218 protein-coding genes, 1 tRNA gene and 1 pseudogene (1 of these 220 cut by a window edge) are annotated in these 230,686 nt (G+C 62.3%); 157 read left to right on the top strand and 63 right to left on the bottom strand.

The window, feature by feature from the left end:
• The 3 genes in view from AB0O81_RS03560 to katG are tightly spaced (at most 52 nt apart) and all read left to right on the top strand, a layout consistent with a single transcriptional unit that may run on beyond the window.
• On the top strand, positions 1-408 hold the end of the coding sequence (locus AB0O81_RS03560; RefSeq protein WP_363581309.1) for a stage II sporulation protein M. It extends 588 nt beyond the left edge of the window; only the last 408 of its 996 coding nucleotides appear in the window; its start codon lies beyond the left edge, outside the window; the stop codon is at positions 406-408.
• Between the two features lie 52 nt (positions 409-460).
• Positions 461-889 carry a Fur family transcriptional regulator gene (locus AB0O81_RS03555; protein WP_363581307.1) on the top strand — a complete coding sequence of 143 codons (429 nt, stop codon included), beginning with the start codon at positions 461-463 and terminating at the stop codon, positions 887-889.
• Between the two features lie 30 nt (positions 890-919).
• Positions 920-3,235 carry a catalase/peroxidase HPI gene (katG, locus tag AB0O81_RS03550; RefSeq protein ID WP_363581305.1) on the top strand — a complete coding sequence of 772 codons (2,316 nt, stop codon included), beginning with the start codon at positions 920-922 and terminating at the stop codon, positions 3,233-3,235.
• 62 nt (positions 3,236-3,297) lie between these two features.
• Here katG and aqpZ read toward each other — a convergent pair whose 3' ends face one another.
• The 6 genes from aqpZ to AB0O81_RS03520 form a co-directional block, all read right to left on the bottom strand.
• Complete coding sequence (gene aqpZ / locus AB0O81_RS03545) at positions 3,298-4,083, bottom strand: aquaporin Z (protein WP_363581302.1); 786 nt, start codon at positions 4,081-4,083, stop codon at positions 3,298-3,300.
• Between the two features lie 117 nt (positions 4,084-4,200).
• The gene (locus AB0O81_RS03540) at positions 4,201-5,502 is read right to left on the bottom strand and encodes a DUF58 domain-containing protein (protein ID WP_363581300.1); all 1,302 of its coding nucleotides are present in this window, start codon (positions 5,500-5,502) and stop codon (positions 4,201-4,203) included.
• A gap of 3 nt (positions 5,503-5,505) precedes the next feature.
• Positions 5,506-6,498, bottom strand: a complete 993-nt coding sequence (locus AB0O81_RS03535; protein WP_363581298.1) for a MoxR family ATPase — start codon at positions 6,496-6,498, stop codon at positions 5,506-5,508.
• On the bottom strand, positions 6,495-7,667 hold the full coding sequence (locus tag AB0O81_RS03530; RefSeq protein WP_363581296.1) for a DUF4350 domain-containing protein: 1,173 nt from the start codon (positions 7,665-7,667) through the stop codon (positions 6,495-6,497). The genes AB0O81_RS03535 and AB0O81_RS03530 overlap by 4 nt, the downstream gene beginning before the upstream one ends.
• Positions 7,664-8,305 carry a DUF4129 domain-containing protein gene (locus AB0O81_RS03525; RefSeq protein WP_363581294.1) on the bottom strand — a complete coding sequence of 214 codons (642 nt, stop codon included), beginning with the start codon at positions 8,303-8,305 and terminating at the stop codon, positions 7,664-7,666. The genes AB0O81_RS03530 and AB0O81_RS03525 overlap by 4 nt, the downstream gene beginning before the upstream one ends.
• A gap of 38 nt (positions 8,306-8,343) precedes the next feature.
• On the bottom strand, positions 8,344-9,633 hold the full coding sequence (locus AB0O81_RS03520; RefSeq protein WP_363581292.1) for a glycerophosphoryl diester phosphodiesterase membrane domain-containing protein: 1,290 nt from the start codon (positions 9,631-9,633) through the stop codon (positions 8,344-8,346).
• 215 nt (positions 9,634-9,848) lie between these two features.
• On the opposite strand from AB0O81_RS03520, the gene mtrA reads away from it, so the two are divergent.
• From mtrA to raiA, 5 genes are all read left to right on the top strand, one after another.
• Positions 9,849-10,529, top strand: coding sequence for an MtrAB system response regulator MtrA (gene mtrA / locus AB0O81_RS03515; protein WP_363581290.1), 681 nt, complete (start codon positions 9,849-9,851; stop codon positions 10,527-10,529).
• Positions 10,530-10,536: 7 nt separating this feature from the next.
• The gene (gene mtrB, locus AB0O81_RS03510) at positions 10,537-12,270 is read left to right on the top strand and encodes an MtrAB system histidine kinase MtrB (protein WP_363581288.1); all 1,734 of its coding nucleotides are present in this window, start codon (positions 10,537-10,539) and stop codon (positions 12,268-12,270) included.
• A complete protein-coding gene (locus tag AB0O81_RS03505; RefSeq protein ID WP_363581286.1) occupies positions 12,267-13,952 on the top strand; it encodes a GerMN domain-containing protein in 1,686 nt (561 codons plus the stop codon). Before mtrB ends, AB0O81_RS03505 begins: the two co-directional genes overlap by 4 nt.
• Before the next feature lie 95 nt (positions 13,953-14,047).
• Positions 14,048-14,713: a phosphoribosyltransferase family protein gene (locus AB0O81_RS03500; protein ID WP_363581284.1), complete on the top strand. Its 666-nt coding sequence runs from the start codon at positions 14,048-14,050 to the stop codon at positions 14,711-14,713.
• 132 nt (positions 14,714-14,845) lie between these two features.
• Positions 14,846-15,505, top strand: coding sequence for a ribosome-associated translation inhibitor RaiA (gene raiA, locus AB0O81_RS03495; protein WP_363581282.1), 660 nt, complete (start codon positions 14,846-14,848; stop codon positions 15,503-15,505).
• Between the two features lie 58 nt (positions 15,506-15,563).
• Here the strand turns inward: raiA and AB0O81_RS03490 are convergent, their stop codons facing one another.
• From AB0O81_RS03490 to AB0O81_RS03480, 3 genes are all read right to left on the bottom strand, one after another.
• Positions 15,564-16,910: a hypothetical protein gene (locus tag AB0O81_RS03490; protein WP_363581280.1), complete on the bottom strand. Its 1,347-nt coding sequence runs from the start codon at positions 16,908-16,910 to the stop codon at positions 15,564-15,566.
• 132 nt (positions 16,911-17,042) lie between these two features.
• Positions 17,043-18,812 carry a DEAD/DEAH box helicase gene (locus AB0O81_RS03485; RefSeq protein ID WP_363581278.1) on the bottom strand — a complete coding sequence of 590 codons (1,770 nt, stop codon included), beginning with the start codon at positions 18,810-18,812 and terminating at the stop codon, positions 17,043-17,045.
• Between the two features lie 56 nt (positions 18,813-18,868).
• Entirely contained in the window at positions 18,869-19,465 is a 597-nt protein-coding gene (locus tag AB0O81_RS03480) for a PadR family transcriptional regulator (protein WP_363581276.1), read from the bottom strand.
• A gap of 187 nt (positions 19,466-19,652) precedes the next feature.
• Between AB0O81_RS03480 and secA the strand changes: the two genes are divergently transcribed.
• Together secA and AB0O81_RS03470 are read left to right on the top strand one after the other, a co-directional pair.
• Positions 19,653-22,460 carry a preprotein translocase subunit SecA gene (secA, locus tag AB0O81_RS03475; RefSeq protein WP_363581274.1) on the top strand — a complete coding sequence of 936 codons (2,808 nt, stop codon included), beginning with the start codon at positions 19,653-19,655 and terminating at the stop codon, positions 22,458-22,460.
• An 89-nt stretch (positions 22,461-22,549) separates the two neighbouring features.
• Entirely contained in the window at positions 22,550-23,776 is a 1,227-nt protein-coding gene (locus AB0O81_RS03470) for a pyridoxal phosphate-dependent aminotransferase (RefSeq protein WP_363581272.1), read from the top strand.
• Here AB0O81_RS03470 and AB0O81_RS03465 read toward each other — a convergent pair whose 3' ends face one another.
• Positions 23,777-24,217: an Rv3235 family protein gene (locus AB0O81_RS03465; protein ID WP_363581270.1), complete on the bottom strand. Its 441-nt coding sequence runs from the start codon at positions 24,215-24,217 to the stop codon at positions 23,777-23,779.
• Positions 24,218-24,349: 132 nt separating this feature from the next.
• Between AB0O81_RS03465 and AB0O81_RS03460 the strand changes: the two genes are divergently transcribed.
• On the top strand, positions 24,350-24,958 hold the full coding sequence (locus tag AB0O81_RS03460) for a hypothetical protein (RefSeq protein ID WP_363581268.1): 609 nt from the start codon (positions 24,350-24,352) through the stop codon (positions 24,956-24,958).
• A 10-nt stretch (positions 24,959-24,968) separates the two neighbouring features.
• On the opposite strand, the gene AB0O81_RS03455 is transcribed toward AB0O81_RS03460, so the two are convergent.
• Positions 24,969-25,250: a DNA-binding protein gene (locus AB0O81_RS03455; RefSeq protein ID WP_363581266.1), complete on the bottom strand. Its 282-nt coding sequence runs from the start codon at positions 25,248-25,250 to the stop codon at positions 24,969-24,971.
• Positions 25,251-25,349: 99 nt separating this feature from the next.
• Between AB0O81_RS03455 and AB0O81_RS03450 the strand changes: the two genes are divergently transcribed.
• From AB0O81_RS03450 to AB0O81_RS03440, 3 genes are read left to right on the top strand one after another with little or no spacing between them, the layout of a single operon-like run.
• Positions 25,350-25,976, top strand: a complete 627-nt coding sequence (locus AB0O81_RS03450; RefSeq protein ID WP_363581264.1) for an SAF domain-containing protein — start codon at positions 25,350-25,352, stop codon at positions 25,974-25,976.
• A gap of 2 nt (positions 25,977-25,978) precedes the next feature.
• Positions 25,979-27,229: a P-loop NTPase gene (locus tag AB0O81_RS03445; RefSeq protein WP_363581262.1), complete on the top strand. Its 1,251-nt coding sequence runs from the start codon at positions 25,979-25,981 to the stop codon at positions 27,227-27,229.
• Between the two features lie 23 nt (positions 27,230-27,252).
• On the top strand, positions 27,253-28,734 hold the full coding sequence (locus AB0O81_RS03440; RefSeq protein WP_363581260.1) for a histidine kinase N-terminal domain-containing protein: 1,482 nt from the start codon (positions 27,253-27,255) through the stop codon (positions 28,732-28,734).
• A 3-nt stretch (positions 28,735-28,737) separates the two neighbouring features.
• Here the strand turns inward: AB0O81_RS03440 and AB0O81_RS03435 are convergent, their stop codons facing one another.
• On the bottom strand, positions 28,738-28,986 hold the full coding sequence (locus AB0O81_RS03435) for a WhiB family transcriptional regulator (RefSeq protein WP_274647283.1): 249 nt from the start codon (positions 28,984-28,986) through the stop codon (positions 28,738-28,740).
• Positions 28,987-29,236: 250 nt separating this feature from the next.
• Here AB0O81_RS03435 and AB0O81_RS03430 point away from each other — a divergent pair, with 250 nt between their 5' ends.
• Positions 29,237-29,629, top strand: coding sequence for a histidine kinase (locus AB0O81_RS03430; RefSeq protein ID WP_363581257.1), 393 nt, complete (start codon positions 29,237-29,239; stop codon positions 29,627-29,629).
• On the opposite strand, the gene bcp is transcribed toward AB0O81_RS03430, so the two are convergent.
• The 3 genes from bcp to aroA are packed head-to-tail and all read right to left on the bottom strand — an operon-like array spanning position 29,626 to position 32,522.
• The gene (gene bcp, locus AB0O81_RS03425) at positions 29,626-30,093 is read right to left on the bottom strand and encodes a thioredoxin-dependent thiol peroxidase (RefSeq protein ID WP_363581255.1); all 468 of its coding nucleotides are present in this window, start codon (positions 30,091-30,093) and stop codon (positions 29,626-29,628) included. The two genes, AB0O81_RS03430 and bcp, sit on opposite strands and share 4 nt — an antisense overlap.
• 9 nt (positions 30,094-30,102) lie before the next feature.
• Positions 30,103-31,152: a ribosome small subunit-dependent GTPase A gene (gene rsgA / locus AB0O81_RS03420; RefSeq protein WP_363581253.1), complete on the bottom strand. Its 1,050-nt coding sequence runs from the start codon at positions 31,150-31,152 to the stop codon at positions 30,103-30,105.
• Complete coding sequence (gene aroA / locus AB0O81_RS03415; RefSeq protein ID WP_363581251.1) at positions 31,149-32,522, bottom strand: 3-phosphoshikimate 1-carboxyvinyltransferase; 1,374 nt, start codon at positions 32,520-32,522, stop codon at positions 31,149-31,151. The genes rsgA and aroA overlap by 4 nt, the downstream gene beginning before the upstream one ends.
• A gap of 154 nt (positions 32,523-32,676) precedes the next feature.
• Here aroA and AB0O81_RS03410 point away from each other — a divergent pair, with 154 nt between their 5' ends.
• A complete protein-coding gene (locus AB0O81_RS03410) occupies positions 32,677-33,273 on the top strand; it encodes a sigma-70 family RNA polymerase sigma factor (protein WP_363581249.1) in 597 nt (198 codons plus the stop codon).
• Positions 33,270-33,512 (top strand): zf-HC2 domain-containing protein, encoded by a 243-nt coding sequence (locus AB0O81_RS03405; protein ID WP_363581247.1) that lies wholly within the window; start codon positions 33,270-33,272, stop codon positions 33,510-33,512. The genes AB0O81_RS03410 and AB0O81_RS03405 overlap by 4 nt, the downstream gene beginning before the upstream one ends.
• A 94-nt stretch (positions 33,513-33,606) precedes the next feature.
• On the opposite strand, the gene AB0O81_RS03400 is transcribed toward AB0O81_RS03405, so the two are convergent.
• Positions 33,607-37,281, bottom strand: coding sequence for a multifunctional oxoglutarate decarboxylase/oxoglutarate dehydrogenase thiamine pyrophosphate-binding subunit/dihydrolipoyllysine-residue succinyltransferase subunit (locus tag AB0O81_RS03400; protein ID WP_363581244.1), 3,675 nt, complete (start codon positions 37,279-37,281; stop codon positions 33,607-33,609).
• A gap of 172 nt (positions 37,282-37,453) precedes the next feature.
• On the opposite strand from AB0O81_RS03400, the gene AB0O81_RS03395 reads away from it, so the two are divergent.
• The 8 genes from AB0O81_RS03395 (at position 37,454) to AB0O81_RS03360 (ending at position 46,021) form a co-directional block, all read left to right on the top strand.
• Positions 37,454-38,905, top strand: coding sequence for a GuaB1 family IMP dehydrogenase-related protein (locus AB0O81_RS03395; RefSeq protein WP_363581242.1), 1,452 nt, complete (start codon positions 37,454-37,456; stop codon positions 38,903-38,905).
• Between the two features lie 118 nt (positions 38,906-39,023).
• Positions 39,024-40,352, top strand: coding sequence for a hemolysin family protein (locus AB0O81_RS03390; protein ID WP_363581765.1), 1,329 nt, complete (start codon positions 39,024-39,026; stop codon positions 40,350-40,352).
• Entirely contained in the window at positions 40,349-41,410 is a 1,062-nt protein-coding gene (locus tag AB0O81_RS03385; RefSeq protein WP_363581240.1) for a hemolysin family protein, read from the top strand. The genes AB0O81_RS03390 and AB0O81_RS03385 overlap by 4 nt, the downstream gene beginning before the upstream one ends.
• A 64-nt stretch (positions 41,411-41,474) precedes the next feature.
• Positions 41,475-42,305 carry an ADP/ATP-dependent (S)-NAD(P)H-hydrate dehydratase gene (locus AB0O81_RS03380; RefSeq protein WP_363581238.1) on the top strand — a complete coding sequence of 277 codons (831 nt, stop codon included), beginning with the start codon at positions 41,475-41,477 and terminating at the stop codon, positions 42,303-42,305.
• A 50-nt stretch (positions 42,306-42,355) separates the two neighbouring features.
• Positions 42,356-43,576 carry a hypothetical protein gene (locus tag AB0O81_RS03375; protein ID WP_363581236.1) on the top strand — a complete coding sequence of 407 codons (1,221 nt, stop codon included), beginning with the start codon at positions 42,356-42,358 and terminating at the stop codon, positions 43,574-43,576.
• A 14-nt stretch (positions 43,577-43,590) separates the two neighbouring features.
• Positions 43,591-43,917, top strand: coding sequence for a thiamine-binding protein (locus AB0O81_RS03370; RefSeq protein WP_363581234.1), 327 nt, complete (start codon positions 43,591-43,593; stop codon positions 43,915-43,917).
• Positions 43,918-44,019: 102 nt separating this feature from the next.
• A complete protein-coding gene (locus AB0O81_RS03365; protein WP_363581763.1) occupies positions 44,020-45,204 on the top strand; it encodes an MFS transporter in 1,185 nt (394 codons plus the stop codon).
• 49 nt (positions 45,205-45,253) lie between these two features.
• Positions 45,254-46,021: an NUDIX domain-containing protein gene (locus AB0O81_RS03360; protein ID WP_363581232.1), complete on the top strand. Its 768-nt coding sequence runs from the start codon at positions 45,254-45,256 to the stop codon at positions 46,019-46,021.
• On the opposite strand, the gene AB0O81_RS03355 is transcribed toward AB0O81_RS03360, so the two are convergent.
• From AB0O81_RS03355 to AB0O81_RS03345, 3 genes are all read right to left on the bottom strand, one after another.
• A complete protein-coding gene (locus AB0O81_RS03355; RefSeq protein ID WP_363581230.1) occupies positions 46,018-47,223 on the bottom strand; it encodes a homoserine O-acetyltransferase in 1,206 nt (401 codons plus the stop codon). The genes AB0O81_RS03360 and AB0O81_RS03355 overlap by 4 nt on opposite strands.
• Before the next feature lie 74 nt (positions 47,224-47,297).
• Complete coding sequence (locus tag AB0O81_RS03350; RefSeq protein ID WP_363581228.1) at positions 47,298-47,720, bottom strand: hypothetical protein; 423 nt, start codon at positions 47,718-47,720, stop codon at positions 47,298-47,300.
• 167 nt (positions 47,721-47,887) lie between these two features.
• Positions 47,888-49,210, bottom strand: coding sequence for a bifunctional o-acetylhomoserine/o-acetylserine sulfhydrylase (locus tag AB0O81_RS03345; RefSeq protein WP_363581226.1), 1,323 nt, complete (start codon positions 49,208-49,210; stop codon positions 47,888-47,890).
• Positions 49,211-49,356: 146 nt separating this feature from the next.
• Here AB0O81_RS03345 and AB0O81_RS03340 point away from each other — a divergent pair, with 146 nt between their 5' ends.
• Entirely contained in the window at positions 49,357-50,139 is a 783-nt protein-coding gene (locus tag AB0O81_RS03340; RefSeq protein ID WP_363581224.1) for an SDR family oxidoreductase, read from the top strand.
• Between the two features lie 5 nt (positions 50,140-50,144).
• Here AB0O81_RS03340 and AB0O81_RS03335 read toward each other — a convergent pair whose 3' ends face one another.
• Entirely contained in the window at positions 50,145-51,650 is a 1,506-nt protein-coding gene (locus AB0O81_RS03335; protein ID WP_363581222.1) for an MFS transporter, read from the bottom strand.
• A gap of 64 nt (positions 51,651-51,714) precedes the next feature.
• On the opposite strand from AB0O81_RS03335, the gene AB0O81_RS03330 reads away from it, so the two are divergent.
• The 3 genes from AB0O81_RS03330 to AB0O81_RS03320 are packed head-to-tail and all read left to right on the top strand — an operon-like array spanning position 51,715 to position 53,512.
• Entirely contained in the window at positions 51,715-52,197 is a 483-nt protein-coding gene (locus AB0O81_RS03330) for a phosphoribosyltransferase (RefSeq protein ID WP_363581220.1), read from the top strand.
• Between the two features lie 3 nt (positions 52,198-52,200).
• A complete protein-coding gene (locus AB0O81_RS03325; protein WP_363581218.1) occupies positions 52,201-52,893 on the top strand; it encodes a uracil-DNA glycosylase in 693 nt (230 codons plus the stop codon).
• 10 nt (positions 52,894-52,903) lie between these two features.
• Complete coding sequence (locus tag AB0O81_RS03320) at positions 52,904-53,512, top strand: N-acetyltransferase family protein (protein WP_363581216.1); 609 nt, start codon at positions 52,904-52,906, stop codon at positions 53,510-53,512.
• Positions 53,513-53,520: 8 nt separating this feature from the next.
• Here AB0O81_RS03320 and AB0O81_RS03315 read toward each other — a convergent pair whose 3' ends face one another.
• The 8 genes from AB0O81_RS03315 to AB0O81_RS03280 all read right to left on the bottom strand — a co-directional run bounded on the left by AB0O81_RS03315 (position 53,521) and on the right by AB0O81_RS03280 (position 60,986).
• Positions 53,521-53,859, bottom strand: coding sequence for a protealysin inhibitor emfourin (locus AB0O81_RS03315; RefSeq protein WP_363581214.1), 339 nt, complete (start codon positions 53,857-53,859; stop codon positions 53,521-53,523).
• Complete coding sequence (locus tag AB0O81_RS03310; RefSeq protein ID WP_363581212.1) at positions 53,837-54,904, bottom strand: M4 family metallopeptidase; 1,068 nt, start codon at positions 54,902-54,904, stop codon at positions 53,837-53,839. The genes AB0O81_RS03315 and AB0O81_RS03310 overlap by 23 nt, the downstream gene beginning before the upstream one ends.
• Before the next feature lie 46 nt (positions 54,905-54,950).
• Complete coding sequence (locus AB0O81_RS03305) at positions 54,951-55,748, bottom strand: ATP-binding cassette domain-containing protein (protein ID WP_363581210.1); 798 nt, start codon at positions 55,746-55,748, stop codon at positions 54,951-54,953.
• Positions 55,745-56,533, bottom strand: coding sequence for an ABC transporter ATP-binding protein (locus AB0O81_RS03300; RefSeq protein ID WP_363581208.1), 789 nt, complete (start codon positions 56,531-56,533; stop codon positions 55,745-55,747). Before AB0O81_RS03300 ends, AB0O81_RS03305 begins: the two co-directional genes overlap by 4 nt.
• Positions 56,530-57,435, bottom strand: coding sequence for an ABC transporter permease (locus tag AB0O81_RS03295; protein ID WP_363581206.1), 906 nt, complete (start codon positions 57,433-57,435; stop codon positions 56,530-56,532). The genes AB0O81_RS03300 and AB0O81_RS03295 overlap by 4 nt, the downstream gene beginning before the upstream one ends.
• Positions 57,435-58,385, bottom strand: coding sequence for an ABC transporter permease (locus tag AB0O81_RS03290; protein WP_363581204.1), 951 nt, complete (start codon positions 58,383-58,385; stop codon positions 57,435-57,437). The genes AB0O81_RS03295 and AB0O81_RS03290 overlap by 1 nt, the downstream gene beginning before the upstream one ends.
• Positions 58,382-59,893, bottom strand: coding sequence for an ABC transporter substrate-binding protein (locus AB0O81_RS03285; protein ID WP_363581202.1), 1,512 nt, complete (start codon positions 59,891-59,893; stop codon positions 58,382-58,384). Before AB0O81_RS03285 ends, AB0O81_RS03290 begins: the two co-directional genes overlap by 4 nt.
• A gap of 136 nt (positions 59,894-60,029) precedes the next feature.
• Positions 60,030-60,986, bottom strand: coding sequence for an alpha/beta hydrolase (locus AB0O81_RS03280; RefSeq protein ID WP_363581200.1), 957 nt, complete (start codon positions 60,984-60,986; stop codon positions 60,030-60,032).
• Positions 60,987-61,053: 67 nt separating this feature from the next.
• Here AB0O81_RS03280 and AB0O81_RS03275 point away from each other — a divergent pair, with 67 nt between their 5' ends.
• From AB0O81_RS03275 to AB0O81_RS03265, 3 genes are read left to right on the top strand one after another with little or no spacing between them, the layout of a single operon-like run.
• Positions 61,054-61,554 (top strand): carboxymuconolactone decarboxylase family protein, encoded by a 501-nt coding sequence (locus AB0O81_RS03275; protein WP_363581198.1) that lies wholly within the window; start codon positions 61,054-61,056, stop codon positions 61,552-61,554.
• On the top strand, positions 61,551-62,279 hold the full coding sequence (locus tag AB0O81_RS03270) for a tyrosine-protein phosphatase (RefSeq protein WP_363581196.1): 729 nt from the start codon (positions 61,551-61,553) through the stop codon (positions 62,277-62,279). The genes AB0O81_RS03275 and AB0O81_RS03270 overlap by 4 nt, the downstream gene beginning before the upstream one ends.
• A gap of 52 nt (positions 62,280-62,331) precedes the next feature.
• Complete coding sequence (locus AB0O81_RS03265) at positions 62,332-62,793, top strand: SIP domain-containing protein (RefSeq protein ID WP_363581194.1); 462 nt, start codon at positions 62,332-62,334, stop codon at positions 62,791-62,793.
• Positions 62,794-62,800: 7 nt separating this feature from the next.
• Here AB0O81_RS03265 and AB0O81_RS03260 read toward each other — a convergent pair whose 3' ends face one another.
• The 4 genes from AB0O81_RS03260 to AB0O81_RS03245 form a co-directional block, all read right to left on the bottom strand.
• A complete protein-coding gene (locus tag AB0O81_RS03260) occupies positions 62,801-63,259 on the bottom strand; it encodes a Fe-S oxidoreductase (protein ID WP_363581192.1) in 459 nt (152 codons plus the stop codon).
• The gene (locus AB0O81_RS03255) at positions 63,256-64,077 is read right to left on the bottom strand and encodes an arginase family protein (RefSeq protein WP_363581190.1); all 822 of its coding nucleotides are present in this window, start codon (positions 64,075-64,077) and stop codon (positions 63,256-63,258) included. The genes AB0O81_RS03260 and AB0O81_RS03255 overlap by 4 nt, the downstream gene beginning before the upstream one ends.
• Positions 64,078-64,145: 68 nt before the next feature.
• On the bottom strand, positions 64,146-64,907 hold the full coding sequence (locus AB0O81_RS03250) for a PspA/IM30 family protein (protein WP_363581188.1): 762 nt from the start codon (positions 64,905-64,907) through the stop codon (positions 64,146-64,148).
• Positions 64,908-64,963: 56 nt separating this feature from the next.
• Positions 64,964-66,973, bottom strand: a complete 2,010-nt coding sequence (locus tag AB0O81_RS03245) for a TPM domain-containing protein (protein ID WP_363581186.1) — start codon at positions 66,971-66,973, stop codon at positions 64,964-64,966.
• A 154-nt stretch (positions 66,974-67,127) separates the two neighbouring features.
• On the opposite strand from AB0O81_RS03245, the gene AB0O81_RS03240 reads away from it, so the two are divergent.
• From AB0O81_RS03240 to AB0O81_RS03225, 4 genes are all read left to right on the top strand, one after another.
• Positions 67,128-67,967: a DUF3097 family protein gene (locus AB0O81_RS03240; RefSeq protein ID WP_363581184.1), complete on the top strand. Its 840-nt coding sequence runs from the start codon at positions 67,128-67,130 to the stop codon at positions 67,965-67,967.
• Between the two features lie 90 nt (positions 67,968-68,057).
• A complete protein-coding gene (gene trmB / locus AB0O81_RS03235; RefSeq protein WP_363581761.1) occupies positions 68,058-68,723 on the top strand; it encodes a tRNA (guanosine(46)-N7)-methyltransferase TrmB in 666 nt (221 codons plus the stop codon).
• Between the two features lie 31 nt (positions 68,724-68,754).
• Positions 68,755-69,651, top strand: a complete 897-nt coding sequence (locus AB0O81_RS03230) for a CPBP family intramembrane glutamic endopeptidase (RefSeq protein WP_363581759.1) — start codon at positions 68,755-68,757, stop codon at positions 69,649-69,651.
• A 293-nt stretch (positions 69,652-69,944) separates the two neighbouring features.
• Entirely contained in the window at positions 69,945-71,510 is a 1,566-nt protein-coding gene (locus tag AB0O81_RS03225; protein WP_363581182.1) for a carbohydrate-binding domain-containing protein, read from the top strand.
• Between the two features lie 89 nt (positions 71,511-71,599).
• On the opposite strand, the gene AB0O81_RS03220 is transcribed toward AB0O81_RS03225, so the two are convergent.
• The gene (locus AB0O81_RS03220; protein ID WP_363581180.1) at positions 71,600-72,466 is read right to left on the bottom strand and encodes a sulfurtransferase; all 867 of its coding nucleotides are present in this window, start codon (positions 72,464-72,466) and stop codon (positions 71,600-71,602) included.
• Positions 72,467-72,550: 84 nt separating this feature from the next.
• On the opposite strand from AB0O81_RS03220, the gene AB0O81_RS03215 reads away from it, so the two are divergent.
• From AB0O81_RS03215 to AB0O81_RS03200, 4 genes are all read left to right on the top strand, one after another.
• The gene (locus AB0O81_RS03215) at positions 72,551-73,405 is read left to right on the top strand and encodes a PhzF family phenazine biosynthesis protein (RefSeq protein WP_363581178.1); all 855 of its coding nucleotides are present in this window, start codon (positions 72,551-72,553) and stop codon (positions 73,403-73,405) included.
• A 115-nt stretch (positions 73,406-73,520) separates the two neighbouring features.
• Positions 73,521-73,910 carry a DUF1761 domain-containing protein gene (locus AB0O81_RS03210; protein ID WP_363581176.1) on the top strand — a complete coding sequence of 130 codons (390 nt, stop codon included), beginning with the start codon at positions 73,521-73,523 and terminating at the stop codon, positions 73,908-73,910.
• A gap of 26 nt (positions 73,911-73,936) precedes the next feature.
• Positions 73,937-74,299: a YciI family protein gene (locus AB0O81_RS03205; protein WP_363581174.1), complete on the top strand. Its 363-nt coding sequence runs from the start codon at positions 73,937-73,939 to the stop codon at positions 74,297-74,299.
• On the top strand, positions 74,296-75,528 hold the full coding sequence (locus AB0O81_RS03200; protein WP_363581172.1) for a sigma-70 family RNA polymerase sigma factor: 1,233 nt from the start codon (positions 74,296-74,298) through the stop codon (positions 75,526-75,528). The genes AB0O81_RS03205 and AB0O81_RS03200 overlap by 4 nt, the downstream gene beginning before the upstream one ends.
• Before the next feature lie 41 nt (positions 75,529-75,569).
• Here AB0O81_RS03200 and AB0O81_RS03195 read toward each other — a convergent pair whose 3' ends face one another.
• Complete coding sequence (locus AB0O81_RS03195) at positions 75,570-76,310, bottom strand: EI24 domain-containing protein (RefSeq protein ID WP_363581170.1); 741 nt, start codon at positions 76,308-76,310, stop codon at positions 75,570-75,572.
• Positions 76,311-76,363: 53 nt separating this feature from the next.
• On the opposite strand from AB0O81_RS03195, the gene AB0O81_RS03190 reads away from it, so the two are divergent.
• Complete coding sequence (locus AB0O81_RS03190; RefSeq protein ID WP_363581168.1) at positions 76,364-76,540, top strand: hypothetical protein; 177 nt, start codon at positions 76,364-76,366, stop codon at positions 76,538-76,540.
• A 74-nt stretch (positions 76,541-76,614) separates the two neighbouring features.
• On the opposite strand, the gene AB0O81_RS03185 is transcribed toward AB0O81_RS03190, so the two are convergent.
• The 3 genes from AB0O81_RS03185 to AB0O81_RS03175 form a co-directional block, all read right to left on the bottom strand.
• Positions 76,615-77,601, bottom strand: coding sequence for an alpha/beta hydrolase (locus AB0O81_RS03185; RefSeq protein ID WP_363581166.1), 987 nt, complete (start codon positions 77,599-77,601; stop codon positions 76,615-76,617).
• A gap of 132 nt (positions 77,602-77,733) precedes the next feature.
• Positions 77,734-77,806: transfer RNA gene (locus tag AB0O81_RS03180), tRNA-Arg, on the bottom strand.
• Between the two features lie 44 nt (positions 77,807-77,850).
• Positions 77,851-78,663 (bottom strand): SGNH/GDSL hydrolase family protein, encoded by an 813-nt coding sequence (locus tag AB0O81_RS03175; RefSeq protein ID WP_363581164.1) that lies wholly within the window; start codon positions 78,661-78,663, stop codon positions 77,851-77,853.
• A gap of 123 nt (positions 78,664-78,786) precedes the next feature.
• On the opposite strand from AB0O81_RS03175, the gene AB0O81_RS03170 reads away from it, so the two are divergent.
• The 10 genes from AB0O81_RS03170 to AB0O81_RS03125 all read left to right on the top strand — a co-directional run bounded on the left by AB0O81_RS03170 (position 78,787) and on the right by AB0O81_RS03125 (position 91,006).
• Positions 78,787-79,632 (top strand): transglutaminase-like domain-containing protein, encoded by an 846-nt coding sequence (locus tag AB0O81_RS03170; RefSeq protein ID WP_363581162.1) that lies wholly within the window; start codon positions 78,787-78,789, stop codon positions 79,630-79,632.
• A gap of 49 nt (positions 79,633-79,681) precedes the next feature.
• Complete coding sequence (argS, locus tag AB0O81_RS03165; RefSeq protein WP_363581160.1) at positions 79,682-81,349, top strand: arginine--tRNA ligase; 1,668 nt, start codon at positions 79,682-79,684, stop codon at positions 81,347-81,349.
• Between the two features lie 6 nt (positions 81,350-81,355).
• Positions 81,356-82,168 carry a DUF2993 domain-containing protein gene (locus AB0O81_RS03160; protein ID WP_363581158.1) on the top strand — a complete coding sequence of 271 codons (813 nt, stop codon included), beginning with the start codon at positions 81,356-81,358 and terminating at the stop codon, positions 82,166-82,168.
• A 179-nt stretch (positions 82,169-82,347) separates the two neighbouring features.
• Entirely contained in the window at positions 82,348-83,739 is a 1,392-nt protein-coding gene (lysA, locus tag AB0O81_RS03155) for a diaminopimelate decarboxylase (RefSeq protein ID WP_363581156.1), read from the top strand.
• A complete protein-coding gene (locus AB0O81_RS03150) occupies positions 83,736-85,052 on the top strand; it encodes a homoserine dehydrogenase (RefSeq protein ID WP_363581154.1) in 1,317 nt (438 codons plus the stop codon). Before lysA ends, AB0O81_RS03150 begins: the two co-directional genes overlap by 4 nt.
• Before the next feature lie 2 nt (positions 85,053-85,054).
• The gene (gene thrC / locus AB0O81_RS03145; RefSeq protein ID WP_363581152.1) at positions 85,055-86,143 is read left to right on the top strand and encodes a threonine synthase; all 1,089 of its coding nucleotides are present in this window, start codon (positions 85,055-85,057) and stop codon (positions 86,141-86,143) included.
• Positions 86,140-87,096, top strand: coding sequence for a homoserine kinase (thrB, locus tag AB0O81_RS03140; protein ID WP_363581150.1), 957 nt, complete (start codon positions 86,140-86,142; stop codon positions 87,094-87,096). The genes thrC and thrB overlap by 4 nt, the downstream gene beginning before the upstream one ends.
• Before the next feature lie 159 nt (positions 87,097-87,255).
• Positions 87,256-89,421 (top strand): transcription termination factor Rho, encoded by a 2,166-nt coding sequence (gene rho / locus AB0O81_RS03135; protein WP_363581148.1) that lies wholly within the window; start codon positions 87,256-87,258, stop codon positions 89,419-89,421.
• 18 nt (positions 89,422-89,439) lie between these two features.
• On the top strand, positions 89,440-90,519 hold the full coding sequence (gene prfA, locus AB0O81_RS03130) for a peptide chain release factor 1 (protein ID WP_363581146.1): 1,080 nt from the start codon (positions 89,440-89,442) through the stop codon (positions 90,517-90,519).
• Between the two features lie 82 nt (positions 90,520-90,601).
• Positions 90,602-91,006 (top strand): hypothetical protein, encoded by a 405-nt coding sequence (locus tag AB0O81_RS03125; protein WP_363581144.1) that lies wholly within the window; start codon positions 90,602-90,604, stop codon positions 91,004-91,006.
• 64 nt (positions 91,007-91,070) lie between these two features.
• Here the strand turns inward: AB0O81_RS03125 and epsC are convergent, their stop codons facing one another.
• Together epsC and cysK are read right to left on the bottom strand one after the other, a co-directional pair.
• Entirely contained in the window at positions 91,071-91,682 is a 612-nt protein-coding gene (gene epsC, locus AB0O81_RS03120) for a serine O-acetyltransferase EpsC (RefSeq protein WP_363581142.1), read from the bottom strand.
• 5 nt (positions 91,683-91,687) lie between these two features.
• Entirely contained in the window at positions 91,688-92,626 is a 939-nt protein-coding gene (cysK, locus tag AB0O81_RS03115) for a cysteine synthase A (RefSeq protein WP_363581140.1), read from the bottom strand.
• Between the two features lie 130 nt (positions 92,627-92,756).
• Here cysK and prmC point away from each other — a divergent pair, with 130 nt between their 5' ends.
• The 20 genes from prmC to AB0O81_RS03015 all read left to right on the top strand — a co-directional run bounded on the left by prmC (position 92,757) and on the right by AB0O81_RS03015 (position 115,004).
• Complete coding sequence (prmC, locus tag AB0O81_RS03110; RefSeq protein WP_363581138.1) at positions 92,757-93,635, top strand: peptide chain release factor N(5)-glutamine methyltransferase; 879 nt, start codon at positions 92,757-92,759, stop codon at positions 93,633-93,635.
• Positions 93,636-93,688: 53 nt separating this feature from the next.
• Positions 93,689-94,360, top strand: a complete 672-nt coding sequence (locus AB0O81_RS03105) for an L-threonylcarbamoyladenylate synthase (RefSeq protein WP_363581757.1) — start codon at positions 93,689-93,691, stop codon at positions 94,358-94,360.
• Positions 94,357-95,511 carry an MraY family glycosyltransferase gene (locus AB0O81_RS03100; protein WP_363581136.1) on the top strand — a complete coding sequence of 385 codons (1,155 nt, stop codon included), beginning with the start codon at positions 94,357-94,359 and terminating at the stop codon, positions 95,509-95,511. The genes AB0O81_RS03105 and AB0O81_RS03100 overlap by 4 nt, the downstream gene beginning before the upstream one ends.
• The gene (locus AB0O81_RS03095) at positions 95,508-96,047 is read left to right on the top strand and encodes a hypothetical protein (protein WP_363581134.1); all 540 of its coding nucleotides are present in this window, start codon (positions 95,508-95,510) and stop codon (positions 96,045-96,047) included. The genes AB0O81_RS03100 and AB0O81_RS03095 overlap by 4 nt, the downstream gene beginning before the upstream one ends.
• A 106-nt stretch (positions 96,048-96,153) precedes the next feature.
• Positions 96,154-96,969 carry a F0F1 ATP synthase subunit A gene (atpB, locus tag AB0O81_RS03090; RefSeq protein WP_363581755.1) on the top strand — a complete coding sequence of 272 codons (816 nt, stop codon included), beginning with the start codon at positions 96,154-96,156 and terminating at the stop codon, positions 96,967-96,969.
• A gap of 45 nt (positions 96,970-97,014) precedes the next feature.
• Positions 97,015-97,248, top strand: a complete 234-nt coding sequence (atpE, locus tag AB0O81_RS03085; RefSeq protein WP_045274135.1) for an ATP synthase F0 subunit C — start codon at positions 97,015-97,017, stop codon at positions 97,246-97,248.
• A gap of 30 nt (positions 97,249-97,278) precedes the next feature.
• Positions 97,279-97,839 (top strand): F0F1 ATP synthase subunit B, encoded by a 561-nt coding sequence (locus tag AB0O81_RS03080; RefSeq protein WP_363581132.1) that lies wholly within the window; start codon positions 97,279-97,281, stop codon positions 97,837-97,839.
• A complete protein-coding gene (locus tag AB0O81_RS03075) occupies positions 97,839-98,630 on the top strand; it encodes a F0F1 ATP synthase subunit delta (RefSeq protein ID WP_363581130.1) in 792 nt (263 codons plus the stop codon). The genes AB0O81_RS03080 and AB0O81_RS03075 overlap by 1 nt, the downstream gene beginning before the upstream one ends.
• 78 nt (positions 98,631-98,708) lie before the next feature.
• Positions 98,709-100,346 (top strand): F0F1 ATP synthase subunit alpha, encoded by a 1,638-nt coding sequence (gene atpA / locus AB0O81_RS03070; RefSeq protein ID WP_363581128.1) that lies wholly within the window; start codon positions 98,709-98,711, stop codon positions 100,344-100,346.
• A 20-nt stretch (positions 100,347-100,366) separates the two neighbouring features.
• Complete coding sequence (locus tag AB0O81_RS03065) at positions 100,367-101,263, top strand: F0F1 ATP synthase subunit gamma (RefSeq protein ID WP_363581126.1); 897 nt, start codon at positions 100,367-100,369, stop codon at positions 101,261-101,263.
• 21 nt (positions 101,264-101,284) lie between these two features.
• Positions 101,285-102,733, top strand: a complete 1,449-nt coding sequence (atpD, locus tag AB0O81_RS03060) for a F0F1 ATP synthase subunit beta (protein ID WP_363581124.1) — start codon at positions 101,285-101,287, stop codon at positions 102,731-102,733.
• A 1-nt stretch (position 102,734) separates the two neighbouring features.
• Positions 102,735-102,995, top strand: a complete 261-nt coding sequence (locus AB0O81_RS03055; RefSeq protein WP_363581122.1) for a F0F1 ATP synthase subunit epsilon — start codon at positions 102,735-102,737, stop codon at positions 102,993-102,995.
• A gap of 67 nt (positions 102,996-103,062) precedes the next feature.
• A complete protein-coding gene (gene yaaA, locus AB0O81_RS03050; protein ID WP_363581120.1) occupies positions 103,063-103,812 on the top strand; it encodes a peroxide stress protein YaaA in 750 nt (249 codons plus the stop codon).
• A 131-nt stretch (positions 103,813-103,943) separates the two neighbouring features.
• On the top strand, positions 103,944-104,690 hold the full coding sequence (locus AB0O81_RS03045) for a large exoprotein (RefSeq protein ID WP_363581118.1): 747 nt from the start codon (positions 103,944-103,946) through the stop codon (positions 104,688-104,690).
• Positions 104,691-104,760: 70 nt separating this feature from the next.
• Positions 104,761-105,753 (top strand): aldo/keto reductase, encoded by a 993-nt coding sequence (locus tag AB0O81_RS03040; RefSeq protein WP_363581116.1) that lies wholly within the window; start codon positions 104,761-104,763, stop codon positions 105,751-105,753.
• Between the two features lie 129 nt (positions 105,754-105,882).
• Complete coding sequence (locus AB0O81_RS03035) at positions 105,883-107,616, top strand: ABC transporter ATP-binding protein (RefSeq protein ID WP_363581114.1); 1,734 nt, start codon at positions 105,883-105,885, stop codon at positions 107,614-107,616.
• Complete coding sequence (locus tag AB0O81_RS03030) at positions 107,613-109,646, top strand: ABC transporter ATP-binding protein (RefSeq protein ID WP_363581112.1); 2,034 nt, start codon at positions 107,613-107,615, stop codon at positions 109,644-109,646. Before AB0O81_RS03035 ends, AB0O81_RS03030 begins: the two co-directional genes overlap by 4 nt.
• 54 nt (positions 109,647-109,700) lie before the next feature.
• Positions 109,701-110,492 (top strand): protein phosphatase 2C domain-containing protein, encoded by a 792-nt coding sequence (locus AB0O81_RS03025; protein WP_363581110.1) that lies wholly within the window; start codon positions 109,701-109,703, stop codon positions 110,490-110,492.
• Positions 110,493-110,588: 96 nt separating this feature from the next.
• On the top strand, positions 110,589-113,492 hold the full coding sequence (locus AB0O81_RS03020; RefSeq protein ID WP_363581108.1) for an FtsK/SpoIIIE domain-containing protein: 2,904 nt from the start codon (positions 110,589-110,591) through the stop codon (positions 113,490-113,492).
• 9 nt (positions 113,493-113,501) lie between these two features.
• Positions 113,502-115,004, top strand: coding sequence for an APC family permease (locus AB0O81_RS03015; protein ID WP_363581106.1), 1,503 nt, complete (start codon positions 113,502-113,504; stop codon positions 115,002-115,004).
• A gap of 14 nt (positions 115,005-115,018) precedes the next feature.
• Here the strand turns inward: AB0O81_RS03015 and ald are convergent.
• Together ald and AB0O81_RS03005 are read right to left on the bottom strand one after the other, a co-directional pair.
• Positions 115,019-116,135, bottom strand: a pseudogene (gene ald, locus AB0O81_RS03010) (alanine dehydrogenase).
• A gap of 55 nt (positions 116,136-116,190) precedes the next feature.
• Positions 116,191-117,180, bottom strand: a complete 990-nt coding sequence (locus AB0O81_RS03005) for an asparaginase (RefSeq protein ID WP_363581104.1) — start codon at positions 117,178-117,180, stop codon at positions 116,191-116,193.
• 52 nt (positions 117,181-117,232) lie between these two features.
• Here AB0O81_RS03005 and AB0O81_RS03000 point away from each other — a divergent pair, with 52 nt between their 5' ends.
• The gene (locus AB0O81_RS03000; protein ID WP_363581102.1) at positions 117,233-117,718 is read left to right on the top strand and encodes an OsmC family protein; all 486 of its coding nucleotides are present in this window, start codon (positions 117,233-117,235) and stop codon (positions 117,716-117,718) included.
• Here AB0O81_RS03000 and AB0O81_RS02995 read toward each other — a convergent pair.
• The gene (locus AB0O81_RS02995; RefSeq protein WP_363581753.1) at positions 117,687-118,403 is read right to left on the bottom strand and encodes a lysophospholipid acyltransferase family protein; all 717 of its coding nucleotides are present in this window, start codon (positions 118,401-118,403) and stop codon (positions 117,687-117,689) included. The genes AB0O81_RS03000 and AB0O81_RS02995 overlap by 32 nt on opposite strands.
• Positions 118,404-118,633: 230 nt before the next feature.
• Here AB0O81_RS02995 and AB0O81_RS02990 point away from each other — a divergent pair, with 230 nt between their 5' ends.
• Entirely contained in the window at positions 118,634-119,578 is a 945-nt protein-coding gene (locus tag AB0O81_RS02990) for an FKBP-type peptidyl-prolyl cis-trans isomerase (RefSeq protein WP_363581100.1), read from the top strand.
• A gap of 28 nt (positions 119,579-119,606) precedes the next feature.
• Entirely contained in the window at positions 119,607-120,698 is a 1,092-nt protein-coding gene (gene dxr / locus AB0O81_RS02985) for a 1-deoxy-D-xylulose-5-phosphate reductoisomerase (RefSeq protein ID WP_363581098.1), read from the top strand.
• A 14-nt stretch (positions 120,699-120,712) separates the two neighbouring features.
• Here the strand turns inward: dxr and AB0O81_RS02980 are convergent, their stop codons facing one another.
• Positions 120,713-122,368, bottom strand: coding sequence for a UDP-N-acetylmuramoyl-L-alanyl-D-glutamate--2,6-diaminopimelate ligase (locus tag AB0O81_RS02980; RefSeq protein ID WP_363581096.1), 1,656 nt, complete (start codon positions 122,366-122,368; stop codon positions 120,713-120,715).
• Positions 122,369-122,558: 190 nt separating this feature from the next.
• Here AB0O81_RS02980 and AB0O81_RS02975 point away from each other — a divergent pair, with 190 nt between their 5' ends.
• The gene (locus tag AB0O81_RS02975) at positions 122,559-123,878 is read left to right on the top strand and encodes a site-2 protease family protein (RefSeq protein ID WP_363581094.1); all 1,320 of its coding nucleotides are present in this window, start codon (positions 122,559-122,561) and stop codon (positions 123,876-123,878) included.
• A gap of 19 nt (positions 123,879-123,897) precedes the next feature.
• Here AB0O81_RS02975 and AB0O81_RS02970 read toward each other — a convergent pair whose 3' ends face one another.
• Positions 123,898-125,844 carry a chorismate-binding protein gene (locus tag AB0O81_RS02970; RefSeq protein ID WP_363581092.1) on the bottom strand — a complete coding sequence of 649 codons (1,947 nt, stop codon included), beginning with the start codon at positions 125,842-125,844 and terminating at the stop codon, positions 123,898-123,900.
• 242 nt (positions 125,845-126,086) lie between these two features.
• Between AB0O81_RS02970 and ispG the strand changes: the two genes are divergently transcribed.
• The 5 genes from ispG to AB0O81_RS02945 are packed head-to-tail and all read left to right on the top strand — an operon-like array spanning position 126,087 to position 132,268.
• Entirely contained in the window at positions 126,087-127,217 is a 1,131-nt protein-coding gene (gene ispG, locus AB0O81_RS02965; protein ID WP_363581751.1) for a flavodoxin-dependent (E)-4-hydroxy-3-methylbut-2-enyl-diphosphate synthase, read from the top strand.
• Positions 127,218-127,221: 4 nt separating this feature from the next.
• A complete protein-coding gene (locus tag AB0O81_RS02960) occupies positions 127,222-128,100 on the top strand; it encodes a phosphotransferase (protein ID WP_363581090.1) in 879 nt (292 codons plus the stop codon).
• Positions 128,101-128,149: 49 nt separating this feature from the next.
• A complete protein-coding gene (locus AB0O81_RS02955; protein WP_363581088.1) occupies positions 128,150-129,331 on the top strand; it encodes a benzoate/H(+) symporter BenE family transporter in 1,182 nt (393 codons plus the stop codon).
• Positions 129,332-129,356: 25 nt separating this feature from the next.
• Positions 129,357-131,153: a proline--tRNA ligase gene (locus AB0O81_RS02950; protein WP_363581086.1), complete on the top strand. Its 1,797-nt coding sequence runs from the start codon at positions 129,357-129,359 to the stop codon at positions 131,151-131,153.
• A gap of 59 nt (positions 131,154-131,212) precedes the next feature.
• A complete protein-coding gene (locus AB0O81_RS02945) occupies positions 131,213-132,268 on the top strand; it encodes a TIGR00730 family Rossman fold protein (RefSeq protein WP_363581084.1) in 1,056 nt (351 codons plus the stop codon).
• Positions 132,269-132,312: 44 nt separating this feature from the next.
• Here the strand turns inward: AB0O81_RS02945 and AB0O81_RS02940 are convergent, their stop codons facing one another.
• On the bottom strand, positions 132,313-133,824 hold the full coding sequence (locus AB0O81_RS02940; protein ID WP_363581082.1) for an alanine/glycine:cation symporter family protein: 1,512 nt from the start codon (positions 133,822-133,824) through the stop codon (positions 132,313-132,315).
• Between the two features lie 154 nt (positions 133,825-133,978).
• Here AB0O81_RS02940 and nusA point away from each other — a divergent pair, with 154 nt between their 5' ends.
• From nusA to rbfA, 4 genes are all read left to right on the top strand, one after another.
• Complete coding sequence (nusA, locus tag AB0O81_RS02935) at positions 133,979-134,968, top strand: transcription termination factor NusA (RefSeq protein WP_363581080.1); 990 nt, start codon at positions 133,979-133,981, stop codon at positions 134,966-134,968.
• A gap of 29 nt (positions 134,969-134,997) precedes the next feature.
• A complete protein-coding gene (locus AB0O81_RS02930; protein ID WP_363581078.1) occupies positions 134,998-135,270 on the top strand; it encodes a YlxR family protein in 273 nt (90 codons plus the stop codon).
• Between the two features lie 56 nt (positions 135,271-135,326).
• Complete coding sequence (gene infB, locus AB0O81_RS02925; RefSeq protein WP_363581076.1) at positions 135,327-138,167, top strand: translation initiation factor IF-2; 2,841 nt, start codon at positions 135,327-135,329, stop codon at positions 138,165-138,167.
• A gap of 92 nt (positions 138,168-138,259) precedes the next feature.
• Positions 138,260-138,754, top strand: a complete 495-nt coding sequence (gene rbfA, locus AB0O81_RS02920; protein ID WP_363581074.1) for a 30S ribosome-binding factor RbfA — start codon at positions 138,260-138,262, stop codon at positions 138,752-138,754.
• A gap of 25 nt (positions 138,755-138,779) precedes the next feature.
• On the opposite strand, the gene pcp is transcribed toward rbfA, so the two are convergent.
• On the bottom strand, positions 138,780-139,415 hold the full coding sequence (gene pcp, locus AB0O81_RS02915; protein ID WP_363581072.1) for a pyroglutamyl-peptidase I: 636 nt from the start codon (positions 139,413-139,415) through the stop codon (positions 138,780-138,782).
• A gap of 50 nt (positions 139,416-139,465) precedes the next feature.
• A complete protein-coding gene (locus AB0O81_RS02910) occupies positions 139,466-140,326 on the bottom strand; it encodes an A/G-specific adenine glycosylase (RefSeq protein WP_363581070.1) in 861 nt (286 codons plus the stop codon).
• A gap of 69 nt (positions 140,327-140,395) precedes the next feature.
• Between AB0O81_RS02910 and truB the strand changes: the two genes are divergently transcribed.
• The 10 genes from truB to AB0O81_RS02860 all read left to right on the top strand — a co-directional run bounded on the left by truB (position 140,396) and on the right by AB0O81_RS02860 (position 151,169).
• Positions 140,396-141,292 (top strand): tRNA pseudouridine(55) synthase TruB, encoded by an 897-nt coding sequence (gene truB, locus AB0O81_RS02905; protein ID WP_363581749.1) that lies wholly within the window; start codon positions 140,396-140,398, stop codon positions 141,290-141,292.
• Positions 141,289-141,657 (top strand): hypothetical protein, encoded by a 369-nt coding sequence (locus AB0O81_RS02900; protein ID WP_363581068.1) that lies wholly within the window; start codon positions 141,289-141,291, stop codon positions 141,655-141,657. The genes truB and AB0O81_RS02900 overlap by 4 nt, the downstream gene beginning before the upstream one ends.
• 49 nt (positions 141,658-141,706) lie before the next feature.
• On the top strand, positions 141,707-142,135 hold the full coding sequence (locus tag AB0O81_RS02895) for a hypothetical protein (RefSeq protein WP_363581066.1): 429 nt from the start codon (positions 141,707-141,709) through the stop codon (positions 142,133-142,135).
• Entirely contained in the window at positions 142,132-143,106 is a 975-nt protein-coding gene (locus tag AB0O81_RS02890) for a bifunctional riboflavin kinase/FAD synthetase (protein WP_363581064.1), read from the top strand. The genes AB0O81_RS02895 and AB0O81_RS02890 overlap by 4 nt, the downstream gene beginning before the upstream one ends.
• Positions 143,107-143,228: 122 nt before the next feature.
• On the top strand, positions 143,229-144,260 hold the full coding sequence (gene deoC / locus AB0O81_RS02885; protein WP_363581063.1) for a deoxyribose-phosphate aldolase: 1,032 nt from the start codon (positions 143,229-143,231) through the stop codon (positions 144,258-144,260).
• 11 nt (positions 144,261-144,271) lie between these two features.
• Positions 144,272-145,711 (top strand): aldehyde dehydrogenase family protein, encoded by a 1,440-nt coding sequence (locus tag AB0O81_RS02880; protein ID WP_363581060.1) that lies wholly within the window; start codon positions 144,272-144,274, stop codon positions 145,709-145,711.
• Positions 145,708-146,571, top strand: coding sequence for an aldehyde dehydrogenase family protein (locus AB0O81_RS02875; protein ID WP_363581058.1), 864 nt, complete (start codon positions 145,708-145,710; stop codon positions 146,569-146,571). Before AB0O81_RS02880 ends, AB0O81_RS02875 begins: the two co-directional genes overlap by 4 nt.
• 168 nt (positions 146,572-146,739) lie before the next feature.
• On the top strand, positions 146,740-147,642 hold the full coding sequence (locus AB0O81_RS02870; protein ID WP_363581056.1) for a glycerophosphodiester phosphodiesterase family protein: 903 nt from the start codon (positions 146,740-146,742) through the stop codon (positions 147,640-147,642).
• Positions 147,643-147,865: 223 nt separating this feature from the next.
• A complete protein-coding gene (locus AB0O81_RS02865) occupies positions 147,866-150,022 on the top strand; it encodes a DEAD/DEAH box helicase (protein ID WP_363581054.1) in 2,157 nt (718 codons plus the stop codon).
• Between the two features lie 118 nt (positions 150,023-150,140).
• Positions 150,141-151,169: an ATP-dependent 6-phosphofructokinase gene (locus tag AB0O81_RS02860; RefSeq protein ID WP_363581052.1), complete on the top strand. Its 1,029-nt coding sequence runs from the start codon at positions 150,141-150,143 to the stop codon at positions 151,167-151,169.
• A 60-nt stretch (positions 151,170-151,229) separates the two neighbouring features.
• On the opposite strand, the gene AB0O81_RS02855 is transcribed toward AB0O81_RS02860, so the two are convergent.
• Positions 151,230-153,353, bottom strand: a complete 2,124-nt coding sequence (locus tag AB0O81_RS02855; RefSeq protein ID WP_363581050.1) for a S9 family peptidase — start codon at positions 153,351-153,353, stop codon at positions 151,230-151,232.
• Positions 153,354-153,540: 187 nt separating this feature from the next.
• On the opposite strand from AB0O81_RS02855, the gene AB0O81_RS02850 reads away from it, so the two are divergent.
• From AB0O81_RS02850 to AB0O81_RS02830, 5 genes are all read left to right on the top strand, one after another.
• The gene (locus AB0O81_RS02850; protein WP_363581048.1) at positions 153,541-154,713 is read left to right on the top strand and encodes an inorganic phosphate transporter; all 1,173 of its coding nucleotides are present in this window, start codon (positions 153,541-153,543) and stop codon (positions 154,711-154,713) included.
• Between the two features lie 41 nt (positions 154,714-154,754).
• Positions 154,755-155,039, top strand: a complete 285-nt coding sequence (locus AB0O81_RS02845; RefSeq protein WP_363581747.1) for a peptidase — start codon at positions 154,755-154,757, stop codon at positions 155,037-155,039.
• A gap of 35 nt (positions 155,040-155,074) precedes the next feature.
• A complete protein-coding gene (locus AB0O81_RS02840) occupies positions 155,075-155,980 on the top strand; it encodes a phosphodiesterase (protein ID WP_363581046.1) in 906 nt (301 codons plus the stop codon).
• Between the two features lie 127 nt (positions 155,981-156,107).
• A complete protein-coding gene (locus AB0O81_RS02835; protein WP_363581044.1) occupies positions 156,108-157,601 on the top strand; it encodes an aspartate ammonia-lyase in 1,494 nt (497 codons plus the stop codon).
• Between the two features lie 72 nt (positions 157,602-157,673).
• Positions 157,674-158,207, top strand: coding sequence for a DUF4190 domain-containing protein (locus AB0O81_RS02830; protein ID WP_363581042.1), 534 nt, complete (start codon positions 157,674-157,676; stop codon positions 158,205-158,207).
• Between the two features lie 52 nt (positions 158,208-158,259).
• Here AB0O81_RS02830 and AB0O81_RS02825 read toward each other — a convergent pair whose 3' ends face one another.
• Positions 158,260-159,126, bottom strand: a complete 867-nt coding sequence (locus AB0O81_RS02825) for a fumarylacetoacetate hydrolase family protein (protein WP_363581040.1) — start codon at positions 159,124-159,126, stop codon at positions 158,260-158,262.
• Positions 159,127-159,189: 63 nt separating this feature from the next.
• Here AB0O81_RS02825 and AB0O81_RS02820 point away from each other — a divergent pair, with 63 nt between their 5' ends.
• From AB0O81_RS02820 to AB0O81_RS02810, 3 genes are all read left to right on the top strand, one after another.
• Positions 159,190-160,407 carry a PrsW family intramembrane metalloprotease gene (locus AB0O81_RS02820; protein ID WP_363581038.1) on the top strand — a complete coding sequence of 406 codons (1,218 nt, stop codon included), beginning with the start codon at positions 159,190-159,192 and terminating at the stop codon, positions 160,405-160,407.
• 164 nt (positions 160,408-160,571) lie between these two features.
• A complete protein-coding gene (locus tag AB0O81_RS02815) occupies positions 160,572-160,940 on the top strand; it encodes an FKBP-type peptidyl-prolyl cis-trans isomerase (RefSeq protein WP_363581036.1) in 369 nt (122 codons plus the stop codon).
• Positions 160,941-161,097: 157 nt separating this feature from the next.
• Entirely contained in the window at positions 161,098-161,658 is a 561-nt protein-coding gene (locus AB0O81_RS02810) for a YceI family protein (RefSeq protein WP_363581034.1), read from the top strand.
• Between the two features lie 5 nt (positions 161,659-161,663).
• Here AB0O81_RS02810 and AB0O81_RS02805 read toward each other — a convergent pair whose 3' ends face one another.
• Entirely contained in the window at positions 161,664-162,662 is a 999-nt protein-coding gene (locus tag AB0O81_RS02805) for a DMT family transporter (RefSeq protein ID WP_363581032.1), read from the bottom strand.
• Between the two features lie 207 nt (positions 162,663-162,869).
• Here AB0O81_RS02805 and rpsO point away from each other — a divergent pair, with 207 nt between their 5' ends.
• Entirely contained in the window at positions 162,870-163,139 is a 270-nt protein-coding gene (gene rpsO / locus AB0O81_RS02800; RefSeq protein WP_363581030.1) for a 30S ribosomal protein S15, read from the top strand.
• A 91-nt stretch (positions 163,140-163,230) separates the two neighbouring features.
• Here the strand turns inward: rpsO and AB0O81_RS02795 are convergent, their stop codons facing one another.
• Entirely contained in the window at positions 163,231-165,330 is a 2,100-nt protein-coding gene (locus tag AB0O81_RS02795) for a RecQ family ATP-dependent DNA helicase (protein ID WP_363581745.1), read from the bottom strand.
• Positions 165,331-165,350: 20 nt separating this feature from the next.
• On the bottom strand, positions 165,351-166,535 hold the full coding sequence (locus tag AB0O81_RS02790) for an acyltransferase family protein (RefSeq protein ID WP_363581028.1): 1,185 nt from the start codon (positions 166,533-166,535) through the stop codon (positions 165,351-165,353).
• 111 nt (positions 166,536-166,646) lie between these two features.
• Between AB0O81_RS02790 and AB0O81_RS02785 the strand changes: the two genes are divergently transcribed.
• From AB0O81_RS02785 to AB0O81_RS02770, 4 genes are all read left to right on the top strand, one after another.
• Entirely contained in the window at positions 166,647-167,798 is a 1,152-nt protein-coding gene (locus AB0O81_RS02785; protein ID WP_363581026.1) for a N(5)-(carboxyethyl)ornithine synthase, read from the top strand.
• Positions 167,799-167,854: 56 nt separating this feature from the next.
• Complete coding sequence (locus tag AB0O81_RS02780; RefSeq protein WP_363581024.1) at positions 167,855-168,964, top strand: LLM class flavin-dependent oxidoreductase; 1,110 nt, start codon at positions 167,855-167,857, stop codon at positions 168,962-168,964.
• Entirely contained in the window at positions 168,961-169,605 is a 645-nt protein-coding gene (locus tag AB0O81_RS02775) for a CE1759 family FMN reductase (RefSeq protein ID WP_363581022.1), read from the top strand. The genes AB0O81_RS02780 and AB0O81_RS02775 overlap by 4 nt, the downstream gene beginning before the upstream one ends.
• A 154-nt stretch (positions 169,606-169,759) precedes the next feature.
• Positions 169,760-171,727 (top strand): glycosyltransferase, encoded by a 1,968-nt coding sequence (locus AB0O81_RS02770; RefSeq protein ID WP_363581020.1) that lies wholly within the window; start codon positions 169,760-169,762, stop codon positions 171,725-171,727.
• A gap of 7 nt (positions 171,728-171,734) precedes the next feature.
• On the opposite strand, the gene AB0O81_RS02765 is transcribed toward AB0O81_RS02770, so the two are convergent.
• Both AB0O81_RS02765 and AB0O81_RS02760 read right to left on the bottom strand, forming a co-directional pair.
• Positions 171,735-172,394, bottom strand: coding sequence for a hypothetical protein (locus tag AB0O81_RS02765; RefSeq protein WP_363581018.1), 660 nt, complete (start codon positions 172,392-172,394; stop codon positions 171,735-171,737).
• Positions 172,395-172,407: 13 nt separating this feature from the next.
• The gene (locus AB0O81_RS02760; RefSeq protein ID WP_363581016.1) at positions 172,408-172,590 is read right to left on the bottom strand and encodes a DUF5302 domain-containing protein; all 183 of its coding nucleotides are present in this window, start codon (positions 172,588-172,590) and stop codon (positions 172,408-172,410) included.
• Positions 172,591-172,894: 304 nt separating this feature from the next.
• Here AB0O81_RS02760 and AB0O81_RS02755 point away from each other — a divergent pair, with 304 nt between their 5' ends.
• The 3 genes from AB0O81_RS02755 to AB0O81_RS02745 all read left to right on the top strand — a co-directional run bounded on the left by AB0O81_RS02755 (position 172,895) and on the right by AB0O81_RS02745 (position 177,182).
• Positions 172,895-175,186: a polyribonucleotide nucleotidyltransferase gene (locus tag AB0O81_RS02755; protein WP_363581014.1), complete on the top strand. Its 2,292-nt coding sequence runs from the start codon at positions 172,895-172,897 to the stop codon at positions 175,184-175,186.
• 267 nt (positions 175,187-175,453) lie between these two features.
• Complete coding sequence (locus tag AB0O81_RS02750; protein ID WP_363581012.1) at positions 175,454-176,494, top strand: aldo/keto reductase; 1,041 nt, start codon at positions 175,454-175,456, stop codon at positions 176,492-176,494.
• An 85-nt stretch (positions 176,495-176,579) separates the two neighbouring features.
• On the top strand, positions 176,580-177,182 hold the full coding sequence (locus AB0O81_RS02745; protein WP_363581010.1) for a histidine phosphatase family protein: 603 nt from the start codon (positions 176,580-176,582) through the stop codon (positions 177,180-177,182).
• On the opposite strand, the gene AB0O81_RS02740 is transcribed toward AB0O81_RS02745, so the two are convergent.
• Positions 177,179-177,655: a GNAT family N-acetyltransferase gene (locus tag AB0O81_RS02740; RefSeq protein ID WP_363581008.1), complete on the bottom strand. Its 477-nt coding sequence runs from the start codon at positions 177,653-177,655 to the stop codon at positions 177,179-177,181. The genes AB0O81_RS02745 and AB0O81_RS02740 overlap by 4 nt on opposite strands.
• 60 nt (positions 177,656-177,715) lie before the next feature.
• Between AB0O81_RS02740 and dapB the strand changes: the two genes are divergently transcribed.
• Together dapB and AB0O81_RS02730 are read left to right on the top strand one after the other, a co-directional pair.
• The gene (dapB, locus tag AB0O81_RS02735; RefSeq protein WP_363581006.1) at positions 177,716-178,534 is read left to right on the top strand and encodes a 4-hydroxy-tetrahydrodipicolinate reductase; all 819 of its coding nucleotides are present in this window, start codon (positions 177,716-177,718) and stop codon (positions 178,532-178,534) included.
• Positions 178,531-178,980, top strand: coding sequence for a hypothetical protein (locus AB0O81_RS02730; protein WP_363581004.1), 450 nt, complete (start codon positions 178,531-178,533; stop codon positions 178,978-178,980). Before dapB ends, AB0O81_RS02730 begins: the two co-directional genes overlap by 4 nt.
• 2 nt (positions 178,981-178,982) lie before the next feature.
• On the opposite strand, the gene AB0O81_RS02725 is transcribed toward AB0O81_RS02730, so the two are convergent.
• The 3 genes from AB0O81_RS02725 to AB0O81_RS02715 all read right to left on the bottom strand — a co-directional run bounded on the left by AB0O81_RS02725 (position 178,983) and on the right by AB0O81_RS02715 (position 180,862).
• Positions 178,983-179,903 carry a TIGR01777 family oxidoreductase gene (locus AB0O81_RS02725; RefSeq protein WP_363581002.1) on the bottom strand — a complete coding sequence of 307 codons (921 nt, stop codon included), beginning with the start codon at positions 179,901-179,903 and terminating at the stop codon, positions 178,983-178,985.
• Positions 179,896-180,321: an OsmC family peroxiredoxin gene (locus AB0O81_RS02720; RefSeq protein WP_363581000.1), complete on the bottom strand. Its 426-nt coding sequence runs from the start codon at positions 180,319-180,321 to the stop codon at positions 179,896-179,898. Before AB0O81_RS02720 ends, AB0O81_RS02725 begins: the two co-directional genes overlap by 8 nt.
• 103 nt (positions 180,322-180,424) lie before the next feature.
• Complete coding sequence (locus AB0O81_RS02715; protein WP_363581743.1) at positions 180,425-180,862, bottom strand: thioredoxin family protein; 438 nt, start codon at positions 180,860-180,862, stop codon at positions 180,425-180,427.
• A gap of 82 nt (positions 180,863-180,944) precedes the next feature.
• Here AB0O81_RS02715 and AB0O81_RS02710 point away from each other — a divergent pair, with 82 nt between their 5' ends.
• The 16 genes from AB0O81_RS02710 to dapF all read left to right on the top strand — a co-directional run bounded on the left by AB0O81_RS02710 (position 180,945) and on the right by dapF (position 196,350).
• The gene (locus AB0O81_RS02710) at positions 180,945-181,754 is read left to right on the top strand and encodes a thymidylate synthase (protein ID WP_363580998.1); all 810 of its coding nucleotides are present in this window, start codon (positions 180,945-180,947) and stop codon (positions 181,752-181,754) included.
• A complete protein-coding gene (locus tag AB0O81_RS02705; RefSeq protein WP_363580996.1) occupies positions 181,751-182,278 on the top strand; it encodes a dihydrofolate reductase in 528 nt (175 codons plus the stop codon). Before AB0O81_RS02710 ends, AB0O81_RS02705 begins: the two co-directional genes overlap by 4 nt.
• Positions 182,271-183,035, top strand: coding sequence for an SDR family oxidoreductase (locus AB0O81_RS02700; protein WP_363580994.1), 765 nt, complete (start codon positions 182,271-182,273; stop codon positions 183,033-183,035). Before AB0O81_RS02705 ends, AB0O81_RS02700 begins: the two co-directional genes overlap by 8 nt.
• Positions 183,036-183,057: 22 nt before the next feature.
• A complete protein-coding gene (gene dapA, locus AB0O81_RS02695; RefSeq protein WP_363580992.1) occupies positions 183,058-184,035 on the top strand; it encodes a 4-hydroxy-tetrahydrodipicolinate synthase in 978 nt (325 codons plus the stop codon).
• 78 nt (positions 184,036-184,113) lie between these two features.
• Complete coding sequence (locus AB0O81_RS02690) at positions 184,114-185,790, top strand: ribonuclease J (RefSeq protein ID WP_363580990.1); 1,677 nt, start codon at positions 184,114-184,116, stop codon at positions 185,788-185,790.
• A gap of 30 nt (positions 185,791-185,820) precedes the next feature.
• Positions 185,821-186,315 carry a GNAT family N-acetyltransferase gene (locus AB0O81_RS02685; protein ID WP_363580988.1) on the top strand — a complete coding sequence of 165 codons (495 nt, stop codon included), beginning with the start codon at positions 185,821-185,823 and terminating at the stop codon, positions 186,313-186,315.
• An 84-nt stretch (positions 186,316-186,399) separates the two neighbouring features.
• Entirely contained in the window at positions 186,400-189,102 is a 2,703-nt protein-coding gene (locus AB0O81_RS02680; RefSeq protein ID WP_363580986.1) for a DNA translocase FtsK, read from the top strand.
• Between the two features lie 21 nt (positions 189,103-189,123).
• The gene (gene pgsA / locus AB0O81_RS02675) at positions 189,124-189,693 is read left to right on the top strand and encodes a CDP-diacylglycerol--glycerol-3-phosphate 3-phosphatidyltransferase (protein WP_363580985.1); all 570 of its coding nucleotides are present in this window, start codon (positions 189,124-189,126) and stop codon (positions 189,691-189,693) included.
• Positions 189,690-190,166, top strand: a complete 477-nt coding sequence (locus tag AB0O81_RS02670; RefSeq protein WP_363580983.1) for a CinA family protein — start codon at positions 189,690-189,692, stop codon at positions 190,164-190,166. The genes pgsA and AB0O81_RS02670 overlap by 4 nt, the downstream gene beginning before the upstream one ends.
• 184 nt (positions 190,167-190,350) lie before the next feature.
• Entirely contained in the window at positions 190,351-190,659 is a 309-nt protein-coding gene (locus AB0O81_RS02665) for a helix-turn-helix transcriptional regulator (RefSeq protein WP_363580981.1), read from the top strand.
• A 12-nt stretch (positions 190,660-190,671) separates the two neighbouring features.
• The gene (locus tag AB0O81_RS02660) at positions 190,672-190,896 is read left to right on the top strand and encodes a DUF3046 domain-containing protein (protein ID WP_363580979.1); all 225 of its coding nucleotides are present in this window, start codon (positions 190,672-190,674) and stop codon (positions 190,894-190,896) included.
• A 252-nt stretch (positions 190,897-191,148) separates the two neighbouring features.
• Positions 191,149-192,201, top strand: coding sequence for a recombinase RecA (gene recA, locus AB0O81_RS02655; RefSeq protein ID WP_363580977.1), 1,053 nt, complete (start codon positions 191,149-191,151; stop codon positions 192,199-192,201).
• 2 nt (positions 192,202-192,203) lie between these two features.
• The gene (locus tag AB0O81_RS02650) at positions 192,204-192,812 is read left to right on the top strand and encodes a regulatory protein RecX (RefSeq protein WP_363580975.1); all 609 of its coding nucleotides are present in this window, start codon (positions 192,204-192,206) and stop codon (positions 192,810-192,812) included.
• Positions 192,813-192,910: 98 nt separating this feature from the next.
• Complete coding sequence (gene miaB, locus AB0O81_RS02645; RefSeq protein WP_363580973.1) at positions 192,911-194,461, top strand: tRNA (N6-isopentenyl adenosine(37)-C2)-methylthiotransferase MiaB; 1,551 nt, start codon at positions 192,911-192,913, stop codon at positions 194,459-194,461.
• Positions 194,458-195,417, top strand: a complete 960-nt coding sequence (gene miaA, locus AB0O81_RS02640) for a tRNA (adenosine(37)-N6)-dimethylallyltransferase MiaA (protein ID WP_363580971.1) — start codon at positions 194,458-194,460, stop codon at positions 195,415-195,417. Before miaB ends, miaA begins: the two co-directional genes overlap by 4 nt.
• A 63-nt stretch (positions 195,418-195,480) precedes the next feature.
• Entirely contained in the window at positions 195,481-196,350 is an 870-nt protein-coding gene (dapF, locus tag AB0O81_RS02635) for a diaminopimelate epimerase (RefSeq protein WP_363580969.1), read from the top strand.
• 7 nt (positions 196,351-196,357) lie between these two features.
• On the opposite strand, the gene AB0O81_RS02630 is transcribed toward dapF, so the two are convergent.
• Entirely contained in the window at positions 196,358-196,999 is a 642-nt protein-coding gene (locus tag AB0O81_RS02630) for a methyltransferase (protein ID WP_363580967.1), read from the bottom strand.
• An 84-nt stretch (positions 197,000-197,083) separates the two neighbouring features.
• Between AB0O81_RS02630 and hflX the strand changes: the two genes are divergently transcribed.
• Complete coding sequence (gene hflX, locus AB0O81_RS02625; protein ID WP_363580965.1) at positions 197,084-198,601, top strand: GTPase HflX; 1,518 nt, start codon at positions 197,084-197,086, stop codon at positions 198,599-198,601.
• Between the two features lie 12 nt (positions 198,602-198,613).
• On the opposite strand, the gene AB0O81_RS02620 is transcribed toward hflX, so the two are convergent.
• Positions 198,614-200,542: a prolyl oligopeptidase family serine peptidase gene (locus tag AB0O81_RS02620; RefSeq protein ID WP_363580963.1), complete on the bottom strand. Its 1,929-nt coding sequence runs from the start codon at positions 200,540-200,542 to the stop codon at positions 198,614-198,616.
• Between the two features lie 233 nt (positions 200,543-200,775).
• On the opposite strand from AB0O81_RS02620, the gene AB0O81_RS02615 reads away from it, so the two are divergent.
• Positions 200,776-201,714 carry a methylenetetrahydrofolate reductase gene (locus AB0O81_RS02615; protein WP_363580961.1) on the top strand — a complete coding sequence of 313 codons (939 nt, stop codon included), beginning with the start codon at positions 200,776-200,778 and terminating at the stop codon, positions 201,712-201,714.
• 63 nt (positions 201,715-201,777) lie between these two features.
• On the opposite strand, the gene AB0O81_RS02610 is transcribed toward AB0O81_RS02615, so the two are convergent.
• Positions 201,778-203,238, bottom strand: a complete 1,461-nt coding sequence (locus tag AB0O81_RS02610) for a hypothetical protein (RefSeq protein WP_363580959.1) — start codon at positions 203,236-203,238, stop codon at positions 201,778-201,780.
• A 45-nt stretch (positions 203,239-203,283) separates the two neighbouring features.
• The gene (gene lexA / locus AB0O81_RS02605) at positions 203,284-203,964 is read right to left on the bottom strand and encodes a transcriptional repressor LexA (RefSeq protein WP_363580957.1); all 681 of its coding nucleotides are present in this window, start codon (positions 203,962-203,964) and stop codon (positions 203,284-203,286) included.
• Positions 203,965-204,247: 283 nt separating this feature from the next.
• Between lexA and AB0O81_RS02600 the strand changes: the two genes are divergently transcribed.
• The 6 genes from AB0O81_RS02600 to AB0O81_RS02575 are packed head-to-tail and all read left to right on the top strand — an operon-like array spanning position 204,248 to position 208,597.
• Complete coding sequence (locus AB0O81_RS02600) at positions 204,248-204,640, top strand: LysM peptidoglycan-binding domain-containing protein (RefSeq protein WP_363580955.1); 393 nt, start codon at positions 204,248-204,250, stop codon at positions 204,638-204,640.
• 22 nt (positions 204,641-204,662) lie between these two features.
• Positions 204,663-205,748 carry a histidinol-phosphate transaminase gene (locus AB0O81_RS02595; RefSeq protein ID WP_363580953.1) on the top strand — a complete coding sequence of 362 codons (1,086 nt, stop codon included), beginning with the start codon at positions 204,663-204,665 and terminating at the stop codon, positions 205,746-205,748.
• The gene (gene hisB, locus AB0O81_RS02590) at positions 205,745-206,365 is read left to right on the top strand and encodes an imidazoleglycerol-phosphate dehydratase HisB (protein WP_363580951.1); all 621 of its coding nucleotides are present in this window, start codon (positions 205,745-205,747) and stop codon (positions 206,363-206,365) included. Before AB0O81_RS02595 ends, hisB begins: the two co-directional genes overlap by 4 nt.
• Complete coding sequence (gene hisH, locus AB0O81_RS02585) at positions 206,362-207,012, top strand: imidazole glycerol phosphate synthase subunit HisH (RefSeq protein WP_363580949.1); 651 nt, start codon at positions 206,362-206,364, stop codon at positions 207,010-207,012. The genes hisB and hisH overlap by 4 nt, the downstream gene beginning before the upstream one ends.
• Positions 207,013-207,066: 54 nt before the next feature.
• A complete protein-coding gene (gene priA, locus AB0O81_RS02580) occupies positions 207,067-207,813 on the top strand; it encodes a bifunctional 1-(5-phosphoribosyl)-5-((5-phosphoribosylamino)methylideneamino)imidazole-4-carboxamide isomerase/phosphoribosylanthranilate isomerase PriA (protein WP_363580947.1) in 747 nt (248 codons plus the stop codon).
• Entirely contained in the window at positions 207,797-208,597 is an 801-nt protein-coding gene (locus AB0O81_RS02575; RefSeq protein WP_363580945.1) for an SseB family protein, read from the top strand. Before priA ends, AB0O81_RS02575 begins: the two co-directional genes overlap by 17 nt.
• Here the strand turns inward: AB0O81_RS02575 and AB0O81_RS02570 are convergent.
• Complete coding sequence (locus AB0O81_RS02570) at positions 208,590-208,994, bottom strand: DUF1844 domain-containing protein (RefSeq protein ID WP_363581741.1); 405 nt, start codon at positions 208,992-208,994, stop codon at positions 208,590-208,592. The two genes, AB0O81_RS02575 and AB0O81_RS02570, sit on opposite strands and share 8 nt — an antisense overlap.
• A gap of 290 nt (positions 208,995-209,284) precedes the next feature.
• Here AB0O81_RS02570 and infC point away from each other — a divergent pair, with 290 nt between their 5' ends.
• From infC to AB0O81_RS02465, 21 genes are all read left to right on the top strand, one after another.
• Entirely contained in the window at positions 209,285-209,905 is a 621-nt protein-coding gene (gene infC, locus AB0O81_RS02565; RefSeq protein WP_363581739.1) for a translation initiation factor IF-3, read from the top strand.
• Between the two features lie 70 nt (positions 209,906-209,975).
• Positions 209,976-210,170: a 50S ribosomal protein L35 gene (gene rpmI / locus AB0O81_RS02560; protein ID WP_337338708.1), complete on the top strand. Its 195-nt coding sequence runs from the start codon at positions 209,976-209,978 to the stop codon at positions 210,168-210,170.
• 32 nt (positions 210,171-210,202) lie between these two features.
• A complete protein-coding gene (gene rplT / locus AB0O81_RS02555) occupies positions 210,203-210,583 on the top strand; it encodes a 50S ribosomal protein L20 (protein ID WP_337338707.1) in 381 nt (126 codons plus the stop codon).
• A 78-nt stretch (positions 210,584-210,661) separates the two neighbouring features.
• Entirely contained in the window at positions 210,662-211,462 is an 801-nt protein-coding gene (locus AB0O81_RS02550; RefSeq protein ID WP_363580942.1) for an RNA methyltransferase, read from the top strand.
• A gap of 132 nt (positions 211,463-211,594) precedes the next feature.
• Positions 211,595-212,347, top strand: a complete 753-nt coding sequence (locus AB0O81_RS02545; protein WP_363581737.1) for an amino acid ABC transporter ATP-binding protein — start codon at positions 211,595-211,597, stop codon at positions 212,345-212,347.
• Between the two features lie 78 nt (positions 212,348-212,425).
• Entirely contained in the window at positions 212,426-213,295 is an 870-nt protein-coding gene (locus tag AB0O81_RS02540; protein ID WP_363580940.1) for a glutamate ABC transporter substrate-binding protein, read from the top strand.
• Between the two features lie 73 nt (positions 213,296-213,368).
• Positions 213,369-214,016 carry an amino acid ABC transporter permease gene (locus AB0O81_RS02535; RefSeq protein ID WP_363580938.1) on the top strand — a complete coding sequence of 216 codons (648 nt, stop codon included), beginning with the start codon at positions 213,369-213,371 and terminating at the stop codon, positions 214,014-214,016.
• A complete protein-coding gene (locus AB0O81_RS02530) occupies positions 214,013-214,948 on the top strand; it encodes an amino acid ABC transporter permease (protein WP_363580936.1) in 936 nt (311 codons plus the stop codon). Before AB0O81_RS02535 ends, AB0O81_RS02530 begins: the two co-directional genes overlap by 4 nt.
• Before the next feature lie 45 nt (positions 214,949-214,993).
• Complete coding sequence (gene pheS / locus AB0O81_RS02525; protein ID WP_363580934.1) at positions 214,994-216,034, top strand: phenylalanine--tRNA ligase subunit alpha; 1,041 nt, start codon at positions 214,994-214,996, stop codon at positions 216,032-216,034.
• Complete coding sequence (pheT, locus tag AB0O81_RS02520; protein WP_363580932.1) at positions 216,034-218,562, top strand: phenylalanine--tRNA ligase subunit beta; 2,529 nt, start codon at positions 216,034-216,036, stop codon at positions 218,560-218,562. The genes pheS and pheT overlap by 1 nt, the downstream gene beginning before the upstream one ends.
• Before the next feature lie 289 nt (positions 218,563-218,851).
• Positions 218,852-219,904 (top strand): N-acetyl-gamma-glutamyl-phosphate reductase, encoded by a 1,053-nt coding sequence (gene argC / locus AB0O81_RS02515; RefSeq protein ID WP_363580930.1) that lies wholly within the window; start codon positions 218,852-218,854, stop codon positions 219,902-219,904.
• On the top strand, positions 219,901-221,058 hold the full coding sequence (argJ, locus tag AB0O81_RS02510) for a bifunctional glutamate N-acetyltransferase/amino-acid acetyltransferase ArgJ (RefSeq protein WP_363580928.1): 1,158 nt from the start codon (positions 219,901-219,903) through the stop codon (positions 221,056-221,058). Before argC ends, argJ begins: the two co-directional genes overlap by 4 nt.
• Entirely contained in the window at positions 221,055-221,954 is a 900-nt protein-coding gene (argB, locus tag AB0O81_RS02505; protein ID WP_363580926.1) for an acetylglutamate kinase, read from the top strand. Before argJ ends, argB begins: the two co-directional genes overlap by 4 nt.
• Positions 221,951-223,165, top strand: a complete 1,215-nt coding sequence (locus AB0O81_RS02500; RefSeq protein ID WP_363580924.1) for an acetylornithine transaminase — start codon at positions 221,951-221,953, stop codon at positions 223,163-223,165. The genes argB and AB0O81_RS02500 overlap by 4 nt, the downstream gene beginning before the upstream one ends.
• A complete protein-coding gene (argF, locus tag AB0O81_RS02495) occupies positions 223,162-224,085 on the top strand; it encodes an ornithine carbamoyltransferase (protein WP_363580922.1) in 924 nt (307 codons plus the stop codon). Before AB0O81_RS02500 ends, argF begins: the two co-directional genes overlap by 4 nt.
• Positions 224,086-224,117: 32 nt before the next feature.
• Positions 224,118-225,200 carry a heparan-alpha-glucosaminide N-acetyltransferase domain-containing protein gene (locus tag AB0O81_RS02490; RefSeq protein ID WP_363580920.1) on the top strand — a complete coding sequence of 361 codons (1,083 nt, stop codon included), beginning with the start codon at positions 224,118-224,120 and terminating at the stop codon, positions 225,198-225,200.
• 48 nt (positions 225,201-225,248) lie between these two features.
• Positions 225,249-226,679 carry an argininosuccinate lyase gene (gene argH, locus AB0O81_RS02485; protein WP_363580918.1) on the top strand — a complete coding sequence of 477 codons (1,431 nt, stop codon included), beginning with the start codon at positions 225,249-225,251 and terminating at the stop codon, positions 226,677-226,679.
• Positions 226,680-226,736: 57 nt separating this feature from the next.
• A complete protein-coding gene (locus AB0O81_RS02480; RefSeq protein ID WP_363580916.1) occupies positions 226,737-227,381 on the top strand; it encodes a SatD family protein in 645 nt (214 codons plus the stop codon).
• Positions 227,378-228,109, top strand: coding sequence for a hypothetical protein (locus AB0O81_RS02475; protein WP_363580914.1), 732 nt, complete (start codon positions 227,378-227,380; stop codon positions 228,107-228,109). The genes AB0O81_RS02480 and AB0O81_RS02475 overlap by 4 nt, the downstream gene beginning before the upstream one ends.
• Before the next feature lie 42 nt (positions 228,110-228,151).
• Positions 228,152-229,456: a tyrosine--tRNA ligase gene (tyrS, locus tag AB0O81_RS02470; RefSeq protein ID WP_363580912.1), complete on the top strand. Its 1,305-nt coding sequence runs from the start codon at positions 228,152-228,154 to the stop codon at positions 229,454-229,456.
• Between the two features lie 22 nt (positions 229,457-229,478).
• Positions 229,479-230,306, top strand: coding sequence for a DUF4184 family protein (locus tag AB0O81_RS02465; RefSeq protein WP_363580910.1), 828 nt, complete (start codon positions 229,479-229,481; stop codon positions 230,304-230,306).
• Positions 230,307-230,686 lie beyond the last annotated feature (380 nt).

Raw genomic sequence — 230,686 nt, 5'->3', positions numbered from 1 at the left:
GCGGTGCTTGCCGCGTTCGACCGCGCTGACGTCTTCGTGTTGTTCATCCTCCCGCACGGACTGCTCGAGCTGACGTGCATCTTCGTCGCCGCTGCCGCGGGCCTGCAGATCTTCTGGGCATGGGTTGCTCCGGGGACGCGTCGCAGAGGCGAAGCCCTGGCGAGCGCCGGTCGTTCGCTGGCGACTGTCGCGATCGGCCTCGTGTTCGCGCTCGCTGTTGCAGGATTGCTGGAAGGGTTCGTGACCGCGCAACCGTGGCCGTGGGCTTTGAAGATCGGCATCGGAGCAACGGCACTGGGGCTGTTCGTGTTCTATATGCTGTGGGTCGGTTCTCGCGCGCATCGCCGGGGTGAAACCGGAGACTTGGATGAGTGGCAAGCGGGAACGCCAACCTTGACTGCCGGGTAATGTTCAGCATCCGTTTGTTTTGGATCATTCAAAATAGCGATAGTGTTGGGCCATGTCCTCCGCACTGGCTTCTGCCGATCTGATCCGCCACGCCGGTTTGCGCGTGACGGATTCACGTCGCGCTGTTGTCGACGCGTTGGGGGAGCATCCGCACGCAAGCGCCGATGAGCTGTTTCGGCAGGTCAGCGCACGCCTGCCGCAGACCAGTCTGCAGTCGGTCTACAACGCGCTCGCCGACTTCGTCGGTGCGGGACTTGCGCGTCAGATCGAACCCGCTGGCCGCCCACGCCTGTATGAACTCCGCGTGAGCGACAACCACCATCACCTTGTCTGCTCGCAGTGCGGCAAGGTCGAAGACGTTGACTGCGTCGTCGGTGCGGCGCCGTGCCTTGCGCCATCTGAATCGCACGGTTTTGCCGTCGAGGCTGCAGAAGTCACGTTCTGGGGCGTGTGCCCCGACTGCGCAGCATCCCCGCTTTAAATCATCGCCCACCCGAGAGGAAGGAAAGACATGAGTCACGATCACGAGGGAGCCGAGCCAATCGGCACCAACCCGACCGACATTGATCAGGCCGTCACCCCCATCGACACCCCCGTCAACGAGCGCGAAGACGGCGAAACTCGCCCCCGGCCCAACGAAGACGCGGGTTCGTGCCCGGTCATCCACGGCGATCAGCCCCACCCCACCACGGGGTCAGCGAACCGCGTGTGGTGGCCCAACCAGCTCAACCTCAAGATCCTCGCGAAAAACCCCGCGGTCTCCAACCCCCTCGGTGAAGACTTCGACTATGCCGCGGCGTTCAACACGCTCGATCTTGTTGCCGTGAAGAAAGACATTGAAGACACGCTGACCACCTCGCAGGACTGGTGGCCTGCGGACTTCGGTCACTACGGCCCGTTGGCGATTCGCATGGCGTGGCACAGCGCGGGAACCTACCGCGTTACCGACGGCCGCGGCGGTGGCGGCGCGGGCCAGCAGCGCTTCGCTCCGCTGAACAGCTGGCCCGACAACGTGGGCCTCGACAAGGCGCGTCGCCTGCTGTGGCCAGTCAAGAAGAAGTACGGTCAGAACCTGTCGTGGGCTGACCTCATGATTCTCGCCGGCAACGTCGCGCTCGAGTCGATGGGCTTCAAGACCTTCGGCTACGCGGGTGGACGCCCCGACGTATGGGAGCCGGATGACGACGTGTACTGGGGCCCCGAGAGCACCTGGCTCGCTGACGAACGCTACTCCGGAGACCGCGACCTGGAGCGTCCACTCGCGGCCGTGCAGATGGGACTTATCTACGTCAACCCCGAAGGCCCGAACGGCAACCCTGACCCGTTGCTGTCGGCGCGCGATATTCGCGAGACGTTCAGCCGCATGGCAATGAACGACGAGGAAACCGTCGCTTTGATCGCTGGTGGCCACACGTTCGGCAAGACCCACGGCGCGGCCCCCGACACCAACCTCGAAGACAACCCTGAGGCTGCTGGGCTTGAAATGCAGGGTCTTGGTTGGAAGAACAACAACGGCACAGGCAAGGGCGACGACCAGATCACCTCGGGCCTCGAAGTGACCTGGACCTACCACCCGACGCGCTGGGACAACGAGTTCTTCCACATCCTGTTCGCATACGAATGGGAGCTGATGACGAGCCCCGCGGGTGCCCACCAGTGGCGCCCGAAAGACGGCGCTGGTGATGACATGGTGCCGATGGCGCACGATGCCAGCACGCGTCGCGAGCCGCGCATGCTGACGAGTGACTTGGCGCTGCGATTTGACCCGGTGTATGGGCCGATTTCAAAGAAGTTCTCCGAAGACCCTGAGGCCTTCGCCGATGCTTTCGCACGCGCCTGGTTCAAGCTCACTCACCGCGACATGGGCCCGATCGCACGCTATCTTGGTGCCGAGGTGCCGTCAGAAAAGCTCATCTGGCAAGACCCGGTTCCGGCAGTGGACCACGAGCTCATCGACGCGACGGATGCAGCTGCGTTGAAGGCGCAGATTCTCGAACTCGGCCTGAGCGTATCGCAGCTCGTCGGCACCACCTGGGCGGCTGCCTCGTCGTTCCGTGGCAGCGACAAGCGTGGTGGCATCAACGGAGCGCGTATTCGCCTCGCTCCTCAAAAGGACTGGGAAGTCAACAATCCAGCGCAGTTGCAGACCGTGCTGAGTGCCCTCGAAGGTGTGCAGCAGAGCTTCAATGCTGACCGCACCGATGGCAAGCAGGTTTCAATCGCAGATCTGCTCGTGCTCGCAGGGAATGCTGCCGTGGAAAAGGCCGCGCACGACGCCGGTGTGTCCGTTGAGGTGCCGTTCCACCCGGGCCGCACCGATGCCACACAGGAGCAGACTGATGTGCTCTCGTTCGAGTACATGGAGCCGGTGGCTGATGGTTTCCGCAACTACTACGGGCCCAAGGCCTTCTTGCCGCAGGAACACCACCTGGTTGACCGCGCGAACCTGCTCACGCTGAGCGCTCCTGAGATGACCGTGCTCGTTGGCGGTCTTCGCGCGCTGGGTGCGAATTGGGATGGTTCGAACCACGGTGTGTTCACCGAGCGCGTCGGCGTGCTCACGAACGACGTGTTTGTGAACCTGCTCGATCTCGGCACCACGTGGAAGAGCGTTGATCCCGGCGCGCACGCGTTTGCGGGCACCAAGGAAGGCAGCGGCCAGATGGTCGGCGTCGGTACGCGCGTCGACCTGCTGTTCGGCTCGAACTCTGAGCTGCGCGCTCTCGCTGAGGTCTACGCGAGCGATGACGCCAGCGAGAAGTTCGTGCACGACTTCGTCGCCGCCTGGACCAAGGTCACCGAGCTCGACCGCTTCGACCTCGTCTGATCTGCGCATAGCAAAACGGCCCGTTCCCACTCAGTGGGAACGGGCCGTTCTCCTTGACCGCGTTACTTCACGCGGGCTTCTGCTTGCGCCTCTGGAAGTGCGGGGGACTCGAACAGCGCACGGTGCAAGAAGCCACCGAGCAGTCCACCGATCAGTGGGAAGACGATGAAGACCCACAGCTGCGCGAGAGGCAGTGCGCCGCCATAGATCGCCGTTGCAATCGAGCGCGCCGGGTTCACCGATGTGTTGTCGATCGGGATCGATGCGAGGTGAATCAGGGTCAGGGTGAGGCCAATCACGAGACCTGCCATGGCGGGGGTGCCCCGCTTGCTGTTTGTGACCCCCAAGATGATGACCACGAAGATCGCGGTGAACAGAATCTCGGCCGTTATCGCGGCACCGAGACCGAAGCCGCCGGGCGAGCCCTCGCCGAAGCCATTGCTGGCGAAACCGCCGTTTTGAGCATTGCTCAGCCACCCTTCGGGTCCGAAGGTGCCGATCAGCACGAGCAGGGTAGTGGCCACCGCGCCACCGACGATCTGCGCGATGATGTAGGCAGGAACGTCTTTCCACGCGAAGCGGCCAGCCGCGGCAAGACCGAAGGTAACTGCCGGGTTGAAGTGGCCGCCCGAGATCGCTCCCCATGCGTAGATGCCGGCCATGACGGTCAGACCGAACGCGAGGGAGACGCCCAGGAATCCGATTCCTAGCGATGTGCCGTTGGCGCCCGTACCGAAGTCAGCAGCGAATAGAGCAGCCCCGATTGACCCGAAGACGAGCAAGAACGTGCCGAGGGCCTCGGCAACAAGCTTGTTCGCCGTGCTCGGCGTTGTAGTGGTATCCGACATGGCGGACTCCTTTCCTCGACTGGAGCATATCGGTTCGCACAGCAAATACTCAGGTACGAGCGCAGGTGTCTCAAGACCTGCGCGGTTCGCACCCGGTGCCGCAACCGGCTGTCCGGTTCAGAGGCGTCCCTGTGCCTTGAGATCCAGATAGCGGTCCGCGATTTTTGGCGGCAGGGCATCGGGCGAGGCACTGATCGCTTCCGCATCGGCGCGAGCAATGGCCGCCACCACACGCGCAGCATCCATCGCCGTGCGCTCATGCGCAGCCTGGCGATAGATCTCTTCTGCTGTAGCGCGTGCGGGAAGGGCAATCTCTTCATCTGTGGCGGCACCGACGAGCACGTGGCTGCGCTGCGCGAGTCCGGGCAGCGAACCTAGAAAGCCTCTCGCGGCCTCGGTCGCATCTTGAGCGGTGAGCACCACCACGAGCGACGGTCGAGACGTGAGTGCGCGTACGGCTGCGAACGCGGCATCCCAGTCGGTATCGATCAACTGAGGTTCTACGGGCGCCATGGCGTCAACGAGGGCGGGCAGAAGCGCAGTGCCGTCGACACGGGTGACACGGCCGCGCACGACGCGGTCGAACATCACCAGGTGCACATGATCGCCAGCACGCGTGGCAAGCGCGGCGAGAAGCAAAGCCGCTTCCATCGCGGCATCCAAGCGAACGCCATCACCCACGCGCGCGGCTGAGGTGCGCCCGGTGTCGATGAGAATCGCGACATGCCGGTCTCTCTCGGGCCGCCAGGTGCGCAACATCGTGGTGCTTGAGCGCGCCGTGGCGCGCCAGTCGATAGAGCGAACGTCATCGCCGCGCACGTACTCACGCAAGCTGTCGAACTCGGTGCCCTGCCCGCGCACCTGCACACTCGTGTTGCCATCGAGCTCACGCAAGCGAGCCAAGCGTGAGGGCAGATGTCGCCTCGAGGTGAAAGGGGGCAGCACACGAATTGCCGCGACAGAATCGAGCCGGCGTTGTCTTCCTGCAAGCCGGAGAGGCCCATCAGAGCGCACCACCACGAACTGCGAAGTGAGTTCACCGCGTCGTCGCGGGCGCAGCGCGACGGTGATGGTGCGGCTTTCGCCGGCAGGAATCGTCAGCGGGTATCGCTCGGCGGAAGCCCCTGCGGTCGGTTGCCATGCGTCGCGCAGACGGCCGTGAAGGGTGCGAGCGGCGAGATTTGTCACAGTGACTGCGGTGGCGACCGACTCGTCAAGGCGTGCTTTCGCCGGCGCAGAGCGCGACACCCTCATCCGGTTCGGGTTGGTGGCAAATGAGGCATCGGCCACGGCAAGCACCGCACACAGCAGGATCCACCCGGCGCAGGCGACCCATGCGCTGATGCCCGCGAACGAGAGCAGCACGACGGGCAGAGCGCCGAGAGCGACGAGCAGGGGGAGACGGCCGGTGAGATACATGATCTAGATCGGCACCCGTGTCTGTTGGAGTACGGAACCAAGCACCGCATCGACCGAGACCCCCTCGAGCTCGGCGTCGGGCCGCAGGCGAATGCGGTGACGCCAGGTGGGAACAACCATCGTCTGAACGTGGTCCGGTGTGATCGCGGGATAGCCGCCGAGCCATGCCCACGCTTTCGCGGCTGACAGCAGAGCCGTCGACGCGCGCGGGCTTACCCCCAGTTGCACTGAAGGACTTTGGCGCGTGGCCTGTGCAAGATCCACCACGTAGCCGAGCACATCGTCAGAGACCGTGACGGTTGCCGCAGCCTCGCGGGCGGCACGAATTTCGTCGGCGCTCGCAACGGCCTGCAGCCCGGCCCCGGCCAGATCGCGCGGGCTGAAGCCATCGGCGTGGCGTCGCAGCACCGCAAACTCGGCGTCGCGCGCGGGCAGATCGATGATCAGCTTGAGCAAGAAACGGTCGAGCTGCGCCTCGGGCAGGGTGTACGTCCCCTCGTGCTCGACTGGGTTCTGAGTGGCCGCGACCAGAAAAGGGTCAGGGAGCGTGCGCGTAACGCCGTCGGTCGACACTTGACGCTCTTCCATTGCTTCCAGCAGGGCAGACTGCGTCTTGGGAGGCGTGCGGTTGATCTCATCGGCCAACACGATGTTGGTGAAGATCGGACCCTCGCGAAACTCGAACTCGCCCGCGCGAGCATCGTAGATGAGCGATCCCGAGACGTCACCGGGCATGAGATCTGGAGTGAACTGAATGCGCTTGGTACCAAGGCCCAGTGCGGTGCTGAACGATCGCACCAGCAGAGTCTTGGCGACTCCGGGCACGCCCTCAAGCAGCACATGGCCACCAGCGAGCAGGGCGATCAGCAGACCGGTGACCGTGCCCTCTTGCCCGATAACCGCCTTGCCTACTTCAAGGCGCACGCGATTCATCGACTCACGAAGCGCATCATCGTCGGCGGGGGTATCTGCAAGCGGCGCAGTGGGGTCGCTCATGAAGAGTTCCTTTCTGGGCGGACGGCCGTCTGTACGGCGTCTTCAAGTTGGCGAAGCTGTTCGCTGAGCGCCACCAGTTCGGCGTCAGTCGTGGGTGCGTCATCGAGGAGGATTCGGCGAACGTTCACACGGTCGCTTTCAGTGATGGATGCAGCGGCCTCTGCGACGTCACGGGCATCCGCGTGGGCTCCGAGGTGAAGAACACGCGCGAGACGCCCGATCGCGGCAATGCGCAGTTGATCAGCTGCGTGGCGAGCATCGCGCGACGCGGCGTACATTCGAGCGCGGCCCTCGGTCGTTTCAGACGCACGTACAGTCACTGGCAGCCGCTCGGCGACGAGCGGACCGAAGCGGCGTCCTCGCCAGATCGCTGCCGCTAGCCCCGAGACGAGTAAGAGCACGATCACCGGGCTGACCCATGGCGGAGTGAGCTCGCCCAACGAGGGATCAGTGTTGGCGAGGTCGGTGTCATCTGGGTCAGGGATGTACCAGACCAGTCGGTCGTTGCCGCCCATCAGATTGATCGCAAGAGCCGCATTGCCGTTGTCGGCGAGGTATTGGTTGGTGAACAGCACCTGAGCATCAATGGCAACGGTCGTTCCGTCTGCATGCTCAGCAGTCACGAGCGCCCATCCTTCACCGGCCGGGTAGCAGCTCTCGCCGCCCAATGATGGAGCAAACAGCGCGCCGGGGGTGATTGCGCCTGATCGTTGGGCTGCATCGAGACTGCACGCCGGTGCGACACTCTCGTCGGGCGCGTAGCCGGCTGCTGTTGAGCCGTCGACTAGCAGGTCAAGGGTACGAGAACGCGGGTCTACGAGCACGATGTCGTCGGCGGCGCCCGCTATCTGCAACAGACGCTCGTCTGACAGTCCGGGGGTGTCGAGTAGCACGAGCGTGGCGGGTGCAGAATTCAACTCGCGTTCTGCATCGGCGTGATTTCGAACCACCTGCACATCGACGGCGTGATCACGGAGCACCTCGACCAGCGCTCGTGTTCCGTTCGGGCCGTTCGAATCGGGATCGAGCAGTCCGCTTTGTGTCCATTCGCCGATTCCAGACAGCGTGGCTCCGATGGCTCCGACGGCAACAATGCCAAGGCCGATGGCCGTCCACCCGGCCAGTCGGGTGCGCAATGAGGTCGGAGGCGTGCCCACGGTCACGCTCACGCGAGCGCCTCTTCAGCGATGGCGGGGCGGGCGGCGGCTACCGCATCGTCAGTGGCGACTATCTGGCGGTAGAGCTCAGCATTGCCGCGACGGCGCAAGTACCGCACGTCGTCGAACGTGGTCGCGGCGAATTCAAGCGCGTCGGCTGAGGCGGGAAAGACGGGGGATGCGGCGCGCGCGAAAGCGTGTACTGTCGCGCCAGGTGGAGTGTTGACGACACCGCGCTCGATGCAGCCCTGAGCGATCGCGCGGAAACGCAGCACTATGGCCTGATCCCACTCTGTCGCTGCTGCTTTGGATTCGGCGTCTCGGCGCAGTTGCGCTGCGGAGCGGGCGTCGCTCTCACCGAACAGCACCGGCGGGTTACCTCGGCCACGACGGATTGCGCGCGGCACGCCCCAAATAGCGAAAGCGCCAGCGATCAAAACGATGACGACAATCGCGGCGACCACCGCGGCAATCGGTCCGAACTCGCCGGGTAGCTGAGGTGAGAACAGATTGCCGATGAACTCGCCCACGGACTGGGCGACACGGTCAAACAGGGTCGGCTCGGCGATGTCATAGATCGGGTTCGATAGCTCGTCTTCTGCCCAACGTCGCGCCGTTTCTTCGTCTGGAGTCAACGGTGGAGCATCCATCGGCGCAAGGCGTGCGGCGATGGACGTAGTGAAACGGGCTAGCTCCACGGCGATTTCGGGTCGGCGGTTTTGTCGCCCGACGCTGCTGAGGCACCGGGGGCTGCCCATGTCGTGGGTGACGAGGCAGGGGGCGGTGATGCCGGGGCAGCCGGGACCTGTGGGGGCGCGGTGGATTGCGGTGGCTGGGGTGGCGCCGGGTATGGCGGTTGCGGGGGATACTGCTGGGCGTCGGCGCCTGGCGCAGAGGCGGGAGCCAAAGCGTACGGGTTCACTGGCAGGCGGGGTTCGACCTCGCGGCCGATGTGCTGCCGGTACGGATCTGTCAGCCCGGTTGCGCCCGCATCGCGGTGCTCGATGTATGCGAGAAGGTCTAGGTCGAGACCCTCGCGCTGCATGCGCGCATCGATATAGATGATCGCAGTTGCGGTCGACTGCACCACGAGGGCGACTGATTGGATCAGCAGCGTCAGAATCTGGGCGAACAGCGTAATCACCACGATGGCGATGATGGCGGAGGCATCGGGGTCGCCAGTGGGAGCGATGATCGAGGTAAATGCGGAGCTGAGCAGACCGAGCGGAAAACTGATCACCTGGCTGACCGTGCCAAAGATCAGTGACACGACCAGCAAGAGACCGAGCGTGCGCCAGAACCGCCGACGGGTGAGCACCCACGAGCGTGACAACGCCTTGCCGATGCTCTGGTGCTCGATGATGATTGCCGCGGGTACCAAGAGCAGCTTGATTCCCAGCCACCACGCCAGCGGTATGGTGGCGAGCGCGACAAGGATACCCACTCCCACCGCGAGGGGCGCGGCGACCAGCCCGAGCGCGAGTATCGCACCGCCGAGCACCGCTACCAGAACGATAACCGCGATGACCATCAGTGCCGTGTACGCAAGCAGGCGTCCAATGACGGGTTTGATCTGACGCCATAGCGCGCCGAGCGAGAGTTTCTCTGCAACGGCGGCGTGCGCGACCTCGGCGATGACAACCGCCTGCACAACAATGGTGAGCGCACCCACGGCGAGTCCGAGCAGGAGGGCCGCGATAGCGGTGATCGTAATGGACCCGGCGAGAATGGCGTTGAAGTCGTCCGAGCCCGGAGTCACCGTGTCGAGGCGCGAGAACGTGAGCCACGCCACTGCGCCGACCGCCACGGTCAGCACGATGTATGCAACGGCCTGGGCGACGAGCGCGAAGCCCAACAGCACTCGCGGATTCTGGCGCAGGGCAGCGAACGAACGGCCCAAGATGGTGCCAAAAGTCAGGGGGTGCAGCGGAATGATTCCCGGTCGAGACGCGGGCGTCCATGCGGGATAGGCGGTCATCAGTCTCTCCCCTCGGCGCAAGCTTGGAAAGCGCCACGCAATGTCCACTATCGTCGCACAGCCCAGCGACGTCCTCGCAGTGGGAATTCGCTCGGATTCATCGTCATCGGCTCGGGTTCAGCACATGCTGAGCAGACGTCGACTATTCTGTGTGGAGCGCATGGGGACGGCGCTATTTCTGCGGTCCCCGCCGAACGCAAAGGAAGACGCGTTAGATGACTTCACGCATCCTGGTAGTCGACGATGACACCGCTCTGGCCGAGATGATCGGCATTGTGCTGCGCACGGAAGGATTCGATCCACTGTTTTGCGCCGATGGTGCCGTTGCCGTGGACGCTTTTCGCAATGAGCGGCCCGACCTGATTCTGCTTGACCTCATGCTGCCAGGCATGGATGGTGTGGAGATCTGCACGCGAATCCGCGCGGAATCGGGCATTCCCATCATCATGCTGACCGCACGCACCGACACCGCTGACGTCGTGAAGGGGCTCGAATCGGGCGCTGACGACTACATCGTCAAACCCTTCAACCCGAAAGAACTGGTTGCACGCATCAAGACGCGGTTGCGCCCTGGCGGTCAGCCGGCAAGCGACACATTGCGCATTGGCGATCTCAGCGTTGATGTTGCCGCGCACGAGGTGCGACGCGGCGAAGCGCCCATCGCGTTGACGCCATTGGAGTTCGAACTGCTTGTCGCTCTCGCCGCCAAGCCGCAACAGGTGTTCTCGCGCGAGATGCTGCTCGAACAGGTGTGGGGCTACCACTACAAAGCTGACACTCGACTCGTCAATGTGCACGTGCAGCGGTTGCGCGCCAAAGTCGAACTTGACCCTGATAATCCGAAGATCGTGACAACGGTTCGTGGCGTGGGCTACCGCGCTGGCGCCGTGGTCTGAGGCATCGGTGGCTTCCGCCCATGCGGGGGGTGAAGCATCCCGCGCCCGGCTGACCGGCTGGCGCGAAATACGCTCCTGGCCCGCGAACCTCGCACGATTGTGGCGCCAGTCGTTGCGGTTCAAGACCATTTTGGTCACTCTCACGCTGACCGCGGTCGCTGTCACGATTGCGTGCGTGTGGATGGCGCTGGCAATTCAAAATGACCTTTTCGTCTCACGAAAGGATCAGGTGCTCGTTGATGCGCAACGCGCAACGGAAGCGTCGCAGACGACTCTCGACAGCGCCGCGGTGCAAGGAGACGTCGTTCAGATTCAGAACCTGATGACGCGAGTGCGACTGACGCTCGGCCAGCAATCTGCCAGCGACGAGTGGGCAGTCTTTCGCATCGGCCCGTTCTCGGCGATCGCCCCGCAAGACATTGCCACTGATCCCGAGCTTGAAGAGATCATCACCCCCGAACTTCGCGAGAGTGTGCGAGACGACCCGCAACACCAGTATTGGCAGTCGGTGGCATTGCCCGCGGGAGATGACGGCACTGTGCCCGGAATCATCGTGGGCCAGCAGATTGACGTGCCAGAAGTTGGGCCCTACGAGCTCTACCTCGCTTATGACTTGGCGAGCGCCCCCGAGACTCTCGGTTTCGTGCACAGCACGCTGTGGATTGTGGGCATCGGGTTGGTGCTGCTGATCGGTGCGATCGCGTGGTTCGTGCTGCGCTCGGTCACTCGTCCGATAGGCGAAGCAGCCGACACGAGCGCGATGCTCGCTGCGGGGGAGCTAGGGGTGAGATTGCCGGTGCGGGGTGAAGACGAACTCGCTACGCTTGGTCGCTCGTTCAACGCGATGGCCGACAGCATCGAATCGCAGATCAAAGAGCTCGCAGAGCTGTCGCTCGTGCAGCAGCGTTTCGTTTCGGACGTGTCACATGAACTGCGCACTCCGCTGACGACCATTCGCCTAGCGGCAGACATGATCAATGATCAACGGTCGGAGTTTGAACCCGCCACAGCTCGTGCCGCCGAGTTGCTTAACGCGCAGGTTCAGCGCTTCGAAACGCTGCTGACAGATCTGCTTGAGATCAGCCGGTACGACGCGGGGTCTGTTCAACTTGAGCTCGAACCGACGAGTCTGGCGGCGCTCGCCGAAGATGTCATTGAGTCGATGGTGCAATTGGCCGAACAGCACGGTACTGACGTTCGTCTGGTGGCCCCTGGCGGCTATTCACCGGTCGACATGGACCCTCGGCGAGTCCGCCGCGTCGTGCGCAATCTGTTGGGCAACGCGATCGAACACGGTGAGGGACGCCCGATCGTTGTCACGGTCGACAGCGATCAGCAAGCCGTTGCGATTGGCGTGCGCGACTACGGCCTCGGAATGACGGCAACTGATGCTGAGCGGGTCTTCGATCGGTTCTGGCGGGCCGACCCATCTCGCAAACGCACGATAGGTGGCACTGGGCTCGGGCTCTCGATCGCTCTCGGCGACGCACGCCTGCACGGTGGCGAGCTGGCGGTATGGTCAGAGCTCGGCCGCGGCACGAATTTTGTGCTGACGCTGCCGCGCACGGCGGGAAAGCTCACGGCTTCTTCGCCCATCCCTGCCGATCCCGGTGATGACTCCGTCGCCGCCGTAGATGACCTCGGACTCACCCAGTCACTGGAAGTGCTGAGCACCGGATCGGTGCGCACAGACGCCGTCGAGCGGGCTCGCAAGCCTCAACGCAAGAAGGGCAAGTCATGACGCGGTTGCGCAGCATCCTGACCCTGATTCTTGCGATATGCGTGAGCATTGCACTCGCGGCGTGCGCCGGGTTGCCGACGAGCAGTCCCGTGCAAGAGGGCCTCGAGCCTGAAAGTGCCACCGGGGTGCAGGACTTCTCGTTCTTGCCGGATCTTCCGCAGCCTGGAGCCTCGCCTGCCGAGATCGTTGAGGGGTTCATCCGGGCTGGCTCCGGCCCCGGCGCTCTCGGACGCTGGGACAGAGCACGGGAGTTCCTCGCCCCTGAGTTTGCTGAAGTGTGGCGCCCCGACACCGGAGTGACCGTCGACAGCCCAGGAGACCGCGTCTATACGACCGACGACGACGGCAGCATTACCGTCTCGGTCGTCGCCGTAGCGACAGTCGACGACAAGGGCTCTTACCAGCGCGCAGAGGCGGGCCCCACCGATTTGCCGTTCACCCTCGAGCAACAAGACGACGGCGAATGGCGCATCACTTCTGCTCGCGACGGAGTGGTGCTCGATCGCGATATCTTCCCCAGCGTGTTTCACGAGTATTCGGTGGCCTACTTCGATCCATCGTGGCAGTATCTCGTGCCCGATGTTCGTTGGTTCCCGATTTCGAATGCTGCAACGCGCGTAGCCGATGCGCTCGTGAACAAGGCTCGAAGTACCTGGCTTGAAGGCTCCGTCGCCACGGCGTTCCCTGAGAATGTGACATTGTTGGCATCCGTGCCAGTGACTGACGGGGTAGCCGAAATCGATCTGTCAGATCAGGTCTTGGACGCCGACCGCACCACGCTGGATCGAATGCTCACCCAGCTTGAAGCGAGCCTCGCCACCGCGGGAGCGACATCTGTGTCGCTCACCGTGGGATCGAGTCCGATCATCGCCGAGCCCGTGCCGACACTCAGCACGCGTATCGCTGCCGCCCCGCTCGTGCTGACTGACGATGGTTTTGGTTTTCTGTCAGGAGGATCTTTCGAGCCCATTCCAGGTTTGTCAACCGCAGTAGTGGAGGCGGCGCCCACCGCCATTCAGGTTTCGGCCGATCGTCAGTTCGCGGCCGTCACTCAGGCTGACGGCGCTGTCGCTCGCGTCGGGGCCGACGGATCCAACATCGTGATTGATGACCGCACCGATCTTGTGGATTCGACGATCGACCCGTTCGGCGTGGTCTGGACGGTGCCGGAGGACAGCCCCAGCGATGTTCATGCCGTGAACCTCGATGGCTCTGTCGTGAGGATTGGCGAAGCCTGGCCGGATGCCTCAGCCATCTCGGCGATGGCAATTTCACGTGATGGAACCCGCATGGCTGCCATCGTGATGTCGGGTGAGCGCCAACTGGTGTGGGTTGCCGGCGTGATACGCGACGTTGAGGGTCAACCGGTGCGGTTGGGAGACCCGATCACGATCGGCACTGTCGTGGGTGGGGGAGTGAATATCACCTGGATCGATGACACGACCGTGGCGGCGCTTTCGAGCAATGACGCCACTTCGTCGGTGCTCGAGCAGGTCATCGGCGGCCCATCTTCGGTCACCTCAGCGGCAGAAGGCATGACCTCGATCGCGGGCGGGGCCACCGCGACGACGCTGCGCTTGCACGGCGTTGACGAGGCGGTGTACGCGAAGCGCGGGACGAACTGGGAACAGACCGCAACCGGTGTTATCGTGCTGGCCACGCAGCAAGGAATGCCGCAGTAGCTGAACGGTTCCTCCCCGCGGAGTGCTGACGCTCTGATCTGCACACAGGGTGGTCGCGCGCGTTGCGCGACGCCGCTAGGGCACAGTCTGTCGCAATGACGCGCACGCTCTTTGACGGTCTCATCCGGCCAGCACTGGCTCAGGCTCTCACTCTGGTTATGCCTATCGAATGCGGCGGATGCGGTGCTGTCGACGTCGACCTCTGTGAGGAATGCGTCGATGCGCTGCACCCTCACCCGCACCGGCGCGCGCTCGCCGGTGCAACTGGCAGCGTGCCGCTGTGGAGCGGGCTTCGTTTCGAGGGCGTCGCTGCGCGCGTGATTCGCGCGGTGAAAGAAGACGGCCGTACGAGCATGATCTCGTCGCTCTCGCCAGCGCTGAACGCGGCGATAGGCAAAGTGGCGGCACCTGCTGACACGGTGGCCGTGCCGCTGCCAACCTCACGAGCGGCGTACCGCCGGCGAGGCTACCGAGTGCCAGACCGCCTGGCAGCGCGTTCGGTATTGCCCGTCGCTCGCCTGCTGCGAACCGTTCGTCGCACCGCCGACCAGCGCGGGCTGACGATCATGCAACGTCGAGAGAACGTGATCGGCAGCATGGCGGCGGGGGATGCTGCCGGGCGCCGCGTCATCGTCGTCGATGACGTAGTGACGACGGGTGCGACGCTCGAAGAAGCGATTCGTGCACTGCAAACCGCCGGGGCGATTGTACTGGGCGCGGTCACTGTTGCCGCGACACCGCGACAGTCTTCGGCCGAGTAGCACACCTCCGCTAAGAGCGAACGACGCATTTGATACTCATGGGTGACATCTCCGTGTCGCGGGGCTACGGTGGGGGCACAAGGCGACTCAGGTCCGCCCTTGACCCGGCGGACCGGAACATGGAGGTCAGGGATGGAAACCAGCATCGTCGGCGTTGGCGTGGGAATCACGGATCGATTTCGCGCAGTAGTCGAAGAAAAGGTAGCCCGAATTGAGCACCTCGCACCCCGCGCGCAACGCGTCGAGGTCAAGGTAACGCATCGAGCCCATCACAACGGTCGGATGGAAGACGACACCGTTGAACTCACTGTTGTGGGCAAGGGGCCGATCGTGCGGGCAGAGGCCAAGGACGGCGACAAGTTCACGGCCCTCGATCTCTCCGTCGACAAGCTGTCTGAGCAGTTACGCAGGGCGAAGGACAAGCGTGTGGACGCGCGCAACCACCCGCGTGGCGCCAAGTTCGAAAAAGGCAGCGGCGAGATTTCTGGCCTCGATGTGCAGCCAGCCTCAGCCGAAATGCTGCGTGCTGTCGCGACGGGTGAAGTACCCGTCCAAGTGGGCAGTGAGGAAGAGCCCGACTACACGCCGGTAGTCATTCGGACAAAAGAATTCCATCCCGAGTGGATGTCGGTGGAAGAAGCGGTCGACCGGATGGAACTTGTCGGCCACGACTTCTTCCTGTTCGTCAACGCGAGCACCGACCATCCCAGCGTGGTCTACCGCCGCAAAGGCTGGGACTACGGCGTGATTTCCCTCACGACGCAGGCGGCGCCTGAAGCGGTGGCTTCCTAGCAACGTGAAACAGAGAACGCCCCGATCCTTTGATCGGGGCGTTCTCTGTTTCACGCGTTCAGTCGAACATGCCATCCAGTAGGCTTCCGATCACGAAGCCGCCGAGCAGTCCGCCCATCAGGTCGCTACCTCCGCCGCGGCGGCCGCCGCCCGGTCCTGGTGGCCCCCACTGGTCGCCACCGGGAGGACGAGACGAGTTGATGTCGCGCTGCGCAAGTTGCAAGGCTTCGCCCGCGAGGAAAGCCACGCGCCGAGCGAAGGTCAGCGCTTGCTCGCGGTGGTCGTCATCGATCGTGATCGCTGTCGATGCTGAAGTGCCGAGAAAATGGTCCAGGTTTGTGCGCAAGCGCTCTGCCTCGGCAAGACGGGTGCGGGCATCAGCGCCGATCCAGCCGCGGTGCCCCGCGATTACGCTGCGCGCGACCGCCAACTGCTGGTCGGCATCGTCGATCGCGTGGCGCACGTGGGCCATGTCGGGAATCACTCGCGCGGCACGCTCACGAGCGGCACTGATGGCGGAATCCAGTTCGCTGTTCGCGTCTCTGAGACGCGAGAGCAGGGCGAACGGGTCAGTATTGACACCAACGGCAGGCAGAGTCTTGAGGACGGCTTGCAGGTTTGACATGGCCGTCGTGACCGTGGGTACCTGAGGCGCAGAACGTGCGGCCATGAGGTCTTCTCGCGACTCTTCGACTACGGCTGCGAGCGTCGACTCGGCGCGTAGCGCTTCGACTTCGAACGTTTCGACCGCGTCGATCAATGTCGCGGCGCGCCTTGCGGCCTCAGTGGATGCTTCAAGGGCGAGGTTTGCTTGCTCTCGCTGGCCTGCTTCGCGTCGGCGCTCTGCGACCGTCGCGCTGTGCTCAGCGAAACCGAGAAGCTGGTCGGCTTCCGAGGGATTCGACTCGACCTGCTCCAGTGCTTCGGGCGCGTAACGAGCGGCGAGACGCTGCACTGTTTCGCGCGCATGCGGCACGCGAGTGCGCAACCGTGCGGTGTCTGCGCGCACTCGGGCGATGATCTCGGGGGCCCGGCGCGCGCGCTCGATCGGTTCGGCTAACGCCGCCGTGCGGTCATCGAGAAGCTCTTCGGCCCACTCACACAGTTGAACGATGCGCGCGTTGCGCGTGCGCAGCTCTTCGGGAGTGTCGGGAATGTCGTCGTGATTGAGCTGGTGCAGATGGAACGCCTCAGACATGTGCGTACGCACCGACTCCAGTGCGTCGCGCAGATCTTTCGTCGACGTCGGGCCCAGCTCGGCATCGGCGAAAGCGAGCTCATCCGTGGTGACGCGAATGCGTTCGTCAGTTGCGACCAGCGCGATCTGCGCGCGGCGCGCGACGTCAGCATCCTGAGCGTGAAGCTCTTCTTGCTCGCGTTTACGTTTGCCCCAAAATCCGGCCATAGCTTCGATCCTAAGGTCGCAACCCATGCGTCGGCTGACCATCACCGTTGCGGGCTTGTGTCAGGGAACCTGACTGAGGCGTGAGCGTTGATGGATGCTGTCGATAACATCCATCAACGACTCAAGACAAAGTCAGTAGCGGTCGTTGTCGCGCTTCTGGCGGGGCTTGCGGTCGCCGCGGCCGGGGCCACCCGAGTCGAGACGAATCTCGATGAGCTGACCCGAGATGCGCGTGTCAGAGAGCCGGTTAAGAGTGTCGCTGGAGAGGTTTGCAGGTAGCTCGACCAGCGAGAAGTCCGGGCGAATCTGAATTGCGCCGAAGTCACCGCGACTAAGGCCGCCTTCATTGGCCAGAGCGCCCACAATCTGGCGCGGTTCGACGCGCTGACGCTTTCCCACTGCGATCCGGTATGTGGCCATATTCGGATTGCTCGGACGCTGACGGCGCTCTCGCTGGCCATCGCGGCTGTCGCGATCGAAATTGCTGCGGCGATCGCCACGGTCGCCGCGATCCGCGAAGTCGCGCTTGGGTCGTTCAGGCTCGGCTTCGAGTAGCAAAGGCGACTCACCCTGTGCAACGACCGCGAGGGCCGCGGCGACGTCAACTTCAGGCACGTCGTGGTTGCGCACGTAGTGGGCGATGATGTCGCGGAAGCGCTCGATACGGTCGGCTTCGCCGAGAGCCGCGGTGATGCGGTCATCAAAGCGTGACAGGCGAGTGACGTTGACTTCGTCAACACTCGGCAGGCGCATTTCGGTGAGCTCTTGGCGTGTTGCCCGCTCGATCGCGCGTACCAACCCGCGCTCACGCGGAGTGACGAAGCTGATTGCGTCACCCGAACGGCCGGCGCGGCCGGTGCGGCCGATGCGGTGCACGTACGACTCGGTGTCAGTGGGGATGTCGAAGTTCACGACGTGCGAGATGCGCTCGACGTCGAGGCCGCGGGCTGCGACATCGGTGGCCACGAGAATGTCGAGCTTGCCCGACTTGAGCTGGTTCACCATTCGTTCGCGCTGGGCCTGCACCACGTCACCATTGATGGCGGCGGCAGAGTATCCCCGGGCGCGCAACTTCTCGGCGATCTCTTCGGTAACGCTCTTGGTGCGCCCGAAGATGATCATGCCCTCGAAGTTCTCGACCTCGAGAATGCGCGTCAGCGCATCCATCTTCTGCTGGAACGAAACGATGAGGTAGCGCTGCGTGGTCGACGCCGAAGTGGTGGTCTTGGACTTGACCGTGATCTCTTCTGGGTCGTTCAGGTACTGCTTCGACATGCGGCGGATGGTGGCAGGCATCGTGGCAGAGAACAGGGCGACCTGTTTGGTCGAAGGGGTGTCGGCGAGGATCGTCTCGACGTCTTCAGCGAAGCCCATCTTGAGCATCTCGTCGGCCTCATCGAGCACGAGGTACTTGAGTTCCGACAGGTCGAGGGTGCCCTTGTCGAGGTGATCCATGATTCGGCCAGGGGTGCCGACAATCACGTGCACTCCGCGGCGAAGCGCCGACAGCTGAACGCCGTAGCCCTGCCCGCCGTAGACGGGAAGAACGTGAACGCCCTTGACATGAGATGCGTACTTTTCGAAGGCTTCGCAGACCTGAAGCGCGAGCTCGCGAGTCGGTGCAAGCACGAGAGCCTGCGGGGTCTTCTGTGACACGTCAAGTCGGTCGAGAATGGGCAACGCGAAAGCGGCTGTCTTGCCGGTTCCGGTCTGGGCAAGACCTACAACGTCACGTCCCTGAAGGAGCGTGGGAATGGTGGCTGCCTGAATAGCAGAGGGGGTCTCGTAACCGACGTCACGCAGTGCTTTGAGCACCGATTCGCCCAATCCGAGGTCAGCAAAAGTTGTCGCGGTGGGCTCGGTCCGAGCCTCGGCTTGGGGGTTCGTTTCGTCTGTAGACACAGTTAAGAGTAGTGTGCCGAGGCTGTGAAGCGACAGGACGCCGCGCCGAGCCCCGCTCAGTGGGCGGTAGCCCGGGCAGGTCGTCCGCGTTTGGGGCGCTCGTCGGAAAGCTCGAAGGCCATCGACCGTTCGGGATGCTGCGCCAAGCGCTGCTCGGCACGGTCGAGCCAGCGCAGCTCTGCTTCAGCAGCGCAGATCATTGAATCAATGACGAGTGAGCGAGTAAGGGCCTGTGGTTCGTCCGGGGTGGCACCTTCGTGCGATGTGCGCAGCAGTTCGTCGAACTGAGTACGTGACACCTGTCGTTGCGATTCGATAAGCGCCATGACGTCGACCCCCGGCAGCGTTGCGGCCAAAGCGAGCTTTATCGCAAGCTCGTCTCGCGTCCCGCCACTGCGGCGCACGGGATCGCCCAACCAATTGTCGACCGCTACAGACCCCGCGTCGGTGATCTTCCAGTAGACATGCCCCTGCTCGTCGATGTCTGCTTTGCTGACGAGACCATCTCGTTCCAAGCGGTCCAAGGTGTTGTAGATCTGCCCGACGTTCAATGGCCAGGTCGAACCGGTACGCCGGTCGAACTCGGTGCGCAACTGGTAGCCGTAGCAAGGGCCCTGATTGAGGATGGCCAACAGGCCCTGCCGCACCGACACGTGAACGCTCCGCTCTTCGCATACTGAGTATGTAATTGCCGAGTATAGACATAGCCGGATTTGGCGCCAGGATGGTATCCAGCACACGCCAAGGTCACAGGCAGATAACATAGGGAGGTATGCCTGGGCTCAGCTTCCGGGCGGCATCGGCGCCAAACGCGTCGAACCCGACAGATGGAGACACTTCGTGGCAAACCCCCTCGAGAAACTGCTTCGTGCCGGCGAGGGTCGAATCCTTCGGCGTCTGAACCAGGTCGTCAAGGCAGTCAACGCCCTCGAAGAGGACTACGCTCAGCTCACCGACGAGGAACTGCGCGGCGAATCCGCCGAACTTCGCGCACGCCATGAGGCAGGTGAGACGCTCGATCAGCTCATGCCCGAGGCGTTCGCGGCCGTTCGTGAGGCCGCCAAGCGCACACTCGGCCAGCGGGCGTATGACGTTCAGATCATGGGTGGTGCAGCCCTTCACCTGGGCAACATCGCCGAGATGAAGACCGGTGAAGGAAAGACCCTGACGGGCGCGTTCCCGGTCTACCTCAACGCGATCGCAGGCAAGGGCGTGCACGTCATTACCGTGAACGACTACCTCGCGTCGTACCAGGCAGAGCTCATGGGTCGCATTTATCGCACCCTCGGATTAACCACCGGCACGATCGTCGCCGGTCAGACTCCTGAGGTACGTCGTGCACAGTACGAGTGCGACATCACATACGGCACCAACAACGAGTTCGGCTTTGACTACCTGCGCGACAACATGGCGTGGCGAAAAGAGGACCTCGTTCAGCGTGGCCACTTTTTCGCGATCGTGGATGAGGTCGACTCGATTCTCATCGACGAGGCTCGCACTCCGCTGATCATTTCTGGACCGTCATCGGGAGAGGCGAATCGCTGGTTTGTCGAGTTCGCGAAGATCGCCAAAACGCTGGACGCTGGCGTCGACTACGAGGTTGACGAGAAGAAGCGCACGATCGGTGTGCTCGAGCCCGGCATCGAAAAGGTCGAGGACTACCTCGGCATCGACAACCTCTATGAGTCGGCGAATACCCCACTCATCTCCTTCCTCAACAACTCGATCAAGGCGCTCGCGCTCTTCAAGCGCGACAGCGACTATGTCGTCATCAATGACGAGGTGATGATCGTGGATGAGCACACCGGCCGCATCTTGGCTGGCCGCCGCTACAACGAAGGCATCCACCAGGCGATTGAGGCCAAAGAAGCGGTTCCCGTCAAGGCTGAGAACCAGACCCTCGCCACGGTGACACTGCAGAACTACTTCCGTCTGTACGACAAGCTCGCAGGAATGACCGGTACAGCAGAAACTGAAGCCGCGGAGTTCATGTCGACTTACAACCTCGGTGTGGTGCCGATTCCGACGAACCGGCCGATGGTGCGCAAAGACCAGTCCGACCTCGTCTACAAGAACGAGCAGGCCAAGTTCGCCCAGGTTGTTGAAGACATCGCGGTGCGCCACGAGGGCGGTCAGCCCGTTCTCGTCGGTACGGTGAGCGTCGAAAAGAGTGAGTACCTCTCTCGGCTGCTTGCGAAGAAGGGCATCAAGCACGAGGTTCTCAACGCGAAGAACCACGCCCGTGAGGCAGAGATTGTTGCCAGGGCTGGCCGGTTTGGAGCAGTGACTGTTGCCACCAACATGGCTGGTCGTGGTACCGACATCATGCTCGGCGGAAACGCGGAGTTCCTCGCGGTGCAAGAACTCAAGTCCAAGGGACTTGACCCGGTCGAAACGCCCGAAGACTACGAAGCCGAGTGGGACTCGGTCTACGAGTCCATGCGCGAGAAGGTCTCTGAAGAGAGCACCAAAGTCGTTGAAGCTGGTGGGCTCTACGTCCTCGGCACAGAGCGCCATGAATCGCGCCGCATTGACAATCAGTTGCGAGGCCGCTCTGGTCGTCAGGGTGACCCTGGCGAGAGCCGCTTCTACCTGTCGCTCACCGATGACCTGATGCGGCTGTTCCAGTCTGGCGCTGCCGAAGCGATTCTCGCGCGCACGAACTTCCCTGACGATGTTGCCATCGAATCCGGAATGGTCTCACGCGCCATCAAGTCGGCACAGAGCCAGGTTGAAAGCCGAAACGCTGAGATTCGCAAGAACGTTCTGAAGTACGACGATGTGCTCAACCGGCAGCGCGAGGCAATCTACTCAGACCGTCGCCACATTTTGCAGGGTGACGATATTGCAGACCGCGTGCAGCACTTCATCGAAGACGCCATCAACGCGGTTATCGATGACCACACCGGCTCGGGTCACACCGAAAGCTGGGACTTCGACGCGCTGTGGACTGAGCTCAAGACGCTTTACCCCGTCAGCGTGACCATTGACGAGGTTGTCGCAGAAGCAGCGGGCCGCCGCGGCGGCGTCAACGCCGAGGGGCTCAAGCGCGAGATCATCTCTGACGCGAGGATCGCATACAGCACCCGTGAAGAGACCCTCGGCGAGGCGGCAACGCGCGAGCTTGAACGACGCGTCGTGCTGCAGGTGCTTGATCGGCGCTGGCGCGATCACCTCTACGAGATGGACTACCTGAAGGACGGCATAGGCCTGCGTGCCATGGCCCAGCGTGATCCGCTGATCGAGTACCAGCGCGAAGGCTTCCAGATGTTCCAATCGATGATGGGGCAGATCAAAGAAGAGTCCGTCGGCTACCTGTACAACCTCGACGTAGAAGTCCGCCGTCAGGGTGAGGTCGAGGCCAAGGGGCTCAGCGCCTCGGCGCCGATCGAGGGGCAACGCCTGGAGTACTCTGCGGCCAACGATGCTGGCGAGGTCGAGGTGCGCAACGACCGCGGCCAGGTTCAGCAGTCGGCGACATCTCGCATGCGTCAGGCCGCTGCGACCGCGGCGTCACAGGGGCAGCCAGCGGCCGCTCCGGCAGCTGAGGCACCTCGTGGCGCATTCGGTCAGAAGACGGATGCTGACGACGCTGCCCCCGCGCCCCAGAACCGCGCACAGCGCCGCGCCGCAGACAAGAGCAAGTAGCAACAGACGCACGCGTTCTTCGTCGGACAGGGCTCGCAGTTGCCCGATAATGGCGATGGGCTCTCACTCGACACCGATATCCTGATGCGATGAGTCAGCTTCGCCCCCTCGACCAATCCAGCAAGCTCAAGAACGTGCTGTACGAGATTCGCGGCCAGGCGCTCGTCGCGGCCGACCGACTTGAAGCTGACGGTCACACCATCTTGAAGCTCAACACCGGAAACCCTGCCACCTTTGGTTTCGAAGCGCCGTTTCAGATCGTGCGCGACATGATCGACGCTGTTCCGCAGGCACACGGCTATAGCGACAGCCGCGGAATCATGTCGGCACGGCGTGCTGTTGTGTCGCGATACGAACAAGATCCCACCTTCCCATCGTTCGATCCTGACGACGTGTATTTGGGAAACGGCGTATCTGAACTGATCACGATGGTCATGCAGGCGCTGCTTGATGAAGGCGACGAGGTGCTGATCCCCGCACCGGACTACCCGCTGTGGACCGCGATGACGAGCCTCGGCGGCGGCACACCGGTGCATTACATCTCAGATGAAGAGAACGGGTGGCAGCCCGATCTTGAAGACATCCGTGCGAAGATCACCCCGCGCACCAAGGCCATCGTCGTCATCAATCCGAACAATCCCACGGGGGCCGTATACACGCGGGAGATTCTCGAGGGAATCGCCGAGATTGCGAGAGAGCACTCGCTGCTCGTGCTCTCAGACGAGATTTACGACCGGATTCTGTTTGACGACGCGGTTCACATTCCGATGGCATCCGTCGCTCCCGATCTTCTCGTGCTGACATTCAACGGACTCTCAAAGACGTATCGCGTCGCCGGCTACCGATCAGGGTGGCTTGTGATCACAGGTCCGAAAGCGCACGCTGCCGGGTTCATTGAGGGCGTGACGCTGCTGGCCTCTACGCGGCTTTGCCCAAACGTTCCCGCACAGTTTGCCGTGCAGGCGGCCCTTTCTGGTGTGCAGTCGATTGACGCGCTGATCGCGCCTACTGGCAGGCTTCATGAGCAACGCGATGCCGCCTGGAGAACACTTGAGTCCATTCCTGGTGTCAGCTGCGTGAAGCCGCAGGGCGCGCTCTACGCGTTCCCACGATTCGATCCGAATGTGCACGAGATCCACGACGACGCCAAGTTCGTCTACGACTTCTTGATCGCAGAACATGTGCTGCTGGTGCAGGGCACCGGTTTCAACTGGGCGAGCCCAGATCATGTGCGCATCGTGACACTGCCCGAAGCTCGAGTGCTGACCGAAGCTATCGAGCGGCTTGGCAATTTTCTCGCGTCGTACAGGCAATAGCTATAGAAGAGCGAGCGAGGTCGCTCGCCAACGGCCATCCATGCCCTCGAGGCGGGCTGCGACGGCGCGCACGCGTGTCGGGATCTGCACGATCACGGTGCCCTCGACCACGCCATCGGTGGGGGCTGAGTAGCGCACACTGAGGATCTGATGAACCGGGCGGACGGCGGGAACGCCTCGGGCGCTTCGGGCGCGGGTTGCGAGGTTGGTGCGCGTAACGAGCTTGCGAAACGGATCTTCCGTGAGCCAGCGTGCGAGCTGATCCACTTCGCGCACGCCTGCGAAAACTTCAAGAACTCCTCGAGTGAGGTTGCGAAGAAAGACTTCTGGGTCGGGGAGCTCAACGGCTGAGGTTCGCTGTGGGGCGAAGAATTCAGAAAGCTCCAGCGCCTCGTCAGAGGCGCGGTATGCGCGGGCGTGGCCCGTCGGCGGCGTTGCCATGGGGTACCTATCTCAACAGTGGGGGGTTATCCGTGAGCTAGTAGAACACCTGCACTGGCCCTAGGAAAAGGCGAAACCCCAGGTTGTGGATAACTTCTCATCAAGTCCTAATGCGTCGCCTACTCTCAGGATGTGCGTTGGGACCGCTTCTTTGACGATCTTGAAGATCAGCTTGCCTCCGAGTGGGAGGCCGAGCGTGCGGCGCTCGACACCGAAGCCGAGCGGCTGCGTCTTTCACAGGTCGTATTGCGCGATCGCCTGAGCGTGCTGGCATCTCGAGAACGCACAACCTCGACCCCGGCGTTCGAGATGTCTGACGGGTCGACACTGCACGCCGAGGTGTCAGGTGTCGGCGCGGACTGGGTTGCGCTCGAACCGACACAGCCCCGCGCCGGTGTCGTGCTGGCCCCGCTCGATGGCATCGCGACCGTGATGGCCCCCCATGTCGACGTCTTGCGCAGCGCGCGCCCGATCGCCGAGCGATCCGCGCTTCGCGACCGGGTCACGTTTGGTTTTGTGTTGCGTGATCTCGTGCGTCGACGCGTCGGCGTAGGGGTGACCCTCGCTGCTAGCGGACGTCAGCTCGCGGGTACGATCGATCGTGCTGGCGCCGATCACTTTGATCTCGCGCTGCACGACAGTGGGCAACCCCGCAGAGCCGCCGACGTCACGGGATATCGACTGGTGTCGTTTGCCGCGGTGTCTTGGATTCGGCTTGAGCCAGATGCTCCGTTGCTCTAGCAACGAGGGATCACTCGGATTGACGAATGATCCCGCCGCCCCAGAGCTCGGGAAAACTTGCAGCGTTCGACTGCCGCCACAACGCCATTCTGCGAGCTTCTTCGGCCTGATCATCGAGATAGCCACCCACACTTGCCTCGTCGATTCGCCAGCGCGGTGGTGTGCCCACCTGCATGCCGCGAATCTGGCCGCTCATGACGAGCGCCATGACTTCATCGACCGAAAGGCTGAGAAGCTCGCCAACCTGGGCCGGGGCGAGCAAGCGCACCTCAGGCATGGAGTTGTCGGGCATGCCCCCATTATGGCGGCGGCCTGTGGAAGCAGTGGGGAAGGGCACGCCCCTGTGGATAACCGAAGAGACAGATTTTCCCCGTGAGCGACGATGGACAGCATGACGGTCGCAGATCCAGTTCGCCCACCACGACGCAGAGCATGGGGCGATGCGCGATTCCTTCTCGGGGTCGTGCTTATCGTCGCATCCATTGCGGGAGTGTGGCTCGTTGTCGCAACCGCTCGGCAGACGGCTCCCGCTTTCGCAGCAACTCGCACCATCGTGCCCGGACAAGCCATCGCGGCTGACGACCTGCGCGTGGTCGAAGTCGCCCTCGGTCAGCTGGGCGACTCGTATGTGGCGCCCGACGAGTTGGCAGAGGGAGTAGTGGCCACTCGCACGATTATCGCGGGGGAGTTGCTACCGTCGTCTGCCGTTGCCGACCCCGTCACACTGAGCACGACAAGCGTTGTTATTCGCACGAGCGCTGATGTTCCTGCCTCTATCGATGAAGGCGTGACCGTGGAGCTATGGGCGGCGCCACTTCTGGAACGAGGCACGTACGACACCCCGAGGATTCTGGTGGCAGATGCGATTGTCGCCGCCATCACAAAAGACGAATCTGCGATTGGAGGCGGCTCTGCGGCACTCGAATTGGTGATCTCGCGAGCCGACGTCGCGGCGACTCTTGCCGCCATCGCCGATCAGTCCGCCCTCTCGGTGGTTTCCGCTGGAACAGCCTCGTGAGAGTGGTCGTTGCCGTCGATGGCGGTGGGGCACTGTCAGCGGGCCTCATTCGCGAGGGCTATGAAGTTATAGCGACGGCCGATTCGAGAGTGCTGGCCGAAATCGCTGGCGACACGCTGCTAGGAGACGAGTCAGAGGGCCTGTTGCGGGCTGTGTTGGCCGCAGACGCCGTGATCTTGGAGGTGCGGCGCGACTCGCTGACTGCCGAAGTGGTAGCCCTCTGCGATCGCGCAGCGACGCGTATTGTGCCGTTGTGTGCGCATGATGCTGACGAGAGAGTCGCTGCGGTCTTCGGTCTGGAACGATCTCTCGCTGCCGATGCATCTGCGCGCCTTGTCGCAGATGCTCTAGCGACTCAGCCGCAGAGCCCCGCGGAGCCCACCGACGCGCATGACACGCCTCGTGTGATCGCGGTGTGGGGTGCTGCGGGAGCCCCTGGCCGCTCGACGGTCGCTATCGAACTCGCGGCGGAGCTAGCCCGAGGGGGCAAGCACGTCGCGCTGGTGGATGCTGACGCTCACGCACCCTCGATCGCGTTGGCGCTGGGGATCGCCGATGAGGGCCCGGGGTTTGCTGCAGCCTGCAGGCAGGCAGAACTTGGCGGACTCGATGGGAAGGAACTCACGCGCATAAGCATCCCCCTCGGGAGCACTGGAGTTGATGTGCTTACCGGGCTGAACCGGCCATCGCGGTGGCCGGAGCTCAGCGAGAAACGGGTAGGAAAGGCGCTTGAGGTTTGCCGCAGCTGGGCGGACTTCACCGTCGTCGATGTCTCGTCATCGCTCGAACGCGACGAAGAGATCGTCAGTGACCTTGATGGGCCCCGCCGCAACGCCGCCACGCTTGCAGCCCTGCGTTCCGCAGACGTCGTTGTGGCCGTCGCCGGTGCCGATCCGGTCGGCATTTCACGGTTTCTGCGAGCGCATGCCGACCTTCGCGCGACCATCGGGGCCACGACCGTACGGGTGATTGCGAACAAGATCCGGCCGGGTGCGTTAGGAATCGACGCACGCGGACAGGTTCGCCGCACGCTGGAAAGGTTCGGTGGCATCAGAGATGTGTGGTTCTTGCCGCTAGATGCCAAAGCGGCGGATGCTGCCCTGCTTGCTTCTCGAACAATTGCCGAGCAATCTCCGAAGTCTTCGCTCGTGCTCGGGGTACGCCGTTTCGTTGGCGACTCGCTTGCGCCACCGCCAGTCACCGTTGCGGCATCGCGGCGTGTCACTCGGCGATACACCAAAACTGAAGCATGACGAACCCGCTCTAGGCTGGAGGTGTGTCGACCCTCAGTGATCTTGTTTACGCCCAAGGCCGTGCGAGCGAAGAAGACGTCGAGTGGCTGCATCGCCTTGCTGGCGATGGGCAGTTGCTTGCCGATCTCGCCTTCGCAGACATTGTGCTGTGGGTGCCCACGCCTGATGATTCGTTCGTCGCCGTGGCGCACACTCGGCCCGGGGGAGCCGCGACTTTGTTTTATCGCGACATCGTCGGCGGTCGGGTTCGCCCGCAATGGAACACGCAAGTGCGCGAAGCGTTTCAGACTGGTCGCATCGTCGATTCGGCATCTCCGGATTGGTTCGAAGAGACTCCCACTCGCGTGCGCGCAGTCCCGGTCGTGCGGGCACAGGGCACAGACGCCCCGCAGACTCTTGGCGTTGTGACTCGCCACACCAACCTCGGCGAGACCCGTACGCCCTCTCGACAGCAGATCACGTTCAACGATTGCGCCGACGATCTTTTCGGCATGGTGGCATCTGGTGAGTTCCCCGATATGGCTGCCCCGACCTCTCCGCGCAGGGGCGCTCCGCGAGCATCCGACGGACTCATTCGGCTTGATGTCGACGGCATTACGACGTTCGCGAGTCCGAACGCGCTATCGGCTTTCAACCGACTCGGCTTTGTCGATGAGCTCGAAGGTGAATCGCTTGTTGAAGTGGTGACCACGATCCTGCCGGATAAGCGGCAGTTCGATGAGTCGCTGCCGGTCGTGGTGACCGGGCGAGCACCTTGGCGCGCAGACATGGAGTCACGTGGCGTCACCGTGTCTTTGCGCACAATTCCGCTGCGTGATCATGGCACGCGCATCGGAGCGATCGTGTTGTGTCGCGACGTCACCGAGATACGCCACCAAGAGCAAGAACTGATCACCAAAGATGCGACGATCCGCGAAATCCACCATCGGGTCAAGAACAACCTGCAGACAGTCGCGTCACTGCTGCGCATTCAAGCGCGCCGCTCGCACTCCGAAGAGGCGCGTGAAGCGCTCACACATGCCATGCGGCGGGTCGCCGCCATCGCTGTTGTGCACGACACTCTGTCTGAGGGGTTGGCGCAGAACGTCGAGTTCGACGAAGTCTTCGCACGCGTGCTCAAACTGGTCGCAGAGGTTGCTGCGGCACCCAACACGCGGGCGCGCACGCGTTCATCAGGACGGTTTGGCACTTTGCCCAGTGAATACGCCACGCCGCTTGCGCTCGCGTTGACGGAGCTTGTCACCAACGCGGTCGAGCATGGCCTTGCCGGCCAAGAGGGTGATGTCGAGATTATTGCGGAGCGCAACGAAGAGAGGCTCGAAGTGCGGGTACGTGACACTGGCTCGGGGCTTCCAGAGGGTCAGGTAGGAAACGGTCTCGGCACGCAAATCGTTCGCACGCTGATTCAAGGTGAACTCAGCGGCACAATCGATTGGCACACATTGACCGGTAGCGGCACCGAAGTGACTATCGAGATACCGATGCGCTATATCGCGCAGCGGTAGGTGTCAGCTCGCGCGGCGAGCGCGGGCTGCGCGGCGCTTGAGAGCGCGGCGCTCGTCTTCTGATAAACCACCCCAGACGCCGGAATCTTGACCGGTTTCCAGCGCGTACTGGAGACAAACCTCGGTGACGGTGCACTTTGCGCAGACCGTTTTGGCCTTTTCAATCTGGTCGACAGCCGGGCCGGTGTTCCCTACGGGGAAAAACAGCTCGGGGTCGACAGTCAGGCAGGCGGCCTTATCGCGCCAATCCATGGTGGTGCTCCTTGATACGAGGGTGGGGTTGAGTGACGTGGGTATGGTTTCGGGTCCGATACCCTAAAAGAGTGCGAGAAAATGCTCGCCCCACGTCGCTGTGGGAGCACACGGCTTCGTCAATGCTCCCATAGGCGATATCGCGAATCAAGAGATGAACGCAGGGTTTCTGTCTGGTTACCTGAGTTTTCCCTTGACTCTGTGTCGGAATGACACAAGAGCACGCGGTTTTGCGGAAGGGAATTAGTGAATGTCTACAAGTAAGCGCGAGCGCTTCGCAGCCATTTTGGTGGGTCTTGAAGGCATTGTGGTTGCTGGTTTGGTTGCGTGGCAAGTGCTGGCACTGCTGTCAGGAGACACCGGGGTGCTGTCAACGGCCCTGGCTCTCGTCGTGCTCACCGCAGTGGGCGCCGCGGCGGTGCTGGCGTTCTCGGTAGCCATTTGGCGCGATGAGTCGTGGGGGCGATCCGGCGCAATAGTCACTCAGCTGCTCATTCTTGCCGTCGCCCTTGGCGCAGCCACTGGCGAGTTCGCACACCCCATCACGGCAGTAGCAATTGCTCTTCCCGCGGTACTGACGCTGGTGCTGCTGGTGTTAGCCGTTCGCTCCGCCGCCGTCAGAGAGCGTGGCGATTCACGCTAAACCTCGAGCGTCTTGCGCAGCCGTGCGACATGGCCGGTTGCGCGGATGTTGTAGAGCGCGTGGCTGACGAGACCGTCCTCGTCGATGACGAACGTGGAACGGATGACGCCCATGAAAGTCTTGCCGTAGTTCACTTTCTCTCCCCACACCCCATACGCATCGTGAATGCTGTGGTCGGGGTCGCTCAGCAGGTCGTATGTGAGGTTATCGCGCTCGCGAAAGCGTCGTAGCTTCTCAGGCTCGTCGCGCGAGATTCCGAGCAGTGTGTAGCCGGCGGCCTGCAAGGGCGCCAAACTGTCTCGAAAGTCACACGCTTCTGTCGTGCATCCTGGAGTCATCGCTTCGGGGTAGAAGAAGACGATCACGCGTTCTCCACGCATTGCATCTAGCGAAACGACAGCGCCATCTTGGTTTTTGAGAGCAAACGAGGGTGCGGTAGAGCCGACTTCAAGGCGATTGGTCACTGCACCAGACTACTTCTCTGCGAACGTCGCCAGCAGCCTTTGCAGCGAATCCAGACGCTCGGCGCCTCGATCACCGAGTCGTCCCGCTGCGACGGCGCCCGGCAGCGCGCAGTCGGGCGCAGTGACCAGGTGCGTGCATCCCCGCGGGCATTCGAGAGCGATCTCTGCAAGGTCGGTGAAAGCCCGCAGAATGTTGGTGGTGTCGACGTGTCCGAGCCCGAACGATCGCACTCCCGGGGTATCGATCACCCAGCCTGTCTTCTCGCCGTTCTGATAGCGCAGCGACACCGTGGAACTTGATGTGTGCCGGCCGCGACCAGTTACTTGATTGACGTGTCCGGTCGCACGATGTGCATCGGGGACAAGGGCGTTCACAAGCGTGGACTTGCCGACACCCGAATGGCCGACGAACACGGTGGAATGACCGACCAGTGCGTCACCGATGGCTTCCAACGGCATTCCGCCGGTGCTCATGCCGCTTGTGAAGACCTGAAGGTCGTCCAGTCCTTCGAAATGCCGAAGGAAGGCTGTCGGATCGGCGATGTCCGTTTTGGTGACGACAAGAAGCGGGCGCACGCCCGCGTCGAGTGCGGCGATGAGATAGCGATCAACGAGTCGTGCGCGCGGTTCGGGATCGGCCGCTGCGACGACCACGAGCATCCGATCCGCATTCGCGACGATCACCCGCTCAACTTGATCGGTGTCATCGGCGCTGCGTCGCAGCAGCGATGTGCGCTCCTCTATGCCGATGATGCGCGAGAGGGTGCCCTCGTCACCGGATCGGTCGCCTACGACGCGTGCGCGGTCTCCCGTGACGATCGGCATCTTGCGCAGTTCGCGTGCGCGAGTGGCCAACACCACACGCTCGTCGGGGCCGCCTTCGTCAGCGAGCACGGTGTATCGCCCACGGTCGACACCCAGCACACGCGCGATCTGCGCATCGGCGTGCGCGGGCCGTCTCTTGGTTCGAGGACGGTTGGCCTTGGGGTTGGGGCGGATGCGGATGCTGGACTCGTCGAACTCGAGCACGTCATCGTCGTCATCATCGAGCCAGCTCACAGTGAATGCATCGCCTCGGCACAGTCGTCGCGATCGCTGTCATCGAGCATCCGCTGCCAGATTTCAGGGAACTCTGGCATGGTCTTCGCCGTTGTACCGATGTCATCGACCTCGACGCCATCGACTGCGAGGCCGATAAGGGCACCGGTCGTTGCTAGCCGATGATCATGATGTGCGCGCCAATTGCCGCCGTGCAATGGCTGCGGCACGATGCGTATGCCGTCTTCGAGCTCATGCGCTTCGCCACCCAATCCGCGAAGCTCACCGATAAGCGCCGCGATGCGGTCCGTTTCATGGCCGCGAATGTGCCCGATGCCGTAGAGCGTTGTGGGGGCGTCAGCGAACGCGGCTAACGCAAAGATCGTCGGCGTCAACTCGCCAGCCGCTGAGAGGTCAAGGTCAACTCCGTGAATGCCGTTGCCCGCGGTCACAGTCAGCGCGCCGCCTCGGCGCACAACGCGTGCGCCCATCAGCGAAAGGATGTCAGAGAGCATGGCTCCGGGCTGTGTCGAATGAGCAGGCCAGCCGGTCACCGACACTGAGCCACCTGCAATCATTGCGGCCGCGAGGAACGGGGCGGCGTTCGAGAGGTCTGGCTCGATTGCGACATCTTTGCCGCGAATACTGCTCGCGGGCACGATCCACTCGCCGACCGCGGGGCGCTCGACATGAACGCCGCGGTGCGCGAGAGATTCCACCGTCATGTCAATGTGCGGAATGCTCGGCAGCCGCTCGCCGCAGTGCCGCAGATGCAGCCCTACGTCGAACCGAGGAGCAGCCAGAAGGAGCCCTGAGACGAACTGGCTCGATGCGCTGGCATCGATGGTGATCTCGCCGCCTCGCACGTGGCCGCGACCCCGCACCGTGAACGGAAGGGTCCAGCGCGCGCCATCGTCGATGTCAACACCGACATCTCGTAGCGCGGAGATCATGGCCCCCATCGGCCGGTGCAAGGCACTTTCGTGGGCGGTGAGCGTGACGTCGCCATGGGCGAAGCCCGCGAGAGCAGCCGCGAATCGCATGACGGTGCCCGCCTGACCTGAGTCGACGACGGTGTCGCCACGGAACGGCTTGGCGGGAGTCACGAGAAAATCATCCCCGTACAAGCCATCGCCACTCTCGAGCTCAATCTCCACACCGAGTGCGCGCAGCGCATCCACCATGCGGGCAGAGTCATCAGAGTGCAGCGGCGCAGTCAGTCGACTCGGAGAGTCGGCGAGCGCCGCGAGGATGAGCTCTCGGTTCGTGAGGGACTTCGACCCCGGCACGGTGACAGTGGCATTCAGCGGACCTGTCGCCGCGGGCGCGCGCCAATGACCGTTCCGTTTTGGAGCGGTCTGTGATTTGGGGGAATACCCGTCGACTGTCATCGCGTTCTACCCTACTGAACCGGTGACGCAACGCCGGGATCACGCGAGGAAGGACATCGAGTAGGTGATTGCAACTCTTGAGCATTCTGCCAATGAGGTGTCGGGCGACGCCTTCACCAGAAACACGCAAGACACCGCCGTAGACTTGCGCCTGATGACCGAGCAAGAGGATTCAGCGGCCGCGGCCCGACGACAGTTTGAAGAGCAGGCGTTGCCCTTCATGGACCAGTTGTATGCCGCTGGCATGCGCATGACCAGGAACCCGGCTGACGCTGCCGATCTCGTGCAAGAGACGTTCGTCAAGGCGTTCGCTTCTTGGAAGTCGTTTACGCAGGGGACGAATCTAAAAGCCTGGCTTTATCGGATTCTCACCAACACGTACATCAATACCTATCGCAAGAAGCAGCGTGAGCCGTACCAGGGCACGATTGACGAGCTGGAGGACTGGCAACTCGGCGGTGCGGAATCAACCACGGCGTCAACGACACGCTCAGCTGAAGCTGAAGCGATCGACCATATGCCAGCGTCCGTCGTAAAAGACGCGTTGCAGGCAATCCCGGAAGATTTCCGACTCGCGGTTTACCTCGCAGACGTTGAGGGATTCGCCTACCAAGAGATCGCCGAAATTATGAAGACCCCTATTGGCACAGTCATGAGCCGCCTGCATCGAGGCCGGCGAATGCTTCGTGATCTGCTTGCCGACTACGCAAAAGAGCGCGGCATCGAGTCCGCAACGAGGAGCGCGAAATGACCGATTGCGGCTGCGAAAAGGCGCGGCGTGACCTTGAGGAGTACCTCCGCAACGAGGTGTGCAAGACGCAACACAGCGACATTACCGAGCACCTGGAGCAATGCCCCGAGTGTCGAGATGAGGCGCTTGTCGCTCGCACGCTCACAGATGTGGTCGCTCGAGCGTGCAAAGAAGCGGCGCCCGAAGAGCTGCGTGACTTGGTGATGGCAAAGCTGCGCGAGGCGCAGGCGAGTCACTAGCGATCGCAGAGCGCAGCGGGTTTCGACCCGGCTGCCAACTGCTGAGGGTCCAAGATGCGATTGCATCTTGGACCCTCAGCAGTTGCGAACTCACTCAGCTAATGGTGAGTGCCTTCTTCATGATCTCGGCGTGTTCTGCCGCGTGAACCTTCGGCGAGCCGGTGGCCGTTGACGCGGCGGCGGCACGGGAGACGCGACGGATGGTGCGCCCCCGCATGTGCTTTGCGAGCTCAAGCGCCACGAAGGGCCACGGGCCTTGATTCTCTGGCTCGTCCTGCACCCAGACCAATTCAGCATTTGGGTAAAGTTCGACAACCCGGTTCAGATCGACCGCAGGGGTCGGGTAGAACTGCTCGAGACGCACAAGTGCGACTTCTGGGTTCGGGTTCTTGTCAAGCTCTGCCCGGAGGTCCCAGTGGATCTTGCCGGAGTGAAGCAAAACCCGCTTGACTGCGTTGCGGTCGAGGTCACGGTTATCGTCGAGAACGGGCTCGAAAGTGCCGGTGAGGAAGTCATCCACGGGACTGGTGGCACCGCGAAGTCGAAGCATCGCTTTCGGCGTGAACACGACCATCGGGCGGCGCGGACGTGAGTAGGCCTGACGACGCAACAGGTGGAAGTACGATGCCGGCGTCGACGGACGAGCGACCACCATGTTGTCTTGTGCGCACATCTGCAGATACCTCTCAATACGCGCGGACGAGTGGTCTGGCCCCTGGCCTTCGTAGCCGTGGGGCAGAAGCAACACGACACTCGACTGCTGGCCCCACTTCTGATCAGCCGATGAAATGAACTCATCGATGATCGACTGCGCGCCGTTCGCGAAGTCGCCGAACTGTGCTTCCCAGAGCACGAGAGCATCTGCACGCTCTACCGAGTAGCCATACTCGAAGCCCATTGCGGCGTACTCGCTGAGTAGCGAGTCATACACCCAGAAACGTCCCTGATCGTCATTCAGGTTCGACAGCGGAATCCATTCTTGGCCGTTTGCCCGGTCATGAAGCACCGCGTGGCGCTGCACAAAGGTTCCCCTGCGTACGTCCTGTCCAGCCAATCGCACGTTCGTCTTCTCGAGCAGAAGAGATCCGAACGCGAGAAGCTCGCCGAACGCCCAGTCGATGTTTCCATTGCGGCTCATATCGGCCCGCTTGTTGAGCAACTGCTGCAACTTTGTGTGCACGGTGAAGCCATCAGGCTTGTTGACGAAGGCATCGCCGATCAGCTGAACAACCTCACGGCTCACTCCGGTGATGTCCGGCGTGCCGACAACGGGCTCTTCGATCGCGTCGACCTCGATGACGTTCGATGTGCCGGTCTCTGCCGCGTGCGTTTCTGCGAAAGCGATCTCGAGGCGGTTCTGGAAGTCCCGCTTGGCCTGCTCGTACTCTTCTTCGGTGATGTCACCGCGGCCGACGAGCGCCTCAGTGTAGAGGCGGCGAACCGAACGCTTGGCTTCGATGAGGTTGGTCATCAGCGGCTGGGTCATCGAGGGGTCATCGCCCTCGTTGTGCCCGCGTCGGCGGTAGCAGACGAGATCGATCACAATATCGCGGTGGAACTTCTCGCGATAGGCGAATGCAAGCTGTGCTGCGCGGTTGACCGCTTCGGGGTCATCACCGTTCACGTGAAGGATGGGAGCCTGGATGGTTTTCGCGACGTCCGTTGAGTAGATCGACGAGCGACCGTCTTGCGGCGTAGTCGTGAAGCCGACCTGATTGTTGACGACGACGTGGATGGTTCCACCGGTGCGGTAGCCCCGCAACTGCGACATCTGCAGCGTCTCGACGACGACACCCTGACCGGCAAAGGCTGCGTCACCGTGCACCAGAATCGGCAGCCACGAGAACGTGCCAATTGGCTTGCGGTCTTGCTTGGCGCGAACAATGCCCTCGAGAACGCCATCGACGGTCTCAAGGTGTGAGGGGTTGGCAGCGAGGTAGACCGGAAGCTCTTTGCCGCGGTCGTCGACGAACGTGCCCTCGGTGCCGAGGTGGTATTTCACGTCACCGGAGCCCCGCTTGGAGCCGACCGCGACGGCACCTTCGAACTCGCGGAAGACCTGTCCGTACGTCTTGCCGGCGATGTTGGTGAGTACGTTCAGGCGGCCGCGGTGGGCCATGCCGATGGCGGCGCCGTCGAGGCCTGCTTCGGCTGCGCCCTGCAGAATCTCGTCGAGCAATGGAATCAGCGATTCGCCGCCTTCGAGGCTGAACCGCTTCTGGCCGACGTACTTGGTCTGCAAGAACGTTTCGAACGCCTCAGCCTGGTTGAGCTTGTCGAGAATGCGCATCTGCTCGTCATGGACGGGCTTCTGGTACTTCACTTCGAGCAGTTGCTGGAACCAGCGGCGCTGTTCAGGATCTTGGATGTGCATGTACTCGATGCCCGTCGTGCGGCAGTACGAGTCGCGCAGCACGCCTAAAACCTCCCGCAACTTCATCACGCGTCGACCGCCGAAGCCGCCGGTGACGAATTCACGATCGAGATCCCAGAAGGTGAGTCCGTGTTCCTCGATCTCGAGGTCGGGGTGCGTGCGTTGCATGTACTCGAGGGGATCGGTGTCGGCCATCATATGACCGCGCACGCGGAACGAGTTGATCAGCTCTTGCACACGAGCCTGCTTGTCGACGCGCTCTGCGAGGTCGACGTTGATGTCGGCAGCCCAGTGAATAGGTGCATAGGGAATGCGCAGTGCCGCGAAAATGTCGTCGTAGAAACCGCGCTGGCCGATAAGAAGTTCGTGAACCTTCTTGAGGAACTCGCCCGAGCCGGCGCCCTGGATCACTCGGTGATCATAGGTGCTGGTCAGCGTGATCGTCTTGCCAATCGCCAACTCGCTGAGCGTCTTATCACTCGCGCCTTGGAATTCCGCCGGATACTCAAGCGCGCCTGCGCCGACGATGCAACCCTGCCCCTTCATCAGACGGGGCACCGAGTGCACGGTGCCAATTCCGCCGGGGTTTGTCAGGGAAAGTGTGGTGCCCTGGAAGTCCGCTCCAGTGAGTTTGCCGGCGCGGGCGCGAACCACCAGGTCTTCGTACGAAGACAGGTACTCCTCGAACGACAGCGAGTCGGCGCGTTTGATGCTCGGCACCATGAGCGCACGCGTGCCGTCAGGCTTGGGCAGGTCGATAGCGATACCGAGGTTTATGTGCGCTGGCGCGACAACCGAGGGCTTGCCGTCGATCTCTGCGTAGAACACATTCTGGCTCGGAAACTCCTTGAGCGCCTGAATGAGCGCCCACCCGATGAGGTGCGTGAAGCTGATCTTGCCACCGCGAGTGCGTGACATGTGGTTGTTGATCACGATGCGGTTGTCGATCATCAACTTCGCCGGCACGGTGCGCACGCTGGTGGCGGTAGGAACGGTGAGCGACTCGTCCATGTTCGACGCGAGGGCCTTCGGCATTCCACGAAGTACGGTGACCTTGTCTTCGACGGGCTCATCTGCCACGACTGGCGCAGCCTTGGGCGCCTGTGCGGGCACCGGCTGCGGTGAAGCAGGTCGGGCGGTCGTGCGCGCGACTGGCTGTGCGCCGATCACGGGGATCGGAGCGGTCACCGGGTGCGCGTCACTCGAAGCTGGTTGCGTCGGGCTAGGGGGCGCGTCTGCCGTCACGGGGTGGTAGGCCTCAAGCACTGGCCACCAAGCCTTGTCAACCGAGTTCTTGTCGACTTTGAACTGTTCATACAGTTCATCGACGAGCCATTCGTTGGCCCCGAACTCTCCCTCGCTCGAAACTCCGACGCCCGACACCTGGCTGGACACGCTCGATTGCCTGCTTTCATCGATGAAGAATGAATCGCACGGGACGTAGAGCCCTCGCACGCGTCTGTTAAGCGTAGCCCAGTATCTGGATCAGGTATGGGCATCAGCGATGGGGTGGCTGTAAAGATCCTGGGCGCGCACATCTACGTCAGTGGGTCAGTAGCGTTGAGGCATGGAGTTCTACGGAGATGCACCCGCTGTCGATCTGACCTATTCAGATGTCTTCCTTGTTCCGCGACGCTCGTCGGTGACCAGTCGTCTCGACGTTGACCTGTCACCGGGCGACGGCTCGACTGCCACGATTCCGCTCGTTTCAGCGAACATGAACTCCGTCACCGGCTCCCGCCTGTCGGCGACCCTCGCTCGAAGAGGCGGCCTGGGAGTGCTGCCCCAAGACATGGCGCTGCAAGACCTTGACGCAGCCATTCGCTGGGTCAAAGCACAGCCCGTCGTTTGGGATACCCCTCTCGTGCTGCCGCCGCACGCCACGGTTGCCGAGGCATCGCTGCTTCTTCCGGCTACCGAGGGCTATGGAATCGTTGTCGCCGAGAACGACGACCTGACGATCGCGGATGTACTGGGCATTGTTCCGGCCAGCAGGCTCGGTACCGCGCTTCCTGACGCACGATTGGGAGATCTTGCTCGCGGTCGAGTCACCGCTCTCGATGCGCACGACATCGAGAGCGCTCGTCACGCGTTCGATGTGATTGTCGCCGCTGGCGTCGAGATGGTGTGCGTTGTCGACCACGGTCGGGTGGTCGGCACCCTGTCAAAGCGCAGCGCATTGCGCTCTACGCTCTATCGGCCGGCAATCGACTCGTCGGGTCGTCTTATCGTTGCTGCCGCCGTCGGGATCAACGGCGACGTGGCGGCAAAGGCGAAAGCGCTCGTGGCGGCCGGCGTCGATGTGCTTGTCGTCGATACCGCCCACGGGCATCAAGAGGGTATGTTGCGCGCGCTGGGCACCGTAGCAAGCCTGGATCTGGGCATTCCCATTGCAGCGGGAAACATTGTCACCGCGGAGGGTGTGGACGATCTTGTCAGCGCCGGAGCCACGATCCTGAAGGTAGGAGTCGGGCCGGGAGCTATGTGCACGACCCGCATGATGACAGCGGTGGGGCGACCGCAGTTTTCTGCCGTGCTCGAAACCGCCGAGGCGGCGCGTGCTCATGGCGCGCACGTGTGGGCCGACGGGGGAGTGCGCTATCCGAGAGACGTCGCGCTTGCGCTTGCAGCGGGAGCAGCATCGGTCATGATCGGGTCATGGTTCGCCGGAACGATCGAGGCGCCGGGACAATTGCAGACGGAAAAAGATGGCCGCGTCTATAAAGAATCGTGGGGCATGGCGTCGACGAAGGCCGTGCACGACCGCTTCGGGCGTCTAGACCCCTACGACCTCGCCCGCAAGGAATTGTTCGCCGAAGGCATTTCCTCGTCGAAGATCTACCTTGACCCGCAGCGGCCAGGCGTGGAGGATCTGGTCGACATGATCACCTCTGGCGTTCGGTCATCGTTCACCTATGCCGGCGCAGCGACCGTTCCGGAGTTTCGTGAACGAGCGCGGGTGGGATTGCAGTCAGCGGCCGGGTATGACGAGGGCAAGGCACTACCGGTCAGTTGGTGACAAACGAGGAGTCGAAACGTCTGCGCCTGCTTTAGGATATGAGGACGATGGACGACCCTCCCAGTTGTAGACGCTTGCCCCACCGACCCGCCTCCGCACTGAATGGGGGTGATGCGTGATGGACTACGTCATGCTGGGCGTGGGGCTGCTGCTCACTATCGGAACCGGCCTATTCGTCGCTTCTGAATTCGCGCTGGTCAATCTTGATCGCGCCGATCTCGAAGCTCGTCGCGACGCGGGTGAGACCCGGCTTGCGCTGACCATCAGCGCGCTGAGGATCACATCAACTCACCTTTCCAGCGCGCAGCTGGGGATCACGCTGACGACGCTGCTCACCGGTTACACGATGGAACCTGCCATCTCGAACCTGCTGACACCGGTCTTCGAAGCGTGGAACCTGCCGTCAGGACTTATCTCACCTCTTGCCGTCGTCATCGCGATCACGCTCGCCACGGTCTTCTCAATGATTATCGGCGAGCTCGTGCCTAAGAACTTCGCGCTCGCCGTTCCTCGTCAGACCGCCAAGCTCGTGATTCCATTTCAGGTGGCGTTCACCGCCGTATTCAAACCCGCGATTGTGGTGCTCAACGGCAGTGCGAACGGCGTACTGCGCGCGATGGGCATTGAGCCCAAAGAAGAGCTGTCGGGTGCGCGCAGCGCGGAGGAACTCTCAAGCCTCGTGCGCCGATCAGCACTGGCTGGCGTTCTCGAAGAAGACACCGCCTCACTGCTCAACCGCACCCTCACCTTCGCCCGCCATACGGCCGCCGACGTCATGACGCCGCGCCCCAGCATCCATGCTCTCGCGGCGGACGACTCCGCTGAAGCGGTCATTCAGCTTGCGCGACGCACCGGTCACAGCCGCTTTCCGGTGTATGACGAATCAATGGACGACATCACCGGTGTCGTGCATCTCAAAGCCGCGGTCAGCGTGCCTCGCGAGCGTCGAAGTGACGTTCCTGCTGCTGCGCTGGCCACCGATCCGCTTCGCATTCCTGAAGCAGTCCACCTTGACGTGCTGATGTCAGAGCTGCGAGCCAAGGGATATCAGATGGCGATCGTGGTCGACGAGTACGGCGGCACAGCCGGTGTTGTGACGCTCGAAGACCTCGTAGAAGAGATCGTGGGTGAAGTTCTTGACGAGCACGACCGTCGCCGCGCGGGCGTAGTGCGCGCCGAAGGCAACGTCGTCTTTCCTGGCGAGCTTCGACCGGACGAGGTGCTCGACCGCACCGGTATTCGAATTCCTGAAGGTGACGTGTATGACACCGTCGGTGGCTACATTATGAGTCTCCTCGAGCGCATTCCCCGTGTCGGCGACACGGTCGACATCGAAGACGGTCAACTCGAGGTGCTGCGCATGGATGGTCGCCGCGTCGACCGTGTGCGCTTTACCGGGATAGCCCTGCCGGCCGAAACTGCTGCGGCGGAGGGGAGCGAGCGATGAGCGACTGGGCAGGAATTGCATGGCTCGTTGTCCTTCTGATTTTCAACGCCTTCTTCGTTGGTGCGGAGTTCGCCGTGATCTCGGCGCGACGCTCTCAGATCGAACCGCTCGCTGAGAAAGGCTCACGCTCGGCCAAGACCGCGCTCTACGCCATGGAGCACGCCACCCTGATGCTGGCCACAAGTCAGCTCGGGATCACCATTTGCTCGCTGCTCATCTTGAACGTGTCTGAACCCGCGATTCATCATCTGCTCGCAGAGCCACTCGGACTCACCGGATGGGCTGAGGGCGTCGTCGACGCCGTGGCATTCTTCATCGCACTCTTGGTGGTGTCGTACCTGCACGTGGTGTTCGGTGAGATGGTGCCGAAGAACCTCGCGTTCTCGGTGCCCGATCGTGCCGTTCTGATGTTGGCTACGCCACTCGTATGGTCGTCGAAGCTGTTCTACCCGGTGATCGTCACCCTGAACTGGATCGCCAACCACGTTGTGCGTCTGTTCGGCGTCGAGCCCAAGAACGAAGCAGCATCCACCTTCACGCTCGAAGAAGTCGCGACAATCGTCAATCAGTCGCGCATCGAGGGCGTACTCGATGATTCCTCGGGAGCTGTGGCAGCTGCGGTTGAGTTCACCGACAAGAAAGCGATTCAGGTCGCGGTGCCACTCGCGCAGCTGGTCACGCTCAAGCACACCACCACGCCGCATGAAATAGAGCGGGCTGTGGCCAAGCACGGCTTCTCGCGATATGTGATCGTGGACGACAACGACGATCCCATCGGCTATGTGCATCTGAAAGACATCCTCCGCGCGGCGGAAGGCCGTCATGCGGTCACTGATGTTGCCACACCGATTCCGTCAAAGCGCATTCACCACATGGTGCCGGTTCTTGAAACCACAGACCTTGAAGATGCGCTTGCGTCGATGCGCCAAGCCGGGCGTCACCTCGCTCGCGTCTGCAACCTCGACGGTGACACCACGGCAGTGCTGTTCCTTGAGGACATCATCGAAGAGCTGATCGGCGAGGTGCAGGATGCGACGAGACGCGGTCTGCGCCGCTGATTCAACCCAGCGAGCTCGGTCGTCGCCTCCCTCGGCGGAGGCGCTCCGCGAGTAGGGTGGCGCCATGGATGGCACGTGGACTGTGAACGATGTGGCGCGCAACGTCAGGATGCCTTCTGCCGCCGACGATAAGTACTCCCGCGGCGTGGTGGGGATGCGCACGGGATCAGAGGGCTTTCCGGGCGCAGCCGTCCTCGGCGTCGAGGCGGCGTGGCGAACCGGCGTGGGCATGGTGCGCTACCTCGGGCCGCAGTCTGCGCACTCGCTGGTGCTCGCACGTCGGCCAGAGACGGTGATCTCAGACGGGCGCGTGCAGTCATGGGTGGTGGGATCGGGTATCGATGTTGCCGCCCGCGGCCGCGGCGAGACGCATGCTCTGCGCACCATCTTGTCGGGCGAGCAACCCGTAGTCGTTGACGCGGGTGCGCTCGATCTGGCGCGAGAAGCCACCACCATGGTCGTGGTGACGCCCCACGATTGCGAGCATGCTCGAATGCGCGAAGCGCTTGGCCTCCAAGCTCTCAGCGATCGTGCCAGTTCCGCCCGCGAGACAGCACGTGCGCTCAATGCGGTGGTGCTTCTCAAGGGCTCGGTCACCCTCGTGGCTTCGCCTGACGGGCAGTTGCTCAGGATTGATGCGCCCACCGCATGGCTCGCCACAGCGGGCACCGGCGATGTGCTGGCTGGAATTGTGGGAGCCCTCGTGGCCGCGGCAGTTGCGGCGGGGAATGTGAAAGATCTGGCCGCTCTCGCCGACATCGCCGCCAGCGCGGCCTGGCTTCACGGCCGTGCTGCCGAGTTCGCGTCGTCGCAGTTCGGCGGCGGCCCCATCGCGGCGTTGGACGTCGCACAAGCGTTGCCGCACGTCGTGGCAGAAGCGCTCGCATCACGCTGAGGAGACTTGCCTGGCCAAGTGACGTCCCATCGCGCGCCTAGGATGGCAGGGTGTCTACGCGGGCAGGGCTGTGGGTTTCGTTCGTATTGGTGCACGTCATCGTCGCGGCTCTCGGCTTTCTCTGGCCGAGTCAACCCATGGGCGACGTGTACTTCGTGTACGAACCGTGGTCGCTGAACGCCCTTGACGGCGGATCAATTGTCGGAATCACTGAGGCATGGGTTTACCCGCAGTGGGCCTTGCTGCCCATGGTGCTCGCTCATGGGTTCGAATGGATCGCTGGCTACGAGGTTGCCTGGGCGTTGCTGGTCACGCTCGCAGATGCCCTCGCTTTTGCGCTATTGGCAGGAAACGCTCGCTCTCGCGGGCGCGTCACCGCCGCGTCATTCTGGCTTGCATTCATTCTGCTGCTCGGGCCGGTGGGAATGTATCGCCTCGACGCCATCACCGTGCCGTTGGCGATCGCGGGATGTCTGTGGCTGGTCGGTCGGCCTGCGTTGGCTTCGATCTTGCTCGCGATCGCCACCTGGATGAAGGTATGGCCAGCCGCCCTGCTGGCAGCTGCTGTGATCGTGCTGCGTAGCCGAATGACGATAATTGCCGGTGCCCTCGTGGTCACCGGGGCTACCATCATCGTCATCGTGGTGGGTGGCGGCAGCTCGTTTGTGTTCGGGTTCGTTGCGGGCCAGACAGAGCGCGGCCTTCAGCTTGAGGCTCCCGTAAGTGCGTACTACCTATGGCGGGCTGTCGCTGGCATCGAAGGTTCATTCATCTTCTACGACCCGACGATTCTGACGTTCCAGGTGACCGGTCCGCACGTAGACGCGGTGATTGCAGTGATGACTCCACTGTTGGCGATTGCCGCGCTGGCCGTGGCGGCGCTAGGCGCGTTCAAGGCATGGCGCGGTGCGAGCTTCGCCGCCCTGTTCGCCCCGCTTGCGCTTGCGCTCGTGCTGACGTTCTGGGCGGTGAACAAGGTGGGGTCGCCACAGTTCCTCACCTGGATTATCGCGCCGATCGCGCTGGGGCTCGTGATCAATCGACGCCGCTGGCTCGGTATCGCGATCACCGGTCTGGCGGCAGCTGGCCTCACACAGCTCGTTTATCCGTTGCTGTACGACAAGCTACTGATTGCTGCCCCGATCGCCGCCGCCGCGCTGACTGCGCGCAACGCGCTGATGCTCTCACTCTTAGTCTGGTCGATCGTTCTCGTTGTGCGCGTGCCCGTAGCTGCGAAGCGCAGGCTCGCTTTCTCACCACTCCAATCCTGAACCTGGAGGTTCTCATGCTCGTTGCTTTCTCAGTCTCCCCCGCCGGAACCGGCAATGCCGACGGCTCGGTGCACGATGCGGTGGCAGCTGCCGTTGCCGTGGTACGAGACAGCGGTTTGCCCCACCGCACGACTTCGATGTTCACCGAGATCGAGGGGGAGTGGGACGAGGTCTTTGCGGTGGTCAAGCGAGCAACAGAGGCCGTGCAGACCTTTGGATCCCGTGTCTCGCTGGTATTGAAAGCCGATATTCGTCCCGGCTACTCGGGCGAGCTCGACGCGAAGATCGATCGGTTGGAAGCAGCCATCGACGCGCGCGCGAGCAGTGAAAACGACCTCTAGCGGCGCGCCTCTACCACGACTCGAATCGATTCGACACTCGGGTCGTTCTCGCGCTATTCTGGCGCTGTGACCTCCTCGACTTCAGCTTCGAGGGGTGCGGCGATGTGGGCGCTCCTCTCTCTCGCCGTGGGCAGTTTCGGCATCGGCATGACCGAGTTCGTCGTGATGGGCTTGCTGCCAGACATCGCCGCAGATCTGCTGCCTGACATGTGGGCAGCCAATCCTGAGCAGGCGATTGCGCAGGCTGGCTGGCTCATCTCGCTGTACGCGCTCGGCGTTGTGATCGGTGCGCCCACGATCGCGGGAAGCGTCGCCAAGTTCCCGCGCCATCGAGTGATGATCGTGTTGGCACTCGCACTCACAGTCTTCAACGCGCTGACCTTCATTCTTCCGACGTTTGAGCTGGTCGCAGCATCCCGTTTTCTGGCCGGCTTGCCACACGGCGCCTACTTTGGAATCGGTGCGCTGGTCGCGGCTGATGTGATGGGTCCGGGCAACCGGGCAAAGGGTGTGGCATTCGTCCTGACGGGGCTCACGCTCGCGAATGTGGTCGGGGTTCCGCTGGGAACCTATCTCGGGCAACAGGTCGGATGGCGTTCGGCATTCATGGTCGTCGCCGCAATCTTCGCTGCGGCAACTGTGCTCATCGGCTTCTTTGTTCCCGCGCATCCGGGTGAACCCGGCCGCACATTTCTGCAGGAGCTCGGAGTGTTCAAAAGCGGGCAGGTATGGCTCGCGCTCGCTGTCGGCTCGATCGGGTTTGGTGGGTTCTTCGCGGTCTATAGCTACGTCGCACCCGTAGTCACCGAAGTCACCGGCTCGGCCGAATGGGTGGTGCCCATCGTGCTGGTGCTGATGGGTATCGGCATGACGATTGGCAACCTCGTGGGCGGACACCTCGCTGACGTGTCGTTGCGGCGCACGCTCATTGGTGGCTTCATCGCCCTTATCGTTGTGCTCGCACTTTTGGCTCTGACCGCAGAGTGGCTGTGGGCGTTCGGCTTTTTCGTCTTCGCCACTGGTTTTGTCGCAGCCGGGCTCAGCCCGACGATCCAGACCCGCCTCATGGATGTGGCAGGTGATAATCAGTCGATCGCTGCTGCTCTCAACCATTCCGCGCTCAACATCGGTAACAGCATGGGCGCGCTGCTGGGCGGCGCGGTGATTGCGCTCGGATGGGGCTATGTTGCGCCCGCGTGGGTGGGCGTGATGCTCGCCGTGGGCGGACTCGCCGTGGCGGTGCTCAGCTTGGCCTCCGATCGTAGCCAGCAACCCGTCCCGGCGTGAGACGCTCTGGCTGAGCACGCATCGGTTCGAGCAGGCATACGCTGAGGCTATGCCGCAATCAAAGACGCCTGCAGATTCGACCTTTGCCGCCCTCGCAGCGACTCTGGGCGACGCGTTGCCGCGGCAACCCGAGGATGCGTCGGACCCCACCACCCCGGTAGCCGCCACGGTGGTCATGGTGCGCGATAGCGATGACGGGCCTGAAATCCTGCTGATCGAGCGGCCTGATCGCGGCTCATTCGCCGGCGCGTGGGTATTTCCTGGCGGCAAACTTGAAACTGGCGACCACCGAGCAGGCGACGAGGGCGAAGAGCTGCCTGCTCGCCGAGCGGGTACGCGTGAAACGTTCGAAGAAACGGGTCTCATCGTCGATCCGGCCTCGTTGGTTGCGCTCTCGACCTGGGATCCGCCGCCCGGCCTTCCACTGCGCATTCGCACCTGGTTCTTCGTCGCTCATGCGCACGAGGGCACCATCACTCTCGCCGCCGACGAAGCCGTTGCCTCAGCGTGGCTTCGCCCACTCGAGATGCTTGAGCGGCATCGTAACGGTGAGGTTACCCTGTACCCGCCGACGTGGATAACTCTGCATACCCTCGCCCATCACCCCGATGCGAACTCTCTGGTCACGGCTACCCGACTGGCTGGAGTGCAGCAGTTCGAGACGATCGCGCGGCGCGGTGACGACGGACCCATCATGCTGTGGCAGGAAGACGCTGAGTATCACGGGGATGCTGCACCGGCAGCATCCCGAGCTCGACACCGAATCACGCTGGGAGCCTTGCCGTGGGTCTATACGCGAGAAGTGGACGAGGCCTAGGTCTCAAGGAGGCGACGCAGATGCATCGCCACGGCTGGCGTTTCAATCAAGAAGCCGTCGTGCCCAAAATCGCTTGACAGCACCACGGCGCGGTCGCCGTCGAGGGTGTTCGGGATGCTGCGCGCGATGCGATGCTGCCCGTCGATCGGGAACAGTCGGTCGCTGTCGATTCCGAGCACAAGCGCGGTAGCGGTGACTCTGGCGAGTGCTTCTTCGATGCCGCCGCGATCTCGACCCACGTCGTGCGAGTTCATTGCCTCGACGACAGTGATATAGCTGTTCGCATCGAATCGACGAGTGAATTTGTTGCCGTGAAAATCGAGGTAAGACTCAACGGCGAAGCGCCCACCGTGGCCCAGTGGGCTCACGCCAGACTGCCATGACCGTTGAAAACGCTGGTTGAGTTCGGTGGGGGAACGATAGTTGAGCAGCGCCATGCGCCGGGCGAGTGCGAGCCCTCGAGTGGGGCCATCGCCGTCAGCGGCGTCGTAGTACTCGCCGCCCTGAAACCGAGGGTCGATACGGATAGCTTCGATCTGCACCGAGTTGAGGGCGATCTGGTCGGCAGTGTTCATCGGCGGGGCAGACAGCACCGCAAGTCGTGCGACGCGCTCGGGCATGCCGGTCGCCCACTCGAGCGCGTGCATGCCGCCCATCGATCCGCCTACGACCGCCGCCCACACATCGACGCCGAGCTGGTCAGCGAGCTGGGCTTGCGCGGTAACCTGGTCGCGGATAGTGAGGAACGGAAAACGAGCCGCCCATTCGTAGCCAGAGGGTGCGATGCTCGCGGGCCCCGTTGAGCCCTGACAGCCGCCGAGCATATTGGGAGCGATGACGAACCAGCGGTCGGTATCGATCGCCGAGCCAGGGCCGACAATATCCTCCCACCACCCCGAGGTAGCGTGGCCCGGGCCAGCGGGACCACTGACGTGCGAGTCGCCGGTGAGTGCGTGCAGCACCAACACGGCGTTGTCTCGCGCTTCGTTGAGTGTTCCCCAGGTTTCGTATGCGAGGCGAAACGACGGCAATACTCCGCCGCTTTCGGTGTGGAACTCTCCGAACGAGGCGAACTGTCGCTCTCCCGCCGGGTCGCCGTCGCGCCACGCACCCGTGGCGGGCGGTCGCCCCAGCAAGAATCGCGCATCGGCCTCGGTGACGGGCGCCGATGGCACGGTGTCTTCGGACGTCTGCCAATCCATTCGTCCATTCTCTCGTGTTCACGAGACCTCGACGAACTGTTACGCCGTAGCGGCTCAGCCGCGGGTGATCAGGCCTAGGAGAAGTCTTGTCCACCCAGGTATTCGACGTCTGGGTCGAGGCTCGTGCCGCTGATGACGCAGGTCGTTCTCAGCCCCACAGACTCGTCGTTTGAGAGGAAGCCAACATAGACCAGCCAGCTGCCATCGTCTTGGGAGGTCACGCTGTCATCGGCGTACTCCATCGCGATGAAGTAGTCGCTGGGCACGTCGGTCTCTGACACGGCGACGCACAGAGACCACGCGTCGTAGGCGCTGATCGGCTCTTCTGATTCTTGGATCTCGCCGAAGTCGACGTCGTCGGCAACTGCCGCTTCAGGGGTTGCGGTCACGGTGACCGTGACAGTGGGTGCGGGTTCGGCATCCGTGGCGGAAGAACACGCGGTGAAAAGTGCTGCCGCGGCGACGAGCGCAGTGGCTGTGGTGGTTCGGCGGATCATGAGTTGAGTCATTGTGGCCCCCAAGGCATCGCTCGCGTATTCGCTGAGGCTAAACCTAGTGGCAAACAACTGTGCTGAACGTCACGTAGCGATGTGTATGTCTTGATCGAAATGCAAGATGCCTCGACCCATGCGGGGCCGAGGCATCTTGCATCCCTTGCACAGGGTTAGAGGCGGGCAGCCTCTGAAACTTCGCGCGCAGCCGATAGCGCCTGCTCGAGGTCAGCCTTGAGGTCGTCGATGTTCTCGAGGCCCACCGACAGCCGCACCAGACCGGGGGTGACTCCCGAAGTCAATTGCTGCTCAGGAGTGAGCTGAGAGTGCGTGGTCGATGCCGGGTGGATGACCAGTGAGCGTACGTCTCCGATATTGGCGAGGTGGCTGAAGAGACTCAGCGAGTTGACGAACGCGCGGCCCGCTTCAACGCCGCCCTTGAGCTCGAACGAGAGCACGGCGCCGACACCCTTGGGCGCGTACTTGTTCGCTGCGGCGTACCACGGAGACGACGGCAGACCCGAGTAGTTGACGGAGGCGACATCGTCGATGTTCTCAAGCCACTCTGCGATCTCTTGAGCGTTCTGCACGTGGCGTTCGATACGCAGCGAGAGCGTCTCGATTCCTTGGATCAGCAGCCACGCGCTCATCGGCGCGATTGCTGCGCCCAGGTCGCGCAACAGCTGCACGCGGGCCTTGATGATGTAGGCGAGGCCATCGCCGACGGCAGTCGTGTAGCTGGCACCGTGATAACTCGGGTCAGGCTCGGTGAGGCCGGGGAACTTCTCGACGTTCTTGGACCACTCGAATTGTCCACCGTCGACGATGATGCCGCCGATCGTGGTGCCGTGACCGCCGAGGAACTTGGTGGCCGAGTGCACAATGATGTCGGCGCCGTGCTCGAACGGCTTGATGAGGTAGGGCGTCGCGATGGTGTTGTCAACGATCAGGGGCACACCGCTTTCGTGTGCGACGTCGGCGACCTTGCGGATGTCGAGCACGTTGATCTGCGGGTTGCCGATGGTTTCACCGAAGAACAGCTTGGTGTTCGGTCGCACGGCACGACGCCATTCCTCAGCGTCATCTTGGTTCTCGACGAAGGTTGTCTCGATGCCGAGCTTCGCGAGCGTGTACTTGAAGAGGTTGTAGGTGCCGCCATAGATCGACGATGACGACACGATGTGGTCGCCGGCGCCCGCAATGTTCAGCACCGCGAAGGTCTCAGCGGCCTGACCACTGGCGACCAGTAGCGCGCCCGTTCCGCCCTCGAGCGCAGCGAGACGCTGCTCGACGACGTCTTGGGTGGGGTTCTGGATGCGCGTGTAAATGTTGCCGAACTCAGCGAGTGCGAAGAGATTCGCGGCGTGGTCGGTGTTGTCAAAGACGTATGAGGTCGTCTGGTAGATCGGCGTAGCGCGAGCATTGGTCACCGGATCTGGCTGCGCGCCGGTGTGAATCTGCTTTGTCTCGAACTGCCAGTTCTCGGGTGTCGACATGGCTTACTCCTGCGGGTCTGAGCGCCGAGAGCGGTCACCCTCGAACCACACCGACAGTACGGACGTGACGACGAGTTGCCAAGCGATGAGACACGCGGCGTAACGTGCGGCGCGCAACGCTGCTATCTCGTCGGTACCTTGGAGGCATGACGACCAGACGTGCAGTGGTAACCGGAGCGAGCTCAGGAATCGGCGAAGAGACGGCGCGCACTCTGCGCGCGAACGGCTGGGATGTCGTCGCCGTGGCTCGTCGCGCCGATCGGCTCGCCGAGCTGGAGGCAGAGACGGGTGCCGTGGCGTTTGCCGCCGACCTCACTAAGGCCGAAGACGTCGCCGCGCTCGCCGAGTGGCTTGAAGGTTCCGGTCCGGTGCACTCTTTGGTGCACGTTGCCGGCGGAGCACGTGGCGCTGATCGCGTCGAAGACGGAAACGCGGCCGACTGGACATGGATGTTCGAAGTGAACGTGCTGTCAGCTCAGCGCCTCGTTTCGGCGTTGTTGCCGCAGTTGCGCCGCGCCGCAGCATCCGATTCTCACGCCGACACACTCTTCGTGACCTCCACAGCCGCCCAGACCGCATACGCGGGCGGTGGTGGCTACAACGCAGCAAAAGCGGGCGAAAGCATGCTCGTCAGCGCGCTGCGCCTTGAGCTGAACGGTGAGCCCATTCGTGTCATCGAGGTGGCTCCGGGAATGGTCTTGACTGCCGAGTTCACGGTGAACCGGCTTGGAGGCGATCACGCGGCCGCGGAGCGCGTCTATGACGGGGTGGAGGCGCCGCTTACGGCGGTCGACGTCGCCGACGTGATCTCTTACGCCTTGAACGCGCCCGGACACGTCAACCTTGACTTGATCACGATGCGGCCCGTGGCGCAGTCAGCACAGCACCTGCTGGCGCGAGGCCCGCTGCACCCGCGCCAGAACGACTGAGCGAATCAGAGAATCGTAGGCTGGGCGGCTACCTCGTCGCCAGGAGCCTCATCGGCAAACGCGACCTTCGGCACGAAGAACAGCAACACCGCGGCGAGGAAGCCGCCGGCGGCGCAGATCGCCCACACCGCCAGATATCCACCTAGCGAGGCGGCCGTCTGGCTGGCCACGGTGCCGACTCCCGCTGCAAGCACCACACCGAAGATGGCCGAGGCGAACGTGCCACCGATCGTCTTGGTGGTGTTGGTAAGTGCGGAGGAGATGCCGGTTTGGCCGGCTGGTGCGGCGGCGGCGGCCGCGGCAGGAAGCGCGCCCACGAGCGCGCCTGAGCCGATACCCGCGATCGAGAGGTTGAGCAGCACTTGCCAGAGCTCCTGATGAAACGGCAGGAAGAGGGTGTAGCCGACGCCCACGAGCGCGGCTGCGGCGATCAGAATGATGCGAGGGCTTGCGCGGCGCGACGTCAGTGCGAAGATAATTGCTCCGACGATGAGTGAGACGAGGTATACCCCGATCACGTTCGATCGTGCCGACGCGTCAAGCCCCAAGCCGTAGCCGAGCGACGAGTCGGTGCCCGCGTAGGTCGATAGAGGCCCCTGCGCTCCGAGCAGGCTGATGCCCACCAAGAAGGCGGTGATCTGTACCGGCCACATCTCAGGGCGCCTGAGAACGCGAATGTCGATCGCCGGGTCTTTCTGGCGCAGTTCGAAGCGTGCGAACCAGACGAACACCAACATGCCGGCGATAAGCAACACCGCGACCCAGACCCATGAACCAGCGCCCAGTTCAAGTTCGTTGATCATGCGCATATACACGAGCGCACTCGTGATGAGCAGCAGACCCCATGCCAGAATCACGAAACCCCAGGTGTCGAGTTGCCGGCCGGGCATCGGCTCCGAATCGGGAACAGCGAACCAGATCACGAAGACCGTCGCGGTTACAGCAATGGCGGGAAAGATCAGTGTGAAGGTGAGGTTGCCACCGCTCGCATCGAAGATGCGGCCAGCGGCAAGCGCGCCGAGAATTGCGCCCGCTTGTAAGCCGACAACCAGGAGGCCGGCAGCGCGGCGTGTGATCGAAACGCCGTGGTTCTGACGACGACCGCGTTCGAAGATCAGCGCGATCTCAAGCGGCAGCCAGACGACATAGAAGCCCTGGAGCGACCACGCGATCAGAAAGCTCCAGAAATCGCCCGCAAAGGCCAGCCACCACGTCGCAGCGGCCGTAAGGATCGCCGCGACGAGCAGTATCTTCTTGTGCCCGTACATGTCGCCGAGCTTCGCCATAATCGGCACGACGAGCGCCGAGAGCAGAAGCTGAGCTGCCTCGAACCAGTTGACGTCAGAGTCGTGAACTCCGAGCGCGATCACGATGTCGCTGAACAGCGGCACGTAATAGCCCTGCAGAATGCCGCTGGTGATTTCAACGAACACGAACCAGCCGATGAGGCCTGCGGTGATGCCGAGGGCGGAGCCACGGAGCCTGTCAGCGGCAGCAGAGGATCGAGACATCGGCTGAGCGTAGCACCGCCGCGCGCCTAGGCTAGAACTGACGGACTAACGAAAGGCACAGTCAATGTCTGAGCGCGAGACACTCACATGGGATGGGTTCGGTGAATCCTGCCGGGATCTCGCTCGCACCATCCTGGCCGACGGGTTCGTTCCCGATGTCGTGGTAGCTATTGCGCGTGGCGGCTTGTTGCCAGCCGGCGCGATCGCATATGGGCTGGGCGTGAAGAACTGCGGTGCCATCAACGTGGAGTTCTACACCGGCATCGGCACAGTTCTGGAGGCGCCCGAGATCCTGCCGCCGGAGCTCGACATGACGTACCTCGGTGGAAAGCGCGTGCTGTTGGTCGATGACGTCGCTGACAGCGGTCGCACTCTGGCGCTGGCGGTCAGCTTGCTGAAAGATCGTGGTGCGGTCGTTCGGTCGACGACCATCTATACCAAGCCGACGACAATCATCCACCCCGATTATGTCTGGAAAGACACATCTCTCTGGATCGACTTTCCCTGGTCGTTCCAAGGAACAGTTGCCGAAGAAGATGCATCCTGACCAATGGCGCTGTCGCTCGACCAACTCGCCGCTGCGGGGCTGATTGACGAAGGATGGTCTCAGGCACTTGCGCCCGTTGCGGGCGATCTCGCCGCGATTGGCGAACGGCTGCGAGACGAAGTTGCCGCGGGCCGTGCGTATCTACCCACTGGCGAGCACGTGCTTCGCGCTTTTGAGCGACCGCTGGCTGAAGTGAAAGTTCTCATTGTCGGTCAAGATCCCTACCCGACGCCGGGTCACGCGATCGGGCTGTCGTTCGCAGTCGACAGAGCTGTGCGGCCGTTGCCGCGCAGCCTCAGCAACGTATACAAAGAACTCGAAGCTGACCTCGGAATTGCGCCGGCAGCTCACGGTGATCTCTCTGCCTGGATCGATCAGGGGGTGATGCTCTTGAACCGCGTGCTCACCGTGCGTGAGGGAGAGACGGGCAGCCATCGCCGATGGGGGTGGGAAGCGGTCACGGAGTGCGCGATCCGCGCGCTTGTTGATCGACACGCCCCGCTGGTGGCGGTGCTCTGGGGCAAAGATGCAGCGTCTCTGCGTCCGCTACTGGGTGAAACGCCGATCGTGGAATCGGCCCATCCATCACCGCTCTCGGCTCGCCGGGGATTCATCGGCTCGCACCCGTTTTCTCGCGTGAACGAGCTGCTGATTCAACAGGGTGCCACGCCGATCGACTGGCACATTCCCGCGTAGGCTGGATCTCATGCTGGAAGAGGAGTACGACAAAGATCGGCGCGTTCTTCCGGCACGATTGCGAAAGAAACCCGCCCCCGAGCAGCCTTTTTCATACGAGATCCGGCCTATCGTCGACGCCGATCTTCCGTATGTGCGCGAGATCTACAACTATTACGTCACCAACTCGGTCGTGACGTTCGACGAGAAGAAGTGGACTCTCGCTCAGTGGCGCGAAAAGCTCGAATACCTGCGCAAGCTCGATATGCCTTTTCTCGTGGCCCAATCGCCGAGCGGCCAGATTCTCGGCTACGCCTTGGTGCAGCCGATGTCGTCGAAATCGGCGTACCGCTATTCGGTAGAAAACTCGATCTATCTGGGGCACGCCGCAGCAGGAAAAGGTCTTGGTCGCGCGATGCTCGTGGCGTTGATCGACGCGTGTGAAGCCAGTGGCATTCGTGAGATGGTGGCGATCATCAGCGACCGAGGAGCAGAGGGATCGATCGCGCTTCACCAGAAGCTCGGGTTCGTTGAAGTGGGGAGAATGGGGCGGGTGGGCCGCAAATTTGGTCGCTGGCTAGGCACAATCTACCTGCAGAAGAGTTTGAAACCGAAGAAGCGTCTGCGACGCCGGAAATAGGCCCGCAGTTACCGTCGCTCGGATCCATCCGACGAACGCACGGCATCGATCAGGCTTCGCCATGCGCCCGTCGCTTCTGCTTCGGGCACCACAGCCTGCTTATCCGGCGTGCCTGAGCATTGCGCGTGAACAAGCCACACGAATCGATCGGCGGTGCGCACTTGCGTCGTGTCGTCGGCCTCACGCTGTGTCTCAGCCCACGGGCATTGTTCGACCAGCGACGCGAGCTTGCTGGCATCCTCGTTTGCCGCGGTGACATGCCACTGGCGACTCAAGCCGGCAAAGCCACCCGTTCGCGTCACCGAAACGCGAATTTCGCTTGGCTCAATCGGCGATTGGCTCATCATTCATGACGCCTACGCCCACCCATCCGGAGCGAACGGCGGCGGCCTCCTCTGACTCCTCACCGTACTCCCCAACGGCTGCAGTCAGCGTCGCGGCCGCGAACGACGCGAAGTCAGACGACGGGGCGAGACTGCGCGCTGCCAGGGTGCGGTACCAGATGAGCCCCGCGCGTTCCCACGCGCGGCCGCCCAGCGCCATGGCGGTCAGATAGAAGGCGTGATTGGGAATGCCCGAGTTGATGTGCACCCCGCCGTTGTCGCCCGACGTGATGACAAAATCGCGCATGTGCGCCGGCTGCGGATCGCGGCCCAGCACATCATCGTCATACGCTGACCCAGGTGCCGACAGTGATCGAAGCGCCTGGCCTTCGACGTTATCGCTGAAGATGCCCTCGCCCACGAGCCAAGACGCTTGCTCAGCCCGTTGACCGCGCGCATGCTGTTCGGTCAGCGCTCCGAAAACATCAGAAAGTGACTCGTTCAGCGCTCCCGATTGCCCTTCGTAGTCGAGCCCACCCTCAGTATCGACAACCCCGTGGCTCAGCTCGTGAGCGACGACGGACAGGCTGCGCGCGAAACCGACGAAGATCTCGCCGTCTCCGTCACCGAACACCATGCGCTCCCCGTTGTAGAACGCGTTGTCGTATTCTCGGCCATAGTGCACGGTCGCGAGCAGACTGCCCCCGACGCCATCAAGGCCGTTGCGACCAAAAGCGTCCCAGAAGAAGTCGAACGTTGCGCCAAGCCCGTCGAACGCATCGTTGACCGTGACGTCGGAAGACGGGGGAGCCCCCTCGGCGCGCACCAGCACACCGGGCAGAATCGCTCGTGTCTGCGCGTCCGAGATCTCACGGTGCGGCGCGGGTGCGGTCTCGGCGATTAGGCTGCCAGCCTCGTCGATAGACAGACGCAGGCGCGAGCGAGGTGAGTGCCAATCTTGAGTGAGCGCCAGGGTCGAGCGTGCTGCCTGTGCTGCGCGAGCCCAGCCCGGTTCTTGCACGGAGGCAATACGAGCCAGCAGGTATGGCGGAACGATCGCAGCTGTCATGGCTTGAGGCTAGTGGTCGCTTCAGACCTTGCCTGGGTTCTTGCGCCTACTGGTGAGGGTTGATAACGGGTATCGACGCAAGCAGGCGACGCGTGTACGAAGTCTGCGGTTCGAAGAGCACCTTCTCGGTGGGGCCTTCTTCCACGATGCGACCGTCTTTCATCACCACGACTTCGTCGCACAGACTCTGCACCACCCCAATGTCATGCGACACCATCACGATCGTCAGGCTGTCGCGCAACCGCAGTTCGCCGAGCAGCTCGAGGATCTGTGCGCGTACGGTCACGTCGAGCGCAGAAAGAGGCTCATCACCGATGAGGAGGCGAGGCCGATGCGCGATCGCGCGCGCGAGAGCAATCCGTTGGCGCTGTCCACCTGAGAATTCATGTGGGTAACGGCTGGCCATAGTGCTGTCGAGGCCGACTTCTTGAAGCACCTCGCTCACGCGGGCGCGGTGGTCTCCGTCTATTCCCAGGGCCCACAGCGGCTCCGCGACGATGCGCCCGACGCTCATACGTGGATCCAACGAGGCATACGGGTCTTGAAACACGATGCCGGTTTGGCGACGCAACCAGTGCAGCGACCGCGCTTTGGCGCCGGCATCGACGGGCTTGCCATCGAAATGGACTGTTCCCGCCGTCGGCTTGTCGAGTCCGAGGAGCAGGCGCACAAGCGTGGATTTACCCGAACCGGACTCACCGATAATTCCGACGGCGGATCCTTCCCTTACATCGATATCTGCGTCTTCGAGCGCAGTCGACGTCGACGCGCGCGCGAAGAGCTTTTCCGCTGGAGCCCGATATGTGCGCCTCAGGCCACGCCCTTTCAACAGCACGCCGCTCATTGCCCACCTCCGGGGCGCCACAGTGTGGCGGTAGCATCGCGCAGCAGCGCTTGAGTGATCGGCGAGGTCGGTGCGCTCAGCAGATCTGCAACAGGCGCGGCCTCCACCACGCGGCCTCGTTCGAGCACCACCCCGTGCGTCGCGATGCGTGAGAGTACTGCGAGGTCATGAGTGATGAACAGCAGCGACATACCGTCGTTGGCGACCAGAGATTGAAGCAGGTCGAGCACCTCTGCCTGAATCGTGACGTCGAGTGCTGTGGTTGGTTCGTCGGCGATCAGAAGACGCGGACGACAGGCCAAGGCCATTGCGATGGCCACTCGCTGACGTTGCCCGCCGGAGAGTTGGTGCGGGTATCTCGCGACGATCGTCTCGGGCTCTGGGAGCGCGACTCGGGATGCTTCGAGGATCGCGCGGGCTGCGGCATCTCTTTTCGAGAGTCGCTCGTGAATACGCACCGACTCCGCGATCTGTCGGCCCACGGTGCGGATCGGGTTGAGGGCGGTTTGCGGCTCCTGGAACACCACGCCGATTTCGTCGCCCCGAATGCGCGCGAGCTCACGGTCGGGCAGTCCCAGCAGCTCTCGCCCCTGCCACTGCACGCTGCCGGTGGCATGAGCGCCGTCGGGCAACAGCCCAGCGATCGCAAGCGCCGTCATCGACTTTCCCGAGCCTGATTCCCCAATCAGGCCGACGCGGGCACCGTCATCGACGCTGAATGACACGTCATCGACCACACGCTTGCCGTCGATCTCGACGGTGAGAGAGGACACCGTGAGACTCATGCCACGACCTCGGGCATATGAGTGCGCGAACTGCGGGCTGGTCCAGATGTGGCGCGCAACGTCGGGTCGGTCACTTCTCTGATCCCGTCTCCGAGAAGATTGAGTCCGAGCACAGTGAACGTGATCGCCAGACCTGGCGCCAGCACCGCCAGGGGGTACACCGTGAGATACGCCTGCAGCTCGGCAAGCAGGAGTCCCCATGATGGCTCGGTGACAGGTGCGCCGAACCCGAGGTACGACAGTCCCGCCTCAGCGAGGACGGCGACAGCCATGCCCCAAGACAGCTGCACGATGAAGACGGGGGCGACGTTGGGTAGCAAATGCCGCAACAGATTCTGCGAGGGGGTCAGGCCGTATGCCCGACCGGCAACGACGAAATCGCTGTGCTGCACGCGTCTGAGTTCGGGTCGGGTGACTCGAGCGATGTTGACGCCGAATCCGATTCCGACCGACCAGATCACAACCCACAGCGATCCTCCCCAGACGGCAGAAATCATCATCGCGATGATGAGCACCGGAAAAGCGATCAGGATGTCGACCAGCACCGCGACCGACTCACGAACCCAGCGCACGGTGAGGGCTCCCAGCGCGGCGAGCAAGACGCCGATGATCGCGGCAATAGCGCTCGCACCGACGGCGACGATCACGGTGGTTCGTGAGCCCGCCATGATCAGACTCAGAATGTCGCGACCTGAACCGTCTGTGCCCAAGATGTGCGGCCAGCTGGGGGAGAGCCACCGGTTTGAGATCTCGACGCGTTGTGGATCGAACGGCGTCCACAACAGTGAGACCAGCGCGGTGACGACCACGAGCGCGACAACGATTAGTCCAAACCGGCTGGTAGACAGCCGCCACAGTCGGGTGAGCCAGTGCGCGCGGGAGGGGCGTTGCGCAGCATCCATCACTCCGCCTCCCTCTGACGTGGGTCGATCACGCGTTGCACGATGTCGACGAGAAAACCGACGATGAGCACGAAACCGGTGAGCGCGAGAAGTTCGCCCTGCACTTTCGGCAGGTCGCGCGCGCTCACGTCGGCGACGAGCATTCGGCCGATACCGGGCAATGAGAAGAGCTGTTCGATGACGACTGCGCCGACAATGATTCCCGCGACCTGCAGACCCAGCACCGTGATGATCGATAGCCCAACCACCGGCAGTCCGTGGCGGATAAGCGCCGAATTGCGGGTGAGGCCTTTCGCAGCAGCGGTGCGGACAAAGTCTTGGCCAGCGGCCTGCAACGTGGCGCTGCGCACGAAGCGCATCAACATCGCACCCTCGATGATGCCGATGGTCAGCGCAGGCAGGATCAGGGCGCTCACAGCCGCCCACGGATCTTGCCACCCCGCGCGGGGAAAGCCCTGAGCGGGCAACCAGCCTAACCACACGGCAAAAACGACGACGAGCATCATTCCAGCCCAGACCACAGGCACGGCCGCAATTGCCTGCGCGCCCGCGCTCAGTGCCGTGCCGGCAGCGCGCCCCCGGCGCATGGCAGACAGCACGCCCAGTGGCACGCTGAACAGCACGGCGATCATGAGAGCCATGATGCCAAGCGGTACCGTCACCTGGGCTTTTTCAGCGAGTTCACTTTCGACGCTCGCGCCGGTGAGGAGGGAGTTGCCCAGCTCGCCGCGAAAAATACCGCCGATCCAACTGAAATATTGCTCGCCGAGCGAACGCTCGAGCCCCAACTGTTCGCGCAACGCGGCGGCCTGCTCGGGAGTGCTATTCGTTCCCGCGATGAGTTGCGCGATGTCGCCCGGCAACACCCGCAACGTCAAGAAGATCAACACGCTGGCGACGAACAGCCCTACCAATAGGAGGGCAGCGCGCGTCAGCGTGTATCGGATCACCCGTTGCTCTTGCCGAGTTCGGCTATGTTCAGTCGTTCATTGACGTTGGTAGAGGGCATACCCGAGATGTTAGTACCGACAGCAACCACCGAGGCCCCGGTGTAGAGCCAATCGGCTGCCGAGTCCTCTGCCACGATCCGAGCGGCCTCCTGAAGCAGCGCTGCGGCTTCATCTTCATCGGTTGCCGCAAGCGACTCGGCGTACAACTCCTGCACGTCTGGGTTGTCATAGGTGAAGTAGTAGTCCGGGTTCGCCCAGTTCTCGAAGTCTCTCGCCTCGGTGTGCAAAACGAAGCTCAGGTCGTAGTCCTGGTTGACATACACGCTGTTCAACCAGGTTGAGAAGTCGACCGATTCCACCTCGAGTGTGATGCCAACCTCGTTGAGATCTGAGACCAAAATCTGCGGCACTGTTGTGGAGTAGAAGTTCGGAATTGTCAGGGTGAGCGTGAGGTCTTCTGCGCCGGCCTCTTCGAGGAGTGCGCGAGCCGCAGCAGGGTCGTAGGGTGCGACGTCTGACAGGTCTTCGTAGCCGGGATCGAGCGCGGGAATCGGCCCGTACTGCACCTCGCCCGAAGCTTGAGCCTCGATAAACGACTCCTTGTTGATCGCCTGTCGAATCGCTTGGCGCACGCGCTGGTCATCGAGCGGTTCAGCGTTGCTGTTGAAAGCGAGCGTGCCCTTGTCGGTGGACTGGCCAAGCACCAGGGCGAAGTCGCCGGTCGCTTCGATCTGCTCTTGGAGGTTGGCGTCGAAGCCGGTCAGCACGTCGACTTCGCCAGCCAACGCGGCGTTGAGCGCTGCTTGGTTGTCTGGAATGTAGGCGAAGACGACCTCGGCTACCTGCGGAGCGTCGCCCCAGTACTCTTCATTTCGCGTGAGCGTGATGCTGTCGCCCTGGCGCCAGCTCGTCAACGAAAAGGGGCCGGTACCGTTGGCAGCGGTCTGATAGTCGATCTCGTCGCCCTCTTTGAGGATGATGCCGGCGCGACCCGTGAGGTTCCAGAGCAAGCTCGAATCCGGCTCGGTGAGCGTGAGCGTGACGTCTTGTCCCTCGGAGGTGATTGATTCCACGTTCGAAAGACGCGCAGAGTCGGTCCACTCCGCGCTGTCTTTCCTCGTGGTCAACGTCCACACCACGTCTTCGGGTGTCAGCTCCTGACCATCGTGAAACATCACACCCTCTTGCAAGGTGAATGTGTACGTGAGGCCGTCCGGTGAGACGGTCCAATCACTCGCAAGCGACGGGACGATGTCTTGGTCGGGCGTTCGAGAGACGAGTCCCTGATACACATTGTCGATGAGTACCTGGTCCAACGCCGAGCCCGAGGTCTGGCGAATGTCGAGGTTGCCTGGTTCGAGAACGAGCCGAATGGCGGCGGACGCTTGGGGGTCAGCCTCGCCCGTGGCTGTCGGGGATGATGCGGGGGCGCCAGAGCATGCGCTGAGCGCGAGCGCGCCTGCGGCGATCAGCGAAATAACCGCGGCGGCTGGGGTACGTCGAGACATTGGGGGCCTTTCTCAGCTGTGCGCATCGGGCGCGCGTGCACCGGGTTTGCAGACAAGAAACCACGGGTGCGAAAGACAAGCCTAGAGAACTTGTGACCGCGCGCGCGTTCTGCATGCAATAAATGCAACTAAACTGTTAGGCGTCTATTGCGTGTTTTGCGATCTGATCAGCAAGTTCTCGCGGTATCTCCTCTTGGGGGTTGTGCCCAGATCGCATCGGAATGATGGATGCCGAAGCCACCCGCGACCGGAACTCGGCGAGGTTCGCATCGCTGACATAGCCACGTTCGCCACGAATAAGCGTGATCGGCGCGGATACACCGGAGAGATCGCGCCAGCCGGGTGCCCCCAGGCTGGAGGCCACAGGAAGCGGTGCCGCGGTCGGTTCGGGCGCTTCGTCGTTTGTCTTGGACATTGCCGCCGCGAGATGCGCGAAGTGATGCTTCCATTCGACTCGTCCATCGGCGCGAATGCGTGAGTTGAAATACACGCCCCGTTCGACCTTCTCGCGCGAACCGCCGCCGAAACCGAAGCTGATCGCACGATCGACGAGTTCATCGCGGGTCGCCCAGTCGGTCGGGCCAGCGAAGAATGCACTCAGTTCCGACGGCCCCTCGTCAAGCGAAACACCGGGCGTGATGTCGACAATCATCAGATCGCGCACCAGATCGGTTCGCTCAGCGGCGACCGCCGCTGCGGTCAGGCCGCCCAGCGAATGGCCCACCAGCAGCTGAGGACCATCAGTCCACGCGTCCATGGCCGCGGCAACGTCAGGCCAAAGGGTCTCGGCGACGTAATTGGCATCCTTTCGCCACGATGAATCGCCGTGCCCTGGCAGATCGATCGCCAGGGCGGGCAGGCCGAGCGCAACGATGGTGGTGTCCCAGGTGTGAGCGTTCAGGCCAGCGCCGTGCAGCAGCGTCACTGCGGGTGAGGTCGCTTGACTCCCAGGGGGGTGATACCGGAGTGCGCTCAGTCTTCGGCCATCGGCAAGCTGCAGATTTATGCGCTCGCCACGCGGCACCTCGCTGGTGATGCCAGCATCGTGTGCTTGGTCGCTCAGAAAGGAGAACTCGTCGTCGGGTTCATTCATCCTCATAGTCTGACCCACCTCAAACGTGTTCGCGACACGTGGGCATCGCGCTAGCTAGGCTGGCGGCATGAGTGAAGAATCCCGGGTGCACTTATCGCGATCAGCGCCCAAGGCCTATCAATCTCTCGCCGCGTTCTCCAAGACCGTGGGTGCGCTCGCGAGCGATGCGGCAATCGACGTGCGGCTTAAGGAGCTCGTGCAGATTCACACCTCGCAGATCAACGGTTGCGCGTATTGCGTGCGGGTTCACGTGAACGGCGCGAGCCGCGCCGGTGTCTCAGCTGATGAGATCGCCCAGATTCCCGTGTGGCGGGAATCTGGAGTGTTCAGTGCTCGAGAGCGCGCGGGGTTCGAACTGGCCGAAGCCTTCGCGCATATCGATCGAGGGGGAGTGCCCGACGACGTGTACAACAGGGTCGGCAGCGTTTTGACAGAAGAAGAATACGTCGCTCTGAGCTGGATTCTGGTTGCGATCAACGCCTTCAACCGCGTCGCCATCGCAGGCCGCTATCCGGTGCCGCCCCTCGAGGTGGCGGCTGAGAGTGCTACTGCGAGCGAGAGCGAGTGACTTTCGTGGATGAGGCTCCGCTTGTGGCGGGTGCGATGAACTTTCGAGACACCGGAGGTTTGTCCGCGGGCGTCGGTTTCACGCGTCGAAGCATCCTCTTTCGCTCGGGTAATCTGGCGCGGCTGGAGCCGGCGGGCACGCGTGCGCTGGGGGAACTGGGGCTGCGCCGCATCATCGACTTGCGTTCCGACACGGAGGTCACGCATGAGCCAAGTCGCATCGAGGGGCTGCCGATTACGACGCAGCATGTGCCGCTGTTCTTGGGTTCAGTCGCCTCGATGTTCGCGAACGACATCAGCCTCGACGAGATGTATCAGCTGCTGCTCGACGATTCCGCGCTCGGTGTCGTGGCAGCAGTGCGAGGAATCATCTCGGATCAACCGGTGCTGGTGCACTGCACGGTCGGGAAAGACCGCACTGGTGTAGTCGTGGCAATCGCGCTTGCATCAGCAGGAGTTGATGTCGACGCGGTGGTCGGTGACTATGCGCGCACCGAGAGCCTGCTGCCAGCGCAGCGAAATGAGGCCGTGGTGGCACGGCTGCGTCAGCGTCATCCCGAAGCGCGACACATTGAAGACCTTGCCACGCGGTCGCCCGCTCCGGTGATGAGCTCACTGCTGTCGAGGGTGAGCGAGCGCTACGGATCAGCTGCTGACTATCTGCGCGCCCATGGAATCAGCGACGACGAAATCGACGAGCTACGCCGGGTGCTTATCGAGTCGTAGCTGTCAGGTGAGGTTAGGCAACCCTTTGCTATCGCGGTATAGTGAAGGGGTCATGAACTCTTCCACCGAGCACAGCGCGCGCGCATGCCGCGCATCGCGCCACACGCGCGTGCAACACCTCATCACTGCTGATGAGTCTTCGTTGGCAGATCTAGAGGCGCTCCTCGCCACACTTCCAATCTGTTCGACGGGTCGCGTGTTCGTAGAGATTCCTGACCCGAGCTGGCAGGGTGCGATTACCGCTCCAAGCCGCATGGTGGTCACCTGGCTTGATCGATCACGACGTTCGGGTGCTCCGGGAACAAGCCGCGGTTGTGCGAGCGGTGAAGCGCTCTCGAGGGCCGTGAATGCATGGGCCGACGAGATGCTCTGCGAAGAAGACGACGCGACCCGCGTTCACCTGCTCGGCGGCTATCTCGGCACGGCAGACATCGTCGATCATCTGATCGAGATGGGCATCGCGCCTGATGCGATCTGCAGCCCAGAGCGCTACGGGCTCACCGCTTCGCGCTAAGCAGCGGTCACGCGCTGTCGCGGGGAACGTAGTTGCCGTCTTCAAGGCCCGCTTCAATCTCGAAGCGATTGCGTAGCGCATTGCGCCCGGCGAACTGGTAGAGGACCGGCATCAAGATGCCATATCGTTCCCACTGCCGTTTGTGAACAGCTTCGTGCCGCAAGACCTCTTTGGACACGGGTCGATCACCCGTCAGATAGCACCCACCAGCGCAGACGCCGCCGCGCGGAAAAGTCCACTTCGGCATGCCCTGAAATACCCAGAGGCCTTCGCGGTTTTCTACTCGACCCGTACTCCAGATTGAACCCCAAATCCATCCCACTGCGTTTCCGTAGAGATAGCCGAGTCGGCTGATCGGCGAGTCGAGAAGCACCGTGGGAATCATGCGGTCGAGACGTTGGCCGCGCTCGAGAGCAGACGCCGCTTGCTCGCGCCAGTCAGCAGGAGGCTGCGCGATCGGGCTCACGCGAGGCTTCCCACGAGACGTAGGATCGAGCCGAGGTCATCCACAGCTGCGGCGGGAGAAGCCGGAGCGAAGCCGCAGATGCTACTGCCGACGAGCTGAACGCGCGAGCGCAGCTGAGATATCGACGTGACCACGTCGGCGACTTGCGCCCCGAACGGTACTGGCGCCGTCACCCCAGAAATCGCCGAGGGATCGAGCACATCGAGGTCGATGTGCACATAGACCTTCGTCGCGCCGAGGGCAGATACGGCCTCGGCCAGAGCCTCAGGCTCCGCAAGGCGAGAGGTGCTGATGACGGTGACCGGCACGCTATCGACGAAGATGCGCTCGCTGTCGTCGAACTCGCGGACGCCCGCCATGACGACCTGCGTCGGCGAAAGCGGATGCGCGTTCACTCTCAGCGATTCGGTTCCGTCGCCAAGCGCTGCGCGCAGCGCCATTCCGCCGAACGCGCCAGAAGAAGAAGTCTCAGGCGTGTGCAGATCGGCGTGGGCATCGAACCACACCAGGACGAGATCGGGATGCTGCGATGCTGCGTACTCAATGGCGCCGACGGCGGCGCCGCAATCGCCGCCGATCAACATGACGGGACCATCGCTTTCAGCGAGCGCGTCGCGCAACCGGTCACGGGTGCGCGCAATCGCGCTATGGCGTCGTACTCCGGTGTCCTGAGCATCGCCAGCTTCGGACGCCACGTCGATGGTGATGCACGACGCGCGAGGGAGATCGCCAGCGATCGATTGCGCGCCATCGATGAGTCTCATCGCTCTCGGTGACTCAGAACCTTGCCACTGCGGCACAATCATGAAACGCGTCATAGTCCCAATCCTTGCGGAGAAGTGACGAAAGGCCCCGGTCCCGTGGGACCGGGGCCTTTCGTGTGTTGCTAAGGAGTGTACGGCTGGCTGGGGGCGTTGATCGCCGCAGCCGGTGGGGTGCCGCCTGTCTTGATTGCAGCCAGGCGCGCTTCGACCTCGGTCAGTTCGCCGACGTCTTCGAGGGCCTCGAACTGTGCATCCAGCGATGACGCAGCGAGTTCTTGCTTGCCAGCAGCGAGGGCTTCTTGACGACGCACTTTGTCTTCAAACCGGCCGAGTTCGCTGGTGGGGTCGAGCACGTCGATCGATTTGACTGCGTCGTGCACCTTGTTCTGAGCTTCAGCGGTCTTCGCGCGCGCGAGCAGTTCCGAGCGCTTCGACTTCAGCTCTTCGAGCTTCTGCTTCATGCCGTTGAGACCGTCTTTGAGCTTGGCAACGACCTCGGTCTGCGAGGCAATCGTCGGCTCAACGGCGCGGGCTTCGTTCTCTTCGCTGATCTGACGTTGCAGAGCGATCTTGGCGAGATTGTCGAACTTGTCGGCGTCGGCGATGTTACCCGCGCCCCGCAGCTCGTCAGCTTTGCGGCTGGCGGCGAGTGCCTTGTTGCCCCATTCGGCCGCGGCCTGGATGTCTTCCTGATGGTCTCGTTCGAGCAGGCGCAAGTTGCCGATCGTCTCGGCGACGGCCGACTCGGCATCAGCGATGCTGTTGCTGAAATCGCGCACCAGCTGGTCGAGCATTTTCTGTGGGTCCTCGGCGGAGTCGAGAAGCGCGTTGACGTTTGCCTTCATGAGAGTCGAGATGCGACCGAAGATGGACTGTTTCGCCATGGGATTTCCTTCCTAGTGGACTGAGAGTGAATGAATGAGGTCAGAGGGCTCGCAGCTCAGAAACGACCACCGCCTCGGCGACCGCGAGTACCGCCGCCGCCAAAACTGCCGGTGCTCCGGCTTCGGCTTCGTGAGCCGCCGCCTGTGCGCCCCATACCGCCGTAGCCACGCGATGAGCGACCACCCCCGCCCAAGAGTGAATTGATTACGATGCCACCGAGCATGGCTCCCATCATGTTGTTTCCGCCGCCGCCTTGTCTATGGACAGAGCGGGTCTGAAACGCGCCGACATCGTTCTGGGCGAGTTGGGCAGCGTGGGCGGCGAGCTGATTGGCGCGTTGTGCGTGCCCAAGAGCCTGCTCCGGATCGCTGTTCTGCAATCCTTGCGCTCGAATGAGCGACGCGCCGGCTTCGGCAAGGCGCGTGCGTGCTTCTGCACCGACCGCCCCACGGCGTGCTGTGATGAAGTCCTCGGTCGCTGACACCTGCGCCTGTGCTTGCAAGATCTGCTCGCCCACCTGCGCGCGAGCGCGCTGCGCGTTTGCGGCGGCATCTCGCACCTGCTGTACAACCGAGTCGATTTCGGTGTTCGCAGCCTCGAGGCTTTGCATCGCCACCAGCGGGCGCTTTCCGCCCTCGCCCAGACTTGCGCGTGCCGCAGCGATCTGCTGGCCTGTTGCTGCGATTACTGCAGCGACATGCCCGTTGCTGTCAGGCAACGTCGCAGCGGTGCGCATATCGCTTTCAAGTTCTGCAATGAGGGCGACAGAGCGCTGTTCAGCGGCGGCCAAATCTGCGGTCAGTTTCTCGATGGCTTCTTCGAGAAGGGCCGCTTGCCCGACGGCTTCTTCGGCCGCGCGAATTCCCACCGCGGCTTCGCCACCGTCGCCGCGCGTCAGTGCGGCAGAAGCTGCGGCAATCTGCTCGTCTGCGAATGCGATGCGTGTGCTGGCCTGAGTGGGGTTGTCGGCGATCGTTGCGAGCGCCTGGGGTGCATAGAGCAACTCCAGCGAGGCAAGGTGCGCCGCGGCTATGTCCACCGCCTCCACCACAGCGTCGCGTGATTTTTGTACTCGCACGAGTGCATCCGGCGCGTTCTGTTCGAGTTTGCGAAGCTCATCAAACTCGGCTGCCTTTGCGTCGAGCGCCTTGTTGGCTTCGTCGCAGAGCTCGATGATGCGGGTGTTCCACGACCGCACATCAGCGGCAGCGTCGGGAACCTCGTCATCGAGTTGCTGTTTTAGGGCGAATGCATCGTCGAGATTCTGCTTGGCCTTCGCGAGGGTCTGCTCGAACGACTCCGTCGCTTCGTCGCCGAACTGAGCCCGGGCGAATCCCAATTCTTGAGCGCTCGTCTTGAGCGCGTCGTCAGTCTCGATGAGGCTCGATGAAGCTTGTTGCTGCAACTCCTCGATCGATACCGGTGGCTCGGCACTCGATGTGCCGTCAACGCCCGCCCCTACCGATGTTCTCTTGCGTCGGCGTGCAAACCATACGAGGAGATAGATAATCCCGCCGACCACGACGATCCCGAGCAGCAGCGGGAAGAACCAGCCACCGGATCCGTTTGAGGTGCCGCTCGAGCTGGTTCCGTTAACGGCAGAAGTGAATCCGTCTGCTGCGGCGTCGATCGCGCCGGCCCAATCGTCATCTGCGAGGGCGGGCTGCACATCTTCTTGCTCGATGGAGGCGAGCTGTTCGAAGGTGACAGGCCCCTCGGAATCGCCCGAGATGTAGTACTGCCGGCTATCGACAGCCACGGCCATCAAATACTGCGTCGGCCCCAGTCCGTTGGCTTGTGCCGTTTCGTTGGCCCAGTCGGCAGAGTCCGAAGGATTGGTGAACTCATCGACGTAGACAACCCATAGGTCGACGCCGGTGTCACTCTTGAGCTCCTCCAGTCGGGACTGGCCATCGGCAGCGTCGCTGCTGGAAAGCACTCCGGCATCGTCCAGTACGTAGCCTGAGCTGAGCGGGACCGGATCGGTCGCGCTGGCTGCTCCCGATGCCAAAGTAAGTCCAACCGCTACGGTTGCTGCCAGCATCGCTGCCCATCGCGTGCGCATCCAGGTCCCCTCCGGGCGCAGCTCCTGCCCCCAAAAGTCGAGTCTATTCAGCGATCGGGGTGGCGTGGTAGCCCGGCCGCCAGTCAGCTGGGGTGCGCGAGTCGCTGGCGTCGTTCGCTTCGTGCCGCGCTATGGTTTCGCCTTCGGAGGATTGATGGACGATCGGTATGGAGCAGACGTGTTGGCGTCTGGTTGGCGCACGCGCGGGCAGCGCGAGATTCCCCGCGTGCAAGCGCAGCGAGATCTTGTGGTGGAGGTGGTCGAAGACGGCTTTTGCGGCGCGGTCGTTGGCATCAGCTCGGGAATGGTCGAGCTCGAAGATCGCCGGCGCAAGCGGAGGCTCTTTCCGCTCGGCGGCGGATTTCTTATAGACGGAAAACCAGTGACGCTTGTCGTGCCGCAGCGTGCCGCTGAGCGGCCGCGACGTACCGCATCGGGCTCTTTTGTGGCCCCTGAGGCGCGAGCTCGTGTGGCGCGAGCCAGTCGCATCCTCGTTGAAGGTCGGCACGACGCTGAACTCGTCGAAAAGGTGTGGGGTGCTGACTTGCGCGCCGAAGGTGTCGTCGTGGAGTACTTGCAGGGGATCGATTTGTTGCACGACTTGCTTGAGGCGGAGCCACCGTCAGCTGAGCGACGCTATGGCGTGCTCGTCGATCACCTCGTTCCCCACTCAAAGGAATCGCGCGTCGCCCAGCAGATTGAGCGTGGAAAGCATGGTGCGCACCTGCGCATCGTCGGACACCCGTGGATCGATGTGTGGCAGTGCGTCACGCCTAAAGCGATGGGCATCACTCGTTGGCCAGAGATTCCGCGCGGTACCGAATTCAAGGTCGGCATCTGCCGCGCATTCGGATGGCCCGCACAGGACCAGGCCGACATCGCCCACGCCTGGCAACGCATTCTGTCGCGGGTGACGACCTACCGTGACCTTGAACCTGCGCTTCTTGGGCGCGTTGAAGAGCTGATCGATTTCGTGACGCAAGAGGGTAGATAGCCTAAGAGTGTGACCGAGCTGCCCCCTGCTATCCCTGAACCGTCGACTTATCGTGACCGGCCGGTGTCGTTTGTGCGCCGCGGTGGCCGCATGTCAGACGCGCAGGAGCGGGCGTGGGCCGAGCTGGCTGACTTCTACGTCATCGACCCGCCGCGTGACGCGGCTGCCACCAGCATCCTTCCCGGTTCGGCCTTTTCTCCCGCGGATGTCTGGGAACGAAGTGCGCGCCTGGTGGCCGAAATCGGCTCGGGTCAGGGCCACGCGATCATCCACGCTGCGACCGAGAACCCTGACACCGACTTTCTGGCGATCGAGGTCTTCCGTTCGGGTCTCGCTCGCACCATGCTCGCGGCCGAGCAGGGCGAACTGCGCAATATTCGCCTCGTCGAAGCGAACGCCCCAGAGGTGCTCATGCACTTGATTCCTCAGGCGGCGCTCGACGAGCTGTGGGTCTTTTTTCCTGACCCTTGGCATAAGAACAAGCACACCAAGCGCCGAATGGTCACTGATGAGTTCGCTGGTCAAGCAGCCGGAGCGATCGCAGATGGCGGCATGCTGCGCCTCGCAACCGACTGGGAAGACTATGCGCTGCAGATGCGTGCCGTGCTTGATGCGTCCGCCGATTTCGAGCGGGCATTTGACGGTTCGTGGGCGCCTCGCTTCGAGGGTCGAGTGATCACCGCTTTCGAACGCAAAGGTGCACGCGTGGGTCGCGATATTCGTGACCTCGCCTACCGTCGCCGCGCCCGCACATGATCGCCTCGTTGACCGACGCCCTGGAACGCTGATGCCCGCCGCCGATCTGATTCTTCCAGTGCGCTCAGCTCGCTCCTGGGGGCTACTGCCGGCGCTTCTCGTGTGTCTGGCCGCTCCTGCGTTCTTCGTGGTGCGGGTTCCGTGGGTGGGCTGGCTGTTACTTGCCGCCGGGCTCGCAGGAGCGCTCTGGCTTTCACGGGTGGACGCTGCCGTGCAACCCGCAGCTACCGAACAGTCGGCGAGCTCCGGTGCCATCAGCATCCGCCCGCCGAGCCTCGTACGCGACCTGTCTTTGGTTGCTCTTGGGATGCTCATCGTCAGCGCAATCCCTTTGAAAGCCGAACTCGACAACTGGGCTATGGTGCGGTTCAGCCTCGTGCTCGGCGGAGCGGTCGCGGTGCCGTACCTGATCTCGCGGTTCGTCTTTCGGGATTACGCCACTCGGTTCCCATGGCGCGGTGGCGGGCGGTGGACCTCGTTTCAGTGGGGCTGGCTGGTGCTGGTGTTGGTGCTCGGCTGGCTGATTCTGCCGTTCTACTTCATCACCTCGGGCGTCTACCTCAACTGGCCCGTTGTCGACACCCCCGAGATGATTGCGCGACTCTTTGTTGGAGTCGGAGCAGTGGGAATCTGGGACGAGCTGTTCTTCATCTGCACTGTTTTCGCGCTCCTGCGACGCCACTTTCCGGACTGGCAGGCTAATTTGCTGCAGATGGTCGTCTTTGTGTCGTTCTTATGGGAACTCGGCTATCAGGCGTGGGGTCCGTTGCTGACAATTCCGTTCGCACTCCTGCAGGCATTCATCTTCATGAAGACTCGCTCGCTCGCGTACGTCGTCACGGTGCATCTGCTCTTCGATGCCGTGGTGTTTCTCGTTCTTGTGCACGCCCACAATCCGGGTGTGCTTGATGGCCTCTTTCTCGTGTGAGTGTGCCCTGGGCGTGATCAGTGCGTGGTCGGTCTGAAGGTGGTCGGCAGCGAGTATGAATCGTGCTTGCGAACGCTCGGCCGGTGGCACATAGGAAGTTCATTGACTGCACAAAGGCCCGTTGTAGCGAAGCCCTGAATAGTGGCCTTTATGGAGATCACACAGCCCCGCGCGAACGTTGTTCGCGTCGCGATGTGCGGTGTCGGCACTCTCCTTCCCGCGCAACCGATCGGGGTGGCGTTTGCCCCCGAGGTCGGGCGAGTTTTGCGTCGACGAATCACAAGGAGCACAAAATGAAAAACAAGAAGTACACGCTCACCGCAGTAGCCGGTTCGTTCTTGATCGGTGGCCTCATTCTTGCGGGATGCGCGTCGCCCGAGACTGCTACCGAGGTATCGCCGGTAGTGACTACCGAAGTGACGACGACACCCGTTGATGTAACCGAGTCGATCGGAGCGGTCGCCGCAGAGGTTCTCGCAGCCAACGCGAACACGACGACGGTCAACAGCGACGAGTGGAGCATGGACGGCGCGGTGTCTATCGCGCTTGACGGAACCACGGCCTCGGCGGACGGCGAGGGCGTCACCGTCGCAGATTCTACGGTCACTATTTCTGCGGCCGGCACCTACGTGTTGAGCGGACAGTTCGACGGTCAAGTCGTTGTCGACACGGAGGATGAAGACGTCGTTGCTCTCGTGCTCGATGGGGTGGAGATCTCCAACTCGACGAGTGCTGCCATCAATGTCGTGAACGCAGAAGACGTCGTCGTTTCGCTGAGCGGCACCAACGTGCTCACCTCTACCGGCGACGATGAAGAAGCTAACGCGACGCTGTTCAGCGATGCAGACCTGACGATCACGGGCGATGGGTCGCTCACGGTAAGCAGCGTGAACGACGGCATCACTAGCCACGACGATCTTGTCGTGCTGTCGGGAACCATCGATGTCACTGCGGGCGACGATGGCCTTCGAGGAAAAGACTCGCTCGTTGTCGAGGGCGGCACCATCACGGTGGATGCCGCAGGCGACGCGCTGAAGTCAGACCAAGAAGAAGACGACACTCGCGGGTTCATTCACATCGCGGGGGGCACGCTCGATCTTGCGGCCGGCGATGACGGCCTCCAAGCGCAAACTGACCTCGTCATTACCGGCGGTGAGATGACAGTGGATGCTGAGGACGACGGGCTGAAGTCAGAGGTGTACATCGTCGTCTCTGGCGGAGATACCTCGGTGGTGAACTCATACGAAGGTGTCGAGTCGTACTACATCACGATCGAGGGCGGTGCGCTCGCGGTGCTGGCGACCGATGATGGGATCAATGCCACCAGCGGCACCAGCACGACCACAGACATCGGGGGAGTCGTTGAAGACGACGATGGCGCAATGCTCACGGTAACCGGCGGTGAGACCATCGTCTCTGCTGAGGGCGATGGCGTCGACACCAACGGTTCTGCGCTGATCACCGGCGGCACGCTCACGGTATTCGGATCTTCGAGCGATCGAGAAGGTGCGCTTGACGCCAACGGCTCGATCGTGGTCGACGGTGGCACCGTGCTCGCGGTCGGAACAACCGGCATGGCTGTCTCGCCCGATGCGTCATCGGTGCAGGGGTGGTTCTCGGCTTCTCTCGACCAGAGCTTTGGCGCCGGAGAGACGGTTCAGGTTCTGGATGACAGTGGCGAACTGATCGTTGAGTTCACCTCGGTGAAGACGTTCCAGTCGGTCGTTCTGTCGGACGCAGCCCTTGAGGAAGGGGCGACCTACTCGATCACCGTCGGAGGCCAGAGCGCAGGGACTGCCGTCGAGGGTGTCGAAGCTGCTAGCACGACGGGTGGCGGAGGCGCCCCAGGGCGGCCCTAGCAGCCGAGCGGCGAACCCGCAGCGCACGAGAAGATCGCCGTCCGAATCGGGCGGCGATCTCTTTTGATGCAGCCGGGACTGTTTGCGGCTTAGCCCGATCTATCTCCGTCGGGCCCCGGGCCGGTTGCGACGGGGCGGCCGGGCGTGTTTGACCACTGACTCCACGAGCCGGGATACACGGTGACGTCCACACCCACGACTGCTCCCGCGAGTGCGAGATGCGCAGCGGTGAGCCCCGAGCCGCAGTAAGCCGCCACCGCGGCTTCATCCGTTACTCCAGCACTGGTGAAGGCTTCGCGGATCGCATCGGGTTCCGCGAAACGCTCCCCGTCGAGGTATGCCCCGGCAGGAATGTTGACCGCTCCCGGAATGTGCCCCGCGATCGGGTCGTACGGCTCCGTTTCACCTCGGTAGCGCTCGGGCGCTCGCGCGTCGACCAATATGCCGTGCGCGGGCCATGACTCGGCATCGTCGATCGTCGCGAGTCCTCCGCTCAGCTCGTCAATCTCAATCGAGCCCGCCGCGGCTATGACATCGCCCACTTCGAGGGGCATGCCCGCTGCCGTCCACGCTGATAGTCCGCCGTCCAGCACCCGCACGTTGTCGACGCCCGAATGCGTGAGCAACCACCACGCACGCGCGGCCGAGACAGAGCGATAGTCGTCGTAGACAACAACCGCGTCGCCTTCGCGCAGTCCCCAGCGCTGCGCAGCACTTTGGAGCGTCTCTCGCGAGGGGACGGGATGCCGACCCTCCGATGCTTCACCGTGGGTTGCGAGTTCGGTGTCCATGTCGACGTACACCGCGCCGGGAAGATGGCCGGCGCGGTGGTCTGCGCGTCCGTCGGGCTGTTCGAGTCGGTACCGCACGTCGAGCAGATGGATGCCAGCACCGGCCGCGAGCTGATTGTGGAGCTCATCCACAGAGATGAGCGGGGGTATCTGGGAGGTCGCCATGCCGACATCCTCCCACCTCGCCTTCAGCACGCGGCAGAACAACTGCGAGAGGCTCTAGAGGTCGGCAGCAAGTACTCTTTCAGAATGCTAGCGCCCGAGGTTCTCAGATACGCGGCTTTCAGCGCTCGGCCAGACGGCGGCAATCCCGCCGGGGTCGTGCTCTCAGCAGGGGAGCTGGACGACGTCGCGATGCAACGGATCGCGGCGGAGGTCGACTACGCAGAAACTGCGTTCGTCACCGGGATCAGAACCGACGGTGCGCTGAAGATTCGGTACTTCTCGCCGATTGCCGAAGTCCCGTTTTGTGGGCACGCAACGGTGGCGACAGCAGTCGCCTTCGCTGGACAGAACGCGTCAATCAGCGGCAACGCGGTCACGTTCGAGACGCCGGTGGGGGATGTCGAGATCGCAATCTCGCGCGACGAGGTAGGTGTTCGTGCGGCATTCACAAGCATCCCGCCGTCGGTCGGAGAACTCGCCGACGGCGACCTTGCGACGATCCTCGAACTGCTGGGGCTCACTGCCGACGCGCTAGATCCTGAGCTGCCGCCACGTATCGCTCACGCGGGCAACCCGCACCCGGTCATCGTGCTCCGCGATCGCAAGGACTTCGACAGCTTCACGTTCGACCCAGGGGTGGTCCGATCTTTCATGGACCGCAGAGGCTGGCCCGCGACGATCACAGTGGCTCACCGATTCGAGCCCGACCGATTCGGCGCACGCAACCTGTTCCCTGTCGGGCGGATCACCGAAGACCCGGCGACGGGTGCTGCGGCAGCGGCTTTTGGCGCGTACCTGCGCGAGCTCTCCGCGGTGGTAGTGCCCGCTCGAATCGTGATTGAGCAGGGCGAGCATGTTGGACGACCCGGATTCCTCACCGTCGATATCCCCCTGACTGGCGGCATCGTCGTCTCAGGTCATGCAGTGCCCATCGAGTAGGTTCGCGCTGGGTCGAGCGGACGGTCCGCAGAAAAACTTTCGACTGTGCTGTCGATTGCAGGCGGATGCTGCGTCATACCGGTGAGGCGGAAAGGCCGCCACCAAAGGATGCCCTATGAACGTGCCACTCAACTTCGTCGCAATCGTGATAGCCACGCTGGCGGCGATGGTCATCGGCTATCTCTGGTACGGACCGCTGTTCGGTAAGTACTGGCGCCGACTGTCAGGTCTCGACACCAAGGCTGCGCCGAAGCCGCAGGTCATCTATCCCATCACTCTCGTGGCCAGCTTTGCTACGGCATGGAGCCTGGCGTGGGTTGGCGGTGCCACTGGCGTGAATACTGTCGTGGTGGCCGCTATCCTCTGGCTTGGCTTTTCTGCTTCTCGAGCACTCATCGTGACACTCTTCGAGGCGCGGCCGATCCGGCTGTTCCTGATCAACACGGGCCACAACCTGGCTGTCGCACTCGCAATGGCTGTCATCATCAGTGTTATGGGCATCTAGCCCGCTCGACTTCGAAGGAACAGCAAATGGAATACATGATCCTCATCAACTCTGATGAGACATACGCAATGCCGGAACCCGGTCAACCGGGCTTTGATGAAGTCATGGCGGCCTGGATGGCCTTTAACCAGAAACTCATCGATGGCGGTCACTGGATAGCCGGCGCAAATCTGGAACCAACGACGACAGCAACAACTGTTCACAAGGTGCCCGGGGCTGCTCCGACTTTGACGGATGGCCCGTACGCTGAAACCAAAGAGCAACTGGGCGGGTTTTATCTGGTGAAAGCCGCAGATCTCGATGAGGCGCTTGCCCTCGCGACTTCTTTGCCGATTCCCGCCGCATCTATCGAGGTGCGGCCCGTCAAGGTGAGGCCAGACGCAGCTTGACCGACTTGATTGCCGAGGCGATTACTCGCCTCGCGCGTGAGGAGGGCGGGCGCGTTGTCGCCCTTCTCGCGCGTCGCTTCGGCAATCTGGATGTCGCTGATGAGGCAGTGCAGGCCGCGCTTGTCGTCGCCGTCCAGGCGTGGGAGCGCTCTGGTGTCCCCGACAACCCGGCCGCGTGGCTGTACACAGTCGCGCGTAATTCCGCGATTGATGAACTCAGGCGCGAAGCGGCGATCCGGCGTCGAACGCTTGCTGTCGCATCCGAGGTTCTAGAGAGACAGAGCTGGGAGGCGGAACCGAGCATGATCGACGACGATCAATACGATGGGTCTGAAAGTCTGCGCCTGATGCTGCTCTGCTGTCATCCGGCACTTGATCGTGACTCACAGGTTGCCCTCACGCTGCGACTCGTCGGCGGGCTGACAACTCCAGAAATCGCCGCCGCCTTCCTGATTCCCGAAGCGACTCTCGCGCAACGCATCGTGCGAGCCAAACGCAAGATTCGGGCCGCAGGCATTCCGTTGTCGATCCCCGCTTCACTCGATCAACGAGTTGGCGCGCTGCTTGGTGTGCTCTACCTGGTTTTCAACGAGGGCTATTTGTCTCGCTCACGCGAGGGCATGCGGGTGGACCTCGTCGATGAAGCGGTGCGGCTTACCCGGCACGCGCGCGAACTGCTCCCTGAAAATGCCGAGGTCGAGGCGTTGCTCGCGCTTGAGCTGTACGCGCACGCACGCACTCCATCGAGAGTTAACTCCCTGGGCGATCTTGTACTGCTCGCCGATCAGGATCGAAGCGCGTGGGACCAGGCTGAGATAGACGAAGCCAATGGCGTTCTTCACACTGCCATGAAACGACTGCAACCTGGCGCGTTTCAGCTTCAGGCGATGATTGCGGCCCAGCACGCTAACGCGACTACTGCAGGTGACACGGATTGGGCGCTGATCGCTGCGCTGTATGCTCAGCTGACTCAAGTGGCGCCGTCACCCGTCGTCGCGCTCAATCATGCGATCGCGGTGGCCATGGCTGACGGCCCGCTTGTGGGTCTCACACTCCTAGAAAGAGTCGATTCGCTTCAGGAATACCATCTCTTCCACGCAACCAAGGGAGAGCTTCTGTTGCGAGCCGGCCGACGAGATCTTGCCCACATTTCTTTCGTTCAGGCGCGCGCGCTCACAGCCAACGCCGCAGAACAGCGACACCTCGAGCGGCGACTTGCGGACTGCTAGAGCCGGTGCCACGCGAGCGCAGTCTGCTGAGGGCTGATACCTCAGGAAGCCTCGACCGCCTCGTCTAGAAGCGAACGCGCGAGGAGGGTCGAGCCGGCAACAGCTGCCGGCATTGTCGCTACGGCGCCGAGCGGCACGAGGAAGCACAGCTGTGTGGCGACGCCGAAGCCCAGCACGCGGGCGCGCCGCCCGCGCCGCAGTGCGCTTCGCTCAGTGCCGATCAGGCCGCGTGCGGTCAGAGCACGGGAGGTCAACTCGTCGGTCAGAAGCCACCCCGTCAGCGTGACGCCGACAATCCCGCCGAGTATCGAGCCGACGGCCGGGATCAAGCCGATGAGTACGGTGATCAGCGCGACCAAGATGCCGCGCGCGATCAGACTGAGGCTGTCACGTGCTGCGCGCCAGAAACCATAATCTGCTTCAAGGCGGCCTGTGCCTTCGGCCGCTTCCACCGAGCGCCAGATGCGGTCATAGAAAGGCTCACCGATCAGCAGAGTGAGAGCGGTGAATGACACCGCACCGATAGCCAGCGCCGCGCCGAACATCGCCGTGCCGACGGTGACGCGGATGACCATCGCCCAAATGGGGGACCATCCGTCAGCGAAAGGCGTCAGCATGCTTGTGAGCCCGGGCAGCGACACGCCGAGTGCGACGAGGCCGGCGACGAAGAGTACAGCGACGATCGCTGCGGGAATGAGGCCCAGCGCCATGGCGCCCGGCCGACGGCGCCAATGCGCAAAACCCCGGAAGAGCAGGCCAGCACCACGGATGAATTCGCGCATCGCGTCCAGAATACGGGCGGATAGGGTTGTGTCGTTCTCACTATCATCGACCTGTGGCCAAGAATGCGATCATCTTTCACGGCACCGGTGGCAACCCTGAGGTGGCGTGGTACCCGTGGCTTGACCGGCGACTGAGCGAGCGGGGATATCGCGTAGAGCGCCCACACCACCCGGGCATCAATGTCGAGCCGATCGCTGAATTTTTGCTCTTAAACCGGCTGGTCCGCTGAAACTGCGACCAGGTGCAACATCGAGTGCTTCAGCGCAGCATTGCCGCACCACAAAGCTCGTGGCCAGCGCCGCTTCAGGCCTGCTGAGCGCAAATCGGGTGGAGCCAGCCGAGGATCGTCTGGAGTGCTTCGGGATCGAGGTGCGTGCCGTCTTCGTTGTACACCGCGCCCGGGGCCGCGGCGATCTCGACGGGTGTACGAGTGTCTTCTTTGAAGACATGGTTGGCGTTGGTCGGGTAAGCGAAGACAATGTGGTCGTTGCCCGTGGCGGCGCGCTCAAGCGGTTCAGCGTCGAGTGACATGTCAACTTGCACATCCTTGGCACCGATCAAGACGAGAGTGGGGATGCTCACGGCACCGAGATACGCGGCCGCGCTGTCGGCGACGAGTTCGCGCGCGAGCGGGAGGTTGGCGGGTGCCTCCAGGCTGGCGAGCAGCCGTTTCAATGGGTCGGGAAGAGTTGCGTCGGGGTTCATCGGCTCACCTGCTGCGTAGCGTGCGAGCGCTTCTTCCACCGCGGTCACGATTGCAGCACCGTCGGGCAGTTGTGCTGTTTGCGCCGCGAGTTGTGACAGGAGAACCTCTCCCACCGGCCGTCCCGGGGGTGCGGACAGGACGGTACCGACGAAAGGAAAGTCCTGCGCGCTCGTTGCGTAGTGCAGCACGTGCAGCGTGCCCTCGCTGTTGCCGAACCCAACGATGCGAGCCGAGTCGATTGCGTCATAAGCGGCCAGTGCGCCGACGGCGGCCACGAGCTCGTCCAGATGAGAGCGCATGCTCATTGTGCCCGACAGCGCCGCAGCATTCTCGGCCGCGTGCGGGCCCGACGCGCGCTTGTCGTAGCGCAAGGAGGCGATTCCGGCCTCGGCGAACGCCTCGGCAAACAAGCGTCCGCTGCCATTCGTGCCCGAGACAAGCGGTGAGCACCAGTCGCGGTCAGTCGGTCCACTACCAGCGACGAGGACAACCGCCGGAAACGGGCCTGCGCCGTTCGGAAGGACCAGGGTCGCGGCCATCACGATGCCGTCCAGGTTCCAGCTGAGTTCGAGTGATCGGGTCATGGTGCCCAGTCTTGAGGCGCATGGCCCTAGAACGCCAATTGAGCGAGCCCGTTCTTCGCTCAGGCATCGGCCCAGCACCTCGGGATCAAAAAATCGCGGGTCCGGAAGACCCGCGATCTCTTGTATTTGCTGTGCCCCCGGCGGGAATCGAACCCACGACCTTTGGTACCGGAAACCAACGCTCTATCCCCTGAGCTACGGAGGCGCACCGATCGAGATTACCACCCATGCCGCCGCGTCTTCACCGGTTCAGGGCGAAATGATCGGTTCGGCATCCTCCGGGGCATCAGCGACAACTTCGGTCGGGGCGATGATCTCGCCGAGAGCCGTCATCACTCGCTCGGCAAGGTAGGCGTGCCCCTCGGTCGAGGGATGATCCCGACCTGCACCCGTATCGATCACGTCAAGATAGTTCGCCGCAATGATCCAAGACTCAGCGATCGGCGAGATGTACCACCATCCGCGCTCCGCTGCGAGCGTCGCGAGCTCTTGATCGATCTGCTCGGTGGCCGCTTCGATGGGCAGCACCTGCGGGGCGGGGCCAAGGATGACGATGGATGCGGCAGGGTACTTCGCCGCAAGCTCATCCCAGGCGGCGTTGACCGCTCCCTGATAGGCAGCGGGCTCATAAAGGCGACGGTCGTTGATTGAGCCCTGCACAATGATGAGGTCAGGGGAGAGGGCAGCATCCATCGCCTCGAATCGGGTGCCATATGCGGGGCCGTCGATTCCCGGTTTGAGATAGCCGCTGCCGCGCACACCGTCAACGCGCACCTCCCAGCCGAGGTCTGCGCCGAGTCGGTAGGCAAAGCCCAATTCGGGAACGATCGCCGCCGAACCATAGACCCACGAATCGCCGAACACCAGCACACGGGGCGACGTGGGAAGAACAAGTGCTTCAGCGGTCGTGCCGACCGGCTGCGATTCCGCGCCAGCGACCGGCGCCGAAGTCTGCAGCCAAGGGCGCCAAAGCGTCGTCGCGCATACCACTGCGAGAGCGAAACCGACTGCGATGACCGCCCACCACGGGCGTGAAACCCGGGCTTTGGGGTGCGGCGTCATGCTTCGAGGCTACGCGACGATGAGGCCGCGTGACCCCTCACTTCAGTGACGCATCGGCGCCCGCAACATGTGGCCCAAGAACATGTGGCCCCGGGGTCTGAATTACCGTGCGAGGATACTTCGATGCACCGCTTCGTTACGGCTGAACTGGACCTCGATCTGGGGGCGTCCATCGACCTCATTTTCCAGATCACCGCGGCGCAATCGATGCCCCTTTCGAGCGAGCAGTTGACGTTCATGCAGGGTGGCCGCGTGTACACGCCCACCGAGATCGTCGACCAGTCTGGCAGCCGCCTCCACCGGCTCACCGGCGAGGCCGGACTGCTCGAAGTGCGCTACGAAGCAGTCGTTGAAGGACGCGCAACGCATGCGCGCACCAGCGACCTCGAAGCGATCACCTACCTGCGCCCCAGCCGCTACTGCCAGTCCGATGAAGTGTTCCAACAGGCCCGCCGCCAGTTCAAAGGTCTGCAAGGGCACGATCTGATCGCTGCGGTCTCTGAGTTCGTGTCGACCAGTACGACCTATACGCCAGGACTGAGCCAGGGCACAGATAGCGCAGTGACCACGCTGATGACCGGTCAGGGAGTATGCCGCGACTACGCACACGTCGTCATTGCCCTGCTGCGCGCCATGGACATGCCGGCGCGCTACACGGCCTGCTTCGCGCCTGGCCTCAGCCCGATGGACTTTCACGCCGTCGCAGAAGCCTACTTCGACGGTGCCTGGTACGTCATTGACGCGACACGACTGTCGAACAGAAACTCGCTTGTGCGCATGGCCACCGGGCGTGATGCATCAGACTGCGCCTTCTTGAGCTACCACGGTGGATTCGTCGGGCTTGAGCGCATGCGCGTCGACGCGTGGGTGCTGCCCGACGATGGTGAAGATGCCGTGCGAGTGGGAGCTGTAGCCGATGTCACCGACCCGGCTTCAGACGATTTCATCGAACTGGTGCAGATCGCCTGATCGATGCGGCGAGATTGCTCCCGTCCGCCACAACTAGACTGGCACGGATATGAATCCTGATGCTCTCTCCGCCGCTCTGCTCGCCGTCATCGCCCCGCTCATCGAGGCGCGACGCCCGGGCGCAAGCGACGGTCTGACGTCGGCCGACGTTCCGCTCGAGCGCCCCAAGAATCGCGACCATGGCGACTGGGCATCGAACGCGGCGCTCAAGCTGTCGAAAGCGGTAGGCGTCAACCCCCGCGAGCTCGCGGCCGAGATCGCCGAAGCACTCGGCGCGGTCGATGGCATCGCCAGCGTTGAGGTGGCAGGTCCCGGGTTCATCAACATTCGATTGGATGCTGCCGCTGCTGGCGCACTTGCGAAGACCATCGTCGAGGCGGGCGCTGCCTTTGGCACGAACAAGACGCAGGCCGGCCGAACGATCAACCTCGAGTTTGTCAGCGCGAACCCCACTGGCCCGCTTCACATCGGCCACACGCGCTGGGCCGCGCTCGGCGACGCTATCGCACGCGTGCTGCTCGCCAGCGGCGCCACGGTTGATCGCGAGTTTTACATCAACGACGCCGGCGCCCAGATGGAGCGCTTTGGGCACTCCGTGCTCGCAGCCGCGCAGAACAAGCCGACCCCAGAGGGCGGCTACGCCGGCGCATACATCGACGAGCTGGCACGGCGAGTTCTCGCCGCCGAACCCGGCCTGCTTGAACTGAGCGACGACGAACAACTAGAACGATCGCGCGAGCTCGCATACGGCTTCCAACTCGCTGAGGTGCAGTCGTCACTGTTGCAGTTCAATGTTCATTTCGACGTGTGGTTCTCGGAGCGCACGCTTCACGCGCCTGGCCCGAACGGCGAGCCCAGTTTGGTCGACGAAGCGGTAGACCGGTTGCGCGAGCAGGGTCACGTCTTTGATGAGGGTGACGCGGTGTGGGTTCGCACAACCGACTTCGGTGACGACAAAGACCGCGTTATCCGTCGATCCAACGGTGAATACACCTATTTCGCCGCCGATGCTGCCTACTACCTGAACAAGGGCGACCGTGGCTTCGCGCACAAGATCTACCTGCTCGGTGCTGACCACCACGGCTACGTGCACCGTCTGAAAGCGCTCGCCGGTGCCGCAGGAGACGACCCCGAAAAAGACATCGAGGTTCTCATCGGGCAGCTCGTATCGGTGAACGGCGCACGCCTCAGCAAGCGCGCCGGCAACATCATCGAGATGGATGATCTTCGTGAATGGCTCGGCACCGACGCGCTGCGCTATTCGCTGGCACGCTACCCCGCTGACTCGCCGCTCACGCTCGATCCAGAACTGCTGCGCAAGCGCACGAACGACAACCCTGTCTTTTACGTGCAGTATGGCCACGCGCGTACGCACAATGTCGGGCGGAACGCGGCAGCATCCGGCGTTGATCGCAGCGAGTTCGCTCCCGAACTGCTCACTCACGAGACCGAGTCAGCGCTGCTCGGCGCGCTACAGGAATTCCCGCGTATCGTCGCATTCGCCGCCGAGGTTCGTGAGCCGCATCGGGTCGCACGTTATCTCGAAGAGCTCGCAGGTCTGTACCACCGCTGGTACGACAACTGCCGCATCATTCCGCTCGGCGACGGCGAGGTTGAAGCGGTGCATCGCACCCGCCTATGGCTCAACGATGCCACCGGACAGGTGCTTCGCAACGGACTCGACCTGCTCGGGGTTAGCGCACCAGAACGGATGTAAGAGCCGATGAGCCTAAACGATACGCAGCCGACAACGGTCATTCCTGACTGGAGCTATGCAGAGCCGCCCAAGAAGCGTCGCTGGCCGTGGATCGTGATTCTGGTTCTCGTCGTGGGCGGCGCGATCGTGGCCTGGTTCGCCGCCGAGGCTGCGGCACGCGACATCGCCGAGAAAATGATCAGCAGCGGTGTGGCAGATCAACTCGATCTTCCCGCGGATCATGAAATCGATGTCGACATCGAAGGCACGGTGATTCCGCAGCTTGTCGTCGGTCGACTCGACACTGTCGTGATCACCTCTGACGACGTGCCGCTCGGTGACGTAGTCGCCGACGTGAGTGTGACGGCGAACGATGTGCGGGTGCGTGAACCGCAGGGCATGAGTGGGGCGACTGCGACAGTCGCTCTGAACGAAGAGCAGTTGCGCGGATTGATGTCAACGGTCGACGGTTTTCCCGCTGACACGATGGGACTCAGTGGCTCAACGATCACGATGGACATGGAGCTGTCGCTCCTGGGCCTCTCCGTGCCCGTCGGCGCCGCTCTCACACCGTCTGCCGTTGAGGGTGAACTCGTACTCAGCCCCGATTCCGTCGAGGCGGCGGGCGCAGAGCTAACCGCCGAGCGTTTGCGCGACCAGTTCGGAGTTGTTGCCGATGTGGTGCTCAAGGACTGGCCGGTGTGCGTGGCGGAATACCTGCCTGCTGGAGTAACGCTGACCAGCGCCGAGGTGAGCGGTGGCGAGCTCATAGCCGACTTCACCGTCGACAGTGCGCTGCTCACGACCGACGCGCTACAGCAGAACGGCACCTGCGAGTGACACCACGCCATCGGGCGTCATACGTCACGGGCTCGGCATACGCCGTGCCGTAGACTCAGGAACTGCCCGGCGCGTGCGCCTGCCGGCCGCGGTATTTTGCCGCCTTGGCTGTTCTGGCGGCATCGCAACCCAAGTTCCCACCGATTGGTCTTTCTGTGTCCGCCGCTTCGCCCTCTTCCGTGTCGACACGGCTGGACGCTCCCAACGACGCCAACGAACTTGTCGAGGCAGTGTGGCCGAGCGATGCGACCCGCGACGAACAGGGTGAGATTCTGCTTGGCGGCATCACTGCTTCTGCGCTACGCGAAGAATTCGGCACCCCACTGTGGGTCATCGACGAAGACGCCATTCGTGCTCGCGCACGACAGACGCTCGATGCGTTTCGCGCGGCGGCAGGGCGTCATGGAGCAAGTGCCCGCGTCTATTACGCCGGCAAAGCGCTATTGACTGCTGAGGTCGTGCGTTGGGTTACCCAAGAAGGCCTCGCCGTCGATGTGTGTACCGGAGGGGAGCTGGCTCTCGCGCTCGCCGCAGGAGCAGAACCTGCGCGCCTCGGCTTCCACGGAAACAACAAGAGCACGTCCGAACTCGAAGCCGCGGTAGCAGCCGGAGTTGGCTCGATCGTCATTGACAGTCCGATCGAGATCGAGCGTCTCGGGGCAATCGCCCAGCGGCTTGGCATCAACCAAACGGTGCTGATCCGTGTGAACAGCGGCGTGCACGCCGAGACTCACGACTTTCTTGCCACCGCTCACGAAGACCAGAAGTTCGGCTTCACCCTGGCGGATGCTCCGGCCGCCGTCGCGCGCATCCGCGAACTCTCTTCGCTCACCTTCATCGGCTTGCACTGCCATATCGGCTCGCAGATCTTTGGTACCGCTGGCTTTGAAGAGTCAGCCGCGCGCCTTATCGAGTTGCACGCCAAGCTCGCCGAAGACGCGCCTGTGCCGGTGCTCAACCTCGGCGGCGGATTCGGCATCGCCTACACCGCAGCAGACCAACCGACCCCGATCGAAGAGCTCGCGGCAGGCATCGCCGACGCCGTCGCTCGCGAATGCGAGGTGCGAGGCATCGCCATGCCCAACCTGGCATTCGAACCAGGGCGCACGATCGTTGGCCGCGCTGGTGTCACTCTGTATGAAGTGGGAACCACCAAGACCGTCAACCTCGAAGACGGCGCGACCCGCCTCTATGTGAGCGTCGACGGCGGCATGAGCGACAACGCGCGCCCGGCGCTGTATGGCGCGCAGTATTCGGCGCGCCTCGCTTCGCGCAGCAGCAATGCCGACCCGACGCTCGTGCGCGTTGTTGGTAAGCACTGTGAGTCTGGCGACATCGTGGTCGACGCGGAGTACCTGCCCGGCGACGTCACTCCCGGCGACCTGCTCGCGGTGCCGGCCACCGGCGCCTACTGCTTCTCGCTGGCAAGCAATTACAACTTCGTCCCTCGCCCGCCCATGGTGGCGTTGCGTGGGGGAGAGGCACGAGTCATCGTTCGCGGTGAGACGATCAACGATCTGCTCGCGCGTGATGCTGGCCTCACCGATTCTCCGATGGAAGGGATCGCATGACCGATTACCGCCGCCTCCGCGTCGCACTCCTGGGTGCTGGCTCCGTAGGCTCTCAGGTTGCTTCGTTGCTCAGACAGCACGGTGACGAGCTCGCCGACCGCGCGGGAGCAACACTCGAGCTTGTTGGCATTGCCGTGCGCGATGTCAACGCGCCGCGCGAAGTTGATCTGCCTCAAGAACTGCTCACCACTGACGCGAAGACGCTCATTGTTGGTGCAGACATCGTCATCGAGCTGATGGGCGGCATCGAGCCCGCACGTGAGTACCTGCTCGAAGCGATCAACTCTGGTGCAGACGTCGTCACGGCCAACAAAGCGCTGCTGGCAACCCATGGGCCCGAGCTGTTCGCGGCTGCAGACCAAGTGGGCGCGCAGGTGTACTACGAGGCAGCTGCCGCGGGCGCAATCCCCATCATTCGTCCGCTGCGCGATTCGCTCGCTGGTGACCGCGTGCAGCGCATTATGGGCATCGTCAATGGCACGACGAACTACATCCTCGACCGTATGGATAAAGAGGGTGCCGAATTCGCAGACGTTCTCGCCGACGCGCAGGCTCTGGGATATGCCGAGGCTGACCCGACGGCCGATGTCGAGGGCTACGACGCCGCTCAGAAGGCAGCGATTCTCGCGAGCCTGGCATTCCACACGACGATTCCCCTTGAGTCGGTGCACCGCGAGGGCATCACTCAGATCGACAAGTCGATGATGGATGCTGCCCGCAAAGCGGGCTACGTTATCAAGCTGCTCGCCGTCTGCGAGCGACTCAACGACTCCGCTGGCGGTGAATCGATCTCGGTACGCGTGTATCCGGCGCTGGTTGACCGCGAGCACCCACTCGCGTCGGTCCACGGCGCGAACAACGCGGTCTTCGTGCAGGCAGAGGCCGCCGGAAACCTCATGTTCTACGGCGCTGGAGCGGGTGGAGTTCAGACAGCCTCCGCAGTGCTTGGCGACGTTGTTTCGGCTGCGCGCCGCCACATCGCCGGAGGTGTCGGGGTCGGCGAGTCGACGCTCGCCAACCTGCCTATCGTGCCTATCGGGCACGTCACCACGCGCTATCAGATCACGCTCGAAGTCAACGATCGTCCAGGAGTGCTCGCAACGGTTGCTGGCACGCTGAGCGATGGCAAGGTGTCAATCGCGACCGTCGAACAGACAGTGATCGACGCCGACGACGCGGACGCAGCCACCGCGCGCTTGGTGATCGGCACGCACAAGGCACGTGAACAAGATCTCAGCGACACGGTAGACACGCTCGCCGCAAGTGGCGTCGTAGCACGGGTTGTATCGGTATTGCGGGTAGAAGGAGACTGAAAATGGCACACCTTTGGCGCGGAGTTCTCCGCGAATATGCAGATCGTCTTGGCGTCACTGACGCCTCGAATGTCGTCACCCTCGGCGAAGGCGGCACCCCACTGCTGCCGGCACCGTCGCTGTCGCGCCGCACCGGCGCGGACGTATGGGTGAAATTCGAGGGAATGAACCCGACGGGGTCGTTCAAAGACCGCGGCATGACCGTTGCGCTCTCGCGTGCCGTCGAGCACGGTGCGAAGGCGGTCATCTGCGCCTCGACGGGCAACACCTCAGCATCCGCTGCCGCCTATGCGGCCCACGCTGGAATCACCGCCGCGGTGCTGGTGCCCGAGGGCAAGATCGCGATGGGCAAGCTCAGCCAGGCGGTCGCGCACAACGGTCGTCTGATTCAAGTACGCGGCAACTTCGACGACTGCCTCGAGATCGCACGCGAGCTCGCCGACAACTACCCTGTGCACCTCGTCAACTCGGTGAACCCCGACCGTATCGATGGCCAGAAGACGGCTGCCTACGAGATCGTTGAGGTGCTGGGCGATGCCCCTGACTTCCATTTCATTCCGGTCGGCAACGCGGGCAACTACACCGCGTACTCGCGCGGCTACACCGAAGAAGCCGAGCGCGGCGTCTCAACTCGCGTGCCACGCATGTTCGGCTTCCAAGCCGAAGGCTCAGCGCCGTTCGTTCGGGGCGAGATCGTGAAGAATCCTGAGACGATCGCCAGCGCGATTCGCATCGGCAACCCTGCCTCTTGGGACCTCGCGCTTGCCGCGCGTGAGGCCACCGACGGCTGGTTCGGGGCGATCGACGACGAGCGCATTCTGGCGGCTCAGAAGCTGCTCGCATCAGAGGTCGGCATCTTCGTCGAGCCTGCATCTGCGATCAGCGTTGCGGGTCTGCTTGACCGCGCTGAAGCTGGAATCATTCCTGCCGGATCGCGCGTCGTTCTCACCGTCACTGGTCATGGACTCAAAGACCCTCAGTGGGCGTTGCGCAATGCTGACGGCACCGACGTCACTCCGACGGTTGTTGACGCAGCTACCTCAGAGGTCGCATCGGTACTCGATCTTCAACCGGTCCAGGCCTCGGCGTGAACGCGGCGCTTTCGCCGGCACCCGGGCGATGCGTCGTCGTCAGGGTGCCGGCAACCAGCGCCAACCTTGGCCCCGGGTTCGACACCCTCGGACTCGCACTGAGCGTGTACGACGAACTCTTGGTCACAGCCCTTGCCGAGGACGAACTCGAGATCGAGCTCACCGGCCAGGGCGTCGACGACGTGCCTCGCGATGCGTCGCACTTGGTTGTACGCACGATCGCGTATGCCTACGAGGCTGTCGGTCGGCGTATGCCGGGGCTGCGTCTTGAAGCACACAACGTCATTCCACACGGCCGAGGAATGGGTTCCTCTGGCGCCGCTGTTGTTGCAGGCTTGCTGGCAGCGAAGGGGTTGCTTGCCGGCGATGTTGAGCTTGGCGATGAGACTCTGCTGCGCCTTGCGACGGAACTTGAAGGTCACCCCGACAACGTTGCCCCGGCGCTGTTCGGAGGCTTGACGATCGCGTGGGTCGATGAGACCGGCCCGATGCATAAGAAGTTGCTCGTACACCGTGGCGTCGCGCCGCTCGTGTTCGTTCCCGAATTCACAATGTCGACCAGCGTGGCCCGCAGCCTGCAGCCCTTGCACGTTCCGCGCGAAGACGCCATCTTCAACGTGTCGCGTTCGGCGCTGCTGATCGCGGCGCTTACGCAGAGCCCTGAGCTTCTGCTTGCGGCAACCGAAGACAAACTGCACCAGAACTACCGCGCGCAGGCGATGCCCGAGACGACAAGACTGGTGTTGGAGCTGCGCGCACAGGGCTACGCGGCCGTGGTGTCAGGTGCAGGGCCGAGCGTTCTCGTTCTGGCCGACGGACCAGGACAACGACTCGCTGCTGCCGAGTTTGTCGCCACGCAGATTGACACCCCGTGGGAGGCGCTGATGCTGGCCGTCGACTTCAAGGGTGGTACAGTGAAGGAGTACGCGGAGGGTTCCACGCAAACAGCGTGACTCTGGCCTCCGTCGCAAATCTGCGAAATTTCCGCACGGCCGTCTGTTGACGAACTCTGACCATCACTTGGGTATCCGAACCCGTCTTCAGCAGGTGTCTGCCCCGCAAACATCCCGTGCGATCGTGCATATTCCAATCGTTTTGACAAGGGAGAACTCGTGGAGTCCATCTCCGAGATCCACACCACCGACAATTCAGCTGAAGAGCGCGTAGACGCGTCTCAGAAGGCTGGTTCAGTGGAGACCGCAACCACTACCGACGCCGCGGCTTCAACGCCGCAGAGCGCGGAAGCTCCAGCAGAAGCTGTCGCGCCAGCGAAGGCGCCGCGAAAGCGCGCCCCTCGTCGGGCCAAGACTGCAGACGTCGAGGCAGCAGCAGCTGACGCCGCAACAGCTGCCCCCGACCAGAGCACTGCGGCAGCACCTGCTGCCGCAGACAGCACGCCCGCTGCCCCCGCGACCGCTGAGACGTCCGCTGCGTCTGACGCATCTGATGCTGACGCTTCGAGCGCGCCAGCCAAGAAGCCGGTCCGCAAGCGGCCGACCAAGGCTGCTGCTGCTAAGGCTGCTGCCGAAAAGGCGGCCGCTGCAGAAGCCGCGAACGGCGCCGAAGCCGGCAACGCAGCTCCCGCTGAGGTCTCCGCCGATGACGCTTCTGCCGCCACCAAGAACGACAACGCCACCAAGAACGACAACGCCACCAAGAACGACGGTGCTGCGAAGAACGACGGTGCTGCGAAGAACGACAACGCCACCAAGAACGACAACGCCACCAAGAACGACAACGCCACCAAGAACGACAACTCTGCGAAGAGCGACAGCGGCGCGTCGAACGACAGCGCAGCAGCATCCACTTCTGATGGCGCGCAGTCCGACAACGACGACTCAAACGAAGGCACCCCTTCGCGCGGTCGCAACCGCAACCGCAACCGCAACCGCAACCGTAACGCGCAGGGCGGCCAGAACAACGGTCAGAACGCGCAGGGCGGCGGCCAGAACAACGGTCAGAGCGGGCAGGGTCAGCAGAACAACGGACCGCAGTCTGATAACGACGACGACCAGTCGCAGTCTGGTGGCCGCGGCCGCCAGCGCAACAAGCGTCGCGGACAGCCGGGCGACGAGTTCGAAACTGAGATCAACGACGACGACGTCCTCATCCCGATCGCCGGCATTCTCGACGTTCTCGATAACTACGCATTCGTGCGCACGTCGGGATACCTCCCCGGCAACAGCGACGTCTATGTCTCGCTCGGTCAGGTGAAGAAGTACAACCTGCGCAAGGGCGACGCCGTGGTGGGCGCGATCAAGCAGCCACGTGAAGGCGAGCAGTCGGGGCGTCAGAAGTACAACGCCCTGGTGAAGGTCGACGCAGTAAACGGTTTGTCGGTTGACGATGCTGCAGCTCGCGTCGAGTTCAACGAACTCACCCCGCTGTACCCGCAGGATCGCTTGCGTCTTGAGACCGCTCCTGAAAAGCTCACGCAACGAATCATCGACCTTGTCGCACCGATCGGCAAGGGCCAGCGCGGTCTCATCGTCGCTCCGCCCAAGGCCGGAAAAACGATCGTTCTGCAGCAGATCGCCAACGCGATTGCCACGAACAACCCCGAGGTGCACCTCATGGTCGTTCTCGTGGACGAGCGCCCCGAAGAAGTGACCGACATGCAGCGCACGGTCAAGGGTGAGGTCATCGCCTCAACCTTCGATCGTCCGGCAGAAGACCACACGACGGTTGCTGAGCTCGCCATTGAGCGTGCAAAGCGTCTTGTCGAGCTTGGCCGTGACGTCGTAGTGCTTCTTGACTCGATCACTCGCCTCGGTCGCGCGTACAACATCTCGGCACCGGCTTCGGGCCGCGTGCTCACCGGAGGCGTCGACGCTTCCGCGCTGTACCCGCCCAAGCGGTTCTTCGGCGCAGCGCGCAATATCGAAAACGGTGGATCGCTGACCATTCTCGCGACGGCTCTCGTGGAGACCGGCTCAAAGATGGATGACGTGATCTTCGAAGAGTTCAAGGGCACCGGCAACAGCGAACTTCGGCTTTCTCGCCAGCTCGCCGACAAGCGCATCTTCCCCGCTGTTGACGTCAACGCCTCGAGCACCCGTCGTGAAGAGATGCTGCTGTCGAACGACGAGGTCAAGATCACGTGGAAGCTGCGTCGCGCCCTCGCGGGCCTTGACACCCAGCAGGCGCTCGAAGTGGTGTTGGGTAAGCTCAAAGAGACACAGTCCAACGTTGAGTTCCTTGTTCAGATGCAGAAGTCGATTCCGACGCCAGCATCTGGCAACGGTCACGGCCACACAAACGACAACAGCATTCGCTGAGCGACGGGGGAGCACCACGTGTTCGACTCCGTAAAAACGCTGATCGAAGAGCACCAGGCCCTTCAAACTGAGCTCTCCGATCCCGCTTTGCACGCTGATGCTCGGCGCGCAAAGCGGGTCAACCGGCGCTACGCCGAATTGAGTCGCATCGTGGCCGCGCACGACGCGTGGCTGGCGGCCTCTGACGACCTCGAAGCTGCCCGGGAATTGGCAAAGGAAGACGAAGTCTTCGCCGAAGAAGTGCCGGCTCTTGAAGAGTTAGTGCAACAGACGCAAGAGAAACTGCGGCGACTGCTGATTCCACGAGACCCCGACGACGCGCGCGATGTGATCATGGAGATCAAGGGCGGCGAGGGCGGTGCTGAGAGTGCGTTGTTCGCCGCCGACCTGCTGCGCATGTACATTCAGTACGCCGCTTCGAAGGGGTGGAAGACAGAACTGCTCGAGCGCAACGAATCTGACCTGGGCGGCTACAAAGACGTGCAGGTCGCGATCAAGGGTTCGTCGAGCGACCCCGCGCAGGGCGTATGGGCCCACCTCAAATACGAGGGGGGCGTGCACCGCGTTCAGCGCGTGCCAGCTACCGAGTCTCAGGGGCGCATCCACACCTCGACGACAGGCGTTCTCGTGTTTCCCGAAGTCGACGAGCCCGACGAAGTCGCGATCAACCCGAACGATCTGAAGATCGATGTGTTTCGTTCCTCGGGTCCGGGCGGGCAATCAGTCAACACGACCGACTCTGCTGTGCGCATCACGCACCTTCCTACCGGCATCGTGGTGTCGATGCAGAACGAGAAATCACAGTTGCAGAACCGCGAAGCGGGAATGCGCGTGCTGCGCGCGAGGATCCTGGCGAAGCAGCAAGAAGAGATCGACGCGGCCGCCTCTGATGCGCGCAAGTCGCAGATTCGCGGGATGGACCGTTCCGAGCGAATCCGCACCTATAACTTTCCCGAAAACCGCATTGCAGACCACCGAACGGGGTACAAGTCGTACAACCTCGATCAGGTGATGGACGGGGCGCTCGATCCGATCGTCGAGTCCGCTGTGAGCGCTGACGAAGAAGCACGATTGGCCGCACTCGGCTCGGAGTCCTGAGCTTCGCGTTAGATCGCTGGCGAGCGTTCTGTGACGCGTGTCGACGCTCGTCGCACCATCACTGCAACGATATGCTCGCGTCATGATCATGTTCCTCATCCGCGCGCTGATTTTCGTTGCTTCGGCGGCGCTGGGCATTGTTGTAGCTGACTTGGTGCTCGAAGGATTCGTCATCGATTGGAGCGACTGGTGGGGCTTCGTGCTCGCCGTGCTGATCTTCGCGGTGCTGCAGAGTGTTCTTGCTCCGTGGATCACCAAGGTTGCTCGTCGAAACGCTCCCGCTCTTCTCGGCGGCATCGGAATCATCTCGACCCTTGTCGCGCTGCTGATCGTCGTGGTGCTGCCGATTGGCGGCATCCGCATCACCGACGCTCTCTCATGGGTGCTTGCGCCCGTCATCATCTGGGTGGTGACGGCACTGGCCACATTGCTGCTGCCGATGATCTTTATCAAGAACAAGGTAGAAGACCGCCGCGACTCGAAGTAGTCACTGACACGGCGAAAGGCCCCGTCCACGCTATGCGGCGAGGACGGGGCCTTTCGTCGTGCTGTCAGATGCTGTAGTCGGGCGCGGTCAGGATTGCCCGCGTGTCCTCACGTTGGCGGCGCGCGCGTGCTTTGGCCGGAATGCCGACCAACACGCTGTCAGCGGGAGCATCACGGGTGACGACGGCGTTTGCGCCCACGACGCAACCCGCGCCGAGCGTGATCGGTCCGAGAACCTTCGCGCCGGCGCCCACAGCGACACCGTCGCCCAGCGTCGGGTGGCGCTTGCCGCCCTCACGCTGACGGCCGCCGAGTGTGACACCGTGATAGAGCATCACATCGTCACCGACTTCAGCCGTTTCGCCGATCACGACACCCATGCCATGATCGATGAAAAAGCGGCGACCAATCGTGGCGCCCGGATGGATCTCGATTCCGGTCAGCCAGCGGGTGAGCTGCGACCCCGCCCGTGCGACGAAACGAAGCCGTCGAGTCCACAATGCATGCCAGACCCGGTGCGCCCACAGTGCGTGAAGCCCGGGATATATCAGAGCGATCTCTAGCGAGCTGCGTGCAGCCGGGTCGCGAAGCTTGGCTGCGACGAGATCTTCGCGAAAGCGCGCGACGACCTGTGATGACGCGATCGCAGCGAGTCCGCGTGGTGAAGCCTTAGACACAGTGATTATTCGGCGCTGAGGTTCTCGAAGAGCACAGTCGACAAGTAGCGCTCACCGTTCGACGGGATCACGACCACGATGTTCTTGCCGGCAGCCTCGGGGCGTGCTGCGATCTGCAGAGCCGCCCACACTGCGGCGCCCGAAGAGATGCCGACGAGAATGCCATCCTTGGTGCCGACGGCACGCGCGGTCTCAACAGCATCCGACAGTTCCACATCGATGACTTCATCGATGACGCTCTGGTCGAGAATTTCGGGGACGAAGTTGGGGCCGATGCCCTGAATCTTGTGCGGACCGGGCGTTCCTTTGGTCAACAGCGGCGAGTCTGCGGGCTCAACAGCGACGACCTTCGCGTTTGGTGCCTTCTCTTTCAGAACCTGTCCGACGCCGGTGATGGTGCCGCCAGTACCAATGCCAGCGACGAAATAGTCGACCTGACCATCGGTGTCGCGAAGGATCTCTTCCGCGGTGGTGGTGCGGTGAATCGCTGCGTTGGCCTCGTTCTCGAACTGACGAGCCAGCACCGCGCCAGGGGTCTCGGCGACGATCTCGGCAGCCTTGTCGACTGCACCGCGCATGCCCAAAGCGGGCTCTGTGAGAACAAGCTCAGCGCCGTATGCCTTGAGCAAGAGGCGACGCTCGATCGACATCGAGGAGGGCATCGCGAGAATGACGCGGTACCCACGAGCGGCTCCGACCATTGCCAGGGCAATGCCGGTGTTTCCGCTGGTGCCTTCGACGATGATGCCGCCTGGCTGCAATTCGCCCGAGGCTTCAGCAGCATCCACGATGGCGATGCCCAGGCGGTCTTTGACGCTTGAGGCGGGGTTGTAGAACTCCAGCTTTGCCAGCACGTTGCCTTCAACGTCTTCTGCGACGCGGTTGAGGCGAACCAATGGTGTGTTGCCGAATGTGGAGGTGATGTCGGGATAGATACCGGGCATGTGTGGGCCTTTCACGGGTGGTAGTCGCGTGCGATGGCTAGCCTAAGGGAGCGATCCCGAAAGGGGCCTTGTATGACGATTCAATTCATTTCGCCTGGATTTGACGCCGGGCGTATTGTTTATAGCGCTCATGGCTCCAGTTCATTCCCCCCAGGCGATTTCGCCGTCCCTTCGACGCGCGTCAGCGGCGCTTCAGCGCGCCGGCATCGCTGACCCCGACGTTGACGCCGAGCTGCTCGCAGCGTTCGTTTTGGGTTCGAGTCGTGGGGGAGTGCAAGCCAGCGCCGTGCGCGGGGACGAGTTCTCCGAAGAGCAGGTTGCACACTTTGACCAGCTTGTCGCACGACGCCTCACCCGCGAGCCTCTTCAGCACATCACAGGGCTCGCCCCGTTTCGGCACCTAGAGTTGCGCGTCGGTCCGGGTGTGTTCGTGCCCCGCCCCGAGACCGAGATGGTCGCTCAGCTGGCCATCGACGCGCTCGGCGCGGTGGCAGCGCCTGCCCCTATCGCGGTCGATCTCGGCACCGGAAGCGGGGCCATCGCCCTGGCGATGGCGACTGAAGTCGCCCACGCCCGCGTGTTTGCGGCAGAGAACTCCGTCGACGCGTTCTTGTGGACGAAAGAGAATTTCGAGCGAGTGGATGCTGAAAACGCCACCCTGGCATTCATTGACCTCGCCCGGGCCTTTCCTGAACTTGATGGCACTGTTTCGGTCGTGGCATCCAATCCGCCCTATGTTCCCGACGATGCGATCCCGCGGGATCCTGAGGTGCGCTTCTTCGATCCCGAGGTAGCGCTCTACGGCGGCGCAGACGGGCTAGACGTCGTCAGGGTTCTCAGCCAGGTTGGGCTTCGGCTCGCTCACCCCGGCGGCACGATCGTGATCGAGCACGGCGAGTGGCAGGGTGCAGGCATTCGCGAGATCCTGGCTCAAGATGGCTGGCTAGGCGCGGCAACACACCCTGATCTCACATTGCGTGACCGCGCAACCACCGCTTTGCGGCCCTGACTCCCCGCTCGATGGGGGATGTGCCCAGCAGTCACAATTAGACTGTGCCCGACATGTCTGAGATCTTCGATTGCCGTGATGAGGCGCAGGTGCTCTCGGGCATGCGCCAAGCTCGCCAGGCCATTGGTCGTGGCGAACTCGTTGTTCTGCCCACCGACACCGTTTATGGCGTTGCGGCAAATGCTTTTGATGCCGAGGCAGTGCAACGGCTTCTCGACGCGAAAGGCCGCGGACGCCAATCGCCGCCCCCGGTACTAGTGGCGGGCATCACGACGCTGCGTGCTCTCGTCGCTGAACTGCCAGAGGCAGTCGAGCAGCTTGTGGAGGAATTTTGGCCCGGCGGGCTCACCATCGTCTTGCCTGCCCAGCCCTCACTCACCTGGGATCTCGGTGAGACGCGCGGCACTGTTGCGGTGCGCATGCCCGCACACCGCATCGCGCTCGAGCTTCTCGAAGAGACCGGACCGCTCGCTGTTTCGAGCGCGAACCGCACGGGCAAGGCCGCCGCGATCACGGCAGAAGAAGCGCATGCAATGCTTGCCGACAGCGTGAAGGTGTATCTCTCCGATGGAATGTCGATCACGGGTATTGCGTCGACAATCGTCGACGCGACGGGGCTGATCGGCACCGATGAGAAGATTGTCAAGGTGCTGCGCGAAGGCGCCGTCAGCCGAGTGCAGCTGCGAGAGGTTCTCGGAGATCTGCTAGAGCCGGACGCCACGTGAAGCAGTACGTCTTCACAATTCTTTTTACCGCCACGCTGGCCTTTGTTCTCTCGTGGGTCGTATGGCGCGTGAGCATGCGCTACAAGCTGTACCCAGGCATTCGTGAGCGAGACGTGCACAAGACACCGACCCCGCGGCTTGGCGGGGTGGCGATGTTCTTCGCCGTCGCCGCAGCCATTTTGCTTTCATCACAAAACCCGTTCTTCGCGATCGTGTGGGCTGAGCCGCAGCGTGTGTGGGCGATTTTGGGCGCTACAGCGCTGATCGTGTGCGTGGGACTCGCAGATGACCTGTGGGATCTGGACTGGACCATCAAGCTTGGCGCCCAGTTTCTGGCCGCGGGAATCATCGCAGGAATCGGCCAGTTGCAAATCGTGTCGCTGCCCATCGGCGGCCTTGCCGTCGGGTCGAGTTGGGTCAGCTTCACCCTCACGGTGTTCTCGATCGTGATCGTAATGAACGCGGTCAACTTCATCGACGGTTTGGACGGTCTGGTCGCTGGCGTATGCCTGATCGCAAACTCCGTGTTCTTCGCCTATTCCTACCTGCTGGTGCGAGACATCGGCTCCAGCAGCTACTTCAACCTCGCCTCTTTCATCGCTGCGGTTCTCATCGGGGCGTGCATCGGCTTTCTCCCCCTGAACTGGAGCCCGGCGAAGCTCTTCATGGGGGATTCTGGTGCGCTGATGCTCGGTTTGCTCATGGCGTGCTCTGCCATCGCGATTACCGGGCTTGACCCAGCGTTGATCGGCGACAACGACCAATTCGGACGCTCGCAACTGCTAGGTGCCTTCATCCCGATCATCTTGCCTGTGGTCATTGTGCTCTTGCCGCTGCTCGATTTCGCGCTGGCCGTCATCCGCCGCATGGCGGCAGGAAAATCACCGTTTTCGCCAGACCGTAAACATCTGCACCACCGCATGCTCGACATGGGCCACTCCGATCGCGACGCGGTGCTCATCTTCTATGCCTGGACCGCTATCTTCAGCCTCGCCGTGCTGCTGATGTACATCGGCACTCAGCAGGAGTGGCCGGGCAACTACCTGATCGGTGTCGTCTTCGGCGTCGTGGGCATCGTCGCATGCCTCGTCGTCACCTTCCTTCCCTCGCGCCGACCTGCGCCTGCGCCCGCCCTGGAGAACACCCCATGACCAATACGACCGTCTCAAGTACGCCGATTCTGCGAACAACCCTCGTATGGTCGGGAGCCGTCACCGCCGCTCTGGCGGTGGTCGCTGCCATCATCGGCTACCTGGTCGACGGCACGACGGGAATGCTCAGCGCGCTGACCGGCGTGCTGATCGCCGCGGTGTTCCTCGCGATCACCGGTGTCAGCATCCTGATTGCGAACAAATGGTACGGCGACGATCTCTACGTGCCGATCTTCTTCGCCGTAGTGCTGGGCGGGTGGATTCTGAAGTTCGTCCTCTTCTTGATTGCCATGCTCGTCCTCAGGGATCAGCCGTGGATCAATCCGACCATCTTCGTGCTTGCTGTGATTGCGAGCGTTCTCGCCTCGCTGGTAGTCGATGTAGTGGTGCTCACCCGCATGCGAGTACCGCACGTGAGCGACATCTCGCTTCCTACCGACCCCGATGAGGGCGACAAGGTAGATGAGAAACCTGTGAATGATGAATTCTCCAAGGATCAGAAGCCGTCTGCGGCGGCAGAGGGCCCGGGAGTTTGATAGGCTCAATTTGCGCCCGCCCGCTTGCCTCGCAAGCACTGCGGCGTGACGCTCATCGACCATCGTCGCAACGGTTTACGCCGGTGCCCCGAAGCTGGAGTCAGCGCTGTTTACTCATGCTGCGACCCTGATCGCCCACGCCACTGCCGACGGAGGGGCCGAATTTCACGGACCCTCGGTCAACGAGTTCTTCCCTGAAGTTCTCTTCGAAGCATTCGGTGTTGTTCCGATCACGCGAATTCACCTCATCCAGTTCTTGGCGACTCTCGCCGTTGTACTGATCTTCTGGCTCGGTACGCGCCGCATGAAGGTCGTTCCGGGACGTTTCCAGAGCCTCGTCGAGATGGGCTTGGACTTCGTCCGAGTCAACATCGGTGAAGACCTCCTCGGCAAGAAAGACGCACAGCGCTTCTTGCCGATCCTTACGACGATGTTCTTCATGATCTTGTTCATGAACATCACGGGAATCATCCCGTTCCTGAACATCGCGGGTACGAGCATCATCGCCGTGCCGCTCACGCTGGCCATCGTCAGTTACGTGACCTTCATCTACGCGGGAATCAAGAAGAGTCCTAAGAACTTCTTCAAGAACTCCTTGTTCCCCAGTGGCGTGCCGTGGCCCATCTACATCATCGTCACGCCGATCGAACTCATTTCGACGTTCATCATTCGCCCCGTGACGCTGACGTTGCGACTGCTGATGAACATGATGGTCGGCCACCTGCTGCTGGTGCTGTTCTTTGCAGCCACCCAGTTCTTCGTCGTCGACCTTGGCGGTTGGTGGACGCTTCTCGGCGCCGGCAGCCTTGCCTTCGGGTTTGTCTTCACACTCTTTGAAATCCTCGTGGCCGTACTCCAGGCTTACGTCTTCGCCCTCCTCACCGCGGTCTACATTCAGCTCGCGGTAGCGGAAGAGCACTAAGCGGGTCGGCTGCACGCCGCCCATAATCGAAAGGAAACACAACCCGTGGACGCAACTACGGTTCTCGCAGAGCTCAGCGGCAACGTCGCAACGATGGGCTATGGCCTCGCCGCCATTGGCCCCGCCATCGGCGTGGGTATCGTCGTCGGCAAGACCATCGAGGGTGTTGCTCGTCAGCCCGAGCTGGCTGGTCGTCTCCAGGTCCTCATGTGGATTGGTATCGCCTTCACTGAGGCGCTCGCCTTCATCGGCATCGCGACCTACTTCATCTTCGTCTGATCCGTTGACACTCAGCCTTAAGGAGACAGGATGCTAAACGCTCTTGTCGCGTACGCCGCGGAAGAGGGTGAAGTGGCTAACCCACTCATTCCCGCTTGGTACGACATCATTTGGTCGGCGGTATGCTTCGTCGTCATCCTCGTCATCTTCTGGAAGGTTGCCCTTCCGAAGATGAAGACGCTCCTCGACGAGCGTGGCGCGGCGATCGAGGGAAACATCGCCAAGGCTGACGAAGCGCAGCGCAAGGCCGAAGCCGCTCTCGAGGAGTACACCGCGCAGCTCGCTGACGCACGCAAAGAAGCCGGTGAGATCCGCGACGCCGCCCGTGAGGACGGCAAGAAGATTCTCGCCGAGGCCAAAGACTCTGCGACGGCTGAAGCCAGCCGCCTCACTTCGTCTGCACACGCGCAGATCGAGGCAGAACGCCAGACGGCATTCGTCTCGCTGCGCAGCGAGGTCGGAACGCTAGCGCTCGACCTGGCAGGCGGAGTTATCGGCGAGACGCTCTCAGATGACGCCAAGGCGCAGGCTGTCGTAGACCGCTTCCTCGCTGACCTTGAGGCATCTGAGGCAGAGAAGGCATCGAAATAATGGGGAGCGCGACCACTCAGGCCCTTGCGGCAACGACGACGGCACTCGATGCCGCGTCGGGCGTCAACCTCGACGTTGCTCGCGAGCTCTTTGCCGCGGCCCGCGCCGTAGGCGAAACGTCACAGCTGAGCGGCGCGCTTGCCGACTCCGCAGCCCCGATTGAAGCGCGACGGACTGTCATTGCATCGGTGTTCTCGGCGTCATCAACGGCCACGACAATCGACCTGCTGAATGCTGTCGTCGATCAGCGCTGGTCTTCAGCTGCTGACCTCGTCGATGGCATTGAGGAGCTGGCAATCCGCGCGGTAGCGGTTGCAGAGCCTCAGGTTGACCTCGGCGCAGAGCTATTCCAGTTCTCGCGAACCGTCGCAGAAAACCCGGAGCTGGAGCTCGCGCTTGGCAGTCGCCTCGGCGATGTTTCGGCTAAGGGCGCGCTCGTGAAGAGCCTGCTGGCCACACGCGCGAGCGAGGCAACGACTGTGCTCGTCGCCTCGCTGGTGCAAGCACCGAACGAACGTCGCGTGCGTGAGCTGATCGCTCGTGCGTCACAGCTGGTAGCCGATCAGCGTGGGCGCACCGTAGCCACCGTCTACACCGCTGCACCGCTGTCGGCCGCGCAAGCCGAGCGTTTGGCGGCAACGCTCTCTCAGCGCTACGGCAATGCCGTGACGCTGAACACGGTTATCGACCCGTCGGTCGTTGGCGGACTTCGCGTGCAGATCGCGGACGACGTTATCGATGCAAGCGTGTCGGCACGGCTGGCGGACCTACGTCAGCGACTCGCTAGCTAGTACAGACTTCCCGCCCGAGTGGCGGAGAGATTTTGGGGCCACGCCCCACCGAGAAATATTGATTACAAAGGGAAGACAATGGCAGAAATCTCAATCAGCCCCGACGTCATCCGTGACGCGCTGAAAGACTTCGTAGCCGCCTACGAGCCCACCGGCGCTGCGGCTACCGAGGTCGGCACCGTCATCGACACTGCAGATGGCATCGCTCACGTCGAGGGTCTCCCCGGCGTAATGGCAAACGAACTCGTTCGTTTCGCCGACGGCACCGAGGGCTTGGCCCTCAACCTTGACCAGGACGAGATCGGCGTCGTCGTGCTCGGCGACTTCTCCGGCGTTGAAGCCGGCCAGCAGGTCACCCGCACCGGCGAGGTTCTCTCTGTCGCCGTGGGCGATGGCTACCTGGGTCGCGTTGTCGACCCGCTCGGAAACGCCATTGACGGTCTGGGCGAGATCGCCACGACCGGCCGTCGTGCGCTCGAGCTTCAGGCTCCTGGCGTGATGCAGCGTAAGAGCGTGCACGAGCCCATGCAGACCGGCATCAAGGCAATCGACGCCATGATCCCGATCGGGCGCGGACAGCGTCAGCTGATCATCGGTGACCGTCAGACAGGCAAGACGGCGATCGCGATCGACACGATCATCAACCAGAAGGCCAACTGGGACTCGGGCGACACCAACAAGCAGGTGCGTTGCATCTATGTTGCTATTGGTCAGAAGGGTTCGACCATCGCTTCGGTGAAGGGCGCGCTCGAAGACGCTGGTGCGATGGAGTACACGACTATCGTTGCCGCTCCCGCGTCTGACCCCGCTGGCTTCAAGTACCTGGCTCCGTACACTGGCTCGGCCATTGGACAGCACTGGATGTACGAGGGCAAGCACGTTCTCATCATCTTCGACGACCTCTCGAAGCAGGCCGAGGCCTACCGCGCCGTATCGCTGCTTCTGCGTCGCCCGCCGGGCCGCGAGGCATACCCGGGTGACGTCTTCTACTTGCACTCTCGTCTGCTTGAGCGTTGCGCGAAGCTCTCGGACGAGCTCGGTGCTGGTTCGATGACCGGCTTGCCGATCATCGAGACGAAGGCCAACGACGTCTCGGCATACATCCCAACCAACGTGATCTCGATCACCGACGGTCAGATCTTCTTGCAGTCTGACCTCTTCAACGCCAATCAGCGTCCCGCTGTTGACGTCGGCATCTCGGTGTCACGTGTTGGTGGTGACGCACAGGTCAAGTCGATCAAGAAGGTTTCCGGAACGTTGAAGCTGGAGCTGGCTCAGTACCGCTCGCTCGAAGCATTCGCAATGTTCGCTTCCGACCTTGACCCTGCTTCGCGTCGCCAGCTTGCTCGTGGTGCCCGCTTGACGGAACTGCTCAAGCAGCCGCAGTACTCGCCTTACCCGGTCGAAGAGCAGGTCGTTTCGATCTGGGCTGGCACGAACGGCAAGCTCGACTCGATCGAGGTCGAGGACGTTCTCGACTTCGAGCGCGAGTTGCTTGACTACCTTCGTCGCAACACCTCGGTGCTCGACACGCTTCGCGAGTCGAATGTGTTGGATGCTGACACGGTAGCCACATTGACCGCTAAAACCGACGAGTTCATCCTGGAGTTCCAGGCCGGCAAGGGTCAGGCGATTTCAAAGCCAGGCCATGAAGAGGTCGCGGCGGCTGAGGCGGATGACGTGAACCAGGAGAAGATCGTCAAGGGTCGCCGCTAGGGCGACACCGGACTGAGACAATGGGCGCACAACTCCGGGTCTACAAGCAGAAGATCACTTCTGCTCAGACGACCAAGAAGATCACGAAGGCGATGGAGCTGATTGCTGCTTCGCGCATTCAGAAGGCGATGGCGCGCGTGCGCGCATCATCACCTTTTGCGCGAGCAGTGACGCGGGCCGTTTCCGCCGTGGCGACGCATTCGAACACCGATCACCCGCTTACACACGAACGCGAGACAATTCTGCGTTCTGCCGTCGTGATCTTCACGTCGGACCGTGGACTCGCGGGCGCGTTCAACTCGCAGATTCTGCGGGAGGGATTGCAACTCGCCGAGCTGCTTCGGGAGCAAGGCAAAGAGCCGGTGTTCTACCTCGTGGGTCGCAAGGCTGTCGGTTACTTCCAGTTCCGTCGCATCGCAAGCGCGGCTGAATGGACGGGCGACACTGACACTCCGCACTTCTCCACAGCGGAGGAGATTGCAGCGGTACTGCTTGACTCCTACGATCGCGGTGGTGTTGACGGTGGCGTAGACGAGATCAACCTCGTGTACAACCGCTTTGTCAGCATGATGACGCAGTCACCCGAGACAGTTCGGTTGCTGCCACTCGAAGTCGTCGAATCAGACGAACAAGCAACCGCACAGGTATACCCGCTCTATGAGTTCGAGCCGGAAGCCGAAACCGTTCTAGACGCACTCTTGCCGGTGTACATCCAGAGCCGTGTCTTCAACGCACTCCTACAGTCGTCCGCAGCAAAGCACGCGGCAACTCAGAAGGCGATGAAGTCAGCCTCAGATAACGCCGACAAGCTCATCACCGACTACACCCGCCTGCGCAACAACGCGCGTCAGGCCGAGATCACGCAGCAGATCGCCGAGATCGTCGGCGGCGCCGACGCTCTGGCATCGGGCAAGTAGAAAGACGAAAGAGAAGAAGCCATGAGCCTCACCGAAGAGAAGACCGTGTCTACGGGCGTCGGGCGTGTTGCCCGCGTGACCGGACCCGTCGTCGACATCGAGTTCCCGCACGACTCGATCCCCGAGATCTACAACGCGCTCAAGACCACCATCACTATTGATGGCGAGTCGAACGAGATCACGCTCGAAGTTGCTCAGCACCTCGGTGATGATCTCGTGCGCGCCATCTCGCTGAAGCCCACCGATGGGGTTGTTCGCGGCCAGGAAGTGCGCGACACCGGCGGCCCCATCACGGTGCCCGTTGGCGATGTCACCAAGGGCAAGGTGTTCAACGTGATCGGCGAGGTGCTCAACGCAGCGCCCGGCGAAGAGATCGAGATCACCGAGCGCTGGGGAATCCACCGCAAGGCCCCGAGCTTCGACCAGCTCGAGTCGAAGACCGAGATGTTCGAAACCGGCATCAAGGTGATCGACCTGCTGACGCCGTACGTGCTCGGTGGAAAGATCGGTCTGTTCGGTGGTGCAGGTGTTGGAAAGACTGTGCTCATCCAGGAGATGATTCAGCGCGTCGCGCAGGACCACGGTGGCGTGTCGGTGTTCGCAGGTGTGGGAGAGCGTACTCGCGAGGGCAACGACCTCATCGTAGAAATGGAAGAAGCGGGCGTTTTCGAGAAGACGGCGCTTGTGTTCGGACAGATGGATGAGCCGCCGGGAACGCGTTTGCGCGTCGCCCTGTCGGCGCTGACCATGGCCGAGTACTTCCGCGACGTGCAGAAGCAAGACGTGCTGTTGTTCATCGACAACATCTTCCGCTTCACGCAGGCCGGTTCTGAAGTTTCGACGTTGCTTGGCCGCATGCCTTCGGCCGTGGGCTACCAGCCCAACCTCGCTGATGAGATGGGTGTGCTTCAGGAGCGCATCACGTCGACGCGCGGCCACTCGATCACCTCGCTGCAGGCGATCTATGTGCCTGCCGATGACTACACCGACCCGGCTCCTGCAACCACGTTCGCGCACCTTGACGCGACGACCGAGCTTTCGCGAGAGATTGCGTCAAAGGGTCTGTACCCCGCGGTTGACCCGCTCACCTCGACCAGCCGAATCTTGGACCCGCGTTACATCGGTGCTGACCACTACCGTGTGGCAACCGCTGTGAAGCAGATTCTGCAGAAGAACAAGGAACTCCAGGAGATCATCGCGATCCTCGGTGTTGACGAGCTCTCTGAAGAAGACAAGATCGTCGTTTCGCGTGCGCGCCGCATTCAGCAGTTCCTTTCGCAGAACACCTACATGGCGAAGAAGTTCACCGGCGTCGAAGGCTCCACGGTCTCGGTGAAGGAAACTATCGAGTCGTTCGACGCGATCGTCAAGGGTGACTTCGACCACGTCGCCGAGCAGGCGTTCTTCAACGTTGGTGGTATCAGCGACGTTGAAGAGCAGTGGGCGAAGATCCAGAAGGAGAACGGCTGACATGCCGCTCCACGTAAGCCTGGTCTCCGCTGACGCAGAGGTCTGGACCGGAGAAGCTTCGCTTGTCGTCGCCAAGACGGTCGTCGGCGAGATCGGTCTTATGCCCGGTCACGAGCCGATGTTGGCGATCCTCGCTGAAGGACAGGTGCGCATCACGCAGCTGTCGGGTGAGAAGATCATCGCCAATGCTCAAGACGGCTTCGTGTCGATGGAGGGCAACGAGCTCACCATCGTCGCCGGCAACGCGTCACTGATCTCCTAGCGATTAGTCATTTCAGAACGGCCAGCCCCTTCGGGCTGGCCGTTCTGCGTCTCAGGAAGATACCTGCATGCTGATCCTGTTACCGCCTTCCGAAACGAAACGGCCGGGCGGATCAAAACAGCCGCTCGATTTGACGCGGTTGTCATACTCGTCACTCACTTCGCAACGCGAAGCGGTGATTGAATCGCTCGTTGCGCTCTCAGATGACCCTCGCCGAGCGGCACGAGTGCTGAAACTGGGCCCCAAGCAGATCGTCGAGGTGGCCGTCAACGCACAGTTGCGAGAGTCGCTGACGATGCCCGCCGTTGATCGCTATACCGGTGTGCTGTTCGATGCGCTCGATGCTTCCACGCTTGACGGCGTTTCGCGTCGCTGGCTCGGGGCTCACGTTCGCATTCACTCCGCTCCTTTCGGGCCCATCGGCGCCCTCGAGACGATCCCCTCGTACCGACTAGGTGCCGCGGCATCGTTGCCAGGGATACCATCACTCAAGCGCGTCTGGGCCGAGGCAGTCTCAGCGGCAATTTCCCAGGACGGACCCCGTTTTGTGCTGGATATGCGGTCGGAGGCATACGTGGCTCTCGGTCCGGTGCCTGCGACGGTGCCCTCTGTCTACGTGCGCGTTGTGAGTCATACCGCTGAGGGAGAAGTTCGCGCCCTGAACCACTTCAACAAACATGCGAAAGGAGCCCTCGTCCGTTTGTTGGCAACCTCTCGTCCGCGAGTTTCAACGCTGACGGGGTTCATGCGCTGGGCGGAGTCTGCGGGCGTGCAGATGCGGGTGTCCAACGGCAACGAGGTGCTGTTGATCGTTTGACGCCCAAAGCGTCATTCTTCGGGAATGTCTTTTGGCAAAGGCTGTGAGTCGCTAGCATGAAGCACGCGGGCCGAAAGGGTCTGATTCGTATTGGGCTTCGGGCTCGAACAATCCATGGGGAGCGCTTCACCGTGAACACCACTTACTATGACTACGACGGCGCCAGCGGACTGCTGGCGTTCTACCTGGTTCTTATACCGTTTCTGCTGATCGTCGCACTCGCTGGCTACATCATCTTTTCGATCTTCCTGATGAAGATCTTCGAAAAGGCGGGGGTGAAGGGCAAGTGGCGCGCATGGGTGCCGGTATACAACACCATGATCTTCAGCAAGTTGGGTGACCTCAGCCCTTGGCTGATCCTGATCGCTGCTGGTGCGGCGATCTTCCTGAGCTGGATTCCTGTGATCGGTCCGCTCTTCGGCCTGGCCGGCTTCTTGGTGACTCTGCTCGCGGCTTGGCGCGTAGGACTGAAGTTGCAGAAGGAAGCAGTGTGGTTGATTCTTTACTTCTTCTTGAGCATCGTCTGGTACGGCATCAACGCTTTCGACAAGTCGCGCTGGAACACCGCAATTCCCGCAGCCCCGTGGGCGGGCAACGGATTCCTCTCCGACAAGACGGTGTGGGAGGCAGTGCCCAGCCAAACGCCCGCCGGTGGCTTCCCGCCCAATCCGACGACGACTCCCGGCGCATATCCGCCCGCCGCTGGCAACACCCCGCCCGCAGCGCCGCCGGTGTACCAGCCGCCCGCAGCTCCTGCCGCACCGCCCGCAGCCGCTCCGACGCCTCCGCCCGCAGCCCCGACGCCTCCGCCCGCAGCGGCTCCTGAGCCGCCGGCAGCGCCCGAGCCGCCCGCGGCCCCGGAACCGCCCAAGGCCTGACATCTTAACTGAAGCCCCTCGCCATTTGGTGAGGGGCTTCATGCGTGACGCGGAGAGATAGCGTGGAGACATGAGCAACTCAGTTCCCTTGCGTCGTGTCGGCGCTTCCGGTCTTCAGGTCTCGGCTGTCGGTCTCGGCTGCAACAACTTTGGACGGCCAGGCACTCGGTCAGAGTCACTGCAAGGCACTCGTGATGTGCTTTTTGCGGCCATAGACGCCGGCGTCACTTTTCTCGACACCGCCGATATGTACGGCAAAGACCCCGGACTTTCGGAGTCGTTGATGGGAGAGGCATTGAAAGAACGCCGCGACGAGGTGACGTTGGCGACCAAGTTCGGTCACTTTGGCCGCGACATGGGGTATCCGCCTTCGGGCGCTAAAGCCTCGCGCAGCTACATCCGACGGGCCGTTGACGGGTCGCTGTCACGGTTGCAAACCGACTGGATCGATTTGTACCAGCTTCACACGCCCGATCCCGAGACGCCCATCGAAGAGACGCTTGACGCTCTGAGCGATCTCGTGCGCGAGGGCAAGGTTCGCTATATCGGCCACTCGAATATGTCGGGATGGCAGATTGCGGAGGCCCACTACGCAGCGTTGCAGCGATCGACGGTGCCGTTTGTTTCCGCACAGAACCACTACAGTCTTCTCGCGCGCGCTGCCGAGCGTGAGGTGATTCCCGCTGCTACCCGTTTTGAGGTGGGATTGTTCCCGTACTTTCCGCTGCACAACGGGCTGCTGACAGGCAAATTTAGTCGCGATCACGCACCCGAGGATTCTCGCATCGCGAGGCAACGTCCCCACATCTGGCAAGACGCTCCGTGGGATGCGCTCGAGCAGTATCAGGCGCTCTGTGAGGACTGGGGCATCACCATGCTCGAGGCAACCTACGGGTGGATGCTGGCGCAGCCAGCCATCTCCAGTGTGATCGCCGGCGCCACGAGCCCCGAACAGGTGCGTTCGAACGCCGCAGCGGCCACCGCCTGGACGCCCACCAGCGATCAGATCGACGCGATCGACGCGTTGTTCCCGTTGCCGGACGACCCTGGCGCGAAGGCATAGCTGGTTCGGCCTGTGACATCGCTCACGGCCGACGCCCCGCACCGCCCTGCCTCTCCAATTCAGGCGGTAGCGTATCTGTCGGTGAGCGTCGCGTGAGCGATTTGAGGCCACGCTCCAGAAAGGACCGCCGTGCTCGGCAAACTTCTCGGACTCTACCTGCGCCCTGCGTGGCTGCTGATCGTTGCAGTTGTGATCTTCCAGCTCGCGCAATCGATCGCTTCGCTGCTTTTGCCCACGCTGAACGCCGACATCATCGACAACGGTGTGGTCGTGGGCAACATCCCCTACATCTGGTCAACCGGCGGCGTGATGTTGATGATCAGCTTTGTGCAGATCATTTGTGCGATCATCGCGGTCTACTTCGGGTCGCGGTTGGCTATGGGCATCGGGCGCGATCTTCGGAGCGATCTCTTTCATCGCGTAGTCGCCTTTTCGCAGCGTGAAGTGGGACAGTTCGGGCCACCCTCGCTGATCACTCGGAACACGAACGATGTCTACCAGGTGCAGATGCTCGTGCAGGTTTCTGCGACCCTGATGATTTCTGCGCCAATGCTGGCCATTGGCGGCGTGATCATGGCTGTCCGGCAAGACGCCGTACTTTCTTGGCTGATGGTCGTATCGATACCGGTTCTCTTGGTGATCGTCAGTCTTATCGTGTGGCGGATGGTGCCTGCCTTTACCCAGATGCAGAAGCGCATTGACCGGGTTAACCAGATCATGCGCGAGCAGCTCACCGGCATGCGGGTGGTGCGCGCGTTCGTGCGTGAACGTGAAGAGCGGGTGCGCTTCGCCAAAGCCAGCGATGATGTGAAAGACACAGCGCTACGGGCGGGCAACCTGATGGCGATCATGTTTCCCGCTGTCATGCTGGTGATGAATCTCTCGAGCGTGGCTGTGATCTGGTTCGGTGCCTACCAGGTGCAAAACAGCGGCGTCGAGATTGGCACGCTCTTCGCGTTTCTCACCTACCTCATGCAGATCCTCATGGGCGTCATGATGGCGACGTTCATGTTTGTGATGATTCCCCGCGCGGCGGTGAGCGCGACTCGCATCGGTGAGGTGCTCGACACCGTACCTTCGGTGGCAGCGCCAGCGTCAGCATCCACACCCCCTCCCATCTCGGGCCGCGTCCAGTTCGAGAACGTTGATTTCTCTTACCCTGGCGCCGAAGACGCAGTGCTCAAAGACCTCACTTTCACAGTGGAGCCGGGCACGACGACAGCCATTATCGGCTCGACGGGTGCGGGTAAGACCACGCTCATCGGCCTCGTGCCTCGCTTGTTTGACGCAACTGCGGGCGCGGTGACGGTCGATGGCCTCGATGTTCGCGCGTATGACCCCGACGAACTTTGGCGCCGCGTCGGCCTGGTGCAGCAACGTGCTTTCCTCTTCACCGGCACGGTTGCCGACAACCTTCGTTACGGCGACCCTGGTGCGACCGACGAGGAGCTGTGGCGAGCGCTCGATATCGCGCAGGGACGCGAGTTCGTCGAGGCGCTGGCTGACGGACTGCAAGCCCCGATCGCCCAGGGCGGATCTAACGTGTCTGGTGGACAGCGGCAGCGCTTGGCGATTGCACGCGCACTGGTGAAGAACCCTCCGATCTATATCTTCGATGACTCCTTTTCGGCGCTCGACCTCAGGACCGATGCCGCTCTGCGACGAGCCCTCGACGAGAAGCTGCCAGGCGCGACACGACTGGTTGTTGCGCAGCGGGTTTCGACGGTGCAACAAGCCGACCAGATCGTCGTGCTTGATCACGGGCGAATGGTCGGAATAGGCACACACGATGAGCTCTTAGCCTCGTGTGAGACGTATCGAGAGATCGTGGAGTCCCAGTTGGCAGCGGAGGCAGCAGCATGAGCGGCCCGTCACGTCCGGGGCCCGGGCCTCGGGGGCCAGGCGGAAACACCGCACCGGTAGTCAAGGCTCAGAACTTCGGTCCGAGCGCGAAGCGGCTGCTCGGCACGCTGCGCACAGACACGCCCAGGCTGGTTGTGGTGCTGATCTTCGCCGTCCTGTCAGTGGGACTGTCAGTGCTCGGCCCAAAGATGCTCGGCGAAGGCACCAACATCGTCTTCGCTGGTTTCGTCTCTCTGCAGGTGCCTGCTGATGCGACCCAAGAGCAGGTTGTGGAGGGTCTCGTCGCCGCTGGGCAACAAGAGCAGGCTGACATGCTCTCGGCGATGGACTTCACGCCGGGGGCCGGCATCGACTTCGACAAGCTCGCCGGCATTCTCATCGTCGTGTTAGGGATCTATCTGTTTTCGGCCCTTTTCGGCTGGCTGCAAGCGCGCATGCTCAACGGCATCGTGCAACGCGCTATGCATCGCCTGCGCCTGCAGGTCGAAGACAAGGTGCAGCGCTTGCCGTTGTCGTATTTCGATCGAGTGCAACGCGGCGACCTCTTGAGCCGTGTCACAAACGACGTCGACAACATCGGCCAAACCATGCAACAGACGGTGTCGCAGGTGGTGATCTCGCTGCTCACTGTCGTCGGCGTGCTCGTGATGATGTTCATCATTTCGCCGCTCTTGGCAGTGATCGCGCTGGTGACCATTCCGCTGACGATTCTCATCACGGTGCTCGTCGCCCGGCGTTCGCAGAAGCTGTTCGTCGCGCAGTGGAAAAGCACGGGAGCGTTGAACGCGCGGGTTGAAGAAACCTATTCCGGGCACGCGATCGTCAAGGTCTTCGGTCACCAGCAAGAAGCTGAAGCGGCGTTCCGAGAAGAGAACGAAGAGCTCTACCGCGCCAGTTTCGGCGCACAGTTCATCTCGGGCATCATCATGCCCGCCATGATGTTCATCGGGAACCTGGTGTACGTCGCCATTGCCGTCGTCGGCGGGCTGCAGGTGGCTGCCGGAATTATCTCGATCGGTGACGTTCAAGCGTTCATTCAGTACTCGCGTCAGTTCACGCAGCCCCTCAGCCAGCTCGGCTCGATGGCAAACCTGTTGCAGTCGGGTGTGGCGAGCGCCGAACGGGTGTTCGAGCTTCTCGATGAGCCGGAGCAGACGATGGATGCTGATCCCGCCGAGACTGCGCCCGCTGACGCGAGCCACCTGGAGTTCGAGAACGTTTCGTTCCGGTACTCGGCAGACAAGCCGCTGATTGACGGGCTCAGCCTGAAAGCGCAGCCGGGAAGCACAGTAGCAATCGTCGGCCCGACCGGGGCAGGAAAAACCACCCTTGTGAACCTCATCATGCGTTTCTACGATGCCGACAGCGGACGAATCAGCCTTGACGGCGTCGACATCCAGACGATGACGCGCGATGATCTCCGTGCGCGTACCGGCATGGTCTTACAAGACACCTGGCTGTTCTCGGGCACGATCCGCGAGAACATCGCCTATGGGCGGCCGGGCGCGTCAGAAGCTGACATCGTCGAGGCCGCAACCGCTGCCTACGTTGACCGATTCGTGCACGCGCTGCCAGATGGCTACGAGACGGTGCTGGACGACGATGCAACCAACCTCAGCGTGGGCGAGCGGCAGCTGATCACCATCGCGCGCGCGTTCCTGGCAGATCCGCGCATTTTGATTCTCGATGAAGCGACCAGCTCGGTCGATACCCGCACCGAGCTGCTCATCCAACGTGCCATGTCGAGGCTTCGCGCCGACCGCACCGCGTTCGTGATCGCGCACCGGCTCTCGACGATCCGTGACGCTGACCTCATCTTGGTGATGGAGGAAGGCGCGATTGTCGAGCAGGGAAACCATGATCAGCTGTTGCGCGCCCACGGTGCGTATTGGAGTCTGTACAACGCACAGTTCGAAGCGCCGATGGAAGAAGAACCTGAAACGGACGCGATCGAAGTGATTGCGGGTGTGACCGGCGCGTCGCCAGTGGACGGCGATGATGGTCTCGACCGTCGAGCTACTAGTATGTGAGGACACGGCAGGCTGAACGGTCTGGCGTGAGTGAGTCTATTGGGAGGACACGGCGTGCCCGAGGTATCCGCCCATTCTGCGACGGTGAGCACTCCTGATGGCCAGTTGCAGTTGAACTGGGCTGGCGTCACTGACACCGGTCGCCGTCGCGAGATCAATCAAGACGCGTTCTTTGCGGAGTATCCGCTCTTCATCGTCGCCGACGGTATGGGCGGCCACATCGGCGGAGAGATCGCCAGCGCGAGCACGGTCACTCGGATGCAAGCCATCGCCGGAGGCGCGAAGATTACGCCGAAGGTCATCGACAAGGCGCTCGCGCTCGCGGTCAAAGACATAGCTTCGCACCCTGAGACCACTGACGAGGGAACGGGAACGACGCTCACCGGCGTGTATCTCGATACCAGCGGCACCGAGCCTCATTGGGTGACGATGAACATCGGTGACTCGCGCGTGTACCTGTTTCGCGACGGAGCCATCGTGCAGATCACCACCGATCATTCGGTCGTTCAAGAGCTGATCGCGGCAGGGCGACTTAGCCCCGAAGAAGCTGAGAGCCATCCCTATGGCAACGTCATTACACGAGCGGTTGGCCCGACGGAAGGTACGACGCCCGACTATGTGCGCCTTGACGTCATCGACGGTGACCGCTTCGTCATCTGCTCTGACGGTTTGACCAAAGAACTCACCGACTACGGAATCCGGCATTTTCTCGAAGAGAATGCTGATCCTGCTGAAGCGGTGCGCGCGATGCTGGCCGCTGCTCTCGAAAATGGCGGTCGCGACAACGTGACTGTCATTGTGCTCGATGTCGCAGACGAGCGTTCCCGAGCGGCCAGCGACGACTGAGCGCATCGGCTCCTCCACAGAAGCGAGAACAGCGCACGCCAACACATGGCGACTGCGGCACCGATAGCGGGTGGCTTTGTGCGCTGAACTCAAGGAGTGCCGAACACCTTTCTCGCTGAACCGATCGCTCGAGTGCCTCGTCACCTGTCTCGAGGGGCAACGCCGAGGGGCGAAGCCTCCGATCATGTGGCTCGCGAGCCGGTCGGACACGAGATCATCGACGAAGACGCGCTGAGGCTGCCAGCGAAGTGGGCCGCGCCGACGCGTCCGCCGATCCCGGTGGTGGCTTCAGTCGTTCCGCTCATGGGAGCCATCGTGCTCTGGCTCGTCACGGGATCACCGATGATGTTGTGGTTCGCATTGCTCGGCCCGCTCATCGCTGTCGGATCAATGATCGATGGCAAGCGCGCCGCGCGCCGCGCGCGTCGCCAGGCGGAAATCGATGCCGCGCAACAACGCGAACGCGTGGCAGAGACCGTCACCAGGTGGCAGGCACGCGAGCGTGCGAAGCTCTGGGCACGGCACCCCGATGTTGCGTTGCTGATGCAACGCGACGCTGAGATTTGGCGGGCAGCGGCGGGGCGAGACGATGCACTCGTGCTGGGCGCGGCCCGTGTGCCCAGCGGTCTTCGCGTCAGCGGGGGAGAGGGTGACCCGCTCTCCGCACGCTTGCGCACCGAAGCCGCGTGGATCACTCAGTCGCCTCTTGTGGTGCAGGCAAGTGGCGGCGCGGTAGCGGTCGGTCCACCTGTACTCGCCAGTGCAGTGCAGCGCGCATGGGCGATTCAGCTGTGCGCGGCCCTGCCGCCGGGTGAGCTGCGAATCGTGGGACCGTTGCGAGGAGACCTTGAGTGGGCAGCCGAACTGCCTCATCGCAGGTCGACGAGCGGCATGGCGCTTGCGCTCATCGGCCCTGGCGAGCAACCGCCCACCGAAGCTGAGATTGTGCTGGCGCGCTCACTCCCCGGGGAGCCGTTGCCACCGAGGTGCGCCGCAGTGCTGGAGCTTGAGACGCTCTCCCGCGCGCATCTCGATCTGGCGGGGGAGAGGTTCGCAATAGAGCCGGAGGGCATCGCGCTGGAACAGGCGCAAACGATCGCCAGCATGCTCAATCACCGCGCTGCCGGTGCATGGGGCTTCTCGAGAGACGAAACGCCGCTGTTTCTGCATGCCCTCCCGGCTTTGCCTCCGGCCATAACGTCGAGCGGCTTGGCGGTGGCAATCGGTGCGGACGCTGGCGAAGCGGCTGTCGTCGATCTGGTTTCAGACGGTCCGCATGCGGTTGTCGCGGGGGTGACAGGGTCTGGCAAGAGCGAACTGCTCATCACCTGGATACTCGCGCTGTGCTCTAAGCGTTCGACGGCAGAGGTCAACTTTCTCCTCGCCGACTTCAAAGGCGGCACGGCGTTTGACTGCCTTGAGGGAGTGCCACACGTCACAGGCGTCATCACCGACCTTGACGGTGCGGGCGCAAGACGGGCCATTCAAAGTCTGCGCGCAGAAGTGCGCTGGCGTGAGGCCGCGATCGCCAGCGTCGGTGCGCGAGACATTCTTGACCCTCGCGTGACGCTGCCGCGATTGGTGGTGGTGGTCGATGAGTTCGCTGCGCTGCTAGGGGATCATCCAGAGTTGCATGCTGTGTTCACGGATGTCGCCGCACGTGGCCGTGCACTGGGGGTGCATCTCATCTTGGGCACTCAACGTGCGGCTGGAGTGGTGCGCGACAGCCTGCTTGCCAACTGCCCGTTGCGGATCAGCTTGAGAGTGACGGACGGAGCTGACAGTCGCGCGCTCATCGGTGTCGAAGACGCTGCCATGCTGCCCGGTGGTGTCGAGGGTCGAGGAATTGCGTTGATTCGCCGCGCGTCTGATTCTCGCCCACGCAAGGCAAGGATCGCGCTGTCGCAGCCTAGCGATATCGCGCTCGCGCGTGATGTCACTGCCGCGCTTCCGCGACGTCCCTGGCTTCCCGCGCTTCCCGCTCAGCTCAGCTTGGCAGAGCTGCTGCATGGTGGCGCGAGCGCAGCGATCACGCTCGGTCTGCTCGACGAGCCTGAACGCCAGCGTCAACGACCCATGACACTCGATGTCACAGACAGAGCCATCCTCATGATCGGCGGCGCCGGAAGCGGCAAGACCAACGCGCTTGAGGTGATTGCTGCGCAGGTCGAGGGACAACTGATTCGAATCCCGAACGATCCAGAGTCCGCGTGGGATGCGCTAGCCGCTCTTGTCGAGCAGCGCATCGAGCCCGGCACGGTGATACTGATCGATGACCTCGACTTGGTTCCCACTCGCTTCGGCGCCGAGTACGCGCATGCCGCGCTTGAGTGCATCGAAGAGCTGGTGCGCACGGCCGGCGCCCGCGGCATTCTTGTGGCCGCGTCGGCTCACCGTCTACTAGGGTCGGTGGCGCGCATCGCTGAACTCTTTCCACGGCGCATTCTGCTACCGCTGCCATCGCGGGCTGATCATCTGGCTGCGGGCGGATCTCCCGAACACTATGCGCCCGATGCTCCGGCAGGACGTGGACGCGTCGGCGGCGTCATGGTTCAAATCGCGACTGTCCCCGAGCCGTCCACCGCCCCGATCCCAACACTGAAGCAGGCATGGATGCCAACTGCCAATCTGACGGGCTATGTTGCGCGCCGTTCACCTGCAGCTCGGGATGCCATCTCGCACTGGCAGTCGGTAGGAGTTCGAGTGGCCTCGCTCGACGACTACGTCGCCCACCCCGAAGTCACCGCAGACGCCCGTGTCGTCGTTGCTGGTGAACCCGACGAGTGGCAACGGCACTGGCGCATGCTGTCGCAGATCCGCGGCGATCACGACCTTGTGATCGACGCGTCGTGCGCCGCTGAGTTTCGCGTGCTGACCGGGTGGCGAGCGCTTCCGCCCTACGTTGAACCGGGCCGCGCGCGTGCGTGGTTGACGGCGTCGGGGGGTGATCCTCAGCGAATCACTCTGCCGACTATTGACCAGCGACCAGCGCACCCATAACGTCAGGTTGTGGCTACATCCCCAATCAATCTGGATCACCCGCAGGGCAAGGGTCTTGCAACCGGCACGCTCGGTCTGTGGGGGTCGACGGTAATCGGTCTCGCGTCAACCGCGCCGGTCTATTCGCTGGTGGCAACACTGGGCTGGGTCGTGTTGGCCGTGGGTGCTCAGGCACCCATCGCGTTTGTGCTTGCGTTCATCCCGATGCTGTTTATTGCATTCGCATACCGCGAGCTCAACAACGCCGTGCCAGACTGCGGAACGACGTTCACGTGGGGGACGAAGGCATTCGGCCCATGGGTGGGCTGGATGGGCGGCTGGGGTGTTGCCGTTGCGGGAATGGTGGTGCTCGCGAACCTCGCACAGATTGCGGGTATCTATTTCTGGTCACTGTTCGGTGATGGCTCTCTGGCAGAGAACGTGCCACTCGTCACCGCGACCGGGGTGGTCTTCATCGCTTCGATGACGTGGGTGAGCTGGCGAGGGGTCGAGATCGGCGAGCGCATCCAGAACATCCTGCTCGGCATCCAGTACCTGGCGCTGGCGATCTTCGTGATTGCGGCGTTGTGGCAATACTTCACCGGGTCCGCGCCCAACCCGACGGCTTTCAGCTGGGAGTGGTTCAACCCGCTGGGCTTCACCGACTGGAGCGCATTTACCGAGGCTGTGCTTCTCGCGCTCTTCATCTACTGGGGCTGGGATACCTGTCTCGCTCTCAACGAAGAGACCAAAGACCCCAAGCGCATTCCGGGGCGGGCGGCGCTGTTGACCACGGTAATTCTGCTGTTCACGTACGTGGGTGTGACAGTCGCCGCGATGATGTACGCGGGCCTCGGCGACGACGCCACAGGCCTGGGCAATGAGGCGATCGCTGATGACTTCTTCCTTGCGATCAAAGATGGGCTCCTGGGACCCTTCGGCTGGGTGCTGCTGGTTGCGGTCATGATCTCCGCAGTTTCTTCAACGCAGACGACCATCCTTCCGACCGCACGCGGCACCCTGTCGATGGCCGCCTATCGGGCGTTGCCGAAGCGGTTCATGACGGTGCACCCGCGCTACAAGACCCCATCGTTTTCGACCCTCGTGATGGGCATCGTCGCGAGCCTCTACTACATCGGCATGACGCTCATCAGCGACAACATCTTGCAAGACTCGATCCTGTCGCTCGGCCTCGCAATCGCCTTCTACTACGCGATCACCGGCTATGCCAGCGTATGGTTCTTCCGGCGAGAGCTCTTGCGCTCCGGTCGCAACTTTGTCTACAAAGGTCTGCTGCCACTGCTCGGCGCTTTGATGCTCACGCTGGCGTTCGTACAATCCGCGATCGATATGTTCGATGTCGACTACGGCTACACCGTGCTCTTCGGTGTAGGCGGAACCTTCGTTCTGGGGGTTGGGTCGCTTGCCTTCGGCGTTGTGCTCATGCTGGTGTGGTTTATGTTTTCCAGCTCCAAGCCATTCTTCCGGGGCGAGAGCCTCAACGCAGACACCGAGGTGCTCGTGCCCGAGTAGATCAGCGAGAGCGGCTAGGCCAGAGCATCGTCCAACGAACCGAGCGGCATGTCGTGGGCAGCGGCGACTCCTGCGTTCACAACTGTTCCACCACAGGTATTCAGCCCGGCAGCAAGGCCTGAATCGGCTCGCAATGCCTCTTTGGGGCCTCGACCAGCGAGCTGACGGATATACGGCAACGTGGCGTTGGTGAGCGCCGACGTCGAAGTGTTGGGAACTGCGCCGGGCATGTTAGCCACGCAATAGAACACGCTTGAGTGCACCATGAACGTAGGCTCGGCGTGTGTTGTCGGGCGCGTGTCGGCGAAGCATCCCCCCCTGATCGACGGCGATGTCGACCAGAACTGACCCCGGCCGCATTCGCGAAACCATATCGTTGGTCACAAGCTTGGGAGCTTTTGCGCCCGGGATGAGCACTGAGCCCACGACGAGATCCGAAGCGGTCACGGCACGGTCAAGATCCAAGGGGTTGGATGCTGCAGTCTTCACCCGGCCCCGAAAGTGGTCGTCTAAGTAGCGCAACCGGTGCAGGTTGGTGTCAAAGACTGTTACATCCGCTCCCATCCCTACGGCCACTACTGCGGCATTGGCGCCAGCAACCCCGCCACCGATGATCGTCACGGTTGCGGGTCTGGTTCCGGGAACCCCAGACATCAGCAGACCTAGTCCGCCCGCGGATCGCAACAGCGTGGCGGCCCCGACCATCGGTGCCAGCCGGCCAGCAACCTCGCTCATCGGAGCGAGCAGGGGTAGCCCACCGCTCGCGGCCTGCACTGTCTCGTAGGCGATCGCAGTAATGCCCGACTGGGAAAGACTCTCGGTGAGGGGGCGATCGGCCGCAAGGTGCAAGTAGGTGAACAGCACCAGGTCGTCGCGAAAGTGGCCGTACTCGCTCGCTATCGGCTCCTTGACTTTCAGCAGCAGCTCGGCGTGATTCCACACTTCGGCGGCGTCATCGAGCAACGTCGCTCCGGCCGCCTCGTACTCGGCGTCTGGCATTGACGAGCCCGCACCAGCACCGCGTTGCACGAACACCTCGTGGCCGGCGACAGCCAGGTCGTGAACACCTGCGGGCGTGAGCGCCACCCGGTACTCGTTGTTCTTGACCTCTGTAGGAACACTGATTCTCATGGCCCGATCCGTTCCGCTCCGCCGTTGGAGCGCCGGCTCCCTGTGGGGAGCGTGTCTAAAAGGCGGGGCGGATGGCCCCGACATCTTGGCCGCCGCCGGCAATCGACAGCGAAAGGTGCGCGATGGTGTCATCAACGGCTGACTTGTCCAGAGCGCCGGCGCGCTCGAGCAGGCGCAGCGCGACCGCGGTCGCAGCGCGGCCATTGCCGTCGAGGATCTTCGCAGCCACGGTCGACCCGTCGGGCGCCACCATCACCATGACGCCCTCGGCTCCGTGTTTGGTGAAAACTCCCAGCCGTTCGGTGGCGATGGTGTCGGGCAAGCCAGGGCCCTGGATGGTCCAGGGATTCTGCCGTACGGCCTGAACAAGAGCTCCAGCACTGCGGTGCAATGCAAACGGCGACGTGACAGCGGAATTGCCGAGGCGGTGTATCGCCCGCGCTAGACCGAAAAGCGTGGTGGCATACACCGGTGCGCCGCACCCATCGATGGCAGTGGCTGCGGCCTTCTCGCCAACGAGTCGTTCGACCACTTCGCGAATATGCGCCTGTAGGGGGTGATCAAGCTCAAGATAGCTCGCGGTATCCCAGCCGTTTGTCGCGCAAGCCAGCAGCATTGCGGCGTGCTTGCCCGAGCAGTTCATACGAATCGATGATTTGTCGCTGTGCTCGCGCACCATCGTGTCGCGCGTTGCCCGATCACCCGGCCACGCCGCCGGGCAGCCGAGGTCGTTCTCGCCCAATCCCGCCGAACCGAGAATCTCGCGAACAACAGCGACATGACGATCCGTCCCGGCGTGACTGGCAGTTGCTAAGCCGAGACGTTCGCCCTCGAGTGGTGCTCCCGCGGCCAGGCAGGCGAGAGCCTGTAGCGGTTTCATGCTCGAGCGCGGCAGTACTAGTGCGGTGGGGTCACCGAGCTTGTGAATGATCGTCCCGTCGGGTGCGAGCACGATGGCTGCGCCCGCATGTCGGGACTCGATGAACCCGCTTCGTTCGACGACGGCGAGTTCCACAGCATCGGCTACGGCGAGAGTCTGCGGCACCCCGCTAGCCTACCGCCGCAGGCCCCTGCTGTGTCATGACAGACTGTGCACCATGTTGGGTGAGCATCGATACTCCGTCCGAACCACCTGGACGGGTGACCGCGGCTCGGGTACATCCGGGTATCGCGACTACGACCGAGCAGTTACTCTCTCGGTGTCTGGCAAACCTGAGTTGCTGGCATCGGCTGACAAGCCGTTTCGGGGCGATGCGACCAAGTGGAACCCCGAGGACCTATTGCTTTCGGCTCTCAGCGAATGCCATCTGCTCTCGTACCTTCATGCCTGCGTGAAGAGCGGGGTGGTGGTGGTGGGTTACGAAGACAACGCAACCGCAGTCCTCGCCGAGGATGGCCGCGGAGGAGGGGCGTTTCGTGAAGTCGTCTTGCATCCTCACGTCACGATTGAATCGGAGTCGATGAGGGATGCTGCCGCCGCCGCCCACGCGCAAGCCAACGAATGGTGTTTCATTGCGAATTCGGTGAATTTCCCCGTCCGCCATGAGGCGACTATCGCCGTTCGTGGGGAAGAACCTGTCTGATTCTCTCGATCGGTGTGTGCGCGGGAGCCTCGTTGTAGGCGTTGGCGAGCTCCTGGCCTGACAGCGAGTGGATGGCGGCCATGATGTCATCGGTTGCCAGGCGGCGGGCGCGACCCGACGTTGGCGGACCATGGTGAGCAAGCTCGAGCGGTTCGCCGAACCGGACGGTGATGCGGTGCTTGACCGAGGGCATCTTCGCGCCGACGGGCATCACAAGATCAGTGCCTACCAGGCCGACGGGAACGACGGGCGCGCCCGTCTGCAGAGCAAGAAAGGCAACACCGGTGCGCCCCTTGTACAAACGACCGTCGAGAGAACGGGTGCCCTCGGGATACAGCGCCACCGCGCGGTCTTGATCGAGCAGGCGGCGCTGCTGGTCGAGGGCGTCCAGGGCGGCTTTTCCTGCTCCTCGCTGCACCGGGATCGCACCGATCGCGCTGAAGAACTGGTTCGACACCCAACCTTTGAAACCGGGCCCCTCAAAGTAGCTCGATTTAGCAAGAAAATGCACCGGCCGTGGCGCCGCCACGGGAATGGCGATCGAGTCGATGAACGACAGGTGATTGCTGGCGAAAATAACCGGACCCGACTTCGGAACGTGACCGCGACCTTCGATACGCGGTCGGTAGATAAGTCGAGCCAACGGCGTGATCACCATTCGGCCCATGGCGTACGTCGCGCCCATGCGCGTTACTTCCACATCGGTGTCGCCTGATTCTTCAGGTTTGGGTGCGATGACCGGCTCTTCGGGGGCCGACGATGCACCCGAATTCTCGGCCGCGGCAGAAGAGTCAGGAGTCACCCATCGAGGCTACATGCGATTTCATTCCTATTACGGCACGTATGTATTCAGCCGAGAGATAGAAACGTGCGAGAGAATGAGGTTTCACCCCCAATTGACTATGAGGTTTATTCGTGCGTATTCGCCCGTTCGCCGCCGCGTCTGTTGCCGCACTTTCTATTGTGCTGCTCGCCGGATGTACATCGACCACCGACGCAGAGACCGACGCGTCGACTTCGACCGATACCGCAACTGATTTGTGCAGTGCCGCAGTATCTTCGGGGTCTGCCACCGACGCGCTCGTTGTCGAAGGCGAGGTTGGTGAAGAGTCGACTCTGGTGTTCGATACCCCCCTCGAGGTGGACGAACTGCAGAGGTCGGTCGTCGAGGAAGGGTCAGGCGATCCCGTTTCTGACGGCGACCTCGTCGTATACGCGCTCTCAGCATTTGACGCCGAGACTGGCGAAAGCCTGGGTGCATTCGGCTACGACACTGCCGCATTGCCCCAGCAGATTTCTGCTGACAACCCCCTCGGTCAACTGCTCGGCTGCGCAACGCCGGGAACCCGCGTTGTCGCCGCATTCCCGGCCGCAGACGACGGCACAACGACTGCCGAGGCCTACATCATCGATCTCATCGACGTCGCGCCCGGCGCTGCCTGGGGCGAGCCTCAGGACCCGGTAGACGGCATGCCGACCGTTGAGCTCGCTGAAGACGGCGCGCCAGCCATCACGGTGCCCGATGCTGATGCTCCGACCGAGGTAGAGATCGAAACCCTCAAACTCGGCGACGGTGCGGTCGTCGCCGAGGGCGACACCGTGCTCGTTCACTACACCGGTGTGAAGTGGTCTGACGGATCTGTCTTTGACTCCAGCTGGGAGAGCGGCACACCCGCATCGTTCCAGACCACGGGCGTTGTTGCGGGGTTCCAGCAGGCGCTGGAGGGACAGACTGTTGGTTCTCAGGTGCTCGTCGTGATTCCGCCGGAGTTCGGCTACGGCGAGTCGGAAGGCCACGAATTGCAAGATGAGACGCTCGTGTTCGTGGTTGACATTCTGGGAACGCAGCCCATCCTCTAGGTCTTCGACGGCTGATTAGGCTGAGGGTATGCGACGCATCCTCATCCTTGGCTCCACGGGTTCGATCGGAACACAAGCGCTCGATGTCATTCGAGCGAATGCGGGCCGGTTCGAAGTCGTGGGGCTTGCCGCGGGCTCCAATCGCGATGCTCTTCAGGCCCAAGCCGCCGAGTTCGGCGTAGAGCATGTTGCGCTCGGCGCGCTCGAGGCCGAACAGCTCGTGCGCGACGTCGAGGCCGATGTTGTGCTTAACGGCATCACCGGCTCGGTGGGACTCGGGCCGACGCTAGCGGCACTTGAGTGCGGCCGCACGCTTGCCCTTGCGAACAAAGAATCTTTGATCGTCGGTGGCGACCTCGTCACGGCCCTCGCCGCACCGGGCCAGCTCGTCCCGGTTGACTCTGAGCACTCGGCAATCGCGCAGGCGCTGCGCGCCGGCGACAATTTTGAGGTGCGACGGCTCGTGCTCACCGCCTCTGGGGGACCGTTCCGCGGGCGCAACTACGAATCGCTGGCGGCGGTGACTCCCGCCGAGGCGCTCGCGCACCCGACCTGGCAGATGGGGCGTGTTGTCACGACCAACTCGGCGACGCTGGTGAACAAAGGCCTCGAGGTGATCGAAGCGCACCTGCTGTTCGACGTTGCCTACGGCGATATCGACGTGGTGGTGCACCCTCAATCGATCGTGCACTCTATGGTCGAATTCAACGACGGTTCGACGATCGCGCAGGCGTCTCCGCCCGACATGCGCCTGCCGATATCACTCGGACTCGATTGGCCGCACCGGGTTTCGGGCGTGGGGCATCCCTTGGACTGGACGACAGCGACCGCATGGACTTTCGAGCCCCTGGATGAGGTGGCGTTTCCTGCAGTGCGGCTTGCAAAAAGTGTGGGACGTGCGCGCCGCACCTTTCCCGCCGTATTCAACGCGGCGAACGAGCAAGCGGTTGATGCGTTCCACGACGGAAAACTTCCGTTCACCGGGATCGTCGAAACCGTGCAGCGCGTCGTCGATGACCATGAGGCGCCAGCGGAGCTCACTCGTGAGTCCCTCGCGGAAGCTGAGCGCTGGGCACGCGAGCATGCGGACGCCGCCATCGAGGCGTTCGCCACGCGGTAACCGTGCCTGAGCGGCTAGTAGAGCGGACGCGTGGGATCTGACAGCGGGGTCTCATCGGCGGGATAGGGAACCGGCCATACCGAATCGGGAACGTCCCAGCCAGCGGCTTGGAGCGCACGGCGTGACAGCTCACGAGCCGAATATGGCTGTCGAGTGCCACGAACATCTCGGTAATCCTGGTGGCCTGGCCCCGCCCAAAGAATCGCGTCGCCGTCGCCGACTAGCGCGATCGCTTCGAGAATGGCCCGCTCGGGCGGCGAATACTCGCGAATATCCGCGTCTGGGCGAGCCCGACGAGCGCCTTCGATGAGCGTGGCGCGTATCGAATCGGGCTCTTCATTGCGGGGATGATGGTCGGTGACGATCAGAATGTCACTGCCGTCCACCGCGGTTCGACCCATGTCGTAACGCTTGGTCGCGTCACGATCGCCGTCAGCTCCGAACAACATGACAACTTTGCCCGGGGTGACACGACGCACCGCGGCGAGGGTCTTCTCGAATGCATCGGGGGAGTGCCCGAAGTCGACGTATACCGCCGGGCCTGCGTCTCCAGAGACGCGCTGGGTGCGACCGGGAAGATACGCGTCAATACGTGACCCATCGAGCGCCTCGACCAGTCGCTCCCACGCATAGCCGCCTTCAAGGATCATCACAATCGCGAGGCCTGCATTGGCCGCCATGTGGCGACCGATGACGGGAACGGTTGTGGTCAGAGTGCGACCGTCGCGACCGCGTAGCGTGAACTCGGTGCCATCCTGTCGCTCCTCGCGGATATCGACTATCCAGTCTGCATTGCTCGCGGCAGCCGCGTTCTCGGCGATAGCCGGGGTGCCGACAGTGACCGTCGGCACTTCGCTGCGTGCGACGATTTCCTCGCCGGATGGCGCGTCGACGCAAACAACGGCACGGCGCGCGCGATCGGAGCGGAACAGCGGGATTTTGGCTTCGAAGTACTCGCGCATATCTGCGTAGTCATCGAGATGATCATGGGTCAGATTGGTGAAGCCGGCAACGTCGAACATGATTCCGTCAACGCGGTGTCGCGAAAGCGCCTGTGCGCTCACCTCGACGGCGACAGCTTCGACTCCTCGTTCTCGCATTAGCGCGAGCAGAGCGTGCATTTCGTACGCCTCTGGGGTGGTCAGGCGCGACACGATTACTTCACCGGCGATATGACGCTCGGCGGTGGAAGACAACCCTGTCGTGGCGCCCAGCTGGCCGAGGATGCCTTCGAGCAGATGAGAGACGCTCGTCTTGCCATTTGTGCCCGTCGTCGCCAACAGAATTGGCAGGTCGTCTGCAGGCCCGGTCGAGTACACCCAGGCCGATAACTCGCCCAAGACGCCGCGTGGATCGTCTACCAGCACCACGGGCAGTCCCGATTGCTCCGCAATGTCGGCGCCGCTTGAATCCGTGACAACGGCGACGGCTCCTCGAGCCGCAGCCTGCACAGCGAACTCGGCGCCGTGGCGGTTCACACCTTTGACCGCAACGAACACATCGCCGGGACGCAGATCTGCGGTCGCGAGGGTGATGCCGCTCAGCGTGACACCCGACACGGTCCCACGAACTTCGGTGCCGAAATGCGCGGCAAGGTCGCTCAGCTGGTGTGTCGGCGGTGAGGCCGGGCGCAGCACCGGCGGCAGGTTCGAGGGTGAGTCATTCGACATATCTCGTCTATTCTCTCATCCCGACTGAAGTGAATCTGATCGCAATTACGGTGGGATGGCGCCTGCGCGTGGATATCCTCCTCACCATTTTCATGGGGTCACTCTGCTCGTCGTGCGCGTGTTCCGCGTCTCACGCAGGCGATGTCGCGGACACGGCCAACTCGTAGGTTTGTGCAGGTACCGTGAGCGTGTGGAAGTCATTGCGTTCATCATCGGTGTCGTTCTCATGGTCGTGGGCCTAGCTGTGTCGATCGCGTTGCACGAGATTGGCCACCTGGTACCGGCAAAGAAGTTTGGTGTTCGGGTCGGACAGTACATGGTCGGCTTCGGGCCGACGCTGTGGTCGAAGCGCAAGGGCGAAACCGAATACGGGGTCAAGGCCATTCCGCTCGGCGGCTACATCTCGATGGCCGGTATGTATCCGCCCTCTCCGAACTCGGCTCGCGCAGGCCGCGCTGGCGGCGGATTCTTCGCCACGATGGTGCAGGACGCCCGAGCAGCCAACGATGAGACGCTGGTCGGCGACGATGACCAGAGAGTGTTCTACAAGCTTCCCGTCTACAAACGCGTGATCATCATGCTCGGCGGACCGTTCATGAACCTGGTGTTGGCGATCGTTTTGTTCACAATTCTGCTTTCGGGGATCGGCGTGCAAACCGCGACCACGACAATCGGTTCGGTGAGCGAGTGCATACCCGCAGATAGCACCCGCACCGAATGCGTGGACTCTGATCCGGCGGCGCCCGCAGCGGCGGCAGGACTGCAGGCTGGCGACGAGATCATCGCTATCAACGGCGCCGAGATCTCGACCTTCACTGAGGTGTCGACCGCGGTGCGAGACTCCGCGGATGAACCCATCGAGGTTGTCGTGCTGCGAGACGACGCCGAGTACACCATAGTGCTGACCCCCGCCGCAGTAGAACGACAAGTGGTGGATGCTGATGGCCTTCCCGTTGTCGACGCGAACGGTGAGCCCGAGACGTCGGTTGTGGGCATCGTGGGAATCAGCCCGGTAGTGGATTTTCAGCGTCAGCCAGTGTGGAGCGGCGCCCAGATGGCGGCAACCAACGTAGGCGCAGTTGCGGGCATCATCTGGCAGCTGCCGGTAAGGATCTGGGAGACAGGTGTTGACACTGTCACGGGGCAAGAGCGAGACCCCGACGGCCCGCTGAGCGTTGTCGGTGTCAGCGTTATCGCGGGCGAAGTCGCAGCCGCCGAGGCGCCCATTTTGAATCGTGTTTCGGCGTTGCTGTCATTGCTCGCATCGCTCAACATTGCCCTGTTCGTGTTCAACCTGGTGCCGTTGCTGCCGCTGGATGGCGGTCACATCGCGGTAGCGCTGTGGGACGGCGTCAAACGCATGTGGGCGAAGATCTTCCGTTTGCCGCCGCCGAAGCCTGTCGATGCGACCAAGCTCGTACCGGTGACGTTTGTTGTCGTAGTGGCACTGATTGCAATGGGCGCCGTGCTGATTCTGTCTGACTTGATCAACCCGATGTCGTTGTTCTGAGCGACGCGTTCGGATTTGGCTAGGCAGAAACCGGCTTGAGCGCCTGGCCTACCAGTCGTTCGAGGGTTGCCATGCCATCACGCGACAGGATCGACTCGAGGTGCCCCTGCACCGAGGCGAAAGCGGGCCCGCGCAACGCATACACGGACCCAGCCGCGTCGGCCGCAATCTCAGCTTCATCGACATGCGTTGTGCCGGGAGAAACCTGAGCGGTGAACGTATTGTAGAAGCCGATTGAGGCGTCCACACCGAAGATGTCGACCGACTTCTGCAGACCCTGGTGCGGAGTAGCCAGCGGAGCCAGGTCGATTCCGAGCGAGTCAGCCAGCACCTGGTGGCTCAAGCAGACCGCGAGAAGCGGGGAGTGATTCTCACGCCGTCGCGCGACGATCTCGCGCACTCGCTGCATGCGGGGGCTGTCTGGATCACGAGGGTCGCCCGGTCCGGGGCCCGAGACCACCAGCTCGGCTGCATCGATCTGCTCGTCGGTGACGCTGTCCCATGGCGCAATCTGCACGCTCAGACCGAGGTGGCGCAGCTGGTGGGCGAGCATCGTCGTGAAGCGGTCTTCGGCATCGACGACCACCGCGCGATGCCCGGCGAACGGACCAGCGCCGTCGCGCCCTTGAGGGTTCAGCCAGAACGCGGCAAGACGAGAGTTGCGTGAGGCGAGTAGCGTGCTGATAGTTGGATCCTCAGCGAGGGTTCTCGGTTGGAGTGCGGGAGCATCCTCGTCGATCGCGTCGACGCTGACTGCTGTCGCTGCGCTGATCGGTGCCATGGCGTTGTCGAGCTCGATCGCACCGATAGCGCCGAGAACGCCGGCCGCCTTTCCATGCGTCTCGCCGACCTCGCCGTACGGATCGGAATGGCGCACGAGCGTGGCGCCCACTGGCACGCGCAAACGCCCGTCTTCGAGATAGGCGGTGCGAATGAGAATCGGCGCATCTAGATCGTGGGTAGCTTCGTCAGCCGCGGGATTCTCGCGAGGCGTGAACAATGCAGCGACGCCAGAATAATATCCGCGTGCGGTCGACTCGTGGCGGGTGATGACCGTGCACGCGTTCTGCATGGGAGAACCGGTGACCGTGGGGGCGAACATCGTCTCGCGCAGAATATCGCGCGGGTCGAGCTTGCTGCGTCCTCGCAGCACATACTCGGTGTGTGTCAGTCTCGACATCACCTTCAACTGCGGACCGGTGATGCGACCACCATCTGAGCACACGGCGCTCATCATCTTGAGTTCTTCGTCGACGACCATGAAGAGCTCTTCCGTTTCTTTGGTCGACTCGAGAAAGTCCGTCAGCGTTTCTGCGGTCGCCCCACCGGCAGGGTGACGAAAAGTTCCCGAAATCGGGTTCATCGTCACGACGCCGCTCTGAGCGCTGACGTGAGCTTCGGGGCTGGCTCCCACGGCGACATGACCGTCCGTAACGATCGCGAACGTCCAGTACGCGCCACGTTCATGCTCAAGCAGCGCCTTGAACCAAGTGAGCGCCGCTGTTGCGGCATCGGCAGTGACGGCCGCAACAAAGTCTCGACGAATGACAAAATTGGCGCCTTCGCCCTGGCCGATTTCCTCCGAGATTACCCGGCGCACGATGTCGGCGTAGTCCTCATCGTCGATATCGAAGCCCGCGTCGGCAAGAGCGATGGTCTCAGAGGGGAGCGCGTCGATGACGTCTGCGCGGTTGAGTGTGATGTGATCTGTCACCACGATGCAGCGCAGCGGGGCGCCATCGTCGTGGCATTCGAAACCGCGTTCGCGCACCTGGCGAAACGGCACGAGCGCTAGAACCTCTCGCGGCGTGCCCCGCCCGTCGACGAGAGGAATGTCAGCAAGCAGCTCAACGTCAACAACATCGCCGAGGAGGAGTTCGACGGTGGACTCATCGCGTGAGATGAGTGCGAATGGCGTGCCGTTTGCTGCTAGCTCGCGGAGAGAGAAGGGGGTATACCCGGTCATCGTCGGTCTTTCGTCGTGGGGGCGGCCGCCCTACGAAAAAGACCGCCCGTGGGCGGTCTGTAGTCGCACAAACCCACCGCTTATACGGTGAGCCACCAGGAAGTGTGCGCGGACATGGGGCGAACTTACCACAAGCGTGAAGGTCGGTACGTTTGCGTGGAATCTGCATGACAAGGTGCGCTTCCCAGCACACACGCGATTGTGCGGCGTAGGCTGGGGGAGTGCCAGCCGTGAATCTGGGGATGCCCAAAGCTCCCGTAGTCCTCGCCCCCCGCCGTAAGAGCCGACAGATCAAGGTCGGCAAAGTACTGGTGGGTGGCAGCGCCCCCGTAAGCGTTCAGTCGATGACGACCACGCCGACGACGAACATCAATGCCACTCTGCAGCAGATCGCGGAACTCACCGCTTCTGGGTGTGAAATTGTGCGCGTCGCGGTGCCGACTCAAGAAGATGCTGATGTGTTGCACATCATCGCGGCGAAAAGCCAGATTCCGGTGATCGCCGACATTCACTTCCAGCCGAAGTACGTGTTTCAGGCCATCGACGCAGGGTGCGCTGCGGTGCGTGTCAATCCGGGAAACATCCGCAAGTTCGACGACCAGGTTGGTCAGATCGCTGCGGCGGCAAAAGCAGCCGAAGTGTCTTTGCGCATCGGAGTGAACGCAGGCTCGTTGGATCGTCGCATTCTCGAGAAGTATGGCAAGGCGACTCCCGAGGGGCTCATGGAGAGCGCCGTGTGGGAAGCATCCCTCTTCGAAGAGCACGACTTCCACGACTTCAAAATCTCGGTCAAGCACAACGATCCGGTTGTGATGGTCAAGGCCTACCGGCTGCTCGCAGAGCGCGGTGAGTGGCCCCTTCACCTCGGTGTCACCGAAGCAGGACCTGCGTTTCAAGGCACGATCAAGAGTGCAACCGCTTTTGGCATCCTGCTCGGTGAGGGCATCGGAGACACGATTCGTGTCTCGCTCTCGGCACCGCCAGCCGAAGAAGTCAAGGTGGGGCACCAGATCCTGCAGTCGCTGAATCTCCGCGAACGCAAGCTCGAGATCGTTTCATGTCCCTCGTGCGGCCGCGCCCAAGTCGACGTGTACACCTTGGCCGAAGATGTGACCGAGGGCCTCAAAGACATGACAGTGCCGCTGCGTGTCGCCGTCATGGGGTGCGTCGTGAACGGCCCCGGCGAGGCGCGAGAGGCAGACCTCGGCGTTGCTTCCGGTAACGGCAAGGGGCAGATTTTCGTCAAAGGAGAGGTAATCAAGACCGTTCCCGAATCTGAGATCGTCGCCACGCTCATCGAAGAGGCGCGTCGCATCGCTGATGAGATGGGTCCAGACGCCACTCCAGGAACCGCGCAGGTGATCACCGCTTAATCTCATGTCTGCACCAGATCCACTCTTCGCTGTTTCCCGCTCCACGCGACTGTCGCCTCGACAGCGCACACTGATCGAACAGTGGGAGCCCACCGCTGAACTCGTTGCAGACCTAAGTTGGAGATTGGGCGGTACAACGGTGTTGCTTGCTCGAGCCGGAGACACCGAAATCGTGGTGAAGGCCGGTGAGCGTGGCGATCACAACGTCACTCGAGAGATCGAAGGACGCCAGCACTGGGCAGACGTATGGGTTGAGCTTGGCGTCGCAGCCAAGACTTTTCATGCTGACAGCGACGCCAACATTCTGCTTCTTGAGCACCTTCCCGGTGATCTCATCGCCGGCAGCGAAGCAGCGATCGACCCTGAGGTGCATCGGCGCGCTGGCGAGCTGCTGCGAATCTTTCACGACCAGCGTGCGATTGACCCATTCGATAGCGACGAAGAAGAGACCCGGCGCGCCTCAGCATGGCTCGACTCCGCGCATCGTATCGATGCCGACGCAGTGCAGCGGCTGCGATACGCGCTCAGCGTGCTTCCCGGAGTCACCGCTCCGCTCGTGCCAACCCACGGCGACTTTCAGCCCCGCAACTGGTTGCTTGACGACGGCGAGGTGCGTTTCGTTGATTTCGGTCGGTTCGGGCACCGCCCCGCAGCGACGGACTTCGCGCGCATGGCAGCGCAGGAGTGGCTGCAGAATCCTGCCTGCGAGACGGCCTTCATAGAGGGCTATGGCATCGACCCTCGCGATGACCAGGAATGGCTGACGATTCGCTTGCGCCAAGCGATCGAAACCGCGGCATGGGCCTACCAAGCAGGCGACCCGGCCTTTGAGCAGCAGGGTTTGCGCATGATCGATGAGGTGCTGGCGGACCTGGAGTTTTAGCGCCGCCTGCGCGGCGTAGGAAAGGCCCCAGATCCACTAGCGTGGTCAGGTGAGTGCACCCGCCGCGGACCCGCTGTCGCGACCCATCGTCGCGGGCATAGTCACCGCGCTGGTCGGGTTCACAAGTTCGTTTGCTGTTGTGCTCACCGGCCTCGCTGCCGTTGGGGCCTCGCCCGCACAAGCAGCGAGCGGCTTGCTGGCGTTGAGCCTGATGATGGGGCTGTCGTGCATTGTGCTTGCGTGGCGCTATCGCATGCCGATCACTGTGGCTTGGTCGACTCCCGGCGCTGCACTCCTCGCTGCGACAGGGCTCATCGAGGGTGGCTGGTCGGCGGCCGTCGGAGCATTCCTCGTCGTTGCCGCTCTGATTCTGCTCACCGCCGTGTGGCCGCAGCTCGGTCGCCTGATTGCCCGCATTCCGCCGTCTATCGCCCAGGCAATGTTGGCTGGCGTGCTGCTTCCCCTGTGCCTGGCCCCGGTGAGCGGTGTCGTGACGAATCCGTGGGGCGTACTGCCGGTGATCCTCACCTGGCTGGTTTTCCTGCGCCTTGCGCCGCGATGGGCTGTGCCCCTTGCGTTTGTCGCAGCGTCAATCGTCGTGGGTGTTCACCTCGTGACCAGCCAAACGGTGATTGACTCGACCACCCTCATCCCGGCGTTCGAAATCACCACGCCGACGTTCACGTTCGGGGGCATCGTCGGCATCGCGCTCCCGCTGTTCTTGGTGACGATGGCATCGCAGAATGTTCCAGGCATCGCGATCATGCGCAGCTACGGCTACGAAGTCCCTTGGCGCCCGGCCATGTTCGTCACGGGAGTCGGTACCGCACTGGGTGCACCATTCGGCGGTCACACCATCAACCTCGCGGCCATCAGCGCTGCGCTCGCCGCCGCTCCCGAGGCTGATGCAGACGCGAAACGACGCTGGGTAGCGGGGGTATCGACCGGTGCGACGGCCATGCTGCTCGGCGCAGTGTCAACACTGTTCGTGGCACTCGTGCTGTTGGCACCAGCCGCTGTGATTCCCGCCGTTGCAGGTATCGCCTTGTTCGGAGCTTTTGGTTCGGCGGTGCAACAGGCCATCGATGACCCTGGTGAGCGCATGCCCGCGGTCGTGACTTTTCTTGTCGCGGCATCTGGCGTGGCGATCGCGGGAGTGAGCGCCGCGTTCTGGGCGCTTCTCGTCGGGCTTGTTGTGCGTCTGGCGTTGCACGCTGGCCGCCGCGGTTGAGCGCGCACAACTAGGATGGACGATCGTGGTCACACGTCTTTCGAACTTCTTCCTCCGCACACTCCGCGAAGACCCGGCTGATGCCGAGGTCGCGTCGCACCGACTGCTCGTGCGCGCGGGCTACATTCGCCGCCAAGCGCCCGGTATCTTTGCGTGGTTGCCGCTCGGACTGCGCGTCAAAGCCAAGCTCGAGACCATCATCCGCGAAGAGATGGCGAATGCGGGCGCGTTCGAAGTCCATTTTCCCGCCCTGCTGCCGCGCGAGCCCTACGAGGTCACCGGTCGGTGGGAAGAGTACGGCGATGGCCTCTTCCGCCTGCAAGACCGCAAGGGCTCAGACATGCTCCTTGCGCCCACCCACGAAGAAGTCTTCACGTTGCTGGTGAAAGACCTCTACTCCTCGTACAAGGACCTGCCTCTCACGATCTTCCAGATTCAAGACAAGTATCGCGACGAAGCGCGTCCTCGCGCGGGACTGCTACGCGGACGTGAATTCACGATGAAAGACGCGTACTCGTTCGACGCCTCAGACGAGGGGCTTGACGCGAGCTATATGGCGCAGCGCGATGCCTACGAGCGCATCTTCCAGCGGCTCGGACTTGAGTACGTCATAGTTCAAGCAGACGCCGGAGCTATGGGCGGTTCTCGCTCAGAAGAGTTCCTGCACCCGACGGTTGTCGGCGAAGACACCTTCGTGCGATCGGAGAACGGCTATGCGGCGAACGTGGAAGCATTCACCACGGTGGTTCCCGACAGCATTGACTTCGAGGGGTTCGGAGCGCCGGTGATCTTCGATTCGCCGAACACCCCCACAATTCAGACGCTCGTTGACCACTGCAATGCAGAGCTACCTGCCCCGAGCGCGGGGGTTGCTGGACCCGCGACGGCGGACGTGAGCGAATGGACTGCGGCACACACCCTGAAGAATGTGGTGCTCGCACTCACGCAGCTCGACGGGACCCGTGAACTTGTGGTTGTGGGACTACCCGGTGACCGCGATGTCGACGACAAGCGTGTCGAGGTTGCTTTTGCCCCCGCCACCGTCGAGGCCGCGAACGAGCAGGACTTTGCCAAGTATCCGCAGCTCGTCAAGGGCTACATCGGCCCCTGGTCAGAGGCTGGCGCTGTGCTGGGTGAGGAGTCGACGACGGGGATCCGGTACGTTCTCGACCCGCGAGTGGTCGATGGCACAGCATGGGTCACGGGAGCGAACCTCGACCAGAAGCACGTGCACTCACTGGTAGCGGGCCGCGATTTCACCGCTGACGCCGTTGTTGAGGTCGCCTCGGTACGCGCCGGTGACCCGGCCCCCGACGGTTCGGGACCGGTTGAGCTTGCCCGTGGCATGGAGATCGGACACGTTTTCCAGCTTGGGCGCAAGTACGCCGAGGCGCTCGGGCTCAAAGTGCTCGACGTGAACGGCAAGCTCGTGACCGTGACGATGGGCTCGTACGGCATCGGCGTCACGCGCATTCTCGCGATCATCGCCGAGCTGAACAACGACGAAAAGGGCCTCATCTGGCCCGCTTCTGTCGCACCGTTCGACGTGCACGTCGTCGCCGCAGGGCGGGATCAGGTGGCTTTCGAAGTCGCTGATTCGCTCTCACAAGAACTCGAAGCCGCTGGCATTGACGTTCTCTACGACGACAGACCCAAGGTGTCGCCCGGCGTCAAGTTCGGCGATGCCGAGCTCGTCGGCGTGCCATACATCGTGATTGTGGGCCGCGGCGCCGCGGACGGCCAAGTCGAGCTGTGGAACCGTCAAACCGGTGAGCGCGAGACCATCGCGGTGGGCGACGTGTTCGGTCGTCTGCCCCGCTAGATCGGCGTTCGTTCACGCGTCGTTCGCCGAGAGGACGTTCGGCATGACACGCTTGGTGCATGCCCGATAGCGCATCCGTTCCAGCCGAAGCCACCGATGACCTACGCACGCTCATCGACGACGCGGGGATCACCCGCAACGCCGACCTTGTCGCGCGGATTTTGGCGACCGGCGTGGGTCTGGGGCTCGACGAAGCCGATCGACTTGACCTCAAGATCACCTCGGCTGCATTGACTGAGATGCGGGCAGCATTCAGTCTGTTCGCGCCGTATGTCGGTATTCCGAAGGTCACCATTTTCGGCTCAGCTCGTACAAAATCGCACGATGCGCAGTATCAGCAGGCATCGGCTGTTGCCGCTGTGCTTGCTGACCAAGGCTGGATGGTCGTCACCGGGGCAGGCCCAGGAATCATGCAGGCTGCTGCCGAAGGTGCCGGCGCAGACCGCTCAATCGGCGTTTCGATTCGGTTGCCTTTCGAAGACAAGCCGAACGCGATCATCGCCGGCGGTGCAAACGTTGCGATGAAGTACTTCTTCACGCGCAAGCTCATGCTGGTGAAGGAGTCGCGGGGCTTTGTGTGCGTGCCGGGCGGGTTCGGCACTCTCGATGAGATGTTCGAGTTGCTCACGTTGCAGCAAACGGGCAAGGCAGAGCCCACGCCGATTGTGCTGCTCGACGCACCTGGTGGAACATTCTGGAAGGGGTTGGAAACCTTCATCGATGAGCATCTCATTGCCTCTGGGGTCGTCTCACCGAACGACTTTGATCGTGTTTTTGTCACGGATTCTGTGGATGCTGCCGCAGCCGAGATCACCGGGTTCTGGCGCAACTACGATTCGCTGCGTTGGGTGGACGGTCGGCTGGTGTTGCGGCTCAAGGCCCAGCCGACAGACGCAGAGATAGATTCCCTCAATGAGTCCTTCGCTGACTTGCTGGCGGAAGGCCGTATCGAACGAGGCGCGCCACACCGACACGAGATCACTGACGGTGACAAAGTCGAACTGCCGCGACTGGTTCTTACGCTGAACCAGTTCAAGATCGGCGCACTACATACGCTGATACGCGGCATCAATTCGCTTCAGACCGCGCCTCAGATCGATGCCATAGACCCCTGAATCCTCGCGGTCTCGCAGAGAGCCAGGGTCGCGGTCCTGGATCGTCAATCCGTGTGTGGGGCCCCGTGCAGGTGATCGCGGTGCTTGTTGGCTTGGCGCTTCTTTGTCGGCAAGTCGATCGGACCGGTGACCGAGAGAGCGTCTTCCCACACCTCTACCCCCTTGACCTCCGGCAGTCGGTCGCTCGTGAACACAGGATCAAGTCCTTCTCGCCGCTGCTGTGAGTAGTCTTTTAGCAATTTGAAGGCGATGCCCGACAGCAGAGCGATCGCCACGAGGTTGGTCAATGCCATGAAGCCCATCACACCGTCGGCGAAGGTCCACACGACACCAGCCGAAATGAGCGCGCCCGCAAAGACCGACACAATCGCCACAATGCGGTAGCCCAGCAGTACGCCGCGGTGAGAAGTGATGAACTCGATGTTCGACTGACCGTAGTAGTAGTTGCCGAGGATCGACGAAAACGCCAACAAGAAGATGATGATGATGAGCAACACGTTTGCCCAGTCGCCCAGGGTGCTCGTGATCGCGTCTTGCGTGAGACCGATTCCCTGCGTGGCCGCGGACAGGTCAGGGACGGAGACCAAGATGATGAACGCCGTAATAGTGCAGACCAGGAACGTGTCGAAATAGACGCCGAGCGTCTGTACGAGACCTTGCTTCACGGGGTGGGTAACCGCAGCGGATGCTCCTGCGTTGGGGGCAGAACCCAATCCGGCCTCGTTTGAGAACATTCCGCGCCGAGCGCCGGTCAGAATGATGTAACCGAGCGCGGCGCCGACGACCTCGTTGTAGCCGAAGGCATCGGCGAAAATAGAGGCGATGACGACAGGAATGCGATCAAAGTGCATCGCCACGATTGCGATTCCGATGATTAGGTAGAGCACCGCCATCGCGGGCACCAAGGCCTGAGTTACCGACGCGATGCGCCGGACCCCACCGAACACGACGAGGCCCATGAGCAACGCAAGGCCAACGCCTGTCGCCGGAGCAAGCCAGTCGGCTGCGCTCTCACCCATGCTTCCCGCGATCGTGGCTTGGATCGTATTGGCCTGCAGCGATGAGAAGGCGATCGGAAAGCACACGATCAGAATGATCGCGAAAACGATGCCCATCCATCGAGCACCGAGTCCGCGTTGCATGTAGTAAGCGGGACCGCCACGGAACCCGTCTTTGTCGCGCGTCTTGTAGAGCTGGGCGAGGGACGATTCAATGAAGCTTGATGCTCCGCCGATGAGAGCCATGAGCCACATCCAGAAAACGGCCCCCGGGCCGCCGAGCGCGATTGCCGTCCCTACGCCGGCGATGTTTCCCACGCCGACGCGTGATGCCGCCGAGATCGTGAACGCTTGGAATGCGGATACCGATTGAGGATCGCCATTCTCATCGCGCGGGGTCTTGTCTGTCAGTGTTCTGAACATCTCCGGAATCAGGCGAAACTGCACGCCCCTCGAGCGGATGGTGAAGTAGAGCCCGAGCCCCACCACCACCGGCAGCACAATCCACGTCCAGAGGTTGTCGCCCCACACTGCCATCCACTCGGTCACTGCATCCATGCGCTCAGTATGGAGGCGAGATGTCGATTTTCGCCAGCGCGACGTGAAAATTGCTCGTGTCGATATCTCTCAGCTAGCACCGCCGTCTCATCCTGTAACGTTGTAGGGTTCCGGCGGCCCGATGCGTCGGTAAGAGCTGAATATGGAGGCACCTGTGGACATTGATCTGGGACTGTTGAGGACCGTCGAGCGGGAGAAGGAGATTCCCTTCGAAGAACTCGTGCGGATCATCGAGCAGGCGATTCTCACCGCCTACGCTAAGCACACCACTCCTGATGGTGAACTGCACGAAGGTGCGCGCGCGGTACTCGACCGCAAGACCGGCCACGTTGCTGTGTTCATTCCGCTGCTCGACGAAGAAGATGTCGTCATTGGTGAAGAAGAAAGCACGCCCGAGAACTTCGGCCGCATTGCTGCCTTCGCCGCGAAGCAGGTCATCAGCCAGCGCCTGCGTGACATCGCAGATGACGCAGTGCTCGGGGAGTTCAAGGGCAAAGAGGGCGACATCGTCGCCGGCATGATCCAGCAAGGCCCGAATCCGCGCATGGTGCACGTCGATCTGGGCACCGTCGAGGCGATTCTGCCGCCGGAAGAGCAAGTGCCTGGTGAGGAATACACTCACGGCTCGCGGTTGCGCGTGTACGTTACCGGCGTGACTAAGGGCACTAAGGGCCCGCAGATCACTGTCTCTCGCACCCACCCCGGTCTGGTGCGCAAACTCTTCGCGCTTGAGGTTCCTGAAATAGCCAGCGGCGTCGTCGAGATCGTCTCGCTTGCCCGTGAGGCCGGCCATCGCAGCAAGATTGCGGTGAAGGCGAACGACCCGAGCATCAACGCGAAGGGCGCTTGCATCGGCGAGCTGGGGCGCCGCGTGCGAGCCGTGACTGAAGAGCTTGCTGGCGAGAAGATCGACATCGTCGACTACGATCCGGAGTTGCCAAAGTTCGTTGCCAACGCGCTGTCACCGGCTAAGGTCACGTCCTCGTTCGTTTTGGATCTCTCGAGCAAAGCGGTGCGAGCGCTCGTTCCCGACTACCAGCTGTCGCTGGCGATCGGCAAAGAAGGCCAGAACGCACGCCTCGCGGCCAAGCTCACCGGAGCCAAGATTGACATTCAACCTGACAGCATCTTGGAAGACAGCTGACAATCGGCCCGTCGCTGTCGGGGTGTAGGATGGGACCAGTACGAACGTGTGTCGGATGCCGCACGCGGGACTCTCGGACCGCTCTTCTCAGAGTGGTATCAATCAACTCAACGCTCGTCATTGACGAACGTGCGGTGATGCCGGGACGAGGCGCGTGGGTGCATGAGACAAGCGAATGTGTGGAGGCCGCGATCCGGCGCCGCGCTTTCGTGCGTGCATTACGTGTGTCAGCGCCGCTTGACACGCAGACCATCGAGAAACGGCTGAACGGCTATGGAAACAAAGTGAACGGCTCGAAATGAGACCCGTCCGCGACTAACGGTCTGCCCTGTCTGGGGAGACCTCAGACAGGAGAATTGTGGCAAACGCCAAACCACGCGTACACGAGATCGCTTCAGAGCTCGGTGTTGACAGCAAGGTGGCTCTCGCGAAGCTGAAGGAACTCGGAGAGTTCGTCAAGAGCCCCGCGTCCACCATCGAACCCCCCGTAGCGCGCAAGCTGCGCGCTGCACTTCAGGCCGACGGTGTCGCAGCATCTGCTGCCGCCAACTCGAAGCCTGCGGCATCGGCCAAGACGGGCGCAAAGCCTGCCGCGGCCAAGCCCGGCGCTGCAAAGCCCGGTGCTGCGACTCCGGCCACGCCAGGTGCCGCTACCCCGGCCAAGCCGGGTGCGCGTCCTGGTCCAGCAAAGCCTGCTGCTCCCGCTGCACCGGCCGAGCCTGTTGCAGCTGAACCGACAGCTACCCCCTCGACGGCAAAGCCGTCTGCAGCAAAGCCAGGCGCCCCGACTCCGGCTCCTGCTCCGGCAGCACCCGAGACTGCTGCACCTGAAGCACCTTCCGCTGACGGGGCATCACCCGCTCCACGCCCTGGCGGCGCAGCGCCGCGTCCGGGGAACAACCCCTTCGCTTCTTCGCAGGGCATGGGCCAGCGCCCGGCAGGTCCGCGTCCGGGGAACAACCCCTTCGCATCCGCGCAGGGCATGGGTCAGCGCCCGACGCCCGGCAACATTCCGCGTCCGCAGGCCCCTCGTCCTGGAGCCCCTCGTCCGGGAGCGCCTCGCCCCGGCGGCGGAGGTCGTCCCGGTGGCGGTCGTCCCGGTGGCGCACCGTTCCAGCAGCGTCCAGGTGGTCCTGGCCGTCCCGGCGGTGGCGGTCGTCCCGGCGGCGGCGCTCCTGGCGGTCCTCCCTCAGGTGGTTTCGCCGGACGTCCAGGTGGCGGTGGCGGCCGTGGCCGTGGTCCCGGCGGCGGCACCGCAGGTGCCTTCGGTAAGGGCGGCGGCAAGTCGAAGCAGCGCAAGTCGCGTCGGGCGAAGCGCCAAGAGTTTGAGATGAGAGATGCGCCGACCGTAGGCGGCATCAACGTTTCGCGCGGTAACGGCGAAACCATTCGTATGCGCCGCGGCGCTTCGATCTCAGACTTCGCAGACAAGATCGAGAACTTGACTGGCTACACAGTCCAGCCAGGAACGCTTGTCACCATCCTGTTCAACCTGGGTGAGATGGCGACGGCCACTGAGTCCCTCGACGAGGCAACCTTCGAGGTGCTCGGCGAAGAGCTCGGCTACAAGATTCAGATGGTTTCTCCTGAGGACGAAGATAAGGAACTCCTCGAGACGTTCGGCCTGAACCTTGACGCAGAACTGGAAGCAGAGAACGAGGAAGACCTCGAGATCCGTCCTCCGGTTGTCACTGTGATGGGTCACGTTGACCACGGTAAGACGCGTCTTCTTGACGCAATCCGAAATGCCAACGTTGTCGCGGGCGAAGCTGGCGGCATCACCCAGCACATCGGCGCCTACCAGGTTTGGACCGAGCACGAGGGTATCGAGCGAGCGATCACGTTCATCGATACTCCGGGTCACGAAGCGTTCACCGCCATGCGTGCCCGCGGTGCGCAGGTCACGGACCTCGCGATCCTGGTGGTTGCAGCGGACGACGGCATCATGCCGCAGACGGTTGAGGCTCTCAACCACGCGCAGGCAGCGAACGTGCCGATCGTGGTTGCGGTCAACAAGGTCGACAAGCCCGATTCGAATCCCGCGAAGGTTCGTCAGCAGCTCACCGAATACGGTCTGGTAGCTGAGGAGTACGGCGGAGACGTCATCTTCGTCGACGTGTCAGCTCGCGATGGCTTGAACATCCAGCAGCTGCTGGACGCTGTTCTGCTCACCGCAGATGCTGGCCTCGACCTCACGGCCAACCCGAACAAGGCTGCTCGTGGTGTCGCCATCGAGGCCAAGCTCGACAAGGGTCGCGGTGCTGTTGCCACCGTGCTCATTCAGTCGGGAACGCTTCGCGTTGGTGACTCGATCGTGGCCGGTACCGCATATGGCCGCGTGCGTGCGATGGCAGACGAAAACGGTGAAGCTGTTCTTGAAGCATTCCCCTCGCGTCCGGTCGCAGTGCAGGGTCTCAACTCAGTGCCTCGTGCCGGCGACACATTCATCGTCACCGATGAAGACCGACTGGCGCGTCAGATCGCTGAGAAGCGTGAAGCTGCTGAGCGCAATGCGCAGCTGGCCAAGGCTCGCAAGCGCATCTCGCTCGAGGACTTCACCCGCGCACTCCAAGAAGGCAAGGTTGAATCGCTCAACCTCATCATCAAGGGTGACGTGTCGGGTGCCGTTGAGGCGCTCGAGGAGTCGCTGCTCAAGATCGAGGTTGATGACTCAGTTCAGCTGCGCATCATTCACCGCGGTGTGGGTGCGATTACCGAGTCTGACGTGAACCTGGCGACGATCGACAATGCGATCATCATCGGCTTCAATGTTCGCCCCGACCCGAAGGCCCGCGAACGCGCGCAGCGTGAAGGCGTCGACACACGCTTCTACTCCGTCATCTACAACGCGATTGATGACGTTGAACAGTCGCTTCAGGGCCTGCTCAAGCCAGAGTACGAAGAGGTTCAGTCCGGTGTCGCCGAGATCCGCGAGGTGTTCCGCTCCTCGAAGTTCGGCAACATCGCGGGTGTCATCGTTCGCTCCGGCACGATCACACGCAACGCGAAGGCTCGCGTTATCCGCGACGGCGTCGTCGTCGCAGATGGTCTAGCCATCGAGTCGCTGCGTCGTTTCAAGGACGACGTCACTGAAGTTCGCACGGACTTCGAAGCCGGTATCGGCCTCGGAAAGTTCAACGACATTCAGGTCGGCGACGAGGTCGAAACAACCGAAATGGTAGAAAAGCCTCGAGGCTGAGCCTCGTAGCATCGGTTCAGGATGCCCCGGCAACAGTCGGGGCATCCTGAACCTTCGCGGTCACCTCAGACCGCACAGAGAGAGAGTTTGATATGGGCAGCGAACGTCAGGCGCGACTGGGTGACCGAATCCGAGTGATTCTTGCCGAGCGCCTCGAGAAGGGTCTTCGTGACCCTCGTCTTGGCTTCGTAACGATCACAGACGTGCGAGTCACCGGTGATCTTCAGCACGCGTCGGTGTTCTACACCGTCTACGGCTCCGACGAAGAACGTGCCGATTCGGCCGCAGCATTGAAGGCCGCTACTGGCATGCTTCGCTCTGAGGTAGGAAAGCACTTGAACGTGCGGCTCACGCCCTCGCTCGAGTTCATTCTCGACGCGCTACCTGACAACGCTGGGCACATTGCTGACCTGCTGCGCGAAGCGCGCGAGCGTGACGACGCGGTTACCGCGATTGCCGCGGGCGCCGCCTACGCGGGCGAAGAAGACCCCTACATCAAGCCGCGCACGTTTGACGAAGACGACGAGCTGCAAACAGCTTCGGCCGAAGCTGATGTCGACGAGCCAACACCCAGCGGAAACGACTGAGACCTGTTCAGCGTGGCGGTGATCGTCAGTTGAGCGATCCGCCGACCGAGTGCCGATCCTCGTCGTTATCAATGCTCGTGCGAATGGCGATGGTCAGGGCCCGTGCGATATCGTCCAACGGCAGTTCAGGATCGTTCCGGGATTGCCCCGTTGCCCACGGCACATGGATGAAACCCGCTTTGCGTTCGGTCGCGAGCGTGGCCCACGTGGCCGCGCGATAGAAGATGTGGTTGCACACGAACGTGCCCGCTGTCGTCGACAGTGATGCAGGAATACCCGCAGTCAAGAGGTCATGGGCGATCGCTTTTACCGGCAACGACGAGAACACCGCCGCTGGGCCGTTCGAAATCGAAGACTCATCGATGGGTTGCGCGCCGTCGTTGTCTGGAATCCTGGCGTCGATGAGGTTCACTGCCACACGTTCCATGGAGACGGTGTCGCGGCCGGCAGCGAGTCCTACGGCGACGACCACCTGGGGTTGATGTCGCTCCAAAAGCGCTTCGAACATGGATGCTGCTCCGTCGAAGGTGACAGGAAGCACAGCGGCGACGAGAACCTCTGGCCCCTCCCACAGCGAGGCAGCGAGGTGCACGGCTTCGCCGCTCGGGTTGCTGGAATCGCCCGCGAACGGCTCGAATCCCGTCAGTAGTATGGTCGTCATCAATCCAGGGTAAGCCGACGTGCGCGGAGTGGGTTCGATCGAATGTGCTGTCAGCGCGGGAGCTGAAGCATCCCATCAAAGACCTCGGCGAGACCGTCGGCAATGAGGGAATCAATCGCTCGGTGGCGTTGGGCGGCGTCGGGCCAGTCGGCGATGACATCCTCTAGAGCGACCACGTGGGTTGTCGCATCCCGCAGCTCCTTGAGAACCGCCCCTCGTGCCTGCCGGTCGCTGCCCTCATATCGTGCCTGCTTGCGTCGGTCATCGCCTGTATCGGGGTACCCCTCGGCTCGCCACGCGCAGATATCAGCGAGTGGACACATCTCACAGCGCGGATTGCGGGCGGTGCACACTACGGCGCCGAGTTCCATCGCTGCGGCGTTAACGATGGCGGCCGACTCGTCATCATCTGGCAGGATCGCCGCCATATCATCTAAGTCGCGACGAGAAGCATTGCCGGGTTGTGAGCGGCCGGCGATGGCGCGCGCGAGAACACGACGAGTGTTGGTATCGACTACCGGGTGTCGCTGACCGTAGGCGAAGACTGCAACCGCACGCGCGGTGTAGTCCCCGACTCCGCTGAGGGCGAGCAGCGCGGTCACCTCGGTGGGCACAGCGCCGCCATGCTGGTCGCGAATCTCAACCGCTGCCTGATGCAACCACAGCGCGCGACGCGGGTAGCCGAGGTTCGCCCATTGGCGCACCGCATCGGCGGGCGAGCTATCGGCGAGTGCGGTGGCGGTGGGCCAACGCTTCAGCCACTCTTCGAGACGCGGAATCACACGGCTGACCGGAGTCTGCTGCAACATGAACTCGCTGACAAGCACACCCCATGCCCCGAAAGAAGGGTCCCGCCACGGCAGGTCGCGCGCGTTCTTGGCGTACCACTCGATGAGGGGGAGCGCGGGCATCGCACCAGCCTAATCGCGCCCGTCGCGCACGTAGGCTAGAAGCATGCTTTTCACGATCGCGCCCGATAGCTGATGCCGGCGGGAATCCTTCTCGTCGACAAATCGGGCGGTATGACCAGTCACGATGTCGTCTCTCGTGCACGTAAGGCGCTCGGCACACGCAAGATTGGCCACGCAGGCACCCTTGATCCGATGGCGACCGGGCTATTGGTGCTGGGCGTTGACGCGGCCACGAGATTGCTGACCTTCATCGTGGGTCTCGACAAGACGTACGAAGCGACGATCCGACTGGGTATGAATACCGATACCGACGACGCCGAGGGCGATGAAACCGCTCGTGCGTCACAATCAGCCCTGGCTGGCATCACCGCAGCGCAGATCAATGAAGGGATCGCAACCCTCACCGGGGCGATCTCGCAGGTGCCAAGCACTGTTTCGGCTATCAAGGTGAACGGCAGACGTGCATACGACCTGGCTCGCGCAGGCGAAGAGGTCGTGCTCAAGTCTCGCAGCGTCACTGTGTCGCGATTCGACGTGGTCGAAGAACGACGCGCATCCGGTTTCATCGACCTAGACGTGATCGTCGACTGTTCGAGCGGTACCTACATTCGCGCGCTGGCACGCGATCTCGGAGCCTACCTCGGCGTCGGCGGCCATCTGACGGCTTTGCGACGCACGCGAATCGGAGCCTTCGAGGTTGCAGACGCCACCGCCAGCGACCGCCTCGGCGAAGCATCCCTGCTCACCCCCGCAGAGGTAGCAGCGATCGTGCTCGGCAGAATCGATGTCACCGAAGACGAAGCACGAGACCTTCGTCACGGCAAGAGGCTCAAGGACGCAGCCTCACGCTTGACGCGCACACCGACCGCCGCAATTGATCCGGCAGGTACTCTCGTCGGCGTTGTGGAAAAACGCGGCGCCGACGTCAAGAGCGCAATGAATATGCCCAAGGAGATGCCCGCATGATCATGTGGTTCACGATCGTTCAGCTCGCTATTGCCGTTGGCGGCGGACTCTTCTCCGTGATTGCCGGTCTCGCAGGACGCCGCCCGAGTGATCTCACTGTGGGCGCGGTTGCTCTCGTCGAGTTGCTGCTGATTGTGCAGATCGTGATCGCGATCATCGCTCCCTTCGCGGGCAACGAGCCCACCGGTAGCCTGCTTGAGTTCTGGGTCTATCTCGTCTCTGCGGCGCTCATTCCGCCGGCGAGCGTGTTCTGGGCACTCCTGGAGCGCAGCCGATGGAGCACGGTGATCATGGGTGTCGGAGCGTTGTCGGTCGCGGTGATGCTGTGGCGCATGCAGAGCATCTGGACGCTGCAGATAGCCTGACGCCCTCGGGCACGTCAACTCGCCGCTTCCCGCTTAAGATTGATCAGTCATGACAACTCCCACCCGCACCCGTATGACCGGAATCGGCCGTGTTCTCGTAGTCGTCTACGCGATCATGGCGCTCGCCGCAACTGGACGTTCCTTCGTGCAGATCGTGCGAGAGTTTGACGACGCGCCGCTGGCATACACATTGTCGGCACTGGCAGCGGTGGTCTATATCGTCGCCACTCTGGCCCTCATCTTCGCTGGCTCGCGCGGCTGGTACTTGGTCGCGTGGATTGCCATCACATTCGAGATGCTGGGCGTCATCGTTGTCGGCACGCTGAGTTTGGTGTGGCCCGAGCTATTTGGGCATCCCACGGTCTGGTCGTGGTTTGGTATGGGCTATGTGTTCATCCCGTTGGCTCTGCCGTTCTTCGGAATGTGGTGGCTGATCGCGCACAAACCTGCCGATCGTCCCGTATTGGTGACGGCATGAACGTCTTCCGCGAGCTCTCCGAGGTGCCAACGGGTTTTGGTCCATCCGTGGTGGCCATCGGAAAGTTTGATGGAGTGCACAGCGGCCACCGTGCGGTAATAGATCGAGCTCGAGTGGATGCTGCGTCGCTCGGCGCGCGAGTGGTTGCAGTCACCTTCGACCGCAACCCCTTGGCCTTTCTGCGACCAGAGCTGTGCCCGGAAGAGCTCATGGGAGTCGATCAGAAACTTCGTCTGTTGGCCGAGGCTGGCGTGGATGCCACACTCATGCTTCATTTCGATGAAGATCTCGCCACTGTCGCGGCAGAGGATTTCATTGCGCAGATCCTGGTCGAGGCGCTTGGCGCAGTTGCCGTGCTCGTCGGTAGTGATTTCAGGTTCGGTCATCTCGGACGCGGCAACCCCGAGCTATTGCGTGAGGCTGGGGAGCAGTACGGTTTCGGTGTTCAGGTGATCGATGATGTGCGCGCCATTGACGCGGCGCGCCGCGTGTCATCGACCTGGGTACGGGAGGCGCTCAGCGAGGGCGACGTCGAGACGGCGTCTCGACTCTTGGGTCGGCGCCACGCCGTGAGCGGCGAGGTCGTGCACGGGCAGAAGCGAGGGCGCGAATTGGGGTTCCCCACTGCCAACCTCGAGACAGCGCTCAATGGTTTTGTGCCCGCAGAAGGCGTCTATGCGGGCTGGCTCGTAGATCACGGCGCGAGTGGCGCCTCTCGCACAGTCGCCTCTGCGGATCGCAGCGTCCGATACCCGGCAGCGGTCAGCATCGGAACGAACCCGACCTTCGGCGATGTCGTCATACGCCAAGTCGAGGCATATGTGCTCGACGAGACGGAACTCGATCTCTACGGTCATGAGGTGTCTGTCGAGTTCGTTTCGCACATTCGCGGAATGGTTGCCTTCGACGGTATCGAGCCCCTCATCGCTCAGATGACGAAAGACGTTGAACGAGTGCGCTCTGAGCTCTAGCTGGCGCGCGGGGGTGCGCGACGCGACTAAGACGTAGACCGACGGGCCTCGCCCGCCTACGATCGAGACGAGTGCATCGACGACGAAACCTCATCGGTGCGCGGCGAGCATCGAGGAGGAACATGAGCGCCACCACCGTGACTGCGCGCACCACGCGCGACATTGAATCTCTGACCGAACGTGCGATTGCTCTGCTGGGCGGGACACCCGACGATGAGACGCTGCGACGCTATCTCCACGGATTGTCTGGCGTCGACGCGGTAGGACTTGAAGCGCGAGCAGCAGATCTCGGGACCCGCTCGATCAAGACAACCTCCAAAGTGTGGGCCCTCGACAAGATCATCGAGTTGATCGACCTCACCACGCTCGAAGGAGCGGACACGCCTGGCAAGGTGCGCTCTCTCGTCGCGAAGGCACTCAACCCTGACGCTTCAGACCAGTCTTGCCCAAGGGTTGCCGCCGTATGTGTGCACGGTGACATGGTTCCGGTCGCCGTCGAAGCTCTCGGATCAGCTCACGGCGACCCCGACGACGGTGAAGTCAGCGTGGCAGCAGTCGCCACCGCCTTCCCGAGCGGGCGCGCATCGCTGGCGGTGAAACTGGCCGATACCGCTGACGCGGTGAGTAACGGCGCTGATGAGATCGACATGGTGATTGATCGCGGCGCTTTTCTGTCTGGTCGATACGGGGTGGTTTTCGATCAGATCGCGCAGGTCAAGGCCGGGTGCGTGCGAGCTGATGGCACGTCGGCGTCGCTCAAGGTCATTCTCGAGACCGGCGAGCTGAACACCTACGACAACATCAAGCGTGCGTCGTGGCTCGCGATACTGGCAGGCGGCGACTTCATCAAAACCTCGACTGGAAAGGTACAGCCAGCTGCGACGCTTCCCGTCACCCTGCTGATGCTCGAGGTAGTGCGTGACTGGTACCGCGCAACCGGCGAGAAGATTGGCGTGAAGCCAGCTGGTGGCATCCGCACCTCAAAAGATGCGATCAAGTACGTCGTGGCCGTCGCCGAGACCGCCGGCGAAGAGTGGCTGCAACCGCATCTGTTCCGCTTTGGCGCGTCGAGTTTGCTCAACGATGTGCTGCGACAGCGCCAGAAGATCTCGACCGGTCACTACACCGGCGCCGAATACGTGACGATCGACTGAATCGAGACACTATGTCTTTTCTCGAATACGCTCCTGCACCCGAATCTCGCGCCATCTTGAGCCTGCGCGACGAATACGGCCTTTTCATCGACGGCCAGTTCCGTCCCGGAACGGGGGAGACCTTCGCATCTATCTCGCCAGCGGATGAGTCGCACATCGCTACGGTGGCAACGGCCTCTGAGGTAGACGTTGATCAGGCCGTCGCAGCGGCGCGGCGCGCGCACGACAAAGTGTGGGCCAAGATGAGCGGTCGCGACCGCGGCAAATATCTGTTTCGAATCGCGCGTCTGGTGCAAGAGCGGGCGCGCGAACTCGCCGTTGCGGAGAGCCTTGACAACGGCAAGCCGATCAAAGAGAGCCGTGATGTTGACGTGCCGCTGGTTGCAGCATGGTTCTTCTACTACGCAGGCTGGGCAGACAAGCTTGACTACGTGGGCCTCGGCGCGAACCCGCGGTCGTTGGGCGTTGCTGCCCAAGTGATTCCGTGGAACTTTCCGCTGTTGATGCTCGCCTGGAAGATTGCTCCCGCGCTCGCTGCGGGCAATACCGTGGTCATCAAACCCGCCGAAACTACGCCGCTCACCGCCCTGATCTTTGCAGAGATTCTGCAACAGGCCGACCTGCCGGCCGGCGTCGTGAACATCGTCACCGGTGCTGGTCGCACCGGTGCCGCGATGGTTCGGCATCCCGACGTGAACAAGGTCGCCTTCACCGGATCCACTCCCGTGGGGCGCGAGATCGCGAAGGCGGTGGCGGGCACCGAGAAGAAGCTCACGCTCGAGCTCGGAGGCAAAGCCGCTAACATCATCTTCGATGACGCCCCCATCGAACAGGCAATCGACGGCATCGTCACGGGCATCTTCTTCAACCAGGGGCAAGTCTGCTGCGCGGGCAGCCGCTTGATCGTGCAGGAGTCGATTCACGACGAGGTGGTGGAGAGGCTCAAGCACCGGCTTTCGACCCTTCGCATGGGCGATCCACTCGACAAGAACACCGATATCGGTGCGATCAACTCGCGTGAACAGCTCGACAGAGTGCGCGAGCTCAGCCTGATCGGTGAAGAAGAAGGCGCGGAGCGCTGGAGCGCGAACTGCGTCATTCCTGAAAAGGGATTCTGGTTCGCTCCCACGATATTTACCAACGTGCAGGCAAGCCACCGCATCGCTCGTGATGAGATCTTTGGCCCCGTGCTTTCGGTCCTGACCTTCCGCACGCCGGCCGAAGCCATCGCGAAGGCCAACAACACGCCGTACGGGCTTTCAGCGGGCATTTGGAGTGACAAAGGCTCGCGTATTCTCGCGGTTGCAGACAAGCTGCGCGCGGGGGTGATCTGGGCCAATACGTTCAATCGTTTCGACCCATCGAGCCCATTCGGCGGATACAAGGAGTCTGGATACGGCCGCGAGGGCGGCAGGCAGGGACTGCTTGCCTACTTGAAGGGAGCAGCGTGAGCAAGCGACTGAACGTGCCGAAGACCTACAAGCTCTTTATCGGCGGCAAGTTCCCTCGGAGTGAATCGGGGCGAACCTACCCGGTGGCCACCGCCAAGGGGAACTTCTTGGCAAACGCGTCGCAGGCTTCACGCAAAGACGCGAGAGATGCGGTCTCTGCCGCCCGGGGAGCTGCTGGCTCCTGGGCCGGGGCCACGCCCTACAACCGCGGTCAGGTGCTCTATCGGGTCGCTGAGGTGCTCGAGGGCCGCCGAGGCCAGTTCGTTGACGAGATCTCGGCTCAGACCGGAGCCTCAGCCGCGGCCGCGGCTGCAGAAGTTGACGAAGCGATCGACCGATGGGTGTGGTACGCAGGCTGGTGCGACAAGTTCGCGCAGGTCGCGGGCAATGCCAACTCCGTCGCTGGGCCGTTCTTCAACATCTCGGTGCCGGAGCCGACGGGGGTTGTCGCAGTGATTGCACCGCAGGAATCCGCTCTGCTGGGACTGGTATCGGCTATCGCTCCGGCGCTGGTGACGGGTAACACCGTGGTGGCGGTGGCATCGCGTCAGCATCCACTCTCGGCGATCTCTCTGTCGGAAGTTCTTGCTACCAGTGACGTGCCCGGGGGTGTGGTCAATGTGCTCACGGGATCTGCGGCGGAGATTGCACCGTGGCTGGCTTCCCACCCTGACGTTCACGGGCTCGACCTTGTCGGAGCGGGCGCGATCGATTGGGTCGAATTGCAGATCGCTGCGGCAGAGACTCTTACCCGAGTGCTTGCGCCGGAAAGCGGTACGGACGTCGCGGCCCCCAGCCTGCAGCGCATTGCGGCGTTCACCGAGACGAAAACGGTCTGGCATACCAAGAGCCTGCTCTAGAACCGCAGTGTTGTGGCGATGGCCACGGCAGTATTGCGTTACGGAAAGGCTCCTAGGGGAGTCGATTGCAGACTCTCCAGCTCAAAAGTAACAAAAAGATAACGGCGCATGTAGAGTGGTCGCACCCCGTCAGTGACGACGCGGTGACCGACCCGGAGGACATGCCCGATGCCCTACCCCACGGGGCCTTCTCGCGCTCGCGAGAGGATCCAGCCGCTACTTGTTGTGTGCGTGCTTGCTGTGCTGAGCATGGTCATTGCCGTAATCGGCGCGACGCCCGCTCGGGTAAGCGCACGTGAGCTTCTCGGTGACACTCGAGAGCCGGGCGACGTTGCGTTTATCGCTAGTCACCGAGGTGGGGGAGCGGAGGCGCCCGAGAATACGCTTCCGGCGGTCGCCGGCGCGCTCGCCGGAGGCTACGAGTACGTTGAGGTCGATGTGGCACTGACCGCAGATGAGCGAGCAGTTCTCATGCACGATAAAAGCGTCGATCGCACAACGGACGGGCAAGGTGCGCTTGCGTCACTCACGTGGGAAGAAGTTCGCACGTTGGACGCGGGTTCATGGTTCTCAGCAGAGTACGCCGGCACAGCCGTTCCCACGTTCGATCAGTTTCTTGCCGTACTCGAAGCGTATTCGGGGCGAGCGATTGTCGAGCTGAAGGGGGAGTGGAGTGACGCGGCAATCAGCGATGCCGTCGAGGCAGTTGAAGCGCGACGCCTAGACGCGCAGGTGGTGTTCGCCAGCTTTGACGCGCGCACGCTTGCGAGTGTGGCAGCCTCGACCGACGTCGTCTCGAGGCTGCTGATCCTTAAACATATGCCTGCCGACATCGTGCGAGCGACCGCGGAGGCAGATGTTCCCGGCATTATTGTCAGTGCTGCCGCAGTGCGCGCTCAGCCCGACCTCGTCGACAGCCTTCATGCCGCCGGACGCAGGGTCGTCGTTTACACGCTGAACAGCGATTCACAGTGGGAAGAGATGACAGAACTGGGCGTGGACGGAATCGTCACGGACGAACCCACCACTCTGTTGGACTGGCAGCGGGCGTATGCCGGGCGCGAGTCGTAGGGTGTCATTGCTTGTTGTGGGTTGTTTTGCGGAGTTTCCGCTAGACTGAGCCTCGAAGCCATACCCGGCGATGTCGCTGCTCGCAGAAGTGAGTGCCCGCGGCCGTTGGTACAGGTTTCACCTTCGCGTTCGTGACGGCGGCCCTGCCGCCCGCGGAACAGACAGCACAACCGGCTCTGGCCGGTCCTCGCCGGACTTTCCGGCACTCACGCTCAGGAGGAGCATGCCGACCACGGCGTCCGCCCAGTCGTCCGCACAGCGACGCAGAAGGCCTTCATCGTCTCGTCGAGACGACGAAGCCCCGATCATTCCGATTCTCGCGCGCAAGGTGCGCGAGGTCGAAGCCAAGTCGCAGCGCGGCAAGCTCGGCCCCACAAACCGAGTCAAGTTCCAAGTCATTGCCTTCCTGGTGCGCGAAGAGCGAGCCAGAGTCAAAGCCGACGCAGACATCGTTGAGAGTTCGCGCGCTGAGCTCCTCAAGCGCCTCGACGGCGTGGCAACGATTCTCGCGAAGACCGCAGCCCGCGACACTTCGCTCATTCAACTGCTGGAGGCAGACCAGGCCACTTCTCCGGTGGCCCGGCGTATGCGCCGTGACTGGTTGATCGAGTCCGGCGCTGAGTTGGCGCCCGATGAGCTCATCATCACCGATGCAAAGCCGCAGTCGGCGCCCGTAGTGCCCGCCGCGCTCGCCGAGCGTCAGGTGATTCCGCCGCAGGTCGAGTCACGCCAGATGGCCAACCCCTTCCTCGCTCCGGATCTCAGCGCCCCGGTGTCAAAAGAGACGCCACGTCGTCGCCTTGACGGCTGGGAGCTCATGGGCCCGCTGTACAAAGCCTTCGAAATGGGTGCGGGTGGGACCAGCGCGTCTATGGAGCTGCCCCCGGTTCCGGAGTATGACCGTCTCTCGCCGAAGGGGCTTGAGGTCATGGTGCATCAGTCTCGATTCCTCGAGTCTGTGCGCAGCGGCCACCGAACCTTCTTGCTTGCTGACGAGCCAGGTCTCGGAAAGACAGCTGAATCGGTGCTCGCGGCGTCGGTGGCTGAGGCTTATCCGTTGCTGGTGGTGGTGCCGAACGTCGTAAAGATGAACTGGGCGCGTGAGGTCGAGCGCTGGACCCCGAACCGGCGGGCGACCGTCATTCAGGGCGACGGCGAAGACATCGACGCATTCGCTGACGTGTTTATCGTCAACTACGAGATTCTTGATCGCCACCTCGCGTGGCTCTCGTCGCTCGGACTCAAAGGCATGGTCGTTGATGAGGCTCACTTCATCAAGAACCTCACCTCTCAGCGCTCGAAGAACGTGTTGGCTCTCGCCGGTCGCATTCGTGAGCAGGTGCGCAACCCGCTGCTGTTGGCGCTGACCGGCACCCCCTTGATCAACGACGTTGAGGACTTCGACGCGATCTGGCGTTTCCTCGGCTGGACCACGGGAGAGAAACCCGGTTCGGCGCTGATGACGAAGCTCGATGAAACGGGGCTGACCCCGGCCGACAAAGCGTTCTATCCGGAAGCGCGCGACGCAGTCATTTCAATGGGAATCGTGCGTCGCAAGAAGAAGGATGTTGCGGCTGATCTCCCCGACAAGTTGATCGCTGATCTTCCCGTCGAACTCGACGATGACTTCGGCCGCTCGATCCGGCAGGCTGAGCGCGAGCTCGGCGAGCGATTGGCGGCACGCTACCGCCGCATCATCGAGGCTCGCGGTGACCGCGGCCTCGACGCCAACGAGATCGACGCAGACATCGTGCGCCTTGTCGCACAGAACGAGCTCGAGGAATCGAAGGCTGCCGGCACCGGGTCTGAGAACGTCTTCACGATGGTGCGTAAAATCGGCCAGGCAAAGGCGACTCTCGCCGCCGACTACACCGCTCAGCTGCAGCGTTCTGTGGGCAAGGTTGTCTTCTTCGCCAAGCACATCGATGTGATGGATGCGGCTGAGCAGCACTTCGCTGCCGCCGGGATTTCCTCAGTGTCGATTCGTGGTGACCAGAGCACCGCGGCGCGTCAGCAAGCGATCGATTCCTTCAACAACGATCCCGACGTGGGAATCGCGGTGTGCTCGCTTACCGCCGCCGGCGTGGGACTGAACATGCAGGCAGCATCCAACGTCGTGTTGGCAGAGCTTTCGTGGACTGCCGCAGAGCAAACCCAGGCCATCGATCGCGTTCACCGTATCGGGCAAGACGAACCTGTCACGGCCTGGCGCATCATCGCAGCACACACGATCGACACCAAGATCGCTGAGCTCATCGACTCGAAACAAGGGCTGGCTGCTCGTGCTCTCGACGGTGAAGCGGTCGACCCGCAATCGAGCGACTCGGTGCAGCTTTCTGCGCTCATGCACTTGGTTCGCCAGGCGCTGGGCGGCGAATAATCCAGTGGTCGGGGCAGCGAGCCCTGCGCACGTCATGTAGCCACAAATGCCCGTGAGCGCTAATGTCGGTGGAGGCAGCGTCGCCGACTCTACCCCCGACATTAGCGAGGACCACAGCATGAAGATCGGCATCCTGACCAGCGGCGGCGACTGCCCCGGACTCAATGCAGTTATTCGCGGCGTCGTGCTCAAAGGCACAACTGCCTACGACATAGAGTTCATCGGAATCCGCGATGGCTGGCGCGGTGTCGTCGACGGTGATTTCTTTCCGCTCACGCGTCACGATGTGAAAGGCCTATCGAAGGTCGGCGGCACGATCCTCGGCACGAGCCGAACCAATCCCTACGAGGGCCCTCGCGGTGGCGCTGAGAACATCGCCAAGACGCTATACGGCCACCGCATCGATGGCATCATCGCTATCGGCGGCGAGGGCACCTTGGCTGCGGCAAATCGGCTCGCAAACGATGGCATCAATGTGCTTGGTGTTCCTAAGACGATCGACAACGATCTGCGTGCCACCGACTACTCCTTTGGCTTCGACACTGCGGTGAACATCGCCACTGACGCCATGGACCGCCTGCGTACGACAGGGGACTCGCACCAGCGATGCATGGTTGCCGAAGTCATGGGTCGGCACGTCGGCTGGATCGCGCTTCACGCCGGAATTGCGGCGGGTGCGCACGCGATCTGCATCCCCGAGGTGCCTATGTCAATCGACGACGTCGCCGCCTTGGTGACGCGTGCCCACGACCGTGGCCGTGCCCCGCTTGTCGTTGTCTCTGAGGGTTTCACCCTCACCGGCATGGACGAAGCGTTCAGCGACAAGGGCCTCGACGCCTTCAACCGCCCACGTCTTGGCGGTATCAGCGAAGTGCTCGCCCCCGAAATTGAGCGCATCACAGGAATTGAGACGCGTGCGACGGTCTTGGGCCATATTCAGCGCGGCGGCTCGCCATCCGGTTTCGACCGTGTACTTGCCACGCGGCTGGGACTGCATACTGCCGACGCCATCATGGATGGCGCATGGGGGCAGATGGTCGCAATGCGCGGTACCGACATTGTTCGCGTGCCTTTCGCCGAAGCTCTCGGCGAGTTGAACACTGTGCCGCGTTACCGCTACGACGAAGCTGCAGCACTGTTCGGATAGCTGATCGGCTGGGTCGCCGAGCCGTGGCGCTCACGGCCAGTGACCGTGAGCGCCCGCCCATCAACGGTCAGCGACTCCGAGTACGTCCAGCAACCACGCGAGTTCGAAAGCTCGTTCCTGCCAAGCGTTGTAACGACCGCTGACGCCACCGTGACCGGCAACCATCTCGCATTTGAGCATTGCGTCTGCGCCGACCTCGCGTAGGCGTGCAACCCACTTCGCCGGTTCGACGTACATCACGCGAGTGTCATTGAGCGAGGTCACCGCAAGAATTCGCGGGTAGTGCACTCCAGGCCGCACATTCTCATACGGTGAGTACGACTTCATGTACTCGTACACGTCGGAATTGTGCAGCGGGTCGCCCCACTCATCCCACTCGATGACGGTGAGCGGTAGCGTCGGATCGAGGATTGTGGTCAGCGCGTCGACAAACGGAACGTCAGCGAGCACGCCCGCAAACAGCTCGGGCGCCAGGTTGGCGACGGCGCCCATCAGCAGGCCACCCGCGGATCCGCCTTCGGCGACGAGCCGGTCTGCGCTGGTGTAGCCCTGGTCGATGAGGTGTCGTGCGCAGTCGACAAAGTCAGTGAACGTGTTGCGTTTAGCAAGCAACTTGCCGTCTTCATACCATTGACGCCCCATTTCGCCGCCGCCGCGCACGTGAGCGACCGCGAAGATAACCCCTCTGTCGAGCTCCGATAGCCGCGCGATCGAGAACCCCGGGTCGATCGAGTGCTCATAGGAGCCGTAGCCGTAGAGATGAAGCGGTCGCGGCTCCGATCCCGCTTCGCCGAACGCTCGCTTCCATACCAGCGAGAGTGGAATCTGTGTTCCGTCCGCGGCCGGTGCCCACACACGTGCTTGGGCGTAGTCTTCTGGGTCGTAGCCGCCAAGCACAGGCTGACGCTTGCGCAGATAAAGCTCTCGCGATGCGATGTCCAGGTCGTACACGGTGCCCGGGGTGACGAACGAGCCATAGCCGAGACGCAAGAGTGGGGGAGCCCACTCTGGGTTTCCGCCGCCGCCGACGGCATAGAGAGGCTCATCAAATTCAAGTTCGTCGACCGCGTTGGTCTCGTAGTTCAAAAGACCCATGCGTGCCAGGCCATCGCGCCGATAGCCGACGACACCCCAGTCGCGGAAGGTCGAGATTCCTAGAAGTCGCTGACCCGGCTTATGGGCGATCACGCGGGTACGAGAACCAGCAGGATCGGCTGCTGAAACCTGAACCAGCTCGAAGTCGAGTGCATCTTCGTTGTGGAGGATGTAGAGCACGTCTTCGCCATCGATGACGGCGTGCTCCGACTCATACTCAATGCCTTCTCGCCGTGGCCACACGACCTGAGGCTCCGAGCGTAGGTCGTTGGCATCGATGAGCCACTCCTCAGAGGTAATCGACGAGCCCAGGCCGATAACCAGATAACGGTCGCTTCGAGTGAAGCCCGCGCCGACCCAGTAGCGTTCGTCTGGTTCGTGAAACAGGGTGACATCGTCTTCTACCGGAGTGCCGAGTTCGTGCAACAGCACGGTGTCGGGCCGCCACGCGTCGTCCACCGTCGAGTACACGATGAACCGGCCGTCAGGCGAGAACCCGGCTCCCGCACTGGTGCCTGCGATCTGGTCGGGCAGCTGTGCTCCAGTGATGAGGTTGCGCACCTGAATGGTATAGCGCTCATCACCGGCGAGGTCGACGCCGAACAACATCAGTGTGCCGTCGTTTGACACCTCAAAGCTGCCGAGAGAGAAGAAGTCATGGCCTTCTGCCTCCTTGTTTCCGTCGAGCAAGATCTGCTCGCCATCTATGACGGTGTCTGGTGACAGCTCCGGCGGTGTCCAGTCGTCAGGGGAGGCGAGCGGTGCGCGACACTGAATGCCGTATTGCGATCCCTCGACGGTACGACCGTAATACCACCATTGGCCACGCCGGGTGGGTACTGACAAGTCAGTTTCAAGGGTGCGTTTTTTGATCTCATCGAAGATCGTGCCACGAAGACCTTCAAGATGCTCGGTGCGTTTTTGGGTGTACGCATTCTCGGCCTCAAGGTGTGAGATCACCTCTGCGTCATCTTTGGCTCGAAGCCACTCGTAGCGGTCTTCGACCGTGTCGCCGTGATGGCTTCGAGCGGTTGGCCGCGGAAGCGCAACGGGCGGATTGGGCACAGTGGTGTTGTTGTCAGCGGTCACGTCTCCACGCTAGCCGAGCGTCGTCGTGCAGCGGCATGAAACTGGGGTCCTGTTCTGAGTTGACCGCGAGCCCTGGCGGTGTCAGGATTCTTGATGGCCGGTTGCCGGTTGCTTAACTCTCGGTGAACTCTTCGTTCGCGCGCCGATCCCGTCGGCACCATTTCATCTCACTTATGGAAAGCGGCCGGTGGAATTCGCAACCCTCATCATTGTGCTGGTCATCGTGCTTGCGCTGTTCTTCGACTTCACGAACGGCTTTCATGACACCGCGAACGCAATGGCTACGCCCATTGCGACGGGCGCTCTAAAGCCGAAGACGGCGGTGCTTATCGCCGCTGTCCTCAACCTGGTGGGTGCGTTTCTGTCCACAGAGGTGGCGAAGACGATCTCCGGTGGAATCATTCACGAGGATCAGATCTCAGCAGCGATATTTCCAGCGATCATATTCGCGGGTCTGATCGGTGCAATCACCTGGAACATGCTGACCTGGCTCCTTGGCCTCCCCTCCTCGAGTTCTCATGCCCTATTCGGTGGGCTTATTGGAGCGACGATAGTCGGGGCAAGCGCGCAGGCGATCGACTTCGGCGTTGTCATGAGCAAGGTGATCTTGCCAGCCGTGATCGCACCTCTGACAGCGGGACTCATCGCTTTCAGCGTCACCAAGCTCGCCTACGCAATGACACGCCGGTATGACAGCAAACCGGATGGGCGCTCTGGCTTTCGCGTCGGCCAAATCTTCACCTCGTCGCTCGTCGCGTTGGCGCACGGTACCAACGACGCGCAGAAGACGATGGGAATCATCACTCTCGCGCTCATCACCGTCGGCTGGCAGACGAGCGCGGAGCCTCAGACGTGGGTGATCTTCGCGTGTGGTGTGACGATCGCACTAGGCACGTATATGGGTGGCTGGCGCATCATTCGTACCCTCGGTAAGGGACTCACCGACGTCAAGCCCGCTCAAGGGTTCGCAGCGGAGAGCGCCACGGCCTCGACCATTCTCGCGTCCAGCGCGCTTGGGTTCGCGCTCTCAACCACACAGGTGGCCTCAGGTTCGGTAATCGGTTCTGGACTTGGCCGACGGGGTGCTCAAGTGCGTTGGGGGACGGCCGGGCGGATCATGGTCGGTTGGCTGTTCACGCTACCCGCAGCTGGCGCGGTGGGCGGGCTGGCAGCATTCGCTGTGAACTTGTGGGGGGTGTGGGGCATCGTGATCGACGCGATCCTGGCGGTTGTGGTGGTCGCCGGTCTCTTCTTGCGCTCACGTCGCGATGCGGTCACTTACAGCAACGCAATGAGCGAGGTCGCTGATTCGGGTGCTGCCGTCAAGGTCAAGAAGTCCAAAAAGGGAGCAAGCTCGTGACTATCGACTGGGTCGCCTTCCTTCAGGTCTTCGTCGCTGCGATGATCGCATCCTTGGTGCTGGTCGGCTTCTACTCCCTTGGGCTCAGGCTCCTCGTGCGCGCGGGGCGCTCGCCGGTCGTGGCGCCTGCGGAGTTCACCGACGCGATCACGATCATCAGCCAGAAAGAAGCGCAGCGCGCAGAGAAAGCTGCTGCAAAAGCGGCCAAGAAGAGTCCGCTCACTGAAACGCAGAAGCGGGTCGCGCTGGTAGCCGCGTGCGCCTGCTTCGTCGTGTGCGCGGGAGCTGTCGTGTTCGGACTGCTTCTTATTCTCTTCAACCACTGAGCATCGTCGGGCCTTCGTCGTAGGCTGAAGCTGTCATGGATGCTGAAGCAACTCGATTCGGTCAATACTCGCCCGCGGTGAGAACGCTGTTGCATTTGAGTGACACGCATCTGCTGGCAGGAAACCCATTGCTGGGAGACCGGTACGACACGATGACGAATCTCGCGAGAACACTCGAACGTGTCGAAGAAATGCGGCTGTCGCCGGACGCCATCGTCTTCACCGGAGATCTCGCTGACCGTGGTGAACCCGAGGCGTACCGCACTCTGCGAGAGATGGTCGAGCCGGTAGCGGAGCGAATGTCGGCACCGCTCGTATGGGTGGCGGGCAACCACGACGAGCGTTCAGTGCTTCGTACCGAGCTACTGGGCGCTGAGCCGAGCCAAGCGCCAATCGTGTCTGTTCACGACGTGGCTGGACTGCGTCTGATTGCGCTCGACACAACTGTGCCCGGGTGGCATCACGGCGACTTCGATGACGAACAACTGCGGTGGTTGAGCGATGTGCTCTCGACTCCTGCGCCGTTGGGCACGGTACTGGCGATGCATCATCCGCCATTGCCCTCGCATCTCCCGGTTTTCGACATTCTCGAGCTGCGCGAGCAGACGCGACTTGCCGAAGTTATCGAGGGAACAGATGTCCGCGCGATTCTGGCGGGCCATCTGCACTATTCAACGAGCGGTACCTTCGCTGGGATTCCTGTCAGCGTTGCATCGGCAACCTGTTACACGATGAACCTCGCGCGCCCAGCTTCTGCGGTCAACGGCATGGACGCCGGTCAGTCGTTCCACCTGGTGCAGGTGTACGACGAGACGATTACGCACTCGGTCGTGCCGGTGGTCGACGCGTCAACCGCTGACTTCTTCTCTGCGGATTGGGTGCGTGAAATGAGCGCGCGCACACCACAGCAGCGCCTTGAGGCTTTCTCGCGCAAGCGGTAGGCGGCCTCTCCGTGGTGTACAGAACACATCGCGCTCTGGACGTGATGTACACGGCTCGCGGGTGCTAGCCGAAGGTAGGCTCGGGACAACATCACCCGCCGAATGAAACTCACGAGGATTCAGCATCATGGCAATGGACGCAACGACGCGTACCCGTACCGAAACCGACTCTCTTGGCTCAGTTGAGATCCCTGAGGACGCGTATTGGGGGGTTCATACAGCTCGCGCGCTTGAGAACTTTCCTATCTCAATGCGACCGATCTCGGTCTACAAAGATCTCGTGGCCGCGCTCGCGATGGTGAAGCAAGCGTCAGCGCGGGCAAACCGTGAGATCGGCGTGCTCAGCCCGGCAAAGGCCGATCTCATTGATCGCGCCGCGCAGCTTGTCATCGACGGTCAGTTTCACGATCAGTTCGTCGTAGGGGTCGTTCAAGGCGGCGCCGGCACCTCAACCAATATGAACGCGAACGAGGTGATTACCAATATCGCGCTTGAGCTTGCAGGCCGGGAGAAGGGTGACTACGCCTATCTGTCGCCGATCGATGACACCAACCGCAGCCAGTCGACCAACGACGTGTACCCCACAGCGATCAAGCTTGGGCTCAGCCTCGACCTGTTGACCCTTCTTGAAGAGCTTGATCTGCTGCGAGGCGCGTTCCTTGCCAAGGCGGTGGAGTTCCACGATGTGCTGAAGGTCGGACGTACCCAGTTGCAGGATGCAGTGCCAATGACGCTGGGGCAGGAGTTCAACGGTTTCGCGACCACCCTGGGGGAGGACTACCACCGGCTCAAAGAGAACGCGTACCTGCTCTACGAGATCAACATGGGTGCCACAGCAATCGGCACGGGCATCACCACGCATCGCGACTACGGCCACGCAGTGCTCCGCCACCTGCGGGAGATCTCCGGGCTCGACCTTGAGACAGCCACTGACCTGGTTGAATCGACGAGCGACACCGGGGCGTTCATGTCGTTCTCGTCAACGCTCAAGCGAAATGCCATCAAGCTGTCGAAAATCTGCAATGATCTTCGACTGCTCTCGTCTGGCCCACAGGCAGGCTTTGGCGAGATCAACCTCCCTGCGCGCCAAGCAGGCTCGAGCATCATGCCGGGAAAGGTCAATCCCGTGATCCCCGAGGTGGTCAATCAGGTGGCATTCGCCGTCGCGGGTGCAGACCTTACAGTGACCATGGCGGTCGAGAGCGGTCAACTGCAGCTGAATGCTTTCGAACCGATTATCGCTCACTCAATATTCCAATCGATCACGTGGATGCGCCGCGCGATGCGCACTCTTCGCCTGAACTGCGTCGACGGTATCTCGGCGAATCGAGAGCGTCTGGGCGCGATGGTCGGGGCTTCAGTGGGTGTGGTCACCGCGCTGACACCGTTCATTGGCTACGCTGCGGCAGCGGCGCTCGCCAAGACCGCGCTTCTGACCGGCCGCAACGTTGGCGATCTAGTCGTCGAGGCAGGTTTGATGACTCGTGACGCGGTAGACAAGCAGCTCTCGCCGGCGCGTCTGTCTGGACTCGAAACGGCTACCGCAACAATACCGATCATGTTCGTGGATGAAGCAGGCTTCGCCAACATCCCTCAGGGACGTGCCGACGCGCAAGCCTGAGGGTCGCACGTTCATTGCGCAGAGCTGACTGCGACCGATACGGTCGTGTCGTAGTCCGTTGAAAGGAACGCAATGACCGATCCGCCAAGCACCGGTTCAACGCCCCCTCCAGCTGAAGGCGCGCCATCGGTGCCACCTGCGGCAGCGCCCGCCCCGCCGACGCATGTGCAGCCGCCGCCGGCCTACAACCCAGGGTCGGTCCCGCCCTACGGTGGGCAGCCAAACCCTGGCCAGCCCTATGCGGCTGCCCCGCCGCCAGCGTACGGACCTCCCGCAGGCGGTGCCGTTCCGGGAAAGACCCTCGGCATCGTTGCCTTTGTGCTGTCGGTGCTCTTCTTCCAGCTGATTGCCTTGATTCTTGGAATTGTGGCGCTCGTGCAGAGTAAGAAGGCCGGAGCGAAGAACGGATTCGCCCTCGCAGCGATCATCATCAGTTCGGTGACGATGGTGCTGGGATTGATCTTCTTCGCGATCTTCGTGGCGGTCATTTTGCCGACTCTGGCTATGGGTGCAGAAGAGTTGTATTCCTTCTGCTTGGCGAACGGCCCAGGGGTATACGAGACGAACGGAATCGAGATCGACTGCTACGAGATCTTGGACCAATAGTCCATCGTTGGTAGCAACGGCTGCCCAAACAGAGCGGGCTGCCGTTGTTTTGTCAATCCGTGACTCGACAGTGTGTCGTCAGCGACCCGATGCCGTCGACGCCGACCGTCACCGTAGATCGGTCGCGAATGAAGACTTGCGGGTCGCGTGAGTAGCCCGCACCACCGGGGCTGCCGGTTGAGATCAGCGTCCCCGGAAGCAGCGTCGCCGATTCAGACAGGCTCGAGACCAATGTCGCGACTGACCGAACCATCTGTGCGGTCGACCCGTCTTGCATTGTCTTGCCATCTAGGATCGTCCAGATGTGCAGGTCTTGCGGGTCTGGAACCTCGTCCGCGGTGACGACGAACGGCCCTGTAGGTGTGAACCCGTCGAATGACTTGCACCGAGACCACTGAGCTTCGGAGTACTGGATATTGCGGGCGGTGATGTCATTGACCACCGTGTAACCCCACACGTGCGATAGCGCGTCTTGCGTTGCGACGTTCTTCGCGGGTCGCCCGATGATCACGCCGAGTTCTGCTTCGTAATCCACCGCCTCGCTGAGTGAGCGTGGCCAGGTTGTAGTTGTGTCGTGGCCGGCGAGCGAATTGGGCCAGAGTACGAAAACCGTCGGCGTTGCATCGGTTTTGAGGCCAAGCTCGCTCGAGTGCGCGGCGTAGTTCAATCCGATCGCCAGGATCACCGGGGGAGTAAGGACCGCCGAGGCGAATTCGACGCCGTCCAGGCTGAAGCCAGCGGAACGTGATGCTGCTGCATCCCTCACACGCTCGAGTAACTCATCGCCCCCAGCGATCAGCTCTTCGAGCACGCGAGGGGCTCCGTCGAAGAGCTCGTCTACGAAGATGCCCTCGCCCTCACGCGCCAAAACGAGTCGGGGAGGCGCCGCGGGCGCGGGGATGACGTGGGCGAAGCGCATTGTTCAAATCTACCCGGGGGAAGCCAGCGAGGTTGTATGTGTCACGCGCATAGGCTGATCGGTATGACGAGTGATGTGGGTGGCGAACGTTCGCGCCCGTCTTTGACACCGCCCGAATATCCTTCTGCGCTGGCAGGCCCGGGTCCTGGCCATCCCGCCCATATCCCGCGCCCCGAACACGCGCCGCTCGAGGTGCCTGTCTCCCCGCGCGCAGGCCGCACCGCTCCGCTGTGGATCATCGGTGTGCTGGTGCTGATCTCTGTCGCGCTCGTCGGTTATTTTCTCACCAACCTCGGCGCCGTCTCATCGATCATCGGCATGGTGCTTGCGCTGATCCCATTGGTGGTTGTGCTCTTTGCCGTGCGGATCATCGACAGGTGGGAGCCTGAACCGCGAGGGCTGATGATCCTGGCCGTCGCGTGGGGTGCCATTGCTGCGGTGGGCATGACGTTGGCGGCCGACTTCGTCATCACCTTGTTGATCGGGTACGACGGCTCTGTGCTTCGCGAGGCTTTCTCGACGGTCGTGCAGGCGCCTGTTGTGGAAGAGTTCGCTAAAGGGCTCGGCGTGTTCCTGATCTTCCTCACCGCTCGCCGAGCGTTCGATGGACCTGTCGACGGCATCGTTTACGGGGCGCTCGTCGGCGCAGGCTTCGCTTTTACTGAGAACATCCAGTACTTTGCGATCAGCTTCATCGAGGGTGGGGTGGTTGACACCTCGGCGACATTCTTCATTCGCGGCATTCTCTCGCCGTTCGCTCATGTCATGTTCACGAGTGTTACTGGCTTCGCTCTTGGTCTTGCGGCGAGGCGGGGCGCCGCCCTGCCGCAGGCTGCCGGAGCCTGGGTGATCGGAATGATGGGTGCCACCGCACTGCATGCGCTGTGGAACGGCTCCGCGATGTTCGGCGACTTCTATGGGCTCTATCTCACTTTGCAGGTGCCGCTGTTCGTGATGTTCATTCTGGGGATTCTCGCGCTGCGCAAAGAGGAGACACGACTCACGAAACGCCGTCTTGGGGAATACGCCGCGGCCGGATGGTTCACCGAGCAAGAGGTCGACATGCTCGCTACGCCTTCGGGCCGCAAAGCCGGCCTCGAATGGGCGAAGACACTGCGAGGCGATCGCACCGCCCTGATGGAGGGCTTCATCTCGGACGCGACGGCGCTCGCCGCTGCTCGCCAGCGTGCGCTGTCTGGGCGCGACCCAAACGCGGATCAAGATGAACGTGCACTGTTGGCAAGCACCGCTGCAGCGCGGGCGGCATTGTTTGCAATCTGAGGTCTTGACACAGGCACACCGGCTGGGCATGCTGGAAGCAGATCAACTCAACGCTCGGGCGACACGCCGGCTATGCCGCGGCCCCGAGCGTTGAGTCTTGTCTGGGGTGACTCCGCTGACGTCAGCGACTACGCAAACTTGTGTTCGCATGCTTGGATAGATACATGACTGACGACCGCACCAAGCCCGAATTCGACGCACCCGAGGGCCCGGCCCCCACTGAACTTGTTATCCGCGACATCATCGTCGGCGACGGCGCTGAAGCAAAGCCCGGCGACACTGTCACCGTTCACTACGCGGGTGTCGAGTACGAATCCGGCGAAGAGTTCGACTCATCCTGGAACCGCGGCGAAACAATTCAGTTTCCGCTTCGCGGCCTGATTCAAGGTTGGCAGGATGGCATCCCAGGGATGAAGGCTGGCGGTCGCCGTGAACTCGTCATTCCGCCCCACCTCGCCTACGGTCCCGCAGGTGGCCACTTCTTGGGTGGGAAGACTCTCGTCTTCATCATCGATCTGATCTCGGTCGGCTGAGCCGCGCACAGTTTTCAAGGGAGGGGTGGATGCTGCGACATCCACCCCTCCTTTTTTGCAGACTTTTTGCATTCATGGGAATAGATGTGCCGGAGTCTTGTTGAGGCAATGGAGCGCAAGCTCACCACACCCCTAAAGACTGTGAAGGATGTTTGCAATGGCAGAAACAATGATCGACGTTCCAGGGTACAAAGCTGGCACCTGGGTGCTGGACCCCGCGCACAGCGAGGTGACTTTTAGCGTTCGTCACATGATGATCTCGAAGGTGCGCGGCAGTTTCGGAGTGAAAAGCGCGACGATCATCGCACCTGAGAACCCGCTTGAAGCGCGTGTTGAGGCGACTGTTGATGCCTCCTCGATCGACACGAACGACGAGGGGCGCGATACGCACCTACGTTCGGCGGATTTCTTCGACGTCGAAACCCACCCCACGATCGAGTTCCGCTCGACCGCAACCCGGGTTGAAGGTGGCGACTTCTTCGTTGACGGTGATCTCACCATGCACGGCATCACCAAGCCAGTCAGCTTCGAGCTTGAGCTGGGCGGATTTGGGGTCGACCCTTGGGGGAACTACAAGGCGGGCGCCACTGCCAAGACCGTGGTTAACCGAGAAGACTTCGGCCTCACATGGAACGCGGCGCTCGAGACCGGCGGAGTGCTCGTGGGTAAGGACATCACCATCACGCTTGACTTGCAGGGTTCGCTCGAGCAGGCCTGATTGCCCTAGGAGGCGGGTGCTGATACGTCGCCATCCGCCTTCTTCGTTTCGGCAGCGACAGCCGGCGAGCGACCAAAGCGCAGGCGGTTCTGTGCGAGCAGAATGCCAATAAACACGATTACTGCGCCCGCTGGCTCGTTCCAGGTGAGGTGCTCGCCAAGAATGAGCACGCCCAGTAAAACCCCAACCAGTGGTGTGATGTATGTGACGGTGGATGCTCGGGTGGGGCCCCAGGCGCGCACCGTGTTCTGGTTCCACACGTACACGACGCCAGTGCCCAGTATCCCCAGCAGCAGCACGCACACGGTGATCCACGGGGTCAGCTGAACCGGCGTGAGAATCAGCGCAGGTGAGAGGACAAGCATGATCGCTGCCGCCATGCCGATGTTGAGGAATGAGAACATCACCGCGCTCATTCCAGTGTTCGCGACGAAGCGGCGCATGTAGGCGAGGCTGAAGCCGTAGGACGCGGTCGCGCCTAGCGCGGCGAACTGAGCGACGATGCTCTGCGATAGATCGAGACCTTGCCAGGGGGCGATGATCACCATAACCCCCGCGATTCCGAGCGCAATGCCTGCAACTTGCGCGGGCCTGAGTTTCTCGACGCGAAGCACGAGGCCTGCCATGATGGCGGTCATGATCGGCGTGGTCGCGTTGTAGATGCTGGCCAAGCCTGATGTCACATGTTGCTGTGCCCACGAGAAGAGCAAGAACGGCACCACGCAGAATGTGATCGCGAGCACGAACATGTGGCCCCAGACCCGCAGGGCGCGGGGGAGCGGCTCGCGGCGGATGAGCACGAACAAGCCCAGCGCGAGCGCGCCTAGAACGAGTCTTGACCACACCACTTGTGCGGGTGACAGACCGTCGAGCGCCACCTTCATGAAAAGAAAGCTCGACCCCCACACCAGCCCTGCGAGCACGAACTGCACAGCCACCGAGACCTGAAATCGCGAAGGGGCATCGGGAGTAGGTGAAGAGCGGGAGGCGTTGGCGGTGGGCACGTGGAGACTCTAGTCCCGCGTGACGGCTTGCTGTTGCGCGCGGCAAAACAACGACCGAAATCCGCTGGTTTCTGGCTGTCGTCCGCGTGTGCGGAGATGAAGGCTCGGGCTGGTAGACTCTTGAGGTTGCCGTTTGATCGGCCGCGGATAAGAGAGCTCACGCATCAGGCGATGGGCGCCGCGCAACGAACAGAGAGGGGATCACCTATGGCACTGGAAGCAGACGCTAAGAAGGCGATCATCGAAGAGTACGCGACGCACCCCGGTGACACCGGATCCCCCGAGGTGCAGGTCGCGATGCTGACGCAGCGCATCAAGGACCTCACCGAACACCTCAAGGAGCACAAGCACGACCACCACTCGCGTCGTGGTTTGTTCCTGATGGTCGGTCAGCGCCGTCGTTTGCTCGGCTACCTCCAAGACGTCGACATCAACCGCTATCGGTCGTTGATCGAGCGTCTCGGACTGCGCCGCTAGTCGCACCAGCGTTCAATCGCTTTTTCAAGAAGTCGTCCCACGGTGTGGGGCGACTTCTTTTTTGCGTGAACGGTGAATGGGCGGCCCGCCGCTATGCGCGAATGGCGAGCGCGAACGGCAGCACGCTCTCGGCGCCCGCTGCGCGCAGCAAGCGGCTGGCGACCGTCAACGACCAACGGCTGTCAACGAAATCGTCGACGAGCAACACCGGACCGGGATCGAGCGCCCCCAGATGCTCCGCGAGATCGTCACCGACCCTGAAGCTGCTAGCGACACCGGCGAGACGGTAGGCGCTATTGCCATTGCTGTTTTCCGGGCCGTCTCCGGTGAGTTCTAGAGCGCCAAGCCAAGGAAGTTTGCCGATGCGAGAAATTTCTTGAGCGAGCGACGCAACGAGGCGTGGCCGTGAGCGTGAGGGCATCGACGCAACGGCGATGGGTCTCTGCTCCCAGCCCCACTCGGCGAGCACTCGCACAATGGCCTGCGTCATCGCGGGCGCAATCTCGCTATCGGGCGTGTTCGGCTGCAACAGCTCGCGCAACGGGCCGCCCCAGCCAAGGTCGGTGAGCCTCGCGAGCGCTCGTCCCGGGGTGAGTCTCTCGCTCACAGCAATCTTTCCGCGCACGTCGACCCCGAGTGAAGACATGCCGCTTGGCCACTGTGCCCGTGGTTCAATCAGAACCCCGACTTGGTTCAGTGCCGCGCCGGCGCTTGTCATGGCCGTTGTGGCGATCTGGGTCGAATACCACGGCGCAGTGCAGTTATCGCATCGGCCGCAAGGCTCAGCCGTGACGTCATCGAGTGAGCGCTGCAGAAACTCCATCCGGCACGCGCTCGTGGTTTCGTAGTCTTTCATCGCCTGCTGCTCGCTGGCGCGCGCGGCGCCGATGCGCGCGTAGCGCTCCGCGTCATAGCGCCAGGGTGTGCCAGTGGCTCGCCATCCGGACTGCACGCGTTCGACAGAACCATCCACATCCAACACCTTCAGCAGCAGCTCAAGTCGACTGCGACGAAGATCGATCCGAGATTCCAAGGCGATCGTCGAGAGAGTGGCGCCGTCGTGCTGCAATTCATTGATCACTGCGGCGGCTTTGCCCTCGTCAGGCATAGACGACGATGCAAAGTACTGCCAGATGGCTTCATCTTCGGGGCCTGGCAACAGCAGCACGTCGGCGTTCTGGGTCGCGCGTCCGGCGCGTCCGACCTGCTGGTAGTAAGCCACTGGCGAGGACGGCGCGCCGAGATGCACCACAAAACCTAGGTCAGGCTTGTCGAAGCCCATCCCGAGCGCGCTCGTAGCCACCAGCGCCTTCACCTCGTTGGCTTTGAGTTGATGTTCCGCGACTTCGCGTTCCGCGGGATCGGTTTGGCCGGTGTAGGCGAGCACCGGATAGCCTGCATCGCGAAGCAGCCTGGCGGTGTCTGCGGCTGCGGCGACGGTGAGGGTATAGATGATGCCGCTCCCCGGGAGCGAGTCGAGGTTGCAAAGCAACCATGCCAGCCGGCTCGCCGCGTCAGGCAGTCGCAACACGCCTAGCCTGAGGGATGTGCGCGCGAGCGGCCCGCGAATCGTGAGCACGCCAGTCGTCAGCGCGCCGAGCTGTTCTTCGATGTCGTGCACGACGCGCTCATTCGCAGTCGCGGTCGTGGCGAGAACCGGGACGCCGGCCGGCATCTGCGCGATCAGGTTACGTAGACGACGGTAGTCGGGTCGAAAGTCGTGGCCCCAGTCTGAGATGCAGTGCGCTTCGTCGACGACGAGGAGGCCGACACGAGCGATGAGAGCGGGAAGCTGCTCATCTCGAAAGCGCGGGTTGTTTAGTCGCTCTGGACTAACCAGCAGCACATCGACATCGTCGTTGCCCAAGCGCGTGAGAACCTCGCCCCACTCGTGTGCATTTCCAGAATTCATACTGACGGCTCGAACACCCGCGCGCGTAGCGGCAGCAACCTGATCCCGCATGAGCGCCAGCAACGGAGAGATGAGAATCGTGGGGCCCGCTCCGCGGCGGCGCAGCAGCAGCGTGGACACGAAGTAGACCGCGGACTTTCCCCACCCGGTGCGCTGCACGACCAGTGCTCGCGAATGGTCGCGAACGAGGGCGTCGATCGCCTCGAACTGCCCCTCATGGAAGTGAGCATCTGCGCGCCCCACCAAGGTGCGAAGCACATCGAGAGCGTCACCGCGCATGTCACCGATCGGTTCGTCGCTCACGATTGCTCCCGAGGCGCGGAAGACTCCCGCGGGCGGCGTGAACCGGTAGGGTCAGCGCGGCGCCCTTCTCGTGCGGCGAGCGACGGATCAGCAAACAGCCATGTGGGCCGCGGCTCCACGAGCGGGCGGAAGACTTTCCTCACGGGCTTGGTAGCGAGGCCTAGCGCAATCAGCACCGATGCCACGATCACAATGGGCAGCCAGATCCAGGTCGGCTCCAGGTTTCTGAGCACCCCTGACTCCCGCAGCGGGTACAGCACGAACGAGTGCAGGAGATAGACGTACATCGTGTACTGGCCGAAGTGGGTCCACCAGGTGTTGCGCAGTGGAACGAGAACAAAGAAGGCCAACGACAGCACCAGTGCAATAGCCATGAGCGCCAGGCGCACGCCGCCCGCCCACCATGCAGTGCCGCCCATGTCAGAGTACGAGTCGTCGTAGAAGAGCCAGTGACGAAGGTTCACGGCGTTCCAGAGCTCAACGAAATTCCACGCGGCCCACCCGGCGATAGCAAAAGCACCGAGCGCCGTGACATATATCCACCATGGACGGCGTTCGAGCAGGCGGAGTCGGTCGACGATCTGGTGCTCGCTCAACCACCATCCCAACGTGAAGAACGGCAGTAGGCCCAGAGTGCGAGCGAGTGAGAATGTGTCGCCGAGGTTAGTCAGGTATCCCGCGCCGACCGAGATGGCGACGGTCCACAGCAGCGGCCAGCGCAGCAGCGCGAGATATGGCAGCACGAGGCGGAAGATCCCCAAAGCGAGCAAGAACCAGAGCGTCCATGACGGCTTTGTGATGTTGGGGTCAGCACGGCCTTCCACGAACCATTTGGTGACCGTCCACAAGAGCTCGAAAATGACGTAGGGCACCAGAATGTCAGTGATGACCCGTGCCATCTGCCTTTTAGTGGGCGCGGCTGATTTCGAGAAATAGCCCGCGATGATTGCGAAAGCGGGCATGTGGAATGCGTAGACGAGCAGATAGAGCCCGAGGGCTATGTCGGAGTCATAGGTCAACCGTTGGATGGCGTGTCCCAGGACCACGAGCACGATACAGGCGAATCGGGCGTTGTCCCAGAACGGCATCCGGCGTCTCGCCGGCGTGACTGTGGCGCCGGTGCGGGGCGGTGTGGTCACCGCCGAGCCGGCCGGAGAAGGGGAGTGCGCGGATTCAGTCATAGCCGAGGCCACCATATCCCGCCTGGCGGGTGTGCGGAGGTGCGGAAATTGGGGTGTAGCGTCGAGGCTCCCGGGGCCGGCTTCTGCCCGGTCCACGGAACGAGGGACATAGTGTCCGCTGCAAGTCCAGTCCTCGGCGTTATCGGCGCCTCCCGTAAGCCTGACGAGCGACGGGTTCCCATTCATCCGGGTCACCTCGAGAGAATTCCCCACGAGCTTCGACCGAGAGTATTGCTTGAGCAAGGGTACGCAGAGCGCTTTGGCATCAGCGATGAAGACCTGCGACCCTTTGTCGGAGCGGTGCTACCGCGAAGCGAGATCATCGCGGCTTCCGACACGATCCTCTTGCCCAAGCCGCAGCTGCAAGACCTCCACGAACTCCGGAACGGTCAGACGCTTTGGGGATGGCCCCACCTTGTTCAAGACGAGGCAATGACGCAGCTCGCGATCGACAAGCGGTTGACGCTGATCGCCTTCGAAGCCATGCAGCATTGGGGTGCTGATGGCGCCTTCGGGCTTCACGTCTTCCATATGAACAACGAACTCGCGGGCTACTGCTCCGTGCTGCACGCGCTCGAGCTGTGTGGTTCCACGGGGGACTATGGCCGAAGGCTCACCGCTGTGGTCATCGGGTTCGGCGCGACCGCCCGCGGGGCAGTAACAGCGCTGCGCGCCCACGGAGTCCACGACGTGCGAGTGCTGACCAACCGACGTACCCCGTCTGTCGCGTCGCCCATTCACTCCGCGCAAATGATCCAGTTTGATCACGATGACGGGCCATACCTCAGTGAGGTCATCACTGACGAAGGCCGACTGCCGCTGGCACCGTTCCTTGCCGAGAGCGACATCGTCGTCAACTGCACCTTGCAAGATCCCAACCAGCCTCTGCTATACCTGCGTGAGCGCGACCTCGATGCGTTTCGGGCGGGAAGCTTGATCGTCGACGTGTCGTGTGATGAGGGCATGGGCTTCGAGTGGGCGCGACCCACGAGTTTCGCAGACCCGATGTTCACCGTTCACGGCAGCGTCAATTACTACGGAGTTGACCACAGTCCCTCGCACCTATGGAACTCGGCGAGTTGGGAAATCAGTCAGGCGCTGCTTCGCTTCGTTCCAACTGTCATGAGCGGCCCGCAGGCATGGGTTCAAAGTGAGACGATCCGACGGGCTATCGAGATCCAAGATGGAGTGATCATCAACCCCGCAATTCTCGAGTTCCAGGGGCGCGAAGCGGAGCATCCACACCCGCGTGGAACATCCTGACGCGAGCCGCGTTGCATGAGATACATTCACATGCATAGAAAGTGCGAGGAGCGTTCATGAGCGAAATCGGATCCCAGATGCAGTTCGGTATCTTCACCGTTAGCGACATCACTGAAGATCCAACCACCGGTGCTACGCCGACTGAGCGTGACAAAATTCGTGACACAATCACCCTCGCCAAGCACGCTGAAGAGGTCGGGCTCGATGTCTTTGCGCTGGGCGAACACCACAATCCGCCTTTCTGGTCGTCATCGCCCACCACCACACTCGCCTACATCGCGGCGCAAACTGAGAGCCTCGTTCTTTCGACAGCCACGACCCTGATCACTACCAACGATCCTGTCAAGATCGCTGAAGACTTCGCGATGCTGCAACATGTGTCCGACGGACGCGTCGACCTCATGTTGGGCCGCGGCAACACCGGCCCCGTCTACCCGTGGTTTGGCAAAGACATTCGCCAGGGGTTGCCTCTGGCGATCGAGAACTACAACCTTCTGCACCGGCTATGGAGAGAAGACGTGGTGGATTGGGAAGGAAAGTTTCGCACCCCGTTGCAGGGGTTCACCTCAACGCCCCGGCCTTTGGACGGTGTCGCACCGTTCGTATGGCACGGGTCCATCCGCACCCCCGAAATCGCAGAGCAAGCGGCTTACTACGGTGACGGGTTCTTCGCCAACAACATCTTCTGGCCGAAGGAGCATTACCAGCGTTTGGTCGCGCTGTATCGCCAACGCTATGCGCACTACGGCCATGGCTCACCTGAACAGGCGATCGTGGGACTCGGCGGCCAGGTGTTCATGGCGGCGAAGTCGCAAGACGCCGTGAGCCAATTCCGCCCATACTTCGACAACGCACCCGTCTACGGACACGGTCCCTCGCTCGAAGACTTCAGCGAAATGACACCTCTTACGGTCGGCTCGCCTCAGCAAGTCATCGATCGCTACGCCTCAATGCGCGAGTACTACGGCGATTACCAGCGGCAACTGTTTCTGATGGATCACGCAGGACTTCCGCTGAAAATCGTGCTCGAGCAACTCGACGTTCTCGGTGGCGAGGTTGTACCTGTGTTGCGCAAAGAGTTCGCGAAGAATCGGCCCATCGATGTGCCAGACGCGCCCACTCATGCGCAACTCGTGGCGGCGGCGAAAGCTGAGGCGTCTCGATGAGCGTTCGCCGTATCGCAGTCGTGTCTGCAGGCCTTTCTAGTCCGTCTTCCACGCGCATGCTCGCCGATCGCCTCGCCGCCGCGACTATCGCGGTTCTAGGGGAGCAGAACGTAGCGGCCCGCGCAGAGGTATTCGAGTTGCGCGACTTCGCGCACGACATCACAAACAATCTGCTGACAGGGTTCGCTCTCGCGCCGCTTGATTCGATGATCAAAACTGTGGTGTCAGCGGATGCATTGATTGCAGTGACTCCAATCTTCTCAACGAGTTATTCCGGACTCTTCAAGTCGTTCATCGATGTTCTCGAGCCGGACGCATTGGCGGGCAAGCCTGTCCTCATCGGAGCTAACGCCGGTACGGCGAGGCATTCACTGGCTATCGACTACGCGATTAGGCCGCTGTTCACCTATCTGCATGCCGAGCCGGTTTCCACAGGGGTGTTTGCGGCGTCGAGCGACTGGGCGAGCACCGGTGATCAGATCGCACCGCTGGGCGAACGGGTTCAGCGTGGAGCACGGGAGCTTGCCGAAGCGACCCTCCGTCACGAGTCCACACCGAGCAGCGACCCTTTCGATCCGGCGAATTACTTGGGCGATGGGCGGTCGTTCGGTCACCTGCTTGGTGGATTGAGCGGCGAGTAGCCCGGGCAATGTCCAGCCCGATCAGGTGAACGCAGTACGAACGGACAGGGTTCAATCGCACGATCGGTGACGTGAGAGCAAGGACTGCGTGAACAATCGTCCTCGAACGTCGATTTGACGCCAATACGAGCCGCTAGGGCATCACCCTGGAGGCGTGAGAGTCGCACTGCTCGCCGAATCGTTCTTGCCACACATGAATGGCGTCACGGGGTCTGTGTTACAGATCCTGCGTCACCTTGCCCAAGGTGGCCACGAAACGCTTGTAATCGCGCCGCGATCGGGGGAGGTGGATGCTGATCTGCATGGTGCGCAGACGGAGCTGTTGAGATCAGTGCCACTGCCGAGCTATCCAGAGGTTCGGGTGGTGTTTGCTCGGGCAGCGCGTTTGGCGAGCATCTTGCGCACGTTCAACCCCGATGTTGTGCATCTGGCGTCACCTTTTGTTCTTGGCTGGCAGGGCGTGGCCGCAGCCGACGCCCTCAAGATTCCTACGGTCGCCGTGTATCAGACCGACATCGTCGCGTACGCGGAAAAGTACGGACTGCCGAAGGCAACGGCTCTCGTGAGTGGTCATGTTGCACGCCTGCATCGCCGCGCCACACTCACTCTTGCTCCCTCGTCGGCATCACAGCGTCAACTCGAGCACCTGGGTGTGGACCGTTTGCGCCGGTGGGGGCGTGGCGTCGACATCGAACGCTTCTCGCCGTCGTGGCGCAGCGAGCAATGGCGCACACGAGTGGCGGGAGAGCGCACAGTGGTTGGTTACGTGGGGCGGCTGGCACCCGAGAAGCAAGTGGAGGACCTGCGCGTGCTCGCCGATGTCGAGGGTATCCAGCTGGTCATCGTGGGTGATGGACCTTCGCGCGCACCGCTGCAGCGGCTACTCCCAGAAGCGGTGTTTACGGGGCATCTCTCGGGGACCGAGTTGGGTGAGGCGATAGCGAGCTTCGACGTCTTCGTGCACACCGGAGAGAGTGAAACATTCGGTCAGACGATTCAGGAAGCGCTCGCCAGTGGTGTGCCCGTCGTCGCTCCGGGCGTCGGCGGCCCGGCAGACCTGGTGCGATCGAGTGTCGACGGCTGGCTCTATCGCCCGGGAGATCTTGGCGAACTCCGAGCGCGAGTCTCGGATCTCGTCGGCGACGAGAGCAAGCGGCGTGCTTTCGCCCGAGCTGCCCATGAATCGGTTCAAGAGCGCACATGGAGCGCTGTGTGTGCTCAGCTGGTCGAGCACTACGAAGAAGCGCGTGTGCTGCGGCCGCTGGATGACGCATTGCTCGCCCGGGCAGCGACGCGCCCGACGATACCCGTGGTCGGTCAAGCCCCGCGATGGTCACGCTACGTAGCTCTTGGAGATTCGCTCACTGAGGGACTGTGCGATACGTCGCGTGTTGAAGATGGCGGACACCGCGGCTGGGCAGACCGGCTTGCACAACTGTTGGCTTTCAGACGTGCGGATGCACCCCCATTGCACTACGCCAATCTGGCCGTGCGCAGTCGCAGAGTGCGAGACCTTGCAGATTCGCAGTTGCCACAAGCGTTGCGGTTGCGGCCAGACTTGGTGTCCATCCTGATGGGCGGCAACGACCTGGTGAGTCATCGGACTGATCCCTGTGTGTTGGCTCGTGAGCTCGAACAGACGGTGCGAGTGCTGCGAGGAGAGGGAATTGATGTTCTCCTGGTGACTCCGTTTCTCCCGAGGCGACTCACGGCGAAGCCGTTTGCCCGACGATTCGCGATCTACGCATCCGAGCTGCGGCGCATCGCTACCGAAACAGGCGCGATTCTGCTTGATCTGGAGTCATCCCCAGCAATTGGCGATGTGACGCATTGGGCCGAGGATCGGGTTCACTTGCGCTCAAGCGGTCATCGCTTCTTGGCTTATCGCGCAGCTGAGGCCTTGGGCGTGCCCGATGCCGAAGCGCTCGGGGGACTTGATGCCGCACTGCATGAAGACCTCGAATCGCCAGCCCGCGGCACCTGGTTTGTGCGTGACGTGTTGCCGTGGATGTTGCGTCGAGTGCTAGGCCGAACTGCCGGCGACGGGCTCTCGGCCAAGCACGATTCCTGGACGCTCATCGGCGGACGCGACGATGAGCGCTCGAGCGCGCCAGTGAGCTAAGCCACGATCACGTGAGCGGAATTGCTCGCCGCGACAGGATCGCTGCGAGGAAGAAGCAGGCCGCGCCGATTGCGGTGCCTGCCGTCGCCCAGAACGCACTGAGCAGGTCACCACTTGAGGGGAGCACATAAGCGCCCACTGCTGAAACGCCGAAGGCAACGGCCCCGAGTGCGTTGAGCCACGTTCCATGCCACGTTCGTGCGTCGGTGTCCCAGAGCTGTCCTCGTCGCTGGGTCGCGATCAGTGCAAAGCCACTGGAGATGAGGAAGGCCAACGAACCCCACGCGTCTGGGCGCCACCCGGCACCCACCGCGTCGGGCTCGCGTATCGACGCAAGAAGAGCAAGGATCGTTGACAGGTTGAATAGCAATGTCCCCGCGAACTGCACCGCCGCGCCGAACCAGTCGGCGCGATCAGCCCGATTCATCTTCGCGTGCGGCACGTGACGGCCGCTGAGGCTCAGCTGAATGAAGCCGGCGAGTGTGAAGAACACCGAGCCGACGAAAAAGGTGACGTTGGTCGCGACGATGCCGACTGCGTCAGCGTAAATGGGGAGCGCGCCGACGAAGAACAACGCCGAGCCCACTGCAAAGCCCCACGCCTCGCGACGCAGGCGTCTCACCGTCGTAGGGGCACCGTCGGTATCTGAATCCACTGGAAGCGTCACGGTGCTAATGGTATTAGCCGCTTTTGCGGCGGAACTCACGCTTGGTCACCGCGCCGTGAGTGCCGTGTACGGCCGAGTCCCCATCGAGGTGCGACTCGCCCTCGCGCTGATGCGAGTTCTTCTTATCCAGCGCCTCTTTAAATTTGCGCTTCATCTCGTCTGACGCCGCGCCTGCCGGCTGATCCTCGGTGCTCATACGACCAACCATACGGCGACTGGCCGGATCCTGCCCAGGATAGGGGCCAAATCGTCCCTCGCTGATACCCTTAGGAAGGTTGCCCTTGTGGCATCCGCTCAATTCAATATGAGCTCCCGGAGCAGGCTGGCAGGAAGCTGGTCCCCTGTGGTGGATTCCCATCGAATGATGGTGCTCTTCCACTGGTGGCCAGCGCAGGCGGTACGCAGAAGACTCGCACGCCCATATCTGCCTGTTCCTGCTCCTTCGCATGCACTCGCGCGCCATACGGGCACGCGAGTCAAAACAAAGAAGGAGAGACCTCTTGGAAGGTCCTGAAATCACCGCTGCTGAAGCTGTTCTCGACAACGGCCGCTTCGGCACTCGCACAGTCCGGTTCGAAACCGGACGTTTGGCACAGCAGGCGCAGGGCGCCGTTGCTGCCTACCTCGATGAGGAGACAATGCTCCTCTCAGCCACCAGCGCAGGAAAGCACCCGCGCGAAGGCTTTGACTTCTTTCCGCTGACGGTCGACGTTGAAGAGCGCTCGTACGCAGCTGGCAAGATCCCCGGCTCGTTCTTCCGTCGCGAGGGTCGCCCTTCGACTGAAGCGATTCTGGTTTGCCGTCTGATCGACCGGCCGTTGCGCCCGTCGTTCGTCGCCGGTTTGCGCAATGAAGTTCAGATCGTTGTCACCGTGTTGTCGATTGCACCCGGCGAGTTCTACGACGCCTTGGCCATCAACGCGGCGTCGCTGTCCACCCAGATCTCGGGACTTCCGTTCTCGGGCCCGATCGCCGGTGTGCGCCTCGCGCTCATCCCCGGCCAGGGTGACACCGCTGACCAGTGGATCGCGTTCCCCACGGTTAGCCAGCTTGAAGAAGCTGTCTTTGACCTCATCGTTGCCGGTCGCGTTGTCACCGACGCCGACGGAAACGAAGATGTCGCGATCATGATGGTGGAAGCTGAAGCAACTGAAGGTTCGTGGAACCTCATCAAGGGCGGCGCCGTCAAGCCAAACGAGCAGGTTGTCGCTGAGGGCCTCGAAGCATCGAAGCCCTTCATCAAGCAGCTCGTCGATGCTCAGAGCGCTGTCGCGAGCACCGCGGCGAAGGAGATCAAGGATTTCCCGGTCTTCCCGCCCTACCAGCAGCAGACCTACGACTTTGTTGCGGGACGCGCGTACGACAAGCTCGTCCCGATCTACCAGATCGCCGACAAGCAGGAGCGTCAGTCCGCCGACGACGAGCTGAAGGACGCGGTCAAGGCTGAGGTTGCTGCCGCTGTTGAATCAGGCGAACTGCCTGCCTCTGCAGCAGCTGAGTTCAGCGCCGCTTACAAGTCGGTCACGAAGACGATCGTTCGCGGTCGCATTCTTGCCGAAGGCGTCCGTATGGATGGTCGCGGCCTTGCTGACATCCGCCCGCTCGATGCTGAAGTGCAGGTCATCCCGCGCGTTCACGGCTCGGCGATCTTCCAGCGCGGTGAGACCCAGATCATGGGCGTCACCACCTTGAACATGCTCAAGATGGAGCAGCAGATCGATTCGCTGTCGCCGATCACGAGCAAGCGCTACATGCACCACTACAACTTCCCGCCATACTCGACCGGTGAGACCGGTCGAGTCGGTTCGCCGAAGCGTCGCGAGATCGGGCACGGCTTCCTCGCCGAGCGCGCCCTCGTTCCGGTTCTACCGAGCCGCGAAGAGTTCCCCTACGCGATCCGTCAGGTTTCCGAAGCTCTCGGTTCAAACGGTTCGACGTCGATGGGCTCGGTCTGCGCCTCCACATTGTCGTTGCTGAACGCTGGTGTGCCGTTGCGCGCTCCCGTCGCCGGTATCGCTATGGGTCTGGTCTCTGACGAGGTCGACGGTCAGACGCGCTACGCGGCCCTGACCGACATCCTCGGCGCTGAAGACGCTCTCGGTGACATGGACTTCAAGGTTGCGGGTACCAGCGAGTTCGTTACCGCGATCCAGCTCGACACCAAGCTCGATGGCATTCCGTCGTCGGTGCTCACCGCGGCACTTCAGCAGGCACGCGAGGCTCGACTCACGATTCTGGGTGTGCTCAACGCCGCCATCGACACGCCTGACGAGATGGCGCCCACGGCTCCTCGCGTCATCAGCGTTCAGATCCCCGTCGACAAGATCGGTGAGCTCATCGGTCCGAAGGGCAAGACGATCAACTCGATCCAGGACGAGACCGGCGCTCAGATCTCGATCGAAGAAGACGGCACCGTCTACATTGGTGCTGTCGACGGACCGTCGGCTGAGGCGGCTCGCGCGCAGGTCAACGCGATCGCCAACCCGACCAACCCCGAGGTGGGCGAGCAGTTCCTCGGAACCGTCGTCAAGATCGCTACGTTCGGTGCGTTCATCTCGCTTCTTCCGGGCAAGGACGGACTGCTGCACGTCAGCGAAGTTCGCAAGCTCGCCGGCGGAAAGCGTGTCGAGAACGTCGATGACGTGCTCGGTGTGGGCCAGAAGCTGCTTGTGCGCATCACGAAGATCGACGACCGCGGCAAGCTGTCGCTGGAGCCGGTTCTTGAAGAGGCCGCAGACCAGGAAGGCCGCGCTGCTGCCAGCGAGGGTCCTGAGGCACCTGCCGAGGGATAACCCCTTCATAGCGTCGAAAGCAGATGCCCGTCTCTCTCATCAGAGGCGGGCATCTGTCGCTTTCTGGGAGCCGTTCAGTGTGTCCTCCGTTTGGGGGACATGCATGTATTTGGCTACTGGCCTGCTGAAAAGCGTTATCGAATGTTTATCGTTATCTCGCCGTTTCAACCGATGAAACCGGCACTAGGCCCTAGCCTCGAAGTATCGCACCGGGGGGTGTGTGTCAGTCACGAAGCCTCTTCGAGGGCCGTCGTGAGGGGGTAGGACATGGCTTTTTTTAGCGTAGGTTCGACGCTCTCGTCACCGGGAGCGCACACTTCTCCGGCGAGCAACGCCTCCGAGCATCCCTCCGCACCCATCCCCGTTCAGGGCGCGCCTGTGGGCAGTGCACTTCGCGTGCCCTTCGGTGAGACCGGCGAAGAGATCTTCCCGCTCATTCTGGGCGGGGCTGAATTCGGCTGGAATGTCGATCTGGAGTCAAGCCACGAGATTCTTGACGCATTTGTAGAGCGGGGTGGCAATGCGTTGCACACCGCCGACAGCTACTCCAGCGGTCGTAGTGAGCACATTATCGGACAGTGGCTGGGCGCGCGAGGGCTGCGCGACGAGATGGTGCTGGCCGTACGAGTGGGAGGTCACGCCGACAACCCTGGACTCGGGTCAGTGAACCTGGTTCGGGCCGTCGAAGCGTCCCTCACCCGCTTGAAGACCGACGTGATCGACGTTCTCTACCTTGACGCGGTGGCCGACTCGAATACCCCGCTCGAAGACACTCTCGCCACCACCGAGTGGCTGGTGGAGAGCGGAAAGGTGAAGAGCATCGGAGCGGTGGGCTACACCGCAGAGCAGCTGGTGGAAGCCAGGATTCTCTCTTCCGCAGGTTTCCCTCGACTCAAGGTGCTCGACGTGCCGTTCAACGTGCTGCGCCGCCATGAGTTCGATCCCGACCTTCGTCTGGTGGCGGGCGCTCAGAATATGGCTGTCACCCCCTCTCATGCGCTAGAGCACGGTTTTCTTGCGGGCCGTGCGCGCACTCGTCGTGCGGGAAGCCTTTCCGTGCGAAGCGCGCAACTTGCCGCAAACCTGAACCGTCGAGGGAGTCGCACCCTACGCGCGCTCGACGCCGTTGGTGCTGAGCTCGGTGTGCCCGACGCGGCCATCGCCGTCGCCTGGTTGCTCGCTCAGAAGCTCGTTACCGCACCGATCATCAATGCGTTCGCGTCGACGCACATTGAAGAGCTCGTGCAAGGAGTCGGCGTCCCGCTGAGCCGTGCCCACCTCGCAGACATCGCCCGCGCCGCGGACTGATAGGACGGTTGCGTCCGTAGTGTGACGTAGGCTGGGATGGTGCTCGAGTCGGGCACCCAATCCCCTCAACAACGGAGTGAGTTGCGTGACGCACTATATCTACCTCGTGCGACACGGCGAGCACCAAGACGCGGAGTACGGTCTGTCGGACGGCCCCCTTTCTGCACGCGGCCGCAGACAGGCTGAGGCCGTCGCCGATCGTCTCTCGGGCATTCCATTCGACCGCATGTGGCACTCACCGCTTGAGCGTGCCAGCGAGACGGCTCGTGCGGTGGCAGAGCGTATGCCGTCGTTGAATCCTGAGCCATCAGCGCTGTTGTTTGACTGCGTTCCGACGGGTATGACCGATGACACCCCGCCGGCTTTCGAACCATTTTTCGGGTCCATCACTGAAGCAGAGGTTGATGCCGGCCGTGCACAGATGGCAGATGCCGTCAGCGAGTTTCTGATCCGCAAGAACGGTGAAGTGCATGATCTGCTGATCACCCACAACTTCGTCATTTCGTGGTTTGTGCGCGAGGTGCTGCAAGCGCCGGATTGGCGTTGGATGACGCTCAACCAAGCTCACTGCGGGTTGACGGTGATCGCGCAGAAACAGGGTCGGCCCTGGACGCTACTCTCACACAACGATCTGGCGCACCTGCCGAAGGAGCTCGAGACAGGTCTGCCCGATACCTACCCGTTCTAGCCTGCTATCGACTTCCGATACCAACGTGTTGCGTTGGGGTTGTCGTTGTATGGCTCGGTGGGCATATAGCCCGCACTGGCATAGAGCGCGCCCGCCGCGGTAAGCGAGTGATGGGTGTCGAGCACCAGCTCGCTCGCACCAAACGCTTGTGCCTGGCTCTCTAAAGCGCTGACCAGAGCCCTTCCCCATCCGCGGCCGCGCGTCTCCGGGCGCAGGTAGAGGTGCTTGAGCTCGTAGCGGATGCCGTTCCCGCCGCTGGAAATTCGGCGAATCCCCCCGCACCCCACCGCCTTGCCGGTTTCGTCCCGGGCGACAAGAAAGACTCCCGTGGGTGGGGTGAAGGCTTCGGCTGTCGGAAACGCGATCGAATACACCACGTTCTGGTTTGCGAAGCCCAGTTCGCGCGAGTGGAAGTACTCCTCCAGCAACGAACGCGCTTCCGGCGTATCGACGGCAGATTCTTGAATTGTCACCACCTCTCCACGATATTGCACCGGCCGTGCTCACCCGACTGCGCACCTAGGATGGAGGCCATGACGACGCGCGTGGCGATAGTAGGGGGCACCGGCAAACTTGGCGGAATTATCCGCACGGTGGTTGAGGCTGAAGATGGGTTCGAAGTGTCGGCGGTGCTCACTTCGCGCTCCGAGCTTTCCGACATTGCGGGCGCCGATCTGGTGGTAGACGCTTCTACTCCGGCCGTGTCACTCGATGTGATCCGGGCGGCGATCGATCTCGGTATCAACGTTCTCGTGGGAACTTCTGGTTGGTCCGCGGAACGAATTGCGCAGGTACGGCCGCTCGTCGAAGCTGCCGAGACCGGCATCGTGTTCATCCCCAACTTCTCGCTTGGATCTGTTCTGGGATCTGCGCTTGCCGCGGCGGCGGCTCCGTTCTTTCCTTCCATTGAGATCATCGAAGCGCACCGTGAGTCGAAGGTCGATTCGCCCAGTGGAACGGCAGTTCGCACCGCTGAAATGATCGCCGCCGCGCGCACGTCAGTGGGGCCGGTGGAGTCACCGCATGTTGATCAGCGCGCGCGCGGACAACAGGTAGCGAGCGTTCCGATTCATTCTCTACGCCGACCGGGGGTTGTCGCCAAGCAGGAGACTGTCCTGTCGGGGTCGGGAGAGTCGCTCACGATTGTGCATGACACGGTAGAACCGGCCTTGGCGTATGCGCCTGGAATCCGGCTGGCCCTCGCCGCTGCGCGCGACGCGAGCGGCGTCACAGTCGGACTCGACAGCTTTCTTGATATCGGCATCCGCCGCCCTGGCTCCCGCAAGAGCGACGCGAAGCCCTTCGACGATGGTGGCGTCCCCGGCCAGGTGGCGCAGGCAACAAGCGCATGAGCGCGCGCATCGGGGTCGCCGTCATGGCGGTGCTGTTGTTGCTCTATGTGCTTCTCGTCGGCCAGCGTGCGTGGCTCTTGCTCATCTCTGGAGACGCTGTCGGCATGCTGATGGGCATGGCGCTGGTAGTTCTTCCGCTCATCGCGCTGTGGGCGCTGGGGCGCGAACTGTGGTTCGGAGTGCGCGCGGATCAACTCGGCCGTCGGCTGGAAGCAGATGGTGCCTTGCCTGAAGAGTCAGTCTCCATCCGCCCCAGCGGCCGTGTGGTGCGCGAAGACGCTGATGCCCTATTCCCGCAGTACCGCAGCGTCGTCGAGCAGAATCCCGATGACTGGGCTGGGTGGTATCGTCTCGGCATCGCCTACGATGCCTCAGGCGACCGCCGTCGTGCCCGCGCTGCGATCAGACGCGCAATCAGCCTCGAATCGCGACAGCGGCGTGGCTGAGCTCAGCCGGCGGAATGCGGTAGCGCGGCGGCGACTGCCTCATCGATGGTGGCATGCGTGAAATCGAATCCTGACTCGCTCAGTGCCTCCGGCACGACGTGAGCGTCGCTGGTCAGTAACGACTCGACAGCGTCAGAACCCAGAGCTGCTTTCATCGCCCACACTGGCGCCGGCAGCACGTACGGACGGTTCATCCTCACGGCCAACGCGAAGCCGAGATCGTTCGCGGTGGCGCGAGTGGGGCCAGATAGGTTGACGGCGCCAGACATCTCGGAGTCGATTACGTGCCGAATCGCGCGAACTTCGTCATCAAGCGAGATCCAGGGCCAAGCCTGCGTCCCACGGCCGATCTTTCCGCTCACTCCCGCTCTCGTGAGCAGAAGCAGGGGCTTGAGCACGCCTTCGCGATGGACAATCGGCGCAGTGCGAAGCCGCGCGACTCGTGCGGCGTCGCCGGCACCGAGAGCGGCGGTCTCCCATTCACCGCAGAGGTCTGCAAGAAAAGTCTCACCTCGCGGAGCATGCTCGGTGAGTGCGACGCCGGGCGCCGAGCCGTAAAAGCCCACTGCGGATGCACTGAGGAAGGAAGGAGCGTCTTCACCGAGCGCTTTGACCGCTCGAGCGATCGCTCGCGTCGGGGTGATGCGTGACCACAGCAGAGTGTTTCGGTATGAACTTGTCCAAGGAAAATGCCCGATACTCGCGCCGTTGAGGCTCACTACAGCGCTCGCCCCGGCGAGAACGTCGGGGTCGAGAGCGTCAGTGTCGGTGAGCCATTCGACTTCGCCAGTACGCGCCGGGGGGCGCCGCACGAGAGTGGTGACGGCTATGCCATCTGCGCGCAGGTTGTTGATGAGAGCAGTGCCGACCAGCCCGGAGGCTCCGGCGACAACGACTCGGGAATTGGGGCGTTCTTCAGGCAAGCGTCGCCTCGAGCGTGATCTCGATCCCCGCGAGCGCCTGCGAGACCGGGCAACCCGCTTTCGCATCTGCCGCAAAACGTTCGAAATCCTCTGCGGTCAGCCCCGGAACCACGGCGTTGACGTTGAGGTGGCTGCCGGTGATACCGGTGCCCGGGGTGAACGACACCGACGCGGTCGCATCAATGCGCTCGGGGGGAGTCCCGTTCTGGCCGAGGGCGTGAGATAGCGCCATGCTGAAGCAGGATGCGTGCGCGGCAGCCAGCAGTTCTTCGGGGGTCGTCGTCGACGTCGAGCCTTCGCTTCGCGCCTTCCAATTCACATCGAAACTGCCTGAGCCGGACGACACGAGAGTGACGGCGCCTGATCCAGTTGCGAGGTCACCTTGCCAGGCGGTGGTTGCTTCGCTCGTGACTGTCATGGGTAGCCTCCTGTTTCACGCGCCGGGGCGTCCGTACGCGTCGCGGTCAGCCTAACCGGCGCTCGTGATCTGCGCGACAGGTTTTGTCGAACCCGCCCGTTGCTCAGGCGTGTGGTATCTCGGCGCCGAGTCGTGACAGTTCGAGCTCGAGCACGTGGCGGCTTGGAGTTCCTCCGAAACGCGTCTGTACGGCACCATCGCGATCCAGCACGAGCGTCGTCGGCGTTTGCAAGACCTGAAAGTGTCGCGCAATGTCGGGTCGGTGCGTCAAGTCAATGTCGAGGTGACGCACTCCGGGGTGGTCGGCGGCGACGTCAGCGAGAGTCTTGTGCACGCTCGGGCAACGAGCGCCCGCGTCATTGCTGAACTGCAGAAGAGTGGCGACCTTGCCGAGTGCATCGGCGCCCAACCGCTGCGGTTGGATCACCTCGTGTTCGATGTTTCGCTGCGGACGCGATTGCGCCCATCGCAATACCGCCACTACTCCTGTCGTCAGCGCGAGCAAGGCGGCGATGACAATAAGGGCGTCGACGAGGTTCACAACAGGCAAGAGTATCTCCCTTTCACGATGATCGACGCCATTTGACTCCGTCCGACTCCGCGCCGGCGGTAAAGTGGGCGCCGTGACGTCGCCAACTCCCACCCCATACGAAGACCTCCTGCGTGATGTGCTGCAAAATGGCACTCACAAGGCAGACCGCACCGGGACGGGGACCACAAGCGCTTTTGGTCGGCAGATCCGATTCGACCTCTCGCAGGGGTTTCCGCTGATCACAACAAAGCGAGTGCACTTCAAATCGATCGCCTATGAGCTGCTGTGGTTTCTTCGAGGCGAATCCAATGTGCAGTGGCTCCAAGACAACGGCGTGACAATTTGGGATGAGTGGGCCGATGAACACGGTGAGCTGGGTCCGGTCTACGGCGTGCAGTGGCGTTCGTGGCCCTCGCCCAATGGGGCGCAAATCGACCAGATCACGGATGTGATCGAACAGATTCGCGTCAATCCGGACTCGCGACGCCTCATCGTCTCGGCGTGGAATCCTGCAGACATTCCCGATATGGCGCTCGCTCCCTGTCATGCGCTGTTCCAGTTCTACGTAGCTGACGGGCGGCTGTCATGCCAGCTGTATCAACGCAGCGCCGACCTATTCTTGGGCGTTCCTTTCAATATCGCCTCATACGCGTTGCTCACGCTGATGGTCGCGCAGCAGGCGGGGCTTGAGCCCGGAGATTTCGTCTGGACGGGTGGCGACTGCCACATCTATGACAATCATCGCGAGCAAGTGCGCGAGCAGCTGAGCCGAGAGGCATATGCCTACCCGACGTTGCGGTTCGGGCGCCAGCCTGACTCCGTTTTCGACTACGCGTTCGAAGACTTTGTCGTAGAGGATTACCAGCACCACCCCGCGATTCGTGGCGCCGTGGCGGTATGAGCGTTCTCATTGGCCTGGTCTGGGCGGAAGCCGACGGGGGAGTCATAGGCGCTGATGGCGGCATGCCATGGCACGTTCCCGAAGATCTCGCACACTTCAAAGCGGTGACAATCGGAGCGCCGGTGATTATGGGCCGTCGAACCTGGGAATCACTGCCCGAGCGCTTTCGTCCACTGAGTGATCGCCGCAACATCGTGGTCACTCGAAACGAAGACTGGGCCGCCGCCGGCGCAGAAAGTGCACGCTCGCTCGACAGTGCGATCGCACTGGTCGATGATTCCAGCACCGACTGGGCGTGGGTGATTGGCGGCGGGGCGTTGTTTGCCGAAAGCATCGAACGCGCGACAAGGCTCGAGGTGACGGAGCTCGATGTCTCTGCGGCGGGCGATACCTTCGCGCCATCACGGGCAGGGTGGCATCCGACAGCTGCCGATCCTTCCGTGGGCTGGCACGTGTCGTCGCGCGGCATTCGATATCGCTTCGTGACGTGTGAACGCGGGAACAGGGAGAACACCGATGGGTAAGACTGCTTTGATCACCGGCGCAAGCTCCGGACTCGGGGCCGAATTCGCACGGCAACTCGCGCAGCGAGGCGCCGATCTCGTGCTTGTCGCCCGAGATCGGGCCGCCCTTGAAGCTTTGGCCACGCGACTGCGCTCCACACACGGTGTGGAAGTCGAGGTCATGGCGATCGACTTGCTGAAGACGCGCCAGCGCGAGAAGGTCGAACGGCGGGTTGCCGACGCAGATCACCCCATCGAAATTCTGGTCAACAATGCAGGTTTCGGCTTGTCGCTGGAGTTCGAGAAGAACGACATCGAAGACGAGGTCCGACATCTTGACCTGCACGTCGAAGTTCCCATGCGACTGAGTCACGCGGCCCTAGGGGCCATGCTCGAGCGTGGCCACGGCCGCATTGTCAACGTGGCCAGTGTTGCGGCGTACACGCCGCGCTCCACCTACGGTGCGTGCAAGCGCTGGCTCGTCAGCTTCAGCCAGTGGGCAAACGGAACCTATGCGCCGCGCGGTGTGACAGTCACAGCGGTATGTCCGGGTTTCACGCACACCAACTTCCATGAACGCATGGGTCTGACTCCCGGAAATGAGGGTGTCGCTGGGTGGATGTGGCTGGACGCCGATCGGGTTGTCGAAGATGCGCTGCGCGACATTGCCCGGGGAAAGGCTGTGTCGGTTCCCTCTAAGCGGTACTCGCTGCTTGTGTGGCTGTCGCGCTTTGTGCCGGCGGCGCTTGCCGCACGCGTGGGTGAATCGGGTCGATAGCAGGCACCGGTACTGTTGAAGGGTGGCTCATATTGGCAATCCCTTCGGTCAGGTAATGGTCGCGCTCGTCACTCCGATGACGGCCGACGGCGAAGTTGATTGGCCCGGGATGGAAAAACACGTCGACGACGTGATCACCGCCGGCGCTGACGGCATTGTCGTCACCGGCACGACCGGCGAAACCTCGACGCTCACCGACGCGGAGAAGCTGCGGCTGGTCGAGGTCGGCAAGGATGTCGCTTCGGGGCGGGCGAAGATCATCACGGGCGGCGGTTCGAACGAGACCGCTCATGCGATAGAGCTGTACAAGGCGAGTGAGCGGGCAGGTGCTGACGGCATCATGATCGTCACCCCCTACTACAACAAGCCGACGCAGGCGGGAATTCTCACTCACTTCCGGCTGGTGGCCGATGCCACCGATCTGCCCGTGATCCTGTACGACATTCCTGGGCGCACTGGCGTGCCAATCAAGTACGAGACGATTCTGCGCTTGGCAAAGCACCCCAACATCGTCGCGGTGAAAGATGCGAAGGGCGACTTCAGCGAGGTGAGCCGCGTGCTCAACCAAACTGACCTGTTGTATTTCTCCGGTGACGACGCCAACGTTCTTCCTCACCTGTCGATCGGCGCAAGCGGCATGATCGGCGTAACTGCCAACATTGCCGCGCAACCGTACCGTGTGATCGTCGACGCCGTGAACCGTGGCGACCTTGCCGCAGCAACTGCCGCGCACAAGCAACTGGAACCGTTGGTGCGCGCTGTGATGACGCACGTTCCCGGCACGGTCTCGGCAAAATACATCCTGCACGGACTCGGTCGAATCGCGAGCCCCCGGGTACGACTGCCGCTCGTCGGCCCAGAAGAATGGGAAGCTGCAGCGATCGAAGACGAGCTAGCCCTCGTGACAGACGTCCCCAGCGTCGATTTCTCGAACTTCCGCCCCGACCGCAACGCCGCCGCAGGTGGCGCGTTGCCGAAAGTGTCGGGCACCACGCGATGAAGTACTTCAGTCCGCGACGCGCACTTCGCACGCGGACCCAATCGATATTGGATGCTTCGGCATCCTGAGGAGATGACCATGCCCCGTACCGTCTACGACCCGCCCGCACTCGAGCCCGGAACTCTGCGGGTTACCCCGCTCGGCGGCCTCGGTGAGATCGGTCGCAACATGACCGTGTTCGAGTTCGAGGGCAAATTGCTCATCGTGGACTGCGGTGTTTTGTTCCCCGAAGAGCACCAGCCGGGTGTCGACCTGATCTTGCCGGACTTTGAGCCGATCAAGGGTCGCCTTGACGACATCGTCGCGGTCGTCCTGACGCACGGGCACGAAGACCACATCGGCGCCGTACCGTATCTGCTGAAGATGAAGAAGGACATCCCACTTATCGGTTCGGGCCTTACTCTTGCGCTCATCGAGGCAAAGCTGAAAGAGCACCGGATCCGCCCTTTCACTTTGACCGTCGCTGAGGGTCAGAGCGAGAAGCTGGGCCCCTTTGATCTGGAATTCATCGCGGTCAACCATTCAATTCCCGATGCGCTCGCCGTCGCAATCCGGACCCCTGCCGGTCTCGTGCTCGCCACGGGCGACTTCAAGATGGACCAGTTGCCGCTCGACGGCCGCCTGACCGACCTGCGCGCGTTCTCGCGCCTGGGCGAGGAGGGCGTCGACCTCTTCCTGGTGGACTCGACCAACGCCGATGTTCCCGGATTCACACCGCTCGAACGCGACATCGGTCCGGTCCTGGAGCAGGTCATCTCCAAGGCACCGCGCCGCGTGGTGATTGCCAGTTTCTCAAGTCACGTTCACCGCGTGCAGCAGGTGCTCGACGCGGCACATGCCCACGGGCGTCGTGTCGCCCTGCTCGGGCGGAGCATGGTGCGCAATATGACGATCGCTGCTGATCTCGGTTACCTGAAGGTTCCCGACGGTGTGCTGATTGATTACAAGAAGGCCAAGGATCTTCCCGAAGACAAGATCGTATACATGTCGACCGGTTCGCAGGGCGAGCCGATGGCGGTTCTCAGCCGCATGGCAAATCTCGATCACGCGATTGAACCAGGACCCGGCGACACGGTGATTCTCGCGTCGAGCCTTATCCCCGGCAACGAGAATGCTGTCTATCGAGTGATTGATGGTCTCACCAAACTTGGTGCCCATGTTGTCCACAAGGGCAACGCCAAGGTGCATGTTTCGGGGCACGCCGCCGCGGGTGAACTGCTCTACTGCTACAACATCCTCAAGCCCAAGAACGTTTTGCCGATTCACGGCGAGTACCGCCACCTGATCGCGAACGCCCAGCTCGCTCGAGACACTGGTGTTGAATCAGACCGCACGATTATTGGCGAGAACGGAACGGTCATTGACCTGCGCGACGGCGATGCGCACGTCGTGGGTCAGCTTGACCTCGGATTCGTGTATGTCGATGGTTCGACAGTGGGAGAGATCACTGACGCGGATCTGAAGGATCGTCGCATCCTGGGCGAAGAGGGCTTCATCTCGGTGATCGTGGTGGTGGACGCCGCAACCGGGCGCATTATCTCGGGCCCTGAGATTCACGCGCGCGGTTTCGCTGAAGACGACAATGTGTTCGAGAGCGTCAAGCCAAAGATCGCTGCGGCGCTCGAAGAAGCCGCGCGTTCAGGCGTACGCGACTCACACGCGCTATCGCAGATCGTCCGTCGCACGATAGGCCGATGGGTGAACCAAGCGCTCCGTCGACGTCCGATGATCGTGCCACTCGTCATCGAGGCGTAGATCACCCGTTCGGCTGGGTACACTCGCGACATGTCATCCGCATTCGTGTTGCGCCCAGCTACACAGCCGGACGGCGCGTTCCTGGGCGACATGTTGGTGGAAGCGGCAAACTGGCAGATTACAGGGGCACGCCCGAGGCATGAGGTGCTTACTTCAGAGGTACAACTGCGGTACGTCACAGGTTGGATGAGGCCGGGAGACACCGGTGTCATCGCAGAATCGAGCAGTGGCGAAGCGATCGGTGCGGCTTGGTATCGAACGTTGCCACGCAACGAACCCGGATTCGGCTATGTCGACATTGGCGTGCCCGAGCTGATCATCGGCGTTCGTCCGATTTGGCGTGCGCACGGTGTCGGCAGAGCCCTGCTGCGTAGCCTCACTGCCACAGCGCAGGCGGCCGGGTACGCACGGTTGAGCCTGAGCGTGGAGCGCGAGAACTACGCGACCACGTTGTATCGATCCGAAGGTTTTGCCATCACCGAGGGCGATGCGACTCGCGTAACGATGGTCAAGCGGCTGCGCTGATTCTTATCCGCTCGCCACTGACCTGTCTTGTCGGGCGCCGCGTCGTTCCGCGGAATTGTCCGTGCCGCGGCGTAGCGTGGAGGAATGGCCAGGACTACAAGCCCGACCACCAAAGGTGGCGCGCCCGCGAAAGCATCGAACTCGCGCGCGGCGAAGCCTGCCCCCGCGCCCAAGAAGTACGTAGGTGAACCCGAGAAGCCCCCCGTGGCGGTGCGCGCTTGGCTGGGCCTTGCTCACGCCACAGGCGGACTTTTTCGGGCTTTCGGCCCTGAGTCGCTGGAGAAGGACCAACGCCGAGACGGGTTCCCGTTCTTGCTGGTGCTCCTGGCTATCGTCGGCAGCACGGTCGAGTGGTTCTTCATCGGCAATGAGGTCGCCACGACGATCAGCGCCTACACGGTAGGCGGTCTGCTCGGACGCGAAGCTTTCATTCTGCCGGTGCTGCTGTTGCTTCTTGCCGGGTGGATGTTTCGGCATCCATCGTCGGTGCACGACAACGGTCGGCTCGGAATCGGCTTCGGCCTGCTCGTGCTCACCGTCGCGGGTTTCTGCCACGTGGCAGGCGGCCGGCCTGAGCCGAGCGAAGGCCTTCCCGCGCTCAGTCAAGCCGGTGGCCTGTTTGGATGGATGATCGGTGAGCCACTCGCGCTCGTGCTCACCGATATCGGTGCCTACATCGTCCTGAGTCTGCTTGCGTTGCTCAGCGTGCTCATCATCACTAAGACCCCACCGAACCGCATCGGCCGACGCCTTGGCGAACTCTACACCTGGGCATTTGATGCGCAGCCAGACGAGAAATCCGACGCCAACTCAGCGAGCAACGACGATACGTCTTCCGATGAAGACGAGTCCACAGACTCTTCGCTGCCGTGGTGGCGCCGCAACCGCACGGGTCGTGAGCAAGACGGTGACAGCGAGCTCGGCTCGCAAGATCTCACCGAATTGCTTCCCGTCGGCACGACTGACGGTGGTTTCGAGCAGGCCATTGAACCGCCCGTGACCGCACCCGCGCCCACCGCCGCACCCGATGCGCTCACTGAGGTCTTCGACGCAACAGCACTCGCTGGAGTGGCAGCTGGCCAGACTTCGGGGGTATCGCTTCGTGATGACTACGATCAAGACCCCATTGCAGACGGTGAGCTTCCCGGAATGGCGGGCATTGGTGCGGATACTCCGCGTGACGCACCGCCATTGCCCTACCGACTGCCCTCGGTGAACGCGCTGGGCGAGGGAACACCACCCAAGGCGCGATCGCAGGCTAACGACGACACCGTGCGTGCCATCACCAGCGTTCTAGAGCAGTTCGGTGTGAACGCAAAGGTCACGGGATTCTCGCGCGGGCCCACCGTCACCCAGTACGAAATCGAAGTCGGTCACGGCGTCAAAGTCGAGCGAATCACCGCACTCCAGAACAACTTCGCATACGCGGTTGCTTCCAACGAGGTCAGGATTCTCGCTCCGATTCCGGGCAAGAGTGCCATCGGCGTCGAGATTCCCAATGCTGATCGCGAGATTGTGACGCTCGGCGATGTATTGCGTTCGCAGAACGCGACACAGTCGACTCACCCCATGACAATCGGCGTAGGAAAAGACGTCGGTGGCGGATTCGTGGTAGCAAATCTCGCCAAGATGCCTCACCTCTTGGTGGCTGGTTCGACGGGCTCGGGTAAATCGAGTTTTGTGAACTCGATGATCACGAGTTTGCTCATGAAGGCCAAGCCAAGCGATGTGCGCATGGTGCTCATCGACCCGAAACGCGTTGAGCTGACCTCGTACGCTGGCGTCCCGCACCTCATCACGCCAATCATCACGAACCCCAAAAAGGCTGCCGAAGCGCTGCAATGGGTCGTGAAAGAGATGGACATGCGCTACGACGACCTCGCGTCGTTCGGCTACCGCCACATTGACGACTTCAACAAGGCAGTAGTGGCTGGCGAAATCAACCTCCCAGAGGGCAGCGAGCGCGTCCTGAAGCCGTACCCCTACCTGCTGGTCGTGGTCGATGAGCTCGCTGACCTCATGATGGTCGCACCTCGAGATGTGGAAGATTCGATCGTGAGAATCACCCAGTTGGCGCGAGCCAGCGGCATCCACCTGGTGCTCGCGACTCAGCGGCCCTCCGTCGACGTGGTCACCGGCCTTATCAAAGCCAACGTGCCTTCGCGGCTCGCGTTCGCTGTCACCAGCGTGACCGATTCCCGAGTCATTTTGGATCAGCCGGGCGCTGACCGCTTGATCGGCCAGGGTGACGGGCTATTCCTGCCGATGGGCACGTCAAAGGCGATCCGCGTGCAAGGTGCGTGGGTGAGCGAAGCTGAGATCGAGCGCGTCGTCAAGCACGTCACACAGCAGGCGCGACCAGAGTACCGAAATGACGTCGACGCCGTCGTGGAAAAGAAGACCATCGACGCCGACATCGGTGACGATCTTGAAGTGCTGCTAGCGGCAGCCGAGCTCATCGTGTCGACCCAGTTCGGCTCCACCTCGATGCTTCAGCGCAAGCTCAGGGTTGGTTTTGCAAAGGCGGGCCGGTTGATGGACCTCCTCGAAGCGCGCGAGATCGTCGGACCCTCCGAAGGGTCTAAAGCGCGTGACGTCATGGTCACTGCCGAGCAGCTCCCCGAGGTTCTTGCCCGGCTGCGAGGCGACGACGCACCCGCGGCACCGCCCGCTCCGACCGCCGACGGCTACGGCCCAGATGCCGTCGCCGCTCAGTATGACGATGTCCCGGTTGTTGAAGTTGCTGATGACTCTGAGGATGCCTGGGGCCTGACGGGCCGCGACTGATACGAGCGATAGGCTCAGCACATGGCCGTTCCCCGTCAACTTCCCAACGCGATCACGATCGTCCGAATTCTCTGCGCGCCGATATTCCTATGGATGCTGCTGGCGGACGGGGGAGCAGATGGAGCACTTCGCTGGTGGGCTGCAGTTTTGTTTATCGTGGCGATCGGTACCGATGGTATTGACGGGTACATAGCCCGCAAATACAACATCGTCACCGACCTCGGCAAGCTTCTTGACCCGATCGCAGACAAAGTGCTGACCGGGGTTGCTTTTGTTGGGCTGTCGATTCTGCTCGAGTTGCCCTGGTGGGTGACGGTTATCGTACTGGTCCGTGAAGTCGGTATTACCGTCTATCGCTTCATGGTCGTCAGTGACCACGTGCTCGCCGCGGCGTGGATGGGCAAGCTCAAGACACTTGCGCAAGGCGTCGCGCTGTCGCTGGCTCTACTGCCGCTATGGACGCTCGTGGGGGAATGGATCTGGTGGGTGAACGGCGTCACTATGACTATCGCGGTTGTATTGACGATCGCCAGTGGTATCGACTACATCGTCACTGAGGTTCGCGCCGGTCGGAAGGCGAAGGCGAGTTGAACCACGGCCGGGCCGCTGAGGTTCTCGAAGCGCTTTCGAGGCACGGTTGGTCTGTCGCGACAGCGGAATCACTCACGGGCGGGTTACTGGCCGCCGAGATCGTGAACATCTCGGGCGCGTCGTCGCATATGCGCGGAGGAGTCGTCGCTTACGCCACCGACGTCAAAGAAACTGTGCTTGGCGTCGACGCTCGGCTGCTTAGGGACAGCGGGGCTGTGCATGCAGATGTTGCGGCGCAGATGGCCGCGGGAGTGTGCAGGGTGCTCGGCTCTGATGTGGGCATCGCCACGACGGGCGTCGCTGGTCCCCTGGAACAAGACGATCACCCGGTGGGTACCGTCTACGTTGCGGTGTCGACGCCTGACGGCACCACCGTGGCCGCGCTCGCCCTTAGCGGCGACAGAGGCGAGATTCGTGCGCAGAGCGTTGATGAAGCTCTTGCGCTGTGCCTTTCGGTGTTGCAGGCGCCCTGAGCGTGGACGGCTCGCAAAAAGATTCATGCGAGAAGGGAACAATTTATGTTTCGTGTCGGTTACTTTCTGTGATTCCCGCCATATGCCCAGCTCACGGGTTTAGATTGGCACCAAGAACGGTGATGTAAAGTTATCCATCCGGATGGCTCGCAGAGCCCGGGAATCAGAAGTGAGGAGGGGGCCCATGATCCTGGTTCGTCAAGAGATCGGCGAAGTCCTTCGTGACTTTCGCCAACAGAAGGGACGCACCCTCCGCCAGGTTGCGAGCCGCGCCAGTGTCGCGCTCGGTTACCTGAGTGAAGTGGAGCGTGGCCAGAAAGAAGCATCAAGCGAAATTCTTGCGTCTGTCGCAGAAGCGCTTGAGGTACCCATATCCACCATCATGCGTGAGGTCGGCGATCGGCTTTCGGTGATGGAGGGGTTGCAGACATTCCCTGACGTCGTACCCGACGACTTGCTCGCCGAGGTCGACGCTGAGCTTTCGCTTCGCTGATCCACGCGGCTGATGCGTCGTAGCGAATTCGAGCGCGCCGTCGCGGATGAGTTTGGCGCGCGCGGCGGGCCGGTGCTCAACGACCTCGTATTGACGTCGTTAGGGGATTTGACCGCGTCCGAAGCGATACATGCTGGCATGCCCCCGAAAGATATCTGGCTGGCGCTGTGCATCGAGATGGATGTCGCGCCTGAGCGTCGTTACGGCGCCGGGCGGCTTGAGCCTAGGCGGCGCTAAGAGATCCGAATACAGAGGATGCTGCGAGCGGCGTGTCGTCGAATATCTGTTCGATGCGCGCGTAGGCTCCTCCACAGAAGGTGACGGTGAAATGTCATCCACTGCGACGGACGTGGCGACGATGAATGTCGGAGGCCACCCCTAGCGTGAATGACGTCACATCGACACCTCATGCCTTGCCGCAGCATCCGTCTTATGAAGACAGATCGCGGCAGCCTACAGGCGACGGATCTCATACCTAAGGAGCACGCTATGCCCTCACCCGCTGACCGCGAAAAGGCCCTCGACTCGGCCCTCGCACAGATCGACCGGCAGTTCGGAAAGGGATCGGTGATGCGCCTTGGCAGTGACGAGCGTGCTCCGGTCGAAGTCATCCCCACCGGCTCAGTAGCACTCGATGTCGCTCTTGGCGTGGGCGGCTTGCCCCGCGGCCGCATCATCGAGATCTATGGTCCTGAGTCTTCCGGTAAAACAACGCTGACGCTCCACGCAATCGCGAATGCCCAGAAGGCCGGCGGTATCGCGGCGTTCATCGATGCAGAGCACGCCCTCGACCCTGACTATGCGCAAAAGCTTGGCGTTGACATTGACGCGTTGCTGGTTTCGCAACCTGATACCGGAGAGCAGGCGCTTGAGATCGCCGACATGCTCGTGCGTTCTGGCGCCATTGACCTCATCGTGATCGACTCCGTGGCCGCGCTGGTGCCCAAGGCTGAGATCGAGGGTGAGATGGGTGACACCCACGTCGGGCTTCAGGCCCGCCTGATGTCGCAGGCCTTGCGCAAGCTCACCGGTGGCCTCAGCCAGACGAACACCACGATGATTTTCATCAATCAGCTGCGTGAAAAGATTGGTGTGTTCTTCGGGTCACCTGAAACCACCGCTGGTGGTAAAGCCCTCAAGTTCTACGCCTCGGTGCGTCTCGACATTCGCCGAATCGAAACGTTGAAAGACGGCACCGATGCGGTCGGAAACCGAACTCGCGTCAAGGTCGTCAAGAACAAGATGGCTCCACCGTTCAAACAGGCTGAGTTCGACATTCTCTACGGAGTCGGTATCTCCCGCGAGGGAAGCCTCATTGACTTCGGTGTTGAGCACGGCCTCGTGAAGAAGTCTGGTGCGTGGTACACCTACGACGGCGAACAGCTGGGTCAGGGTAAAGAGAACGCGCGCAACTTCCTTCTTAAAAACCCCGATATTGCCGCTGACATCGAGGGCAAGATCAAGGTGAAGATGGGAATCGGGCAGTCCAAAGAAGTCGAAGGCTCAAAGGCTGATGAGCTGGCGGCACGACGCCCGGCCTGATCATGGTGCGTTTTGTTGATGGCGGGGGCGGCGATGCAGCTATCGCTGATGAGGATCTCGCCCCTGTCATCGAGCTCTTCCCCGGTTCGCAGCCCTCGCCGGTTGACACACCCAGCGAAAGCGCGGCGTGTGAAGCGGCAGAGAACCAGCTGCTACGAAAGCTGCGATCGCGATCTCTCTCAGTTTCTGAAGCACGTGGGGTCCTTCGCGACCACGAACTCAGCGATCACCACGTTGAAGAGCTGATTGAGAAGTTCGAGAGGCTTAGCTACCTCGACGACGCTGCGCTTGCCGAGCACCTCGTGTACATGGGTGCCGAGCGCAAGGGTCAGGGGCGCGGCGCCATTGCTCAGACTCTGAGCAAGAGAGGCATCGCCCGCGACGTTGCCGAAGAGGTGCTGGGTGCGCTCGGCGACGACGAGGCTGAGCGAGCGCTGGAGTTCGCTCGAAGCCGCGCGTCGCGAATGTCATCTCTCGAGAACGATGTTGCCCTGCGAAGGTTGCACGGTCAATTGGCTAGGCGAGGGTTCGGCGGCCACATCGCGATGACAGCGGCCCGCACGGCATTGGAAGAGGTACGCCGCACCTCCTCAGGCGTTCGATTCAGCTAGCCAGTCCGCCTCATTCGGCTCCGTTCCGCGACGGAAAGCCGCTACCCGTCGCGGGCATCAGCCGGTACACACTCTCGGCTCGTAGAATGGCATACATCATGTCGACCCCATCAAGTTCCCCGACGTTGATCGCGCCCTCCGAGGCAGCTGTCGGCGTCGATGGCCGAACCCGCACTTATGAAGTGCGCACCTTCGGTTGCCAGATGAATGTCCACGACTCCGAGCGGCTTTCCGGCTCGCTCGACAGCGCTGGCTATGTGCGGGCGGATCCAGGCGTCGAGGCAGACGTCATCGTGATCAACACCTGTGCAGTGCGCGATAACGCCGCGGGCAAGCTCTACGGGACGCTTGGGCACTTGAAGTCGCGCAAAGACAAGCACGAGGGCATGCAGATCGCCGTCGGTGGCTGTATGGCGCAGATGGACAAAGACGCTGTGCAGACGAAAGCGCCGTGGGTTGATGTGGTCTTCGGGACCCACAACATGGGTTCGCTGCCGAGTCTGCTTGAACGCGCCCGTCATAACGGCGAGGCCGAGTTCGAGATTCTCGAGTCGCTCGAGGTGTTCCCCTCGACCCTCCCTACCAAGCGTGAGAGCGTCTACAGCGGTTGGGTATCGATATCTGTTGGATGCAACAACACCTGCACTTTCTGCATCGTGCCCAGCTTGCGAGGAAAAGAGAAGGATCGCCGTCCCGGCGACATTCTCAATGAGACCCGCCTGCTTGTCGAAGACGGCGCTACCGAAGTGACGCTGCTCGGGCAGAACGTCAACTCTTACGGAGTCGAGTTCGGTGACCGCCTGGCTTTCGGCAAGCTCCTCCGTGCGGCAGGAGCCATTGAGGGGCTCGAGCGCATTCGTTTCACGAGCCCGCATCCTGCGGCTTTCACAGACGATGTGATCGACGCCATGGCAGAGACACCGGCCGTTATGCCTCAGTTGCACATGCCGTTGCAGTCCGGCAGTGATCGGATTCTCAAGGCGATGCGTCGCTCGTACCGTAGCGACAAGTTTCTTGGCATCCTTGACCGGGTGCGTGCGCAGATGCCTGACGCGGCGATTACCACCGACATCATCGTCGGCTTTCCCGGCGAAACCGAAGAAGACTTCAACGAGACCATGCGGGTCGTCGAAGCCGCACGCTTCACAAGCGCGTTCACCTTCCAATACTCGATTCGTGAAGGCACTCCAGCAGCGACAATGCCCGACCAGGTTCCGAAAGAGGTCGTGCAAGAGCGCTATGAGCGGTTGCTGGCGTTGCAGGACCGGATCTCCACAGAAGAGAATCAAAAGCAGGTCGGCCGCGAAGTGCGAGTGCTTGTCTCGACGTCAGATGGCAAGAAAGATGCGGCAACGCACCGCCTCACCGGTCGTGCCGAAGACAACAGACTCGTGCACTTCGAGCTGCCTGAGGGATCGGAGCGTCCACGACCCGGCGACGTTGTTACCGTCGTCGTGACGCATGCTGCGCCGTACCATCTGCTCGCAGATTCGCCGGACGGAGCGCCGCTGCGTATTCGCCGTACACGCTCCGGTGATGCGTGGGATCGCACCCAGGTCGAGTCCTGCGGTGTGCCGTCTTCTGCACCTGCTGAGGCAACGCCACGCGCGGTGTCGCTCGGTCTTCCGTCGCTGCGCGTCGGAGAGTGAGCGGCGCGCAAACGGGTCCTGGCGATCCCCGAGCCGCCTCAGCGGCAGTGTGGGGGGTTGTCGGTGCTACGGGCACGGGCAAGACCGCTCTATCTCTTGAGCTCGCTGAAGCCCTCGCGCGGACCGGCCGGCCGGCCGAGATCCTCAACGCTGATGCAATGCAGCTGTACCGCGGAATGAACATCGGTACCGCAAAACTCCCGCCTCACGAGCGCCGTGGAATCGCGCACCATCTGTTCGAATCGCTCGACGTCACCGAAGACGCGGCCGTTGCCTGGTACCAGCCGACGGCACGAGAAGTAATCGCCGATATCCATGCGCGAGGTGCGGACGCGATTCTGGTCGGCGGCTCGGGACTCTACGTGTCTAGCGTCATCTTCGACTTCCAGTTCCCGCCTCACGACGAAGCTCTACGAGCACAGCTTGAAGCCGAGTTGACTGCGCAAGGTCCAGGGGTGCTTTTTGCAAGGCTGCGCGCGGCCGATCCTGTGACGGCAGCGCGCATTGATCCTAAGAATGGTCGTCGCGTTGTCCGCGCACTCGAGGTACTGGCTCAGGGCTCTACGACACACGGGGCCTCCCTTCCCGAGGCCCCGGTGCTCTGGCATGAGCACACGCGTCTTGTCGGCGTCGCGGTGCCGCGCGACGAGCTAGTTCCGCGCCTCGACGCTCGAGTCGAGGCAATGTGGCAAGACGGGATTCTCGATGAGGTGACGAAGCTGCGCGAGCAGGGCCTTGAGCAGGGTGTGACGGCGCGCCGCGCCATCGGCTACGCGCAGGCTCTTGCACAGTTGCAGGGCGAACTTACCCAGGCCGAAGCGATTGCGCAGACGCAGACTCTCACGCGTCGCTATGCCCGCCGCCAGGTGTCATGGTTCAAGCGGTACTCACAGCTGCAATGGGTCGCGCCTGGCTACCCAGTGCAACAGCTGCTCGATGACGCCTCATACGCGTAATCTCACGAGATTGCAGGCTCTCATGCGCCCGGCGATTGTCGCGTGACTGCCTAGACTTGGGTCATGCCATCCATCGCGTTTACCAAAGGTCACGGCACCGGCAACGATTTCGTCATCGTCTCCGACCCTGACGGTCAATTGTCGCTGAGCGACGACCAGATTGCGGTGTTGTGCGACCGCCGTTTCGGAATCGGCGCCGACGGCATTCTGCGAGTAGTCAGATCTAGCGCAACCGATGATGGCGCGACGTCGGCAGCATCCGGAGCCGAATGGTTCATGGACTACCGCAACGCCGACGGATCCAAGGCAGAGATGTGCGGCAATGGCATCCGAGTGTTTGTGCACTACCTGGTGCAGGCAGGGCTCGTGACCCTCGGCACGGAACCGCTCGACATCGGCACGCGCTCCGGTATTAAAGCCGTCACGCGCGCGGACAACGGCTATGAGGTCGACTTGGGCGCGTGGACGGTAGACACCGCTGACGTGCTCGTGCGCGTTCGCGGTGGAGGAGCACCCCGCCCCGGGTTGGGCATTGACGTCGGAAACCCTCACGTCGTGGTGGCGCTGCCCGACGAAGAAGAACTCGCGGGCCTTGACCTTGCGGCGCAGCCGCAGATGCATCCACAGCCCTCGCACGGCGCGAACATCGAGTTCGTGGTGCCCGGCGACCCGCTGGTGCACAACGGTGTGGCCTCGATCACGATGCGCGTCTTCGAACGTGGCGTCGGGGAAACTCTGAGCTGTGGCACTGGGGTGGCAGCAGCCGCTCTCGCGGTGCGACATTGGGCGGGCCCGGCGGCGCCCGACCACTGGAGTGTCAAGGTTCCTGGCGGAACCCTTGGCGTTCGCATGTCTTACGTTGGAAGCGAGCAGCACGTGCTGCTCTCGGGGCCGGCAACCCTGGTGTACTCGGGGGAAGTCGCACTTGCCTAGCGATTGGCTAGGGCAGCGGAATTGGTTCGCTCACCGGGGAACCGTGGTGTCTCACTTTCAGCACTCTGAAGCCTTTGGCCGTCGACGAGCGGTGCACGCTGAAGCCGGTTTCGAACGTGGCGGCGAGCCAGCGCTGTAGCGAGTCTGAGCCGAGATTCCGCTGTACCACTAGCCACGCATCCGAGCGCTCTTCCAACCGTGGGATCCATCGCTGCAGAAGGGCGTGCAGTTCGTTCTTTCCCACACGGATGGGCGGGTTCGAGCGGATAGTGCGAAAGAGCACATCGTCGGGAACATCGTCGGGCAGTACGGCGTTCACATTCGATAGGCCGAGTTCCTCGGCATTCTGACGAACCAGATCGAGGGCACGCTCATTCACGTCTACTGCCCACACGGTGGCGTGTGGCGCTTGCATTGCGAGCGTCAGCGAGATGGGCCCCCAGCCGCACCCGAGATCGAGCAGATTGCCCCCGGGCGGGGGCGGTGGCGTGTGGGAGAGCAATACCGCCGTACCGGTATCAATGTGGTCGGGACTGAAGATTCCCCCGGCTGTGGTCACGGCAACCTCGTGACCGTCAAGAGTCACGTTGATGCGGCGAAGTTTCTCAGCACTGCCGGGTGACGCGCTGAAGTAGTGGTCACTGCCCATGGCTTCAGATCGTAGCGGAGGTAACGCTCAGTGCGGGAGGCTAGAGTTACGGATGCTTCTGGAGAGGCACAACGAAAGGAACCCATGACCGATACCACCGCGCCGACAGGCACCGACGACACCAGTATCGATCCGGTGGACCGAGTGCTGGCACGTGCCGAGGCGCGGTCCGGTGTGCGAGTGTTCGGTGGGGCGCAGGCTCTCCAAGACGATGCCACGGTCGGTCATACCTCCAACGACGGCGATCAGTGGGATCGAGAAGAACGGGCCGCACTCCGTCGCATCCCTGGCCTTTCCACGGAACTCGAAGATGTCACTGAGGTGGAATACCGCCAGCTTCGCCTCGAAAATGTGGTTCTCGTCGGCGTGCATCCCCAAGGCGAGCAAGAAGACGCCGAGAACTCGCTGCGTGAGCTGGCGGCACTGGCAGAGACAGCCGGGGCAGTGGTGCTCGATGCGGTGCTTCAACGTCGCCCTCACCCCGATCCTGCGACTTATATCGGCAGCGGCAAGGCTGAAGAGCTGCGAGGCATCGTCGCGGCGGTAGGAGCCGACACGGTCATTGCCGACACCGAACTAGCGCCCAGCCAGCGGCGCGCGCTTGAAGACGTGGTGAAGGTCAAGGTGATCGATCGCACCACGGTCATTCTCGACATTTTCAGCCAGCACGCGAAGAGCCGTGAGGGTAAAGCTCAGGTCGAGCTGGCGCAGCTTGAGTATTTGCTTCCGCGCCTGCGCGGCTGGGGTGACTCGATGAGCCGTCAGGCCGGTGGACAGGTCGGCGCCGGCGGCGCCGGTATGGGCTCCCGCGGCCCGGGTGAGACCAAGATCGAGCTCGATCGCCGTCGCATTCGAACGAAGATGGCGCAACTGCGTCGTCAAATCCGTGACTTCGCACCGGCTCGCGACGCCAAGCGTGCTGAACGCAAGCGCAACACGATCCCCTCGGTGGCGATCGCTGGCTACACCAACGCCGGTAAATCCAGCTTGCTCAACCGCCTGACCAGCGCGGGTGTCTTGGTGGAGAACGCGCTGTTCGCAACTCTGGATGCAACAGTGCGGCGCTCGATCACGGCAGACGGGCGCATCTTTACCCTCACTGACACGGTGGGATTCGTTCGCAATTTGCCGCACCAATTGGTGGAAGCCTTTCGTTCGACCCTCGAAGAAGTGGGCGCATCCGACGTCATTGTGCACGTCGTCGACGGGTCGCATCCCGACCCTGCTGCTCAACTCGCCACTGTGCGCGATGTGATCGGCGACGTCGGCGCACGCGACCTTCCCGAGCTCGTCGTATTCAACAAGGCAGACCTGATCGACGAAGACACACGGCTCGTTCTGCGCGGGCTGGAGCCGAAATCAGTCTTTGTGTCCTCGCGTTCTGGCGAGGGAATCGATGATCTGCGCGCCGCCATCGAAGCTGCGCTTCCACTGCCCGCCGTCGAACTGAATGTTCTTGTTCCGTACGACAGAGGAGATTTGGTGTCGGCCATTCATGAGCATGGCATGATTCTCGACCAGCGCCACGAAGAGACTGGCACCGCGATTCACGCACGCGTCGGAAGCCATCTTGCTGCGCGGCTCGCAGAATTCGTGCACTAGACCGCGCCGACGCTAGTTGAGTTCGATCGGCGCGACATCAGGCGGCACGAAGTCGAAGACGGCACCGAGAAAAGCGATTTCGGCTTCGAGCGTGGCGACAATGGTCTCCGCGCGCCGGAAGCCGTGGCCCTCGCCCTCGAATGCGAGGTAGGCGTGTGCAACACCCGCGCCGGCGAGCGCATCGCGCACCGCTTCGGATTGCGAAGGTGGCACTACAAGGTCGTCCAGTCCCTGCTCGATCAACAGGGGCGTCGTGAACTCGTCAAGGTGTGACAGCGGCGATCGATCAATGTACAGCTGCTCAGCCTCCGGCAGGGGCCCGACCATGCTGTCGAGGTAGCGGGCTTCAAAGTCGTGGGTATCTTCTGCGAGACGGCGAAGGTCGGCGACACCGTAGCGGCTGATCCCCGCGCCGAAAACGTCGGATTGTGCGAGCGCGCACAGCACCGTCCATCCGCCCGCGGATCCGCCCGCGATCGCGAGGCGCCGCGGATCGGCGATGTCGGCCTCGGCGAGTCCTTGAGCTGCCACGATTACATCTTCCACGTCTACGACGCCCCACTGCCCGAGCAATCGTTCTCGATACACGCGCCCATAGCCTGTCGAACCGCCGTAGTTCACGTCGAGCACGCCGATTCCACGGCTGGTGAGGTAGGCGATCTTTCCGGATGCTGCGCCGCCCACGTGACTTGTTGGACCGCCGTGAACGAACACGACATATGGTGGGCGCTCGTTCGCTGGCGCGTGCACATTGGGGTTCGTCGGGGGGTAATCGAATGAGTACACCGGGCCGCGCGCGCCCTCGACGACGAATGGGCGCGCGCGTGGCATCCATTGTTCGCCCCAGGTAGGGGCACTCCCAGCGACCCGCGCGGCTCGTGCTGGCTGATCGATGTCGACGCGCCAGATTGCCGCGCTGCCATCTGCGGCTACCGTCGAGATCAGCACCTCGCTGCCACGGGTTGCTTCAATGACAGTGTTGGCCATGACATCGACTGGCAGCGCAGTCGCGGTGCCATCAGTGTCGATCACCGCTACCTCGTCGCTGCCGTTGGTTCTGATGGCCACGATGCGGCCATCAGCCAGCACCCCGAACCATCGAAGCCCGAGCACCCACAATCCGCCGCCCGTGTCGGCATTCGCCGGTGCGAGAGCGCGTGGAGCGGTGCCCGGTAGCGCAGCAGACACTCGCATGAGGTTCCAGCGGCCTGATTCGTCGTCGGTGTATGTGAGTTCCGACGGAGAAGTCCACACCGGTTGTAGCGGCGCGCTGCCGTTGCCGCCTGCAACCATGATGTAGTCATCGAGGCCTGCGCTCAGGGGCTTTAGCCGCAACTGGGTTTCGTCCCACGGCATGTGGGGGTGGTCCCACGCGACCCACGCCAGCATTGTGCCGTCTGGCGACAGCGCGGGTTGCGCAACGAACGTGCTGCGGCTCGCGAGTACGGTGACAGTGCTGCCGTCGCGGGCAGGCGAAGCATCCATTGAGATCTCTACGATGTCGCGCAGCGGAGTGGGCGAATCACCGTGCGTTTCGCGGATCGCCAACAAGCGACCGTGCTGCATGCTCAGCCCGCCGAAGCGATAGCCTCCCGACTCCGGGGTGAGAGCCTGAGGTTCGCTGCCGGGTTCTACGAGCCAGACACGTTGATCCGTCTTCTCCACGAACACGAGAACGCCCTCATTGCTCGTAGCCCAGGCGCCTCCGCCGTACTCGTGCACGCTCGAGCGAGCATTCCATGGTGCGGCGAGCATCGATTCTGGGGGAGCGGCCGCCCTTTGCCGCATCACCGTCGTCCGTCCGCCTTCAGCCGCCACAGACTGCCCCCACCACACGTCCTCGCCCACGAATTGCGCGCCTTCGAGTCGCGGAGATGCCGTAGAGACAGATGCTGCGGTGAGCGGAGACGGCCAAGTGCCGTAGGGGAGCGAGGTGGTCACCCTTCCACGGTAGGCGAAAGCGAAACACGGTGACACATGTGGCGACGCGTATTGCCCCTTCCGGTACCGTGGAACCATCGTCGCCCGACGTTTTCTCTCATGGAACACCGACGGCAATGGAGCGACAGCCGAGCCCGGCACCCGCCTGCGATGACACAGCTTTTCGGGTTTGGCCCGGGTATGTGTCCGCGGCCGTCCGGCCCGAATTCGTCCTTCGACCCGAAGATCACACGATGTCAATCGACCTGAGTGCACCACCTGTGCCGATCTCTTTTGAGGTGTACCCGCCCCGTTCCGAGGCAGCGTGGCCACATCTTCATCAGACGATCCAGCGCCTGGCGACGGTGAATCCACGTTTCATCTCGGTTACCTATGGCGCCGGAGGCACGACGGGTGGGCGTTCGCTCGAACTATTGACGCACATCCTCAATGAGACCAATGTGGAGCCGCTTGCCCATCTGACCTGCGTGGGCAGCACATACGAGACGACTAACGCGCTGATTCGTGAATTTCTTGATGCGGGAATCGGGAGCTTTCTCGCGTTGCGGGGTGACCCGCCGCCTGGCGTCAGCGAAGACGACCAATTCTTGGGAGACCTAGAAAGCGCAGCGCAGCTTGTGCAGCTGATCGATCGGGTGCAGGCGGAACGTACCCCTTATCGTGAAGAACCTGTCCCTGGAGTGCCTGGTGCAGCGCGAGTAGCGCGTCGCGAAAGCGTAGACATCGCTGTTGCAGCATTCCCCAACGGGCACCCACGCTCGCGCTACGCCAGTGAACACATCGATGCTCTCCTCGCCAAGCAGGCAGCAGGCGCGACCCTCGCTATTACGCAACTGTTCTTTCACGCCGATGACTACCTCGCTTTCGTGCAACGTTCGAGAGCTGCTGGCGTCACCATTCCGATCCTGCCGGGCGTCATGCCGGTCACCTCACCGGCTCGGTTGCGCCGCACCATCGAGCTAAGCGGCGAACCGATGCCCGCTGAGCTGTCCGTTGCGCTTGAGGTTGAACCGACCGTCGAAGGACAGAAGCAGATCGGGATCGCACATGCATCGGCTCTCGTGCGCGAGGTGCTTGCCGGTGGCGCACCCGGGATTCATCTTTACGCGTTCAACAATCACGACACGGTGCTCGCTGTGCTCCGCGATGCCGGCGTGACTACAGATAGCTGAGCTAACACGAAAGGGGTGGATGCCGCAGCGACGAAGCTGCGGCATCCACCCCTTTTCGATGTGTTACGAGAGTTTCTGCGTTTCTGCGTTGCTTGGCGTCGCAGCCACCAGGTCTGCATCTGGTGCCACTGCGTCGTCGAGGACGAGAGTGTCGCCTGCTCCGCCTGGATCGTCGAGGTCACTCTGCGGTGAGGCTGCCACATCATCGGGAGTCCGCTGTACCAGCGTCGCGGCGAGCCAGGCAACGAGTGCGAGCACCACCACCAACAGGATGTCGCCGATGGAGAGAGGCCGCAACGCGAACACGAGCAACACAGCGAGTACGAGGATGATGGCGCGCACCAGTAGGCGCTGCTGGAACATCCACTCGCCGAATCGACCGGTGTTCAGACCGTTGCGCTGCAGCGAACCACGGGCAGCGGTTGAGAGCGTCCCACTGAAAGCGCGGGCTCGTGCGGCGTGGCGCGATCGACCGGCCAGCCAACCCGAGACTGCGATAACGACGCCGAGGAAGGCGAGCACCACAGCCGTGTCTTGCATAGCGCCAACCACGGCGTAGAAGATTGTGCTCAGCGTGTCGGTGGGAATGCCCAGAGCCGAGGCGTTGATACCGAGCACGGCATTTGCGCCTGCGAATCCCGCTGCGAGAAGTCCAGAGCCGATCGCTATTGCGATGCCGGTGCCCAGTACCGCGACAGAGCGACGGCGGGCAAGCGCAATGCCGATGGCGAAGAGAGCGAGGCAGACCACCGGCAGCCACCAGCCCACCGCGACGGCAATGGCATATATGGTGCCTACCAGCACCAGTGCGTCACTTTGCACGATATCGATTGAGGTTGAAATTGCGGGAATCAAACTGGCGACGCCGATTCCCTGCTCGACCATCTGCGACTTGAGCTCTTCAACGATAGGACCGAGCTGAATGGCGAGGGTGCCATCATTGGCGATTGTGACGATGCCATCCGTATCGTCCGCGGTGGCAGTCGCTATCAGCGCCCGGTGGCTAGCCACCAAAGCGGTACGCCAGACACTGGCAAACGCGTCTGACTCGACGGCCTTAGTCACACCAGTTTCAATCAGGCTCTGGACGCCGGATGCCGCGGGAGCTCGAAGCAGATTCAGCGCGGTGAGCGCGGCGGGAGGCAGATCAAGCGTTGCGATCCCGTCGAACAAGCTGTCGGTGTAGGTCTCGACGTCGATGGAGGCATCGATGGCGGTGACCGCCTCATCGATGATCAGAGCCTGCACACCGGGGTCATCAGCGAGCGGCGCGAAGGTGGCGACGAAGGCATCTTCGCTGACGAGCTCAACACGCGCCCAACTGGCAACGACCGAAACCGGCACCATGAAGCCGGCGAGGATGATGCAGAAGGCCGATAGTGCTGCGCGCCACCACCCCGCTCGCGACTTCGCGGGCGTCGACCGCACCGTGGCAGCAGGTTCTGGTGATGCTGTTTTGAGTGCTGCGTTCTCTTGTCGCAGCTCCTCTAGCTCAGCGCGTAGCTTCTCGACCTCTGTTGCCATGGCATGCCCCCTAAAATCTTGGTGCCGCCAGACTAGTGGAGGGGGTCAGACGGCGCGTAACACCGCAACTACTTTGCCGAGAACGACGGCATCGTCGCCCAGGATCGGTTCGAACGCAGAATTGCGCGGCAACAGCCAGGTGTGGCCATCTCGCTGGCGAAACGTCTTGACCGTTGCCTCTTCATCGAGCATTGCGGCAACAATATCGCCGTTGTCGGCCACGTTCTGCGAACGCACGACTACCCAGTCGCCGTCGCAGATTGCTGCGTCAATCATTGAGTCGCCCGAAACCTTGAGCATGAAGAGGTCGCCCTTCCCGACGAGTTGACGGGGGAGCGGGAAAATCTCCTCGACGTGCTGTTCGGCGGTAATTGGCACGCCTGCGGCGATGCGGCCGACCAGAGGAACCATCGCAGCGTCGCCGACAGCGGGTGCACTGTCGGCGGGATTCTCTGTGGCGGTGCCGGGAAGATCGATAAGGACCTCCATCGCGCGAGTCTTTCCAGCGTCGCGTCGCAGGTATCCGCTCAACTCCAGCTGGTTGAGCTGGTGAGTGACGCTAGAGAGCGACTTCAAGCCGACGGCATCTCCAATCTCACGCATGCTCGGCGGATACCCGTTGCGAGCGATCGCACGCTGGATGACCTCGAGGATCGCCATCTGCTTGTCGCTGAGGTTCTTGCGCCGCCGCGTTTGCGGCTTATCGCGCCCACTCGCATCGCTCATCTTCGGCTCCTGTCTGGTTTCTCCGGCAGCTCTGACCAGCATCGGTCTTCGAATGTCGGAGGGTCATGGTGGGGTTCTCCTATCGAAACCGTATCCGGATTCTTCTCTCGAACGTACAAGCGAACGCGCGTGTCGCGTTCGAGACTCGCAAATCAGAAACGGCACTTGACACCCAATTACATCGAAGATACGTTCGGAATATAGATTCCCATCATGACCAGATAGTCGATTCGCCAAAGCGAATCTTCGATCAGTCGAATCTTCCGAGTCGAGGAGACCAGCCATGACCACCATCGGCATCACAGCCTTTTCGCCGGCGGCATCGCTATCAGCGCAGCGAACGTCGAGTCAGTCCACCAAGCTGCGGCTGACAGCGCGTGGCAGGCGCGTGTTCGCTGCCATAGCGGCGTTGCCGCTCGTGATCGCATTGAGCATCGCGGCCATCAGTGGAGGAGCTGCAATGGCGTCTCGGGATTCTGGTGTGGCATCGGTGTCCTACGAAACCGTGACAGTGGGATCAGGAGACTCGCTCTGGTCCATTGCTGAAGAGGTGGCCCCTGCAGCAGACCCGCGCGATGTGGTTGATGCCATAGTGCGGTTGAATGCCCTCGACAGCGCCAATGTTCTTGTTGGACAGCGACTGGCCGTGCCTGCCGAGTATTCATCTGGCTCCTAGGCGTACGCCCTACGATGGGCCAGTGAGTGTACGACTGGAAGATCTCCCCCTCCGCGATGATTTACGCGGGCTGACGCCCTATGGAGCGCCGCAGGCACCATTGCCGATAGCGCTGAACGTCAACGAAAACACCCATCCTGTGCCGCAAGAAGTGGCTGACGACATCATGGATTCGATCGCATTGGCACTGCGGGAAGTGAATCGTTATCCGGATCGCGATTTCGTCGCGTTGAGAGAGGGGTTCGCGGACTATCTCGGTCACGGACTCACAGCTGACAACATTTGGGCGGCGAATGGCTCCAACGAGGTGTTGCAACACGTCCTTCAAGCCTTTGCGGGTCCGGGGCGAAAGGCATTTGGCTTCGCGCCGACGTACTCGATGTATCCGCTGCTCAGCCAAGGCGTCGGGGCAACGTGGATCGCCGGCAGGCGAGAGCCTGACTATTCGATTTCGGCGGTCGACGCCGCCGCTCAGGTGCGAGAGGCGCAACCTGACGTCGTCTTCCTCTGTTCGCCGAACAATCCCACGGGCACACCGGTCAGCCTCGATGTGATCGAAGCGGTGTATGAGGCGGCCACCGGCATGGTCGTGGTCGACGAGGCGTATCACGAGTTCGCGCCGCAACAGGAGCGTTCAGCGCTTACGTTGCTTCCTGGTCGCGAGCGACTTATCGTCTCGCGCACCATGAGCAAAGCGTTCGCTTTTGCCGGTGCGCGGGTGGGTTATCTCGCCGCTGACTCTGCTGTTGTTGACGCGTTGCGGCTGGTTCGGCTGCCGTACCACTTGAGCGCGCTCACTCAGGCAGCCGCAAGCGCTGCGCTTCGTCATGCACCGACGATGCTGCAGATGGTCGACGACATCGTTGCGCAGCGAGATCGAATTTCGGCAACGATCGAGGCGCTCGGGTATCGCCCGTACGAATCGTGGTCGAACTTCGTACTGTTCGGCGACGTCGACGACCCGGCAAAGTTGTGGCAGCAGTTGTTCGATCGTGGTGTTTTGATTCGAGACATCGGGATTCCGCACCACCTGAGAGTCTCCGCTGGCACCGAAGAAGAGACCACCGCGTTCCTGGACGCGCTGGCGTCGATAGGATCAGCGTCATGACCGAAGCTACTTCCCTCGCCGCGCGCACTGCGTCTATCCGGCGTTCCACGAGCGAGTCATCTGTTGAGCTCGAACTCAACCTAGACGGGAGTGGCCGTAGTCATATCGACACGACAGTTCCCTTCTTCGACCACATGTTGACGGCGTTCGCCAAGCACTCGCTGACCGATCTCACGGTGCGCGCGTCCGGTGACACTGACATCGACGCACACCACACCGTGGAAGACATTTCGATCGTGCTCGGTCAAGCAATTCGCCAGGCACTCGGCGACAAGTCCGGCATTTCTCGCTACGGCGACGCACTCGTTCCCCTCGATGAGGCACTGGCGCAGGCTGTGGTCGACATCAGCGGTCGTCCCTATCTGGTGCACACCGGTGAGCCAGTCGGGTTCGAACACCACCTGATTGGTGGTCACTTCACGGGGTCGCTTGTGCGCCACACCTTCGAGGCCATCTCGTTTCAAGCGGCATTGACCGTGCACGTGCGTGTGATCTCGGGGCGTGACCCACATCACATCGCTGAAGCCGAATACAAGGCATTCGCACGCGCGTTCCGCCAGGCCAAAGCGCTGGACCCGCTCGTCGAAGGTATTCCCAGCACGAAAGGCGCTCTGTGACTTCGAGGCCGCTCGTCGCCGTGCTCGACTACGGGTCGGGCAACGTTCACTCGGCAGTGAAGGCTCTGGACGCTGCTGGTGCAGATGCACGCCTGACGTCAGATCGCTCGCTCGTGCTCGAAGCAGACGGTTTGCTTGTTCCTGGGGTCGGAGCCTTCAGCGCGGTGGCGAATGCCCTTCGCGAAACCCGCAGCGACGAGCTGATCGGTCGTCGGCTCGCTGGGGGGCGTCCGGTACTCGGAATCTGCGTCGGAATGCAGGTTCTGTTCGAGCACGGTGTCGAGCGCGGCGCAGACTCCAAGGGACTAGGGGAGTGGCCCGGCGCTGTCACAGAGCTGGATGCACCCGTGCTGCCGCACATGGGATGGAACACCGTGACCCCTGACGAGGGCACGCGGCTGTTTCGGGGCCTAGAAGACGAACGCTTCTATTTTGTGCATTCGTTCGCCGCGCGAGAGTGGACACTGGACGTGCAGCCGCCATTTCCGAAACCCATCTTGACCTGGTGCGATTATGGTTCCCCATTCCTCGCGGCAGTAGAGAATGGTCCACTTTCTGCGACTCAATTCCACCCCGAGAAGTCGGGTGATGCAGGCATCCAATTGCTTTCCAATTGGCTCGACGGCCTCAGCAGGACTACCCTCTGAAATCGTGCCGTCTGCGGAGGTAAATGCCTCAGCGATTTTCCCGCACAAGGAGCCATGAACGATTTCTCGTCAACACCCGAGTTGATCCTGTTGCCCGCTGTTGACGTTGCCGGTGGCAAAGCCGTGCGTCTCACTCAAGGGGAGGCTGGCAGCGAGACCAGCTACGGCGACCCCGTAGACGCCGCTCTCGAGTGGGCGCGTAGCGGCGCCGATTGGATTCATCTGGTCGACCTCGATGCGGCATTCGGTCGTGGCACGAACACGGCAATCATTCGCAAGGTGATCAAACAGGTCAGAGGCGTGCAGGTCGAGGTGTCCGGTGGGATCCGAGACGATCGCACGCTCGAAGCGGCTCTCGAGAGCGGTGCAGCTCGCATCAACCTCGGCACTGCCGCGCTCGAGAACCCCGAGTGGGCCGCCGATGCGATCAGCCGCTATGGCGACGCCATTGCGGTGGGCCTTGATGTGCGCGGAACGACCCTTGCCGCGCGCGGATGGACGCGCGAAGGTGGCGACCTTTGGACGGTGCTTGATCGTCTCGAAGAGGCTGGTTGCAGCCGTTATGTCGTCACCGACGTCACGAAAGACGGCACGCTGCAAGGCCCGAACATCGAGCTTTTGCGCGAACTAACCGCTCGCACACCCAAGCCTGTTGTGGCATCGGGGGGCGTTTCTAGCCTCGACGACATCATCGCGCTCCGTGAACTCGTACCGCTCGGTGTCGAAGGAGTCATTGTGGGCAAAGCCTTGTACGCGGGTGCTTTCACATTGGCCGAGGCGCTGGATGTCGCCGGACACTGACGCTCCGAATGCGTTCGGCAACGATCCGCATGCGGATTCAGCCGGTGTGCCGTGGGAGGGAAGAGGCTTCAACGCCAACCCCCACTCCGGCGACGATGGTTCCGCCGACCCTGCGCTTCTAAGCGCTCTCACGGCGTTTCACGCTGGTGGTGGCGATCAGGTAGCGGTGGTCGACGCGTATCGCGCGGCCCGACTGCTCATCCCCTTGATCGCAGAGAAGGGCGATGAGGGCGTCGGTGCTCACGGGCTTGCGGTCGACAAGACTCAAGAGCTTTCGATTGTCACCGTCGCAGCTCCAGATGGTCGCCGAGTATTGCCAGTGTTCACCTCGGTCGAGGCGATGAATCGATGGGATGCTGCGGCACGACCCGTTCCATCAGAGGGGGTGCGCACCGCATTGGCGGCATCCGCCGAAGACACTGACCTGATCGTGATCGATCCCGCTTCCGAAACCGAGTTCGTGTTGCGCCGCCCTGCAGTATGGGCGATCGCACAGGGGCACGCCTGGGAGCCGAGCTTCGCGGCACCCGAGGTCTTTCTGGCGCTGCAATCAAGCATCGGCACCGAGCTGACAGTGCTCGACTTGAGCGTTGACGCCGGGGATCCGTCCGCGAGGCTGCGCGGACCCGAACTTGTCGTCCAGCTGGAGCTCGTCGCGGGCTTAGACCGCAATCAGCTTGACGCTGTGCTCTCTCGCCTTGCGACTCGTTGGGCCGCTGACGATCGCATCGCGGTGCTTGTCGATTCGCTGAGCGTCAAGCTCGTTAGGGGAGCCGCTACGTGACCGGGCCCGTCCACTTCTCGCCCGGACCTTTGCCGATCGGGTCTTCGATGAGAGACGCCTCACGGAACGCCAACTGAAGTGAGCGCAGACCGTCGCGGAGCGAACGCGCGTGCATATCGCTGATCTCGGGTGACCCTGCGGTGATGAGCCCTGCCAGCGCGTTGATGAGCTTGCGCGCTTCGTCAAGGTCCCGCTGGTTGTCAGGATCATCGGCAAGTCCGACCTTGACGGCTGCGGCGCTCATGAGGTGCACCGAGGCCGTTGTGATGACCTCGACAGCAGGCACATCGGCGATATCTCGGGTTGCAGACGCGGCGGCTCGCTCCTGCGCTTCCCAATGGGCATGCCGATCATCATCTTGAGTGGCTCCCGGTGACGTGCCGAGGCCGCCGTTCAGGCCGTTATCGTCTCGAATCGTGTCCACGCCACTCTCTCTGCTAAACTCATGAAGGCTCTGGAGCGTTCTGCTCCAGACTGAAAGAGGATTTCATCCCACCCGCGCTTGCCGTTCAAGGCTACCGGGTCAAGCACTCCGCCCCGACCGCAATGCGGCCAGGGTAGCCATGTGGATACATATGGGTCCGGGTGCAAGCTCGCGCAGAAGCGTCGAGTGGGTGGAGTGAACCCTCTTTCGGCCACATCACAACCGTGCTGTGGTTGCCTTCACAGTACGAAGAGGAGTTCCGCATCAGCGATCCCCGCACCAATGACCGCATCCGCGTCCCAGAGGTCCGCCTCGTAGGACCCGCGGGTGAGCAGGTCGGCGTCGTCCGCATTGAGGTCGCGCTGCGCCTCGCTCAGGAGGCCGACCTCGACCTGGTCGAAGTTGCCCCCAACTCGAAGCCTCCCGTTGTCAAGATCATGGACTACGGGAAGTTCAAGTACGAGGCCGCGCAGAAGGCTAAAGAGACCCGACGCAATCAGGCGAACACCGTTCTCAAAGAGGTTCGGTTCCGTCTGAAGATCGAAGCTCACGACTACATAACCAAACTCAAGCGCGCTGAGGGCTTCTTGCAGGCCGGCGACAAGGTCAAAGCAATGATTTTGTTCCGCGGCCGTGAGCAGTCACGACCCGAGCAGGGTGTGCGTCTGCTTCGCAAGTTCGCAGAAGACGTCGCTGAGTTTGGAACGGTCGAATCGAACCCCACGATCGATGGTCGCAACATGGTCATGGTCGTCGCCCCGCACAAGAACAAGTCCGAGGTGAAGACCGAGCAGAACGCCCAGCGTGCTGCAAACAAAGAAGCGGCACGCTCTGCGCGCACTGCTTCTCCCACCGACACACCCGACTCAGCTCCCGCCGAGTAGGGCCCCACACTCCCGCGATGCGGGATCCCGACTCCCGCTCGCGCGGGAAGTGAAACGAAGGAAGAAAGAGATGCCGAAGCAGAAGACCCACTCGGGTGCCAAGAAGCGCTTCAAGGTGACCGGTAGCGGAAAGCTGATGAAGCAGCAGGCCGGTATGCGCCACAACCTCGAGGGCAAGTCGAGCCGTCGCACCCGTCGACTCAACCAGGAGCAGGTTCTGGCTCCCGGCGACGCGAAGACCGCTAAGAAGCTCCTCGGTCTCTGAGTACCGACGCACACATTTAGGAAGTAGAAGAAATGGCTAGAGTCAAGCGGGCGGTAAACGCCCACAAGAAGCGTCGCGTCATCCTCGAACGCGCATCCGGTTACCGCGGACAGCGTTCGCGTCTTTACCGCAAGGCGAAGGAGCAGGTCACTCACTCCCTCGTTTACGCATACCGCGACCGGCGCAAGCGCAAGGGCGATTTCCGCCGCCTGTGGATCCAGCGCATCAACGCAGCTGCCCGCCAGAACGGCGTCACCTACAACCGCTTCATTCAGGGCCTTGGCCTTGCTGGCGTGCAGGTTGACCGCCGTATGCTTGCCGACCTCGCAGTCAACGATCCCGCGACTTTTGCGTCGTTGGTTGAGACCGCGAAAAGCGCACTGCCCGAGAACGTCAACGCCCCCAAGGCGTAAGTTTTCTGCGAAAGGCGTCCTCCCCCTGGGGAGGGCGCCTTTCGCGTTGCTGACACCCGTGCGCGATAGGGTGATCGTGTGCTGGAAAACCCCCGTTCCCCGCGAGTGCGTGCCGTCGCAAAGCTGACCAAGCGCAGTGCGCGTCACGAAACTGGGCTGTTTCTGCTGGAGGGACCGCAGGCTGCCCGAGAGGCGCTCGCATATCGGCCAAAGTCAGTGATCGAGCTGTTCGCCACGCAGGCAGCCATGGAACGCCATGGGGACGTTCGAGATGCCGCGCGTGACGCAGGCTTCGAGGTTGTTCTCACGACCGAGTCGGTGCTGGACGCGATGGCGGACACCGTCACCCCGCAAGGCATCGTCGCTGTCGCACGGCAGGCTCCCACATCGGTGCGCGCCGTGTTCGCGGCGTCACCAAAGCTTGTTGTCATCTGCGAAGAGATACGAGACCCCGGCAATCTGGGCACGATTATCCGCGCTGCTGACGCCGTAGGCGCTGACGCTGTCGTCCTCACTGGCCGCACGGTCGACCCGTATAACCCGAAGGTCGTGCGTGCCACAACAGGCTCGCTCTTTCATCTTCCCGTTGCGGTGGGCGTCGAGCTTCCCACCGCAATAGAGCATGCTCACGCAGCGGGTATGCAGGTAATCGCTGCCGACGTCGGGGGCGAAGACTTTCTCGCCGCACGCGGGCGATTGGCCGGACCGACAGCATGGTTGTTCGGGAACGAGGCTCGGGGCCTTCAGGACGAGCACCTTGAGCTGGCGGATTTGGCGCTGCGCTTGCCGATCTACGGGGCGGCGGAGTCATTGAATCTCGCCACAGCAGCAAGTGTGTGCCTCTACGAGACGGCGTTCGCCCAGCGATCGACGGACTGACTTCTCGCGTTCCACTCCTGTTACAACTCGGTAAAGGTCGCGTCTACTACGGGTGTCTAAACCGCGCTTCACCCCTAGGGTGAACTTGTGGCGACACCTGAATCTCCGGCGCCTGCGCCTCGTGCATCGAATATCAACGTTCGACGAGGCGAGCCGCTCGTCGTAATAGAGCACGTAGACAAGCACTACGGCGACTTGCACGTGTTGAAAGACATCAATACCACCGTGAATCGTGGCGAGGTTGTCGTGGTGATCGGCCCCTCAGGGTCTGGCAAGTCCACACTATGTCGCGCGATCAACCGACTCGAGACCATCGACTCGGGTGTGATCACCATCGATGGCGCCAAGCTGCCAGAAGAGGGCAAGGCGCTCGCCCATTTGCGCGCTGACGTTGGCATGGTCTTTCAGTCGTTCAACCTCTTCGCGCACAAGACAATCCTTGAGAACGTGACCCTTGGTCCGATCAAGGTTCGCAAGATGAAGAAGAAGGCCGCTGATGAGAAGGCCATGGCGATGCTGGATCGGGTTGGCATTGCGAACCAGGCGCAGAAAATGCCTGCACAGCTCTCGGGTGGCCAGCAGCAGCGTGTTGCGATCGCTCGATCACTGGCTATGAACCCGAAACTGATCCTGATGGACGAGCCGACAAGTGCGCTTGACCCGGAAATGATCAACGAGGTGCTCGACGTCATGGTTGGCCTTGCCGCCGAGGGGATGACAATGATCGTCGTCACCCACGAGATGGGTTTTGCCAGAAAAGCGGCCGATCGTGTGTTGTTCATGGCGGACGGCGCGATCGTTGAAGAAGCGACCCCGGAAGAGTTCTTCACCAACCCCCAGAGCGAGCGCGCCCAGGACTTCTTGTCTAAGATCCTCGAGCACTGAGAACGCTTGGCCGTTGCTAGCGGCTGAGAACCGAGAGGCGGACTGCGAAAGCGGTCCACAACAGCAAAGGACGAAGAGATGAAGCGATCGAGACTCCCGCTTATCGCGCTGGCTGTGACCGGCGCACTCGCACTCACAGCGTGCGCGGGCGACACCAGTGATGCCGAAGACACCACCGTCGAAGCTGATACCGAAATGGTCGAATTCGAGGAAGGCACCACCATGGCCGACCTCAGTGAGGCCGGCACGATCACGATCGGCACGAAGTTCGATCAGCCGCTGTTCGGCTTGAACGGACTTGACGGCCCCGAGGGCTTCGACGTCGAGATGGGTAAAATCATCGCCGCGAACCTCGGAATCGACGAAGAGAACATTGAGTGGGTCGAAGCGGTTTCTGCAAACCGTGAGCCGTTCATCGAGAACGGTGAAGTTGACATCGTCATCGCGACGTACACGATCAATGACTCTCGCAAAGAGGTCGTTTCCTTCGCTGGCCCGTACTACATGGCTGGCCAGTCGATCCTCGTGCTGGCTGACAACGACGACATCACCAGCGAAGAAGACCTCGTTGGGCAACCCGTTTGCTCGGTCACCGGTTCTACGCCGGCTGAGATGCTGACCGAGATCGGCGCTGAGCCGGTGCTGACCGATACCTACACGAACTGCCTTGAGCCGCTTCGTAACGGTGCCGTGGTTGCTGTTTCAACCGACAACGTGATCCTCGCGGGCCTCGCTGCCCAGAACGAGGGCGAGTTCAAGGTCGTCGGTGAGCCCTTCACCGACGAGCCCTACGGAATTGGACTTGCGCTCGATGACACCGAGTTCCGCATGTGGATCAACGATGTGCTCGAAGCCAGTTACGCAGATGGTTCCTACGAAGCTGCGTGGGATGCGACGGCGGGAACGGTTCTTCCGTTCATTGACCCGCCGGCAGTCGACCGCTACTGATTGATCAGATGCCTCGGCTCTGCACATGTGCAGAGCCGAGGCATCCACTTACTGACACGCGAGAGGATCACCAGTGGATCAGTACCTGAGTCTGTGGCCTACCTTCTGGGAGGGCTTTCGGATGACCCTTCTGTTGCTCGTCGCCTCGGGGATTCTTTCCCTGCTGGCTGGCACCTTGGTTGCCGCCATGCGCATCTCGCCGGTCACTGCGCTTAACGCGTTTGCCGCCCTCTACACAGAGATCGCGCGAAACACTCCGCTGACGTTGGTCTTCTTCTTCACCGCTTTCGTCCTTCCCTTTCTGGGATTGCGATGGGCGTTCGTGCCGTTGGCGATCCTCGCCCTCACCTACTACACCTCGCCGTTCGTCGCAGAGGCGCTGCGCTCGGGAATCAACGGTGTTCCCGTCGGTCAGGCAGAAGCGGCGCGAAGCATTGGCCTTGGCTTCGGACAGTCGGTGTCGTTGATCGTCTTGCCCCAGGCATTCCGCATGACAATTCCGCCGTTGATCAACGTGTTCATCGCTCTCACGAAGAACTCCTCCGTTGCCGGTGGCTTCTTCGTGCTTGAGCTGTTCGCCGTGACGCGAGCGCTCGCGAATTCGAACGGCAATATGGTCATTCCGATCCTGCTGACCGCGGCCGGTCTGTACTTGCTGATCACGGTGCCGCTCGGCCTTGTCGCGGGGCAACTTGAAAAGCGTCTGGTGGTGCAGCGATGAGCTCTGCAAATGTTCTCTTCGATGCCCCGGGGCCCCGTGCGCGCCGCGCCTCGCTCATCGGCTCGATTGTCGCGGGTGTGCTTATTCTGGGCGCAATTGTCTGGCTCATTTTCACCTTGGCGGCTGAGCGACAATCTGGTGGCATAACGCTTCCCGGCATGTTCGACTCGTCTCGATGGGAGGCGCTCGCGCAACTGCGGTTTTGGGAGATTGTCGGGGAAGGTGTCGTAGCAACCCTTTCGGCTGCGGCCATCGCTGCGGTCGGTGCGATCGCTCTTGGGATGGTCTTTTCGCTTATGCGAAGCTCCGAGATCGCGTGGGTACGCATCCCTACCGCGTGGCTCATCGAGTTCCTGCGCGGGATGCCCGTTCTGCTCATGATGCTGTTCATTCTGCTCGTTGCATCAACCGGGGCGTTCTGGGCAGTGGTTGTTGCACTCGCGCTCTACAACGGCACGTTGATTGGCGAGGCGTTGCGCGCCGGTCTTGCCTCGCTTCCGCGTGGCCAGCGCGAAGCCGCTTTGAGCGTCGGAATGGGGGTCTTCCAATCGAAGATTCTGGTTGAATTCCCGCAGGCCTTCCGGCAGATGCTTCCGATCATCGTCGCGCAACTCGTTGTGCTCCTCAAAGACACTTCGCTCGGCTATATCGTCGGCTACCACGAACTCATCCGCTCCACGATGAACCAACTGTCTGCAGCCTTGGGCAATCGCTATCTGTTCACGCTGTTTGCTGTCACTTTGGTGATCTACCTCGTGATAAATCTCTCGCTGTCATGGTTTGCGCGCTGGCTATCACGACGCACGTCTTCGGGTTACGGCTCTTCTCGCAAGGCAAAGCGCGCCGTCGGAAACATCGATCCTGATCAGGCGATTCTCGTAGCCAAAGCCAACGCGGCGGCTCGTCAATCCGACACAAACTCCGGCCGGTAGCGGACCCGTCGGATACCGGCCCGAGTCTCGGTAGACTCGACTCTCGTGTCTGACGTTCCCGAAATCACTCCCGACGCGGTTGCCGCAGCGGTGGATGCTGCATTGGCAGCCATCACCGCAGCATCCGATTCCTCCGCATTGAAGGTTGCGCGCGCTGCGCACAGCGTCGATGGCTCGCCGCTTGCGATGCTCAACGCGCAACTGCGCAACGTTCCCAACGAAAAGAAGGCCGAGTTCGGCAAGCTCGTCGGTCAAGCGCGTGGTCGCGTGAACCAAGCATTTGCCGCTCGCGAAGCTGAGATCGCCGAGGCTGAAACCGCCGCGAAGCTTGAGGCGGAACGGATCGACATCACCGCCCTCGCGGCTCGAAACCGGGTCGGTGCGCGGCACCCGCTGACGCTATTGCAGGAACAGATCGGCGACATTTTCGTCGGCATGGGGTGGGAGATTGCCGAGGGCCCCGAACTCGAACACGAGTGGTACAACTTCGACGCGCTGAACTTCGACGAAGATCACCCTGCGCGTCAAATGCAAGACACGTTCTTCGTTGATCCGGTCGCGCGTCACCTCGTGATGCGCACTCACACGAGCCCCGTGCAGGTGCGCTCCATGCTGGAGCGTGAACTGCCGATCTATGTGGTGTGCCCCGGCCGTGCGTACCGGACCGATGAGTTCGACGCGACCCACCTGCCGGTCTTCAGCCAGTTTGAGGGCCTGGTGATCGATAAAAACATCACCATGGCGCACCTCAAGGGAACCCTCGACCACATCGCCAAGGCGCTATTCGGCGCGGAGGCGAAGACACGCTTCCGCGCGAACTTCTTTCCGTTCACAGAGCCTTCCGCGGAGCTTGACCTGTGGCACCCCACATTCAAAGGGGGCGCCCGATGGATTGAGTGGGGCGGCTGCGGCATGGTGAACCCCAACGTGCTGCGAGCGGCAGGCATCGATCCCGAGGAATACTCGGGCTTCGCCTTCGGCATGGGCATTGAGCGAACGCTGATGTTCCGCAGCGACGTGAAGGATATGAGAGACATGGCAGAAGGCGACGTTCGCTTCAGCGAGCAGTTCGGGATGGTGGTCTGATGCGCGTTCCGCTCTCATGGCTTCGTGAATACGTCGATGTTGCGCCCGAGGCTACGCCCGAAGACGTCCTTGCCTCGTTGGTGTCCGTCGGCTTCGAAGAGGAAGATATTTTTCGCTCCGAGCTTCAGGGCCCCATCGTCGTTGGCGAGGTGCTCGAGTTTGTCGAAGAGCCGCAAAAGAACGGCAAGACGATTCGTTGGTGTCAGGTTCGCGTCGCACCCGATGGTGAGAATGCAGCCGATGGCGGTGACGCGGTGCACGGCATCGTGTGCGGCGCTGGCAACTTTTTCCCCGGCGACAAGGTTGTGGTGACTCTGCCCGGGTCGGTGCTGCCCGGACCTTTCCCGATCGCCGCACGCAAGACCTACGGTCACATCTCTGACGGGATGATCGCTTCTGCTCGTGAGCTCGGCCTCGGTGACGAACACGACGGCATTCTGCGCCTGGTCGAACTCGGAATCGACGCTCCTGCGGGAACCGATGCAATCGGGCTGCTGGGGCTTGACGACGTTGCGGTGGATGTAAACGTGACCCCGGACCGTGGCTACGCGCTGTCTATCCGCGGCATTGCACGAGAGTACTCGCACGCCACGGGCGCTGCCTTTCGCGACCCAGGCCTTCGCGCCGAAACCGAACTTGCTCCTGGAACGGGCTTTCCCGTTGCCGTGAACGATGAAGCTCCCATCCGCGGTCGCGTGGGCGCTTCTGAGTTCATCGTGCGTGTAGTGCGCGACGTTGACCCCACCAAGCCGACGCCAGCGTGGATGATTGCTCGGCTCACGCTCGCGGGTATTCGCTCACTCGGAATCCTCATCGACATCACGAATTACGTGATGATCGAGTTGGGCCAACCGATTCACGGCTATGACCTTGACACGCTTCAGGGCGGCATCGTGGTCCGCCGCGCGACTGCGGGCGAAAAGCTGGAAACACTCGATGGCAAGCTGCGCACGCTTGACCCCGAAGACCTGTTGATCACCGATGACTCCGGAGCGATCGGTCTTGCGGGCGTCATGGGTGGCGGTCCCACCGAGATGTCCGCATCGACACGCAACGTATTGATAGAGGCAGCGACGTTCGATACCGTCACGATCGCTCGCAGCGCTCGTCGGCATAAGCTTCCCTCGGAGGCATCTCGACGCTTTGAACGAGGCGTGGACCCCGCGGTTGCGGCCGTCGCTGCGCGCCGCGTTGCCGACCTGATGGTGCAGTACGCGGGCGGAACGCTTGACGAGAGTTTCGGGGGATCGCTCGGCAACGATATCGCCCGCACCCGCATCACGTTGCCGCGCCTATTCGTGAACGGACTCATCGGAGTCGATTACACCGATGAGGAGGTTGCGTCTTCTCTCGCGCTGATCGGTGCAGATGTCACAGGCGTGGACGCTGGGTGGAGTGTGGTGACACCGACGTGGCGCCCTGACCTCACTGACAAGTGGACGCTGGCTGAGGAGGTCGCGCGTATTCAGGGCTACGACCGCATCCCGTCGGTACTGCCCGTTCCGCCTTCGGGGCGGGGGTTCACTCCTGCGCAGCAGGGTCGTCGCCGCGTCGCAAACGCCCTCGCCGCTGCCGGTTTCGTCGAGACGCCGTCGTTTGGCTTCACTACCGCTGAGCAGAACAACCTGCATGGCTCCGCATCTGGGGCCTCAGTGCCGAGCATGAAGCTCGCCAATCCGCTTGACGGGCAGGCGCCGTTCCTGCGTCGCTCGCTGATTCCAGGCCTGTTGCAGATTGCGCACCGCAATCTGTCTCGCGGGTTCACTGATCTCGCGCTGTTCGAGTCTGGCTCAGTGTTCCTGCCGAAAGAAGGAGTGCAGTACGGCACGGCGTTCATTCCGCCGCTCGCTGTAAGGCCGTCTGCCTCGACACTGGCTGAGCTCGATGAATCGATCCCACCGCAGCCTCGTTTTGTCGCGATGTTGCTTACGGGAAACGTTGTGGCCAAGCAGCCGGGACACCCCGCGGTCGGCGCTGACCTTGGCCATGCGCTCGACGCGGTGCGTACCGTTGCCTCCGCGGCTGGCGTGAGCATCGATGTCATGCAGTCGAAGCGCGCGGCTCTGCACCCGGGCCGTGCGGGCACGCTCACCGTTGACGGTCGTGAGGTGGGCTGCATCGGTGAGCTGCTTCCCTCGGTATCACAGGCGGCAGATTTACCTGGCCGCGTCATCGTGGCGGAGCTCAATCTCGATCTGGTGATCTCACTCGCTGGCGAAAAAGTTGTTGCCGGGTCGCTGTCGGGCTTTCCCGCAGCCACCCAAGATGTGTCTCTGGTGGTTGACATCGATGTTCCGGCAGCCGAGGTGCGCTCAGCCTTCGCAGACGGCGCGGGGGAGTTGCTCGAGGCCGTTCGCCTCGTCGATGACTATCGTGGCCAGGGCCTCCCTGAGGGCGCGAAAAGCCTGACGTTCGCGTTGCGCTTTCGCGCGGGCGATCGCACCCTCACGGCTGCTGACGCCACCGAAGCAAAACTTGCCGGTGTCACGGCCGTCGCCGAGCGGTTCGGGGCGACGCTACGCGAGTAACACCAATGAAGGGTGATCGATCCGCGCGCAAGGGTGCGGATCGATCACTGATTTGCGGTTGTGGTGAAAACGCGGCTATGGTCGGCGCATGCCTTCGGCCTTCATGGGACTCTCGACGCTCACCGCGTGCGTCGCTCCCGCACGCCGACGCCGCAGCCGCCGACTCTAGGCGACCTCGCCTTCAGTTCCCGCATGGAACGAGTGAGCGTCGCCGTCTCTGGCCCATTTGTGGGCCCTTGAGCGGACTTGCGAGCCAGCCAAGGGCCATCCAGACCCTAAGGTGGAATCCATGACATATTCGGTCGCCGTATCCGGTGCGTCCGGCTATGCGGGCGGTGAGATCCTACGGATACTCGCCGCGCATCCCGATGTTGAGATCCGCACCGTGACCGCGCACTCCAACGCAGGACAGCCGCTTATCGCGCATCAGCCGCATTTGCGCTCGCTTGCGCATCTCACGTTGAGTGAGACCACACCCGAGGTGGTATCCGGCCACGACATCGTGTTTCTTGCGTTGCCGCACGGCCAGTCCGGCCAGTACACCGATGCGCTCGGAGCGACACCGCTCGTTATCGATGCAGGTGCAGACCATCGCCTGGAGTCGGTGGATGCCTGGGACAAGTTCTACGGCGGTGAGTTCCACGAACCTTGGAGCTATGCCGTCCCAGAACTGCTGGTGGGCGGGGCGAAGCAACGCGAACGGCTGATCGGTGCTTCGCGCATCGCCGCGCCAGGCTGCAACGCCTCCACGGTGAGCTTGAGCCTCGCGCCGGGCGTCGCAGCAGGCGTGATCGATTCCTCTGACATCGTCAGTGTGCTTGCCGTCGGACCCTCAGGAGCGGGCAAGGCGCTCAAAGCCAACCTGCTCGCAAGCGAGATCCTCGGCTCGGCGAACCCATACGCAGTGGGCGGCACTCACCGTCATATCCCCGAGATTCAGCAGGCGCTTGCGGCGGCATCCGGTCAGGAGCCGACCAGCATCCGGATCTCCTTCACCCCGGTGCTGGTGCCTATGGCTCGAGGCATTTTGGCGACATCAACAGCACCGATCGCGCGGGACGTGAGTGATCTCGAAATCCGCCAGGCGTGGGAAGCGGCGTATGCCGATGAAGCGTTCGTGCAGCTGCTTCCGGAGGGACAGTTCCCGCGGACGGCAGATGTCATCGGTGCGAATACCGCGTTGATCGGTCTGGCAATCGATCGTGACGCGAATCGAGTTGTTGTGGTCACCGCGGTCGACAACCTTGTCAAAGGCACCGCTGGCGCGGCAGTCCAATCCATGAACATCGCGCTGGGGCTTCCCGAAGCAACAGCGCTCTCGATGAACGGAGTCGCGCCGTGAGCGTCACCGCACCAGCAGGATTTGAAGCAGCCGGGGTTGCCGTCGGTCTGAAGTCCAGTGGAAAGCCTGATGTCGCTCTGGTCGTCAACCGTGGCCCGCTGAAGGTGGGGGCGGCGGTGTTCACGAGCAACCGCGCCAAAGCGAACCCGATCATGTGGTCGCAGCAGGTGATTCAGGATGGCGTCGTCGAGGCAATCATCCTCAACTCCGGCGGTGCGAACTGCTTTACGGGCACCTTCGGGTTCCAGACGACGCATCAGACCGCGGAAAAGGTCGCCACGGAACTCGGTGTGAGCGCGGGGGATATCGTCGTCTGCTCCACTGGCCTGATCGGCACCGGCGACGAACTGTTTCGTTCACGGGTACTCGAAGGCGTCTCGCAATCCGCGGCGTCATTGAGCGTTGACGGGGGAGTGGCAGCTTCCGAGGCGATTATGACGACCGACTCCAAAGCGAAGAGATCAGTGGCTACTCGCGATGGGTGGTCGATCGGTGGAATGGCGAAGGGCGCCGGGATGCTGGCACCTGGGCTAGCCACGATGCTCGTCGTCATCACGACAGACGCGGTGCTCGACGCACCCCAGGCCGACGCACATCTTCGCGACGCGACGAGAGTGAGTTTTGATCGTTTGGATTCGGACGGCTGTATGTCGACCAATGACCAGGTCACGCTCATGGTCAGCGGTGCCAGTGGCGTCACACCGTCTGCGACGGAGTTCGGTGCGGCGCTCGCCGAGGTGTGCCTTGACCTGTCGCGCCAACTGCAGGGCGATGCAGAGGGAGCGAGTCATGACATCACCATCGAGGTTGTCAATGCCGCGTCCGAGCAGGATGCCGTCGAAGTTGGCCGCTCGGTCGCTCGAAACAACCTGTTCAAGGCTGCGATCTTCGGCAACGACGCCAACTGGGGCCGTGTTCTCGCGGCCATCGGCACTACCGATGCTGCCTTTGATCCCTACGACGTCGATGTGTGGATGAATGGCGTCCGCGTGTGCACAGCTGGCGGGCCCGACCGCCCGCGTGAAGACGTGGATCTCACGCCTCGTGCAACCGACCTTGTCATTGACCTCAAGGTGGGCGATTTCACCGCGACCATTCTCACCAACGACCTCACTCACGACTATGTTCACGAGAACAGTGCATATTCCTCATGACTGATATTCAAGACACCGATCCCGCTGAGGCGAGCAACAAGGCCGTCACGATGATCGAGTCGCTGCCCTGGCTGCGTCGCTACAGCGACCAGATCATTGTGATCAAGTACGGCGGCAACGCCATGGTGAGCGAAGAGCTCCAAGATGCTTTCGCCGCCGACATTGCCTATCTGAGATATGTCGGGGTGAAGCCGGTAGTCGTTCACGGCGGCGGTCCGCAGATATCTTCGATGCTTGATCGCTTGGCTATTCCGAGCGAGTTCAAGGGCGGCTACCGCGTAACAAGCACTGAGGCCATCACGGTCGTGCGGATGGTGCTGACCGGGCAGATCAACCCTCAGCTCGTCAGTAAGATCAACGCTCACGGTCCGGTGGCTACCGGGCTCAGCGGTGAAGATGCGGGTCTGTTCGGGGGACGCAGACGTGGCGTTACGGTTGACGGCATCGAGCACGACCTTGGCCGCGTCGGCGACGTCGTCGAAGTCGACCCCCAACAGGTGCTCGACCAGTTAGCAGCCGGTCGTATTCCGGTGATCTCAAGTATCGCGCCCGATCTCGACAATCCCGGACATTCGCTCAACGTGAACGCTGATGCCGCAGCATCCGCTCTCGCTGTTGCTTTGGGCGCCGTCAAGCTTGTCGTGCTGACCGACGTTGCCGGCCTCTACGCCGACTGGCCTAATCGCGACTCGCTGGTGTCGCACCTCAACTCCAGTGAACTGCACGCGCTATTGCCCTCGCTGGAGTCAGGCATGATTCCGAAGATGGCGGCATGTCTGCAAGCGGTCGAAGGGGGAGTGGAAAAGGCTGCGATCATCGACGGTCGCGTGCCCCACTCGGTGCTGGTAGAGATCTTCACCAGCAAGGGAATCGGAACTGAGGTGGTAGCCGGATGAGCTGGCAAGATGACGCCGGACGAGATCTCGTTCGCAGCTTCGGTCCTCGAATGGCAATGTTCACGCGCGGTCAGGGCGCCTACCTCTGGGACGACCAGGGCAAGCAGTACCTCGACTTCCTCGCGGGCATCGCGGTTAATTCCCTCGGCCACGCACACCCCGTCTTCGTGAACGCTATCTCCGACCAAGCGGCCACGCTCGCTCACGTCTCGAATTACTTCGCCACTGAGCCGCAGCTTGCGCTTGCTGCCACGCTCAAGCGCCTCGCCGGTACCGGCGACGACGGACGCGTTTACTTCGGAAACTCCGGCGCAGAGGCGAACGAAGCTGCCTTCAAACTGGCGCGACTCCATGGTGGTGCTGACCGCCCTCGCATTCTGGCGTTCGCGAATGCATTCCATGGACGCACCATGGGCACGCTCGCATTGACCGGCAAGCCGGCGATGCAAGAGCCGTTCCTGCCAATGGCGCCCGGCGTGGAGTTCATCGACACGACCATCGAAGCGCTTGAGGCAGCTCTCGATGACCGTGTCGCCGCCGTCTTCATCGAACCGATCAAGGGCGAAGCGGGAGTGATCGACCTTCCCGCGGGCTTCCTCTCGGCGGCGCGCGCGCTCACGGAGCGGCATGGTGCCCTCTTGATCATCGACGAGATTCAGACTGGCGCTGGTCGTACCGGCGAGTGGTTTGCTTTTCAGCACGAGGGCATCACGCCTGATGCGATCACCGTTGCCAAGGGGATCGGTGGTGGCTTCCCGATTGGCGCGCTCATCACCTTCCCCGCGGCGAGCGACCTGTTCTACCCGGGCACCCATGGCTCGACGTTCGGCGGAAATGCGCTTGGCACGGCAGTAGCCCACGCGGTGCTCGGCGAGATCGAGGATGCTGAGCTAGTGCGCAATGCGGCGGAGCGTGGTGCGCAGCTGCGCGATGCGATCGAAGCAATTGACTCCGAGCTGATCACGGGCTGCCGTGGGCGCGGGCTGCTCGTCGGCGTCGGGCTTGCACAGCCGGTGGCGAAGGCACTGGTTGAAGCTGCTCAAGTGCACGGGCTGATCATCAACGCCCCAAACGACGAGACGATTCGCCTCGTCCCCGCTCTCACTATCGGTGACGTCGAGATCGACGAATTCATTGAACTATTCACGGCGTCACTGCGCACGGTCGAAGACGCGTTGCTGATTGACACCCCGATGGAGGAATCCGCATGACCCGCCACCTGTTGCGTGACGACGATCTGACCACGGCAGAGCAGTCCGAGATCCTCGACCTTGCGATCGAACTGAAGAAGGATCGCTTCGCTGTCAAGGCGCTCGAAGGTCCACAGACTGTCGCGGTTATCTTCGACAAGTCCTCAACGCGCACGAGGGTTTCGTTCGCTGTGGGGATCGCTGACCTTGGCGGATCCCCCCTGATCATCTCAACAGCCAACAGCCAACTCGGCGGCAAAGAGACACCCGCCGACACCGCGCGTGTGCTCGAGCGCCAGGTAGCGGCAATCGTGTGGCGCACCTACGCCCAGGCGGGCTTAGAGCAAATGGCACTGGGCACAACAGTTCCCGTCGTCAATGCGCTGAGCGATGACTTCCACCCTTGTCAGCTGCTCGCTGACCTGCTCACCATTCGCGAGCACAAGGGCGACCTCAAGGGCCTTACGCTCACTTTCTTCGGTGACGGCAAATCTAATATGGCGCACTCGTACATTTTGGCTTGCGTCACCGCGGGAATGCATGTGCGTGTCACGTCTCCGGAGGCGTACTCTCCTCGTGCCGACGTCATTGCTGATGCCGACCGTCTCGCGGCTACGACTGGCGGCTCGGTGGCTCTTTACACCGATGCGAATGAAGCGGCCGCGGGCGCTGACGTCATCGTGACCGATACCTGGGTATCGATGGGCAAAGAAGAAGAGAAGCTCTCGCGACTTCGTGACCTAGGCGCCTACAAGGTAACGGCGGAAACGATGACGATGGCTAAAGACGACGCCATCTTCATCCACTGTCTCCCCGCTGATCGCGGATACGAGGTCGATGCCGAAGTCATCGATGGTCCCCAGAGTGTCGTCTGGGACGAAGCAGAGAACCGTTTGCACGCACAGAAGGCACTGCTCGTTTGGCTGCTACGCCAGAAGTGATCCCCCGGGATGGGTGGCTCGAGAGTCGATGGATGCGGCTCAACGGTCCGAGCCGAATTGCCGGCGTCGACCTGGCACGCGGGTTGGCAATTCTCGGCATGCTGGCGGCCCACTTGCTGTGGATTCGTGAACCCCTTGCCCTGACCGACCCGACCACGTGGATCGCCGTCGTCGAAGGGCGTTCGTCGATTCTGTTTGCGACGCTCGCTGGTGTATCGATCGCGCTGGTATCCGGTGCGCGCGTGCCGCTCGTTGGAGAGGCTCGCCATCGGGCGCAGCTGCGGCTCTGTACCCGAGCCTTCGCGCTCTGGCTCCTTGGCTTGGCGCTGATCTTCACGGGAGTGCCGGTCTATGTGATCCTTCCGGCGTACGCGCTTCTTTTTTTGCTTGCGACCATGCTTGTTCCGCTCGGCGCGCGATCGCTTCTGATCGTCGCACTCGTGTTGGCTGCGGTGATGCCGTTCGTTCAGGTTGTGCTGGATGCTTTGCCGATATGGACGACCTCCATCGGAAACGATGTTTCGCTGGCTATCGGTTGGCACTATCCGTTTACTACGTGGATCGCGTTCGTTGCGGCAGGTATGGCCGTGGCGCGCGCGGGCATCACGCGATTGAAAGTCCAAGGGTGGATGCTGGTGATGGGCGCGGCGTTGGCCACCGCGGCTGCGGCGCTTGATGCCGTTTCAGGCGCACGTGGTCTGCCGACATCGTTTTGGCAAGCGTTGTGGACAGGTGAGGCGCATTCGACCGGCCTCTTAGAGGTATGGGGCTCGGGCGGCTTCGCGATGTTCGTGATCGCGCTGTGCCTGCTCGCCTCTCGCACCATTCTCACGTGGGTGGTGTTGCCGCTGCGTGCGCTCGGAGCGATGCCGCTCACGGCGTACACCGTGCAGATCGTCGCCTGGGCGATCGTAGCGACCGTGCTGTTGGGCAGCCCCGGCAATCTGGCGGCGTTCCGCGAACTCGAGCCGTTCTGGCCGCTCACTCTCTGCACGATCGTGGGATGCACGGCATGGGCTCTGTTGATTGGCCGTGGCCCGCTGGAATGGGCGCTCGACCGCTTGGCTAAAGTTGCCGTTCCCACGCCGTCGCACGAGTCGGCGCGCAGCCACTGAGACGTGAGCGGGGCGGTCACCACGGGCGTGCTCCCGTAGGCTGGGCATGTGAGTGACAACAAGGGTGACGGTACAAACGAGGGCGCGCTATGGGGCGCCCGTTTCGCGACGGGGCCGTCGCCTGAACTGGCCGAGCTGAGCCGTTCGACGCATTTCGACTGGGATCTGGCGCTCTACGACATCGCGGGTTCTCACGCCCACGCCAAGGCGCTGGCATCGGCGGGGTATTTGACCGAAGATGAAGAGCGCACGATGCACGACGGCCTCGATGCTCTCGCCGCCGGCATCACCGATGGTTCGCTGATGCCCACACCGGCCGATGAAGACGTGCACGGTGCACTCGAGCAGGCGCTCATTGGCGTCGTCGGTGCAGATGTGGGCGGGAAGCTTCGTGCTGGCCGCAGCCGGAACGACCAGATCGCGACCCTGGTGCGGCTGTATCTGATCGACCATTCTCGCTCGATCGCGCGGGAGGTTCTGCGTCTCATCGATGCGCTTGTCGCTCAGGCCGAGGCGCACGCCGAAGCGATCATGCCCGGCCGCACGCACCTGCAGCACGCGCAGCCGGTGCTATTGGCCCATCATCTGCAGGCCCACGCGTGGCCTCTCGTGCGAAACCTTGAGCGGCTTGTCGACTGGTCAGCGCGCGCCAGCGTGTCACCGTATGGCGGTGGTGCGCTCGCCGGATCGACGCTGGGGCTTGACCCGCAACTCGTCGCATCTGAGCTAGGACTTGCCCGCCCCTCTGAGAACTCTCTCGATGGCACGGCGGCACGCGACGTGGTGGCTGAGTTCGCCTTCATCACCGCGATGATCGGTATCGACCTTTCCCGCTTTTCGGAAGAGATCATCCTGTGGAACACGCGTGAGTTCGATTTTGTCACGCTCGACGACGGCTATTCCACCGGCTCAAGCATCATGCCGCAAAAGAAGAACCCAGACATCGCTGAGCTGGCACGAGGCAAGGCAGGCCGTCTGATTGGCAACCTCACCGGCCTGCTCGCGACGCTCAAAGCGCTGCCGCTCGCCTACAACCGTGATCTGCAAGAAGACAAAGAGCCGGTTTTCGACTCAGTCCGCACTCTTGAAACGGTGCTGCCCGCCTTTGCGGGGATGGTGGCGACGCTGCGCTTCAATACCGAACGCATGGCTGAGTTAGCGCCGCAAGGGTTCTCGCTTGCAACGGATGTGGCCGAATGGCTCGTGAAGCAGGGCGTTCCCTTCCGCGATGCACATGAGATCTCAGGACACTTGGTGCGAGTGTGCGAAGAGAACGACCTTGAACTCCACGAGGTCACCGATGAGCAGCTGGCCGAGGTTTCGTCTCACTTGACGCCCGCGGTGCGAGAAGTGCTCACGATCGAAGGATCGGTGGCCAGTCGAACGGGGGTCGGTGGCACCGCACCGGTGCGGGTAGCCGAGCAGCGCCATGAGCTCGTGGAGCGGGCGCAAAGTGCAGCACACTCGCTCGGCCTATAACTCTATTAAATAAGAGAAAGCCTTATATTGTAGGAATATAAGGAGTACGCTGACAGTATGACCATCGCTGTGATCGCAGACATCGTGGGCTCGCGGCGCCTTGCCGATCGTGCGGACGCGCAGCGCGCGCTCGAAGACGCAATCGCTCAGGTCGAGCATGACTACCCGGTTGCCATGCAACCGTTGCGCCCCACAGTGGGGGATGAGTTGCAAGCGCTGTTCCCCACGATAGAAACGTCACTTTGCAGCATCCTGCTGTTGCAGCTTGCTCTTCCTGAGTCGATCCGTTGTCGTTTCGGAATCGGCATTGGCGAGGTAGGCACCATCGCATCCACGACGGGTGCACTCCCCGATGGTCCAGGCTGGTGGGCGGCGCGTGAGGCGATCAACAAGGTTCACGCTCTCGAACAGCGCACCGCGCCGACCGCGCGCGCCTGGATTGTCGCAGCCCAGGGTCAACATGAAGGAGTGCACTCCTCGACATCGATGGCGAACGCCTATCTGCTCAGCCGCGACGAAATCGTCTCGGCAATGAGCGCGCGTGCCCGACGCTTGACCTACGGTCGATGCATCAATTCGAAGCAGAGCGACCTTGCACGCGCTGAAGGCATCTCTCAACCCGCGGTCTCGCAAGCGCTCGCCGCAGCGGGTTCGGCCGCAGTCGTCGAGGGCTTCTTCGCTCTGTCTGGATCAGTGTCGTGATCTTCGCCGCACTATCGTTGCTCGCGGTGGGCACCGCCGATTTAGTGCGCCGGTTCGTATCAGTCAAGAGGCGTTGGATCGGCTACGCCCTGCTCGCGCTCTTGACGATCGTGCTCGGCGCCGGTGTGGATGGCGGAGTAGCCGCATTTATCGCGATCTCGGCCGCCGCGTTGTGGCTGTTGACGATGCCTGCTGACGGCACCAGTCGCAGTGGCTTCTGGCCTGTTGCTGCTCTCGCAGTGCTGTGCACGACCGCAATCGCCGCATTCGCACCTCGGAGCGGTGTCGGCTACTTCGCGGATCTCTTTATCGCAAGCGGCGCGTTCGAAGGCGTCGGTGTTGACCTCGCGTTGCTGATCGCCGGAGTGGGGGTGTTTTTGCTTGAATCGAGCAATGTCATCGTGCGCACCGCCCTGCGCAGCGAGAATGCGGTATCCGTCGAAACTCACACCGTTGCGCCCTCAGGCGCGACGCCGACCTTGAAAGGCGGACGACTCATCGGTCCGCTCGAGAGGATTCTCGTTTTCGCACTGACGCTGGCTGGCGCGTACACGTTGCTGGCGGCGGTGCTCGCGGCAAAGGGAATCGTGCGGTTTCCTGAGATCTCGCGCGACACCGATACTGGCGGCCGCGCCGAGTATTTTCTCGTAGGTAGCCTCGTCAGCTGGGTTATTGCGCTCGCGTGCGCTGGGTTGGTGTGGTGGGGAAGCGGTATCGCCCTCGTCTAGCCACGGCGGTGGCAGCATCCACTCGCTGATAACCTGGCAGGCGTGTCAAATGCCCCGCTGAGCACGACTGTGCCCGCCAACGATTCATCATTCGAGAACGTCTGGGACGAGATCGTATGGCGTGGTCTCGTGCACGTATCCACTGACCAAGAGTCGCTACGCGCGCTGCTGGCGGGGGATCCGATCACGTATTACTGCGGTTTTGACCCGACGGCGCCGAGCCTGCACCTGGGAAACCTTGTGCAGCTACTCCTACTGCGCCGGCTTCAACTAGCCGGCCACAAGCCACTCGGCCTGGTTGGCGGATCGACAGGTCTCGTCGGTGACCCGCGGCCCTCGGCGGAGCGGACGCTCAACACTCCCGAGACCGTGGCGAAGTGGGTAGGTGACCTGCGCGCACAGGTTGAACGCTTTCTCAGTTTCGAGGGCGACAATGCCGCCCGAATGGTCAACAACCTCGACTGGACAGCGCCGATGAGTGCCATCGATTTTCTGCGCGAGATCGGCAAGCACTACCGCGTCGGCACCATGCTCAAGAAAGACGCCGTCGCTGCTCGCCTCAACTCTGAAGCGGGTATCAGCTATACCGAGTTCAGCTACCAGATTCTGCAGGGTCTCGATTTTCTCGAGCTCTACCGTCAGTACGACTGCGTGATGCAGACCGGCGGAAGCGACCAGTGGGGCAACCTAACCAGCGGCACCGATCTCATTCATCGCGTTGAAGGTGCCTCTGCGCACGCTATTGGCACGCCGCTGATCACCAACAGTGATGGCACCAAGTTCGGCAAGAGCGAGGGCAATGCCATTTGGCTGGATGCTGGGATGTGCAGTCCATACCGGATGTACCAGTTCTGGCTGAACACCGACGACGCTGACGTGATCTCGAGGCTGAAAGTTTTCACCTTCCTCACGCGGGCCGAGATCGAAGAGTACGAACAGCTCGTCGCGAGCGAGCCATTTCGTCGCGCCGCTCAAAAGCGATTGGCGCTGGAAGTGACGGCCTTCGTGCACGGTCTGGAGGCAACCTCGGCGGCCATCGCGGCATCTGACGCTCTCTTCGGTCAAGGTGATCTCGCTGCTCTCGATGCGGCCACGTTGCAGACCGCTCTTGAAGAACTGCCAAACGCCACGATTCCCGTAGACACAGGCATTCTGCAAGCGCTGGTTGATACCGGACTCGTCGCGAGCATTTCGGAAGGCCGGCGCGCAGTCAGCCAGGGTGGAGTTTCGCTCGACGGAGTAAAGGTCACCGATGAGTCGGTCGTTGTCACGGGGTCACTTCCCGGGGGAGTATCTGTGCTGCGTCGCGGTAAGAAGACGCTTGCTGGTGTGTTTATCGCGCGATGACACCCGGTACTGACCGCTAACCATGCCATTCACGCCGAGTCACGCAGTGGTTGCGTTGCCTTTTGTGCGCACGCAGCTGGTGCCTGCGGCTATCGCTATCGGCTCGATGACGCCGGATATGCCGTTGTTCGTGCGGGGCCTCCCGCTTGATTACGGCAGAACTCACGATTTGCCGTGGCTGCCGGCGACGATGATGCTTGCGCTTGTGTTGCTTCTGGTGTGGCGCTGCATATTGCGTCCCGCGACGCGCAATCTGTCACCGCGATGGCTGGCAGTGAGACTTCCCGCGGAGTGGGATTCGGGCGCAGCAGCAGGTTTTCGAGAGACATTCTTCGTGACGGTGCAAAACGGCCGGCAGCGCGTTCGCGGCGTGGGTCTGCTCATGCTCGCTTTTTCCTTGGGCCTTGGTGTGCTGTCACACGTTGTCTGGGACCTGTTCACGCACGAAGGCCGCGTCGGGGTCAATGCGATTCCTGCTCTAGACCAGCAGTGGGGGCCACTTCTCGGCTACAAGTGGTTGCAGCACGGTTCGAGCGCGGTGGGTCTGGCAATCATCGCGATCTGGATGCTGCTCTGGTTGCGTCGCGCCGATGTATCGCCCACACCTGCATTGATGTCTTCGTGGGTGCGGTGGACATGGTGGCTTTCGCTTCCCGCTATCTTGCTCATCGCGTGGATCGCCGGGTTGCACCAGTGGGGTCCGCTCACGACGGACTTCACCGTGGCGCATCTTGCCTATCGAGTGCTTCCTCCTGCGTGCGCAATCTGGGGAGTGGGCACACTCGTGCTCGCGATCTTGGTTCAGTCGTGGCAGGGCAATCGGGCACGTGAATCAAAGACAGCAGGCTGAGAACCACGAGTTTCCGCGGAATCTGGGCGCGACACGCCCGGGGGGAGGTGGTGATTTGCCGGATGCTGAATCCCCGCGTAAGTTATTACTTGTTCGCCCCACAGGGAAGAGCAGAGGCCCAGAGCCTCAGCCCCCTCAAGCGGAGAACAAACCTCCTTCCTTTTACTCTTTCACTTCGGTGGTTTTGTGTTTAGGATGGTGGTCTTCCCTTCGTGGACCGCGGTCGTCGATTCCTGCTGAGTTTTGCTCGGCGCGTCGATTTGACAGACGGAACGAAGGGGATAAGATTGTGAAGTTGCCCTTCTGGCGAGGCTGTGAAGCTGAGTGGGAGGTGCGTCCGATCCTTGAGAACTCAACAGCGTGCACTTGTCAAATGCCAA

Source organism: Microbacterium sp. NPDC076911 (assembly GCF_040687125.1).
GTDB lineage: Bacteria > Actinomycetota > Actinomycetes > Actinomycetales > Microbacteriaceae > Microbacterium.
The sequence above is the reverse complement of the archived record's forward strand: the minus strand, read 5'-3'. Positions and strand labels throughout refer to the sequence as shown.

Excerpts from the sequence above, each read along its gene's own strand:
- AB0O81_RS03340 (WP_363581224.1), top strand. The coding sequence starts at position 49,357 with ATGACGACCAGACGTGCAGTGGTAACCGGAGCGAGCTCAGGAATCGGC.
- AB0O81_RS02930 (WP_363581078.1), top strand. The coding sequence starts at position 134,998 with ATGGGACCAGTACGAACGTGTGTCGGATGCCGCACGCGGGACTCTCGG.
- AB0O81_RS03285 (WP_363581202.1), bottom strand. The coding sequence starts at position 59,893 with ATGTCTCGACGTACCCCAGCCGCCGCGGTTATTTCGCTGATCGCCGCA.
- atpD (WP_363581124.1), top strand. The coding sequence starts at position 101,285 with ATGAGCCTCACCGAAGAGAAGACCGTGTCTACGGGCGTCGGGCGTGTT.
- AB0O81_RS02720 (WP_363581000.1), bottom strand. The coding sequence starts at position 180,321 with ATGACAGTCACGAGCGAAGCAACCACCGCCTGGCAAGGTGACCTCGCA.
- AB0O81_RS02490 (WP_363580920.1), top strand. The coding sequence starts at position 224,118 with ATGCGGCTCAACGGTCCGAGCCGAATTGCCGGCGTCGACCTGGCACGC.
- AB0O81_RS02860 (WP_363581052.1), top strand. The coding sequence starts at position 150,141 with ATGAAGATCGGCATCCTGACCAGCGGCGGCGACTGCCCCGGACTCAAT.
- AB0O81_RS03535 (WP_363581298.1), bottom strand. The coding sequence starts at position 6,498 with ATGAGCGACCCCACTGCGCCGCTTGCAGATACCCCCGCCGACGATGAT.
- AB0O81_RS02690 (WP_363580990.1), top strand. The coding sequence starts at position 184,114 with ATGCCCCGTACCGTCTACGACCCGCCCGCACTCGAGCCCGGAACTCTG.
- AB0O81_RS02610 (WP_363580959.1), bottom strand. The coding sequence starts at position 203,238 with ATGGCAACAGAGGTCGAGAAGCTACGCGCTGAGCTAGAGGAGCTGCGA.
- AB0O81_RS02895 (WP_363581066.1), top strand. The coding sequence starts at position 141,707 with ATGACAACTCCCACCCGCACCCGTATGACCGGAATCGGCCGTGTTCTC.
- AB0O81_RS02700 (WP_363580994.1), top strand. The coding sequence starts at position 182,271 with ATGGGTAAGACTGCTTTGATCACCGGCGCAAGCTCCGGACTCGGGGCC.
- AB0O81_RS03360 (WP_363581232.1), top strand. The coding sequence starts at position 45,254 with ATGCCGCAATCAAAGACGCCTGCAGATTCGACCTTTGCCGCCCTCGCA.
- AB0O81_RS03275 (WP_363581198.1), top strand. The coding sequence starts at position 61,054 with ATGAGTGAAGAATCCCGGGTGCACTTATCGCGATCAGCGCCCAAGGCC.
- AB0O81_RS02825 (WP_363581040.1), bottom strand. The coding sequence starts at position 159,126 with ATGCGCTTCGCCCACGTCATCCCCGCGCCCGCGGCGCCTCCCCGACTC.
- atpA (WP_363581128.1), top strand. The coding sequence starts at position 98,709 with ATGGCAGAAATCTCAATCAGCCCCGACGTCATCCGTGACGCGCTGAAA.
- AB0O81_RS03195 (WP_363581170.1), bottom strand. The coding sequence starts at position 76,310 with ATGCGCGAATTCATCCGTGGTGCTGGCCTGCTCTTCCGGGGTTTTGCG.
- AB0O81_RS03175 (WP_363581164.1), bottom strand. The coding sequence starts at position 78,663 with ATGACGCCGCACCCCAAAGCCCGGGTTTCACGCCCGTGGTGGGCGGTC.
- AB0O81_RS02795 (WP_363581745.1), bottom strand. The coding sequence starts at position 165,330 with ATGCGCGGTGACGCTCTCGATGTGCTTCGCACCTTGGTGGGGCGCGCA.
- AB0O81_RS03520 (WP_363581292.1), bottom strand. The coding sequence starts at position 9,633 with ATGACCGCCTATCCCGCATGGACGCCCGCGTCTCGACCGGGAATCATT.
- AB0O81_RS03055 (WP_363581122.1), top strand. The coding sequence starts at position 102,735 with ATGCCGCTCCACGTAAGCCTGGTCTCCGCTGACGCAGAGGTCTGGACC.
- aqpZ (WP_363581302.1), bottom strand. The coding sequence starts at position 4,083 with ATGTCGGATACCACTACAACGCCGAGCACGGCGAACAAGCTTGTTGCC.
- AB0O81_RS03355 (WP_363581230.1), bottom strand. The coding sequence starts at position 47,223 with ATGGATTGGCAGACGTCCGAAGACACCGTGCCATCGGCGCCCGTCACC.
- AB0O81_RS03490 (WP_363581280.1), bottom strand. The coding sequence starts at position 16,910 with ATGGCCGGATTTTGGGGCAAACGTAAACGCGAGCAAGAAGAGCTTCAC.
- AB0O81_RS03250 (WP_363581188.1), bottom strand. The coding sequence starts at position 64,907 with ATGGCGAAACAGTCCATCTTCGGTCGCATCTCGACTCTCATGAAGGCA.
- AB0O81_RS03280 (WP_363581200.1), bottom strand. The coding sequence starts at position 60,986 with ATGAATGAACCCGACGACGAGTTCTCCTTTCTGAGCGACCAAGCACAC.
- AB0O81_RS03095 (WP_363581134.1), top strand. The coding sequence starts at position 95,508 with ATGACCAATACGACCGTCTCAAGTACGCCGATTCTGCGAACAACCCTC.
- thrC (WP_363581152.1), top strand. The coding sequence starts at position 85,055 with ATGGCACACCTTTGGCGCGGAGTTCTCCGCGAATATGCAGATCGTCTT.
- trmB (WP_363581761.1), top strand. The coding sequence starts at position 68,058 with ATGTCAGACGCGCAGGAGCGGGCGTGGGCCGAGCTGGCTGACTTCTAC.
- AB0O81_RS02960 (WP_363581090.1), top strand. The coding sequence starts at position 127,222 with ATGTCTGCACCAGATCCACTCTTCGCTGTTTCCCGCTCCACGCGACTG.
- deoC (WP_363581063.1), top strand. The coding sequence starts at position 143,229 with ATGAGCGCCACCACCGTGACTGCGCGCACCACGCGCGACATTGAATCT.
- rpsO (WP_363581030.1), top strand. The coding sequence starts at position 162,870 with ATGGCACTGGAAGCAGACGCTAAGAAGGCGATCATCGAAGAGTACGCG.
- AB0O81_RS02680 (WP_363580986.1), top strand. The coding sequence starts at position 186,400 with ATGGCCAGGACTACAAGCCCGACCACCAAAGGTGGCGCGCCCGCGAAA.
- AB0O81_RS03040 (WP_363581116.1), top strand. The coding sequence starts at position 104,761 with ATGAGCAACTCAGTTCCCTTGCGTCGTGTCGGCGCTTCCGGTCTTCAG.
- AB0O81_RS03105 (WP_363581757.1), top strand. The coding sequence starts at position 93,689 with ATGTCTGAGATCTTCGATTGCCGTGATGAGGCGCAGGTGCTCTCGGGC.
- pheT (WP_363580932.1), top strand. The coding sequence starts at position 216,034 with ATGCGCGTTCCGCTCTCATGGCTTCGTGAATACGTCGATGTTGCGCCC.
- AB0O81_RS02665 (WP_363580981.1), top strand. The coding sequence starts at position 190,351 with ATGATCCTGGTTCGTCAAGAGATCGGCGAAGTCCTTCGTGACTTTCGC.
- AB0O81_RS03205 (WP_363581174.1), top strand. The coding sequence starts at position 73,937 with ATGGAATACATGATCCTCATCAACTCTGATGAGACATACGCAATGCCG.
- AB0O81_RS02540 (WP_363580940.1), top strand. The coding sequence starts at position 212,426 with ATGAAGCGATCGAGACTCCCGCTTATCGCGCTGGCTGTGACCGGCGCA.
- dxr (WP_363581098.1), top strand. The coding sequence starts at position 119,607 with ATGCGACGCATCCTCATCCTTGGCTCCACGGGTTCGATCGGAACACAA.
- AB0O81_RS02940 (WP_363581082.1), bottom strand. The coding sequence starts at position 133,824 with ATGGATGCAGTGACCGAGTGGATGGCAGTGTGGGGCGACAACCTCTGG.
- AB0O81_RS03385 (WP_363581240.1), top strand. The coding sequence starts at position 40,349 with ATGAGCGACTGGGCAGGAATTGCATGGCTCGTTGTCCTTCTGATTTTC.
- AB0O81_RS02775 (WP_363581022.1), top strand. The coding sequence starts at position 168,961 with ATGAGCGTTCGCCGTATCGCAGTCGTGTCTGCAGGCCTTTCTAGTCCG.
- AB0O81_RS03170 (WP_363581162.1), top strand. The coding sequence starts at position 78,787 with ATGCACCGCTTCGTTACGGCTGAACTGGACCTCGATCTGGGGGCGTCC.
- AB0O81_RS02630 (WP_363580967.1), bottom strand. The coding sequence starts at position 196,999 with ATGGGCAGTGACCACTACTTCAGCGCGTCACCCGGCAGTGCTGAGAAA.
- AB0O81_RS03185 (WP_363581166.1), bottom strand. The coding sequence starts at position 77,601 with ATGACCCGATCACTCGAACTCAGCTGGAACCTGGACGGCATCGTGATG.
- AB0O81_RS02970 (WP_363581092.1), bottom strand. The coding sequence starts at position 125,844 with ATGACCGGGTATACCCCCTTCTCTCTCCGCGAGCTAGCAGCAAACGGC.
- AB0O81_RS02890 (WP_363581064.1), top strand. The coding sequence starts at position 142,132 with ATGAACGTCTTCCGCGAGCTCTCCGAGGTGCCAACGGGTTTTGGTCCA.
- AB0O81_RS02500 (WP_363580924.1), top strand. The coding sequence starts at position 221,951 with ATGAGCTGGCAAGATGACGCCGGACGAGATCTCGTTCGCAGCTTCGGT.
- AB0O81_RS03430 (WP_363581257.1), top strand. The coding sequence starts at position 29,237 with ATGTCTACAAGTAAGCGCGAGCGCTTCGCAGCCATTTTGGTGGGTCTT.
- AB0O81_RS02880 (WP_363581060.1), top strand. The coding sequence starts at position 144,272 with ATGTCTTTTCTCGAATACGCTCCTGCACCCGAATCTCGCGCCATCTTG.
- AB0O81_RS02945 (WP_363581084.1), top strand. The coding sequence starts at position 131,213 with ATGCCCGATAGCGCATCCGTTCCAGCCGAAGCCACCGATGACCTACGC.
- prmC (WP_363581138.1), top strand. The coding sequence starts at position 92,757 with ATGGCTCCAGTTCATTCCCCCCAGGCGATTTCGCCGTCCCTTCGACGC.
- AB0O81_RS03230 (WP_363581759.1), top strand. The coding sequence starts at position 68,755 with ATGCCCGCCGCCGATCTGATTCTTCCAGTGCGCTCAGCTCGCTCCTGG.
- AB0O81_RS03245 (WP_363581186.1), bottom strand. The coding sequence starts at position 66,973 with ATGCGCACGCGATGGGCAGCGATGCTGGCAGCAACCGTAGCGGTTGGA.
- AB0O81_RS03325 (WP_363581218.1), top strand. The coding sequence starts at position 52,201 with ATGGCGCTGTCGCTCGACCAACTCGCCGCTGCGGGGCTGATTGACGAA.
- AB0O81_RS03410 (WP_363581249.1), top strand. The coding sequence starts at position 32,677 with ATGACCGAGCAAGAGGATTCAGCGGCCGCGGCCCGACGACAGTTTGAA.
- AB0O81_RS03405 (WP_363581247.1), top strand. The coding sequence starts at position 33,270 with ATGACCGATTGCGGCTGCGAAAAGGCGCGGCGTGACCTTGAGGAGTAC.
- AB0O81_RS03080 (WP_363581132.1), top strand. The coding sequence starts at position 97,279 with ATGCTAAACGCTCTTGTCGCGTACGCCGCGGAAGAGGGTGAAGTGGCT.
- AB0O81_RS02780 (WP_363581024.1), top strand. The coding sequence starts at position 167,855 with ATGAGCGAAATCGGATCCCAGATGCAGTTCGGTATCTTCACCGTTAGC.
- AB0O81_RS02465 (WP_363580910.1), top strand. The coding sequence starts at position 229,479 with ATGCCATTCACGCCGAGTCACGCAGTGGTTGCGTTGCCTTTTGTGCGC.
- rpmI (WP_337338708.1), top strand. The coding sequence starts at position 209,976 with ATGCCGAAGCAGAAGACCCACTCGGGTGCCAAGAAGCGCTTCAAGGTG.
- AB0O81_RS03505 (WP_363581286.1), top strand. The coding sequence starts at position 12,267 with ATGACGCGGTTGCGCAGCATCCTGACCCTGATTCTTGCGATATGCGTG.
- AB0O81_RS03365 (WP_363581763.1), top strand. The coding sequence starts at position 44,020 with ATGTGGGCGCTCCTCTCTCTCGCCGTGGGCAGTTTCGGCATCGGCATG.
- AB0O81_RS03075 (WP_363581130.1), top strand. The coding sequence starts at position 97,839 with ATGGGGAGCGCGACCACTCAGGCCCTTGCGGCAACGACGACGGCACTC.
- dapF (WP_363580969.1), top strand. The coding sequence starts at position 195,481 with ATGCCATCCATCGCGTTTACCAAAGGTCACGGCACCGGCAACGATTTC.
- AB0O81_RS03150 (WP_363581154.1), top strand. The coding sequence starts at position 83,736 with ATGACCGATTACCGCCGCCTCCGCGTCGCACTCCTGGGTGCTGGCTCC.
- AB0O81_RS03125 (WP_363581144.1), top strand. The coding sequence starts at position 90,602 with ATGATCATGTTCCTCATCCGCGCGCTGATTTTCGTTGCTTCGGCGGCG.
- AB0O81_RS02900 (WP_363581068.1), top strand. The coding sequence starts at position 141,289 with ATGATCATGTGGTTCACGATCGTTCAGCTCGCTATTGCCGTTGGCGGC.
- AB0O81_RS03350 (WP_363581228.1), bottom strand. The coding sequence starts at position 47,720 with ATGATCCGCCGAACCACCACAGCCACTGCGCTCGTCGCCGCGGCAGCA.
- AB0O81_RS03000 (WP_363581102.1), top strand. The coding sequence starts at position 117,233 with ATGTTGGGTGAGCATCGATACTCCGTCCGAACCACCTGGACGGGTGAC.
- AB0O81_RS03390 (WP_363581765.1), top strand. The coding sequence starts at position 39,024 with ATGGACTACGTCATGCTGGGCGTGGGGCTGCTGCTCACTATCGGAACC.
- priA (WP_363580947.1), top strand. The coding sequence starts at position 207,067 with ATGAACGATTTCTCGTCAACACCCGAGTTGATCCTGTTGCCCGCTGTT.
- AB0O81_RS03465 (WP_363581270.1), bottom strand. The coding sequence starts at position 24,217 with ATGGCAACGCCGCCGACGGGCCACGCCCGCGCATACCGCGCCTCTGAC.
- AB0O81_RS02685 (WP_363580988.1), top strand. The coding sequence starts at position 185,821 with ATGTCATCCGCATTCGTGTTGCGCCCAGCTACACAGCCGGACGGCGCG.
- AB0O81_RS03220 (WP_363581180.1), bottom strand. The coding sequence starts at position 72,466 with ATGGCGACCTCCCAGATACCCCCGCTCATCTCTGTGGATGAGCTCCAC.
- AB0O81_RS02870 (WP_363581056.1), top strand. The coding sequence starts at position 146,740 with ATGCCCTACCCCACGGGGCCTTCTCGCGCTCGCGAGAGGATCCAGCCG.
- AB0O81_RS02790 (WP_363581028.1), bottom strand. The coding sequence starts at position 166,535 with ATGACTGAATCCGCGCACTCCCCTTCTCCGGCCGGCTCGGCGGTGACC.
- AB0O81_RS03065 (WP_363581126.1), top strand. The coding sequence starts at position 100,367 with ATGGGCGCACAACTCCGGGTCTACAAGCAGAAGATCACTTCTGCTCAG.
- AB0O81_RS03500 (WP_363581284.1), top strand. The coding sequence starts at position 14,048 with ATGACGCGCACGCTCTTTGACGGTCTCATCCGGCCAGCACTGGCTCAG.
- yaaA (WP_363581120.1), top strand. The coding sequence starts at position 103,063 with ATGCTGATCCTGTTACCGCCTTCCGAAACGAAACGGCCGGGCGGATCA.
- AB0O81_RS03345 (WP_363581226.1), bottom strand. The coding sequence starts at position 49,210 with ATGTCGACACCCGAGAACTGGCAGTTCGAGACAAAGCAGATTCACACC.
- AB0O81_RS03265 (WP_363581194.1), top strand. The coding sequence starts at position 62,332 with ATGAACTCTTCCACCGAGCACAGCGCGCGCGCATGCCGCGCATCGCGC.
- AB0O81_RS02980 (WP_363581096.1), bottom strand. The coding sequence starts at position 122,368 with ATGTCGAATGACTCACCCTCGAACCTGCCGCCGGTGCTGCGCCCGGCC.
- AB0O81_RS03030 (WP_363581112.1), top strand. The coding sequence starts at position 107,613 with ATGAGCGGCCCGTCACGTCCGGGGCCCGGGCCTCGGGGGCCAGGCGGA.
- AB0O81_RS02910 (WP_363581070.1), bottom strand. The coding sequence starts at position 140,326 with ATGCCCGCGCTCCCCCTCATCGAGTGGTACGCCAAGAACGCGCGCGAC.
- AB0O81_RS02830 (WP_363581042.1), top strand. The coding sequence starts at position 157,674 with ATGACCGATCCGCCAAGCACCGGTTCAACGCCCCCTCCAGCTGAAGGC.
- pgsA (WP_363580985.1), top strand. The coding sequence starts at position 189,124 with ATGGCCGTTCCCCGTCAACTTCCCAACGCGATCACGATCGTCCGAATT.
- AB0O81_RS03240 (WP_363581184.1), top strand. The coding sequence starts at position 67,128 with ATGGACGATCGGTATGGAGCAGACGTGTTGGCGTCTGGTTGGCGCACG.
- AB0O81_RS03395 (WP_363581242.1), top strand. The coding sequence starts at position 37,454 with ATGGAGTTCTACGGAGATGCACCCGCTGTCGATCTGACCTATTCAGAT.
- AB0O81_RS02615 (WP_363580961.1), top strand. The coding sequence starts at position 200,776 with ATGTCAATCGACCTGAGTGCACCACCTGTGCCGATCTCTTTTGAGGTG.
- AB0O81_RS03555 (WP_363581307.1), top strand. The coding sequence starts at position 461 with ATGTCCTCCGCACTGGCTTCTGCCGATCTGATCCGCCACGCCGGTTTG.
- AB0O81_RS02650 (WP_363580975.1), top strand. The coding sequence starts at position 192,204 with ATGGTGCGTTTTGTTGATGGCGGGGGCGGCGATGCAGCTATCGCTGAT.
- lexA (WP_363580957.1), bottom strand. The coding sequence starts at position 203,964 with ATGAGCGATGCGAGTGGGCGCGATAAGCCGCAAACGCGGCGGCGCAAG.
- AB0O81_RS02840 (WP_363581046.1), top strand. The coding sequence starts at position 155,075 with ATGGATGCTGAAGCAACTCGATTCGGTCAATACTCGCCCGCGGTGAGA.
- katG (WP_363581305.1), top strand. The coding sequence starts at position 920 with ATGAGTCACGATCACGAGGGAGCCGAGCCAATCGGCACCAACCCGACC.
- AB0O81_RS03295 (WP_363581206.1), bottom strand. The coding sequence starts at position 57,435 with ATGGATGCTGCGCAACGCCCCTCCCGCGCGCACTGGCTCACCCGACTG.
- AB0O81_RS03540 (WP_363581300.1), bottom strand. The coding sequence starts at position 5,502 with ATGTATCTCACCGGCCGTCTCCCCCTGCTCGTCGCTCTCGGCGCTCTG.
- argF (WP_363580922.1), top strand. The coding sequence starts at position 223,162 with ATGACCCGCCACCTGTTGCGTGACGACGATCTGACCACGGCAGAGCAG.
- AB0O81_RS03305 (WP_363581210.1), bottom strand. The coding sequence starts at position 55,748 with ATGAGCGGCGTGCTGTTGAAAGGGCGTGGCCTGAGGCGCACATATCGG.
- dapB (WP_363581006.1), top strand. The coding sequence starts at position 177,716 with ATGACGACGCGCGTGGCGATAGTAGGGGGCACCGGCAAACTTGGCGGA.
- AB0O81_RS03380 (WP_363581238.1), top strand. The coding sequence starts at position 41,475 with ATGGATGGCACGTGGACTGTGAACGATGTGGCGCGCAACGTCAGGATG.
- argB (WP_363580926.1), top strand. The coding sequence starts at position 221,055 with ATGACTGATATTCAAGACACCGATCCCGCTGAGGCGAGCAACAAGGCC.
- AB0O81_RS03370 (WP_363581234.1), top strand. The coding sequence starts at position 43,591 with ATGCTCGTTGCTTTCTCAGTCTCCCCCGCCGGAACCGGCAATGCCGAC.
- AB0O81_RS03525 (WP_363581294.1), bottom strand. The coding sequence starts at position 8,305 with ATGGATGCTCCACCGTTGACTCCAGACGAAGAAACGGCGCGACGTTGG.
- AB0O81_RS02730 (WP_363581004.1), top strand. The coding sequence starts at position 178,531 with ATGAGCGCGCGCATCGGGGTCGCCGTCATGGCGGTGCTGTTGTTGCTC.
- ispG (WP_363581751.1), top strand. The coding sequence starts at position 126,087 with ATGCCCAAAGCTCCCGTAGTCCTCGCCCCCCGCCGTAAGAGCCGACAG.
- argC (WP_363580930.1), top strand. The coding sequence starts at position 218,852 with ATGACATATTCGGTCGCCGTATCCGGTGCGTCCGGCTATGCGGGCGGT.
- AB0O81_RS03455 (WP_363581266.1), bottom strand. The coding sequence starts at position 25,250 with ATGCCCGACAACTCCATGCCTGAGGTGCGCTTGCTCGCCCCGGCCCAG.
- AB0O81_RS02575 (WP_363580945.1), top strand. The coding sequence starts at position 207,797 with ATGTCGCCGGACACTGACGCTCCGAATGCGTTCGGCAACGATCCGCAT.
- AB0O81_RS03255 (WP_363581190.1), bottom strand. The coding sequence starts at position 64,077 with ATGACGCGTTTCATGATTGTGCCGCAGTGGCAAGGTTCTGAGTCACCG.
- AB0O81_RS02865 (WP_363581054.1), top strand. The coding sequence starts at position 147,866 with ATGCCGACCACGGCGTCCGCCCAGTCGTCCGCACAGCGACGCAGAAGG.
- AB0O81_RS02600 (WP_363580955.1), top strand. The coding sequence starts at position 204,248 with ATGACCACCATCGGCATCACAGCCTTTTCGCCGGCGGCATCGCTATCA.
- AB0O81_RS02835 (WP_363581044.1), top strand. The coding sequence starts at position 156,108 with ATGGCAATGGACGCAACGACGCGTACCCGTACCGAAACCGACTCTCTT.
- argS (WP_363581160.1), top strand. The coding sequence starts at position 79,682 with ATGAATCCTGATGCTCTCTCCGCCGCTCTGCTCGCCGTCATCGCCCCG.
- AB0O81_RS02705 (WP_363580996.1), top strand. The coding sequence starts at position 181,751 with ATGAGCGTTCTCATTGGCCTGGTCTGGGCGGAAGCCGACGGGGGAGTC.
- raiA (WP_363581282.1), top strand. The coding sequence starts at position 14,846 with ATGGAAACCAGCATCGTCGGCGTTGGCGTGGGAATCACGGATCGATTT.
- AB0O81_RS03470 (WP_363581272.1), top strand. The coding sequence starts at position 22,550 with ATGAGTCAGCTTCGCCCCCTCGACCAATCCAGCAAGCTCAAGAACGTG.
- AB0O81_RS03315 (WP_363581214.1), bottom strand. The coding sequence starts at position 53,859 with ATGATGAGCCAATCGCCGATTGAGCCAAGCGAAATTCGCGTTTCGGTG.
- rbfA (WP_363581074.1), top strand. The coding sequence starts at position 138,260 with ATGGGCAGCGAACGTCAGGCGCGACTGGGTGACCGAATCCGAGTGATT.
- cysK (WP_363581140.1), bottom strand. The coding sequence starts at position 92,626 with ATGCCCGGTATCTATCCCGACATCACCTCCACATTCGGCAACACACCA.
- AB0O81_RS02815 (WP_363581036.1), top strand. The coding sequence starts at position 160,572 with ATGACTGACGACCGCACCAAGCCCGAATTCGACGCACCCGAGGGCCCG.
- AB0O81_RS02845 (WP_363581747.1), top strand. The coding sequence starts at position 154,755 with ATGATCGCATCCTTGGTGCTGGTCGGCTTCTACTCCCTTGGGCTCAGG.
- AB0O81_RS03160 (WP_363581158.1), top strand. The coding sequence starts at position 81,356 with ATGAGCCTAAACGATACGCAGCCGACAACGGTCATTCCTGACTGGAGC.
- aroA (WP_363581251.1), bottom strand. The coding sequence starts at position 32,522 with ATGACAGTCGACGGGTATTCCCCCAAATCACAGACCGCTCCAAAACGG.
- rplT (WP_337338707.1), top strand. The coding sequence starts at position 210,203 with ATGGCTAGAGTCAAGCGGGCGGTAAACGCCCACAAGAAGCGTCGCGTC.
- miaB (WP_363580973.1), top strand. The coding sequence starts at position 192,911 with ATGTCGACCCCATCAAGTTCCCCGACGTTGATCGCGCCCTCCGAGGCA.
- mtrA (WP_363581290.1), top strand. The coding sequence starts at position 9,849 with ATGACTTCACGCATCCTGGTAGTCGACGATGACACCGCTCTGGCCGAG.
- pcp (WP_363581072.1), bottom strand. The coding sequence starts at position 139,415 with ATGACGACCATACTACTGACGGGATTCGAGCCGTTCGCGGGCGATTCC.
- hisB (WP_363580951.1), top strand. The coding sequence starts at position 205,745 with ATGACCGAAGCTACTTCCCTCGCCGCGCGCACTGCGTCTATCCGGCGT.
- AB0O81_RS03335 (WP_363581222.1), bottom strand. The coding sequence starts at position 51,650 with ATGTCTCGATCCTCTGCTGCCGCTGACAGGCTCCGTGGCTCCGCCCTC.
- AB0O81_RS02480 (WP_363580916.1), top strand. The coding sequence starts at position 226,737 with ATGACCATCGCTGTGATCGCAGACATCGTGGGCTCGCGGCGCCTTGCC.
- AB0O81_RS03210 (WP_363581176.1), top strand. The coding sequence starts at position 73,521 with ATGAACGTGCCACTCAACTTCGTCGCAATCGTGATAGCCACGCTGGCG.
- AB0O81_RS02660 (WP_363580979.1), top strand. The coding sequence starts at position 190,672 with ATGCGTCGTAGCGAATTCGAGCGCGCCGTCGCGGATGAGTTTGGCGCG.
- AB0O81_RS02810 (WP_363581034.1), top strand. The coding sequence starts at position 161,098 with ATGGCAGAAACAATGATCGACGTTCCAGGGTACAAAGCTGGCACCTGG.
- recA (WP_363580977.1), top strand. The coding sequence starts at position 191,149 with ATGCCCTCACCCGCTGACCGCGAAAAGGCCCTCGACTCGGCCCTCGCA.
- AB0O81_RS03435 (WP_274647283.1), bottom strand. The coding sequence starts at position 28,986 with ATGGATTGGCGCGATAAGGCCGCCTGCCTGACTGTCGACCCCGAGCTG.
- AB0O81_RS03320 (WP_363581216.1), top strand. The coding sequence starts at position 52,904 with ATGCTGGAAGAGGAGTACGACAAAGATCGGCGCGTTCTTCCGGCACGA.
- AB0O81_RS03215 (WP_363581178.1), top strand. The coding sequence starts at position 72,551 with ATGCTAGCGCCCGAGGTTCTCAGATACGCGGCTTTCAGCGCTCGGCCA.
- AB0O81_RS02760 (WP_363581016.1), bottom strand. The coding sequence starts at position 172,590 with ATGAGCACCGAGGATCAGCCGGCAGGCGCGGCGTCAGACGAGATGAAG.
- AB0O81_RS02530 (WP_363580936.1), top strand. The coding sequence starts at position 214,013 with ATGAGCTCTGCAAATGTTCTCTTCGATGCCCCGGGGCCCCGTGCGCGC.
- AB0O81_RS02820 (WP_363581038.1), top strand. The coding sequence starts at position 159,190 with ATGACGAGTGATGTGGGTGGCGAACGTTCGCGCCCGTCTTTGACACCG.
- AB0O81_RS03310 (WP_363581212.1), bottom strand. The coding sequence starts at position 54,904 with ATGACAGCTGCGATCGTTCCGCCATACCTGCTGGCTCGTATTGCCTCC.
- AB0O81_RS03300 (WP_363581208.1), bottom strand. The coding sequence starts at position 56,533 with ATGAGTCTCACGGTGTCCTCTCTCACCGTCGAGATCGACGGCAAGCGT.
- AB0O81_RS03330 (WP_363581220.1), top strand. The coding sequence starts at position 51,715 with ATGTCTGAGCGCGAGACACTCACATGGGATGGGTTCGGTGAATCCTGC.
- hflX (WP_363580965.1), top strand. The coding sequence starts at position 197,084 with ATGACCGATACCACCGCGCCGACAGGCACCGACGACACCAGTATCGAT.
- AB0O81_RS02750 (WP_363581012.1), top strand. The coding sequence starts at position 175,454 with ATGGCTTTTTTTAGCGTAGGTTCGACGCTCTCGTCACCGGGAGCGCAC.
- AB0O81_RS03225 (WP_363581182.1), top strand. The coding sequence starts at position 69,945 with ATGAAAAACAAGAAGTACACGCTCACCGCAGTAGCCGGTTCGTTCTTG.
- AB0O81_RS03450 (WP_363581264.1), top strand. The coding sequence starts at position 25,350 with ATGACGGTCGCAGATCCAGTTCGCCCACCACGACGCAGAGCATGGGGC.
- AB0O81_RS02995 (WP_363581753.1), bottom strand. The coding sequence starts at position 118,403 with ATGGGCGCGACGTACGCCATGGGCCGAATGGTGATCACGCCGTTGGCT.